Origin of the sequence: Pseudomonas sp. MAG733B (assembly GCF_036884845.1) — a bacterium.
In the GTDB taxonomy this organism is placed as follows: domain Bacteria; phylum Pseudomonadota; class Gammaproteobacteria; order Pseudomonadales; family Pseudomonadaceae; genus Aquipseudomonas.
Window position 1 is genome coordinate 519045 of record NZ_CP145732.1, and the last position, 229309, is coordinate 748353.

Below are 229309 nucleotides of genomic sequence, written 5' to 3' on the forward strand. Positions count from 1 at the left end.
TCGACCTTGCTCAGCAGGTTCGACACACGCTTGTTCACGGCGGCCAGGGCAGCGGCTTCCGGCAACTTGCGGAACGCTTCTACCGCTTGCACGCGCTGGTCGAAGTCCAGGGCTGAACCCGGCTTCAGGGCACGTACCGACAGATAGGTCGCCACATCGACGCCTTCGTCTTCGTAACGGGCACGCAGACGGTCGAAGATGAATTCCAGCACCGAGTCGTTCAGGCCGGCAGCCTTGACCTTGGCACCGAACGCAGCGACGGCGAAAGCCACGGCGTCGTTCAGGTCCAGATCGAGTTGTTTCTCGATCAGGATGCGCAGCACGCCAAGTGCTGCACGGCGCAGGGCGTACGGGTCTTTGCTGCCGGTTGGCAGCATGCCGATGCCGAAGATGCCGACCAGGGTGTCGAGCTTGTCGGCAATGGCCACGGCCGCACCGGTCAGGGTGGACGGCAGTTCAGCGCCGGCACCGCGCGGCATGTACTGCTCGTTCAGCGCCAGTGCGACGTCTTCCGGCTCGCCATCGTTGAGGGCGTAATAGTAACCGGCGACACCTTGCATCTCCGGGAACTCACCGACCATTTCGGTCGCCAGGTCGCACTTGGACAGCAGGCCAGCGCGAGCAGCCCACGAAGCGTTGCCGCCGATGCGCGCGGCGATGTAGGCGGCCAGTTTGGAAACACGTTCGGCCTTGTCGTAGACGCTGCCGAGTTTTTCCTGGAACACCACGTTTTGCAGGCGCAGGTTGAAGTCTTCGAGTTTCTGCTTCTTGTCTTGCTTGAAGAAGAACTCGGCGTCGGTCAGGCGTGGGCGAACCACTTTCTCATTACCGGCGATGATTTGCTGCGGGTCTTTGCTTTCGATGTTGGCCACGGTAATGAAACGTGGCAGCAACTTGCCGTCGGCATCCAGCAGGCAGAAGTACTTCTGGTTGTCCTGCATGGTGGTGATGAGGGCTTCTTGCGGCACGTCGAGGAAGCGTTCCTCGAACGAGCACACCAGCGGCACTGGCCATTCGACCAGCGCAGTCACTTCGTCGAGCAGGGCCGGCGGCACGATCGCGGTGCCTTCCTGGCGGGTCGCCAGTTCTTCGGTGCGCTTGCTGATGATTTCGCGACGCTCGTTGGCATCGGCCAGTACATAAGCGGCACGCAGATCAGACAGGTAGCTCGACGGCGAACCGATGCGCACGTTTTCCGGATGATGGAAGCGGTGACCACGGGAATCGCGACCGGCCTTCTGGGCGAGGATGGTGCAGTCGACGACCTGGTCACCGAGCAGCATGACCAGCCACTGGGTCGGACGCACGAACTCTTCCTTGCGAGCGCCCCAACGCATGCGTTTCGGGATCGGCAGGTCGTTCAGCGAATCTTCGACGATGGTCGGCAGCAGGCTTGCGGTCGGCTTGCCGGCGATGCTTTGGCTGTAGCGCAGTTTCGGGCCGCTCTGATCGATTTCGCTCAGGTCGACGCCGCATTTCTTGGCAAAGCCCAGTGCCGCTTGGGTCGGGTTGCCTTCGGCATCGAATGCCGCCTGACGTGGCGGGCCATCGAGGTTGATGCTGCGATCCGGCTGCTGGGTGGCCAGCGAGGTGATCAGCACGGCCAGACGGCGCGGCGCGGCATACACGGTTTTGGTCTCGTAGTTCAGGCCGGCAGCTTGCAGGCCCTTGTCGATACCGGCGAGGAACGCCTCGGCCAGAGTATTCAGGGCCTTGGGTGGCAGTTCTTCAGTGCCCAGTTCAACCAGAAAATCCAGAGCACTCATTGTGCAGCCTCCAGCTTGGCCAGTACTTCGTCACGCAGGTCCGGGGTCGCCATCGGGAAGCCCAGCTTGGCGCGAGCCAGCAGGTAGGCTTGCGCAACGGAACGCGCGAGGGTGCGCACACGCAGGATGTATTGCTGACGCGCAGTCACGGAAATCGCCCGGCGCGCATCCAGCAGGTTGAAGGTGTGGGAGGCCTTCAACACCATTTCGTAGCTCGGCAACGGCAGCGGCTGGTCGAGTTCGATCAGGCGTTTGGCTTCGCTTTCATAGAAATCGAACAGCTCGAACAGCTTCTCGACGTTGGCGTGTTCGAAGTTGTAAGTGGACTGCTCCACTTCGTTCTGGTGGAACACGTCGCCGTAGGTCACTTTGCCGAACGGACCGTCAGCCCAGACCAGGTCGTAGACCGAGTCCACGCCTTGCAGGTACATGGCCAGACGCTCAAGACCGTAGGTGATCTCGCCGGTCACCGGGTAGCACTCGATGCCGCCCGCTTGCTGGAAGTAGGTGAACTGCGTCACTTCCATGCCGTTGAGCCAGACTTCCCAGCCCAGACCCCAGGCGCCGAGGGTCGGCGATTCCCAGTTGTCTTCGACGAAGCGGATGTCGTGGACCAGCGGGTCCAGGCCGACATGCTTGAGGGAGCCCAGGTACAGTTCCTGGAAGTTGTCCGGGTTTGGCTTGAGCACTACCTGGAATTGGTAGTAATGCTGCAGGCGGTTCGGGTTTTCGCCGTAGCGGCCGTCAGTTGGACGACGGCTTGGTTGCACGTAGGCGGCGTTCCAGGTTTCCGGGCCAATGGCGCGCAGGAATGTAGCAGTGTGGAAAGTGCCGGCGCCTACTTCCATATCGTAGGGCTGAAGTACCACACAACCTTGCTCGGCCCAGTATTGCTGGAGGGCGAGGATCAAGTCTTGGAAGGTACGCACGGCTGGCGTAGGCTGGCTCACGAAATTCACCTGTTTCTTGGGCTGCGATTTAAAGAGCGGGAGTATACCCGATTCATTGCTGCGCACGCCCCCTGGAGCCTTATGCCACGCTGCTTTTGGTGTTCCGAAGATCCGTTGTACATGGCTTATCACGATCAGGAGTGGGGCACGCCGCTACGCGATGCGCAGGGTTTGTTCGAGTTGCTTTTGCTCGAAGGGTTCCAGGCCGGCCTTTCCTGGATCACTGTGCTGCGCAAACGTGAGCATTATCGTCAGGTGATGTTTGGCTTCGACGTGCAGCGCGTGGCGCAGATGAGCGATGCGGAAATCGATGAATTGATGCTCGATCCGGGCATCATCCGCAACCGCCTCAAGCTCAACGCCGCCCGCCGCAACGCCCAGGCCTGGCTGGCGCTGGAGGACCCGGTGGCGTTTCTCTGGTCCTTCGTCGGCGGTACGCCCGTGATAAATCATTTCAAGGATCGCAGCGAAGTCCCGGCCGTCACGCCGACCGCCGTGGAGATGAGCAAAGGTTTGAAAGAGGCCGGCTTCACTTTCGTCGGCCCGACCATTTGCTACGCGCTGATGCAGGCTTCGGGCATGGTCATGGACCACACCCGGGATTGCGACCGCTACGCGCAGCTGGCGAACGGCGGTTAGAATGGCCGGTTCACGCACAGCACAAGATCAGGAGTGACCTGTGGATAAGTTTAAAGGCGCCTTGCTGGTAGGCGCTCTGCGGCTGTTTGCCCTGCTCCCGTGGCGAGCGGTGCAGGCCGTGGGCTCGGCGATTGGCTGGATGATGTGGAAATTCCCCAACCGTTCCCGCGACGTGGTGCGGATCAATCTGTCCAAATGCTTTCCGGACATGGACCCTGCCGAGCGCGAACGTCTGGTAGGCCAGAGTCTGAAGGACATTGGCAAGTCCCTGACCGAAAGCGCCTGCGCCTGGATCTGGCCGGCCCAGCGCTCCATCGATCTGGTGCGCGAAGTCGAAGGCCTCGATGTATTGAAAGACGCCCTCGCCTCCGGCAAAGGCGTGGTCGGCATCACCAGCCACCTGGGCAACTGGGAAGTGCTCAACCACTTCTATTGCAGCCAGTGCAAACCGATCATTTTCTACCGCCCGCCAAAATTGAAGGCGGTGGATGAGTTGCTGCAAAAGCAGCGGGTTCAGCTTGGCAACAAAGTGGCCGCGTCCACCAAGGAAGGCATCCTCAGCGTCATCAAGGAAGTGCGCAAAGGTGGTGCAGTGGGCATTCCCGCTGACCCGGAACCGGCCGAATCCGCCGGGATCTTCGTGCCGTTCTTCGCCACCCAAGCGCTGACCAGCAAGTTCGTGCCGAACATGCTCGCCGGCGGCAAAGCGGTCGGTGTGTTCCTGCATGCGCTGCGCCTGCCGGACGGTTCTGGCTACAAAGTGATCCTGGAAGCTGCACCCGAAGCCATGTACAGCACCGACACCGCCGAATCCTGTGCAGCCATGAGTAAAGTGGTCGAGCGCTATGTGCGGGCTTATCCGAGCCAGTACATGTGGAGCATGAAGCGCTTCAAGAAGCGTCCACCGGGTGAAGAACGCTGGTATTGAGTTGGTTGGCATGATCTGTGGATAACCTTGAATCGAGGTTATCCACAACCGTTCATTCAAGGGCGCAATAGATGTCCGAACATCGAAAATCATTTCGCATCAAGATTACGCATGAAAGCCTTGGCGAATGCCTGGGCCAGACGCGCAATCTTTCGACCACGGGTGTCTACGTCAAGCATCCGGCACTGTCTGCCTTGCCGAGAGGCGCGGTGGTCTACGGCCAGGTTCAAGACTTACCCACAGGCGCGCCGCGAGTGCGTATGGAAGTGGTGCAGGTGGATGCCGAGGGTATCGGTTTGCGTTATATCTGATCAGCGCGATCGAGCTTTTTCAGAAACACCGTCATTTCCTTCTCTGCCTGCTTGTCGCCATGGTTGCGGGCGGCTTCCAGACCTTGCTCCCAGGCCAGGCGCGCGGCTGCATGATCGGCCAGCGACAGATGGGCCTTGCCCAGTAGTTTCCAGGCCGCCGAATACTTCGGATCGATCTCGACGCAGCGCTGGAAATGCTCGGCAGCCTTGGCGTTTTCACCCAGATCCAGATAACCCTTGCCCAGGCCGAAGCGCAGCAATGAGTTATCCACACCCTTGGCGAGCATTTTTTCCAGGGATTCGATCATCAATTTTTCCTTCAAGTGATAGGGCAATCTCGAGATTGCTATCGCGGGCAAGCCTTGCTCCTACAGTTTCGAGTCGTTCGACGCTTGGGTGTACGACCCAGTCCTGTAGGAGCAAGGCTTGCCCGCGATGAGGCCCTTGGATCAGAAGAAGCTCAAGCCCACATGGAACAGCTTCTCTACATCGCGAATATGCTTTTTATCCACAAGGAACAAAATCACATGGTCGCCGGTTTCGATCACGGTGTCGTCGTGGGCGATGATCACTTCTTCGTCGCGAATGATCGCGCCAATGGTGGTGCCCGGCGGCAGGCCGATGTTCTCGATGGCCTTGCCGATGACCTTGCTGGATTTCGAATCGCCATGGGCAATGGCCTCGATGGCCTCTGCCGCGCCCCGGCGCAGTGAGTGCACGCTGACGATATCGCCACGGCGTACGTGGGCCAGCAAGGTGCCGATGGTCGCCAGTTGCGGGCTGATGGCGATGTCGATGTCGCCGCCCTGGATCAGATCGACGTAGGCTGGGTTGTTGATGATGGTCATCACCTTCTTCGCGCCAAGGCGCTTGGCCAGCAGCGACGACATGATGTTGGCTTCGTCATCGTTGGTCAGGGCCAGGAACAGATCGGCGTCGGCAATGTTCTCTTCCAGCAGCAGGTCGCGATCCGAGGCGCTGCCCTGCAACACCACGGTGCTGTCGAGGTGGTCCGAGAGATGGCGGCAACGTGCCGGGTTCATCTCGATGATCTTCACCTGGTAACGGCTTTCGATGGCCTCGGCCAGACGTTCACCGATCTGCCCGCCACCGGCAATGACGATGCGTTTGTAGGTCTCGTCGAGACGACGCATTTCACTCATCACCGCGCGAATGTTCGCTTTGGCGGCGATGAAAAATACTTCGTCGTCGGCCTCGATCACCGTATCGCCTTGCGGCAGGATCGGCCGGTCGCGACGGAAAATCGCAGCCACGCGGGTTTCGACGTTCGGCATGTGCTCGCGTAGCTGCCGCAGCTGCTGGCCCACCAACGGCCCGCCGTAATAAGCCCGCACCGCCACCAGTTGCGCCTTGCCTTCGGCGAAGTCAATCACCTGCAAGGCGCCCGGATGCTGGATCAGGCGCTTGATGTAGTTGGTCACCACTTGTTCCGGGCTGATCAGCACATCCACCGGAATCGCTTCGTTCTGGAACAGTTGCTCTTCGCGGGTCAGGTACGCGGCTTCGCGAACCCGGGCGATTTTGGTCGGGGTGTGGAACAAGGTGTGGGCGACCTGGCAGGCGACCATGTTGGTTTCGTCGCTGTTGGTCACGGCGACCAGCATGTCGGCGTCATCGGCCCCGGCCTGGCGCAGCACGGTCGGAAACGAACCGCGACCTTGTACGGTGCGGATATCCAGCCGATCACCGAGGTCGCGCAGGCGTTCGCCATCGGTGTCGACCACGGTGATGTCGTTTGCCTCGCTTGCCAAGTGTTCCGCCAGCGAACCGCCGACCTGCCCTGCGCCGAGGATGATGATTTTCATCCAGTCACTCCCTTAAACCGGTTAACCGCGCGCGGCGGCAATCTTGATCAGCTTGGCGTAGTAGAACCCGTCATGTCCGCCTTCCTGGGCCAGCAACTGGCGACCATGGGGCTGCTTGATGCCGGCCGCCGTGGCGAGGTCCAGTTCACGGGCGCCCGGCGTGCGGGCGAGGAACGCTTCGATGACTTCGGTGTTCTCGGTCGGCAATGTGGAGCACGTGGCGTAGAGCAGAATGCCGCCCACCTCGAGAGTTATCCACATGGCGTCCAGCAGTTCGCCTTGCAGAACCGCCAGTGCGGCGATGTCGTCGGGTTGGCGGGTCAACTTGATGTCCGGGTGGCGGCGAATCACGCCGGTGGCCGAGCATGGCGCGTCCAGCAGGATGCGCTGGAACGGTTTGCCATCCCACCATGCTTGGGTGTCGCGGCCGTCGGCGGCAATCAGTTCAGCGCTGAGCTTGAGGCGTTCGAGGTTTTCGCGAACCCGCACCAGACGTTTGGCTTCGAGGTCCACCGCCACGACGCCGGCCAGTCCAGGCTCGGCTTCGAGGATATGGCAAGTCTTGCCGCCCGGCGCACAGCAGGCGTCGAGCACCCGTTGGCCCGGTGCCAGATCGAGCAGATCGGCGGCCAGTTGCGCAGCTTCGTCCTGCACGCTGATCCAGCCTTCGGCGAAGCCTGGCAGGCTGCGTACGTCGGCGGCGGCTTCGAGGACGATGCCGTCGCGGCTGTACACGCACGGGGCGGCGGCGATGCCAGCGTCGGTCAGCAAGCCGAGATAAGCATCGCGGGTGTGATGGCGGCGATTGACCCGCAGGATCATCGGCGGGTGCGCATTGTTCGCCGCGCAAATCGCTTCCCACTGTTCAGGCCAGAAAGCTTTAAGGGATTTTTGCAGCCAACGCGGGTGGGCGGTGCGCACCACAGGATCGCGTTCCAGTTCGGCGAAAATCGTTTCGCTTTCGCGCTGAGCGTTACGCAGCACGGCGTTGAGCAGGGCTTTGGCCCAAGGCTTTTTCAGTTTGTCGGCGCAACCGACGGTTTCACCGATGGCGGCATGGGCCGGGACACGGGTGTAGAGCAATTGGTAGAGGCCGACCAGCAGTAGCGCCTCGACATCGGCGTCAGCAGCCTTGAATGGTTTCTGTAGCAGCTTCTCCGCCAGCGCCGACAAACGCGGCTGCCAGCGAGCGGTGCCGAACGCCAGATCCTGGGTGAAACCGCGATCACGGTCCTCGACCTTGTCCAGTTGCGTCGGCAGCGAGCTGTTGAGCGAAGCTTTTCCGCTCAGGACAGCGGCGAGTGCCTTGGCGGCGGCCAGACGCGGGTTCATTGAGCGTCCGCCGCTTGACCGAGCACGGTCCCGGTGGCGAATTTCTCACGACGGCTGTTGAACAGGTCGCTGAAGTTCAGTGCCTTGCCGCCGGGCAATTGCAGGCGAGTCAGGCACAGCGCCTGTTCGCAGCAAGCGACGATCAGGCCGTCCTTGCTGGCGCTGAGGATTTCACCCGGTGCGCCTTTGCCTTCGGCCAGGTTCGCCGCCAGCACTTTCAGGGCTTCGCCGTTCAGCGTGCTGTGGGTGATCGGCCACGGGTTGAAGGCGCGCACCAGACGCTCCAGCTCAACAGCCGGGCGAGTCCAGTCGATGCGCGCTTCTTCCTTGTTCAATTTGTGCGCGTAGGTGGCGAGGCTGTCGTCCTGCACTTCGCCTTCCAGCGTCCCGGCAGCGAGGCCGGCAATCGCCTGAACCACGGCCGGTGGACCCATTTCGGCCAGACGGTCGTGGAGGCTGCCGCCAGTGTCTTCGACGCTGATCGGCGTGGTGACTTTCAGCAGCATCGGCCCGGTGTCGAGGCCGGCTTCCATGCGCATCACGGTCACGCCACTTTCAGCGTCGCCCGCTTCCACGGCACGCTGGATCGGCGCCGCACCGCGCCAGCGCGGCAGCAGCGAAGCATGACTGTTGATGCAACCCAGACGCGGAATATCCAGTACCACTTGCGGCAGGATCAGGCCGTAGGCGACCACCACCATCAAGTCCGGCTTCAGTGCTGCCAGTTCAGCCTGAGCGTCTTCGTTGCGCAGGGTTGGCGGTTGCAGCACCGGGATGTTGTTTTCCAGGGCCAACTGCTTGACCGGGCTCGGCATCAGTTTTTGCCCGCGACCGGCCGGACGATCCGGTTGGGTGTAGACCGCGACGATCTCGTAAGGGCTGCTCAGCAGGGCCTTGAGGTGTTCGGCGGCGAATTCCGGGGTGCCGGCAAAGACAATGCGCAGTGGCTCAGTCATTCATGAAGTCTCTTGAAAAGAAAAAGGCTTGCCGCAGCAAGCCTTTGAAGATGGGCATCAAGCGTTCTGGCGATGAAGCTTTTCCAGTTTCTTCTTGATGCGGTCGCGTTTGAGCGTGGACAGGTAATCGACGAACAATTTGCCATTGAGGTGGTCGCATTCGTGCTGGATGCACACCGCGAGCAAATCTTCGGCGATCAGTTCGTAAGGCTTGCCGTCGCGGTCCAGCGCCTTGACCTTGACCCGTTGCGGGCGATCGACGTTTTCGTAGAAGCCCGGCACGGAAAGGCAGCCTTCCTGATACTGGCCCATGTCGTCGGTCAGCGGTTCGAGCTCGGGGTTGATGAACACTCGCGGCTCGGTGCGGTCTTCGGAAAGGTCCATCACGACGATACGTTTGTGCACGTTGACCTGGGTCGCGGCGAGGCCGATGCCCGGTGCCTCATACATTGTTTCAAACATGTCGTCGACCAACTGACGCACTTCGTCGTCCACTACGGCCACCGGTTTGGCGATAGTGCGCAGGCGCGGGTCAGGGAATTCGAGGATGTTCAAAATGGCCATAAGCTTGATGACTGCACGTGTGAAGTAAGGTCGGGGCGGTGGCCTGGCGGGTCCGAAGATGCAGGCTACCTTTGTAAAACGTAGCTCCCTTCTCTTCATAAGCAAGCCGGGAGCGAGCCACTGACGGCTCTGGCGTTTCACGCGAACGTACATAATAAAGGGATTCACCGCATGAGGAAATCACTACTCGCCTTGCTCCTTCTGGCCTCGGCAGGTTGGGCGCACGGGCAAGTGCCACCCAAGGAACATATTCCGACCATAAAACTGTCGCCACAGGTGCGCACCAGCCCGGTAACCGAGGCCATCCCGAGCATTGCGCTGAAGTCGATCAACAGCTTTCTGCTCAGCAACCGCATCGTCGACAAGGCCGAGGATTTCGACAAGGCGCCCTACATCGTGGCCGGTGATGCCGAACGGGTGCTCAGCGGCACCGGTGATCGCGTCTTCGCCCGCGGTCACTTCGACCCGGCGCAACCGGTGTACGGCATCTTCCGCCAGGGCAAGGTCTACACCGATCCGCAGACCCGGGAGTTTCTGGGGATCAACGCCGATGACATCGGTGGCGGCGAGATCGTTGCCACCGAAGGCGACGTCGCCACATTGAGTTTGCAACGCACAACCCAGGAAGTGCGCCTCGGCGACCGTTTGTTCAGCGGCGAAGAGCGTTCGATCAATTCGACGTTCACGCCCAGCGAACCGCGCAGCGAAATCAATGGCCTGATCATCGATGTACCGCGCGGCGTGACGCAGATCGGAGCCATGGACGTGGTCACGTTGAACAAGGGGCAACGTGATGGCCTCGCCGAAGGCAATATGCTGGTGGTGATGAAGACCGGCGAAACCGTGCGCGACCGGATCACTGGCCAGCCGCTGAAGGTTCCGGATGAACGTGCCGGCCTGCTGATGGTTTTCCGTACCTACGACAAGCTCAGTTACGGACTGGTGCTCAACGCTTCGCGCTCGCTGGCGGTGATGGACAAGGTGCGAAATCCGTAAGCTTGCTTCACAAGTTACCAACAGAGTTATCCACAGCTTATTCCCGCTTGGACGGGTGCTTATAACGATCAAGGACGATCCATGTCACTGCCTACTGTTGCACCGGTTTCCCCTGCGGAACTGGAAGCTCGTTTACGCTTGCACCGTTTGCCGGAACTCGGCCCGGCGCGGTTCAAGAAGTTGCTGGAAGCCTTCGGCTCGGCGTCCAAAGCCATCAGCGCACCAGCCAGTGCCTGGCGTGCCCTGGGTTTGCCGCTGGCATGTTCCGATGCCAGGCGCTGCGCTGAAATTCGCGATGGTGCGAGCCATGCATTGGCCTGGCTAGAGCGTCCGGCCCAGCATTTATTGATGTGGGACCAGCCTGACTACCCGGCGCTGCTCGCAGAAATCAGCGATGCCCCGCCGATGTTATTTGTGGCGGGCGATCCGCGCATCCTGGAAAAACCACAGCTGGCGATGGTCGGCAGTCGCCGCGCTTCAAGGCCGGGCATGGACACCGCCGCTGCTTTTTCCCGCAGTCTGGCCGGTGCCGGTTTTGTCATCACCAGCGGTCTGGCGCTGGGCATCGACGCCGCGGCGCATCAGGCGGCGCTGGACGTTGGCGGGCAAACGATCGGCGTGCTCGGCACGGGGCTGGAAAAGTTTTATCCACAGCGCAATCGACGACTGGCGGACGCCATGATCGCGTCAGGCAGCGCGGTGCTTTCGGAGTTCCCGCTGGACACTGGCCCCAGCGCCAGCAACTTCCCGCGACGCAATCGCATCATCAGTGGTTTGTCCCTGGGCGTGCTGGTGGTCGAGGCCAGTGTCGCCAGCGGTTCGTTGATCACCGCGAGGCTGGCGGCGGAACAGGGGCGCGAGGTGTATGCGATTCCGGGGTCGATCCATCACCCTGGCGCCAAGGGTTGCCACCAGTTGATCCGCGACGGTGCGGTGCTGGTGGAGACTGTCGAGCATATCCTCGAAGCGCTACGTGGCTGGCAACAACTGTCGTTATCCACAGAAACGCCCAACGTGAATACGCGTCATCCTTTGCTGAAGTTGCTCCACGCCGCGCCCCACACCAGCGAAGCCCTGGCCGATGCCAGCGGCTGGACGTTGCCCAAGGTGCTGGTGGCGCTGACCGAACTGGAAATGGACGGCAGCGCCGTGTGTGAAAACGGGCGCTGGTTTGCGCGGGTGAGCTAGGTTTTATAAGGAAGATCGGTAAACTGCGCAGAGCCTTATTCTGGAGAGTTTTTCATGGTCAACAGTTGGCGTGTGCAACAAGCCGCACGAGCCATTCGCGCAGGGGCGGTGCTTGCCTACCCAACCGAAGCCGTCTGGGGTCTGGGTTGCGACCCGTGGGACGAAGAAGCAGTCGAGCGGCTGCTGATGATCAAGGGTCGGTCTGTGGATAAGGGCCTGATCCTGGTCGCGGACAACATTCGCCAGTTCGACTTCCTCTTCGAAGATTTCCCTGAGCTGTGGATGGACCGCATGGCCAGCACCTGGCCGGGGCCGAACACTTGGCTGGTGCCGCATCAGAACCTGTTGCCGCAGTGGATTACCGGCGTGCATGAAACGGTGGCGCTGCGGGTCAGTGATCATCCGCAAGTGCGGGAATTGTGCGCGCTGGTCGGGCCACTGGTGTCGACTTCCGCCAACCCGCAAGGCCGGCCGGCGGCGCGTACGCGGATTCGCGTCGAGCAGTACTTCCGTGGTCAGGTTGATATGGTGCTCGGCGGGATGCTGGGCGGGCGCAAGAATCCGAGTGTGATTCGGGATCTGGCGACCGGCCACGTTGTGCGCCCGGATTAAGACCGAGGCGCGTCCATCGCTAGCAGGCTAGCTCCCACATTGGATCTGTGGCGATCACAAAACCTGTGTGGGAGCTAGCCTGCTAGCGATGGCGTCAGTCAGGGCAACAAAACCACCGAACCAGTCGTACGCCGCGCCGACAACTCGGTCTGTGCCTTCGCCGCATCCGCCAGTGAAAACGTCTGGCTGATATCCACCTTCACCTTGCCGCTGATGATCATCTCGAACAATTCATCAGCCATGCGCTGCAGGTTCTCGGCGTTGTTGGCGTAGGTTCCCAAGGTCGGCCGGGTGACGTACAGCGAGCCCTTCCCCGCCAGAATCCCCAGGTTCACCCCGTCTACCGCACCGGACGCATTGCCGAAACTCACCACCAGTCCACGCGGCGCAGCGCTATCGAGTGACGTCAGCCAGGTGTCCTTGCCGACTCCGTCGTACACCACCGGGACTTTTTTGCCGTCAGTCAGTTCCAGTACGCGTTGTGCGACGTTTTCATGGCTGTAGTCGATGGTCGCCCATGCACCGTTGGCTTTGGCCAGCGCGGCTTTCTCCGCTGAGCTCACTGTGCCGATCAACTTCACGCCCAAGGCCTTGGCCCATTGGCAGGCCAGGGAGCCTACGCCGCCGGCAGCCGCGTGGAACAGAATGGTTTCGCCACCCTTGAGTTCATAAGTCTGACGCAACAGGTACTGCACGGTCAGGCCTTTGAGCATGACGCCGGCAGCCTGTTCGAAACTGATGGCGTCCGGCAGTTTCACCAGATTGGCTTCGGGCAAAACATGAATCTCGCTGTAGGCACCCAGCGGACCGCTGCCATACGCCACGCGATCACCGACCTTGAAGCGGGTGACATCGCTGCCGACCGCTTCGACCACGCCTGCACCTTCCGAACCCACGCCCGATGGCAAGGACGGTGGCGGATAGAGACCGCTGCGGTAGTAGGTGTCGATGAAGTTCAGGCCGATGGCCTTGTTGCTCACGCGGACTTCCTTCGGACCCGGCGCGGCGGGTTGGTAATCCACATACTCAAGCACTTCGGGGCCGCCGTGGGCACGGAACTGGATACGCTTTGCCATCTGCACTCTCCTGAGATCGTTGCTGATTGTGTAAATGCGAAGCGCCCTATCGGACTCCTAAGCTTGATCTTCGTCAACTGCGACGGAACAAGGTGCAGTGTTATCCTACGCAGCAATTTGCTGCCGGCCTTGTATAACGCCGCGTAGCTTCGCCCGATTCAAGGTGATGACATGACGACCCGCACCGAGGCCGTAAAAGCCTACCTGCTCGACCTGCAAGACCGAATCTGTGCCGCGCTGGAAGCCGAAGACGGTGGCACGCGCTTCGTCGAAGACGCCTGGACCCGGCCTGCCGGCGGTGGCGGTCGCACCCGCGTGATCGAAAACGGTACGGTCATCGAAAAGGGCGGCGTCAACTTTTCCCACGTCTTCGGCAGCGGTCTTCCACCGTCCGCCAGTGCCCATCGGCCGGAACTGGCCGGGCGTGGTTTCGAAGCCCTGGGCGTGTCGCTGGTGATCCACCCGCACAACCCGCATGTGCCGACTTCCCACGCCAACGTGCGATTTTTCATCGCTGAAAAAGAAGGCGAAGAGCCGGTCTGGTGGTTCGGCGGCGGCTTCGACCTGACGCCTTATTACGGCAATGAAGAAGATTGCATTCACTGGCACCGCGTCGCCGAGCAGGCGTGCGCGCCGTTCGGCCCGGATGTCTACTCGCGTTACAAAGCCTGGTGCGACAGTTACTTCCACATCAAGCATCGCCACGAGCCACGGGGCATCGGCGGCCTGTTTTTCGATGACCTGAACGAGTGGGACTTCGACACCAGTTTCGCCTTCATGCGCGCCATCGGTGATGCGTACATCGACGCCTACATGCCGATCCTGCAGCGGCGCAAGCACGACGCATTCACCGCGAAGCAGCGGGAATTCCAGGAGTATCGCCGCGGGCGCTACGTCGAATTCAACCTGGTCTATGACCGCGGCACCCTGTTCGGCCTGCAATCGGGCGGGCGTACCGAGTCGATCCTCATGTCCCTGCCGCCGCAAGTACGCTGGGGTTATGACTGGAAAGCCGAACCTGGCAGCGAAGAAGCGCGCCTGACCGAGTATTTCCTGCAAGACCGCGACTGGTTGGCCGAAGCCTGAGAGGAATGTTGATGGACCGTTATGTCGTTTTCGGTAACCCGATTGGCCACAGCAAATCGCCGCTGATTCATCGCCTGTTTGCCGAGCAGACCGCACAGAAACTCGACTACAGCACTTTGCTGGCGCCCCTCGACGATTTTTCCGGCTGTGCCCGGGCATTTTTCCTCGAGGGTCGTGGGGCGAATGTGACGGTGCCGTTCAAGGAAGAGGCCTATCGCCTGGCCAACAACCTGACCGCGCGGGCGCAACGAGCCGGCGCGGTGAACACTCTGAGCAAACTGGACGATGGCACTCTGTTGGGTGACAACACCGACGGCGCCGGACTGGTGCGGGACCTGACGGTCAACGCCGGGTTCAGCCTCAAGGGCAAACGCATCCTGTTGTTGGGCGCCGGTGGCGCGGTGCGCGGTGCACTGGAACCGTTGCTCGCCGAGCAACCGGCGTCGGTGATCATCGCCAACCGTACAGTGGACAAAGCCGAGTTGCTGGCGGAACTGTTCTGTGATCTGGGGCCGGTGTCGGCCAGTGGTTACGACTGGTTGCAGGAGTCGGTGGACCTGATCATCAACGCGACGTCCGCGAGCCTGACGGGCGATGTGCCGCCGATTGCCGCCAGCCTGATCGAACCGGGCAAAACGGTTTGCTACGACATGATGTATGGCAAGGAACCGACCTCGTTCTGCCGCTGGGCCAGCGAGCACGGCGCGGCGGTGTCGATGGATGGGTTGGGGATGCTCGCCGAGCAAGCGGCGGAAGCGTTCTTCCTGTGGCGCGGCGTGCGTCCGGATACAGCGCCGGTGCTGGCTGAACTTCGCCGGCAATTGGCTTTATAGCATTTGTGGCGAGGGAGCTCGCTCCCGCTGGGCTGCGCAGCAGACCTGAATACTTTGCAGGCGCTTCGCACCTGAGCGGGAGCAAGCTCCCTCGCCACAGGGTTCAGTTTTTAATCCAGCAAATTCGTTCAATCCTCAAACCGAATCGGGCATTTCTCTGCCCCTTCAAGCTTCCTCAACTCATCCACCACCTGCGGCCGAGCCTGGCGTAAGGTCAAGCTACGATCCTGGCGCAGCAACCGCCGTGCTTCCTGATGCAGCATCTCCACGCCTGAATAGTCGATGAAGTTGATCTGCTGCGCCTCGATCACCACGCGCGCGCCGTGCATGCGTTGCAGGCGTACTTGCAGGTAATGGCTGGCGCCGAAAAAGATCGAGCCGCCGACTCGCAGGATGTCTTCATCGCCGTCGCGCAGATGTTGTACCCGCGGTTGCGAGGTGCGCTTGAGGTAGAAAAACAGCGATGCCAACACCCCGGCGTAGATCGCCGTTTGCAATTCCAGCAGCAGCGTGGCGACACATGTCAGAGCCATGACCACGAACTCGGCGCGGCTGACCCGCAGTAATGCGCGAATGCCGCGATGATCCACCAGGCCCCAGGCGATCAACAGAATGCTGCCGGCCATCGCCGGAATCGGGATGTGCGCGATCAGGCTGGCGCCGAAAATCGCGAACAGCGCCACCCACAGCGCCGAAAAAATCCCAGCCAGTGGCGAACATGCGCCCGCTTCGTAACTCAGGCCCGAACGCGTGAAGGAGCCTGCCGACAGCGATCCGGAGAAAAACGCACCGACGATATTCGACAGGCCTTGGGCGCGAACTTCCTGGTTCGCGTCGAGTAATTGCTGCGAACGTGCAGAGATCGAGCGGGCAATCGACAGGCTGGTTACCAACCCAAGCATTCCCACCGCCACGGCACTGGGCAGCAGACGCAGGATCAGATCGAGGTCGAGCGGCAGCGGACTGAAGGGTGGCAGTTTTCCGGTAAAAGCACTGACCAGCTGCACATGGCCGAACATCGATGGCCAGAGCCAGACCAGCAATGCGCCCAGCACCAGCGTGATCAGCAGCGTCGGCCAGCGCGGTAGCCACAGTTTGAGGATTATGCCCACCACCACAGTCGCTAGCCCCAGCACCAGCGAGGGTTTGTCCACTTCGCCGAGGTGGCGCAACAGCGTGATGAAACTGTCCAGCGCGGTGGCCTGGCTGGGCAAGTCGAGCCCCAGCAGGTTGGGTAGTTGGCCGATGGCAATCACCACCGCCGCGCCGAGGGTGAAACCGAGCACCACCGAGTGAGAAACGAAATTCACCAGCGCGCCAAAGCGCAGCAATCCCAACAACCACTGGAAAATCCCGGCCAGGAAGGTCAGTAACAGAATCACGGTGACGTAGTCCTGCGTCGCCGGAACGGCCAGAGGACTGACACTGGCATACAGGACAATGGAGATGGCCGCCGTAGGACCGCAGATCAAATGCCACGATGAACCCCAGAGGCACGCGATCAGCACCGGAATGATTGCCGCGTACAGACCGTACTCCGGTGGGAGACCGGCGATCAGTGCGTAGGCAATGGATTGCGGCAACGCGAGAATCGCACCGCTGAGGCCGACGATCAGGTCACGCCCGACGCTGGCGCGGGTTTGCCGGGGCAACCAGGAAAGAAAGGGGAAGAGTGAATGGCGGCTGGGGAAGGCCATGGGTCCTCTCGGTTGGGGGTTTTACGAAAGAGTATCAGGACAAGTTGATCATTGTGGCGAGGGAGCTTGCTCCCGCTGGAGCGCGTAGCGCTCCCAATCCGGTCAACGCGGTTTGTCAGCCTTACCGAGTTTTCCGGGTTTGCGTCTGCTACGCAGCCGAGCGGGAGCAAGCTCCCTCGCCACAAAGGCTCTTAAAGCTTGGCTTTTACAGCCGGCAACGCATCCTTGCCATCCACGGTCTTCACGCCATCCAGCCATTTATCCAGCACCGCCGGGTTGGCTTTGATCCACGCTTTGGCGGCGTCAGCATTGCTGACTTTCTTGTTCACCACCTCGGCCATGATGCTGTTTTCCATCTCCTGGGTGAAGTTCAGGTTGGTCAGCAGCTTGCCAACGTTCGGGCAGGCCTGTGCATAACCTTTGCGAGTCAGGGTGTGAACGCTGCCGGTGTCGCCGAAATATTTCTCGCCGCCCTTCAAATAATGCATTTTCAGCTGCACGTTCATCGGGTGCGGAGTCCAGCCGAGGAAGGTCACGAATTTCTGTTTCTTCACTGCGCGGGACACTTCGGCCAGCATCGCCTGTTCGCTGGACTCGACCAGTTTCCACTGGCCCATATCGAAATCGTTTTTCTTGATGATCTCTTGCAGCGAAATATTCGCCGGCGCACCGGAGCCGATGCCGTAGATCTTGTGATCGAACTTGTCGGCGTATTTGTTCAGGTCGGCAAAGTTATGCACACCCGCGTCCCATACGTAGTCCGGGACAGCGAGGGTGAATTCGGTGCCGTCGAGGTTTTTCGCCAATTGCGTGACATCGCCGGTGGCCACGAACTTATCGTAGAAGCCCTGCTGCGCTGGCATCCAGTTACCCAGGAATACGTCAACCTGGCCGTCCTTGAGCCCGCCAAAGGTGATCGGCACCGCGAGGGTGTCGACCTTGGCCTTGTAGCCCATGCCGTCCAACAGAAACCCGGTGATGGCGTTGGTCGCGGCGATGTCACTCCAGCCCGGATCGGCCATTTTCACCGTCTCGCATTGATCGGCGAAAGCCGATGCACTGCCCAGAGCCAAGAGCCCGACCGTCAGTACTGTGGATAACCTTTGCATGGACTTCCCCTTAACATTATTGGTTTTGGCAGGGTTGTGGATAACGTGCTTTACGCTCCAGATCGTCGAGGTCGATGTGGTTACGCATGTATTGCTGACTGGCGTCCACCAGCGGCTGGTGATCCCAGCTCTTCAGCTTGCCGATGGTCAGGGCATCGGCGACAAAACGTCGGCGCCTCTGACTCGCGAGCACCTGTTGGTGAATCGCCGGAATATTCCATTTAACCCGCGCTTCGGCGAGAAAATCGTCGAAAAGCTGACGATGTTGTGGCGACTGGCTGAGTTCTTCCAGTTCGCGCGGGTCATTGTGTACGTCGAAGAGTAGGCAAGGGTCGTCTTCGCTGTAGATGAATTTGTAGGCGCCTCGGCGAATCATCATCAGCGGGCTGATGGTGCCTTCGGCCATGTACTCGCCAAATACTTCGTCGTGCCCGCCATGCCCTTGAAGATGCGGCACAAGCGATCGACCGTCGAGCGGCAAGCCTGGTTCCAGAGTGCCGCCCGCCAGTTCAACGAAGGTCGGCAGCAGGTCGGCGGTGGACACCGAGGCGCTGACTCGGCCAGCGCCGAACTGCCCTGGTGCACTTATCAACAGGGGCACCCGCGCGGCCATTTCATACCAGTGCATTTTGTACCAGAGGCCACGCTCGCCGAGCATGTCACCGTGGTCGCCGGAGAAGACGATTATGGTGTCGTCGATCAGCCCGGTATCTTCGAGTGTTTGCAGGAGTTTGCCGACGTTGCTGTCGATATAGCTGCAAGCACCGAAATAAGCGCGGCGTGCATCGCGGATCTTATCCACAGGCAGCGGTTTGTCCCACAGATCGTAGACCTTGAGCAAACGCTGGGAATGCGGATCGAGTTCATGTTGATTTGGCGTTGCAGGCAATGGGATATCGGCATCGTCGTACAGATCCCAGAACGCTTTGGGAATCGTGTACGGGTCGTGTGGGTGCGTCATCGAAACGGTCAGGCAGAACGGCTGATCGCCGTCCTCGCGAATGTGATCGAACAGATATTGCTGGGCCTTGAACACCACCTCTTCGTCGAAATCCAGCTGATTGGTGCGCACGCAGGGCCCGGCTTGCAGTACCGACGACATGTTGTGATACCAGGTCGGACGCACATCCGGCTCATCCCAGTTCACCGCCCAACCGTAGTCGGCCGGATAGATATCGCTGGTCAGACGTTCCTCATAGCCATGCAACTGGTCCGGGCCGCAAAAATGCATCTTGCCCGACAGCGCGGTGCGGTAGCCGAGACGCCGCAGGTAGTGTGCATAAGTCGGTACATCGGCGGGGAAATCCGCCGCGTTGTCGTAGGCGCCGATCTTGCTCGGCAGTTGTCCGCTGACCAGGGTAAAACGCGACGGCGCGCACAACGGGCTGTTGCAGTAAGCGGCGTCGAACACTACGCCTTGTGCGGCGAGGCGGCTCAAATTCGGTAGTTTGATGGGCGATGGGCCGTAGATCGGCAACATTGGCGCGGCCATTTGATCGGCCATGATGAAAAGAATGTTCTTGCGCTTCATGTGATCGCGGCATTCCATAGTGGATGTTTATGCGAGAGTGCTGGGATCGAGGATGGAACCCACAACTTTTGCGGTAAAGCCCATGCGCGGCAATGACTAGGATAAGCACAGCTTATGTATGACGCCCTCGGTGACCTGTCTCTGGATTTGCTCCGCGCTTTCGAATCGGCGGCGCGACAACGCAGCTTCACGGCAGCGGCGGTTGAACTGGGTACTACGCAACCGGCCATCAGCCAACAGATCAAACGGTTGGAGGAACAACTCGCCACTCGACTGTTCGACCGAATTTACCGCGGCATCGAGTTGACGGAAGTCGGGATGATCCTTTTCGAGCAGGTTCAACTCGGTTTGCAGCAAATCGACTCAGGATTGAGTGCGATAAGTGCACAGTATCAACACGAAGTGCTGCAAGTGGCGACCGATTTCGCCTTCGCCGCCTATTGGCTGATGCCACGGCTGCACCGCTTCCACGCGGCCAATCCTCAGGTCGACGTCAGCCTCGTTACCAGCGAGCGCAGCCATAACATGCTGCGTACCGATATCGATGTGGCGGTGTTGTTCGGCGATGGGCGCTTCAAACAGGGGGAAAGCCATTGGCTTTTCAGCGAAGAAGTGTTTCCGGTGTGCAGTCCGCAACTGTTGAACGAGCGTGCCCTGCCCTTGCCTGCCCAATCGTTGCTGGAGTTTCCGCTGCTGCACCTGCGCGGGGAAAACAGCAGTAACTGGTTCGACTGGAGCGGCGTGTTTCGCGAGTTGGGCATTACCTCGCCTCCGGCCCCCGGACAATTGCGCTTCGACAATTACACCTTGTTGATTCAAGCCGCAATTGGCGGTCAGGGCGTGGCCATTGGGTGGCGGCACCTTGTGGATAACTTGCTGGCGCAAGGTTTGTTGTGTCGTCCGATCGGCGAAACGGTGATGTCCCGGTTGGGCTATTACGTGGTGTTGCCCCAGCGTAAACGACGTGGGGCGCTGATCCAGCAGTTTGTCGATTGGCTGATGGCCGAGCAGGCCAGCAGTGCCCAATCGCTCAACGGGTTGGCGTTGCCGTCGATTGCGGTTTAGCTGTCTGTCGCGATGAAATTGACGTGCTCGCCGATGTGCAAATTCAGGTGCATTTCATCGGCGATACCCGTAGCGGTGCGGGCCAGTCGTTCGAGCGGTTCGGCCAGTCCCGGTTCCAGATTGCCGGCGACCTGGCTGAAGTGCTCAATGGTCAGACCCGCCACTCCGCGCGGAGCATTCACCAGCGTCCACTGCAAGGCACTGCTTTGCAGCGCTTCGCGGATTTCGTCGGCGGCGTGGCGTTGCAGGCTGTCCTCGGTTTCCGGATCGTCCAGCACGTCGAAATTCCCCACCAGAAACAGTCGGCGGATGTTGGCTGCCTGCATGCCGTCGATCAGCGCATCCACCGCCAGCACCTGTTCGACCGGCCCCGGCACGATGGATCTTTCCACGTATTCGCTGTTGAACGGCAGGCCTGGTGCGTCCAGTAAACAGATGACTGCTGAACTGCCCGCTACGCTTTGCTTCACTCGCTGCGCATCAAACAGATCGCCGGTCTTGGTGCGCAAACCCGGACGCGGCGGGAGTGCCGTCAGGTTATCGAGAATGGCGATCACTTCATGCTGGCGCCGCAGCATTTCAGCCATCAGCGCGCTGCCCAGGCTACTCATGGCACCATAAAGCACCACTTTCACCACCGGGGTTTCGGCGTTTTTCATGGCTGGACTCCGTACTTCACTGCCTATATGGCGTGTGACACATCGCAAACGGTGAGGGTTCGACTCAGGTTCAGAGGGATTTCAATGCAACGGATCAAGGGCTATCACGCCCATGTGTATTTCGACGCCGGCACCATCGATCAGGCGCGAGCCCTGTGCGAGCAAGCGGCGCAATTGTTCCCGCTGAAGATGGGCCGCGTGCATGAGCGCCCGGTCGGCCCGCACCCGGACTGGAGTTGCCAACTGGCGTTCGGGCCGGAGCTGATTGGCGAAGTACTGCCGTGGCTGGCGCTCAACCGCAAGGGTTTGGTGGTGTTCCTGCATCCGGACACGGGCGACGATCTGCTCGACCACACCGAGCATGCGATCTGGATGGGCGCGATTCGCCCGCTGGACCTGTCTATTTTTTGATCAGATGGTTTCTTCCGGCTCGCTGGGCAAATGCTCGTCCAGGCGCAGCCACGGCAAGCGGCTGTCGGTCCAGATGTGCCGCTCGGCCGGCGCCAGCTCGGGATGATCGAGAGTGGCGATGGTTACATCGATGCTTTCCGGGCTCAGGTGAGTGGTCAAGGCCAGTTGCGCCCCACAGTGGCCACAGAAATATCGCGTGCAGGTCGATGAAGAGTCGTACTGCGCCGGTGTTCCGGCCAGCCATTGAAAGGCCGATGCGGGCACGGTGATCCAGGTGGTCACGATGCCGCCGCTGACCCGTCGGCAAATCGAGCAATGACAGTGGGCGATATCGTGCAACGGCCCGCTGAGTTGATAGCGCAGTTGTCCGCAGTGGCAACCGCCTGTATGGATATTGGCCATGCTGGTTCCTCCTGTTGTGAATCGACTGACGCCATCGCTAGCAGGCTAGCTCCCACAATGGATCGGTGTCGTACGCAAAACCAATGTGGGAGTGAGCCTGCTCGCGATGGCCGCAACTCGGTTTCCCTCCCTGCCCCGGTCCGACGACCGGTCGTACTTCCGGTCAACGCTTTCATCGGCGAAAGCTGGCTGAAAGCTTCCCCGATTAGGATCGCCCCCACTACCGGCAACAGACCGGTCGGCCAATGCCAGCGTTTTATCGCTCGCACAGCCCATTTAACAACAACAATGGTGATTCTGATGTCCTCTTCTATCCGCCGCTTCGCTGCAACTCCGCCCGTACGCCTCGTGCTTCCCGTTCTGCGCTGATCGCCGATCCGCTCATTCCCTAGCCGCGCTACGCCTGGAGTATTCCCATGCTGACTTTCCTTGGCTTCGCCATGGTCATCACGTTCATGTTCCTGATCATGACCAAGCGCCTGTCTGCGCTGATCGCCCTGATCCTGATTCCAATCATCTTCGCCCTGTTCGGTGGCTTCGGCCCGAAAATCGGCCCGATGATGCTCGAAGGCATCACCAAACTCGCGCCGACCGGCGTGATGCTGATGTTCGCGATTCTGTACTTCGCCCTGATGATCGACTCCGGCCTGTTCGACCCGGCCGTGCGCAAGATCCTGAAAATGGTCAAGGGCGACCCGTTAAAAGTTTCGGTCGGCACCGCCGTACTGGCGCTCGTCGTTTCCCTCGATGGTGACGGCGCGACCACTTACATGATCTGCGTGGCCGCCATGCTGCCGCTCTACAGCCGCATCGGCATGAGCCCGCGGATCATGGCCGGTCTGATCATCCTCGCCGGTGGCGTGATGAACATGACTCCATGGGGCGGCCCGACCGCCCGTGCCGCCAGTGCGTTGCACGTGGACCCTTCGGCGATCTTCGTACCGATGATTCCAGCGATGGCGGCCGGTGTGGTGGCGATCCTGGCCATCGCTTACTTCTACGGCAAACGTGAACGTGCGCGCCTGGGTGAGCTGCATCTGGTGGGCGATGAGATCGACCACAGCGAAATCAGCGTCTCGCAGTTCCCGGATGCCCGTCGTCCGAAGTTGATCTGGTTCAACGGCGCCCTGACCCTGGGCCTGATGTGCACCCTGATCGCCGGCCTGTTGCCGCTGCCAGTGCTGTTCATGGTGGCGTTCAGTATCGCGATGATCGTCAACTATCCTTGCCTGCAACAGCAAAAGGATCGCGTCGCGGCACACGCCGGTAGCGTGCTGGCAGTGGTCGGGCTGATCTTTGCCGCGGGCATCTTCACCGGTATCCTGTCGGGCACCGGCATGGTCGATGCCATGTCGAAAAGCCTGCTGTCGGTGATTCCGGATTTCCTCGGCCCGTACCTGGCGGTGATCACGGCGCTGGTGAGCATGCCGTTCACGTTCTTCATGTCGAACGATGCATTTTATTACGGCGTGTTACCGGTACTTGCCGAAGCCGCCAGTCACTACGGTATAACCGCGGTGGAAATGGCACGTGCCTCGATCGTCGGTCAGCCCGTCCACCTGTTGAGCCCGCTCGTACCATCGACCTACCTGTTGGTGGCCCTGGCCGGTATCGATTTTGGTGATCACCAGCGCTTCACCCTGAAGTGGGCAGTGCTGGTGTGCATGTGCATACTGGTCGCCGCGTTGCTGATGGGGATTTTTCCGCTGTTCAGCACTCTATAAGCCCAAGACTCACCACATCGGGTCCAGGCTTTGTTGTTTGAAGCCCGGGCCCGTTGTGGTTTAACACTCGCTCAAAGGAATACACATGGAATGGCTGACCAACCCTGAAATCTGGGTTGCCTTCTTCACCCTGACCGCCCTGGAAATCGTCCTGGGCATCGATAACATCATCATGATTTCGATCCTGGTCAGCCGCATGCCCAAGCACATGCAGCAGCGCACCCGGATTTTCGGTCTGGCGCTGGCCATGATCACGCGGATCCTGTTGCTGCTGTCGATCACCTGGGTCATGCGCCTTACCGCCGACCTGTTCGAAGTGTTCGGCCAGGGTATCTCCGGGCGTGACCTGATCCTGTTCTTCGGTGGTCTGTTCCTGCTGTGGAAGAGCTCGCAAGAGATGTACCACGCGCTGGAAGGTGAAGACGAAAGCAACGAAGAACCTTCGGGCAAGGGCGGCAACTTCCTGTACACCATCATCCAGATCGCGATCATCGACATCGTGTTCTCGCTGGACTCGGTCATCACTGCGGTCGGCATGGTGTCCCATGTACCGGTCATGGTGGCGGCGATTGTCGTGGCCGTTCTGGTGATGATGCTGGCTGCGGGCACCATCAGCGCGTTCATCGACAAGCACCCGTCGCTGAAGATGCTGGCGCTGTCGTTCCTGCTGGTGGTCGGTACCGTTCTGATTGCCGAATCCCTGGACGTGCACGTACCGAAAGGCTACGTCTACTTCGCCATGGCGTTCTCGCTGGCGGTGGAAGCGATCAACATCAAGATGCGCACCGCGATCGCGAAAAAGCGCAAGCAGCAGGATCCGGTGAAACTGCGCAAGGACATTCCGGGGCAGTAATCCTTTAAGCGGTATGTACGCAAAACCTGTGGGAGCGGGCTTGCTCGCGAAGTCGGAGTGTCAGTCGACATCATTGTTGGCTGATACACCGCTTTCGCGAGCAAGCCCGCTCCCACATTGGTTTTCGCTGATCCTTTTTCATGACAGTTTTGTTTCAATCACTTCTTTAGCTATGCGATGCTGGCGCCCAGCCCGTTAGCCAACTACAGCTTAAGTACAAAACGTAGAACGTCGCGCGGCACCGTCAACTTGCCCCTTTGGGGCGTTACCACCACAGGGGGCCTGTATGCTCACCCTGCTCAATTTGCTCTCTGCCGTGGCCTTGCTGATCTGGGGCACGCACATCGTCCGAACCGGCATCCTGCGGGTCTACGGTTCCAACTTGCGTCATGTCATTGGCCAGAACATGTCCAAACGCTGGCTGGCGTTCATTTCCGGGATCGTGGTGACCGCCATGGTTCAGAGCAGCAACGCCACCGCCATGCTCGTCACTTCCTTTGTCGGTCAGGGCCTGATGGCGCTGACCCCGGCGCTGGCAACCATGCTCGGCGCCGATGTCGGTACGGCGCTGATGGCGCGGGTGCTGACCTTCGACCTGTCGTGGCTGTCGCCGCTGCTGATCTTCCTCGGGGTGATTTTCTTCCTCTCGCGCAAACAGACGCGACTGGGCCAGATGGGCCGCGTCGCGATTGGCTTGGGCTTGATCATTCTCGCCCTGCAACTGATCGTCGAGGCGGCCACGCCGATCACTCACGCCCAAGGCGTGAAGGTGATTTTCGCCTCGCTGACCGGCGATATCCTGCTCGACGCCCTGGTCGGTGCGCTGTTCGCGATGATTTCCTACTCCAGCCTCGCGGCGGTCCTGCTTACCGCAACCCTGGCCGGCGCCAGCGTGATCAGCTTGCCGGTGGCCATCGGCCTGGTGATCGGCGCCAATATCGGCAGCGGCATTCTGGCGTTCCTCAGCACCAGCATGCAGAACGCCGCCGGACGCCAGGTGGCCTTGGGCAGCCTGCTGTACAAACTGATCGGCCTGGTGCTGATCATTCCGGTACTCGACCCGTTGGTGCACTGGATCGACAGCCTGGATTTCAGCCCCCAGGAAATGGTTATCGGCTTCCACCTGCTCTACAACACCGCGCGCTGCCTGATCCTGCTGCCCAGTGTCGGGCCGATGGCCAGGTTTTGTGCCTGGGTGTTGCCGGAGCGGCCACAGGTCAACGGCACTGCCAAACCCCGGCACCTTGACGCTACGGCGCTCGTTACACCGAGCTTGGCGCTGGCCAACGCGGCTCGGGAAACCCTGCGCATGGGTGACCTGATCGATAACATGCTGGAGGCCATGCTCGATGTGCTGAACGGCAAGCAAACCGCAGTGACACAAGAAGTGCGTCGCCTGGCCGACGATGTGGAATCGCTCTACAGCGCCATCAAGCTGTATCTGGCGCAAATGCCCCGCGAGGACCTCAGTGATCAGGACAGCCGGCGCTGGGCGGAAATCATCGAGCTGGCGATCAACCTCAAACTCGCCAGCGATTTGATCGAACGCATGCTGCGCAAGGTTCAGCAGCAGAAAACCTCGCAGCGTCGCTCGTTTTCCGAAGTGGGCCTGGAGGAACTGGCCGGGCTGCAAACTCAGCTGATCTCCAACTTGCGCCTCGGAATGTCGGTGTTCCTCAGTGCCGACCCCGAAAGCGCCCGGCAATTGGTCCGTGAGAAACGTCGCTTTCGCGCACAGGAACGGCGTTTGGCCCACGCTCATGTCAGCCGTTTGCAGCGTAAGATCGTGCAAAGTATCGAGACCAGTTCGTTGCACCTGGAATTGATTGCCGACATGAAGCGTCTGAATTCACTGTTTTGCAGCAGCGCCTACGTGGTGCTGGAAACCTCCGACACCGGCGCGCTGGTGGTCGACGATTTGACTGACATCACGCATTCTCCCTGAACGTCCGCCGTGGCCCGAAGTCTGTTGAACTCACGCTAGCCGTATGGAAGCTCGTTATGCGTTGTCTGTTGTTCGCCTGTCTGTTGCTCGGCTCATTCCCTTCGTTTGCCCTGGATCGCTTTCAGGTCGAGGGCTACACCCTGCGCAACGGCTTGCAACTGCTGCTCAAACCCGGCACGGAGCGCGGGCATGTGGCGATCCGGCTGGTGGTCGGCGTCGGTATCGATGATTTTAGCTGTGCGGAAAAAGAATTGCCGCACCTGCTCGAACACCTGCTGTTCAGCGGCATCGACGCCAGCGGTGAAGGCGGACTCGAAGAACGCATGCAAGCGCTGGGTGGCGAATGGAACGCCTTCACCAGCAATGCCGACACCACGTTCGTGATCGAAGCACCGGCGAAAAACCAGCGCAAAGTCCTCGATTTGCTCTTGGCATTACTGACCCAAACCCGGTTCGACGACAATGCCATCAACGCCGCCAAGCAAGTGGTCGAGCGTGAAGACGGTGGTCATTACACCCATTTGCAGCGCTGGCTGGATCGTCAGGATCTGGGCCACACCGCCAGCAAGCAACTGGCTGTGGAGCTCGGACTCAAATGCTCCGAGCGTGCCGAAGTCCATCAATTGACCCGCGAGCAACTGGAGAAAGTCCGCCAGGATTGGTACGCGCCCAACAACATGACGCTGATCGTGGTCGGTGACCTTGACCGCTTGCTGCCGGCCTATCTGGAACGGACCTACGGCACGTTGGTCCCGATCGAACCCGGCAGCCACCCGCCGCTGCCGCAAATCGAGGCCAGCGCCGCCCACGAGCGCGTTCTGACGCGGGGGTTCGTTGGTGATGGGGCCAAGCTGCACTGGCTGGTGCCGGAACCGGTGCTGGAAGATCAGCACGACGTTACCTTCGACCTGCTCAAGGACTACCTGGACTGGGCGCTGTATCGCCAGTTGCGGCTGGCGCACAGTTTGTCCTATGGCCCGTGGGCCGAGCGTGAGGTGTTCGGTGGCGTAGGCTTCATGAGCCTCAATGCCGACCTCGAGCGCGATGACGTGGACGAGGCACTGACGGTGCTGGATGACTTGAAGGCTCAATTGCTCAAGGATGGCCTCAACGCCGAAACCTTCAATCGCCTCAAACAGGCCGCCATAGCCCGCCAGTCCTGGGCGGTGCAAGGCAACAGCGCGCTGGCCGATTACTACTGGAGCGCGCTGGGCGACTACGAGGACGGCCGTTTTGCCAACCCCACCAAGGAGCTGCAAGCGGTTTCCCTCGCTGAGGCGAACAAGGCGATGCGCGAACTGCTCCTACAGCCTGGGTATGTGCGGATCGAGAAGCCGTTGCTCAGTGATGATCAGGTGTTGTGGGCGATTGCCGGGGTGTTGGGCTTGCTGGTGTTGAGTCTAGTGGCCTGGCGTTTTCATCGCAGAAAGTAACCATTTCCCACGATGAGGCGGTAACCTGTCAGGGATTTTTCCTACGACTACTGTGAACCGCCCGAATGCCGACCTTGACCCTCTTCGTACAGCGCATCCTCGAACTGATGAAGCGCTACCCCGGGGTCATTGCGCTCGGTGGTTTTGTCTCCGGGGTCGGCAGCTTCATTCTGGTGGATCGTCAGCAGGGACTGGCGAGCTGGATCACCACCATCATGCTGATCAGCTGGATCTGGCTGATGCTGGAAAACAGCCTGACCAAGCTGTTCACCCGGATCTTCAAGCGGGAAATTCCCCAGCCATTGCTGCGTTATGCGACGCAGATGATCCACCAGGAAAGCCTGTTCTTCGTCCTGCCGTTCTTTTTCATCACCACGACGTGGAACAGCGGCCAGTTGTTCTTCACCGGGTTGTTGGGCATCGCGGCGCTGATTTCCATCGTCGACCCGCTCTACTACAAATGGCTGGCGCCTCGGCGCTGGGCGTTCCTGGCGTTGCACACGCTGACCCTGTTCGCCGCCCTGCTCACCGCGCTGCCGGTGATCATGCACCTGACCACTTCGCAAAGTTTCAAATGGGCGCTGGGCATTGCCGTATTGCTGTCGTTCCCGAGCCTGGCGTCGATCTTCCCGATCCGCACGGTGCGCAACGCGCTGGCGATCCTCAGTATCACCATCGGTATCGGCGGCGTCGGTTGGGTGCTGCGTTCGTGGGTGCCGCCGGCGACATTGTGGATGACCGACGTGGCGATCAGCACGCAGATGCAGGACCGTACGCCTGGCAAGAGCCTGGAAGAAGTCAGCGTCGAGCAGATTCGCGGCGGCGGCTTGTACGCGTACACCGCGATCAACGCGCCGCGAGGCCTGGACGAGCGGATTTATCACGTCTGGCAATTCAACGGTAAAGAGGTCGATCGCATCCCTCTCGACATCCATGGCGGGCGCAAGGAAGGCTATCGGGCCTGGACCCACAAACAGAACTTCCCCGGTAACCCGGCGGGCAAATGGCAGGTTCGGGTGCTGACCGAAGACGGCCAGTTGATTGGCGTGTTGCGCTTCACGGTACCTGACAGCACACCGGTCAAAGAAAAGTAAGGCAGTTCGTGCTATTACGTAGGTCAGCGTAAATAGCCGAAAAAGCACGGAGCTTATGACCAGCAATACAGTGGCCGGCAATGCCCAATTGGACACCTCGCACGCCCCCGCTCAGATACGGGTGACGGGGGACTGGACGCTCGCCCATTACGCCGACCTCAAGCTTCTGAGCGAAAAGCTCGAAGGCCAATACGACAACAATACGCGCATCGATCTCAACGGCCTCGGCGCCCTTGATACCGCCGGTGCCTCGCTGTTGGTGGAGCTGCTGGGCTCCGAGCGCCTGGGCCGGTCCGCCGAACATCCCGATTGCACCCTTTCTTCCGCCGACCGCGCGTTGCTGCAAACCGTCTACCAGTCGCTGACCGATTTCTGTGTGCCGATCAAGGAACCGGAAATCAGCGTCGGCATTCAACTGCTGACGCGCATTGGCCGTGCGGTGGACACCGTTTGGCAGGACACCCTGCAACTGCTGGGTTTTGTCGGCCTGATTCTGGAAACCATCGTTCGTGGACTGTTCCGGCCCAGCCGCTGGCGCATCACGCCGATGGTGGCGCACATCGAACAGACTGGCCTCGATGCCGCGCCCATCGTCGCCCTGCTGACCTTTCTGGTGGGCGCCGTGGTGGCGTTTCTCGGGGCGACGGTGCTTTCCACGTTCGGCGCCAGCGTGTTCACGGTGGATCTGGTGGCGTTCGCCTTCCTGCGGGAATTCGGCGTGTTGCTGACGGCGATCCTGATGGCCGGGCGCACGGCCAGTGCGTTCACCGCGCAGATCGGTTCGATGAAGGCCAACGAAGAAATCGACGCCATCCGCACCCTGGGCCTCGATCCGATGGAATTGCTGGTGGTGCCCCGCGTCCTGGCGCTGCTGATCGCGTTGCCGATGCTCACTTTTCTGGCAATGGTTTCGGGAATCGTCGGCGGCGGTGTGGTTTGTGCGATATCGCTGGATATTTCGCCGGCGATGTTCCTCTCGCTGCTGCAATCGGACATCGGCGTTCAGCATTTTCTGGTGGGGATCGTCAAAGCGCCGATCTTCGCCTTCCTGATCGCCGCGATCGGTTGCCTGGAAGGCTTCAAGGTCAGCGGCAGCGCCGAATCCGTGGGTGCGCACACCACGTCGAGCGTGGTGCAGTCGATTTTCGTGGTGATCGTGCTCGACGCCGTGGCCGCGCTGTTTTTCATGGAGATGAGCTGGTGAGCCGTTTACCCCGAGCGCCCGCCGAGGCGGTGATCGAAGTCCGTGGGCTGTGTAATCGCTTCGGCCGTCAGAGCGTGCATGAAAACCTTGATCTGGATTTGTACAAGGGTGAAATCCTCGCCGTGGTCGGCGGCTCCGGCAGCGGCAAATCGGTGCTGCTGCGCAGTATCGTCGGCTTGCGCCAGCCCAGCGAGGGCGTGGTGAGAGTCTTTGGGCAGAACCTGCCGACGTTGCCGGAACACGAGCGTTCGCTGATTGAACGGCGCTTCGGCGTGCTGTTCCAGAAAGGCGCCCTGTTCTCTTCGCTGACCGTGACCGAGAACGTCGCCCTGCCCCTGATCGAACACGCCGGCCTGAGCCGAGAAGATGCTGAGCATCTGGCTGCCGTGAAGCTGGCCCTGGCTGGATTGCCGCTTTCTGCGGCGGATAAATACCCCGCCTCGCTGTCCGGCGGCATGATCAAGCGCGCCGCTCTGGCACGGGCCTTGGCGCTGGACCCGGACATCCTGTTTCTCGACGAGCCCACCGCCGGCCTCGATCCGATCGGCGCCGCTGCGTTCGATCAGTTGATCCTGACCCTGCGCGATGCCTTGGGCTTGAGTGTGTTCCTGGTGACCCACGACCTCGACACGCTCTACACCATCACCGATCGGGTGGCGGTGCTGGCGCAGAAAAAAGTGCTGGTGGCCGACGCCATCGACAAGGTTTCGGAAACCGACGATGCGTGGATTCACGAATACTTCCATGGCCCTCGCGGCCGCGCGGCGCTGACGGCCGCAAAACAGCTCAACGAGGTCTGACATGGAAACCCGAGCCCATCATGTATTGATCGGCCTGTTCACCGTGATTGTGGTGGCGGGCGCCCTGCTCTTTGGTCTGTTTCTGGCCAAGTCCAGCGTCGACCGGGAGTTCAAGGATTACCAGGTCGTCTTCAACGAGGCCGTCAGTGGCCTGTCCAACGGCAGTTCGGTGCAGTACAGCGGGATCAAGGTCGGCGATGTGATCTCGCTACGCCTGGACCCCAAAGACCCGCGCCGGGTATTGGCGCGAATCCGTCTGGGTGGCGACACGCCGGTCAAGGAAGACACCCAGGCCAAGCTGGCGCTGACCGGTGTCACCGGGACGTCGATCATCCAGCTCAGCGGCGGCACGCCACAAAGCCCGACGCTCAAGGGCAAGGATGGCAACCTGCCGACCATCGTCGCGTCGCCCTCGCCTATCGCCCGTTTGCTCAACGACAGCAACGACCTGATGGCCGGCGTGACCACGCTGATGCACAACGCCAACCTGATGTTTTCCACGGAGAACATCGAGCGCATCAGCAAGACCCTTGATCATCTGGAACAAACCACCGGGGTCATTGCCGAGCAGCGCGGCGATATTCGTCAGGCCATGCAGCAACTGGCGTCGGTCGGTAAACAGGCCGGCACCATGATGGAACAGACTTCGGCGCTGATGCGCAACGCCAACGGCTTGCTCAACGATCAGGGCAAGCAGATGTTCGGCAGCGCTGAGCACGCGATGAAGTCGCTGGAACAAAGCAGCGCGACGATCAACAAATTGCTGAGCGCCAATCAGGACTCGATCAACAACGGCATGCAGGGCCTCAACGGCCTGGCCCCGGCGGTGCGCGAGTTGCGTGAAACCCTGACCTCGCTGCGCGCCATCGCTCAACGCCTGGAGGCCAACCCCAGCGGTTACCTGCTGGGCAGTGACAAGCACAAGGAATTCACCCCATGAAGCTGACCCGTATCGCCCTCCTCGCCGGCTTCATGCTGATCAGCGCCTGCTCGATCCTGCCCAAGCCCGAGCCGTTCGATGTCTATCGGTTGCCTTCGACCCAGAGCAATGCGCCGAGCAGTCATGGCGCGGCGCAGAAATGGTCGTTGCGCCTGAACAAACCTTTGGCCAGCGAAGCGTTGAACAGGCCGGACATTGCAGTCATTCCTCAGGGCGACGTGATCAGCAGCTACAAGGGCTCGCGCTGGAGCGATCCGGCGCCGGTGCTGCTGCGCAATCGTCTGCTCGATGGTTTCCAGCGTGATGGTCGAGTGACGTTGCTGAGCACCGATGACAGTCTTTTTCACGCCGACCTGGAGCTGGGTGGCCAGTTGCAGGCGTTCCAGACTGAATACCAGGGAACCAATGCCAGCGTGGTGGTGCGTCTGGATGCGTTGCTGGTGCGCGGCTACGACCAGCGAATCCTCGCCAGCCGCCGCTTCGAAGTGCGCCAGTCGTTGAGCGATGTGAAAGTGCCGTCGGTGGTGGCCGGGTTTGGCCAGGCCAGTAATCAATTGACGGCGCAGGTAGTGAATTGGGCGGTTGAGCAAGGGCAAAAGTTTGCGCCGCCACTGAGACCTTAAATTCCACACAGATCCAATGTGGGAGCGGGCTTGCTCGCGAAAGCGGTGTGTCATTCAACATTAAAGTCGCCTGGCATGCCGCCTTCGCGAGCAAGCCCGCTCCCACAGGGTTTTGTGTTCAGCCGAAGAACCAGTAGCAAACCCCGATCGCGCCGAGCACCCCGGCCAGCTCCGCCAGCAACGCACACCCCACCGCATGCCGCGCCCGCTGGATGCCCACCGCGCCGAAGTACACCGCCAGCACATAGAACGTGGTTTCGGTACTGCCCTGCACCGTCGCCGCCACCAGTGCCGGGAAGCTGTCGACGCCTGAGGTCTTCATGGTTTCAATCAGCATCGCCCGCGCGGCGCTGCCGGAGAACGGCTTGACCATGGCGGTCGGCAACGCATCGACGAATCGCGTATCCCAACCGGCCCACTCCACCAGATGACGGATGCCGTCCAGACCGAAATCCAGCGCGCCGGACGCCCGCAATACACCGACCGCACAGAGCATCGCCACCAGATACGGCAGCAGATTCTTCGCCACATCGAAGCCTTCTTTGGCGCCTTCGACGAACGCCTCGTAGACCTTCACCTTGCGCATCGCGCCGATGATCAGAAACAGCATGATCAAGCCGAATAGCGTCAGGTTGCCGAGGATCGACGACAAACCGGCTAGGGCCGCCGCGGACATCGTCCCCAGCAGCGCCATGAAGCCACCGAGCATGAGTGCGCCGGGAATCAGGTACGCCAGCACCACCGGGTCCCAGACACGCAGGCGTTGCATGAAGGCCACCGACAGGAAGCCGACGATGGTCGAGCAACTGGTGGCCAGCAGGATCGGCAGGAACACCAGCGTCGGGTCGGGCGCGCCTTGCTGGGCGCGATACATGAAGATCGTCACCGGCAGCAGGGTCAGGGAGGATGCGTTGAGCACCAGGAACAGGATCTGCGCGTTACTGGCGATGGTGGCGCTGGGGTTGAGTTCCTGCAGGGCTTTCATGGCCTTCAGGCCGATCGGCGTCGCGGCGTTGTCCAGGCCCAGGCCGTTGGCGGCGAAGTTCAGGGTGATCAGGCCAATGGCGGGGTGGCCGGGCGGGACTTCCGGCATCAAGCGCAGAAACAGCGGGCCGAGGGCCTTGGCCAGCCACTCGACGATTCCGGCTTTCTCGGCGATGCGCAGAAAACCCAGCCAGAGGGTGAGGGTGCCGAACAGCAACACCATCACTTCGACCGACAACTTGGCCATGGCGAAAATGCTTTCCACCATCGCCGCGAAGATCCCGGCGTTGCCGCCGATCAGCCACTGCGTCAGCGCCGATATCGCGGCCACGATGAAGAAGCCAAGCCACAGGCCATTAAGCATCAGTCAAATCCCCCAAAAGATGCGCGAATGATAGCGGGGTGGCCAGAAACGACAAACCCCGGATTTCTCCGGGGTTTGTCTGGACGCGCAACCGCTCCTGTAGGAGCAAGGCTTGCCCGCGATTGGGGCGCCTCGGTGTATCAGTTGCTCCGCGTTATCGTTCATCGCGGGCAAGCCATGCTCCTACAGGGAATTGCGTTAGTTGCTGGAAACTTCACCAACCGGCAGCTTCTCTTTGCTGCGCCAGTGCGGCAGGGAGTTCCAGTAGCGCTGGCCCTTGGCATCGTCGTACATGCCTTCCCAGCGAGAGATAACCAGCACGGCCAAGGCGTTGCCGATCACGTTCAGTGCGGTACGCGCCATGTCCATGATGCGGTCGACACCGGCGATGAACGCCAGGCCTTCCAGCGGAATACCGACGCTGCCCAGGGTGGCCAGCAGTACCACGAAGGACACGCCCGGTACGCCGGCGATGCCTTTGGAGGTGACCATCAGGGTCAGCACCAGCAGCAGTTGCTGGCTGATCGACAGATCGATGCCGTAAAGCTGGGCAATGAAAATTGCCGCGATGCTCTGGTACAGGGTCGAACCGTCGAGGTTGAACGAGTAGCCGGTCGGCACCACGAAGCTGCAAATGGCTTTCGGCGCGCCGTAGGCTTCCATCTTCTCGATCACGCGCGGCAGCACGGTTTCAGAGGAGGCGGTGGAGTAGGCCAGCACCAGCTCATCCTTGAAGATGCGCATCAGCTTGATCACCGAGAAGCCGAACAGTCGAGCGATCAGGCCCAGCACCACGAAGGCGAAGAAGGCGATGGCGACGTAAACCAGGATCACCAGCTTGGCCAGTGGCAGCAGGGAGGCGAAGCCGAAGTTGGCCACGGTGACCGCGATCAGTGCGAAAACGCCGATCGGGGCGTAGTTCATGATCATGTGAGTGACCTTGAACATGCTTTCCGACACGCCCTGGAACATCGTGACCAGCGGATCACGCAGTTCAGGCTTGAGGCTCGACAGACCGAGACCGAACAACACCGAGAAGAAGATGATCGGCAGCATTTCACCGCGAGCCATGGCCGCGAAGATGTTGGACGGGATCAGGTTGAGGATGGTTTCGATGAACGCGTGTTCATGCTGAACCTCGGCCGCCGTTGCCTGGTACTTGGAGATGTCCACAGTACCCAGCGTGCTCATGTCGATGCCGGCACCCGGATGGAACAGGTTGGCCAGCAGCAGGCCGACGACGATGGCGATGGTGGTGACGACTTCAAAGTAAAGGATGGTCTTGAGGCCGATGCTGCCGAGCTTCTTCGCATCACCGACGCCGGCAATACCGACGATCAACGAGGAGATCACGATCGGGATCACAATCATCTTGATCAGACGGATAAAGATATCGCCCGCTGGTTGCAGGACGTTGCTGATCCACCAGGCTTTTTCGGCACTGAAATGGTTGAGCAGCGCACCGATTGCAATCCCCAATACCAGACCGATGAGGATCTGCCAGGCGAGGCTAAGCTTTGCCTTCTTCATATCTTTACCCTTACTTCAGTTTGACTCGGGCAGATGCATGAACCGGATCGCTTGTGGCGAAAAAGTCAGTGCGTCTGCCCCCGTATAAGGAGCCCCGGAGCGCTTGTTAGTGGCTCTCTGGCAGTCGAAAAAAGGCGCAACTATTCCGATGCAAGGAAGCGACGTCTAATGCCGTAAACGCCTACCCTATGCCGAATCGGCATGAGGTTTTTTACCTGTAAGCGACGTCGCAATCAGTTCGAACACGACATTTCGGCAGGCATAAGTGCCGTGTACCGGCCATTGCAGGGCAGATTGAATGTTTTTTGATCAGTCAAACAAAGAAGGATTTTCGGCAAAATCCCACGGCGCGCGCGAACGAACCGCGACAAAAGAAGGGTGATTTTTCTCGATATACGGTCGCTGGCCAAATACCGGGAAAAGTATTTTCCATTGATGGGCGAGGGGATTTGGCAAGAAGCCGAAAAAACAGAAGGAAACGCTCTCGTTCAGAGCCTTGCATGCAAGCTCTTCGCAAGTCCGTCGAGCCATGCTTGACCGGCGAACTTGCGTCGCAGCTTTTCCTGACCCGGCCCTTGCGCAGGCACTCCCTGTACCCGTAGGTCACTCCGCCCCTGCAACAGGCAGAACATCCCGACCCCTTGGTCATGCACCAACCTTCCTCAGGTGGGCGCAGAGGAAAGAAGCACGGCGCTTCTTTCGTATTCTGAAATCAGTACCAGTTCGGGTCCTTCTTGAGCTGCTCCATCAACATTTCCTGCATACCCTGGTCCGGTTTGCCGAGGAAACGGTAGGTGGCATGTCGCGTCGGCGACTTGTCGGCCGGCAGCCCGGAAGGCACTTCGACCAGCATTGCGTAAGCGTCTTTCTTGTCGAAACTGACGGCGACGATCAAGCGTCGGTCAAGGCAAGTCGCCTGCGATTCGCACAGCGGTCCCACCAGATACTTGTCGCCGTCCTCTTCAACGGCATTCATTTGTTCGGCATCGCCGGACAGGTTCATCACCCATTCCGGCAGGCGTTCTTCTTTCTTCACCACGCCTTGCCAGGTTTCACGGTACTGCGGGTCTGCGTTCAAGAGCTCGTTGACCCGTGCCTGGCCGTCATTGGCGGCAATTGCCATGGCACTACCGCCCAGTAGCAGGGCGGCTGCCAGTGTCTTTAACGAAAAACTCATATTCAGCCTCGACCGCGACGGCCAAAGAAGAAGGAAGCAATGAACATCACCAGGAACACGACAAAGAGAATCTTGGCGATACCCGTGGCGGTGCCCGCGATACCACCGAAGCCCAGTACGGCGGCAACAATGGCAATGATCAAGAATGTGATTGCCCAGCTCAACATGGTGATTCTCCTTACGCTTCTATTTAGAGGTATTGCGTTTCCCGGCGCAGCGATCGCGCCAAGTGTTTGAACTTAGAACACCCAGCGTTCCTGACGTGGCGATTCATCCATTGCCTGGTGCTGGTCGACGTCCATCATCCGCATCGCAGTGCTGTCGGCCATACCGCTGGTGGCGGCGCTGAAGTGGGTTTGGGTCGGGTGTTGAAACGACACGCTTGGCCCTTCTTGCTGCTGGCTCTGCTCCCAGCGCAGAAACTGTTGGCCGCCGATCAGCGTGATCGACAGCGCCAGTACTGCAAACAGACCTTGCTGGAGAAGCAGTGGCGAGAGTTGCAATTGGGTGGCACGTTGGCGATTCATCCTGAAGCTCCTCCCACGCGGGGGTAATCGGGTTGAGGGCGTTTTGTTGGTGCCCTGCGTTAATCAGGTTATTGCAGCCCGCATGCCAGTTTTTTTATCTTAGAAAATCGTTATAAATCAAATAGTTAGTTTAGTGAGGAAAAGCCCTTCGTGCGCATCCTGCACGATGCCCCCTGACGCGGTCGTGCGATATGCACGATCGCGTTGGCAGAGATCGCAATCTTTTTGAATGAGAGGAGGGCGCGGCTGTCAGAAATGGACGTGATTCATCGTCTGAAAGGCTGTTACCTATAAAAGGCCTGCAAAATCAGGCGAAAACCGGCGGGCAGGGAGATAACTAACCTGACATGACGGGAATGGATCAGAATGAACCATGCAACTTGCCCGATTTTTCCGGGACTAAACCAACACTATTCATTAAGGAGCGTAGGAAAATGGAATCAGCCACTGAGCATCAAGGCCGTATTCTTCTGGTGGATGATGAGTCCGCCATCCTGCGTACCTTCCGCTATTGCCTCGAAGACGAGGGCTACAGCGTGGCGACGGCCAACAGCGCCGCACAAGCGGACGCGCTGCTGCAACGTCAGGTCTTCGACTTGTGCTTCCTCGATTTGCGCCTGGGTGAAGACAACGGCCTCGACGTTTTGGCCCAGATGCGCATTCAGGCGCCGTGGATGCGCGTGGTGATCGTCACCGCGCACTCTGCCGTGGATACCGCCGTCGATGCCATTCAGGCCGGTGCCGCCGATTACCTGGTCAAACCGTGCAGCCCCGATCAATTACGCCTGGCCACGGCCAAGCAACTGGAAGTGCGGCAATTGTCGGCGCGCCTGGAGGCCCTCGAAGGCGAGGTGCGCAAACCCAAGGATGGCCTGGACTCCCACAGCCCGGCCATGAAAGTGGTCCTCGAAACCGCGCGGCAGGTCGCGACTACCGACGCCAATATCTTGATTCTCGGCGAATCCGGCACCGGTAAAGGCGAGTTGTCCCAGGCGATTCACGGTTGGAGCAAGCGGTCGAAGAAATCCTGCATCACCATCAACTGCCCGTCGCTGACCGCTGAACTCATGGAAAGCGAGCTGTTCGGCCACAGTCGTGGCGCATTCACCGGCGCCAGCGAAAGTACTTTGGGGCGGGTCAATCAAGCCGATGGCGGAACATTGTTTCTCGACGAGATCGGCGATTTTCCGCTGGTTTTACAGCCAAAATTGCTGCGCTTCATTCAAGACAAGGAATACGAGCGTGTAGGCGATCCGGTCACCCGCCGCGCCGATGTGCGTATTCTCGCCGCCACCAACCAGAACCTCGAAGACATGGTCCGCGATGGTCGTTTCCGCGAAGACTTACTCTATCGCCTGAACGTCATCACTTTGCATTTGCCACCGCTCCGTGAGCGCAGGGAGGACATTCTCAACCTTGCCGACCGCTTCCTGGCGCGCTTCGTCAAAGAGTACGCACGTCCGGCCCGAGGCTTCAGCGATGAGGCTCGGGAGGCGCTGCTGGGTTATCGCTGGCCGGGGAACATTCGCGAACTGCGCAATGTGGTGGAGCGGGCGAGCATCATTTGCCCTCAGGAGCGGGTTGAGATCAGCCACTTGGGCATGGCTGAAGCACCGGTCAACAATGCACCACGCATCGGCGCCGCCTTGAGCCTCGATGAGTTGGAAAAGGCTCACATCGGCGCGGTCCTCGCCACCGCCGGCACACTGGATCAAGCCGCCAAGACCCTGGGTATTGACGCGTCGACGCTGTACCGCAAACGCAAACAGTACAACTTGTGAGCCGCCACCGATGAAACTGGCGATGAAGTTGCGGACCCGGCTTTTCCTGAGCATTTCCGCGCTGATCACCGTAGCGCTGTTCGGGTTGCTGCTCGGGTTGGTCAGCGTGATGCAGATGGCCGGGAGCCAGGAAGCGTTGGTGCGCAACAACTTCGTCACCCTTGACCTGGGGCTCAAGCTGCGTCAGACCTTGGGTGATCAGTTGATCATCATGCTCAGCCAGCAGCCGGATTCCCAAGCCTTCGACGCCTCAAAACAGCGTTACTTCGAGTTGCTGGAGGAGGGCATTGCCCAGGAACCTGCAATCGACGGCAGCGAGTACGGGTTCAAAAAAGCCAAGGCGGATTACCTGAGTTTCATTCAGGCCTACGAAGTGTCACCCGATCCGGCCCATGTGCTGAGCGGCAACGACGAACTCACCGAAAAATTCAACGAGCTGCGCAATGGTTTGATCAATGAGCACAAGCGTGCGCTGGATAACATTGGTGCCACCGAGCGCCATGCCCGTGAACGCGCTTTATTGATTGCCGGATTGCTCGGCCTGGTCGGGTTGGCGGTTTTGATCATCGGTTTCGTCACTGCGCATGCCATCGCCCGGCGTTTCGGCGAACCCATCGAGGCCCTGGCGCAGGCGGCGGACAACATTGGCCAAGGCAACTTCGACGTCACCCTGCCGGTTTCCTCGGCAGTGGAACTCAACCAGTTGACCCGGCGTTTCGGGATCATGGCCGAGGCGCTGCGTGAGCATCAGGCTACCAACATCGATGAGCTGCTGGCGGGTCAGCAACGTTTGCAGGCCGTACTCGACAGCATCGACGACGGCTTGCTGATGATCGATCGCCAGGGGCATCTGGAACACCTCAACCCGGTGGCGCAGCGTCAATTGGGCTGGGACGAGGATCGACTCGGTCAAGGGCTGGGCACCGCTCTACAGCGTCCTGAACTCGATGAACAGCTGCAACTGGTGCTGCGCGGCGGTACGCTGGAGCGGGCACCGGAGGACCTGAGCCTCGAGGTCGACGGCGAGACGCGCTTGCTGACCTACAGCCTGACGCCGGTCAGTCACACCCAGGGGCATATTCTCGGCGCGGTGATGGTGCTGCATGACGTTACCGAGCAACGCGCCTTCGAGCGAGTACGCAGCGAATTCGTGCTGCGCGCCTCCCATGAACTGCGCACGCCGGTTACTGGCATGCACATGGCGTTCGGTCTGTTCCGTGAGCGCGCGCATTTTCCCCAGGACTCCCGTGAAGCCGATTTGCTGGATACAGTGAACGAAGAAATGCAGCGGCTGATGCAGTTGATCAACGACCTGCTGAATTTCTCGCGTTACCAGAACGGTTTGCAAAAACTCAGCCTGGCACCTTGTTCCATCGAGGATTTGCTGGAACAGGCTCAGCTGCGCTTTACCAGTGGCGCTGAAGAAAAGGGCATCGAACTGTTGGTGGAAGTACAGGGGCCGTTGCCGCGCTTGCAGGCTGATCAGCCGCAATTGGACCGGGTGCTCGACAACCTGATCGACAACGCCCTGCGCCACACATCCGCGGGCGGTCTCATACGCTTGCAGGCCCGACGCCATGGCGAGCGGGTGATCATCAGTGTCGAAGACAACGGTGAAGGGATTGCCTACGGCCAGCAAGGACGGATCTTCGAGCCCTTTGTGCAGGTCGGGCGCAAAAAAGGCGGGGCCGGGCTCGGGTTGGCGTTGTGCAAGGAAATCGTGCAGTTGCACGGCGGAAGGATGGGCGTCTATTCACGGCCGGGGCAGGGCACGCAGTTCTACATGGCGCTGACGGTGTAACGCCTTACGCTTCGTCATCAAGGCGCCGGTTGGCCAACCGGCGACCACGGGTAATCAGTTCAATGAACTGCACCGCACTCAACGCATGGGCGAACAGCCAGCCCTGGCCAAACTTCACACCTTCACTGCTCAGGAACGCTGCCTGGGCTTCATGCTCGATGCCTTCGGCAATCACTTTCAAGTGCAGCGACTGCGCCATATGGATGATGTGCGGGGCCACGCCGCTGCTGGCCGCGTCATGGCCCAGCGCATCGATGAAGGCCTTGTCGATTTTCAGGCAATCTACGGGCAGGGTTTGCAGGTACGCGAGGCTGCAATAGCCGGTGCCAAAGTCATCGATCAGCACTTGGTGCCCGACATCGCGCAGGGCTTGCAGGTTTTCCCGGGCCACCACCACGTCGATCAGCCCGCGCTCAGTGACCTCAAAGGCAATCTGTTTGGCGGCGACCCGGTGCAAGGTCAGCAGCCGCGCCATGACCTGGCCGATCCGCGGCACCATTACATCGCACGCCGCCAGGTTGACCGAAATGTACAGCTGCGGGTTGGCGCGCAGTAATTGCCCGAGCTGCTCCAGCAAGCGTTGCAGGACGAAATCGGTCATCTGGCGGATCTGCCCGGTGTTCTCTGCCATCGGAATGAACAGGTCGGGACTGGTCAGGGTGCCGTCCGGCCTTCGCCATCGCAGCAAGGCTTCGGCGCCCACGCAGTTGCGGCTGTCGAGGTCGAAAATCGGCTGATACAGCACCTGCAACTCGCCACGGCGTATGGCGCCGGTCAGTTCGGCGTCCAGAGACTGGCGCTGACGCACCAGCAGGAACACCAGAAAACCCACACACATGGCCAGCCCCAGGCACACCGGCAACAACCACCACCACATCAGCGGAATGTGGGTGCCGCCGCGCGGGGTGATCAGCACCAGTTGGTATTCCGGGTTGTCGGTGGGCATGCGGTAAATCAAACGCGTCTGCGTGACTTGCAGCGCATCACGGCTTTTTGGCGGCCAATGTTCGTTCGGTGGCCATGACTGTGACACACCGAGTACCGGAATCGCCCGGGTGCCGTGGTCGAGCACGACTAAAAGGCTGCTTCCCGGTGACAGGTCGACCATATCGGTCAAATGCCCGCGCGACGTCGCAACGCGGAAATTGCCGCGCCCGAGCATCAGCGCGGCGCGATTTTCATCGGGTTCGGTGGTGGTGTTCAGCCAGTAACTGTAGGTCGGGCCCTTGATGTCCGGGGGGCGTATCAACGACAAGCCTTCCTGACGCGGACGATTGGAGCAGATTCGCGAGGCATCCATGTAGGCCGCTTCATAGACGAAACGGTAATTGAAACTGACCGCTTGCAACGTCGCGATCATTTCGTCATCGCACATGCGTAGCGGCTGGGCCTCCAGGTCGTCGAGGCTTTCGCGCAATTGCCCGAAGAGCTGTTCCAGGCGGGCGAGAAAACGTTCGCCCTGGGCGTTCATTTCCTTGCTTTCGTTCTGCTGGACCTGGTGCAGGGCAATGAACAGGCTGCCGGAAAGTAGCAAGGTTGCGCTCAGGACAGCAGCCAGCATCGCCAGAAACCATGGGCGATAGAACCAACTACGGAATGACTCTCGAGCAGCAGGCATTGGGGAAATATCCGAAGAATTACCAATGAGTTATAGCTGTTGATGGAGAAAACGCGCTGACCGTCGGGCGGTCGTCATTATTTTGTCTGATTCAACATCAGCAGCAGTGCCGCCGTTTGAGCATCCGGCGTGCCATCGAAGCGGGACGACCGGAAATGCATCTGGAACGCTGCGATCACGTGGCGCGTGGCGACGTCCAGTTCGCCGGTCTGCGGCGTTTCATAACCGAAGCGGGCAAGCTGTGCCTGGAACCAACTGATGCTCGGCAGTTGTGCATCGAACTGAGCCTGCTGGCGGGCCACAGCCTGCTCGTTCGGCCAGATGCCGATGCCTTCCGCCGCCAGACGTTTCCACGGGAACAGCGGGCCCGGGTCAAGCTTGCGCAGCGGCGCAATATCGCTATGGCCAATGATGCTGCGCGGGTTGATGTTGTAGCGCTTGCTGATGTCCTTGAGCAGGACGATCAGGGACTGCACCTGCGCTTCGCTGTAGGGATACCAGAGCCGGCCGGTCGGGGTGTCCTTGAAGCCAGGATTGACGATTTCGATACCGATGGAACTGGAATTCAGCCAGGTCCGGCCCTGCCATTGGCTTTCTCCGGCGTGCCAGGACCGCAGGTTTTCATCCATCAGTTTGTAGATGGTCGCGTTTTTGTCGTCGCCGACCAGGTAATGGCTGCTGACTTCGCCATGGGTCAGCAGCTGCAACGAACGCTCCAGTGAGGCGGAGGTGTAATGCACCACCACGAACTGGATACGGCTGTCGTGATTGGCGGAAGGGTGACTGGTGTCGTAGCGCGGGCCACTGGCACAACCGGCCAGGAGCATCAACGACACGATGAGAGCAAGAAATTTCATGGCGGGAGCAATACACGCAAGACAGTAATGCAACAGTGTAACGTACTGCCTTGCGTGCGGAGGGTAATCGCGAGGTTTTAAACAAAATGGAACAATTGTCCCTCAGCCCAGTTCGACCCGGTTCCGACCCGCGTTCTTCGCGCGATATAACGCCTGATCGGCTCTTTTCAGCACCAGATCGCTATGTTCGCCGGGTTTGAATACGGTCAGGCCCATGGAAATGGTGATCGTCACCCGCTCACCCTTGAAGTGAAATGGGCAGGCCTCAATCGACGCTCGCAGGTGTTCAAGCAGTTTCATTCCGGCTGCCGGCACCGTGGACGGCAGCAAAAGGACAAACTCTTCGCCGCCAAACCGGGCAATGAAATCCGTCCCGCGCAGGCGCTTGCGCAGCACGCTGGCAATGATTTTCAGCACTTTGTCACCGGCCAGATGACCATAGTTGTCGTTGATGCGCTTGAAGTGATCGAGATCGAGCATGGCCAGCATCAGCGTGTTGCCGTGCTGCTGCCATTGGCTGATTTCATGTTCCAGCCGTTCGCTCCAGGCGGCGCGGTTGGGCAGGCCGGTCAACGGGTCGATCAAGGCTTTCTGCCGTTGCTCTTCAAGGTGCTCGCGAAAACCCAGGGCCTCCTGCTCCATGTGGGCCACCCGTTCGGCCAGGCTTTGCAGGCGGGCCGCCACCTCGTGCTCACGCTCGTCGCGTTGCTTGCGGTGTTGGTCCATGGTGCCGAGCAGGCCTTCGAGGTGGTTTTCCAGGACGTGCTTGAGATCGTCCAGGTCAGCCGCTTCATGCATGCTGGTTTGCAGGCCGTCGACCTGTTCGCGGATCTGCGTGTCCATGGCCTCAGCGGCGGAGCGACTATCGGCATGGCCTGCGCTGGCGGCCTGCAGGTTGCTCTGAAACGATTCGAGACGCTCGTTGAGCTGCTGCAAGTAGGCTTCGAATTCATGCTGGCCGCTGTCGGAGATGGCCAGCATCAAAGTGGCCAGATCGTCGAGGATCGGTAGTAGCTCGTACCAGTTCAAGCCGTTTTTCAAACGGTCGCGCATCGACTCGGCTTGCGGGCGATGACGCTCTGGCAGCGTCAGATCGTCGAGAAGGCCCAGCAACGTGTCTTCGATGTGCTTGGCCACTGAGCTGTAGGACGGCTCGGGGGAGTCCGGCAGCGCATACAGGATGTCGTGCTCGGATTGCTCTGAATCGACAGCGGGCAACTCGGACGGCTGAGGCACGGTTTCTGGAAGCTCAGCCGGCGTCAGCTCGTCGGGATTTATTGCTTGCTCGGATTGGGGCGCAAGTATCTCGACGAGTATTGCCGGTTCGTCAGGTTGATCCGCTTGGGCTTCAGAGTGCGGGGCAGTATCTTGCTGCGGTTCGATTACCGGCGGAACAAACGCCGTTACGGCAGGTGGCTCTGGCGTATCGACAGATGTCTCAATGGCTTGGGGCTCGGCAACCTTGATGATCGCGTCGGGAGCTTTAACGGGCGCCTTTTCGATGGCCGGTTCGGGTTCGGTGATTGCTGGCGATGCAGCGGCAATCGGCGCCGAGGCGGCTTCGGCTGGTGCTGTAAAAGAGGTTTGCTCAACCACGGGGGTTGACGGTGCAACGGCCTCATCGGCCTCACGGTGACCGAACAATCGCTGCAGAAGACCCGGTCGACCGGGCTCTGTCGGCGTCTCCAACTGATTCAAGGCTTTGCCTTGCAAGCCGCTCAGTTCGCTGAGCAGCAACGGAATCTCGCGAGCCTGGCTGACGCGGCTATCCAGTTGTTTGGCGAAGTTCTTCAGGGGGCGGCTGACTTCCCGAGGCAGCGGCAAAGTTTGCAACTGAGTAACCAGTGCGTTCAATGCGGCACTGGTCTGGTTGACCCGGGTTTCCCGACGTTGCTCGGAGTCGAGCACGGCTTTTTCCAGGCGCGGGAGCAGGGCGGCGAGGCCGGCGTCCATGTCGTCGGTACGCACGACCTCACGCATTTCCTTCATGCATTGATCAACGGTGCGATCAGTGCCTTCCGCCGCCAGGGTGCTGCGCACCAGTCCGCGACGCAGCAAGTCGAGGCGTGCGTCCCAACGACGTTCGAGCTTTTCCTGTTGTTCGATGCTTTTGAGGTACTTCTCTTTCCAGCGCTGTGCTTCGTCGCTCATTCAGGGGTTCCGCGAAGGGCAGGACTCAACGCGGGCAATGCATCGGCCGTGAGCGAACCCGGCAGACGAATCTCTACCGCGACCGGCAGGTGATCGGAAATGGGTTGGGCCAGCACCTCGACTTTTTCCAGCGTCAGGGTCGGGCTCAGCAGAATATGGTCCAGGCAGCGCTGCGGGCGCCAGCTGGGGAACGTCGCTTCCAGTTGCGGGGCGAGCAGGCCGAGGTCACGCAATGGAGAGTTTTGCAGCAGGTCGCTGGCGTGGGTGTTCATGTCGCCCATCAGCACCTGGTGTTTGTATCCGCCGATGAGCTCGCGGATGTAAGCCAGTTGCAGACTGCGGGCGCGCGCGCCCAGCGCCAGGTGCATCATGACCACCACCAGCGCTTCCGGACCTTCGCCGAAGCGCACCAGAATTGCCCCGCGACCCTTCGGCCCCGGCAGCGGGTGGTCCTCGATCGCCCACGGGCGCAGGCGGCTGAGCACGCCATTGCTGTGCTGGCCGAGGCGACCGAGATTGCGATTGAGTTGTTGATACCAGTAGGGGAAGGCGCCGAGTTGGGCCAGGTGTTCGACTTGATTGACGTAGCCTGAACGCAGGCTGCCGCCATCAGCTTCCTGCAAGGCGACCAGATCGAAGTCGCCAAGCAGGTTGCCGATCTTTTGCAGATTGTCGGCGCGCCCGGTGTGCGGCAGCAGATGCTGCCAGCCCCGGGTCAGGTAATGCCGATAGCGCTCGGTACTGATGCCGACCTGGATGTTGAAACTGAGCAAGCGCAAACGGCTGTCTGCGGGCAGCCCCGTGGATTCCAGGTGATGCTCGTTGACCCGCGGATCATGCAGGCCAACGATGCGTTCAGTACCCCAGCGGCGCATGGCGGTGGTTGCCCTTAGTTGGCGGCAGCCTTGTTAGCCGCTCGCTCTTTGTCGATCAGTTTGTCGGCCAGTTGCAGGGCTTGTTCGGCACCACCGGCAGAGCCCACATCGAAGCGGTACTTGCCATTCACGATCAGGGTTGGAACACCGGTGATTTCATATTTCTTGGCCAGTTCGGTGGCCTTGTTGATCTGGCCCTTGATGGCGAAAGAGTCAAAAGTAGCCAGGAACTTGTCCTTGTCGACGCCCTGGGTGGCCAGGAAGTCCGCCATGTCATTCTTGTCGGTCAGCTTCTTGTGTTCTTTCTGGATCGCTTCGAACACCGCGGCGTGAACCTTGTGCTCGACACCCATGGCTTCAAGGGTCAGGAACATCTGGCCGTGAGCGTTCCACGGGCCGCCGAACATGGCAGGGATGCGGACGAAGTTCACGTCGGAAGGCAGCTTCTCGACCCAAGGATTGATCACCGGCTCAAATGCATAGCAATGCGGGCAGCCGTACCAGAACAGCTCCACCACTTCGATCTTGCCAGGTACGGCAACCGGAACCGGGTTGCTCAGTTCGACATAAGGGGCAGCTGGGGCTTCGGCGGCCTGGGCAGTCATGCCGAACAGGCTGGCAGCGGCAAAAAAGGCGCTGATGATCAGATTACGCATGCTTCACTCCTGGACAAATTTTATCGCCTCGCGCGACCTGTTTTCAGACAGGTCATGGCGGGCCTGAGTTCTGTAGTGTAACGGCAGCGGCCACAAAAAAGGGCGGCCAAAGCCACCCTTTTTATACTTGCTGCGACGGATTAATCGAGCGTTAACGTTGCAAGAGATGAATGCCTTGCGCAACGCCCGAGTCGCCGGCCTTAGTGCAGGCCTTGAATGTAGCTGGAGACTGCGGCGATGTCTTCGTCGCTCAGCTTCTTGGCAATAGTTTGCATTGGTTTGGTATCGCCGTCGTTGTTGCGTCCGCCTTCTTCCTTGCGGAAATCGGTCAGTTGCTTGGCGACGTATTGAGCGTGTTGTCCACCGAGATGCGGGAAGCCAGCGGCTGCGTTGCCCGCGCCATTCGGCGAATGGCAACCGGTGCAGGATGGCAGACCCTTGGCCAGGTCACCGCCACGGAACAGGGCTTCACCGCGAGCCACGATTTTCGGGTCGGCGGCGCCGACGCTGCCTTTCTGGCTGGCGAAGTAGGCGGCGATGTCCGCCAGATCCTGATCGCTCAGGTTGGTCAGCAGGCCGGTCATTTCCAGAACGGTGCGCTTGCCCGACTTGATGTCGTGCAGTTGCTTGGTCAGGTATCGTTCACCTTGACCCGCCAGTTTTGGAAAGTTTGGCGCCATGCTGTTGCCATCCGGGCCGTGGCAGGCGCCACAGACGGCGGCTTTGGCCTGGCCTGCGGCGGCGTCACCCGGTTTCACTGGCTCACCTGCAGCATGGGCGATGCCGGAGATTCCCACGGTCAACAGCAGACTCACGATCAATTTCTTCATCAGCTAATCCAACTACGGCTAAGGGTTAAAGAGTTATGGACCGGGTTTACTCGCTCATCCACTGGATGATGGCTTGGTAATCCTCGGCACTGCAGTCCATGCACAAACCACGCGGCGGCATCGCCTTGAAACCCTGGGTCACGTGTTGCACCAGCGTCTCCATACCTTTCGCCAACCTCGGCGTCCAAGCTTCCTGATCGCCTCTTTTGGGCGCCATGGGTAGTTGGCCGGAATGACAGGCACCACAAACACGGTTGTACACAGCTTCCGGATCCTGTGTAGCCTGAGCGCTGTAAAGCGGCATCAAGACACCGGCAGCTAGCAGCCATTTCGTCATAAAACGACCTTTTCAGGGTTGAGAGCGTGCTGCGTTCTAATGCGCAATCAAGGTCTGTCGCTCTCGTGAACTTCATCCTACGCTGGGACAAAGCGCACACAAAATCTGCGGCATTATATACTGGCGTCACTGAAACGGAAGCGACACCGCTTGCCGCGCCCATTCCCGGCGCCGCCCACATCGGAAATCCCATGCAACTCAAGAATCCCATCCTCGGTCTGTGCCAACAGTCCACCTTCATGCTCAGCGCCGCCAAAGTCGACCAATGTCCGGACGACGAAGGTTTTGAAGTCGCCTTCGCCGGGCGTTCCAACGCGGGCAAGTCCAGTGCGCTTAACACCCTGACTCACGCCAGCCTGGCGCGCACCTCGAAAACTCCGGGTCGCACACAGCTGTTGAACTTCTTCAAGCTAGACGATGAACGCCGTCTGGTCGACCTGCCGGGTTACGGTTATGCAAAAGTGCCGATCCCGCTCAAGCAACACTGGCAGCGTCACCTGGAAGCGTATCTGGGTGGCCGCGAGAGTTTGAAAGGTCTGATTCTGATGATGGACATCCGTCATCCAATGACCGATTTCGACTTGCTGATGCTCGATTGGGCCGTGGCCGCCGGCATGCCGATGCACATTCTGCTGACCAAAGCAGACAAGCTGACCTACGGCGCGGCGAAGAACACGTTGCTCAAAGTGCAGTCGGAAATCCGTAAGGGCTGGGGCGATCTGGTGACTATCCAGCTGTTCTCGGCGCCAAAGCGCATGGGCCTGGAAGACGCTTACACTGTGTTGGCGGGCTGGATGGAGCTGGCGGACAAGGGTTCCGAGGCAGAGGCTCAGTAAGGATCGAAAACTGCCTGTGGCGCGCTCAGGCAGTTTTCTACAGGCAAAAAAAACCCCGGACTTCTGGGAAGTTCCGGGGTTCAAGTTCTAGACCGCTAGGGCGGGGTCCAGATATCTGCCAACACTTAACACAACATAGGAGCATCGAAGGGCTTCACCAGCCATTCAGTAACTCTGAGTGGTGATTCTCCAGATTAGTTCAGATTTTTTTAAAATGCCTTTGGAATAACCCCAAGCACGATCCGGACTAAGCGCCCTTCGCCCTTCTGCCGCGGCACTATGCCGCAGCAGAAATCGCCTTTTCAGACGGCTCAGTGAGCCTCATCCCAGTTATTTCCTACGCCAACTTCCACCAGCAACGGAACATCCAGCGTCGCCGCGCCGCTCATGTACGCGCGAATTTCGCTGCTGACCTGGTCAACCAAATCTTCACGCACTTCAAGCACCAGTTCATCGTGCACCTGCAGGATGACTTTGGCATCGAGGCCGGACGACGTCAGCCAGTTGTCCACGGCAACCATGGCTTTCTTGATGATGTCGGCCGCGGTGCCTTGCATCGGCGCGTTGATCGCCGTGCGTTCGGCGGCGGCGCGCTCTTGCGGTTTATTCGAGTTGATCTCCGGAAGATACAACCGACGCCCGAAGAACGTCTCGACAAAACCTTGCTCCGCCGCCTGCGCGCGGGTGCGGTCCATGTACTCGCGAACGCCGGGGTAACGGGCGAAATAAGTATCGATGTAAGCCTTCGCTGTCTTGGTATCGACACCGATGTCTTTGCCGAGTTTCTGCGCACCCATGCCGTATATCAGGCCGAAGTTGATCGCCTTGGCGCCGCGTCGCTGGTCGGACGTCACGTCCGCCAGTTCGACCTTGAACACTTCGGCGGCGGTGGCGGTGTGCACGTCCAGATTGTGGCGGAAGGCGTTCATCAACCCTTCATCCTTGGACAGGTGCGCCATGATCCGCAACTCGATCTGCGAATAGTCCGCCGCCAGCAATTTGTAACCGGTCGGGGCGACGAAGGCCTGGCGGATACGACGCCCTTCGGCGGTGCGTACCGGGATGTTCTGCAAGTTCGGATCGCTGGAGGACAAACGCCCGGTGGACGCTACTGCCTGATGATACGAAGTGTGGATCCGGCCGGTGCGAGGGTTGATCTGCTCCGGCAGGCGGTCGGTGTAGGTGCTTTTCAGCTTGCTCATGGAGCGGTATTCCATCAGCACCTTGGGTAACCGATAGTCGTCCTCGGCCAGTTTGGCCAGCACTTCTTCGGCGGTGGACGGCTGGCCCTTGGCGGTTTTCTTGAGCACCGGCAGACCGAGTTTCTCGTAGAGGATCACGCCCAGTTGCTTGGGCGAACCGAGGTTGAACTCTTCACCGGCGATCTCGAAAGCTTCGCGCTCCAGCGCAACCATCTTCTCGCCCAGCTCGATGCTCTGGACGCCCAGCAGCGCGGCGTCGACATATGCACCCTGGCGTTCAATGCGCGCCAGCACTGGCACCAGCGGGATCTCGATGTCGGTCAGCACACTGGCCAGGCTCGGGATCGCCGTGAGTTTTTCGAACAGCGCCTGGTGCAGACGCAACGTGATGTCCGCGTCCTCGGCGGCGTAAGGGCCTGCCTGCTCAAGGGCAATCTGGTCGAAGGTCAGCTGTTTCGCGCCTTTGCCGGCGATGTCCTGGAAACTCACCGTGGTGTGATCCAGATATTTTTGCGCCAGGCTGTCCATGTCGTGGCGAGTCGCCGTGGAATTGAGCACATAGGACTCGAGCATGGTATCGAAGGCAATGCCGCGCACAGTGATGCCGTTCGCTTGGTCACCGCCGATGGCGCAATTGGCCAGGATGTTCATGTCGAACTTGGCGTGCTGGCCGACCTTGAGTTTGTTCGGGTCTTCCAGAATCGGCTTGAGCGCGCGCAATACGGTGTCGCGATCCAGTTGCTCGGGCACACCGATGTAGGAATGGGTCAGCGGGATGTAGGCCGCTTCGTTGGCCTGCACCGCGAACGACAGGCCGACCAGTTGCGCCTGTTGCGCGTCGATGCCGGTGGTTTCGGTGTCGAAGGCAAACAGCTTGGCGTTGTTCAGTTTTTCCAGCCAGACGTCAAATCGTGCCTGATCGAGGATGGTTTCATAAGCGGCCTCAGCGGTGGCGGCCGGTGCTTCGACCTCGGAGGCGCTGAACAGATCGGCGGCCGGTGCGGGCTCGGCGGCAGCGCTCAGCTCAAGGCGTTTTGCGTCGCGATCGAGGTCGTTCAACCAGCTCTTGAATTCCAGCAGGTTGTACAACTCGTAGAGTTTGGCCGGATCTTCCGCGCCCATTTGCAGGTCATCGAGGCCGATGTCCAGCGGCACGTCGACCTTGATCGTTGCCAGCTGATAGGAGAGGAACGCCATTTCCTTGTGCTCTTCGAGCTTGGCCGGCAGGGTCTTGGCGCCGCGAATCGGCAGGGTCGGGACGATGTCGAGCTGCGCGTAGAGCTCGGTCAGGCCACCGTTCACGCCGACCAGCAAGCCGGAAGCAGTCTTCGGTCCGATGCCCGGAACGCCCGGAATGTTGTCGGACGAATCGCCCATGAGCGCCAGATAATCGATGATCTGCTCGGGAGCGACGCCGAATTTCTCCTTCACGCCCTCCACGTCCATGCTGCTACCGGTCATGGTATTGACCAAGGTAATGTGGCCGTCGACCAGTTGCGCCATGTCCTTGTCGCCGGTGGAGATGATCACCGGGCGGTCAGCGGCGGCGCTGCTGCGGGCCAGGGTGCCGATCACGTCATCGGCCTCGACGCCTTCGACGCACAGCAGCGGGAAGCCCAGGGCGATCACGCTTTGGTGCAGCGGCTCGATCTGCACGCGCATGTCGTCGGGCATGCTCGGACGGTTGGCCTTGTATTCGGCGTACATGTCATCGCGAAACGTCCCACCCTTGGCGTCGAACACCACGGCGAACGGACTGTTCGGGTACTGCTTGCGCAGGCTCTTGAGCATGTTCAATACGCCCTTGACCGCACCGGTCGGCAGGCCTTTGGACGTGGTCAGCGGTGGCAGCGCGTGAAAGGCGCGGTACAGGTAAGACGAACCGTCCACCAGGACGAGGGGGGCTTGGCTCATGAGCAGGATCAACCTTTTCGGCGGGTCCGGCGCTAGAATAGCGGGACCGTTGACGACAAAGGGACAAGGTTATCATGCGCACACTAAATCGCCTGTTGCTGGCTGGCTTGTTTGCAATCACTCCATTGGCCGTCATGGCGGCGGACGATGCGCCGACACCGGATCCGGAAGTCACGATCCGCACGGAAGGGGACAAGGTCATTCAGGAATACCGTCAGAACGGTTTCCTGTACGCAATCAAGGTCACGCCGAAGGGCGCACCGCCATATTTTCTGGTGCGCGCAGACGGGACCGATGCAAACTTTATCCGCTCGGATCAGCCCGATATGCTGATTCCGTCGTGGAAGATTTTCGAGTGGAAATAGTTTCTTAATTTCAATTGGCGCTGGCCCAAAAGCGGCGCCCGTACTGGCAGCTTAAACATGTCTGTGTTCACCCCCCTGGCTCGGCCCGAGCTGGAAGCTTTTCTCGCCCCTTATGGCCTCGGCCGCCTGCTTGATTTCCAGGGGATTGCCGCCGGTAGCGAAAACACCAATTTCTTTATCAGCCTGGAGCAGGGCGAATTTGTCCTGACCCTGGTCGAGCGCGGCCCGGTCCAGGAGATGCCGTTTTTTATCGAATTGCTCGACGTGCTGCACGACGCCGATCTGCCGGTGCCTTACGCCATCCGCACCACCGACGGCGTCGCGCTGCGCGAACTGGCCGGCAAGCCTGCGCTGTTGCAACCGCGCCTGTCCGGCAAGCACATCAAGCAGGCCAACGCGCAGCATTGTGCCCAAGTCGGTGAGCTGCTCGGTCATCTGCACCTGGCGACCCAGGCGGAAAACATGATCAAGCGCAAGACTGATCGTGGCCTGGACTGGATGCTGGAAGAGGGCGCGCAGTTTCTGTCGCACCTGAATCCAGAGCAGAAAGATCTGCTGCAAAAGGCACTGGAAGAAATCACCCGGCAGAAAGAGAAAATCCTGGCGCTGCCTCGCGCCAATATCCATGCCGACCTGTTCCGCGACAATGCGATGTTCGAAGGCACGCACCTGACCGGCCTGATCGACTTCTATAACGCCTGTTCCGGACCGATGCTGTACGACGTGGCGATTGCCTTGAACGACTGGTGTTCCGATGAGCAAGGCTTGATCGACGGGCCGCGAGCGCGGGCGTTGTTGGGTGCTTATGCCGCGTTGCGCCCGTTCACCGCCGCCGAAGCCGAGCTGTGGCCGACCCTGTTGCGGGTGGCGTGTGTGCGGTTTTGGTTGTCGCGCTTGATCGCGGCGGAGTCGTTCGCCGGGCAGGACGTGCTGATTCACGATCCGATGGAGTTTCAATTGCGCCTGGCGCAGCGGCAGACGGTCAATACGCCGCTGCCTTTCGCCCTTTAAGGCGACCTGTGGGAGCGAGCTTGCTCGCGATAGCGGCGGGTCAGTCAGCAATGATGTTGAATGTGACGCCGCCATCGCGAGCAAGCTCGCTCCCACAGGAGTCGGTGTCGGCTACAACGACTCCAGGCACCCCGCCAAATCATTCCCCAACTTCTCCAGCACCTGCTCGTACCCCTGAGCAGTCGCCGGCGTGTACCCGCCCAGCGCATCCAGTTCCGCCAGTTTCACCGGCAGGCCCGCTACCAGCGTTTCCGCCAGGCGCGGACGCAACGGCGGTTCGCTGAACACGCAGGTCTTGCCGACTTCCTGCAAGCGCGCGCGCATTGCCGCGACGTGCTGTGCACCGGGTTGCACTTCGGCAGCGACACTGAACACGCCAGCGTGCTTGAGGCCGTAGGCATCTTCGAAGTAATCGAAAGCCTCGTGGAACACGAAGTAAGGTTTGCCTTCAACACCGGCCAGACGTTTTTTCAGCCGCAGGTCGAGGGCGTCGAGACGCTCATCGAAGGCCTTGAGGTTGCTCTGATAGCGTGGAGCGTTGGCAGGATCGGCCGCACTGAGGTCAGCGGCCATTTTCGTGGCGATGACTCGGGCGTTGATCGGCGATAGCCACAAATGGGCGTCCAGACTGCCTGGGCGATGATCGTGATCATGTTCGTCGGCTTCTTCGGCGTGAGAGTGGTTATCTTCGGCGAAGTGACGCAGTTTCAGGCCAGGCAGGTCCTGCACGGCGACGCTTGGCAGCGTACGACCGTTCAGCACCCGCGGCAAGAAACCTTCCATGTCCGGACCGATCCAGTACAGAAGGTCCACCGACTGCACCTTCCGTACGTCGGACGGACGCAAGGCATAGTTATGTGGCGAGGCGCCGGGAGGCAGCAAGACTTCCGGAATTGCCACGCCGTCCTGCACCGCAGCAGCGATCAGCTGTAGTGGCTTGATGCTGGTGAGGACCTTGACTTCGGCTTGCGCCGAACCGATCAGCAGAAAACTTGCGACAAATGCGACAAAGATAGAAAAAAGTCGGGACACGATGACCACTCGAAGAGGCGAGAACGGGTAACATAATAACGTCTCTCACAAAACTCGTCGCCGCTCATGCCTAAAACACCGATTGCCAGCCGTCCCCACGACCACTCTCATTGCGTGCACAGCGCTCTGTCTGAGGCCGATGCCCTGTGCGCACGTCAAGGCCTGCGCCTGACCGCGTTGCGGCGGCGAGTGCTGGAGCTGGTGTGGCAGAGCCACAAACCGTTGGGTGCCTACGACATCCTCGCGGTGCTCAGCGAGCAGGACGGCCGCCGCGCCGCTCCGCCAACCGTGTACCGCGCGCTGGATTTCCTGCTGGAAAACGGCTTGGTGCACCGCATCTCCTCCCTCAACGCCTTCATCGGCTGCAATCATCCGGAGCACGCCCACCAGGGTCAGTTCCTGATCTGCCGTGAATGCCACGCGGCCATTGAGCTCGAACAGAAATCCATCAGCGACGCGATTATCGTCAGCGCGAAGGATGTCGGGTTTGTCGTCGAAGGCCAGACTGTCGAAGTGGTCGGTCTCTGCTCGGGTTGTCAGGGGGCTTGATGAGCAACGCGCTGATCCGCCTCGAGCAGGTTGCCGTCACGTTTGCCGGGCAAACGGTGCTGGATAACATCGAGCTGAGCGTCGAGCCGGGGCAGATCGTCACCCTGATCGGCCCGAATGGCGCCGGCAAGACCACGCTGGTGCGCGCCGTGCTCGGCCTGTTGAAACCGGATAGCGGCAGCGTCTGGCGCAAGCCGAAACTGCGGGTCGGCTACATGCCGCAAAAGCTTCATGTTGATACGACCCTGCCGCTCTCGGTGCTGCGCTTTTTGCGTCTGGTGCCGGGCGTTGACCGTGCAATGGCTTTGTCCGCGCTCAAGGAAGTCGGCGCCGAGCAGGTGATCGACAGCCCGGTGCAAAGTGTCTCCGGCGGTGAAATGCAGCGTGTACTGCTGGCGCGCGCGTTGTTGCGCGAACCGGAATTGCTGGTGCTCGACGAACCGGTACAAGGCGTCGACGTAGCCGGCCAGGCCGAACTCTATAGCCTGATCACCCGCCTGCGTGACCGTCACGGTTGCGGGGTGTTGATGGTCTCCCACGACTTGCATCTGGTGATGAGCACCACCGACCAGGTGGTTTGCCTCAATCGCCACGTCTGCTGTTCCGGCCACCCGGAACAGGTCAGCGGCGATCCGGCCTTCGTCGAACTGTTCGGAAAAAACGCACAGAGCCTGGCGATTTATCACCACCATCACGACCACGCCCACGATTTGCACGGCTCGGTGGTCAAGGCGCCCGCGTCGGGCCATAACCATGTTCACGGAGATAGCTGCAAGCATGGCTGATTTTCTGCTCTACGCCCTGCTTGCAGGTCTGGCTCTGGCAGTCGTTGCTGGGCCGTTGGGCTCTTTCGTGGTCTGGCGGCGCATGGCCTATTTCGGCGACACCCTGTCCCACGCCGCGTTGCTGGGTGTGGCGTTGGGTTTCCTGCTGGATGTCAGCCCGACCGTTGCCGTCACCGTAGGCTGCTTGCTGTTGGCGGTGTTGCTGGTGACCTTGCAACAGCGCCAGCCGCTGGCGTCTGACACGCTTTTGGGAATTCTCGCGCCCAGCACCCTCTCTCTGGGTCTGGTGGTACTAAGCTTCATGCACGAAGTGCGGATTGACCTGATGGCGTATCTGTTCGGCGATCTGCTGGCGATCAGTCCGACCGATCTGGCCTGGATTCTCGGCGGCAGCGCGGCTGTTTTGGCCTTGCTGGTTGCATTGTGGCGGCCTTTGCTGGCGATCACGGTGCATGAAGAGCTGGCCAGGGTCGAAGGTCTGCCCGTGGCAGGATTGCGCATGGCGTTGATGTTGTTGATCGCCGTGGTGATTGCCGTGGCGATGAAAATCGTCGGCGTTTTGCTGATTACTTCGTTGTTGATCATCCCGGCGGCTGCGGCACAACGTCACGCCCGCTCGCCGGAACAGATGGCACTGGGCGCGAGCCTGCTGGGCATACTCGCCGTGTGTGGCGGGCTGGCGCTGTCCTGGTTCAAGGATACTCCGGCCGGACCGTCGATTGTTGTGACGGCTGCTGCACTGTTTTTGCTGAGTTTTGTTCTGCCCCGTCGAGGGGTGTAGACTTGCTCGTTTTTTGCGCAAATAGAGAGTCGCAGGAATGAAGTCGTTCGCCTCCCGTTATCTGCTCCTTGTCGCATTTTCTTTGCTGCTGGGCGCTTGTCAAAGCACGCCACCGGCGGCCACCGAGGCCCCGGATGGTCGGGCCACGGCCATTGCACAGCTTGAGCAAAGCCTGGCCAGCAGCGAACTGGCTACTGCCGAAGGTCAATTGGCCGCATTGCAGGCCGAGTCGCCCAACGATCAATCCCTTGAGCAATACCAACGACAACTGGCCGAAGCCTACTTGTTGCGTAGCCAGATCGTGTTGCAAAAAGGTGATGTGAACGCTGCCGCTACGGCTCTGGCCCGCGCCCGCGCCCTGATGCCGAAGGCACCGGCGCTGACCGGTGGCGTCAACGGTCCAATCGCTGAAGCTCGCAAGGCTGAACTGGAAAAAGCCGAAGCCGCTCTTAGAGCCGCTGAAGCGATGCCAAAAGCCAAAGTCATCGATCCGACGGCTGAAAGCACCACGGTTGCGCTGAATATCAACGATATGGGCAAGTTGCGTCGTCAACTGGATGCCATTGCCACCGATGTGGTGAATTACCAGTGTGATGTGAGTATTCAGGCACCGCGTACAGATGATTATCCGTGGCTGGCTAACTTGCTGACCAAGCGAGTGAAGAAGCTTGATCCGCAGTTTGACTTGAACCTGCAGCGGCAGATTCTGCGCAGCGTACCGGCGCAGATGGTCTTGAGCCCTCGCAAGCCTTAAAAGCATCGCGGGCAAGCCTTGCTCCTACAGGTTCAGTGTCGTTCACAATCTCAACAAACGACACTGCACCAGTAGGAGCAAGGCTTGCCCGCGATGGCGATCTGACTAGCGTTAAAAAATTGTCAGGCCGGAACAGCCTTGGCCTTCGCCTCCCTGTCCCAAACCCGATGCTGCCCGATCGCCGCAAAAAACGCCTTGAACAGCTTGGCATCCGTCCCGACGATCAACCCCGCATCAGCCTCCAGCTTCAACACATCCAGCAACTGCTTCGCCTCGCCATGCAGCGCTATCGCCTTCAAGTGTTTGTAGGCCTCCAGCAAATAATGCAGCGCCACGCCGTCAGTGCTCAGTGCCTTGATTGAGGCCGCGCCACCGGGCACGAACACCGCATCGAATGCCACTGAAGGCAAGCCTTCCATGGACGCATCCACGGGCAACATCTTGCCGTCGGCGGTTTTCACCGGCGCCGAGGTCGGCCCCAGCAGTTTGGCGTGGGCACCTTCGGCTTCCAGCGCTTTCTTCATCGCATCAATCGCTGCGCCATCCACGCCATTGGCTGCCAGGATCGCCACTTTGCGGGTCTTGATATCCGCGGGCAGCAAATTGGCCTGGCTCAAGGCCGGCGAGCGCTCCAGGGAGATTTTCGGCACTTCGACCGTCCCGGCCGTCGGCGCTGGCAACCCGAGGTTTTGCGCCACCCGCTTGGCCAGTTCCAGATCGATATTGGCGAGGATTTCATTGACCTGCCTTGCACGGATGAACTCACGTTCGACCTTGCCCAACTCGAAGCTGTAGGCGGAAATGATGTGTTCCTGCTCGTGCTTGCTCATGCTGTGGAAAAACAGCTGTGCCTGGGAAAAATGGTCGCTGAACGACTCGCTGCGTTGGCGGATCTTGTTGGCGTCGATGCGTTCCGCATAACTCTCGAAGCCGCCATCCTGTGCAGCGGGCGGGGTTTCTTTCGGCCAGCCGCCATCGATCGAATTCGGCTCGTAGGACGCGCGGCCCTTGTCGATGACGGTGCGATGCAACGCATCCCGCTGACCGCTATGGAACGGAGCAATGGGCCGGTTGATCGGGATCTCGTGAAAATTCGGTCCGCCGAGTCGGCTGATTTGCGTGTCGGTGTAGGAAAACAGCCGACCTTGCAGCAACGGGTCGTTAGAGAAATCGATGCCCGGCACCACATGCCCGGGGCAGAACGCGACCTGTTCGGTTTCGGCAAAGAAGTTGTCCGGGTTGCGATTGAGCACCATTTTGCCCAGCGGCGTAATCGGTACGAGTTCCTCAGGAATGAGTTTGGTGGGGTCGAGGATGTCGAAATCGAAAGCGTGTTCGTTTTCCTCCTCGATAACCTGCACGCCCAGTTCCCATTCGGGGTAGTCCCCCATCTCAATGGCTTCCCACAGATCGCGACGGTGGTAGTCGGTATCTTTACCCGCGAGCTTTTGCGCTTCGTCCCACACCAATGAACAAACCCCGGCAGTGGGACGCCAGTGGAATTTCACGAAGCGCGATTTGCCCTCGGCATTGATCATGCGAAAGCTGTGCACGCCGAAGCCTTGCATGCTGCGCAGGCTTTTGGGGATGGCCCGGTCGGACATCGCCCAGATGACCATGTGCGCCGATTCCGGTTGCAGTGAAACAAAGTCCCAAAAGGTGTCGTGGGCTGAACCACCGGTAGGCATCTCGTTGTGCGGCTCGGGTTTGACAGCGTGTACGAAGTCCGGAAACTTGATGGCGTCCTGAATGAAAAACACCGGCATGTTGTTGCCCACCAGGTCGTAGTTGCCTTCTTCGGTGAAGAACTTCACCGCGAAACCTCTGACGTCTCGCACGGTATCGCCTGACCCGCGAGGGCCTTGCACCGTGGAAAAACGTACGAACACCGGTGTCTTCAGGTTTGGGTCTTGGAGGAAACCTGCCTTGGTCAGCACGCTGTGGTTCTCATAGCTCTGGAAGTAACCATGGGCACCAACGCCACGCGCGTGGACGATGCGCTCGGGAATGCGCTCATGGTCAAAGTGCGTGATCTTTTCACGCATGATGAAGTCTTCGAGCAGCGACGGCCCGCGAGCCCCGGCCTTCAAGGTGTTTTGATTGTCGGCCACCTTCACGCCTTGATTGGTGCGCAAGGCCTGGCCGGTGGCGTCGGAGCGGAATTTTTCCAGGCTATCGAGTTTGGCGTTGGTGTTGTTGCGGTCCAGGGTGTCGGTCCCGGCCAGTGCGCTCTTGGTGACGGCAGGCTTCTTGGTGCTCATCAGGCATCTCTCCTCAGGCATTTTTCGGGGTGCCTAATTAGTGACTGGTGGCGTTTTTAGCCGTTCCTTTTATCTGACCTTTGATCGCGTTATTGCCAAATGACTGGTCGAATGCGAAATAAATGCTAAGAACTGCTATACGGACAGGCTAAAATGCGCGCCCGGCTAACCGCTGATCCTTTTCTAACGCGCCCCACAAGGTTCGCTACGTGATCGAGTTTCAAAACGTCCATAAAACCTACCGCGTCGCCGGTAGGGATATCCCCGCCCTGCACCCGACCAATCTTAAGATTGAGAACGGTCAGGTCTTTGGCCTGATCGGCCATTCCGGTGCGGGAAAAAGTACCCTGCTGCGTCTGATCAATCGCCTGGAGAACTCCAGCGGCGGCAAGATCATCGTCGACGGCGAAGAAGTCACCGCGCTCGACGCCAACGGTTTGCGCCGTTTCCGTCAGCAGGTCGGGATGATTTTCCAGCACTTCAACTTGCTGGCGTCCAAAACCGTGGCCGACAACGTCGCCATGCCGCTGACGCTGGCCGGTGAGCTGTCGCGCAGTGAAATCGATCAGCGCGTGGCCGAATTGCTGGCGCGGGTTGGCTTGTCCGATCACGCCAGGAAATACCCGGCGCAATTGTCCGGTGGCCAGAAGCAGCGTGTCGGAATTGCCCGCGCCCTGGCCACCAAGCCAAAAATCCTGCTGTGCGACGAAGCCACTAGCGCACTGGACCCGCAGACCACCGCGTCGGTCCTGCAATTGTTGGCCGAGATCAATCGCGAACTGAAACTGACCATCGTGCTGATCACCCATGAAATGGACGTGATCCGCCGGGTCTGCGATCAAGTCGGCGTGATGGACGCGGGCGTGATCGTCGAGCAAGGTCCGGTAGCAGATGTGTTCCTGCATCCGAAGCACGTAACCACCAAGCGCTTCGTGCAAGAAGACGAGCAGATAGACGAAAGCGAGCAACGCGACGACTTCGCTCACGTGCCGGGTCGCATCGTGCGTTTGACCTTCCAGGGCGAAGCGACCTACGCGCCGCTGCTGGGTACCGTCGCTCGCGAAACGGGTGTGGACTACAGCATCCTCGCCGGTCGTATCGATCGCATCAAAGACATTCCCTACGGGCAACTGACCCTGGCCGTGACCGGTGGTGACATGGAAGCGGCCTTCGCCCGCTTCACCGCAGCCGACGTCCACATGGAGGTGCTGCGTTAATGGAAGCCCTGACAAGTTTTTTCGCCAATATCGACTGGTTCGAAATCTGGCTGGCCACGGGCGACACCCTGCTGATGCTCGGCGGTTCGCTGTTGTTCACCGTATTGCTGGGCCTACCGCTGGGCGTGTTGCTGTTCCTCTGCAGCCCGCGCCAATTGCTGGAAGCCAAAGGCGTCTACGCGATGTTGTCACTGGTGGTGAACATCCTGCGTTCGTTGCCGTTCATTATTCTGTTGATCGTGATGATTCCGTTCACGGTGTTGATCACCGGCACGTCGCTGGGCGTTGCTGGCGCGATCCCGCCGCTGGTGGTGGGTGCCACGCCGTTCTTCGCTCGACTGGTGGAAACCGCCCTGCGTGAAGTCGATCGGGGAATCATCGAAGCGACCCAGGCCATGGGCGCGACCACGCGGCAGATCATCACCAATGCCTTGTTGCCCGAAGCCCGTCCGGGCATCTACGCAGCGATTACGGTGACAGCCATTACGCTGGTGTCCTACACGGCGATGGCCGGTGTGGTCGGCGCGGGTGGCTTGGGTGACCTGGCCATCCGCTTCGGCTACCAACGCTTCCAGACCGACGTGATGGTGGTCACGGTGGTGTTGCTGCTGATACTGGTTCAAATACTGCAAACCGTCGGCGACAAACTGGTCGTCCACTTTTCCCGTAAGTAAGACCTGAGCCGGCCATTCGCTGGCAGGCGCCAAACGGGCGCCGCAAGCGGGTACCCACATGGAGTTAGCTGAATGAAGAAACTACTCGTCGCGTTCGCTGCCGTTGCAGCCTTTTCCGCCCACGCTGCCGACACCCTGACTGTCGCGGCGACCCCGGTTCCGCACGCGGAAATCCTCGAATTCGTTAAGCCGGCGCTGGCCAAAGAAGGCGTCGACCTGAAGGTCAAAGTCTTCACCGACTATATCCAGCCGAACGTGCAAGTCGCGGAAAAACGCCTGGACGCCAACTTCTTCCAGCACCAGCCGTACCTCGATGAGTTCAACAAGGCCAAAGGCACCAACCTGGTTTCCGTGGCTGGCGTGCATCTGGAACCGCTGGGCGCTTACTCCAGCAAATACAAAACCCTGGATGAGCTGCCAAGCACCGCCACCGTGGTTATCCCGAACGACGCCACCAACGGCGGCCGTGCGCTGTTGCTGCTGGCCAAGGCTGGCGTGATCAAGTTGGCGGATGCCAACAACATCCTGTCGACCGTCAAGGACATCACCGAGAACCCGAAAAACCTGAAGTTCCGTGAGCTGGAAGCCGCGACCATCCCGCGCGTGCTGACCCAGGTCGACCTGGCGCTGATCAACACCAACTACGCGCTGGAAGCCAAGCTCGATCCGGCCAAGGATGCTCTGGTCATCGAAGGCAGCGATTCGCCTTACGTGAACATTCTGGTGGCGCGTCCTGATGACAAGGACAGCGAAGCGATGAAGAAACTGGTTGCCGCGCTGCACAGCCTGGAAGTGAAAGCCTTCATTCTCGAGAAGTACAAAGGCGCGGTCGTGCCGGCGTTCTGATTGCGGATGAAACGAAAAAGGGGCGCATTCAATGCGCCCCTTTTTTTGCCCAAAAAAAAGGTTCTTCACGGATTACCGGGAAAGACGCTCTTGATCTTCATGAAAAAGAATTCGCTATCCCGGTAACCGTACGCCATCCGCTTGATGACCTTTATTCGATTGTTTATTCCTTCCAGTTGGCCCGTATGCATCGGCCAGCGAACCCGGCTCACGATGCCCCGCCAGTAAATCTTTAGCCGTTTAGCGAACTGGATCAAAGCAGGTATTTCGCTTTCATGTGCGTGGCGCAGCCATTGTTTCCAGGCTGATCTCCAGTCCCAGGCGGTGCTCGGCGTCCAGAGCGTTTTGAGTTCAGCCTTCATCAAATAGACCGTCATCAGCGATTGGTTGGCCGCCAACAGTTCCTGTAAATGGACCTGTTGCTCCGGCGTTTTCAGGTTCTGCGGATTGCGCAGCAACAGCCATCGCGATTGCTTGATGATCTTGCGAGCCGGCCTGTCATGACGCAGCCGATTGGCTTCATCGACGCGAACCCGATCGATCACTTCTCGGCCATACTTGGCCACGACATGGAAGAGGTCATAGACCACTCGCGCTTTTGGACAGTGCTGGCGAACCTCCAGGTCAAAAGCGGTGTTCATGTCCATCGCGACCGCTTCGATTCGGGCGCAACCCTCGGCCCCCAGCTCTTCGAAGAATGGCCTGACCGCCGCACGGCTGCGGCCTTCACCAATCCACAGCACGCGTCGGGTATCGGCGTCCAGCACCACGCTGGCGTAACGATGTCCTTTGAACAACGCAAACTCATCCATCACCAAACGTCGCGGTTGCGCCTTAGGCAGAGCGTTCAACATCGTTTGCAAGGCTCGACGCTCCAGCAACCTAACAGTGTCCCAATGTAGGCCGAACATCTGAGCCACGTGCAGGGTTGGAAGGCGTTCGCAGGCCTGAATGACCGCCTCGGCCAAGCGGCGCGTCATGCGAGCATAGCGATCCAGCCAACTGACGGCCTCCATGCGTTTGCCACAGTCACGACAGCCAACCCGCCTGAGCAAAACGTTGAGGCGCACGGCCCGGCCAAGGATGGGTAAATCACGAACGACGCGCTCGCAATACTCATGCGTAGTTGAACAGGGTTTTAGGCAGCCGCCGCAGGAAGGGAATCGGGTGGCATGGGGGATCAGATCGATTTGTAGTGCGTCGCCATCAGGCTTGATCGTGACGACAGAAAAGCCCTCCCAAAAAGGAAGGAAAGTATTAATATCGCGCATAAGAACGCCGGTTTGTTAGATGTGTTTGCTCGCACGAACATCATCAACCAAATCGGCGTTCTTGTTTCTGTGTTTCCCGGGATTCCGTGAAGAACCAAAAAAAAGGGCCTGGAGAGTGATCTCCAAGCCCTCAAAAGGTGAGAGGTGTCTAGTCCCTCGACCTGGTGAGCGGTGCTACAAGTGATGCGTCGGTTCAGGCTTTCAGCGGAACCAGACGCGGAGCAATCATGTTTTCCGGGCGCAGGATGTCGGCGAGCATGGCGTCGTCGAGCAAGCCTTCTTCGCGCACCAGTTCCAGCACGCCGCGGCCGCTTTCGAGCGCGATGCGGGCGATGCGGGTGGCGTTTTCGTAGCCGATGTACGGGTTCAGCGCGGTAACCAGGCCGATCGAGTGTTCGACCAGTTCACGGCAACGTTCTTCGTTGGCGGTGATACCGGTGATGCAGTGCTCGCGCAGCATGTCCATGGCGCGTTGCAGCAGACGGATCGAGTCGAAGATCTTGAAAGCGATCAGCGGCTCCATCACGTTCAGTTGCAGTTGGCCGCCTTCGGCCGCGATGGTCAGGGCCAGGTCGTTGCCGATGATCTGGAACGCCACCTGGTTTACGGCTTCCGGGATAACCGGGTTGACCTTGCCAGGCATGATCGAGCTGCCTGGCTGACGTGCCGGCAGATTGATTTCGTTGATGCCGGTGCGTGGGCCGCTGGACAGCAGACGCAGGTCGTTGCAGATCTTCGACAGCTTGACCGCGGTGCGCTTGAGCATGCCGGAGAACAGCACGAAGGCGCCCATGTCGGACGTGGCTTCGATCAAGTCGGCTGCCGGTACCAGCGGGTGACCGCTGATGGTCGCCAGGCGCTGAACGGCCAGGTGCTGGTAACGCGGGTCGGCGTTGATGCCGGTACCGATCGCGGTGCCGCCCAGGTTCACTTCAGTCAGCAGCTCAGGAGCCAGAGTCTTCAGGCGCGCCAGGTCTTCGCCCAGGGTAGTGGCGAAAGCACGGAATTCCTGGCCGAGGGTCATCGGCACGGCGTCTTGCAGTTGGGTACGGCCCATCTTCAGGACGTGGCTGAATTCTTCACCTTTGGCAGCGAACGACTGGATCAGGCTGTCGAGGCTGGCCAGCAGCGCGTCGTGACCCAGCAGCAGACCCAGGCGGATCGCCGTCGGGTAAGCGTCGTTGGTCGACTGCGCCATGTTCACGTCGTTGTTCGGGTGCAGGTACTGGTATTCGCCTTTCTGGTGACCCATCGCTTCAAGAGCAATGTTGGCGATCACTTCGTTGGCGTTCATGTTGGTGGATGTACCAGCGCCACCTTGAATCATGTCCACCACGAACTCTTCGTGGAAGTCGCCGCGGATCAGTCGTGCACAGGCTTCGCTGATGGCAGCGTGCTTGGCTTCGCTCAGGTGACCCAGCTCGCGGTTGGCGTCAGCGGCGGCTTGTTTAACCATCGCCAGGCCGACTACCAGTTTCGGGTAATGCGAAATCGGAACGCCGGAGAGACGGAAGTTGTTCACCGCTCGCAGGGTCTGGATGCCGTAATACGCTTGAGCCGGTACTTCGAGTACGCCAAGCAGGTCTTTTTCTGTGCGGAATGATGCAGCGGAGGACATGATAGAAATCATCTCGATATGGACCCGGTCTGTGCCGGAACACTGCAAATGCTAGGCTCGTGGAGGATTTTGAGCCAATGCTGTTAAACACTGGCCTATGCATATTCGGCATAATGCCCGTGTGACGCCGAGTTGACGGCGAGCGTGTGACCTAAATTGGTGCGTGTCCGGGAGGACGTGATGAATCTGGAAAGCAAATGGCTGGAGGACTTTAGTGCCCTGGCCGCCACCCGCAGCTTCTCCCAGGCAGCGGAAAGACGCTTCGTAACGCAGCCGGCGTTCAGCCGGCGAATCCGCAGCCTCGAAGCGGCGTTGGGACTGACGCTGGTCAATCGCTCGCGCACGCCAGTCGAACTGACGGCGGCGGGGCAATTGTTTCTGGTGACCGCGCGCACCGTGGTCGAACAGCTCGGTGAAGTGCTGCGCCATCTGCATCATCTGGAGGGCGGGCAGGGCGAAGTGATGCAGGTCGCGGCTGCTCACTCGCTGGCGCTGGGTTTTTTCCCACGCTGGATCGCGCAGTTGCGCAACGAAGGCTTGAACATTGCCACGCGGCTGGTGGCGACCAACGTCGGCGACGCGGTGCATGCGCTTCGTGAAGGCGGCTGCGATTTGATGCTCGCGTTCTATGACCCGGATGCGGCGATGCAGATGGACCCGGAAATTTTCCCTTCGCTGCACTTGGGGCACACCGAAATGTTGCCGGTGTGTGCGGCGGACGCCGACGGCAAGCCGTTGTTCGATCTAGAGGGCGAGGCCAGCGTGCCGCTGCTGGCCTACAGCGCCGGCGCGTTTCTCGGGCGCTCGGTGAACGGCTTGCTGCGCCAGCGGGCGTTGCGGTTTACCACGGTGTACGAAACGGCCATGGCCGACAGCCTGAAAAGCATGGCGCTGGAAGGGTTGGGAATTGCCTGGGTGCCTCAGCTGAGCGTTCGTGCCGAACTGGCTCGCGGCGAGTTGGTAGTGTGCGGCGGGCCGCAATGGCATGTGCCGCTGGAGATTCGTTTGTATCGCTGTGCCTTGGTGCGCAAAGCGAATGTGCGCCTGTTGTGGCGCAAGCTCGAAGGCGGCGCCGCCCAGGGCACAACCGGTTCTTGAATTTGCGAAAAACCTGTAGGAGCCGAGCTTGCTCGCGATAGCGGTCGGCCATTCAACATTGATGTCGACTGAATTGACGCCATCGCGAGCAAGCTCGGCTCCTACAGGGGATTTTGTTGTTTCGACCAATCAGGATTGACCTCAAGTCCTGCGGCGTTTTGTGCTGAGCTCAGGCTGACCTTCAGGTCAATAAAACCGGGCCTTTGGCTCATTTGACAGATGGTCGTTTCGGGGGCTGTTTATCTGCTTCATTGAGGTATACTGCGCGGCCTTCGGCCGGTTACGACCGGCCATAATTCGTACAATCAAGCCACGCACTCTGCGTGGCTTGTTGTTTTTTGATGCGCCTGCGGGCGCCCAGAGAGAAGAGGCACGACGATGAGTGCATTGGTTGGCGTGATCATGGGCTCCAAGTCCGATTGGTCCACCCTTAGCCACACCGCCGATATGCTGGAAAAGCTCGGCATCCCTTACGAGGTGAAAGTGGTTTCTGCCCACCGCACCCCGGACCTGCTGTTCCAGTATGCTGAAGAAGCGGAAGCGCGTGGCATCGAGGTGATCATCGCCGGTGCCGGCGGCGCAGCCCACTTGCCCGGCATGTGTGCGGCCAAGACTCACCTGCCGGTGCTGGGCGTGCCGGTGCAATCGGCAATGCTCTCGGGCGTCGATTCGCTGCTCTCCATCGTTCAGATGCCGGCGGGCATCCCGGTTGCCACCCTGGCCATCGGCAAGGCCGGCGCGATCAACGCCGCGCTGCTGTCGGCGAGTATCCTGGGCGCCAAGCACCCACAGTTCCACGAAGTGCTGAAAACCTTCCGTGCTGAGCAGACAGACAGCGTCCTGGAAAATCCAGACCCACGCATCGCCTGAGGTTGTTGACGATGAAGATCGGTGTAATCGGTGGCGGCCAGTTGGGTCGCATGTTGGCGCTGGCGGGCACTCCGCTGGGCATGAACTTCGCTTTCCTCGACCCGGCGCCTGACGCGTGCGCGGCTGCATTGGGCGAACACCTGCGCGCCGATTACGGCGATCAGGACCACTTGCGTCAGTTGGCCGATGAAGTCGATCTGGTGACCTTCGAGTTCGAAAGCGTACCCGCCGAAACCGTGGCGTTCCTGTCGCAATTCGTGCCGGTCTATCCGAGCGCCGAAGCGCTGCGCATCGCCCGCGATCGCTGGTTCGAAAAGAGCATGTTCAAGGACCTGGGGATTCCAACCCCGGCGTTCGCCGATATCCAGTCCCAGGCCGACCTGGACACCGCCGTGGCTTCGATCGGTCTGCCGGCCGTGCTGAAAACCCGTACTTTGGGTTACGACGGCAAGGGTCAGAAAGTCCTGCGTACGCCTGAAGACGTGGTCGGCACGTTCGCCGAACTGGGCAGCGTGGCGTGCCTGCTGGAAGGCTTCGTGCCGTTCACTGGCGAAGTCTCGCTGATCGCCGTGCGCGCTCGCGATGGCGAAACCAAGTTCTACCCGCTGGTACACAACACCCACGACAGCGGCATCCTCAAGCTGTCCGTGGCCAGCACCGATCACCCGTTGCAAGCCTTGGCCGAAGACTATTCCAGCCGCGTGCTCAAGCAGCTGGATTACGTTGGCGTGATGGCGTTCGAGTTCTTTGAAGTCGACGGTGGCCTCAAGGCCAACGAAATCGCCCCGCGTGTGCACAACTCCGGGCACTGGACCACCGAAGGCGCCGAGTGCAGCCAGTTCGAAAACCACCTGCGGGCGGTTGCCGGTCTCCCGCTGGGTTCGACGGCCAAGGTCGGCGAGAGCGCGATGCTCAACTTCATCGGTAAAGTGCCGGACACCGACAGGGTTATTGCGATCGCCGACTGCCACCTGCACCACTACGGCAAGGCGTTCAAGGTCGGCCGCAAGGTCGGTCACGCCAACCTGCGTTGTGCAGATCGCGAAACGCTGGCTGCGCAGATCCTCAAGGTCGAAGCGCTGATCGCCGAGTAAACAGTTTCATGTGGCAGCGGCGGAACCATTGCGGTGCCGCCGTTCTCTCATGGCAGGATGCGAAAGTCTGACTAGGCTTTCGCATAGCCAAATCATTCAGAGGGAAATGCCATGGGAATCATCGGAACCATCTTTATCGGCTTGATCGTCGGCCTGCTCGCACGGTTCCTGAAACCGGGCGATGACAGCATGGGCTGGATCATGACCATCCTGCTCGGTATCGGCGGTTCGCTGGCGGCCACTTACGGCGGCCAGGCCTTGGGCATCTACCAGGCCGGTCAAGGCGCCGGGTTCATCGGTGCTCTGGTTGGTGCCGTGGTGTTGCTGGTGATCTACGGCCTGATCAAAAAGAACTGATTCAAGCGACAAAGTCCTCTCGGCTGCGCAGTCCGGGAGGGCTAGAATGCTCGGCGTTTTCCTTTCCTTGCCGAGCATTTTCATGCGCCGTCTTTTGCTGACTCTTTTATTTCTCGGTTCGGGCCTTGCCCATGCTGGCGAGCTGCCGGAAACCGATTGGCTCGAACTGATGCCCAAGTCCGACCAGAAAGCCCTCGAGGCCATGCCCGAAATCGACCACGACTCCCCCGAAGCCACTGGCACCTTTACCGAAAAGGGTGGCATGAAGCAGAGCAAGGGCTTGCCGGCGGTGATGTATTCGACCAAGACCGTGGCGTCGATGAACGACAAGAACATCCGTATCGGTGGCTATCCGGTGCCGCTGGAGTCCGACGCCAAGGGCAACAGCACGTTGTTTTTCCTCGTGCCATATCCGGGCGCGTGCATCCACGTGCCGCCACCGCCGCCCAATCAACTGGTGCTGGTGCGCTATCCGAAGGGTTTGAAACTCAATGATATCTACACGCCGCTGTGGGTCACCGGCACGTTGAAGGTCGAGAAGGTCAGCAATGATTTGGCGGATGCGGCGTATGCGCTGGATGCGGCGAAAGTCAGAGTGGTGAAAGAGTCGGATCTCTAACAGCCACTCGAAATAACTGTGGGAGCCAGCCTGCTGGCGATAGCGGTGGGTCAGATACTTTCAAGTTGACTGACACGACGCCATCGCCAGCAGGCTGGCTCCCACATTTGGTATTGCCGTATGGCTTAGAGCGGTTTTGCGCCGACGCTCACGCCGAGTGTATGACTGGCACCCGGTGCCAGGCTCACCACATCACCCATCACATTCGCCGTTTCGATGCACAGCATGCGCTGCCAGCCATCGTCGGCCATGTCGCTGAATGCAGCGGCGCGGTCGATCCATGGGTTCCAGATCACCGCCGTGCGCGAACCGGTACTGGTCAGCTCGATGCGCCGTTCCCAGGCCGGATCGACGATGCTCAGCAGTGGCGGGGCATCAAGATAGATGCGGTCGGTTTCGCCGGTAAAGCCCAGATCACCGGATTGTTTCTTGGTTTTCCAGTCTTCCAGCGTCTCGATGTAGCTCAAGCCGTCCACGCCTTCGACATGCACGTTGCGCACGTCGCTGACGGCGAAATAGCTGTGCAGGGCCTGGCTGATGGTCACCGTTTCGGTGCCCACGTTATGGCTGATCAGGCTGATATGCAGTTGCTCATCCAGACGAATGCTCAGCTTCAAGTCCACCTGATGCGGCCAGCCCGGCAGGCCACCTTCGGGGTAGGGCAGGAGGAATTCGACCTTCAGGCTTTCGCCCTCGGCTTCGATGCCGCCCAGTTCCCAGTCCATTGCCCGCACCAGACCGTGGGCAGGTGCGGGCTCGTGGCTGACGCGCATCGCTTTAACGCTCTGCGGGTTGCGCTCGAAGTTGCCGAACCACGGCCAGCACACCGGCACGCCGGCACGAATGCTCTTGCCGGTCTTGAACACCGCCTCATCGTTGAGCCAGATCAGCGGCGGTTGGCCGGCTAATTGATAACTGAGGATGTGCGCGCCTTGCTGGGCCACCAGCAATTCGGCCTGACCGTGGCGGATGCGCCAGCAGTTCAGTTCATCCAGTTTCACGGCTTCAACGTTGGGCGTGTTCATGGGACAGCTCTCGATCAGTAACAGGACTGCAATGGACCGTGAATCGGTCGTCGGGTTTAACGCTTCCCGGTTTTAACGAGCTCTGGGCGGAACCGAGCGGGTGCGGCCGCTGCCATCAATGGCCACGAACACGAATACTGCTTCGGTCACTTTGCGCCATTCGCTGGACAGCGGATCGTCGCTCCAGACTTCAACCATCATCTGGATCGAGCTGCGTCCGATTTCCAGTGCCTGGGTATAGAAGGAGAGCTGAGCGCCCACCGCCACCGGCACCAGGAACGCCATGCGGTCGATCGCAACGGTGGCTACGCGCCCACCGGCAACCTTGCTGGCCATCGCCGTGCCGGCCAAATCCATTTGCGCCACCAGCCAGCCGCCGAAAATATCGCCAAAGCCGTTGGTTTCGCGCGGAAGCGCGGTGATTTGCAGGGCCAGGTCGCCTTGCGGGATCGGATCTTCTTGTTCGAGCTCTATCATGCCGGGGGTGCCTCTGACCCGTGACTCTTCGTTGGTGCTGCTGGTGGTAGCCGTCTTCGGGAAAAACGATTCAGCACCGAACATACTACGTTCGTCACGTTTTCCATAAGGCGCCTAAAGGGAAACTCTGCGAAATCGCCTATGAACCTGACAGGCGTTTTCGCACAGCAACCCTTGCAAGCCGTCGCACAGTTGCGAGTATATCGGTCGGTAGACTCCGAGACGACCGTCCGGTTCTCATTTTGACCGTCAATTACGTGCCTCTATGTGCTTTTTCGAACAATTTGCTATCGTGCCGATCCTGCCCGAGCCCTTGCCTGCGTTGTCGGGGCGGCAGACCTGACTATTAGAGAAGCCTTTGCCATGACCACAGCGCCCTCGAGTATCGCGCAGCCTGCCCAATCCGCACGTCCGCTGACCCGCAACGACTACAAGACGCTATCGCTGTCGGCCCTGGGCGGCGCGCTGGAGTTCTACGACTTCATCATCTTCGTGTTCTTTGCCACGGTGGTGGGCAAGCTGTTCTTCCCGGCGGACATGCCCGAGTGGCTGCGCTTGATGCAGACCTTCGGCATTTTCGCCGCCGGCTACCTGGCACGGCCGCTGGGCGGCATCGTGATGGCGCACTTCGGCGACCTGCTGGGGCGCAAGAAGATGTTCACCCTGAGCATCTTCATGATGGCGGTGCCGACCCTGATCATGGGCCTGCTGCCGACCTACGCGCAGATCGGCATGTGGGCGCCGATCCTGTTGCTGCTGATGCGCGTCATCCAGGGCGCGGCGATTGGCGGTGAAGTGCCGGGGGCGTGGGTCTTCGTTTCCGAACACGTGCCGCAACGCCATATCGGCTACGCCTGCGGCACCCTGACCAGCGGCCTGACGGCGGGCATCCTCCTGGGTTCTCTGGTCGCCACGGCGATCAACAGCATTTATACCCCGGTTGAAGTGGCGGACTACGCGTGGCGGATCCCGTTCCTGCTGGGCGGCGTGTTCGGCCTGTTCTCGGTGTACCTGCGCCGCTGGCTGCACGAAACCCCGGTGTTCGCCGAGCTGCAACAGCGCAAGGCCCTGGCTGAAGAAGTGCCGCTGCGCGCGGTGCTGCGTGATCATCGTGGTGCGATTGCCATTTCGATGCTGCTGACCTGGCTGCTGTCCGCCGCCATCGTGGTGCTTATCCTGATGACCCCGACCGTGTTGCAAACGGTCTATCACTTCTCGGCAACCACGTCGCTGCAAGCGAACAGCGTGGCGATCGTGTTCCTGAGTTTCGGTTGCATCATCGCCGGCGCACTGGCCGATCGTTTCGGTGCGGGACGCGTCTTCGTGGTCGGCTGCACGGCGCTGCTGGCCAGTTCGTGGACCTTCTACCACAGCCTGGCCGATCATCCCGACTGGCTGTTCCCGCTGTACGCCGTGACGGGTTTGCTGGTCGGCACCATCGGCGCGGTGCCGTACGTGATGGTCAAGGCATTCCCGCCAGTGGTGCGCTTCAGCGGTCTGTCGTTCTCCTACAACGTGGCCTACGCGATTTTCGGTGGTTTGACGCCGATGATCGTCAGCCTGCTGCTCAAGGAGAGCCCGATGGGGCCTGCCTATTATGTGGCGGTGCTGTGTGGTGTCGGGATTCTGGTGGGTGCGTATCTCTGGAAGAAGGGTCGCTGAATCAGTCTTTATTTCGACTGCACTGACGCCTTCGCGAGCGAGCCCGCTCCCACAGTCGACCGCATTTCTCCTGAAAGAAAGCGGTCAACTGTGGGAGCGGGCTTGCTCGCGAAGGCAGGCGACGCGAAACATCTTGTAGAACGCGAATACTGGCCTTTCATCCAATTGTCATATTTCAGCCATAGAGTGTTCACACGGCCTGCTGATACTTGGCCCCGACTTAACACACCCTATCTGCTAGGAGTAAGGCATGAAACTGAAGCGTTTGATGGCGGCAATGACTTTTGTCGCTGCTGGCGTTGCGACTGCCAACGCGGTTGCCGCTGTTGACCCTGCTATCCCGAGCTACACCAAGACCACTGGTGTGTCGGGCAACCTGTCCAGCGTTGGTTCCGATACCCTGGCCAACCTCATGACCCTCTGGGCTGAGAACTACAAAAAAGAATACCCGAACGTAAACATCCAGATTCAGGCCGCTGGCTCCGCCACTGCGCCACCTGCGCTGACTGAAGGCACCTCCAACCTGGGCCCGATGAGCCGCAAGATGAAGGACACCGAACTGGCTGCCTTCGAACAGAAGTACGGCTACAAGCCAACCGCTATCCCGGTTGCCGTGGACGCCCTGGCTGTTTTCGTCCACAAGGACAACCCGATCCAGCACCTGACCATGGAACAAGTCGACGCGATCTTCTCGTCCACTCGTCTGTGCGGCGCTAAAACCGACGTGAAAACCTGGGGTGACCTGGGCGTGACCGGCGACCTGGCCAACAAGCCGGTTCAACTGTTCGGTCGTAACTCGGTATCCGGCACCTACGGCTACTTCAAGGAAGAAGCCCTGTGCAAAGGCGACTACAAGCCAAACGTCAACGAACAACCAGGTTCGGCTTCGGTCGTGCAATCGATCAGCTCCTCGCTGAACGGCATCGGTTACTCGGGCATCGGCTACAAAACCGCTAGCGTGAAGACTGTGGCCCTGGCCAAGAAAGGCAGCCAGGACTTCATCGAAGACACCGAAGAAAACGCCCTGAACGGCAAGTACCCGCTGTCGCGTTTCCTCTACGTTTACGTCAACAAAGCCCCGAACAAGCCTCTGGCTCCGCTGGAAGCTGAGTTCGTGAAACTGGTTCTGTCGAAACAGGGCCAGGAAGTTGTAGTGAAAGACGGTTACATCCCACTGCCAGCCAAGGTTGCTGCAAAAGCACTGGCTGACCTGGGTCTGCAAGAAGGCGGCGCTGAAGTCGCAAAAAAGTAAAACCCTGATCCGGGGCTAGCCCCGGATTTGTAGGAGCTGTCGAGTGAAACGAGGCTGCGATCTTTTGATCTGGCTTCGAACGGCAAGATCAAAAGATCGCAGCCTCGGTTCCCTCGACAGCTCCTGCAACCCCCAAATTTTGCGCTCCGCTGCCGGTTCCACCGGGCGGCGGATTTGTTGCGTCACCGCACTGTCATCTTTCTGTCATACAGGATCGCTAGGGTGTGCGAATGAATGATCTGGCCAATTCCAACATGACTACTAATCCCCCCAAGCGAATTGACTTCAATACGCCTGAGTTGCAACGCAAGCGCCGCATCCGCGCGCTCAAGGATCGCTTCACTCGCTGGTACGTCCTCATCGGCGGCCTGGCGGTGCTGGCAGCCATCACACTGATCTTCTTCTTCCTCGCGTATGTCGTTGCGCCCCTGTTCCAGGGTGCCAGCCTGACGGCGAAAGATGCGATCACCCCAGCCTGGATGCAGGACGCCGGCAAGCCACTGATGATCTCGCTCGAAGAGCAGAACCAGGTGGCGATGCGGGTTTCCGACAAGGGCCAGGCATTGTTCTTCGATATCGACAGTGGCGCCGAACTCAAGCGCGTCGATCTGCCTGTTCCGGCCGGCGCTACCGTGACCTCCATCGGGGAAGACCAGCCAGGTCATCCGCTGGTGGCCGTGGGCTTGTCCAACGGTCAGGCACTGGTGTTCCGTCACACCTACAAAGTCAGCTACCCGGACGGCAAGAAAACCATCTCGCCAGCCATCGAATATCCGTATGGCGAAACTCCGATTGCACTGAACGAATCCGGCGGCGCGCTGGAGCACGTCAGTCTCAACGCCACCGATTCGACTCTGATGCTGGTCGGTTCCACCGGTTCGCAACTCAATGTTCTGTCGCTGACCAGCGAAGAAAACATGATGACCGGCGAAATCACCAACGAGCAGAAACGCATCGACCTGCCGCAAATGACCGAGCCGGTGAAGAACATCTTCGTCGATCCGCGTCAGCAGTGGCTGTACGTGATCAACGGTCGTGCCCAGGCCGACGTGTTCAGCTTGCGCGACAAGAGCCTCAACGGTCGCTACAAATTGCTGGAAAACGGCGAAGCTGAAATCACTGCCAGCACCCAACTGGTTGGTGGCATCTCGCTGATCCTTGGCGACTCCAAAGGTGGTTTGGCCCAGTGGTTCATGGCGCGCGACCCGGATGGCGAACAGCGCCTGAAGCAGATCCGTACCTTCCAGATGGGCACCACGCCGATCGTTGAAATCACCGCCGAAGAACGTCGCAAGGGCTTCATTGCACTGGACGCCTCCGGCAAGCTCGGCGTATTCCACAGCACCGCGCACCGCACTTTGCTGGTTGATCCGGTGGTCGAAGGCCAAGGCATTTTCGGTCTGTCGCCACGGGCCAACCGTGTGATCGTGGAAGCCGGCGGCAAGCTGCAACCGTTGCTGCTCGACAACCCGCACCCGGAAGTGTCGTGGAGCGCGTTGTGGAGCAAGGTCTGGTACGAGAACTACGACGAGCCTAAATACGTCTGGCAATCGACCGCCGCCAACACCGATTTCGAACCCAAGCTGAGCCTGTCGCCGCTGACCTTCGGTACCCTGAAAGCCGCGTTCTACGCCATGCTGCTGGCCGCACCTCTGGCCGTTGCTGCTGCGATCTACACCGCGTACTTCATGGCTCCGGGCATGCGCCGCAAGGTCAAGCCAGTGATCGAGCTGATGGAAGCGATGCCGACGGTGATCCTCGGTTTCTTCGCCGGTCTGTTTCTCGCACCGTATGTGGAAGGGCATTTGCCGGGCATCTTCAGCCTGTTGATGTTGCTGCCGATCGGCATTCTGGTGGCGGGTTTCGCCTTCAGTCGCCTGCCTGAATCGATCCGCCTGAGAGTGCCGGATGGTTGGGAAAGTGCGCTGCTGATTCCAGTGATCCTGTTCGTAGGCTGGCTCTCGCTGTACATGAGCCCGTTCATGGAGAACTGGTTCTTCGGCGGAGACATGCGCATGTGGATCTCCCACGACCTGGGCATCACCTACGACCAGCGCAACGCACTGGTGGTCGGTCTGGCCATGGGCTTCGCGGTGATCCCGAACATCTACTCGATCGCCGAAGACGCCGTGTTCAGCGTGCCGCGTGGCCTGACCCTGGGTTCCCTGGCCCTCGGCGCCACGCCGTGGCAGACCATGACTCGCGTGGTGATCCTGACCGCCAGCCCGGGCATCTTCTCGGCGCTGATGATCGGCATGGGCCGTGCGGTCGGTGAAACCATGATCGTGTTGATGGCCACCGGTAACACCCCGGTCATGGAAATGAACCTGTTCGAAGGTCTGCGCACCCTGGCCGCCAACGTCGCGGTGGAAATGCCGGAGTCGGAAGTCGGCGGCAGCCACTACCGCGTGCTGTTCCTCTCGGCGCTGGTGCTGCTGTTGTTCACCTTCGTCATGAACACCCTCGCGGAACTGATTCGTCAGCGTCTGCGCAAGAAATACTCGTCGCTTTAAGAAAGGTAGAAGTCTGTGAAACAGAACTCCCTGAAAGGATGGTTCAAGAGCGGCGCCCCCGGTGTCTGGATCAGCGGTGGCGCGGTGTCCATCGCGGTCATCATGACCATTGGCTTGCTGGCGGTGATTGCCGTGCGTGGCCTGGGTCACTTCTGGCCGGCGGATCTGGTGCACGCCAGCTACGACGTGCCGGGCCAGGCTAATCACCTGGTGGTCGGCGAAATCGTACAGAAGGAAGAAGTGCCGCGTGCGCGTCTGAAGAGCGCCGGCCTGCCGGTGCCTGATGAAGGCCCCGAGTTCATGACCCGCGAGCTGATCAAGGTCGGCAACCGTGACCTGAACGGCAACGACTTCACCTGGATCGTCGGCGAGTGGCTGACCAACCAGAAGACCCCGGTCGAGTTGATGGCGCTGGAACGTCGTGAGTGGGGCAACTTCTACGGTTACCTGGTCAACGTCAAACAGGACGGCAAGGTCATCGCTGAAGGCGAAGCTGCCTGGCCAGAGCTGCAAGCGCGGATCAACCGTGTGAATCAGCTGGCCGCGCAACTCAAGACCCTGGAAAAGGTTGATATCGGTGCGATCAACGCCGGTCTCGAACGTATCCGTCTGCATAGCCGCAAACTGGAACTGGATGGCAAGCTCGACGCCGCTGCGCAAGCGGACATGGAATCCGAGCGCGCCGAACTGAACGCCCGTTATCAGGATATCGAAGCGCGTCTGAGTGACCTGCACGCGCAGTTCAACCGCGATGCGTTGACCGCTCGCGACGCTAACGGCAAAGAGATCGAAATCGGTCTGGGCAAAGTGGTTCACGCCTACCAGCCGAACGCGATGAGCACCTTCACCAAGGTTGGTTTCTACTTCAGCAAGATCTGGGAGTTCCTCTCGGACGACCCGCGTGAAGCGAACACCGAAGGCGGGATTTTCCCGGCGATCTTCGGCACCGTGATGATGACGTTGATCATGGCGATGATCGTGACTCCGTTCGGCGTACTGGCCGCGGTGTACCTGCGTGAGTACGCCAAGCAGAACACCCTGACGCGGATCATCCGTATCGCGGTGAACAACCTCGCTGGCGTTCCGGCGATCGTTTACGGCGTGTTCGGTCTGGGCTTCTTCGTTTACGTACTCGGTGGCTCGGTCGACCGCTTGTTCTTCCCGGAAGCGTTGCCGGCACCGACCTTCGGTACACCAGGTCTGCTCTGGGCATCGCTGACACTGGCGCTGCTGGCGGTGCCGGTGGTGATCGTGGCCACGGAAGAAGGTCTGGCACGTATCCCGCGTACCGTGCGTGAAGGCTCGTTGGCCCTCGGCGCGACCAAGGCTGAAACCTTGTGGAAGATTGTGATCCCGATGGCCAGCCCGGCGATGATGACCGGCATGATCCTCGCGGTGGCCCGTGCCGCCGGTGAAGTGGCGCCGCTGATGCTGGTGGGTGTGGTGAAACTGGCGCCGTCGCTGCCGGTGGACGGCAACTACCCGTACCTGCACCTGGACCAGAAAATCATGCACCTGGGCTTCCACATTTATGACGTCGGCTTCCAGAGCCCGAACGTTGAAGCCGCACGACCGCTGGTGTACGCCACGGCGCTGCTGCTGGTGCTGGTGATCGCGACGTTGAACCTGTCGGCGGTGTACATCCGTAACCACCTGCGCGAGAAGTACAAGGCGCTGGATAGCTGATTTGCAGCACTGATTTCTATGTGGGAGCCAGCCTGCTGGCGATGGCATCTCCGCGGTTTCAGAGTTAGACCGCGTCGCTAGCATCGCCAGCAGGCTGGCTCCCACAAAAACTGAACCGAATTTGTTAGCACAGGGAGCCTCCCATGCAGCACGAAACACATACCCACGGCATCAACATGTCTGCCCTGGGCCGCGACAAACAGAGCCTGAGCCTTGAGCAGGAAACCGTGGCCATTGAAGTGCCCGGCCTGAGCCTGTTCTACGGCGACAAGCAAGCGCTGTACGACGTCAGCATGAACATTCCGAAACAGCGCGTGACCGCCTTCATCGGTCCGTCCGGCTGCGGCAAGTCCACGCTGCTGCGTACGTTCAACCGCATGAACGACCTGGTTGATGGCTGCCGCGTCGAAGGCGAGATCAACCTGTACGGCAACAACATCTACCGCAAGGGCGAAGACGTGGCCGAGCTGCGTCGTCGCGTCGGCATGGTGTTCCAGAAGCCGAACCCGTTCCCGAAAACCATCTACGAGAACGTGGTCTACGGCCTGCGCATCCAGGGCATCAACAAGAAGCGCGTACTCGACGAAGCCGTTGAATGGGCACTGAAAGGCGCGGCACTGTGGGACGAAGTCAAAGACCGTCTGCACGAGTCGGCACTTGGCCTGTCCGGTGGTCAGCAGCAACGTCTGGTGATCGCGCGCACCATCGCCGTGGAGCCGGAAGTGCTGCTGCTCGACGAACCGTGCTCGGCACTCGACCCGATCTCCACGCTGAAAGTCGAAGAGCTGATCTACGAACTGAAATCGAAATTCACCATCGTCATCGTGACCCACAACATGCAACAGGCCGCGCGGGTTTCCGACTACACGGCGTTCATGTACATGGGCAAACTGGTGGAGTTCGGCGACACGGATACCCTGTTCACCAATCCGGCGAAGAAGCAGACCGAAGACTACATCACCGGTCGCTATGGCTAGGAAGCTGTGGTTGTTCACTGAACTGACGCTGCGGCCCACCGCACCTTACCGGACGCTCCAAGGACGCCAACATGATTAGTAAAGAAGGCCTTACCCACCACATTTCCGCGCAGTTCAACGCCGAGCTTGAGGAAGTGCGCAGCCACCTCCTGGCCATGGGCGGACTGGTCGAGAAGCAGGTCAACGACGCGGTGACCGCGCTGATCGAGGCCGACTCCGGCCTGGCCCAGCAGGTGCGCGAGATCGACGACCAGATCAACCAGATGGAACGCAACATCGACGAAGAATGCCTGCGCATTCTGGCCCGTCGTCAGCCGGCAGCGTCCGACTTGCGCCTGATCATCAGCATCTCCAAGTCGGTGATCGACCTGGAGCGCATCGGTGACGAAGCGACCAAGATCGCCCGTCGCGCCATCCAGTTGTGCGAAGAAGGCGAAGCGCCGCGCGGGTACGTCGAGGTTCGTCACATCGGCGATCAGGTGCGCAACATGGTTCGCGATGCGCTGGACGCGTTTGCCCGCTTCGACGCCGACCTGGCGCTGTCGGTGGCGCAGTACGACAAGATCATCGACCGCGAATACAAGACCGCCCTGCGTGAGCTGGCGACCTACATGATGGAAGATCCACGCTCTATCTCGCGGGTCTTGAGCATTATCTGGGTGCTGCGTTCGCTGGAGCGCATCGGCGACCACGCGCGCAATATCTCGGAACTGGTGATTTACCTGGTGCGCGGCACCGACGTACGTCACTTGGGCCTCAAGCGCATGAAAGAAGAAGTTGAAGGAACAAGCGGCGAAACCGCTAATGTTCCGGGCAAAGCTGACGATAAGTAAGATTGCCCAAGTAAAGCGCCCGGCCTTTTGGCCGGGCGTTTTTATTTGCGGTCCACGAATTCGTAAAGCAGCACCCCGCGAACGAAAAGTCCGGCGTGACTGAAGGTTTTTGGCAATGTGCCATCAGCAAAGCGGTATGCTTGCCGGGATTTTTTAAAGGGGTTATGGATGAGTAAGGTCAGTGTTTTGGTCGTGGACGACGCCTCGTTCATTCGTGACCTGGTGAAGAAATGCCTGCGTAACTATTTCCCGGGCATGCGGATCGAAGACGCCGTCAACGGCAAAAAGGCTCAGGCCATGTTGGTCAAGGAAGCGTTCGACCTGGTTCTGTGCGACTGGGAAATGCCGGAAATGTCCGGGCTGGAACTGCTGACCTGGTGCCGCGAGCAAGACAACCTCAAAGGCATGCCGTTCGTGATGGTGACCAGCCGTGGCGACAAAGAGAACGTCGTGCAGGCGATCCAGGCCGGTGTCTCCGGTTACGTCAGCAAGCCGTTCACCAACGAGCAACTGATCACCAAGGTCAAACAAGCGCTGCACAAGGTCGGCAAGCTCGACGCCTTGATCAACGTCGCGGCGACCAAAACCAGCTCGGCATTCGGCAACGATTCCCTGAGCGCTTTGACCGGCGGCAAGCCTGCCGTGGTTGCGGCGGCACCTGCTGCAGCACCGTCCCGCGGACTGCTCAACAGCCCACCGGTCAAGGCACCGGTGGCCGCTGCTGCAGCCGGAGGAGGACGTGGCCAGGGCCAATTGCGCCTGCCGAACGGCATCCAGCAATGCGTGATCAAGGCCCTGAGCCTCAAGGAAGCACTGCTGGTGGTCAAACGCGCGGACACCCTGCCGCAAGTCCTCGACAGTGCGGTGCTCGACCTGGAGCAGGGCGACAACGCCGAAACCGCGCGCCTCAACGGCTACCTGCACGCGATCGTCGCCCACGAACAGAAACCCGACAGCGAATGGCTGCAACTGACCTTCCGCTTCGTCGATCAGGACGCGCAGAAACTCGACTACATCTCCCGCCTGATTGCCCGTGGTACTGCGCAGAAGCACTTTATTCCGGGGGCTTGATTTAGCGTCGTCTGTCAGATTGCCATCGCGGGCAAGCCCGCTCCCACAGGTACAGTGAAAACCTTGTGGGAGCGGGCTTGCCCGCGATGAGGCCGGAACGATCACCGCTCATCCCCGCCCCGTCCATTTTGAAACATCTGTCGACTACGCCGGTCCATTCCGACTGCTAGGCTAAATCCCAGGCCTTACTCGACAGAATACTTCCCCATGTTCGCGCGCCTGCTGTTTTTCTGTGGTCTGTGCATGGCCTGCGCCTCGGCTATGGCCATGACGATCTACAAGTCCACCGATGCCAATGGCGTGGTCTCTTACAGTGACCGCCCCACAAAAGGCGCCAAGGTGTTCGTTTTTCGTGATCGGATGGTCGAAAACCTTGGGCGTCAGGTGTACTACGTGATCATGAAGAAGGACGGCGTCGACAGCGTGTACGTGCGCAACGACCTGTATGCGCCGGTAGAGATCGAATTGAGTTTCGCCGGCGTGAAGAACGTCAACGGCGCACCGGGCCGGCCGATTCGGCGGGTGATACCGCTGCGCACCAGCGTTCGTCTGGCGCAGCTCACGGCGAAACAAGCCTCAAAGCCGCTGGCGTATATCCCCAAGCTCAAATATTCGCTGGGCGACCCCTCAGGCACCGCCGTGGGCTACCGGTATCCGTTGCCCTGGCGTGGCGGCCCATTCCGGATCAGTCAGGGCGCCAATGGTCCTTATAGCCACTTTGGTCCCAAGAGCCGTTACGCCATAGACATTGCCATGCCTGAAGGCACACCGATCATTGCTGCGCGGGGCGGGGTGGTGGTGAAAACCGAAAACAGCCAGGCTGGGCGTGGCACCGATGCATCCGGCAATTTCGTGCGGGTGCTGCACAATGACGGGACGATGGGCGTGTACCTGCACCTGAAGAAAGGCTCGGTCAGGGTTCGAGAGGGGCAAAAGGTGGCGGTGGGCAGCGCCTTGGCGCTGTCGGGCAACACCGGCAACAGCACCGGGCCGCACCTGCATTTCGTGGTGCAGCGCAATACCGGGATGGGGCTGGTGTCGATTCCTTATCGGTTCAATCAACCGGTGGGGGCGTTGCCCAACTTTGCGTTGGGCAAGCAGTGAGCGATTGAACGCCGCAATCCCTGTAGGAGCCGAGCTTGCTCGCGATAGCGATGTGTCAGTTTCCGTGATGTTGGATGTGCCGCCGTCATCGCGAGCAAGCTCAGCTCCTACAGATGGGTGACTTAATCCAGCATCAACACCTTGGCCAGAATGATCTTCGGCCCTTTCATCTTCTTGATGATGATCCGCAGGCCTTCGACTTCCAGCACTTCTTCCTCTTCCGGAACTCGCTTCAGGCTTTCGTAGACCAGCCCGGCAAGGGTTTCGGCTTCGACGTGGTCGAGGTCGATGCCCAGCAGTCGTTCAACCTTGAACAGCGGCGTATCGCCCCGCACCAGCAACTTGCCCGGTTGATACGCGAGGATCCCGCGCTCGGCCTTGCGGTGTTCGTCCTGAATGTCGCCCACCAGCACTTCCAGCACGTCTTCCATGGTCAGGTAGCCGATGATGTTGCCGTCGGCCTCTTCGACCACGGCGAAGTGCGAGCCGCCCTTGCGGAACTGTTCCAGCAATTGCGACAGCGGCATGTGCCGGGAAACGCGCTCCAGCGGACGGGTCAGTTCAGCCAGGTTGAACGACTCGGGAATGTGGTCCAGCGCCGCCAGTTCCAGCAACAGGTCCTTGATGTGCAGCAGGCCGACGAACTCCTGGCGCTCGCTGTCGTACACCGGATAACGGCTGAACTTGTGGCGACGGAACATCGCCAGGATCTGCTTGAGCGGGGCGTTGAATTCCAAAGTCACCAGGTCTTCACGGGAGTTGGCCCAGTCGACCACTTCCAGTTCGCCCATTTCCACCGCCGAGGCCAGCACGCGCATGCCTTGGTCGCTCGGGTCCTGGCCACGGCTGGAGTGCAGGATCAGTTTCAGTTCTTCGCGGCTGTAATGGTGCTCATGGTGCGGGCCCGGTTCACCTTGCCCGGCGATGCGCAAGATGGTGTTGGCGCTGGCGTTGAGCAGGTAAATCGCCGGGTACATGGCCCAGTAGAACAGGTACAGCGGCACGGCGGTCCACAGCGACAGTAGCTCGGGTTTGCGGATTGCCCAGGATTTCGGGGCCAGCTCGCCGACCACGATGTGCAGGTACGAAATGATGAAGAACGCGGTGAAGAACGATACGCCTTTGACCACTTCTGCGGACTGCACGCCGACCGTTTCGAGCAACGGTTCCAGGAGGTGCGCGAACGCCGGCTCGCCGACCCAGCCAAGGCCCAGCGAGGCCAGGGTAATACCCAATTGGCACGCCGACAGGTAGGCATCGAGCTGACTGTGTACGGTGCGCAGGATGTGGCCGCGCCAGCCGTGCTGCTCAGCGATGGCTTCGACGCGGGTCGAGCGCAATTTGACCATGGCAAATTCCGCCGCAACGAAAAAGCCGTTGAGCAAAACCAGGATCAGAGCAAAAAGAATCATGCCGAAGTCGGCGAAAATTGTAGCGAGGGTCAAACCAGGGGAAGGGTCCATGATGGAGTTTTGCGGTTTCCGTGTATTCGAAAGGAAAGAAAAATGTGCGCCTGAAGTGCAGGCACAAGTCAGCCAATGTAGCGGCTGACTTGGCGATTGCCTAGTGGCGTGTGCTGGCCGGTATCAATCGGCGGTACTGATGACCCTGGATTTGCTGACCTGCGCGGGGGCGAAATGGCAGGTGAAGGTGCTGCCGTGGCCCGGCACGCTGCTGATTTCCATCCGCGCGCGGTGGCGCAGCAGCACGTGTTTGACGATCGCCAGGCCCAACCCGGTGCCGCCGGTGTTGGAGTTGCGGCTGGAGTCGACGCGGTAGAAGCGTTCGGTCAGGCGCGGCAGGTGTTTGCTGTCGATGCCGATCCCGGAATCCTGCACGCTCAGGTGCGCGCCCTGTTCATCGCCCCACCAGCGAATGCGGATATTGCCTTCGGCCGGGGTGTACTTCACCGCGTTGAACACCAGATTGGAAAAGGCACTGCGCAATTCCGCTTCGCTGCCCTTGAGCAGAATGGTCGGATCGGCTTCCAGAGTGATGCGCTGGTTTTTCTGGCCGGAGAGTTGCTGCGCATCGCTCTTGATCGATTGCAGCAGACCGTCGATGGCCACGGGCTGGTTGTCCGACGGGTAATCGGTAGCTTCCAGTTTCGCCAGCAGCAATAGGTCGTTGAGCAAGGTCTGCATGCGCCCGCCTTGCTGCTGCATTTGCTGCAGGGCTCGGGTCCAGCGCGGGTTCACTTCCTCGACGTTGTCGAGCAGGGTTTCCAGATAGCCGCAGATCACCGTCAGCGGCGTGCGCAGCTCGTGCGACACGTTGGCGATGAAGTCTTTGCGCATCTGTTCCAGTTGATGGATGCGCGTCACGTCGCGCACCAGCATCAGGTGTTCATTGTTGCCGTAGCGGGTGATGTACAGCTGAATGCGCACGCGGTCGTTGGTTGGCGAAGGGATTTCCAGCGGCTCGGCGTAGCTGTCCTGCTCGAAGTATTCCTTGAAGCGCGGATGGCGCACCAGGTTGGTCACCGGTTGGCCGCTGTCCTGTGGAGTCTTGAGGCCCAGCAGGGTTTCAGCGGCGCGGTTCCACCATTCCAGGTTGCCGTCGCTGTCGAGCATGATCACCGCGTCTTTCAGCGCGGCAGTAGATTCCTGAACCCGGTCGATCACCGCCTGCAAGCGCCCGCGTACCCGTTGGTCACGACGTTGCAGGTGATAGATGCTGTCGAACACCTCGCCCCACAGGCCGTAACCATCGGGCGGTGCTTCATCGGGTTTGTGCAGGCGCAGCCATTCGTGCAGGCGCAGCAGTTGCTTGAGGGTCCAGGCCAGGTAAATACCCAGGCCTGCGGCGAGACTCCAGCCGTAGTAGCTGGTGATCAGGCCGATCACCAGGCAGGCGGTGACCAGCAGCAGCATGTGGCGAATCAGGGTGCCATGCCAGTTTTGGTTCACTTGACGCGCGTCCTTGAATGAAAAGCAGCTTTCAGCTTCAAGCCCCAAGCTTCAAGTTTGAAGCGGCTTGGTTTCAGCTTGCCGCTTGAAGCTTGAAGCTCGTAGCTGCCGTCAAGCTTTGGTAGAAAAGCGGTAACCGGTGCCGCGCACGGTTTGTACCAGGTTTTCGTAGGCATCGCCGAGGGCTTTGCGCAGGCGACGGATGTGCACGTCGACGGTGCGTTCCTCGACATAGACGTTGCCGCCCCAGACCTGATCCAGCAACTGGCCACGGGTGTAGGCGCGTTCCTGGTGGGTCATGAAGAATTGCAGCAGACGGTATTCGGTCGGGCCCATTTCCGCGGGTTTGCCATCGATGGTCACGCGGTGACCGATCGGGTCGAGCAACAGACCGCCGACTTCAATCGGCGCTTCGCCATCGGTAGGGCCGGCGCGGCGCAGCACGGCTTTGAGACGCGCCACCAGCTCACGAGGGGAAAACGGTTTGGTGATGTAATCGTCGGCGCCAACTTCCAGGCCCTGGATCTTGTTGTCCTCTTCGCCCTTGGCGGTAAGCATGATGATCGGGATGTCCCCGGTCAGCTCATCGCGCTTGAGGCGGCGGGCCAGCTCGATGCCGGACGTGCCGGGCAGCATCCAGTCGAGCAGGATCAGGTCCGGCTTGCGGTCGACGATGATGGCATGCGCCTGCTGGGAGTTCTCCGCCTCCAGGCAGTCATAGCCGGCCATTTCCAACGCAACGGCGATCATTTCGCGAATGGGCGCTTCGTCGTCGACGATCAGAATGCTCCTGCCAACCATGCCTTAATCCTCTTGTCATTTAACTGTCTTGCGCGCATTAGATAACGGAATTATTGCAGTCGTGTGACAGTATTTTAGTCGACCTGCGATTGTCACGATCCTGGGCTAAGCTCTAAGTCCGAACCCTGACAACCACAAACGGAAGGTTTCCATGAATCACATTGCTCAATCCTGGAAGGCTTTGCTGGTCACTGCTGCGCTAACGCTGCCGACACTGGCCTTTGCCGCTGAACCGGTGATGATGAAAGACGGCATGATGGTCGACCATAAAGGAATGACCGTGTACACGTTCGACAAGGACTCGGGCGGCAAGTCGATGTGCAATGACGACTGCGCGAAGAACTGGCCACCGATGATGGCTCCGGCGGGCGCCAAGGCCGAAGGCAAATTTACGCCGATCAAGCGCGATGACGGCACAATGCAGTGGGCCTATGACGGCAAGCCGCTGTATACCTTCGTGAAAGACAAAGCGCCTGGAGACATGACAGGCGACAAGATGAAAGACGTCTGGCACGTCGTCCACGAGTCGCAGAAGTAATCTTTACGGCTGTAAGTCTGCCCCGGTTTCCGGGGCAGATTTCGTTTAGCGCAACGCGTAATCCAGCACGATCCCGACGAAAATCGCCAGCCCGGCCCAGTGATTGTGCAAAAACGCCTGGAAGCAGCGCATCCGGTCTTTGCCGCGGGTGTACCAGAATTCCCAGGCAAAGCAGCCTGCCGCCACCGCCAGACCGAGGTGGAACCAGCCGCCGAGCTCGAATTTCGACCCCGCCAGCAGCAGGCAACTCAGGGCCAGGCCTTGCAGGATCAGGATGATCACCCGATCCGCGTCGCCAAACAGGATGGCCGTGGATTTAACGCCGATCTTCAAGTCGTCATCACGGTCGGTCATCGCGTAATACGTGTCGTAACCCACCGTCCACAACAGGTTGGCGATCCAGAGCAGCCACGCCGCCGCCGGCAGTTCCCCGGTCTCGGCGGTGAACGCCATCGGCATGCCCCAGGAAAACGCCGCGCCCAGCACCACTTGCGGGTAATAGGTGTAGCGCTTCATGAACGGATACGTGAAGGCCAGCGCCAACCCTCCGAATGACAACCAGATCGTCGGCGCATTGGTGCACAGCACCAGCAGAAAACTCACGCCCATCAACAGCGCAAAAAACACCAGCGCCTCTTTCGAGCTGATCTTGCCGCTGGCCAACGGACGTTGCGCCGTGCGCTTCACATGGCCGTCGACCTTGCGGTCGGCCCAATCATTGATCACGCAGCCGCCCGCGCGGGTCAGAATCACGCCGAGGACGAAAATCACGACGTTGGCCAGCGACGGCGAGCCTTTGCCGGCAATCCACAGCGCCCACAGCGTCGGCCAGAGCAGCAGGTAAATGCCGATCGGCTTGTCCATGCGCGTCAGCTGAATGAAATCCCAGGCCCGAGGGTTCAAGCGGTTGAGGGACTTGAGCAGGCTCTGGTACATCAGCAGTTCTCCGGATGGGCGCGGGCGGCGCTCCACAGGGTCGGCAGGAAAATCTCGGCCACCAGCACGCTCAGGGTGCCGCGATCGAAGCGCGAGCGACGGCCCCACAACTCAGGCGCCTGTACTTCCGTCGGCAGCCAGTCTTGAGGATAGTGGCAAACCTCGATGGCGCGGCGCTGGAACGCGTGGTCGCAAAACAGCAACTCGCCCAATGAGCGGCTACCCAATTCGTCCATGTGCAAGCCGTCACCCTGCAACGCACTGCGCGATGCGACGCTGCGGGCAAATACCCACGCCTGGCCATGCCCGCGCAGATACACCTCGCGCACCCAGCCTTCGCTGCCCTCGGCCAGGTCCAGCGCGGCGCATTCATCGGCGCGCAAGGTCTGCCAGCCTTCGAACAGCGGCGTGACGCTGAAACCGTCATTCGACAGACGGGTCAGGCGCCGGGTCAGCGATCCTTCGTCGAACAGCCAGTCGAGAGTAGAGGCGTCGGGGAGCGGAGCGAGTTGGCTTCTGGGAACCCAGAACGGGGATTTTGAGTGCGGCACAGTACGTCATTATTGGCAGCAAAGGAGGCGGCGAGCTTAACATGTCAGCTGATAAATTTGAGTGATCCGGCCGCCCGTTGCGTCGAACAGGCTTGCATCTGCGCGGCCCCATCAGTACAAAACGCGCTGAGCCGAACGGCAGCGCTGCAATCATCGATCGTCCGGCCGGCAAAAAGCCTGAACTGAGGAAGTACCTGAATGAAAAAGTGGCAATGTGTGGTCTGCGGCCTGATCTATAACGAAGCCGACGGCTGGCCGGATGACGGCATTGCGCCGGGCACCCTGTGGCAAGACGTGCCGGAAGACTGGCTGTGCCCGGATTGCGGCGTCGGCAAGATGGATTTCGAAATGATCGAAATCAACTGAGACATTTTGAGGAGTAAGGAATGAACGCACCTGTCGTGATCGTCGGCACCGGCCTGGCTGGCTACAACCTGGCCCGGGAGTTTCGCAAACTCGATAGCGAAACCCCGCTGCTGCTGATTACCGCCGATGACGGGCGCTCCTACTCCAAGCCGATGCTCTCCACTGGTTTCGGCAAAAACAAGGACGCCGACGGCCTGAGCATGGCCGAACCCGGCGCCATGGCCGAGCAGTTGAAGGCCGAAGTGCGTACCCACACGCGCATCAGCGGCATCGATCCTGGCCACAAGCGCCTGTGGATCGGTGAGGAAGCGGTGACTTACCGCGACCTGATCCTGGCCTGGGGCGCCGAAACCGTGCGTGTGCCCATCGAAGGCGACGCGGCGGATTGCGTGTTCCCGATCAATGACCTGGAAGACTACGCACGCTTTCGCGCGGAAGCGGCCGGCAAGCGTCGGGTGCTGCTGCTCGGCGCCGGCCTGATCGGCTGCGAGTTCGCCAACGACTTGAGCCTCGGCGGCTATGAGGTGCAACTGGTTGCACCGTGCGAACAGGTCATGCCGACCCTGCTGCACCCGGCGGCTGCCGCGGCGGTCCAGGCCGGGCTGGAAAGCCTTGGTGCGCGCTTCCATCTCGGGCCGGTGCTCACTCGCCTGCAACGCGTCGACGATGGTCTGGAAGCGCATCTGTCCGATGGCCAGGTAATCCCGTGCGACGTGGTGGTCTCGGCCATTGGCTTGCGTCCGCGCATCGACATGGCCGCTGCGGCCGGTTTGCAGGTCAATCGTGGTGTGATGGTCGACCGTCACCTGAAAACGTCTCACGCCAATATCTATGCGCTGGGCGACTGTGCCGAGGTCGATGGGCTGAATCTGTTGTACGTGATGCCCCTCATGAGTTGTGCGAGAGCGCTGGCCCAGACCCTCGCCGGCAATCCGACGGCGGTCAGCTACGGCCCGATGCCCATTACCGTGAAAACCCCGGTGTGCCCGTTGGTGGTGTCCCCGCCGCCACGGGGTTTGGAGGGTGTCTGGACGGTTGAAGGGCAGGGCGCCGACATCAAGGTTTTATGCCGCGATGCCTCAGGCAAACTGCTGGGTTATGCCCTGACAGGCACGGCCGTCATGGAGAAACTGGCCCTGAACAAAGAGCTTCCGGCGCTGCTGGCGTAAATAGCGGTCGTTCTGTCGGAATCACCCCCATTTTGCCCATACATTGGCCGCGTCGACACTGGCGCGGCTGGGCGCTGCGTGCCATCCTCACTCCCGTCTGCCGCAGAGTAGAGCATCTGCGGCGCTTTGGGCGCTGCTCCGCAGAGAGCAGCACGGACATAACAAAAACAAACCGTCAAAGGGGCTTCACTAATATGCGTAAACCAGAACTCGCCGCAGCCATAGCTGAAAAAGCAGACCTCACCAAAGAGCAGGCCAACCGCGTCCTCAACGCCGTTCTCGAAGAGATCACCGGCGCCCTGCACCGCAAAGACAGCGTGACGCTGGTAGGTTTCGGCACCTTCCTGCAACGCCACCGCGGCGCCCGCACCGGCAAAAACCCGCAAACCGGTGAGCCAGTCAAAATCAAGGCCAGCAACACCGTCGCCTTCAAGCCAGGCAAATCGTTGAAAGACAGCGTCAATCCGTAATTGCGGTGATCTCCTTCCCGAATAGGGAGGACCGCAATAAAAAAATGGGCATACCGATTAAATCGGATGCCCATTTTTTATGCCTGAAAAAACTGTGCTCCCACAGGGTTTGGTGGTGCTGTTACTTGCGGTTCAGCATCACCGGCAACTGCGCCACCAGCTTCACATTGTTCAACGGTGCCCGAATAAACCCCCGCTGGGTCCCGTCCGGCCCGATCACTGCGAGGTTGCCGCTGTGGTCGACGGTGTAATTCGGTTTGCTGGTATCCGCCGGGATGAACGGAATGCTCACCGCGTTGGCGACTTTTTGCAGTTCTTCCACCGATTTGGGCGTGAGGCCGATGAACTGCGGATCGAAGTAACCCAGATACTGCTTGAGCTGTTTCGGCGTGTCGCGGTTCGGGTCGACGCTGACCAGCACGATCTGCAATTTATCCACCGCTTCGGGCGGTAGCTCGCTCTTGATCTGACGCAGTTGGGCGAGGGTGGTCGGGCAGATGTCCGGGCAGAAGGTGTAGCCGAAGAACAGCAGCGACCATTTGCCTTTGAGCTCATTAATCGCCACCGGTTTGCCGTCCTGGTCGGTCATCGTCACATCCGGCAGGGTGCGGCTTTGCGGCAGCAGGATGATGCCGGCGTCGATCAATGCCGTCGGGTCGCCCTGGCCTTTGCCGGACAGCACTTTATTGATGGTCAGGCCCAGGACCAGCGCGATCAGGGCGACAAGGATGAAGACGGTTTTCTGGGTTCGAGTCATAGGTTCAACAATAAGTAGTGGTCTACGAGCAGCGCGATAAACAGCAGGAACAGGTAGTAGATAGAGTACTTGAACGTGTTGATCGCCGCGTGCGGCCGAGTGCCACGGTACAGCACCACCGCCCATTGCAGGAACCTCGCGCCCAGGCCGATCGCGCAAATCAGGTAGAGCAGGCCGCTCATGTGAATCACGTAGGGCATCAGGCTGACGGCCAGCAGCGCGCCGGTATAAAGCAGGATGTGCACCTTGGTGTAATGCTCGCCGTGAGTCACCGGTAGCATCGGAATGTCTGCCTTGGCGTATTCCTCTTTGCGGTGGATGGCCAGCGCCCAGAAGTGTGGCGGGGTCCAGGCGAAGATGATCAGCACCAGCAGCAACGGTTCGGCGCTGATGTGGCCGGTGGCGGCGGTCCAGCCGAGCAAGGGCGGAGCGGCACCTGCGAGGCCACCGATGACGATATTCTGTGGCGTCGCGCGTTTGAGAAACCCGGTGTAGACCACGGCATAGCCGAGCAAGGATGCGAGGGTCAGCCACGCCGTCAGCGGATTGGTGAACGCCAGCAACAAGGCCTGACCGAGCACCGCTAACGCCAATGCAAACGTCAGGGCCGCAGCCGGAGACACCCGCCCTTCAGCCAGCGGCCGTTTGTGGGTACGCGCCATGACCGCATCGATCCGCCGGTCCACCACATGGTTGACCGCCGCCGCACCGCCAGCACACAAGGCGATGCCCAGATTGCCGAACACCAGCACGGTCCATGGCACCCCGGCGCGAGTGGCGAGGAACATCCCGACCAGCGAGGTGATGAGCATCAGCACCACCACTTTCGGTTTGGTCAGTTCCAGATAGTCACGCCAGATCGCCTGGCTGTGACGTTCGCCGATCAGAATCGCCATGGCATCTCTCCTTTTATTGTTATGGGCCCGGCTGAATGTTTACGCGGGCTGAAGCGCCAGCGCGAAGGTTGCTTGACCCGAACCAGACTGGTTCGCGCGTGATAATTGACCAGCACCATCGTCAGCAACAGTGCCGCACCGCCGGCGTTGTGCGCGACGGCTACCGGCAGCGGCAGATGAAACAGCACGTTGCTGATGCCCAGGGTAATTTGCGCCGCGAGGGCGAACAACACCAAGCCCGCCAGTCGCGTCATGCCAACCACCTTCAGTTGCCAGGCGAGGCCGAGCAGCACCAGCGTCACCAGCAATGCGCCGATGCGGTGGGTCAGGTGAATAGCCGTGCGCGCATCGCTGTCGAGTTGCCCGCCGAGGTAGTTCGGGCCGATGTGTTGGGTCAGGTGAAAGCCGTTGGCGAAGTCAGCCGGTGGCAACCATTGGCCATGGCAGGTCGGGAAGTCGATGCAGGCCACAGCGGCGTAATTGGAACTGACCCAACCGCCAAGGGCGATTTGCCCGATCACCAGCAGCAGCCCAGCCGTCGCCCAGTGCTGCAAACGCCGCGGCACCGTCAGCGCCGGGAGCACGCCGGACAGGCGCAAGGTCAGCAGAAACAACAGGCTCAACGTGGCAAAGCCGCCAAGTAAATGCCCGGTCACCACTTGCGGCCAGAGCTTGAGTGTCACCGTCCACATGCCGAATGCCGCTTGCGCGAATACCACCGCCAACAGGAACAGCGGCAACTTCACCGGCTGCCCCGGATGCCGGCGATGCGTCCATGCGCGAGCGGCCAGGGCCACAATCAACAGCCCCAGCGTGCCGGCAAAGTAGCGGTGGATCATCTCGTTCCAGCCCTTGTGGGCTTCGACCGGTGTATCCGGGAAATGCAATTCGGCATGGGCCAGTTGGGCTTCGCTTTTCGGCACGCTGATAAAACCGTAGCAGCCGGGCCAGTCCGGGCAGCCGAGGCCGGCGTGGGTCAGGCGGGTATAGGCGCCGAGCAACACCACAATCAGTGCCAGCAAGGTGGCAAACAGCGCGAGGCGAAATCCAGGTTTGGCCATGACGATGCCCTTATCCGATGTTGGACAGTTTCAGCAGGTGACGCAGGTCGTTCAGCAGATCCTTGCCCTTCACCGCAGGGTCGTAACGCAACACCAGATTGCCGTGCGGGTCGATGATCCACAGTTGCGGCGCGGTCTTGTCGCCATTGGCCTTGCTGAAGGTGTTGAGGTCCAGCGGATAGCGTTGCAGCTGCGGATATTCGCGGGTCAGCTTGGCCTCGTAATCGGTTGCCAACGGCTGCGCAACGGCGATGGCGTGGCTGGCACGCCCGGCGTCGCGGCCCAGACCGATCTGAACCTGCCGCGCCAGATACACCAGTTGCTGGCAATCGACGGCGCAGTCCTTGGGCGCGGTCACCAGCAACTGCCAGCGGTCTTCCTGTGCCTGCACGCCAAGGTCCGCGCGGGTCTGGCCATTGCCGATCAGTTCGCCGTGATAGCTGCGGCCTTCCGGCACCCAGAACTGCAATTTGTACATGCCGGTGGCGAGGACCATCGGCCCGATTACCCCGAGCAGAATCAGCAGCAACTGCAAACGTCCTTTGCGTCGGTTCACCGACGGTTTTGCCTCAGACATGCTGGGTGGATTCATGGCCGCTCCCATGGTGTTTCTCCTTTGCGTTGTGCCAGCCGAGGTAGAGATAGAGACCGAACAGAGCGATCGACATGGCGAACCACTGCACGGCATAAGCGATGTGTTTTTCCGGGCCCATGGCAACGACCGGCCAATCGGCCTGGTAAGTCGCCGGCCCGGTTTCTGCGCGTAATTCGTAGGCGAAGCCTTCGCGGCCGAGGGACGTCCAGAGTTTTGCCGGGTCAACCGCCGTGACCAGTTGCGGCCAGGTCGCGCTGTCGGAATCGGCGTGGAGCTGGAAGGTTGCGCCGGGGGAGACGTAAACCCAGGCGTCGAGGCTCAAGGCCTGAGTCGGGGTGGTGAATTGCGGCGGTGTACGCCGGTCCGGCCACGGCAGCCAGCCACGATTGACCAGCAACCAGAGTCCGGTCGCCTGATCCTGGAAAGGTTGCAGCAACTCGACGCCAACCTTGCCGTTACGCTGGCGGTTATCCAGCAACAGACTGTGGGCGCCATCGAACTGACCGTGCAGACGAACCCGGCGGAAGGCTGGATCGGCGCTGTGTTGCAGTTCGGTGCTGGCCATCGGCTCGGCAGCCCGGCGCTCGCTGTAGCTTTGCAGTAGCGCGCTTTTCTCCGCGCCCCGGCTCAATTGCCAGAACCCGAGCGACACCAGCAGCGGCAGCAGCAGGGCGACCACCAGTGTCGGCACGATGCCCGGCCGGAAGCGCTTCATGGCAACGCCAGAAAGTCAGTCGGTGCGATAGCTATACTCAAGTGCATCGCTAGTCCCCCGGAGTCTCACCATGCTCAAAGCAGCCATCGTCCTGATGCTGATTGCCACGGTTGTCAGCCTGTTCAGCGGCCTGTTTTTTCTGGTCAAGGACGACAGCAGCTCGAACCGCCTCGTCATTGCCCTGAGTGTTCGTGTAGCGCTGGCCGCCATTACCGTCGGCTTGATCGCCTGGGGTTTTTTCAGCGGCCAGTTGGTTTCCCACGCCCCTTGGTAGCTGTAGGAGCGTGCTTGCTCGCGAAGGTGTATCAGTCGAAATCAACGTGTCTGACACACCATCGCGAGCAAGCTCGCTCCTACAGCACGTAGACGAAAACGAACAGCCCGATCCACACCACGTCCACGAAGTGCCAGTACCAACTCGCTGCCTCGAAGCCGAACTGATGCTCGTTGTCGAAATGCCCTCGCATGATCCGCATCAGCATCACGAACAGGATGATGGTGCCGATGGTCACGTGCGCGCCGTGGAACCCGGTGAGCATGAAGAACGTGGCGCCATAGATGCCCGAACCCAGGGTCAGGCCCAGTTCGTGGTAGGCGTGCATGTACTCTTCGGCCTGAAAACCGAGGAACGCACAGCCCAGCAACACGGTGATCGCCAGCCAAATCTTGAGCGCGCCGCGATGACCCTTTTTCAAGGCGTGGTGGGCGATGGTCACGGTGACGCTGGAACTGACCAGCAACACGGTGTTGAGCAGCGGCAGGCCCCAAGGGCTGATGACTTCCTTGGGTGGCGGAAAGAGTTTGGAATCCGGGTTGTTCAGCAGCGGCCAGGTGAACTCGAAGTTCGGCCACAGCATGTGGGCGATGCCTTTGGCGCCTTCGCCACCGAGGGCCGGCCCGGAAACATGGCGCACATAAAACAGCGCGCCGAAGAAGGCAATGAAGAACATCACCTCCGAGAAGATGAACCAGCTCATGCCCCAGCGGAATGAACGGTCCATCTGCGCGCTGTACAAGCCGCCGCGACTTTCCTTGATAACCGTGCCGAACCAGCCGAACAGCATGTAGGCCAGCAGCAGGCCACCGACGAAAAAGATCAGCGGGCCGTGAGATTCAGGCCGCGCCGCTTTCAGGTCGTTGAACCAGGTGGCCAGGCCGAACACCGTGACGAACATCCCGACCGTGGCGATGATCGGCCATTTGCTCTGGGCCGGAACGTAATAATGTTCATGAGTTGCCATTTATTGTTCTCCTTATCGGGCACGCTCAACCGCCAGTGTTTACTGCGACCGGTGGATGTCGGGCGGTGATATCGAACAGCGTGTAGGACAGCGTCAGGTGCTTCACATCCTTGGGCATGTCACGGTCAACGATGAAACGTACCGGCATCTCGATCCGTTGACCGGGCTGCAGCACTTGCTGGGTAAAGCAGAAACATTCGGTCTTGTGGAAATACGCCGCCGCCGCGCTGGGCGCGATGCTCGGCACTGCTTGGGCGCTCATCGGCTTATCGGTGGGGTTGTGCGCAATGAAGATCATCTCGTTCACCGCCCCGGGATTGGCCGTCAGCTCATCGTGCTTGGGATAGAAATCCCACGACATGTCAGCGGAATTGGTCGACAGAAACTGCACGCGCACCTGCCGAGACGTATCGACCGTTTGCTCGCCCTCGTACTGCCCGGCGGTCTTGCCGTTGATGCCGAATGCCTTGCACATCACGTCGTAGATCGGCACCAGCGCAAACCCGAACACAAACATCGCCACCACCACCAGCAACAGACGAGTGACCAGCTTCTTCATCGAAATCGAATCAGCCATGACCTATGCCCTCTACCGAGAACCCTGTGGGAGCTGGCTTGCCAGCGATGGCTGCATGCCTGACACACCGCGGTGATCCCATCGCTGGCAAGCCAGCTCCCACAGGAATTTCCACAAGGCAGAAATTGTTCATTTCACTTCCGGCGGCGTTGTAAAGGTGTGATACGGCGCCGGTGACGGAATGCTCCACTCCAGGCCTTCCGCCCCGTCCCACGGTTTGGCCGGTGCAGGCGGGCCGCCGCGAATGGTCTTGATCACGATGAACAGGAAGAACAGCTGCGTGGTGCCGAACATGAACGCGCCGATCGACGACACCATGTTGAAGTCGGCGAATTGCAGGTTGTAGTCCGGAATCCGCCGCGGCATGCCCGCCAGGCCCACGAAGTGCATCGGGAAGAAAGCCATGTTCATGCCGATGAACGACAGCCAGAAATGCAGCTTGCCCAGGGTTTCGTCGTACATGTGCCCGGTCCACTTCGGCATCCAGTAATAGGCCGAGGCGAAGATCCCGAAGATCGCACCCGGCACCAATACATAGTGGAAGTGCGCGACCACGAAGTAGGTGTCCTGGTACTGGAAGTCCGCCGGGGCGATGGCCAGCATCAAACCGGAGAAACCGCCGATGGAGAACAGGATCACGAACGCCACCGCAAATAGCATCGGCGTCTCGAAGGTCAGCGAGCCTTGCCACATGGTGCTGGCCCAGTTGAACACTTTCACCCCGGTCGGCACCGCGATCAGCAACGTGGCGTACATGAAGAACAACTCGCCCACCAGCGGAATGCCGACCACGAACATGTGGTGCGCCCAGACGATGAACGACAGGAACGCAATACTCGCCGTGGCGTAGACCATCGAGGTGTAGCCGAACAGCGGCTTGCGCGAGAAGGTCGGGATGATCGAGCTGACGGCACCGAAGGCCGGCAGGATCATGATGTACACCTCGGGGTGACCGAAGAACCAGAACACGTGCTGGAACAGCACCGGGTCACCACCACCGGCGGCACTGAAGAAACTGGTGCCAAAGTGGATGTCCATCAGCATCATCGTCACGCAACCGGCCAGTACCGGCATCACCGCGATCAGCAGGAACGCGGTGATCAGCCAGGTCCAGACGAACAGCGGCATTTTCATCAGCGTCATGCCGGGGGCGCGCAGGTTGAGGATGGTGGCGATCACGTTGATCGCTCCCATGATCGAACTGATCCCCATCAAGTGGATGGCGAAGATGAAGAACGTCACGCTTTCCGGCGCGTATGTCGTCGATAGCGGTGCGTAGAACGTCCAGCCGAAGTTCGGCCCGCCACCGGGGGTGAACAGGGTCGACACCAGCAGGATGAACGCCGCCGGCAACAGCCAGAAGCTGAAGTTGTTCATCCGTGGCAACGCCATGTCCGGCGCACCGACCATCAGCGGAATCATCCAGTTGGCGAGGCCGACGAAGGCCGGCATCACCGCACCGAAAACCATCACCAGACCGTGCATGGTGGTCATCTGGTTGAAAAATTCCGGCTGGACGATTTGCAGGCCCGGCTGGAACAGCTCGGCGCGAATCACCATCGCGAACGAGCCGCCGAGCAGGAACATGGAAAACGCGAACCACAGGTACAGCGTGCCGATGTCCTTGTGGTTGGTGGTCAACACCCAACGCATCAGGCCTTTGGCAGGGCCGTGGGCGTGGTCGGCATGACCGTGGTCATCGATTACGGCGCTCATGGCCTGTCTCCTGTAACCGGATGGGCTGGGCTGGCCGGGGCATATTGCCCCGACCGGTTCCTGAGGTGAGCAATGGACCGGGTCATTTGCTTTCCGCCTGTTTCAGCTCCAGCACTTCTTTTGGCGTGACCATGTCGCCCTTGTTGTTGCCCCAGGCGTTACGTTCATAGGTCACGACCGCTGCGATATCGACTTCCGACAACTGCTTGCCGAACGCCGCCATGGCGGTGCCGGGCTTGCCATGGAAGACAATGCTCAGGTGCGCGTCTTTTGGTCCGGTGGCGATTTTCGAGCCCTTGAGCGCCGGGAACATCGGCGGCAGACCCTGGCCTTCAGCCTGGTGACAGGCCACGCAAGTGGTGTGATAAACCTTGTCGCCGCGCTCCTTGAGCTCGTCGAGGGTCCATTCCTTGCTGGTCAGCTCTTTGAGTTGTGCGGCTTCAGCCTTGCGCTCGCCCAGCCATTTTTCGTAGTCGGCCTTTTCCTTGACCTCAACCACGATCGGCATGAACCCATGGTCCTTGCCGCACAGCTCGGCGCACTGGCCGCGGTAGATGCCGGGCTTTTCGATGCGGGTCCAGGCTTCGTTGACGAACCCCGGGATCGCATCGCGCTTGACCGCGAAGGCCGGCACCCACCAGGAGTGGATCACGTCAGCGGAGGTCACGAGGAAGCGCACCTTGGCGCCAATCGGCAGCACCAACGGCTTGTCGACTTCGAGCAAGTAGTGCTCGCCCTTGGCTTCCTTGTTGTGGATCTGGTCGGCGGGAGTGGCCAGGTTGCTGAAGAACTCAACGTCCTGGCCCAGGTATTTGTAGTGCCATTTCCATTGATAGCCGGTGACCTGGATATCGATATCCGGCTCACTGGCGTCGTACATCTTGATCAGGGTCGCCGTCGCGGGAACCGCCATGGCCACCAGAATGATGAAGGGCACGATGGTCCAGAGAATTTCGACGGTGGTGCTTTCATGGAATTTGGCGGCCACCTGCCCGGTCGAGCGGCGATGCAGGATCATCGACCAGAACATGGCGCCAAAAACGATGATGCCGATCACTACACAGATCCAGAAAATGGTCATGTGCAGGTCAAAAACAGCGTGACTGATTTCAGTCGCTCCAGGCGCCATATTCACAGTCCAGGCCGCTTGCGCCTGACTGAAAATCGACCACAACAGGAGGCCCATCCAGACATGTGGATGTCGCATCATTGCGGGTTCCCCTTATCGTTCTTGTTATCCCGCCGGCTTTCACCTGCGGCAAGGGAGCGGCTGCATCAGACTACGAACTTGAGCACCGGGCCTTGCTGCATATGCAGTCGGGCGTCATCAGCTAACTCCATTCATGAGCGAGTATAGACAGCGACTCCCACCTCGCAATGTGAAGGCGTAAATCATCTGAAACAGCATTAACTTGCGTTGCAGGGCACGAATGGAGAAGGATGCAGACGAGTGGTGGCAAACCGATATAACGGGGGCGTCTCAAGGATGAAACATTTATGACAAATGCGTCTTAGCATTTATCGTAAGCCAGCTAAGTTATGTCTTCCCTATTTCATTGCCTTTGTTTCCTGGAGTTTTCATGAACACCGCCGCATTGCGCGAGCAGATCCAAAAAGCCCAACAACACGAAGCCGAAACCGGACTGCTGACTCGTCAGCTGGAAAGCAAACTGCCTCATTTACACCCGGCGATCCAATTGCCGGAGAACGACGCCAATGGCGTGCTGACGCGTTTTGTCGCCGCTTATATTGATGAAGTTCCTGATCTGCTGGATGCAGCCAATGAAGTCGCCAGGGAAGCGGGTATCGAGTCACAGATCAAACCGGTGCTGAAAATCGCCGAACAGTACTTCCTCCAGCCGCCCGCCATCATGGCCGGGCACGTCGGGCTCGACAGCCTGCTGGACGAAGCCTATCTGGCGCACCGTTTTGTCGAAGAGGTCAACGACCTGTACATCAAGCATTTCGGCCAGCCACTGATCCCCTTGGACATGACTGTCGCCAACCTGATCGCCCACCAGTTGATCGGTGAGGAATTTGCCAACCAACTCGATGAGGTCGTGCATCACGCCTTCGATGAAATGTTGAGCGAGGAGAGTTTCGCGCTGGAGTCGGTGGAAGCCTACCGCGAGAAACTCAGCAGCCCGGACACCGGCGCCGCGTGGAAACGCTGGCCGTGCATGTCGCGCCGTTTGGGCGTGGGTCTGGAGCTGGAACAGCCGGTGGTGTGACGCCACAACATCTGCTTTCTGTAGGAGCAAGGCTTGCCCGCGATGGCGGTATGTCTTCAACATTATGTCGACTGACACACCGCCATCGCGGGCAAGCCTCGCTCCAACAGGTTAGCCTGCCGCGCCTATACCGATATTAGTCCGCACTCGCCCCTCCAACCTGCGCTTCAACCCCCGCGACTCGATCAACAGCTTCGAGCCTTTGGCCGCATTCGCCCGACCCCATTCCTCCAGCAATTCCAGACACGAATGATCGATGTAGCTCAGGTTATTGAGCGGCACATGCACCGTCGTGCCCGGTGCAATGCTGCCCAGTACTTTGGTCAACGCCGGCACTTTGAGAAACGTCGCCGCACCCACCAGACGCAACTCCATCTCGCCGTCCTGGGGTAGATCGATCAGGCTGATTTTCAACCGTGAAGCCTTCAGCGCCAGTTTCACCAGGGTCAGGCCGAAACCGATCAGTACGCCGGTCAACAAGTCAGTGAAGATGATCGCCAAGGCCGTCGCGGCGTAGGTGAACATCGGCATCCGGCCATAGCGACCCAGACCGCGGAAGGCCTTGAGGTCGACCAGTTTGAAACCCGTATAAACCAGTACACCGGCCAGGCTCGCCACCGGAATGCTTTGCAGCACACTCGACAGCAACAACACGAACGCCAGCAGCCAGAGGCCATGGAAAATCGTCGAGTAGCGGGTGGTGGCACCGGCCTGGACGTTGGCCGAACTGCGCACGATCACCCCGGTCATCGGCAACGCGCCGAGCAAGCCGCAGAGCATGTTGCCCACGCCTTGGGCTGACAGTTCGCGATCAAAGTCAGAACGTTGGCCGCTGTGCATGCGGTCCACGGCCGCGGCGGACAGCAAGGTTTCGGCGCTGGCGATGAACGCCACCGCGAATGCAGCGATCAGCAGGCTCGGGTCGGCGAGGTTGAGCAGGTCCGCCGGGCGCAGCCAGTCAATCGCCTCCGCCAGGTTCGCCGGGACCTCAACACGTTTGACCGGCAATGCCAGCACCAGACTGGCGATTGTCGCCAGACCCACCCCAAGCAACGCTCCGGGGACGAAGCGCAATGAATGCGGGCGGAATTTTTCCCACAGCCACATCACGGCAATGGTCGATAGACCGAGCAAACCGGCCTGCCAACCGAACGATGGCAATGCCTGGGCCACCGCACCGGGAAACGCCGTGAGGTTATCCAGGCCGGACGGTTTCGGCGCTGCGTCGAGCATCACATGCACCTGCGAAAGTACGATCAGCACGCCAATTCCGGCGAGCATGCCGTACACCACCGCTGGCGCCGTGACCCGAAACCAGCAACCGAGCTTCAAGCGCCCGGCCACCAGTTGCAGAAAACCCGCCAGCAACAGGATCGGCCCGAGCATGGCCACGCCGTGCTGGCGCACCAGTTCGAACACCAGAACCGCCAAACCCGCCGCGGGCCCGCTGACTTGCAGCGGAGAACCCGCCAACCAGCCCACGACCAAACCCCCGACGATCCCGGTGATCAGGCCTTTGGCTGGCGGTAGTCCTGAGGCGATGGCAATGCCCATGCACAAGGGCAGGGCGACCAGAAACACCACCACCGAAGCCAACAGCTCCCGTGGCAGAACAGCTTTGAGTTGCGCAGCACGCATGATGATTCTCCCGAAGTTTTCTTCAGGCATGGCAAAGCCGGACTGCCTGTTCGGCAGCCACGGCTTATCCACACAAATGTTTAGGAGGTTTTAGAAGCGCGCTTTGGGCGTCGCCACCGGAATGGGCAGGCTGCCATTGAGTGGCAGGAAACATCCCTGATCGGCGTCGTAGGCTTTGATTTCGCTGGTCTCGATGTCGTAGACCCAGCCATGGATGAACAGATGACCGTTCGCCATGCGCGAGGCTACCGAGGGATGGGTGCGCAAGTGCTGCAATTGAGCGATGACATTCTCCTCAGTGAGGATATGCATGGTCTCGTTTTCATCGGCGCAATTGCAGTTGTCGTGCACCATGGTTTTGGCGACTTCCGCATGCCGTAACCAGGCTTTGACCGTGGGCATTTTTTCCAGGCTGTCGGGGTTGAGCACCGCCCGCATCGCGCCGCAATCGGAATGACCGCAGATGATGATGTGCTGCACACCCAGCGCTAGCACCGCATACTCGATGGCGGTGGAAACGCCACCATTCATCTGCCCGTAAGGCGGTACGACGTTGCCGACATTGCGGGTCACGAACAGGTCGCCAGGCGAGCTGTGGGTGATCAGTTCAGGCACGATGCGCGAATCGGCGCAGGTAATGAACATCGCCCTTGGCTGTTGCGCCGTGGCGAGTTTTTTGAAGAGTTCTTCCTGCTGCGGAAAGATCTCATGATGAAAATGCAAGAAGCCGTCAACGATATGCTTCAACGCTGCATCGGCGGTTTCCGCCTCGGGTTGGGCAGAAGCCGACGCAGCCAACGGCTGTTTATCCTTGTCACTCATGATTCATCCTCTTTGGCGGGCTCAGGGTGTTATCCCATATGTCCGGTGTGAAGCCAGTGGCTGGTTAAAAAACATCCAGGCCGGAAAGCTCGACCCGTCAGTCACTCGATGAACAAGGTAGCGGCCGAATCTTAACTCAAACTGAATAAAACGCTCTAGGACGTGTGTTCCAGGTCACAAAAAACGTGACCGGCCTAATCCTTGAGCGCGTTCTCCAGTACTCAACCATAGGCCAATTGTCCTCAAATCAACGACATTTGGCGACCCGGCGGACAAAAGGCGTCGCAGTCCAGGTTGAAGCCTTCCCGGCGATTGAGCCCCAGCCGCTTGATGGTCTTGGCAAAGCGCTGCGCCAGCAGGTCGGCAAACGGTCCTTCGCCGCGCATCCGTGCGCCAAAGCGACTGTCGTAGAGTTCGCCGCCACGGCTCTGGCGAATCAGGCTCAGGACATGCGCAGCCCGTTGCGGATAGTGGGCGGCCAGCCATTCTTCGAACAGCGGTGCCACTTCCAGTGGCAGGCGCAACATCATGTAGGCAGCGCTTTGCGCCCCGGCCGCCTGGGCTTCGGTCAGCAGGCTTTCGAGTTCGCTGTCGTTGATCATTGGAATCATCGGTGAACACAGCACACCGACCGGAATGCCCGCCTCGCGCATGACCCTGATGGCCCGCAATCGGGCCTTGGGCGCGGCGGCACGAGGTTCGAGGATGCGTTTCAGCTCGTCGTCCAGGGTGGTCAGGCTGATCATCACCGCCACCAGCCTTTGTTCGGCGAGCTCCGCCAATAGGTCGAGATCACGAAGGATCAGCGACCCTTTCGTGACGATGGTCACCGGATGTCTGTAGCGCAACAGCACTTCGAGGGTTTGCCGGGTGATCTTGTATTCACGCTCGATCGGCTGATACGGGTCGGTATTGGAGCCGAGGTTGATCGGCGCACATTGATAGCCGCGTTTGGACAGCTGCTGCTCCAGCACATCCACAGCGTTGGTTTTGGCGATCAGCTTGGTCTCGAAATCCAGCCCCGGCGACATGTCCCAGTAAGCGTGGCTGGGCCGTGCATAGCAATAAATGCAACCGTGCTCGCAACCGCGATAGGGATTGATCGAACGATCGAAGGGCAGGTCCGGTGAGTTGTTTTTGGTGATGATGGTTTTTGCCGTCTCGATGCGCACTTCAGTGCCTTGAGTCACCGGCGCTTCCTGATACCAGCCGTCGTCCTCGGCCACCGAGCGACTCGGAGCAAAGCGGTTGTGCGGATTGGAGGCAGTGCCGCGACCGCGGGGAGGCAGAGGAGTGGCCATCGACGGAGTCCTTAATCTGTATATCCATACAGTAACCGAGGCTCCGCGTGTCGACCAGTACCGTTCAGCCTTTGATTGGCTGGCGGACCCTCCACGCCAAACTTCCATGTTAACTAGTAAATTGACGAAACAAATAGTGCATAGTCGAATTTAAAGTTAACTCGTATATTCGAGCCTCCAGGTAACACCCACTACATTAAAAAATAAAAGGATTTATTTATGTCGTTCTTTAATCAGCGCGGTATCTTTCTTCAACTCATGCTGCCGAGTGCGTCGGAGCCTGATACTGTCGTTTCGCTGCAACTTGCCCAGAAAGTAGAAAGTTGGGATACGGAGAATGAAAAAGTAGTCGAGTCTCTGGTTGATTCGGTTTTTTTTACAGCTACCTCCACAGACCTTGGTAACTCTTTCACTATTCGCACCGTTGGCAAGGATGTAGACGGTGACGGCATCATCGGTGCCGATGACAAATCCAAGTTACAGGCGCTGGCCAAGGCCTACGCCAGTATCGTCAATCCCTGATCCCTGCCTTTCTGATCACTGGAAAGCGCCATTGCTGAATGCATGTGAACTCCCCATGCATTCAACTCAGCCACGAGGATAAAAATGTCCACTCCCATAAAAACTGGTGTTTATCTACGACAAATAGAGACATTCGAAGATGTGCAGGTAGTTGTCAAACTCATAAGGGCAGGTGAGTACCCGGACAAGACAATGGATCAATTCACCGATGTTCTTGCGATTGCCCCCTCCGTGACACTTCATATAGAAGATAATGGCGGGACTTCCAGGCTCGATTTTGACCCATGGTCAGATATTAATGTCACTCCAGACAATAGCATCGACGAAAAGGACGTTGCCGCCCTCACACAACTTGCGCTCGCCTTTTATGACCAACTAGTAATTGCTTCAGACGGAATAGTGTACCTCTATCGTCTTCCCGCTGAACCACCGGAGCTTCGAGTGGCTGTCGAGGAGTTCGACATTGATGAGGATGATCACCAACTGTATAGCCAGCGCGTGTACGAGACCAAAGCTGCGGATGCCGGCTCGCCATTTGAAGTTAGGGGGCGCAACCCTGTAACTGGAAATTTGTTTGACTATGGGACCGCACTGAACGGGTTGCTCCAAGCCTTCATCAAACTGAAATTGTGAACCGGGCCAGGCTTCACGATTCTTTGACAGACAACTCACAGCCCTTTGACCGCTCAAGGGGGATGCTCGCTGGTAACTTCCCGTCCCTTCCTGAACGGTCACCCGAGCATGCCCCTACCGCGTTTTATCCCAGCGATGTGCCTGTCGCTGGTCGCACTGTTCAACTTTACGCCTGCACTGGCTGACGACGGCACTTCGCCGCGCCCGGCAGAGTGGGCTCAATCGGTCGAGGTGCAATACAACCTCTATCAAATGTCCCCGACGCTCTATCGGAGCGCCATGCCGGACCAGGGAGCGGTGCCTTTACTGAAACGACTCAAGGTGGGGACAGTCATCACGTTTCTGCCCGAATCGGATTCGCGCTGGCTGAGTACGCCTGATATCACCCAAGTACAACTGCCCTATCGCACCAACCATGTAGATGACGCAGACATACTCAAGGCCCTGCGCACCATTCAAACCGCCGAAGCCAACGGCCCGGTGCTGATGCACTGCAAGCACGGCTCTGACCGCACCGGCCTGATCGCGGCCATGTACAGGGTGGTGGTGCAAGGTTGGAGCAAGGAGGACGCGCTGAGCGAAATGACTCAGGGTGGCTTTGATGACAGCACCCACTTCAAGGACGGGGTTCGTTACATGATGCAGGCGGATGTCGACAAATTGCGCGAGGCGTTGGCCAACGGCGATTGCAGCACAAGTCCATTTGCAGCGTGTTCAATGAAAAACTGGTTCCAGTCGGCTCATCTTCAGTAGCAACGCCTTCCCCTGCATTGCGCAGAGGAAGGCGTTTTTCTGATCAATGCTGTTCGTCAGTTTTCTTTTTCAGCTTCGGGTTCGGGAAAAACTGCACAGCCTGAACCTTGGTGTCCGGTGCTTTCAGGGCGGACGTGTTGACCCGGGTGCCCAACTCCTTGGGCACCGACAGACCTTGTTCATTCAGCGTATCGGAATAGCCGCAGGCCACACACTCGCGATGTGGCACGCTGTCTTCATTCCACATCATCAACTTGTCCGGCTCACTGCAAGCCGGGCAGACCGCGCCGGCGATAAAGCGTCGTTTGGTAATCACAGGACCCTCACTCATGCTGCCGCGTCCTCACTCAGGCCGCTGTGGCGCAAGAGTGCGTCAATCGATGGCTCACGGCCACGGAAGTCGACGAACAGCACCATCGGCTCCTGGGAACCACCGCGCGCGAGAATCGCTTCCCGGAACGCACGACCGGTGACCGCGTTGAGCACGCCTTCTTCTTCAAACTTCGAGAACGCGTCGGCGGACAGCACTTCAGCCCATTTGTAGCTGTAGTAACCCGCGGCATAACCGCCAGCGAAGATGTGGGCGAAGCTGTTAGGGAAGCGGTTATAGGCCGGCGGACGCATGACCGACACCTCGTCGCGCACGCCTTCGAGCACTTGCAGCACACTGCGGCCGTCGCCATGGGTGGCGTGCAGTTCGAAGTCGAACAGCGAAAACTCCAACTGGCGTACCATCATCAGGCCGGACTGGAAGTTTTTCGCCGCGAGCATCTTCTGCAGCAGGTCCTGCGGCAGTGGCTCACCGCTTTCATAGTGACCGGAAATCAGCGCCAGGCCTTCCGGTTCCCAGCACCAGTTTTCCATGAACTGGCTCGGCAACTCGACCGCATCCCAGGCCACGCCGTTGATACCGGAGACACCGGCATGCTCGACGCGGGTCAGCAAGTGATGCAGGCCGTGACCGAACTCGTGGAACAGGGTGGTCACTTCATCGTGGGTCAGCAGCGCAGGTTTGCCGCTGTCGGCCGGAGTGAAGTTGCACACCAGGTTGGCCACCGGACTTTGCAGCACACCGCCAGCGGTGCGGCGGCGGTCGCGGGCGCCGTCCATCCAGGCACCGCCACGCTTGTTGGCGCGGGCGTAGAGGTCGAAGAAGAAGCGGCCGACGTGCTGGCCGTTTTCCTTGATCTCGAACAGGCGAACATCGGGGTGCCAGGTGTCGAAGCCTTTCTGTTCGGCGATTTCGATGCCGTACAGACGTTGCACGATGGCGAACAGGCCGCCCAGCACTTTATCGATCGGGAAATAGGCGCGCAGGGCTTCCTGGGCAACGCTGTAACGCTGCTCGCGGAGTTTTTCACCGTAGAAACCGCTGTCCCAGCTTTGCAGGTCCGGGCAACCTTGTTCGGCGGCGTAAGCCTTGAGCTGTTGCAGATCCTGCGCGGCGAACGGTTTGCTGCGCTGGGCCAGGTCGCGCAGGAAACTCAGCACCTGATCGCTGGATTCGGCCATTTTGGTGGCCAGGCTCAACTCGGAGAAACTGCCGAAGCCCAAGAGTTTTGCCAGTTCCTGACGCAGGTCGAGGATTTCTTCCATGACCGGGCCGTTATCGTTCTGCCCGGCATTCGGGCCTTGGTCCGACGCGCGGGTGCAGTAGGCGGCGTAGACTTCTTCGCGCAGGGCACGGTCGTGGGCGTAGGTCATCACCGCGTAGTAGCTCGGGAATTCCAGGGTGATCAGCCAGCCATCCAGCTCTTTAGCCTGGGCAGCGGCGGCCATTTGCGCCTTGGCCGAATCGGTCAGCCCGGCGAGAGCCGCTTCATCGGTGATGTGCTTGGTCCAGGCCTGGGTCGCGTCGAGCAATTGGTTGGAGAAACGACTGCCCAGCTCGGACAGTTTGCTCTGCACTTCGGCGTAACGCTTTTGCTCGGCTTCCGGCAGGTCGATACCCGACAGACGGAAGTCACGCAGGGCGTGTTCCAGGATAGTTTTCTGCGCCACGTCGAATCCGGCGGCTTCCGGGCTGTTGGCCAGGGCTTCATAGGCCTGGAACAGTTCACGGTTCTGGCCCATTTCGGTGGAGTAGGCGCTCAAGGCCGGCAGGCACGATTCGTAGGCTTCGCGCAGTTCGGCGCTGTTGCACACGGCATTCAAATGGCTGACCGGGCTCCAGGCGGCGCCCAGGCGATCGTTGAGTTCGTCCATCGCCAGCACCAGGCCGGCCCAGGTCGGTTGTTTGCCCTGGGTCTTGAGGATCTCGATAATGGCGGCGCGGTTGTCAGTCAGGATCTGTTCAATGGCCGGTTGCACATGCTCGGCACGGATCGCGGAGAACGGCGGCAGGTCGTAGGACTGCAAAAGAGGGTTGTTCACGCTCACGGTTGGCACCTTGGCTGGAAGAAACATGCAGCCATCTTAATTACAATCGACGTTCACCGCAGCTATCAGCAACAGAGAGAAACCCTATCGTGAACCTTCGCAAGTATCAGAACCACACGCCGCTGCTGGGCAAAGGCGCTTTTGTCGACCGTTCGGCGGTGGTGATCGGCGACGTCGAGATCGGCGAAGACAGCTCGGTATGGCCATTGACGGTGATCCGCGGCGACATGCACCGCATCCGTATCGGTGCGCGCACCAGCGTGCAGGACGGCTGCGTGCTGCACATTACCCATGCCGGGCCGTTCAATCCTGACGGGTTCCCGTTGCTGATCGGCGATGACGTGACCATAGCCCACAAAGTCATGCTGCATGGCTGCACCGTCGGCAGTCGGGTTTTGATCGGAATGGGCAGCATCGTCATGGACGGCGCAGTGGTCGCCGACGATGTGATCATTGGCGCCGGCAGTCTGGTGCCCCCGGGCAAGCGCCTGGAAAGCGGATTCCTGTATGTCGGTAGCCCGGTGAAACAGATCCGGCCACTGACTGACAAGGAACAAGCCTTTTTCACCTACAGCGCGGCGAACTACGTGAAGCTCAAGGATCTGCATCTGGCCGAAGGCTACGATCAGGTCTGAAACGTCTCGCTATTGCCCAGGATTTTTCATGCATTACCAAACCGTTCTGTTCGACCTCGATGGCACCCTCACCGACCCGCGTGAAGGCATCACCCGTTCGATTCAGTTTGCCTTGAGCAAGCTCGGCATCGATGAGCCCGACCTGACCAAACTCGAACACTTCATCGGCCCGCCGTTGTTGCAGGCGTTCATGCAGTTTTATGACTTCGATGAGCCGAAAGCCTGGGAAGCGGTGAATTTCTATCGCGAGCGTTTCAAGGTCACCGGCCTGTACGAAAACCGCGTGTTCGATGGCGTCACGCCGCTGCTCGAAACCCTTGGCGGACAAGGGCGACAGCTGTACATCGCCACCTCCAAGCCATGGGTTTTCGCCCGGGAAATCGCCCGGCATTTCGACTTCGCCAAACACTTCAAAGTGATCTACGGCAGCGAACTGGACGGCACCCGGACCAACAAGGTCGAATTGATCGCGCACCTGATTGCGGAAGAAGGCCTGGACCCGGCCAATACCCTGATGATCGGCGACCGCAAGCACGACTTGATCGGTGCGCGCAGCAATGGGTTGGATGCGGCGGCGGTGGGGTATGGGTTTGGCAGTCGGGAAGAGCTGAGTGCCGAAGCCCCGGCCTTCCATTTTGAAACGCTGGACGAGATGCATCAGGCGTTTTTGCGGCATTAATTAAATCGCCATCGCGGGCAAGCCTTGCTCCTACGGATTAATGTCGTTCACAACATTGTGGTTCGACCTTACCTCCTGTAGGAGCAAGGCTTGCCCGCGATGACGTCAGCCCAGTCACATCAAACGTCAGAACCTGCCAAAGTCTTCAACGCAGCTTTGCGCTGATCAACCGGCAACGCACCAAGCCTCTCCACTGCTGCATAAAATTTCAGCCAATCTCCGCCCGCTTGTTTGAACAACGCCGCAAACGCCGGCACCCATTGGTCATACAAGCCAAACGGCAGCAACCGGGCATTGTTCATCGGCGCATTGATCCACGCGTCGTAACGTTTGTCCCCAGCCCATTGGCTATCGCGTATCTGTCGGTATTCGCTGCGCAATTGCTCGAACGCTTCAGCTTTGCGTCGACGCATTTGCTCGGGCGGCAGCGGCAGGGTGTACAGTTTTTCAAGGCGGGTGCGGGTGTCCAGCACCAGCTGAATGAATTGATCTCGCTGTTGTGCCTGTGTCCCGCTTTCAGGCAGCAGGCTGCGGTAAGCGCGCCATTGGCGGGTGCCTTCCTGCTCGACGAAGGTGGCGAATGACTCGTTGAACTCCGTGTCGTCCTTCACATAAACGCGCTGGTGCGCGAGTTCGTGAAAGATCAGCGTGGCCAGGCGCTCATCGCCCCAACCCATCATCGAGTTCATGATCGGATCGTTGAACCAGCCCAGGGTCGAATACGCCTCGACACCGCCAATCGACACGTCCATGCCCTGTAGACGTTGCAGCGCTGCCTCACCGCGAGCCGCACTCTGGTTGTAGTACCCGCGATAGGCCACGCAACCGGCAATCGGGAAGCAATGGTTCTGTGGCTTCAGGGAAAATTCCGGCGTGACGAACACGTTCCAGACCACATAGGGCCGGCCGATGTCGGCATACAGGCGATAGCTCTGATTGTCCGGCAGGTGCAGCTGTCGGCTGGCGAAGGTCCGGGCATTTTGTGATTGGGCCAGGTGCGCACGCAGTTTCTCATCGCGCTGTGGGTCGGCAATCACACTGGAAACCGGCTCTCGTGCCCGCAGCAGTTGCAGCTGACCGCTGGCCAATTGGCTGTAGTAGCTGACGCTGGAACAACCGTTGAGCAACAAAAACAACACACCCGGAAACAAAACGCGCAAAACGCGATCAAGTAACCCAGGGCTTGGACGCAGCCTTATCAAAATAAAAAATTCCCGGAGAGTCTGCTCGCAAGACTATCCCGCTTGACTGGAGCTCCGCTATGCGCAAATTGATGCTGACGGGAGGCCTGCTGACGCTGGCCGGTTGTGCTGGATTCGGATTGCCTCACCATGATCCGACGCAAGCATGGATCGATCTGGAGTCGCATCAGGAAGACACGGCCCTGCTGGCGGTGGAGGTGGATAATAAAGCGGCCACCGATAAACGCTATTTTGAGGTGCAGCCCGGCAGCCATGAGCTGACGGTCCGTTATCAATTCCCGGTCCAGCCCACCAACATCGGGCCCGACGCCGAGCCACTCTGGCGTGATTGCCAGATGAATGTGAAATTCAACGACTTCAACGCGGGCGAGCGCTATCAATTGCAAGCGGGGAATATCGGTTTTAGGCCGTGGGCCAAGCTCTACGATCAGCAGCGAAAAGTAATTGGCCAAGGCACACCTGCAGGCTGCCAACGCACCTGATCGGCGCTATTCTGAAGATCCCGACATTGGGACATTCATCATGCGCAGGTTGATGCTGTTACTGGCCGCGAGTGCGATGGCCGGCTGTTCGACTCCGATGCCGGCGGCCAATCCGAACATGGCGTGGGTCGACTTCTCTACGCCGTTTCCCAACGATAAATTGCTGATGGCCGAGCGACTGGACAATCAGCGTTTACGCGAGGGGCGTTTTTTCCAGGTGACTCCCGGTAGCCACGAACTGACTGTGCGCTTCGATTTTGAAGTTCCGGGCGGTGGTTCGGACTTGTTCGGCGGCTCCACAGAGCGGTTGTGCTACATGATCATCAAGTACGATCACTTCGAGGCCGGTCAGCGATATCTGCTGCAAGCCCGCTCCATGGCGTTCACCCCCGAAGCACGGCTGTATAACGCCAAACATGAAATTGTTGCAGAAGAGCGTCAGATCAACTGTGTGCCGTGAGGCCGATCAGCGGTCGTTCTTCTGATAGATGATTTTCTTGGTGCCGTTCTCGCACGAGCCTACGACCATGTTCTGATCGTGTACTTCGTCGTTGCGAACGATCTCCAGGGTGTAGGACGTCACCCCGCGGGCCTGGATCTTGGCTTCGATCTCGGCCTTGAGTTCTTCACAGGGTTTCGGTGCCGCCAAAGTCGAAGTGGCCATTGCGCAACAGATAACCGCCAAGGCAAAACGTTTCATGGTTGAAGCTCCCTTGAGGCAGCGCGCATGGACATGCGTTTTTGCTGCTGTCATTTATTCGACCATAGTTTTGCGACCGTTGTTTTGTTTCAACGCAAAAAGATCGCAGCCTGCGGCCGCTCTTACAGATTCACTCTGCCTTAGTAGGAGCTGCCGAAGGCTGCGATCTTTGAGCTGGTTTAATTCACCAAAGTCGCGTCAAGACTGATCTTGGCATTCAGCACCTTGGAAACCGGGCAACCTTCCTTGGCCTTGTTGCTCAGTTCCTCGAATTGCGCCTGGCTGGCGCCGGGAATTTTCGCCTTGAGGATCAGTTTCACCGCCGTGATCGCAAAACCGCCGTCTACCTGGTCCAGAGTGACTTCGGCATTGGTATCGATGCTTTCAGCCTTGAGTCCTGCGTCACCGAGAATCATGGAGAAGGCCATGGAGAAACAACCCGCATGCGCGGCGCCGATCAGCTCTTCCGGGTTGGTGCCCTTGCCGCCTTCGAAGCGCGCCTTGAAGCCATAAGGCGCTTCCCTGAGTACGCCGGTTTCCGTGGAAATCGAGCCGATGCCGGTTTTCAGATCACCTTCCCAGTGGGCCGATGCTTTCTTGATGATAGCCATGCCTTGTCTCCTCAAGATCCGGCGCGAAGCGTCGCGCCTTCGTGGTTTTGGTCGCTAGGGTTCTGAGGATAGACGGTGACGCAAAGTTCACTTCATCCGATCGGTCCGCTTTTTTGGTAGGAATTTTTCCCGTGCTATTGAAACTCGGGTATATGCCCACATTGCATGAAACACGCTTATAGAATCGGCAGGTTTTCGTTCGCAAGAAAAAACCTGCGCCCTCAATTGGAGAAGCAGGTTCATGAAACGACTGTCCGATATCAAGTTCTCGACTCTCGATCTGGTCCCCGTGCGGGAAAACGGCAGCGCGGCCCAGTCGCTGCGCAACTCGCTGGACCTGGCGCAGCACGTCGAGAAATTCGGCTACCACCGCTTCTGGGTCGCCGAACACCACAACATGGACGGCATCGCCAGTTCCGCGACCTCGGTGCTGCTGGGTTATCTCGCGGGGGGCACGTCGACCATTCGCGTCGGTTCCGGCGGCGTAATGTTGCCTAACCACGCGCCGCTGGTGATTGCCGAACAGTTCGGCACCCTGGAAAGCCTGTATCCGGGCCGCATTGACCTGGGACTCGGTCGTGCTCCTGGTTCCGATCAGATGACCGCCCGTGCGCTGCGCCGCGAGCGTTCCGGCAGCGCCGACGACTTCCCTGAAGATGTTGCTGAACTGGTGCGTTATCTCGGCCCACGCACTCCGGACCAACGCGTTATCGCGATGCCCGGCACCGGAACCAATGTGCCGATCTGGCTGTTGGGTTCCAGCCTGTTCAGCGCACAACTGGCAGGTGAACGCGGTTTGCCCTACGCCTTCGCGTCACATTTCGCACCGCGCTTCATGCACGAAGCCATTCGCGTCTATCGCAATCACTTCAAGCCTTCAGCCGTGCTGGACAAGCCTTACGTGATGCTCGGCGTGCCATTGGTGGCTGCTGATACCGATGAGCAGGCTGACTATTTGGCGACTTCGGTTTTCCAGCGCATTCTCGCGTTGATGCGTGGTCAGAGCCTGGTGCAGCGTCCGCCGGTGCAAACCATGGATGGCCTGTGGCTGCCCCATGAGAAAGCCGCGGTGCAGGATTTCCTGGGGCTGGCCATGATTGGCAGCCCGCAGAAGATCCGGGCGAAGCTGGACGTACTGATCGAGCAGACCCAGCCCGACGAGCTGATTTTTACCTGCGACCTGTACGAACATGCCGATCGTCTGCATTCCTACGAGCTGTTGGCGCAAGTCATGAAGGGCTGACATTTCGTTCAGCGCATAAAAAAGCCGACATTATGCGTCGGCTTTTTCATACACAGCGGTTCACCCTAGCGTTTGTAGACAATTTCCTTCGTACCCTTTTCACAGGTGCCGACGACTTTTCCGTCAGCCGCACTGCCTTTATCGACAATCTCCAGCGAATAATTGGAAACGCCCTTGGCATCAAGCTTTGCGGCGATCTCGGCTTTCAGCTCTTCGCAGGATTTGCCGTCAGCGAAGGCAGTACCCGCCAGGCTCAACAAACCTACCGCCAAAATAAACTTCTTCATCGGTCGCATTCTCTGGTCGGATCAAAAAGGGGCATCCAGGCACTGGCCGGACACGCTCATTCAGCGCTTTGCCATTCCTTGTGGCATTCGGCCAGCGCGCAAGTTCAGAAGACTAGACCAAAGTCAGCTGCTGGCAATCCGGAATCCTACCTTGAGGGTGACCTGGAAGTGCGCTGCCTTGCCATCCTTGATATGCCCACGGGTTTCGATGACTTCAAACCATTCCATGTACTTGAGACTTTTACTGGCCTCGGCCAGTGCGTTGTTGATCGCGTCTTCGATGCTGCTGGTGGACGAGCCAACCAGTTCGACTTTCTTGTAGGTGTGATGGTCAGTCATGGCGTTCTCCTTAGGGTGTGAAATACAGCCTAGCAGTGAATTTCCGTCTTACTTCTGTCGGTTCGTCCGACATGGGAGTTCACATTTACTGCACTTTCTCGAGCCCCTGAAGTCCCAACCAACACACGCCACTCATCAACAATGCAGGAGAGCCACCATGGCCAACAGCTCGTTACGTAAAGCCTCATTGCAAAGCATGGAAGCGGAGATCGAGAGTCTGCTCAAATCCTTGGAAAACCTGAAGGACGACGCCTCGGACGAGTCGCGTAAAACCCTCAAGGTGCTTAAAGGCAACGCCGAGAGCGCGCTGAGACACTCGCGCCATCTGCTCGCCGATGCCTATGAAGAGGTCAAGGTTAAAACCCGGGAAACCGGAATCGCGACCCGGGACTACGCCCAGGAACACCCTTGGACTACAGCCGGTGTTGCCGTTGGTGCGCTGGGCCTGCTGGCGGCTTACCTGTTGTTCAAACGCGGTGACTGATCTGCCTGGCGCAGCTCGTTTTTGAGCCATTGCGCCAGTTGCCGGGCGCGCCCGTCCGCGGCGCGCTTGGGTAACCACAACGCCAGATGCGCCGGGGTTTCGCTGAAACCCCACGGTGCGACCAGGCGACCCGCCTTCAAGTCTTCGGCCACCAGCGGTTCAGGGGCAATCGCCACGCCCAGCCCGGCCACGGCCGCCTCCAGCAAGTAATACAAATGCTCGAAACCTTGTCCGTACTTCAACGCTTTGGCGTCGAGGCCGCTTTGTTGCGCCCAACTGGGCCAGGCTTGCGGACGCGAGGTGGTGTGCAGCACTGATTCGCTCAGCAGCGCTGTGGCGGGCGCCGACTTGAGCCGTTCATACCCGGCAAACCGTGGACTCATCACCGGGCCGATCCGTTCGCTGGCGAGCTCGAATACCTGCATGTCCGCTGGCCAGGGCGGTTCGGCAAACACCAGCAAGGCATCCAGGCCCGGACGGCGGGGGTCGAGATCACCTTCGCCAGCCGACAGGTGCAGACGCAAGTCCGGCAAATCAGCGTTCAGCCGCCCCAGACGCGGAATGAACCATCGGGCCAGCAAGCTTCCCGAACAGCCGAGTACAAAAGGCGCATCGGCGGTGCTCTGGGTGATTTCAGCGCACACGGTACGCAGGCGCTCGAACGCTTCAGCGCTGGCGTCGCGCAAACGCAGGCCGGCATCTGTGAGTTTAAGGCCGCGACCATCCTTGATGAAAAGACTCACACCGAGGTGTTCTTCCAGCACTTTCAGCTGACGACTAACTGCGCCGTGGGTGACGTGCAGCTGCTCGGCGGCCTGACTGACACTGTTCAGGCGGGCCGTTGCTTCGAAGGCGCGCAGGGCGTTCAGCGGTGGGAGGTCGTGGCTCATGGGATCTGTGAGTTTTCCTGACAGGTTGCGGCGATCTTATCGGTTTTCAGTCTGGTACGTCAGGGGTAGAGTGGACCTCATTGTCACTTCACGCATTCAACTGGAGCGCCCCATGACCCAGACTAATCTGCGCAACGGCCCTGACGCCAACGGCCTGTTTGGCGCGTTCGGCGGCCGTTACGTCGCTGAAACCCTGATGCCGTTGATCCTCGATCTGGCCCGCGAATACGAAGCGGCCAAGGAAGATCCTGCATTCAAAGAAGAATTGGCCTACTTCCAGCGCGACTACGTCGGTCGTCCAAGTCCGCTGTATTTCGCCGAACGCCTGACCGAGTTCTGCGGCGGCGCGAAGATTTATCTCAAGCGTGAAGAGCTGAACCACACCGGCGCGCACAAGATCAACAACTGCATCGGCCAGATCCTGCTGGCGCGGCGCATGGGCAAAAAACGCATCATCGCCGAGACCGGCGCCGGCATGCATGGCGTGGCGACCGCTACCGTTGCGGCACGTTTCGGCCTGGACTGCGTGATCTACATGGGCACCACTGACATCGAACGTCAGCAAGCCAACGTTTTCCGCATGAAGTTGCTGGGCGCCGAAGTAATCCCGGTCGTGGCTGGTACCGGCACCTTGAAGGACGCGATGAACGAAGCCCTGCGTGACTGGGTGACCAACGTCGACAGCACTTTCTATCTGATCGGCACCGTGGCCGGTCCGCACCCTTATCCAGCGATGGTTCGCGACTTCCAGGCCGTCATCGGCAAGGAAACCCGCGACCAGTTGCAAGCCCAGGAAGGCCGCCTGCCGGACAGTCTGGTGGCGTGCATCGGCGGTGGTTCCAACGCCATGGGCCTGTTCCACCCGTTCCTCGACGACAAAAGCGTGGACATCATCGGTGTTGAAGCGGCCGGCTATGGCATCGAAACCGGCAAACACGCAGCCAGCCTCAACGGCGGCGTACCGGGTGTTCTGCACGGCAACCGCACTTTCCTGCTGCAGGACGACGATGGCCAGATCATCGACGCCCACTCGATTTCCGCCGGCCTGGACTACCCGGGTATCGGCCCGGAACACGCCTGGTTGCATGACATCGGCCGCGTCCAGTACACCTCGGTGACCGACGATGAAGCCCTCGCCGCGTTCCACCAATGCTGCCGCTTGGAAGGGATCATTCCTGCGCTGGAAAGCGCCCACGCTTTGGCCGAAGTGTTTAAACGCGCACCGAAGCTGCCGAAAGATCACCTGATGGTGGTCAATCTGTCCGGCCGTGGCGACAAAGACATGCAGACCGTGATGCACCACATGGAACACTCTCAACAAGAGCAATCCAAGCAGGAGAAACACTGATGAGCCGCCTGCAAACACGTTTTGCCGAACTCAAGGAACAGAACCGCGCCGCCCTGGTGACCTTCGTCACCGCTGGCGACCCGGATTACGACACGTCCCTGGCGATCCTAAAGGGCTTGCCGGCGGCTGGCGCCGATGTGATCGAGTTGGGCATGCCCTTCACCGATCCAATGGCCGATGGTCCGGCGATCCAGCTCGCCAACATCCGCGCGTTGGCTGCCAAGCAGAACCTGGCGAAAACCCTGCAAATGGTTCACGAGTTCCGCGAAGGCAATGCCGAGACGCCACTGGTACTGATGGGCTACTTCAACCCGATCCACATGTACGGCGTGCCGCGTTTCATTGCCGAAGCCAAAGAGGCCGGTGTTGACGGTCTGATCGTGGTCGACCTGCCACCGGAGCATAACGGTGAGCTGTGCGACCCGGCGCAGGCTGCGGGTCTGGACTTTATCCGCCTGACCACACCGACAACCGATGACGTGCGTTTGCCGACTGTTCTCAACGGCAGCTCCGGTTTTGTGTACTACGTGTCGGTGGCCGGTGTGACTGGTGCTGGCGCAGCGACGCTGGAGCATGTCGAAGAGGCGGTCGCTCGTCTGCGTCGCCATACCGATCTGCCGATCAGCATCGGTTTCGGCATTCGCACACCAGAGCAAGCGGCGAACATCGCGCGTCTGGCCGATGGTGTCGTGGTGGGTTCGGCCTTGATCGATCACATCGCCAATGCGACGACGCCGGAGCAGGCTGTGGATGGCGTACTGAGCCTTTGCTCGGCGTTGTCCGAAGGCGTGCGTAAAGCTCGCGTCAGCTGAAGGTAAAGTTCCTGATACAGAGGAATTAGAGCCTTCCGGCACAGACTAATCAGCAAGACCGAGGGCTTCAGGACTACGTTCTGAAACCCTTTTTGCTGTTTGTGTTGTGAGGAAATACCTGATGAAAATGCCGAAACGTCTGATTGCCAGCCTGGGTGTGCTGATGCTCGGTGCGACTCCGTTGCTGCACGCCAGCGCCGATCAACGCGACGATCATGACCACGGCGGCCCGCAGCAGGGGCATTACGACAACCACGATAACGATCATCGTGGCGGGCAAGAGAACCATCGCGGTGGGCCGCCGCCACGGGACTTTGGTCCGGTGCGCCAGACGATTCACGACCATCATGACTATTTCGTCCGTGGCGCGCCGCCACCTCCAGGCATTCATCTGGAGCGCGGCCGGCCACTGCCTCGCGGGTACTACGGCGAACGCCTGGACAACCGCGCGCTGAGTCGGCTTCCGTACTACCCAGGCTACGAATGGCGCCGGGCGGGTGGAGATGTCGTGCTGATCGCCGTAGGAAGCGGGGTGGTGTATGAAATTCTTGAAGGGGTGCTTTGATTAGCCTCTAGGAAAAAGGGTCTCGCGGCGGCTTGCCACGAGACCCTTTTTTTACGGCAGCTCCAGGCCACCCGCTGCTTTGTGCAGCTTGCGCAGATGTTCGCCGATCTGTTTCACGTTGGCTTCGTTGGCCGCCATCTCGGCTGCACGCTTGGGTTCGAGCAGCGCCCTGACTTCCTTGTCCAGATCCCCGGTCAGTGCCTGAAGCTGTTTCTGGCGCAGGCTGGTTTCCGATTCCAGGCGTTGCCATTCATTCGGCTGCGGCAAGCCATACCCACCGCTGCCCAGTAGCTCCGCTGGACGACTGAGGAAGCCGCTGTTATCGAGAATTTGCCTGAGTGTCGCGTTAGCCTTGTCCATTCCGCCGTTTTTCAGTTCACGGGCGCCCAGATAACGCTGTTTGACTTCGTCCTGAGCCAGCAATAACTGGCGCCTGAAGCTCGCTTGTTCCAGCAGCAGCAGTGCGGCGCTAGTGCGCAAGTCAGCCTGTTCGAACCATTTGCGGCGGTCTTCAGCCTTCAAATCCAGCCAGTCTTCGACGGTTTCCTGTTTGACCGGCAAGTGCTTTTTCAGCACTTCGAACATTGCTTGATAGCGATCGCGGAAGGAGTCGAACCGATAGCCCAGGCGCAGAGCCTCCCGGGGATCGTCCAGCACGCTGGTATCCGCCAGCTCGCGCCCTTTCAGCACTTCAAGCAGGCCGTTAGGCATGATGTTGTCCAGAGCGACCAGTTTTGAATTGTTGGTGCCGCTGCGCAGTAACTTCAGCTCCTCCACCGCGCAGTTGTTGGACAGGAAGAAGTAGTTGCCGTCGTAGCTCCAGTGCATCTCGGCGGCACGCTCCACTACGCCTTCAATCTCGCTGCGCGACAGATTGAGTGGCACCGAAGCGAGGCTGCGCAATTCAGTCTTGGTGTATTCGTCGATCACTTGGGCCAACGGCAACACAAACAGGCGCGACGGGTATTTGCCCACCAATCCATCCCAGCTCGATAGCTGCACATCGCCGACGAAGGCGCGGTAGGACAGCACCAGGTGCTGATCCAGGTCCAAGCGACAGTCCGGACCGCGTGGTCTACCCGGCTTGCAGATCACCAGCCGCAACATGCTATGGCCCCAACGGCTGACCCAGTTCTGGTTGGCCTCGGCCAGCAGGTAATCGACGGCATACACCCGCTCTGGATCGACCTGGCCCAATGGCGTCTTGGCGAAATCGTTGCCGGCATTAAGGAAGGCGAAGGTTTTGCCGCAGGCGTCTTTGGCGGCGGGTGCCCAGCCGAAGTGTTCTTTGTAGTAGCGGTACAGGGCAGGGCGACGGCAGGCGTAACTCGGGTCGAGGAGGAAATACTCCATGTTGACCGCGACAAACTCCTTCGGGCTGCTGGTTTCGTAGATGTCCGGGCTGCGCGCGATCTGACGGTTGTGCTGCTCGCGTTCGCCGCGACGGCCAACGTATTGCTGCCAACCGGCGAGGTCGAGCAGGCGCGGGTCATCGCTGAGGGTGAAGCGGCGACCTGACTGGCCGCGACACTGATCGGGTATGCCAACCAGCCCCGAGCTGCTGTCCTGACGGCTGCAACGCTGGATCAGTGTGCGCTCCGCCTGCGTCCACAGGCGCGAGCGGTCGTAGATGTGGGTCAGTTCGTGCAACACCGTCGCGAGCATTTCCCGGCGCACGGTGCCATGGGGGCGATAGGTTTTCTTGGTTGCGGCGCTACCGTCGGTGAGGCTGGCCAGCAGCTTGCGATTCAAATCGAGCTCGGCCACCAGCGACGCCTGACCGTAGGCGTTAGCGGGCATGTCATCGGTCCAGCCAACGTCAATGCGTCGGTCCAGTTGCTCGATGAAACGCGGTGGCAGCGCCTGCATGGCTTCATCGAGCAAGGCCTGGCTGGCTTGCTGCTGTGCAGGACTCAGACCGTCAGTCTTGAGGCGTAATTCCAGGCCGGCGTTGGCGCTGGTGCCGAACAGCAACAGCGCCCCGGCCAACAGCCAGGCTGTTGGCCGCCTCACAGTGCGAGGATGGCTTCAGCTAGATCCTGGTCACTGGCATCGCGAGCTTCTGGCACTCGGGTGCGCAACAAATCGAACGCGGATTCCAGGTGTGCGCCACGAATATCGCCATTGCTGGCAACGAAACTGGCGGCATCGTCCTGGGCTTCGCGGACGATTTTCGAGTCGCGAATCGATGTCGTGGTATCAGACGTGAAATCGAGTGTGCGCTGGGTCGCGCGGATAAGAATGTTACTGGTGGCAACCAGGGTTTGGGCCTGGGCCACGTCAGCCAACAACAACAGGCCTAGGGTGGCGACAATCAGCGGGTTACGCATGGAACAACTCCGGGGAAACAGGGAATAACTATTGGACGAGAATTGCCTGTGCCAGTTCAAGGTCGCTGACATGAAGTTTTGGCTGGGTCTGGCGCAGGTAACGCAGTGCCGACTCCAGTTGTGCGCCTCTCAGTTTGCCGTCAGTGGCAATGAAGGCCGCGGCATCATCCCGGGCGGCGAGCAGCAGTTTATGGTCGAAGGGCGCAGAGGTCACCATGCTCGTGGCGTAACCGCTGGCCACGGTGCCTTGGGTCGACAGGTTGAAGGCGTCGAAGGCATGCGCCGAACCTGAATAGCTGGCCGCAAGAAAGATTGAAGTGACGAACAGATTTGAAAGAAAACGCATGAGACTCGACAGTTGAAAGTGAGTCCCAAGGCTAGCGTAACGCTCGGTCTAGAGCCAGCGCTGAAACATTGGGACACGCTGGGCGTGTCCCACGTCAGTACGTCGCTTAGATCGTCAGGATCGCTTGAGCCAGTTGTGCATCGGTTGCGTTCAGCTGTGGCGACTGATGACGAATGTGGTCGAGCGCGCTTTCCAGTTTTACGCCACGAATGGCGCCTTCGCTGGCGACGAAACTGGCGGCGTCGTCACGGGCGGCGAGCACGATCTTGTCATCTTTAAACGAAGACGTGACGTCGGAGGTCGCATCGGAGGTGGCTTTGAGTGCACCGACGACGGCATCGGTGGTCACGATGAAGCTGGTGGCGTGGGCATTGGCAGCCACGGCAAGCAGGGCAGCAGCGCTGAGCAGACGAAGACGGGACATGGTGTAACTCCTTTGGGTAAGCCGATTGAAAAGTGGCGCATTGTCTGATGAGTCAGACGTCAGAGGGTATTTGTTCGCCACATTCTGAATTGATAGTAGGCCTCTGGGAGACGCCGCGACAATCTGATCGTGTTGATCTGGGCCAATGTCCAGGTCAGATAAAGTCTATCGATTTAACTGTGCGGGCGTAATTCAATTTTACTGAAACTGTACTGCTTTTGGCTTTTCACTCGATAAAACGACAAAACCCGTCGTGGTTTCCCACGACGGGTTTTGTTTGTTCAATTCGGGTTGCTGGCGGTGGACCCTATAGGTCAGAGCCAGCGACGCTAACTTAGCGCCAGAACGGCTTGCTCAGCTCTTCGTAGCGTTGTGCTTCGCTAATCCCGGCATCAGCCAGCAGACGCGAATCCAGGCGAGCCAGTTGGTGGCGGCTGGAGATGCGGCGCTGCCACAGCATCAGGTTGGCGATAACGCGCAGAGGCATGGAAGCCTGGGTTTTTGCAGCAGTGTCTTGAAAGAACAGATCGGAACTGAGTGTACGTTCCATGGTGGGTCATCCTTCCGCTTGTGGCGGGATTAGGTAGTGGTTTAACTGGTGCCCATGATCCTCTCGTTTGCCTAGTCTCTGTAGATACAGTTCATCTGTATTGTGAGAGCTCAGTTAACTGTTTATAGGCGGTGTACTGGTCGAAATTGAGGCAACTGTACCTGTCTGCTCGCTTATGGTGCGCTTTTAATGATTTGTAGGGTGGGCGTAGGGAAAAGCTGTAGGAAATGACCAGTACAGCAGTACAGTTTTTGGAATGAAATGGCTTGGCAACAGCAAGCTGACGAAAATGTGTTTGCGTCAGCTGCCATCTGTACCAATCACACGGCAAGCATTCGCCCGGTTTCTTCCAGGTTCATGTGCCAACTCAGCGCATCGCGCAGGATGTGGGGCGTGTGTCCGCCGAGTGCGCAAGCGGCAGTCAAGTAGTCGTTGAGGGCTTGGCGGTAATCCGGATGCACACAGTTATCGATGATGACGCGCGCGCGTTCCCGAGGCGCCAGGCCGCGCAAGTCGGCCAGACCGACTTCGGTAACGAGGATGTCGACGTCATGTTCGGTGTGGTCAACATGGCTGACCATCGGTACTACGCTGGAAATCGCGCCGCCCTTGGCGATCGACTTGGTCACGAATACCGCCAGATGTGCGTTGCGCGCGAAGTCACCGGAGCCGCCAATGCCGTTCATCATCCGCGTGCCACACACGTGGGTGGAGTTGACGTTGCCATAAATGTCGAACTCGAGCGCCGTGTTGATGCCGATGATACCGAGGCGACGTACCACTTCAGGGTGGTTGGAAATCTCCTGCGGGCGCAGGACCAGCTTGTCCTTGTAGCGTTCCAGGTTGCCAAACACGTCGGCGTTACGGCGGCTCGACAGTGTGATCGAACTGCCCGAGGCAAAGCTCAATTTACCAGCGTCGATGAGATCGAAGGTCGAGTCCTGAAGCACTTCGGAGTACATGGTCAGGTCTTCGAACGGCGAATCGATGAGACCGCACATCACCGAATTGGCGATCGTACCGATCCCGGCCTGCAGCGGACCGAGCTTATTGGTCATGCGCCCGGCATCCACTTCTTGCTTGAAGAAGCCGATCAGGTGGTCGGCAATGGCCTGGGTATCAACGTCCGGAGGCAGCACGGTGGATGGCGAGTCGGATTGATTGGTGATCACGATTGCGACGATTTTTTCCGGTGGAATCGGGATGGCCGTGCTGCCAATGCGATCGTCGACCTTGACCAGTGGAATCGGCGTGCGGGTCGGGCGATAGGTCGGAATATAGATGTCGTGCAGGCCTTCGAGATTCGGGTTGTGCGCGAGGTTGATCTCAACGATCACCTGTTTGGCAAAAATCGCGAAGCTGGCCGAGTTGCCCACGGAAGTGGTCGGAACGATGTGGCCTTGTTCGGTGATGGCCACCGCTTCGATCACCGCGATGTCCGGCAGCTTCAATTGCTGGTTGCGCAGCTGCTCGACGGTTTCCGAGAGGTGCTGGTCGATGAACATCACTTCACCGGCGTTGATCGCCTTGCGCAAAGTGCTATCCACCTGGAATGGCATGCGTCGTGACAGGACACCCGCTTCGGTGAGCTGCTTGTCGAGGTCGTTGCCCAGGCTGGCGCCGGTCATAAGGCTGATCTTCAGCGGAGTGATCTTTGCTCGTTCGGCCAGTGCGTGGGGTACGGCCTTGGCTTCGCCGGCGCGGGTGAAGCCGCTCATGCCGACGGTCATGCCGTCTTCAATCAGAGCGGCAGCCTCGGCGGCGCTCATCACTTTATCCAACAACGAAGGCAGGCGAATACGGTCACGGTACATGAATTGTTATCTCGGGCAACGGGTAGCAGGATGCGCAGTCTAGTGAATTTCACTGGCCTGTGTCCCGCTACCAAGGTCGCAAACGAGGCGTCTATTCCGCGGCTTTCAAGCAAAACACCGTTACCGGATCGGTAATAAAGGCGCTGATTACCTGACGTTTCGCGCAAACAAAAACGCCCCGACGAGTCGGGGCGTTCCAGTGTTGCGAAGATCTTTACTCGACGGCTTTGACCATGTCTTCGATGACTTTCTTGGCGTCACCGAACACCATCATGGTTTTGTCCAGGTAGAACAGTTCGTTGTCCAGACCGGCATAGCCGCTGGCCATCGATCGCTTGTTGACGATGATGGTCTTGGCCTTGAACGCTTCCAGAATCGGCATGCCGGCAATCGGCGATTTCGGATCGTTCTTGGCCGCCGGGTTGACCACGTCGTTGGCGCCCAACACCAGCACCACGTCGGCCTGGCCGAACTCGGAGTTGATGTCGTCCATCTCGAACACCTGGTCGTAAGGCACTTCGGCCTCGGCCAGCAGTACGTTCATGTGGCCGGGCATCCGACCAGCGACCGGGTGGATCGCGTACTTCACGGTGATGCCGCGATGGGTCAGCTTCTCGGTCAATTCCTTCAACGCGTGCTGTGCCCGTGCAACCGCCAGGCCGTAGCCCGGAACGATGATCACGGAGTCGGCGTTGGTCAGCAGGAAGGTCGCGTCATCAGCCGAACCGGACTTCACCGGACGAGCTTCTTTCGCGCCTGCCGGACCTGCGTCGGCTGTGTTGCCGAAACCGCCGAGCAGAACATTGAAGAAGGAGCGGTTCATCGCCTTGCACATGATGTACGAGAGGATCGCACCGGACGAACCTACCAGCGAACCGGCGATGATCAGCATCGAGTTGTTCAGCGAGAAGCCGATACCCGCCGCCGCCCAGCCGGAATAGCTGTTGAGCATCGACACGACCACTGGCATGTCGGCGCCACCGATCGGGATGATGATCAGCACACCCATCACGAACGCCAGCGCCAGCATCAGCGCAAACGCGGTGAGGTTGCCGGTGAACATGAAGGTCAGGCCGAGTGCCAGTGTCGCCAGGCCCAGTACCGCGTTCAGCTTATGCTGGCCGGTGAACTGTACGGGTGCGCCCTGGAACAGGCGGAACTTGTACTTGCCCGACAGCTTGCCGAACGCGATGACCGAACCGGAGAAGGTGATCGCACCAATGGCCGCGCCGAGGAACAGCTCCAGGCGGTTGCCCGCCGGAATCGAGTCGCCCAGTTGCTTGACGATGCCCAGTGATTGCGGCTCAACGACTGCAGCGATGGCAATGAACACCGCGGCCATACCGATCATGCTGTGCATGAAGGCGACCAGTTCCGGCATCTTGGTCATTTCAACGCGCTTGGCCATGATCGAACCGGCGGTGCCGCCGATCAGCAAGCCAACGATCACGTAACCGATACCGGCGGTGGCAAGTTCGGCGCCCAGCTTATAGATCAGGCCGACCGTGGTGAGGATCGCCAGGCCCATGCCGAGCATGCCGAACAGGTTGCCGCGGCGCGAAGTTGTTGGGTGCGACAGGCCTTTGAGGGCCTGGATGAAGCAGATCGACGCGATCAGGTAGAGCGTCGTGACAAGATTCATGCTCATTACTTCGGCGCCTCTTCTTTTACGGCTTTCGGGGCTTTTTTCTTGAACATCTCAAGCATGCGGCGGGTGACCAGGAAGCCACCGAATACGTTGACCGCCGCCAGTGCCACCGCCAAAGTGCCCATGATTTTGCCCAGTGGCGTAACGGTCAGGGCCGCAGCGAGCATGGCACCGACGATCACGATCGCCGAGATGGCGTTGGTCACCGCCATCAGTGGGGTGTGCAGCGCAGGTGTAACGTTCCAGACCACGTGATAACCGACATAGATCGCCAGCACGAAGATGATCAGGTTGTAGATACCGGGGGAGATAAGCTCTTCCATCGTCTGAATCCCTGCTTAGGCGTTTTTGCGGATGACTTGGCCGTCGCGGCACATCAGGCACGCGGCGACGATATCGTCTTCGAGGTTGATCTCGAACTGGCCTTCCTTGGTGAAGACCAGCTTCAGGAAGTCCAGCAGGTTGCGGGCGTACAGCGCCGAAGCGTCAGCCGCCACCGCGCCGGCCAGGTTGGTCGGGCCGACAATGGTCACGCCATTTTCGACGACCACTTGGTCCGCCACAGTCAGCGGGCAGTTGCCGCCCTGGGCTGCTGCGAGGTCGATGACCACCGAGCCTGGCTTCATCTGCGCCACGGTTTCCGCGCTCAACAGCGTCGGTGCCTTGCGGCCCGGAATCAGCGCGGTGGTGATGACGATGTCGGCCTGTTTGGCGCGTTCGTGTACGGCTGCGGCCTGGCGCTGCATCCAGCTGGCCGGCATCGGCCGCGCGTAACCACCAACACCGACGGCGCATTCACGCTCTTCATCGGTCTCGTACGGCACGTCGACGAACTTGGCGCCGAGGGATTCGATCTGCTCTTTAACCGCAGGACGCACGTCAGACGCTTCGATCACTGCACCCAGGCGTTTCGCCGTGGCAATCGCCTGCAACCCGGCAACACCGGCGCCGAGAATCAGAACGCGCGCCGCTTTCACGGTGCCCGCAGCTGTCATCAGCATCGGCATGAAGCGTGGATAGTAGTGAGCGGCCAGCAACACCGCTTTATAGCCAGCGATGTTGGCTTGCGAGGACAGCACATCCAGGCTCTGGGCGCGGGAGGTACGTGGTGCGGCTTCCAGCGCAAACGCGGTAATGCCGCACTCGGCCAGTTTGGCGATGGTCTCATTGCTGAACGGGTTGAGCATGCCCACCACAACGGTGCCGCTCTTGATCAGAGTCAGCTCGCTGTCGCTGGGAGCGACCACTTTCAGAATCAGCTCGGCACCAAACGCATCGCTGGCGCTGCCAATGCTTGCACCTGCCGCTTCATAAGCACTGTCGACAACACTGGCACTAATGCCTGCGCCGCTTTGAACAGTGACCTTATGACCCTGGCCGATCAGCTTCTTAATGGTTTCCGGGGTTGCAGCAACCCGTGTTTCACCGGTCTGGGTTTCGAGAGGAACACCAATGTGCACGTCAAATCTCCTGCGTGATCTTATTGAGTAAACCCATGCACTACGGATGGTGCGGCTGGGGCGGCCGATCAGCACGATCCCGCTAAATCAGGGCGGGGCGCGGCATTTTGCAGGCGAACTTTGTGCCCTTCAAGGGATTATGATGGGTGACGGAAAATTAACTACAAGTCACCCCGTGACCGAATGTCGCAACCACCCGACTCAATCCCTTGTAGGCCGTGCCGTGCAAGGATTCTGGCCGAAATTCAAGAATTTACACATCGGCCATATGAATGATGCGCCATTGCTCCTAAATGGAGGCTCAAAGCCACGTGTTCAGGCGCTTGTGGGACGTTTGTACGACTTTCAAATACAGTTTGCTGTTTTGCGACAAATACTTATATCTGTAGGGTTTTTATTTTACTGACTACGGGGTCAGCTAACGCCTAAGAGCCTTTATTCTTCTGTGCTGTAGCTGTGTGCCTGGATTACCAACCAATCTCGAAAAGCCCTTAAAGACGCTGATTCGACCTTTCGCTCAGGAATCATCAGGTAATACGCCTTGATGCTGGAGAGCGCCTGAGGGTTGGCAATCACCAAGCGTTTCTCCGCCAGTTCGCGTTGAATCAGAAACGGTGGAATCAAGGCGATCCCCATATCGTGCATGGCTGCCTGGGCCAGCATGGAGAATAGCTCGTAGCGTGGGCCTGTCATGTCGCGAGGCACATTCAGGTGCTGGGAATCGAACCATTGGCGCCAGGCGTAGGGGCGAGTGGTTTGTTGAAGGAGGGGCAGTTCGGCGATTTCACTGGCTGTAAGAAGGGTCTTCTTTCCGAGTAGGTTTGGGCTGCACACAGGCAGAGGATGTTCACCCATCAGACGGTGGGATTCTGTACCCGACCAGTCCGCGTCACCGAAGTAAATCGCGGCGTCAAAGTCGGTATCGGCAAACAGGAACGGACGCGTCCGGTTCGTCAGGTTGACCGTCACTTCCGGATGTTTTTGCTGGAAATCCTTGAGTCGTGGGAGCAGCCATTGGGTGCCGAAAGTCGGAACCACCGCCAGCTCGATCACATTGGTACCTTGCTGGCCCATCACCGACAGGGTGTCACGCTCGACCGCATCAAGTTGTGTGGCGACGCGGCGGCTGTAGGAAAGGCCGGCTTCTGTCAGCTTCACTCCGCGCCGCGAGCGTCGGAACAATTCCACGCTGAGGAACTCCTCAAGACTGGCGATCTGTCGGCAAATTGCTCCTTGGGTCAGCGAAAGCTCCTGCGCTGCCTTGGTAAAACTCTCATGGCGTGCAGCCGCCTCGAAGCTGATCAGGGCGGTTGTGCTGGGTATCTTTCTGCGCATGTACGTCTACCTCACTAATACATCGCATTAAATGCGTTTCGCGACGTTTCGGAGTGAGAAATTAGCACAACAGTATGCGAAATCCTCGTTTGCCGAGATGCCGAACCCGGCCTAGGATCAGTCCACGTTATTTGACCTGTTTCGAGAGGACACACTCATGGCCGGTAAAGCTAGCTTCAACTGGATCGATCCTTTGCTGCTGGATCAACAGCTCACCGAAGAAGAGCGCATGATTCGCGACACCGCTGCGCAGTTCGCTCAGCAAAGTCTGGCGCCGCGTGTGCTCGAAGCGTTCCGTCATGAGAAAACCGATCCGGCGATCTTCCGCGAGATGGGTGAAGTCGGCCTCTTGGGCGCAACCATCCCCGAGCAGTACGGCGGCAGCGGTCTGAACTACGTCAGCTACGGCCTGATTGCGCGTGAAGTCGAGCGTGTCGACTCCGGCTATCGCTCGATGATGAGCGTGCAGTCTTCGCTGGTGATGGTGCCGATCAATGAGTTCGGTACTGAAGCGCAGAAGCAGAAGTACCTGCCGAAACTCGCCTCGGGTGAATGGATCGGTTGCTTCGGTCTGACCGAGCCTAACCACGGTTCCGACCCGGGTGCGATGATTACTCGTGCACGCAAAGTCGAAGGCGGCTACAGCCTCACCGGCAGCAAGATGTGGATCACCAACAGCCCGATCGCCGATGTATTCGTGGTCTGGGGCAAGGACGACGCGGGCGACATCCGTGGTTTCGTTCTCGAGAAGGGCTGGAAAGGCCTGAGCGCTCCGGCGATTCACGGCAAAGTTGGCCTGCGTGCGTCGATCACCGGCGAGATCGTCATGGACAACGTATTCGTGCCGGAAGAGAACATCTTCCCGGATGTCCGTGGCTTGAAAGGTCCTTTCACCTGCCTCAACTCGGCACGTTACGGCATTTCCTGGGGCGCACTGGGTGCTGCCGAATTCTGCTGGCACACCGCTCGCCAATACACTCTGGATCGTCAGCAGTTCGGTCGCCCATTGGCGGCTACTCAGCTGATCCAGAAGAAGCTGGCGGACATGCAGACCGAAATCACCATGGCGCTGCAAGGCTGCCTGCGTCTGGGTCGCATGAAGGACGAAGGGACTGCGGCGGTGGAAATCACTTCGATGATGAAGCGCAACTCCTGCGGCAAATCCCTGGACATCGCTCGCATGGCTCGCGACATGTTAGGCGGCAACGGTATCTCGGATGAGTTCGGTGTTGCGCGTCACCTGGTCAACCTGGAAGTGGTGAATACCTATGAAGGTACGCACGACGTCCACGCGCTGATCCTTGGTCGTGCGCAGACCGGCATCCAGGCGTTCTATTAATAGGAGAACGTCCATGGGCGCGCTTTCGCATCTGCGGGTACTGGATTTATCGCGAGTATTGGCCGGGCCGTGGGCCGGGCAGATTCTTGCGGACCTTGGCGCTGAGGTGATCAAGGTCGAGCGCCCGGGCAATGGTGATGACACGCGCGCCTGGGGGCCGCCCTTCCTTAAAGACGCCTATGGCGAAAACACTAGCGAGGCTGCCTATTACTTGTCGGCCAATCGCAACAAGCAATCGGTCACCATCGACTTCACGCGCCCGGAAGGGCAGAAGCTGGTGCGTGATTTGGCGGCCAAGTCAGACATTCTGATCGAGAACTTCAAGGTCGGTGGTCTGGCGGCGTATGGGCTGGACTACGAAACGCTGAAGGCGATCAACCCGGATCTGATCTATTGCTCGATCACCGGATTTGGCCAGACCGGTCCATATGCCAAGCGTGCCGGTTATGACTTCATGATCCAGGGGCTGGGTGGTCTCATGAGTCTGACGGGGCGACCTGACGGGGAAGAGGGGGCGGGGCCGGTGAAGGTCGGTGTTGCGCTGACCGACATTTTGACCGGGCTCTACTCGACCGTGGCGATCCTTGCCGCGCTTGCGCATCGGGATCATGACGGTGGTGGGCAGCATATCGATATGGCGCTTCTGGATGTGCAGGTGGCCTGCCTGGCTAACCAGGCCATGAACTACCTGACGACGGGCAATGCTCCGAAACGCTTGGGCAATGCTCATCCGAACATCGTGCCTTATCAGGATTTTCCTACGGCGGATGGCGACTTCATCCTTACCGTGGGTAATGATGGGCAATTCCGCAAGTTTGCGGAAGTGGCCGGGCAATCTCAGTGGGCAGATGATCCGCGCTTTGCGACCAACAAGTTGCGGGTGGCCAATCGGGCTGTGCTGATTCCGCTGATCCGTCAGGCGACGGTGTTCAAGACCACGGCTGAATGGGTGGCGCAGTTGGAGCAGGCTGGTGTGCCGTGCGGGCCTATCAATGATCTGGCGCAGATGTTTGCCGATCCGCAGGTCAAGGCGCGCGGGTTGGCGATCGAGTTGCCCCATGCGCTGGCCGGGATGGTGCCTCAGGTGGCGAGCCCTATTCGCTTGTCAGAGACGCCGGTGGAGTATCGTCATGCGCCTCCTTTGTTAGGTGAGCATACGCTGGAGATTTTGCAGCGGGTGTTGGGGTTGGATGCTGGTGCAGTGGCGGCTTTCAAAGAGGCGGGCGTACTCTGAAGGCTTCTTCTATATAGAGGGAGTGGTTTTGCTGTCTGATTTCTTGCCTTCTGTAAGTTATTGATAGAAAACCAAAATCAGTGCTTGACGGCAGATCTCAGGTGTCTATAATTCGCCCCACTTCCGGCGCAGTCGAAACGGAAAACTCCTTGGTAAACAACGAGTTATGCAGGTTTCGGCAGCGGGTTGCTTCAGGTCATCGAAGCCAAAAGGAAGTTGAAAAAGAGGTGTTGACAGCAGCGTGTAACGCTGTAGAATTCGCCTCCCGCTGATGAGAGATCTGAAGCGCAAGTGGTTGAAGTTGTTGAGGAATTCCTCGAAAGCTTCTGAAAATAATCACTTGACAGCAAATGAGGCTGCTGTAGAATGCGCGCCTCGGTTGAGACGAAAGATCTTAGCCAACCGCTCTTTAACAACTGAATCAAGCAATTCGTGTGGGTGCTTGTGGAGTCAGACTGCTAGTCAAAAGATTATCAGCATCACAAGTTACTCCGCGAGAAATCAAAGATGTAACCAACGATTGCTGAGCCAAGTTTAGGGTTTTCTCAAAACCCAAAGATGTTTGAACTGAAGAGTTTGATCATGGCTCAGATTGAACGCTGGCGGCAGGCCTAACACATGCAAGTCGAGCGGATGAAGAGAGCTTGCTCTCTGATTCAGCGGCGGACGGGTGAGTAATGCCTAGGAATCTGCCTGGTAGTGGGGGACAACGTCTCGAAAGGGACGCTAATACCGCATACGTCCTACGGGAGAAAGCAGGGGACCTTCGGGCCTTGCGCTATCAGATGAGCCTAGGTCGGATTAGCTAGTTGGTGAGGTAATGGCTCACCAAGGCGACGATCCGTAACTGGTCTGAGAGGATGATCAGTCACACTGGAACTGAGACACGGTCCAGACTCCTACGGGAGGCAGCAGTGGGGAATATTGGACAATGGGCGAAAGCCTGATCCAGCCATGCCGCGTGTGTGAAGAAGGTCTTCGGATTGTAAAGCACTTTAAGTTGGGAGGAAGGGCATTAACCTAATACGTTAGTGTTTTGACGTTACCGACAGAATAAGCACCGGCTAACTCTGTGCCAGCAGCCGCGGTAATACAGAGGGTGCAAGCGTTAATCGGAATTACTGGGCGTAAAGCGCGCGTAGGTGGTTCGTTAAGTTGGATGTGAAAGCCCCGGGCTCAACCTGGGAACTGCATTCAAAACTGACGAGCTAGAGTATGGTAGAGGGTGGTGGAATTTCCTGTGTAGCGGTGAAATGCGTAGATATAGGAAGGAACACCAGTGGCGAAGGCGACCACCTGGACTGATACTGACACTGAGGTGCGAAAGCGTGGGGAGCAAACAGGATTAGATACCCTGGTAGTCCACGCCGTAAACGATGTCAACTAGCCGTTGGGAGCCTTGAGCTCTTAGTGGCGCAGCTAACGCATTAAGTTGACCGCCTGGGGAGTACGGCCGCAAGGTTAAAACTCAAATGAATTGACGGGGGCCCGCACAAGCGGTGGAGCATGTGGTTTAATTCGAAGCAACGCGAAGAACCTTACCAGGCCTTGACATCCAATGAACTTTCCAGAGATGGATTGGTGCCTTCGGGAACATTGAGACAGGTGCTGCATGGCTGTCGTCAGCTCGTGTCGTGAGATGTTGGGTTAAGTCCCGTAACGAGCGCAACCCTTGTCCTTAGTTACCAGCACGTTATGGTGGGCACTCTAAGGAGACTGCCGGTGACAAACCGGAGGAAGGTGGGGATGACGTCAAGTCATCATGGCCCTTACGGCCTGGGCTACACACGTGCTACAATGGTCGGTACAGAGGGTTGCCAAGCCGCGAGGTGGAGCTAATCCCACAAAACCGATCGTAGTCCGGATCGCAGTCTGCAACTCGACTGCGTGAAGTCGGAATCGCTAGTAATCGCGAATCAGAATGTCGCGGTGAATACGTTCCCGGGCCTTGTACACACCGCCCGTCACACCATGGGAGTGGGTTGCACCAGAAGTAGCTAGTCTAACCTTCGGGAGGACGGTTACCACGGTGTGATTCATGACTGGGGTGAAGTCGTAACAAGGTAGCCGTAGGGGAACCTGCGGCTGGATCACCTCCTTAATCGACGACTCAGCTGCTTCATGAGCTCCCACACGAATTGCTTGATTCATTGAAGAAGACGAAAGAAGCAGCCATTAGGGTTGTAGCTTGGTTGGTTAGAGCGCACCCCATGCTCTGTGGTTAAGAGCAGGGTGAGGTCGGCCTTAGCAGCTCGAAATTGGGTCTGTAGCTCAGTTGGTTAGAGCGCACCCCTGATAAGGGTGAGGTCGGCAGTTCGAATCTGCCCAGACCCACCAATTTTGTGTGGGAAACGCCTGTAGAAATACGGGGCCATAGCTCAGCTGGGAGAGCGCCTGCCTTGCACGCAGGAGGTCAACGGTTCGATCCCGTTTGGCTCCACCACTACTGCTTCTGAAGTAAAGCTTAGAAATGAGCATTCCATCGGTGTCGATGATGAATGTTGATTTCTAGTCTTTGACTAGTTCGTTCTTTAAAAATTTGGGTATGTGATAGAAAGATAGACTGGACGTTACTTTCACCGGTAACGGATCAGGCTAAGGTAAAATTTGTGAGTTCTCTTAGTTGAGAAATTCGAATTTTCGGCGAATGTCGTCTTCACAGTATAACCAGATTGCTTGGGGTTATATGGTCAAGTGAAGAAGCGCATACGGTGGATGCCTTGGCAGTCAGAGGCGATGAAAGACGTGGTAGCCTGCGAAAAGCTTCGGGGAGTCGGCAAACAGACTTTGATCCGGAGATGTCTGAATGGGGGAACCCAGCCATCATAAGATGGTTATCTTGTACTGAATACATAGGTGCAAGAGGCGAACCAGGGGAACTGAAACATCTAAGTACCCTGAGGAAAAGAAATCAACCGAGATTCCCTTAGTAGTGGCGAGCGAACGGGGACTAGCCCTTAAGTGGCTTTGAGATTAGCGGAACGCTCTGGAAAGTGCGGCCATAGTGGGTGATAGCCCTGTACGCGAAAATCTCTTGGTCATGAAATCGAGTAGGACGGAGCACGAGAAACTTTGTCTGAATATGGGGGGACCATCCTCCAAGGCTAAATACTACTGACTGACCGATAGTGAACTAGTACCGTGAGGGAAAGGCGAAAAGAACCCCGGAGAGGGGAGTGAAATAGATCCTGAAACCGTATGCGTACAAGCAGTGGGAGCCTACTTTGTTAGGTGACTGCGTACCTTTTGTATAATGGGTCAGCGACTTATTTTCAGTGGCGAGCTTAACCGAATAGGGGAGGCGTAGCGAAAGCGAGTCTTAATAGGGCGTCTAGTCGCTGGGAATAGACCCGAAACCGGGCGATCTATCCATGGGCAGGTTGAAGGTTGGGTAACACTAACTGGAGGACCGAACCGACTACCGTTGAAAAGTTAGCGGATGACCTGTGGATCGGAGTGAAAGGCTAATCAAGCTCGGAGATAGCTGGTTCTCCTCGAAAGCTATTTAGGTAGCGCCTCATGTATCACTGTAGGGGGTAGAGCACTGTTTCGGCTAGGGGGTCATCCCGACTTACCAAACCGATGCAAACTCCGAATACCTACAAGTGCCGAGCATGGGAGACACACGGCGGGTGCTAACGTCCGTCGTGAAAAGGGAAACAACCCAGACCGTCAGCTAAGGTCCCAAAGTTATGGTTAAGTGGGAAACGATGTGGGAAGGCTTAGACAGCTAGGAGGTTGGCTTAGAAGCAGCCACCCTTTAAAGAAAGCGTAATAGCTCACTAGTCGAGTCGGCCTGCGCGGAAGATGTAACGGGGCTCAAACCATACACCGAAGCTACGGGTATCACTTAGGTGATGCGGTAGAGGAGCGTTCTGTAAGCCTGTGAAGGTGAGTTGAGAAGCTTGCTGGAGGTATCAGAAGTGCGAATGCTGACATGAGTAACGACAATGGGTGTGAAAAACACCCACGCCGAAAGACCAAGGTTTCCTGCGCAACGTTAATCGACGCAGGGTTAGTCGGTCCCTAAGGCGAGGCTGAAAAGCGTAGTCGATGGAAAACAGGTTAATATTCCTGTACTTCTGGTTATTGCGATGGAGGGACGGAGAAGGCTAGGCCAGCTTGGCGTTGGTTGTCCAAGTTTAAGGTGGTAGGCTGGAATCTTAGGTAAATCCGGGATTCTAAGGCCGAGAGCTGATGACGAGTTACCCTTTGGGTGACGAAGTGGTTGATGCCATGCTTCCAAGAAAAGCTTCTAAGCTTCAGGTAACCAGGAACCGTACCCCAAACCGACACAGGTGGTTGGGTAGAGAATACCAAGGCGCTTGAGAGAACTCGGGTGAAGGAACTAGGCAAAATGGCACCGTAACTTCGGGAGAAGGTGCGCCGGTGAGGGTGAAGGACTTGCTCCGTAAGCCCACGCCGGTCGAAGATACCAGGCCGCTGCGACTGTTTATTAAAAACACAGCACTCTGCAAACACGAAAGTGGACGTATAGGGTGTGACGCCTGCCCGGTGCCGGAAGGTTAATTGATGGGGTTAGCTAACGCGAAGCTCTTGATCGAAGCCCCGGTAAACGGCGGCCGTAACTATAACGGTCCTAAGGTAGCGAAATTCCTTGTCGGGTAAGTTCCGACCTGCACGAATGGCGTAACGATGGCGGCGCTGTCTCCACCCGAGACTCAGTGAAATTGAAATCGCTGTGAAGATGCAGTGTATCCGCGGCTAGACGGAAAGACCCCGTGAACCTTTACTATAGCTTTGCACTGGACTTTGAATTTGCTTGTGTAGGATAGGTGGGAGGCTTTGAAGCGTGGACGCCAGTTCGCGTGGAGCCAACCTTGAAATACCACCCTGGCAACTTTGAGGTTCTAACTCAGGTCCGTTATCCGGATCGAGGACAGTGTATGGTGGGTAGTTTGACTGGGGCGGTCTCCTCCTAAAGAGTAACGGAGGAGTACGAAGGTGCGCTCAGACCGGTCGGAAATCGGTCGTAGAGTATAAAGGCAAAAGCGCGCTTGACTGCGAGACAGACACGTCGAGCAGGTACGAAAGTAGGTCTTAGTGATCCGGTGGTTCTGTATGGAAGGGCCATCGCTCAACGGATAAAAGGTACTCCGGGGATAACAGGCTGATACCGCCCAAGAGTTCATATCGACGGCGGTGTTTGGCACCTCGATGTCGGCTCATCACATCCTGGGGCTGAAGCCGGTCCCAAGGGTATGGCTGTTCGCCATTTAAAGTGGTACGCGAGCTGGGTTTAGAACGTCGTGAGACAGTTCGGTCCCTATCTGCCGTGGACGTTTGAGATTTGAGAGGGGCTGCTCCTAGTACGAGAGGACCGGAGTGGACGAACCTCTGGTGTTCCGGTTGTCACGCCAGTGGCATTGCCGGGTAGCTATGTTCGGAATAGATAACCGCTGAAAGCATCTAAGCGGGAAACTAGCCTCAAGATGAGATCTCACTGGGACCTTGAGTCCCCTGAAGGGCCGTCGAAGACTACGACGTTGATAGGTTGGGTGTGTAAGCGCTGTGAGGCGTTGAGCTAACCAATACTAATTGCCCGTGAGGCTTGACCATATAACACCCAAGCAATTTGCGCGTAAAAGCCAGATTGCGGTGTGTGAAGACGAAAGAACCGAAAGTTCGACGCTTACAAAACACCGAAAACTATCGCATACCCAATTTGCTGAAGCGCGGCCGACTGGCCACGATTCGGTACCCGAATTTCTTGACGACCATAGAGCGTTGGAACCACCTGATCCCATCCCGAACTCAGCAGTGAAACGATGCATCGCCGATGGTAGTGTGGGGTTTCCCCATGTGAGAGTAGGTCATCGTCAAGATTAAATTCCGAAACCCCAATTGCGAAAGCAGTTGGGGTTTTGTCTTTATAGTAGAAGCATCAAGATTTCGCAGGCACGTCGTTACAGACGGACCGGCACACCGAATTTCTTGACGACCATAGAGCGTTGGAACCACCTGATCCCATCCCGAACTCAGAAGTGAAACGATGCATCGCCGATGGTAGTGTGGGGTTTCCCCATGTGAGAGTAGGTCATCGTCAAGATTGAATTCCAAAACCCCTGTCTGCTAGCGCAGACAGGGGTTTTGTCATTATGGGGCTGTCAAAAGCCGTAGACGTAAAAAAGCCAGTCCCTGGGTTCAGGGACTGGCTTTTTTATGGGCACGTATTTGCCCGATAGCGGCGAATTCAGGCGTTACGCAAACAACTTGCACACATTGCTCATCGCATCATCGGCAAAACCTTGGACGAAATCCTTGAACCCCGGCAGCGCCTCGGCGCCGCCCTGAGCGGGTTCTGCAATGATGGTCCAGGTCGCCCGCGACTTGTCCGCATCCAGCGCCTCTACCTGCATCGCCGCCCACAAATTCGCTACGCCCAAAGTGTTATAGATCGTGGTCCAGGTCATGCTCAACGCTCGATCGTCGCGGAAGTTGAGTTGCTCGACCACCAGGTTGCCGTCCTTGAAAAACTTCTTGCGCAAGGACGCCACGCCCTCGCCAGTCATTTCGATGTGCGATAGCGCCGGAATGAACCGGTCGAAGCCGGCAAAGTTCCCAACAACGGCCCAGACCTGTGCGGCATTGGCAGGGACTTCCACCGAGGACACGACGTGGCAGCCTTGCGGATTTTTGATCAGGGTATCGGGTTGCAGAGTGTTCATGGTTTTGCTCCGTGCTGGGTTGGGATGAATCAGATGAAATTGATTTCCTTGAGGTAGTCGCAGCCGCGCCGCAGCAATGCCGGGGACTTTTCCGGGTAGCGCGCGCCCATCTGCCACACGCCGGCCTGGGCGTTGTCGTGACCAATCATCGAGATGTCGCCGATGTCTTCCTCGAAGCCGTTGAGATAAAAACCGAGTACGCCGAACAGCGCGTTGTCGCTGTCGACCCGGCCCAGTTGCTGCTGCCAGTCGGCGACGCTGACCAGGGAGAACTCCCGCCCCGTTTCGCGAAAGGACGCCACATAACTGTCCCAACTCAGTGGCTCGGGGTTGTGCAGGTTGAACACCGGTTTTTCCGGCTGATAACGGCTGGCATGGAAGGCGATGAAACGGGCGAGGAAGTCCACCGGCATCAGGTCGAAATTCAGCGCGAACTCCGGCACCTGGCCGAGCTGGATCGAGCCCTTGAGCATCAACATCAAACGGTTCTTGTGCGGCTGGCACACACCCGTGAGGCTGTTGAAACTGATGTTGCCGGGGCGATAGAGATTGACCTGCACACCGCGTTCCCGTGCGCGTTCCAGGATTCGTTCGCCGACCCATTTGGACAGGTTGTAGCCGTTCTTGATGTAGATCGGCGGAGTCAGTGCGGCAGGCAGTTCAAGTACCCGGCCGTCGGCGGAAATCGTGCTGGAAGCCGAGAGCGTCGAGACAAAGTTGAAGATCTTTTTACTGCGCCCTTCGCACAGCCGCAGGCATTCGAAAATCGGCTCGACGTTGTCCCGTGCCAGGGACTCGTAATCGAGGACGTGATTGACGTTGGCGGCGTTGTGCACCAGTGCGCCGAACTCTCGATCCAGTCGCTGGTAAACCTCATCGGCCAACCCCAATTGCGGGCGCGTGATATCCGCTGCGTAGACCCTTACCCGACTCAGGTCCAGATGCTCCAGACGGTTTTCGCGCAACGCCTGAGCAAACCGCTCGACAGCCGATTGCCCATTGCCGTCGCGAACCAGGCAGGCGACTTCACTGGCGCCCCGCGCCAACAACGCTTCGACAATGTGCACACCGACAAAGCTGTTGGCGCCGGTGACGATCACTTTGTGCACATCGCCCATGCGGCTGATGGGCAGCGCCTGCACATCCAGTGCGCGCGAGGCATCGGCCATCGCTTGTTCGCTCAATACTTCCTCGCTGCCGGAGCCGCGCACCAGTGTCGCCAGTTTGGTGATGGTGGGGAGTTCGATGAAGCGGTTAATAGAAATGCTGCGACCGAACGCTTCGCGCAAACGCAGGAGCATGCGCGACAGCAGGATCGAGTGACCGCCCAGATTGAAGAAGCTTTCGTCGGTGGAAATGTCGCTTGCCGGCAACTCCAGCAGCTCGGCCCAGATCTCCAACAGCAGCACTTCATCGGCGCTGGCGGGCAAGCGTCGGGTGGTGTTTTCGCTGACGCTGACCGGCAGCTCCAGCAACGCCTTGCGATCGACCTTGCCATTGCTGGCGTACGGCATGCTAGCCAGTTCCGTCCACGCAACGGGCTGCATGTAGTCCGGCAGAAACTGCATGGTGTGTGCCTTCAGCGCATCACGAGCCGCGCCGGGCCCGTCTTCCTGAGGTTGGGCGAGGAAGGCCAGAATCCGCCGATGGTTGTCGATGACCACCGCCACCTGACGGTACAACTGGCTGTCACGCAGGCAGCGTTCGATCTCTTCCGGCTCGACCCGAAAACCGCGAATCTTCACCTGATTGTCGCGCCTTCCGCACAGCTCGATGCCTTCGCTCGCCCACTTCGCCATATCGCCGGTGCGATAGGCACGCAGGTTCTGCCCATCGGGCAATGTCAGGTCCAGATAGCGTTCGGCGGTCTGCTGCGGGTTGTTCAGATAACCCAGGCACACGCCGGGACCTGCGATGTATAACTCACCGACGGTCTGCTCGGTCACCGGTTGCGAATCCTCATCGAGAATCAGCACCTGACTGTTGGCGATCGGGTCGCCGAGTGTCCGGTTGTTATCGCCGGATTGCAGCCGTCGAGCAGTAATCAGTACCGTGGCTTCGGTCGGACCATAGAGGTTGTAGAGCTTGCCCTGGCGAGTCAGTTGCTGGACGACCCAAGGCTCGCAGACATCGCCGCCGGTCATTACGTGATCGAGATTTTGCAATTGTTCCAGCGGCAGAATGCTCAACAGCGCCGGTGGCAGAAAGGCATGGCTCAGTCGCTGATGACGGATCAGCTCGACCAGTTGCAGCGGGTCGCGACGCTGGTCGTCGCTGGGCACGATCAGCTCGGCTCCCTGCAACAGGGTCGGGAAAATATCGATCAGCGACGAGTCGAAACTCAGCGAAGAAAACTGCAAAACCCGACTCTGATCGGTCAGCAGAACGTAGTCGGCGTACCACGCGCTGAAGTGAGCGAGGTTGGCCTGGCTGAGCAACACGCCTTTGGGATGGCCGGTGGTGCCCGAGGTATAGAGCGCCATGCACGGCGCGGCGATGTCGGGGCGCTGGCGCATCAGCGGTAGAGCCGGATTCATCGCCTTAACGTCGATAGCGGTGATATCGAGGCCCGGCATTTCGGCTGCGAGCGGATGCTGCCCGTCGTGCAGCAGCAACACCGCGCCGGCATTCGACAGGATGTACTGCTGACGTTGCAGCGGATGGCTCGGCTCCAGCGGCAGGTACACCGCGCCGCTGCCCAAGATCGCCAGAATCCCCGCATACAATGCGCTGCATTTTGGCAGGCAGATTCCCACCACCAACGGACCTTCATGCTGATCGAGCAAGGGCTGCAATCGTTGCTGAATTGCACGGCTCAGAGCGTGCAGTTGGCGATAGTCGAGACTGGCGCCGGCAACGTTCAACGCCCGTCGCTCGCCACTCTGAACGAAGCGCTGTTCAAGTCGCTCGATCATCGGTACTTGAGCGAGTTCCAGCAGCCGTGGTTCAGCCGTCGCATTGCGGCGATGAACGAACGCTAGGCATTCGAGAAACAGCAGGTTTTCAACCTTGTCGAAGTGAGCGGGAGCGGTGGGTTCGCAGAGCTGAAAATACTCGGCATCCCGGGAGTAACGGCTGACCAGCAACGCCACGTGATCCACCAGTTCCGCCACAGCTCGCAGACGCAGCGACTGACCGTTGCCCGAAGGTTCATCGGCGATCGGCACATGAGTGAGCAGCGTGGAGCCGACGGTGCAAAGCGCGTCCAGCGAGGGCAATCCAGATGCGCCCGACAGGCTGATGCCCAGTTGCAGTGTCAGGTGCGGCGCATCATTGAAAATCTGCACAGGCAGGCTGGCATCATTGATCACAAGATCCGCATGCTCCGGTGCTCGCTCATCAAGAGTCGTTATCCGCGTCAGTGCATGACCGTGTTGTTCGAGTTCCAGCGCCAGGTCGGTCAGGGCCTGGCTTTGTCCAGCGAGCAGAATGTCGAGACGTCTCATGACGGGTTCCTCGTCAAATCAGGTAGTCGCTCAAGGCGTTTTGCACGCACGGCGAATCGAGCAGCGAACTGCTGCGGAAAAACCGCACGATGTTGGCCACCAGCGGGTGATGCCGGTTGATTGGGAAGGCCAGCCCTGACACCTCGCTCTTGAGGGCTTGGCGTGCGGCGTCGCTGATCTGCAAGGCGTCGATCAGGCGAAAGTCGAAGGACTTCTGGATGTCGTTCGTGAGGTAATGACCGATGAACACCGGCAGGATGTGCGCGATGCATTGGCGGTCGTCGTCGCTCGCGGTGTGCCAGTAGATGCGCACCATCCGCGACCAGAATCCGGAGTGCCGGCCTTCGTCGAGCAAGTGGTCGGCCATCAAGCCCTTGATCGATTGCTTGACCGTATCGTCCTTTGCGAATGCCGCCACGTCGCCGGTCACGGTGTTCTCGGCGATGGCCACGCAGATCAGCTCGACGGCGCTGCGCAGATGCTCCGGCGCCAACGCAATGGCCGCCGGAATCGCCCGGCTCAACTCGATTTCGTCGGGCAACCCGATGGGCGTGATGCCGGTCATGGCGACGGTCTGCTGCATGAAGTCCATCGCCACCAGCGCGTGGTAATCCTCATCCACCACCACGGTCATCGCGTCGTAGCGACAGGCGAACGGGAACGTTACGGCGAAGCGATTCTTGGCGATGCTGCGGGCGGTCTTGTCGACGATCTCGGTCTCGAAAATCACCACGTCGTTGATGAATTTGTAGAGTGTTTGCACCAGAGCGAAGTCGCGCTGCTCCGGGCATTCGCGCAGGAACGTCTCACTGAGCACCAGCGGTTGCCGGCTCAAGGGATAGATCAGTTTGTCGTCGTTCTCCAGCATGCGACGCGGACGGGTGCGGATGGTGGCGCGGCTCTCCCAGGCGTCGGCGAACGACAGATAGTCGGCGGCGTTCATGCGTTCACCTCCGCCAGTGATTCGCTCATGCTCAGGCGCAGGCCGTCCCACAGAGCAATGCGGCTTTCCACGGCTGCGATGGCGCTGGCGTACACGTCTGCCTCGCGCTGCGGATCGCCATCGACCAGGCGGGCGAGGAGTTTTTCCGCGGCGGGGCCGTGGTCCTCAGAATCGACTTCGATGTGCCGTTCGAGGTAGTAGCGAAAGGTCGGAGCCTGTTCGATACCGATCCCCCAGTCGTCGAGAATGCGCTGGAACATCTGCGGGATCACACTTTCGCGACCATGCAGGAACGCCGCCGCAACGCTGTGGCCCGGCGCATGCAACGCGATGTGCAGCGTATGGCGCACGAACCGTGCGGCTGCCGGGTCGACCTCGACACTTTGCAACGCCACGTCGTAGCTCACGCCTTCCTGTTGCAGCGCCACGAAGCGCTCGACGGCGGCGGTATTCGCGCCGACTTCACGCATCGCATCCAGGTACAACTCGAAATGGCTGTAGTGACCTTGGGCCGGACGGTCATCGGATTCTTCACCCAGCACGATTTCATTGATCAACCGTGCCGCCTGCGGGTCTCGCGGTGGCAGCCAGGGCAATTGCGTGCAGGTCAGCTCCTGCTGCAAACGCTTGGTTAGCGACATGAAGTCCCACACCGCAAACACATGACTTTCCATAAAGCGCTGCAACACCGGAAGCGAATGTATTTCGGCGAAAATCGGGTGTGCACTCAGTTCGGCTTTCTTTTGTTCAAGATGCTCTTTAGTTGTTTTCATTGGCGAACCTTTAAGTCGTCTGGTGTGAAGGTGCGATCAATCGATTTGTGTTGTTTCAAGTTTTATGTTGGCGAGCGGGCGCCTCAATCTGATTGATTGTTTTAGTTGTTTGCGTGTCTCTGTTCTGCGGCTTTACAGCCAGCATTCAATGGCGGCGTAGAAAAGTTAGTTCATAAATAAAGTGCTGGGCAAGTTATTTTATTAATATTTTAAAGTTCAACTTTCTCGGGCGTGACAAGTTTCAATAAGACTTTCTGTTCAAGTTTTATTTGGGCGTGGCTGCTCCTTCCGTCTCATATAGGTCAGAATTTAAGATAAAGAGTGAATGCCTCACTCGAAGCAACTTTCTTATTGAACTCGTTGACGTGATCTGAGGGGGTGGAAGTTGGCCGGGGGTGACGCCGATTCTTCCGTTCCCGTGACAAGGCTCCTTCCGTAGGTTCTTGGTGCGGGGACTGCTCCGCGCTGGCAGTGCGTCGCCCGTTCATTGGTGTCGGCACCCCAACAGTGAGCGTAATTCAAGGCAGCCGCTATCACCGAAGCCAAGGGAATCGGGGAAGGCTGTAGAGGAGGGAAATTTGTAAGCGGATCGTGCGGTTTCAGGCGGTCCGGTTGTTGCGCAGCCGAGAGGGAGCAAGCTCCCTCATCACTGATTTACTTCGAGGTTTTTCGGCTCTGGGCTTCAGGGCTGTTGAGGTAACGGGTGATGACCTCGACCCCACGATTGAGGTGAAATACGAGCAACTTCACCGAGCCTTCGACATCCCGCTCTTCAGCGGCGCGCAACATGGCCCGGTGATCTTCCTGGGACAATTTGCCCAGGCCCATGGCCTCCAGGTTGAAGCGCAGGAAGCGCTCTTCCTCGTTCAACCCGTCTTCCACCAGATTCAGCAGACGTTTATTCGGTGCCTTGCAGTAAAGCGACATGTGAAAGAGGCGATTGAGGCGGCCGATTTCGCTGTAATCGTGTTCCGTTTCCAACGCGTCGATGTAGCTGGCAGCCTGTTCCAGATCCGCGATTTCAAGCAACGGGACCGACAGACGCAAGGCTTCGGACTCCAACAGGATGCGCAGGGCGTAGGTTTCCGCCGCATCGCCCTGAACCAGCGGCGCGACCACCGCGCCTTTATGGGCAACCACGTTGAGCAACGCCTGGGCTTCGAGTTGGCGCAAGGCTTCGCGCACCGGCATGCGGCTTACACCAAAAAGATCGGCCAGGTCCTGCTGACGCAGGGCAATACCGCAAGGCAGGCGGCCATCGAGAATGGCCGAGCGCAGGGTTTGTTCGATCACCGAGCGTGCCAGGTGAGCGGGAATCGGCCCGTTAACCTTGATACTGCTGAGGGGGTTGGGCTTTTGTGTCACTACTGCGCACCCTGAATGACTGAGTTATTTTTTTGGATCCAACTGACACTAGTAACACCCTGACACCTTGTCAAACGCGCAACAGAGCGCTTTCCCTTCAGTCTAGCGCGCCGTTGTGATCTCACCGTGCCATTGTTTTTTGCCGGGCTAACCTACACCATCAGCTGACTTCCACCTGCCTACCCTGGATGCCTCGCATTGGCGGTACGTTTCCCCATCTCCCGGATGTTGCGCTGGCTGTGCGGCGCGTTGCTGCTGGCCGCCATGATGCTGGGCAGTGTGCTGGCCGATTGGGATTTTTCCCTGATCAGCCGTCGGGCGCAGGCATTGTACGGACCTTTGGGCGAAGGTCGGCAGCGCATTGATGATTGGCAACACTTGCTGGCGACCCAGAAGCAGGTCAGCGAGCTGGAACAGCTCAACCGGGTCAACCGGTTCTTCAACCAGCGTGTGCGCTACGTCGAAGACATCGACCTGTGGCACCAGACCGATTACTGGGAAACCCCGATCGAAGCCTTGTGGAAAGGCGCCGGTGATTGTGAAGACTACGCTATCGCCAAGTACTTCAGCCTGCGTCACCTGGGCATTGCCAGTGACAAGCTGCGCATTACCTACGTAAAGGCGTTGCGCCTGAACCGCGCGCACATGGTGCTGACCTACTACGCGACGCCGGACGCCATGCCGCTGGTGCTCGACAGCCTGATCGACGATATCCGCCCGGCCAGCCAACGTACGGATCTGCTGCCGGTCTACTCTTTCAATGCAGAGGGGTTGTGGTTGCCGGGTGCCAAGGGCAATCAGAAGGTCGGTGACACCAAGCGCCTGTCCCGTTGGCAGGATGTGCTGAAGAAAATGCAGGCCGAAGGATTCCCGGTCGAGACGACTCACTAGGAGCACGCCCACAGATGTCATTGTTCAAACAGCTGTTGATCGCTATCTGTCTGTTCCTGGTCGTCGCCTTCACCGGCAGCTTCATGGTCAGCCTCGAGAGCTCGCGTACCCAATACGTCAACCAATTGCGCTCCCACGCGCAGGACGCGGCGACGGCGCTGGCGCTGTCCCTGACGCCGAATATCGACGACCCGGCGATGACCGAGTTGCTGGTCAGCTCGATCTTCGACAGCGGTTACTACGCGAGCATCCGCGTGGTCGATCTGTCCAACGACAAGACACTGGTGGAGCGCAGCGGCATCCCGGCCGATACCCGCGTGCCGGACTGGTTCGTCAAACTGATCGGCCTGGAATCCGCTGGCGGCGATGCGATCGTCAGCCGTGGCTGGGAGCAGGCGGCGCGGGTCGAGGTGGTCAGCCATCCGATGTTCGCCCTGGCCAAGCTGTGGCAGAGCGCATTGGGCAGTCTCGTCTGGTTGCTGATATGCGGTGTGGTCAGCGCGATATTGGGCGCGCTGTTGTTGCGTCGGCAATTGAAACCGCTCGATTACATGGTCCAGCAGTCTCACGCCATTGCCCGTCGCGAGTTTCTCAGCCTGCCGCAACTGCCGCGCACGCCGGAATTGCGGCGCGTGGTGCAGGCCATGAATCAGATGGTCGAGAAGCTCAAGGCGCTGTTTCAGGAACAGGCCGAGCGCAGTGAAAAACTGCGGGTTGAGTCCTATCAGGACAACCTGACCGGTTTGGCCAACCGACGTTATTTCGAGATGCAATTGCACGCGCGGGTGAGCAACCCCGAGCAGGCCAGCTCCGGTTATTTGCTGTTGCTGCGGGTGCAGGATCTGGCGGGCCTTAATCAGCGTTTGGGCGGTCAACGTACAGACGAATTTTTGCAGGCAGTCGGCGAGCAGCTGTCTCGAGAGTGCGCTCGGTACCCGGAAACCCTGAACCTGGTCACACGGATTCGAGGTGGCGAATTTGCCGTGCTGGCGCCGGGGTTGATGCGCGAAGAAGCATTGCAACTGGCGCAGCACCTCGACAGCGCCATGGCCAGCCTGCATGCGACCGGCGCGACGGACGTGGCCTCGGTGGCCGCGATCGGGCTGGCGCCGTTCGTGTATGGCGACACCCCGCAAGCCGTGCTCGCGCTGGCGGATCAGGCGCTGGCGCAGGCTGAGGGGCAGACCGATTCGAACTGGGTCTGCCTCGATCACAGCGCCTTGGCCGGTGTCGGCGACGATCACCATGCCTGGCACAACTTGCTGGATCAGGCGCTGAATCAGCGGCGGTTCATCCTGTTTTTCCAACCGGTCGTGGCCAGTCAGGACCCGCAACTGGTGCTGCATTACAAAGTGCTTTCACGGCTGATCGACGACCAGGGCCAAAGCATTCCGGCCGGGCGCTTCCTGCCGTGGCTGGAGCGGTTCGACTGGACGGCGCGGCTGGATCGCCTGATGTTGGAGCTGGTGCTGGAGCAGATGGCCGACCACGAATCGTCCCTGGCGCTGAACCTGTCTTCGGCAACCCTGGAAGACCCGCAGGCGTTGAATACGGTTTTTGAATTGCTGCGCTCGCACTCCAATCTTGGATCGAGGCTGACCCTGGAAATCGGCGAAGAACAACTGCCCGACCAAGCCGTGCTCGAAGACCTGACGCGACGATTGCGTGAGCTCGGGTTCTCCTTGAGCCTGCAACATTTTGGCGGTCGCTTCAGCATGATCGGCAACCTGGCACGGCTCGGGCTGGCGTACCTGAAGATCGATGGCAGCTACATCCGCGCGATCGATCAGGAGAGCGACAAGCGCTTGTTCATCGAAGCGGTTCAGCGTGCGGCCCACAGCATTGATCTGCCGCTGATTGCCGAGCGGGTCGAGACCGAGGGTGAGTTGGCGGTGATTCGCGAGATGGGGGTGTATGGGGTTCAGGGGCGGTTGGTGGGTGAGCCGAAGCCTTGGGGGTAGGGCTTTGGGTTTTTAGTCGTTAGTGAGGCCGTCATCGCTAGCAGGCTAGCTCCCACAGTTGATAGGGGGCGCACACAAATCCCCTGTGGGAGCTAGCCTGCTAGCGATGGCGTCAGTGCAGGCGATGAAGAAAACGCTCAGATCAACCCATCCTCATCATCGCCCACCAAATGACTCAACCCGCCTAACGCCTCCCGCGCCTGGCTTCGGTCCATGAGTTTGGCCTGTGCCGGCGCCGGCAGGTCGGTGACGAGAATCACGCCTTTGCTGATCAGCACCTCGATCAAGTCGTCGAGTACCCGGATCATCTCCAGGTCGCTGTTCTGCAGTTGCTTGAGCTGTTTGATTTGCTTGAGCTGTTTGAGGCTCGTGGCCATGACTTCATTGGCGAACCAGGCCTGGAGGTCAGGGTGGTCGGCCGGCAGCGTTTCCGAGGATTCGGCGTAGGCTTCGGCTTCCACGCGCATCAGTTGTCCTTCTGTATTGCGTTGCACGTAGAACATGGAACATCCCTCTGAGAAGAACCGCGTCATGCTGTCAGCAGCATAGGCGAAATCAGCCATATGGTTATTCGCTAACGGTATTTAAAATAGTCTGCTTATATCTATAAAGTCACTCTCCTGCGTACCTGCCGACCAATCGGCGCGCCGCACGACACGAACCAACACGGGACCTCCGTGAGTTTCTGATCGACGCGCGCGCCCTTGAGCGTGCCGTGCGTGGGAGTGATTTATGTCAGCCGTATCCGCATCGCCAGCCATCGCGCCACAACTCTTTGAAATCCGCCCGTTCAGCGGTGCGGTGGGCGCCGAAATCATCGGCCTCGATTTGTCCCGCCCGATCAATGATCAGGACTTCGCCCGCATTCACCGCGCGCACCTGGATCATCACGTGGTGGTGTTCCGCGACCAGCGCATAACCCCTGAGCAACAGATCGATTTCAGCCGCCGTTTTGGCGTGTTGCAGATCCATGTGCTCAAGCAGTTTTTGCTGGCGAACCACCCGGAAATCCTAATCGTTTCCAACATCGTCGAGAACGGCCAGAACATTGGCCTGGGTGATGCCGGCAAGTTCTGGCACTCCGATCTCTCCTACAAAGAACTGCCGAGCCTGGGCTCGATGCTGCACGCTCAGGAACTGCCGTCCGAGGGCGGCGACACGCTGTTCGCCGACATGCACAAAGCTTGGGACAGCTTGCCCGAGGCATTGCGCAAAGCGGTGGAAGGTCGTTCGGCCGCGCACTCCTACACGGCGCGTTACAGCGAGACCAAATTCGAAGGCAACTGGCGCCCGACCCTGACACCGGAACAGCTCGCCCAAGTCGCCGAGGTGGTGCACCCGGTCGTACGCACCCACCCCGAAAACGGCCGCAAGGCGTTGTTCGTCAGCGAAGGTTTCACCACCCGCATCGTTGGCCTGCCGGAGGACGAGAGCCAGCAACTGCTGTCCGAGCTCTACGCCCACAGCGTGCAGCCGCAAAACATCTACCGCCATCAATGGCAGGCCCACGACCTGGTGTTCTGGGACAACCGTTCGCTGATCCACCTTGCTGCCGGATGCCCCAGCTATCTACGCCGCAAGCTGTATCGCACCACCATCCAGGGCGACGCGCCTTTCTGATTTGCCGGAGATCTGATCATGTCCAAACGTCTTCCATTCGCACCGCTGGCCGCGGCCATCGGCCTGGGTTTCAGCCTGATCGCCGGCAGCCTGGTGGCGCCGACCGTGGCCCACGCCGAAGGTGAAATCCGCATCGCCGAACAGTTCGGCATTGTTTACCTGCTGCTCAACGTGGTGCGCGATCAGAACCTGATCGAGAAGTACGGCAAGCAGGAAGGCATCGACATCAAGGTCGACTGGACCCAGCTCTCGGGCGGCGCGGCGGTCAACGATGCGTTGCTTTCCGGCTCGATCGACATTGCCGGTGCCGGCGTCGGTCCGCTGCTGACCATCTGGGACCGCACCCACGGCAAGCAGAACGTCAAAGCCGTGGCGTCCCTGGGCAACTTTCCGTACTACCTGGTGAGTAATAATCCGACGGTCAAAACCATCGCCGACTTCACCGAAAAGGACCGCATCGCCGTGCCGGCCGTAGGTGTTTCGGTGCAGTCGCGCTTCCTGCAATACGCCGCCGCCAAACAGTGGGGTGACAAGGAATTCAATCGCCTCGACAAGTACACCATCGCCGTTCCACACCCTGATGCGACCGCCGCGCTGGTAGCTGGTGGCACTGAGTTGACCGGGCATTTCTCCAATCCGCCCTTCCAGGATCAAGCGCTGAGCAATCCGAATGTGCACGTGGTGCTCAACACCTATGACCTGCTCGGCCCGAACTCGCCGACCGTGCTGTTCGCCACCGAGAAATTCCGCAACGAAAACCCGAAAACCTACAAAGCTTTCATCGACGCGCTAACCGAAGCGGCCACGTTTGCCCAGAACGATAAAGGCGCGGCAGCCGACACTTACATCCGCGTCACCAAAGCCAAAATCGACCGCGCCGCGCTGCTGAAAATCATTGACAACCCGCAGTTCGAATTCAGCGTCACGCCGAAAAACACTTACCCGCTGGCTGAGTTCCTCTACCGCGTTGGCGCGATCAAAAACAAACCGGATTCGTGGAAGGATTACTTCTTCCAGGACGCCAAACCGCTGCAAGGGAGCTGACCGAAATGAACGCCCCTTTGCAAGGCCACACGGTCAGCAAACCGATCGCGGCAGCCCAGGCGCTGCTGTCGGTCGATAACGTCAGCCTCGAATACCGCACGCCGCAGCGTGTAGTGCGGGCGACCCATCAAGTCAGTTTCGAGATCGATCCGGCGGACCGCTTTGTCCTGCTCGGGCCGTCCGGTTGCGGCAAGTCGACGTTGCTCAAAGCCGCCGCCGGGTTCATCCAGCCAGTGGAAGGCGAGATCCGTCTGCAAGGTCAGCGTGTTGATGCGCCGGGGCCGGACCGGATCGTGGTGTTCCAGGAGTTCGACCAGCTGCCGCCGTGGAAAACCGTCAAACAGAACGTGATGTTTCCGCTGCTGGCCTCGAAAACCCTCAAGCGCAAAGAGGCTGAAGAGCGGGCGCTGCACTATCTGGAAAAGGTCGGTCTGGCGGCGTTTGCCGATGCTTATCCGCACACGTTGTCGGGCGGCATGAAGGCGCGGGTTGCGATTGCGCGGGCGTTGGCGATGCAGCCGAAAATCCTGCTGATGGACGAACCGTTCGCCGCCCTCGATGCGCTGACCCGACGCAAGATGCAGGAAGAGTTGCTGCTGCTGTGGGAGGAAGTGCGTTTCACGCTGTTGTTCGTCACGCACTCCATCGAAGAGGCGCTAGTTGTGGGCAATCGCATCCTGTTGCTGTCGCCGCATCCGGGTCGGGTGCGGGCGGAAGTGCACAGCCATCAATACGATTTGCACAGCCTTGGTGGCGTGGCGTTTCAGGAGTCGGCGAGGCGTATCCATCGGTTGTTGTTCGATGAGGGTCAGTCGCCGGAAACCGAGCGCGAACTGGATTTTGCCGACATCCGCATCGCTTATTGAGCCAGTTGAGAGGAGGGCCCGATGAGCCATTTATCATCCCCGCGTGAAGAGTTCGAAACGGTTTTGCAGCCACTGACCAGCGTGCCGCTGGAGCGTGAATTACCCCTCGGCCAGCGTCTGTGGCAACAGGGCTGGCTGCGCAAAAGCATGATCCTGATTTTGCTCGCCGTACTGTGGGAAGCCGCTTCGCGTTATACGAATAACGACCTGCTGCTGCCGAGTTTCGTGCAAACCGCTCATGCGCTGTACGACGGTCTGCTCAGCGGCGAATTGCTCGGCAAGGTATGGATTTCACTGGTGGTGCTGCTCAAGGGTTACCTGATCGGCATCGTCCTGGCGTTTGCCCTGACGACGCTGGCGGTGTCGACGCAATTCGGTCGCGATCTGCTCAGTACCCTGACCTCGATGTTCAACCCGTTGCCGGCGATTGCGCTGCTGCCGTTGGCGCTTCTGTGGTTCGGGTTGGGGCAGAACAGCCTGATTTTCGTGCTGGTGCATTCGGTGCTCTGGGCGCTGGCGCTGAACACCTACGCCGGGTTCCTCGGCGTTTCGGAAACCCTGCGCATGGCCGGGCGCAACTACGGCCTCAAGGGCATGCGTTTCGTACTGTTCATCCTGATCCCGGCAGCGCTGCCGTCGATCCTCGCCGGGCTGAAAATCGGCTGGGCGTTTGCCTGGCGCACGTTGATTGCCGCTGAGTTGGTGTTTGGTGCAACCAGTGGGAAGGGCGGATTGGGCTGGTACATCTTTCAGAATCGTAATGAGCTGTATACCGACAAGGTTTTTGCCGGGTTGGCGGTGGTGATTTTGATTGGGTTGTTGGTGGAGAATCTGGTGTTTGATTCGTTGGAAAGGGTGACGGTGAGGCGGTGGGGGATGGTGCGGTAGGAGAGGCTCTTTGCGGGTAAGTCTGCATACTCCTGATTAGAGTTCATCCTTTTTACCGGAAGCAAGTCGGTTGTATTAACTAAATCATCTCCAGTTTATGTCCGGGGTTGAAGCACGTGAGCGTGGAGGCGTTGAGTCTCTAGACGTTGGTGGGCTGGGACTTGGGCTTCGTTGAGTGGCCGGTGGATCCCTACGAATTGCAGCTACCGTAGCCGTAGGCCTATTGATCGAGCTATGTGTAGAACTCCCAACTGCGGCAGAAGTTGAGGGGAGTACCGAAGACGAAGCGGTGCTGCCATGCTGTACAGCACCGCTTGGAGACGGGCTTCCTACTCCGACAGGGTAAGCAATCGTAGAGCTTTGAGAGTTAAATGCTGCGGCTTTAGTGTCACTGTTCCAGAGTTGCATAGCCGGTGACGATCCAGACTTGGTCGATCTGCCGGTCAAACTACTCCCCTGGTAACTCACCTGAGATGTATTTGCTCCGCGAGAACTACCGCTCACTATCCAAGGTACTGCCGTATACGAACGATGCTCGGGGTGTGAAGAAAAACTAGAACCGTGAAGTTCACCACCATCGTTTCCCCAATAGATCTTGGGTTTATCCTTGGCGATTTAAGCCGCAGCGCCCGCAAGCGCCGACAAATCATTGTTTGACCCATAATCCCGATTTTTTTGTAAGGCACGCATCGCGTCAGCAGCTACATGAACATCAATTTTTGGAAGTGGACCACTCCTATGGTTGGGGAGTTGAAACTGTCCAGCGATTTTGTTGCCGACAGACTTCCAGAATCCCATATGCCCCGTCGGATCAGATCGATTTACCGGATCCCCCACGCAATACATATATGCATTCAATCCACCCCGCCCAAACGGACTCCAACTGTCCGGACTATGAAAACGCATCAATCGCGGGTTGTAGGCGCGGTAACCGTTGCCAAGCAAATACCAACCAATGCTTGCTTCGCGTAACTGGCCATTGAACCCCAGCCGTGTCTCGACTTTCTGCTGCGCGGATTGCACGCCATACGCTAAGTAACCGATGGTGTTAGTGTGGCCATCGACGATTTCGCCAATGATGGTTTGGCTGCGGTCAGTCGCCAGCAACACTACTCGTGGCCCGCTGCGGTTGATTTGATCATCAGGTTCGGCTTGATTCATACCCTTCTCGGTGGTGGGGATACAGCGCTGAAGAGCGAGGCGTCGTTGACTCGACAAAAACCCTTAACGGTCGAGACTTTCATCGCCGCGAAGTCCATCCAGGTACAACCGCTCCGTCACTCTTACGAACAAGCGCTCCATACTCTTGTAACTGACTGGAACCCAGTGAGGGATCCGATCCGGATAAGGACCAGTCACTTGGATCACCTGATTGCCTGGACCGCCTGCTATAAGACGAGTCAGAGGACGAAGATGAAGACAAAGACGAGAATGAGGACCTTCGCGAAGACGGCTCAGGGAGCGACGACAGGTGCTCTGGTAATGGGTCGAATGGTGGTGGATTTCTATCGCGGGCTTCGCGTTGAAGATGTTCTTTCCCCAGCGGAGAAATATCATATCTTCTACCTATGCCTGTATTGTGGCGATCGGGGGGGCTAGTGCTGAATGATGGCTTTGAGGGTGAGATAGACGGCGGTGTACTGGTTGATGAACTGCCAGCGTGTAAAGCAGTAGAGGAATCATCCGATGATCCGCTCCGATTATTAAGATTGACAGTTCTGTGCTGTGCTCTCGGCTGCGGTTTGGGTGCGGTGAAGTGTGAATTACCGGGAATCAAGTTTTGGATGAGTTTCTTCACTGTCAACCAATCCCAATAATGTCCTGTTGGATCAAATCGATTGATCGGATCCCCCACGCAATACATATACGCATTCAACCCACCTCCACCAAACGGGCTCCAACTGTCCGGGCTATGAAAACGCATCAATCGTGGGTTGTAAGCGCGGTAGCCGTTGCCTAACAAGTACCAACGGATGTTTATTTCACGTAACTGGCCGTTAAACCCCAGTCGTGTTTCGACCTTTTGCTGTGCGGATTGCTCGCCATAAGCTGAGTAACCGATGGTGTTGGTCTGGCCTTTGACGATTTCGCCGATGATGGATTGGCTGCGGTCAACCGCCAGCAGCACTACGCTACGCCCGCTGCGGTTGTCTTGATCAACAGGTTTGGCTTGACTCATACCGGCACCCTCCAGGCAGTGGAGCAGGTCTTGAGTTTTACTCGCTTGAGTCGGGCTTGAGAACTATCAGAACTGATAGTTGCCAAGGTCGCGCATTTGGGTCTGCGCAGATGGATGTGGTGTTAGTTCGGCCGCCATCGCGAGCAGGCTCGCTCCTACATGGGTTCTTTGGCGTTCACAAAATCTGCGACCGGCCCAGATCCCCTGTAGGAGCGAGCCTGCTCGCGATGGGGTCGGTGCTGCTGGCATCTCATTCCGAGAATGTTTGCTAGCATTGCGTCTGAATCAACTCCGATCAGTCACGAGTGCTCGCCATGCAATTGCCAGACATGAACCTGTTGGTCGCCCTCGACGCGTTACTCGACGAGGGCAGTGTGGTGGGCGCGGCGCGGCGGATGAACCTGAGCCCGGCGGCGATGAGCCGGACGTTGACGCGGGTTCGTGAGGCGATTGGTGATCCGATCCTGGTGCGTGCCGGTCGAGGCCTGGTGCCTACGCCCAAAGCGTTGGAGCTGCGTGAGCAGGTGCGCGATGTGGTGGAGCAGGCCGCGCAGTTGTTTCATTCCGCGCGAGTAGTGGATCTGGGCAGTTTGCGTCGGCGTTTCAGCATCCGCGCCAACGATTTCTTCATCGGCATCTACGGCGGCAAGCTGTTCGACACCATGGAGCGTCAGGCCCCGCATTGCGAATTGCGTTTTGCGCCGGAAGGCGATGGCGATGACGAGGCCCTGCGCGAAGGGCGTATCGATATCAGCGTCAGCAACAACCGACCGCTGATGCCGGAAGTGAAGGTGCAGAACCTGTTTTCCACCCAGTTTGTCGGGCTGGTGCGTGAAGATCACCCGCTGCTCGATCAGGAGATCACCGCCGAGCGCTTTGCCGGGTATTCGCACATCAGCATGTCCCGTCGCGGCATTGCTCGGGGGCCAATCGATACGGCACTCAATGCGTTGGGGCTGGAGCGGCGGGTGGCGGTGATCGCGCCGAGTTTCCATGCGGCAATGTTCGCCTTGCCCGATTCCGATCTGATTCTGCCGGTGCCCAGGGAGACGCTGTTGAGCGTGCGGCGACTGGGGCTGAAGCTACGTTCGTTCACCCTGCCGATTCCCTTGCCGACCATCGTCCTCAGCCAGGCCTGGCACCCGCGATTCGACAATGACCCCGCCCACCGCTGGCTGCGTGAAACGCTGAAAGCCTGTTGCGACGAGACCTGGCTCGCCGCTCAACCTTGATGGCCGCAAGGGGCCATTAACACCTATGGATGGTGGTTGAGTTGCCGTGGCGGTGTTAGTTTTTTCCGTCATTTCCTGTGCGAGGCGAGTGTTCGTCCTCGCTTGATTGCCGTCGTTCGAATGCTGCGTCCCACGCACTTATAAAGTGCTGATAAGTCAGTTTTCGTCAGCGATGGGCATTCGTAGACTGCGACCTTCTATTTTCGGAGTTGAGAAACCGATGACCTCCCTGACGGCCTCGGTGCCTTTGGCTGCCCCTATGCCGGCCGCCGCGCCCATGGTGTTTGGTCCGCGGATCATCATCGGCCTGGTGGGCGTGTTGCTGGCGGTGCTGGTTTCGGGCCTGAACGAGGCGGTGACCAAGATTGCCCTGGCTGATATCCGTGGTGCGTTGGGCATCGGCTATGACGAAGGCACCTGGCTGGTCGCCAGTTACGCCGCGACCTCGGTGGCTGCCATGGCGTTTGCCCCGTGGTGCTCGGTGACGTTTTCGTTGCGGCGTTTCACCCTCTGCGCCATCGGTGCCTTCACCCTGCTGGGGGTGTTGTGCCCGTTGGCGCCGAACTACGAAAGTTTGCTGGTGCTGCGCACGCTGCAAGGCCTCGCCGGCGGCGCACTGCCACCGATGCTGATGACCGTCGCCCTGCGTTTTCTGCCGGCCAACGTAAAACTGTACGGCTTGGCCGGTTATACCCTGACGGCCACGTTTGGCCCGGGACTGGGCACACCGCTGGCCGGACTCTGGACCGAGTACGTCGGCTGGCAGTGGACCTTCTGGCAAATCGTCGTGCCGTGCCTGATTGCCATGGTCGCAGTGGGTTACGGCATTCCTCAGGACCCGCTGCGACTGGAGCGTTTCAAACAGTTCAACTGGCGCGGTTTGCTGCTGGGTTTTCCAGCAATTTGCATGCTGGTGATCGGCATTCTGCAGGGCAATCGTCTGGACTGGTTCGAGTCGAGCCTGATCTGCGGATTGCTGGTCGGCGGGGTGCTGTTGCTGGTGCTGTTCCTGATCAACGAGTGGTCGCAGCCGGTCCCGTTTTTCAAGATGCAGATGCTCGGCATCCGCAACCTGTCGTTCGCGTTGATCACCTTGGCCGGAGTGCTGGTGGTGTTGTCGGCGGTGGTGATTATTCCGTCGAGCTATCTGGCGCAGGTCCAGGGTTATCGCCCGGTGCAGACCGCGCCGATCACGCTGCTGGCGGCGCTGCCGCAGTTGATTGCGCTGCCGTTGGTGGCGGCGCTGTGCAACCTGCGCTGGGTCGATTGCCGCTGGGTGTTGGGGATCGGTCTGAGCATGCTGGTGCTGTCCTGCATAGGCGGTTCACTGCTGACATCGGCATGGATTCGCGACGATTTTTATGTGCTGCAACTGCTGCAGATCTTTGGTCAGCCAATGGCGGTGTTGCCGCTGTTGATGCTCTCGACCGGCAGCATCAACCCGATGGACGGACCGTTCGCCTCGTCATGGTTCAACACCGTGAAAGGCCTGGCGGCGGTGATCGCCACGGGCGTGCTGGAAACATTAACCACCCAGCGCCTGCACTTTCACTCGACGATGCTGGTGGATCGTCTCGGCAATTCCCCTCTGGTGGACAGCGACACTCCGGGCCTCGCTCATCGGCTGCATGAACAAGCCGTCGTGTTGGCAGCCTCCGATCTTTACCTGTGCATGGCTGGCGTCGCGGTGGCGCTGATCCTGCTGATTTTCTGGCTGCCGACGCGGATCTATCCGCCACGCGCACCGACCTGAATGCTCCACTGAAACTGAAGGTTTTTATGACGACTCAATCAAAGCAAAAAGTGGCCGTGGGCGCTGCCGTCGTGATCACGCTGGGCGTGCTGTTTTATCTGCTGGCGCCCAATCTGTTTGGCCAGCGCACGCAACAGAGCACCAATGACGCGTACGTCTCTGCGGACTACACCCTGGTAGTGCCGCGGGTTGCCGGGTTCATCAAACAGGTGTTGGTGGAAGACAATCAGCAGGTCAAGGCGGGGCAGTTGCTGGCCTTGATCGATGACCGCGATCTGCGCGCTGCCGCCGAAGCCGCCGCTGCCGAATCGTTGGTTGCGCAGGCACAACTGCAAAACGCTCGGGCCACTCTCGATCGTCAGGCATCGCTGATCGCTCAGGCGCAGGCGAAAGTGGTATCGGCCAAGGCTGAAACGGCTTTCGCCGAACATGAGTTGAACCGCTACAACCACCTCGCCGGCGTCGGTGCGGGCACGGTGCAGAATGCGCAGCAGGCGCGTACGCGCATCGATCAGGCGGACGCTCAATTGACCAATGCAACGGCGGTGCTGGCGGCGGAACGCAAGCAGGTGGATATCCTGACGGCGCAGCGTGACGCGGCGGAAGGCGGCTTGAAACGCGCGCAAGCGAAACTGGAAATTGCCAGCTACGAGTTGTCGTACACGCGTATTGTCGCGCCGCAGGACGGCATGGTCGGCGAGCGTGCCGTGCGGGTCGGCGCCTATGTCACGCCGGGCAGCAAACTGCTCGCCGTGGTGCCGCTGGCGCAGGCCTATGTGGTGGCCAACTTTCAGGAAACCCAATTGACGAATGTGCAGCCGGGGCAAGACGTGCAGGTGCGGGTCGACACCTTTGGTGGCGCGCTGCTGAATGGGCGTGTCGAGAGCATCGCACCGGCCACGGGCGTGACGTTCGCGTCGGTCAAACCGGACAACGCGACCGGTAACTTCACCAAGGTTGTGCAGCGGATTCCGGTGAAGATTGTGCTGGAGCCGGGGCAGCCGTTGGCTGAGCGGTTGCGGGTGGGGATGTCGGTGGAGGCGCGGATTGATACGGCCAGTGTTGGGGCGAATGAGGTTGTTCAGCGATGAAGATTTTCGTTGGTCGTCCCGGCGCCATCGCTAGCAGGCTAGCTCCCACAGGGGACCGCATTTCAATGTGGGAGCGCGCCTGCTCGCGAAGTGGCCGTTTGCCGCAACTCACTTTCTGCGCCGTACTCGTCATGGGCCTTTCAGCCTGCACCGTCGGCCCCGACTTCCAGAAGCCCGAAGCGCAGCAAATCGCCAAGTGGTCGAAACCGTCAAAAGCCGCCGCCAGCCAAGCGATCACCGAGACCATGAACGAGCGCTGGTGGGAAGTATTCAACGACCCGAAGCTCTCCGCTCTGAGCCAGCGCGCACTGACCGACAACCTCGACCTGAAGCTCGCCAGCAGCCGCTTGCAACAGAGCCGCGCCGTACGCCAAGTGGTGACAGCTGACCGCTACCCCACCAGCGCCGCCGGTGGCAGTTACACACGCAAACGCAATAGCGGCGAAGGCCTGATGGACCCGTCAGGGAACAACGGCGACTCCGCGTTCAATCTTTGGGATGCTGGTTTTTCTGCATCCTGGGAGCTGGATTTCTGGGGCCGCGTGCGCCGCGAAACCGAAGTCGCCGACGCCACCCTGGAAGTCGCGGAAAACGACCGTCGCGGCGTACTGTTGTCGGTGCTCGCCGAGACCGCGCAAAACTACATTCAGTTGCGCGGCGTGCAAAACACCCGCGCCGTCACCGAGCAGAATCTCGACGTCGCTCGCCACAGCCTGAAGCTGTCGCAGCTGCGGTTGTCGGATGGCGTTGCGACCGATCTGGATGTCGCCGAAGCCGCCGCACAAGTCGCCGCTATCGAGTCGCGACTGCCGGCGCTGGAGCAGCGTCAGGCACAATTGATCAACGCCCTGAGCCTGTTGATGGGCGAGCCGCCACACGCACTGGCGGCAGAGTTATCCAGCGACGCACCGGTGCCGCAAACGCCGCGTCAGGTCGCCATCGGTCTGCCGTCGCAACTGGCCGAGCGTCGTCCGGACATCCGCGAAGCCGAAGCCCGCCTGCATGCCGCGACCGCGAGCATCGGCGTGGCGAAGGGTGATTTTTATCCGCGCATCACACTCTCGGGCAATGTCGGTTCGCAAGCCATGCAACTGAGCGATTTCGGCTCGTGGGGCTCGCGTGCATTCGGCATCGGCCCGCAATTCAGCTTGCCGTTGTTCGACGGTGGACGATTGCGCGGCGTGCTGAATCTGCGTGAAGCACAACAACAGGAAGCGGCCATCGCGTACCAGCAAACCGTGCTGCGAGCCTGGCATGAAATCGACGATCAATTGAGCGCCTACAACGCCAGTCAACTGCGTCGCGACAGCCTCGCCGAAGCGGTTCGCCAGAACCAGATCGCCTTGCAAACCGCGCAACAGCAATACGTTGAAGGCGTGGTGGATTTCGTCAACGTGCTCACGGTTCAAAGCGCCTTGCTGGCGACTCAAGAACAATGGGTCGAAAGCTCCACCGGCGTTTCGCTGGCAGCCGTCGGCTTGTACAAGGCGCTGGGTGGCGGATGGCAGTCGGTGTATCCGCTGGCGGCGCAACGCTGAGTGTTGTTCAAGGTTTCGACGACAAATCCGCCATGCCCTTGAGCAGTTCGATCGGCAACGGAAAGACGATGGTCGAACTCTTGTCACCGGCAATCGAACTCAGCGTCTGCATGTAACGCAGCTGCATGGCGCCGGGCTGGCGGCCGAGCATTTCGGCTGCCTGCATGAGTTTTTCCGAGGCTTGCAGTTCGCCTTCGGCGTGGATCACTTTGGCCCGCCGCTCCCGTTCCGCCTCGGCCTGTTTGGCGATGGCGCGGATCATCGATTCGTTGAGGTCGACATGCTTGATTTCGACGTTGGCCACTTTGATCCCCCAGGCGTCGGTCTGGGCGTCGAGCACTTGCTGGATGTCGATGTTCAGCCGTTCGCGCTCCGCCAGCAGTTCATCGAGTTCGTGTTTACCGAGCACGGCACGCAAGGTGGTTTGCGCCAATTGGCTGGTGGCCATGAGAAAGTCTTCGACCTGGATGATCGCCTTCTGCGGGTCGAGCACGCGAAAGTACAGCACGGCGTTGACCTTGACCGACACGTTGTCGCGGGTGATCACGTCTTGCGCCGGTACGTCGAGGACCACGGTACGCAGGTCGACGCGAACCATTTGCTGGACCACCGGAATCAACAGGATCAGGCCAGGGCCCTTGACCTGCCAGAAGCGTCCGAGCTGGAACACCACCCCGCGCTCGTATTCGCGCAGGATGCGGAAGGTCGCCCCCGCCAATGCGATCAACAACAGTAGCAGTGCGACAAAACCCAGTTGCAATCCCATGGCTATTCTCCAGCCGCCACCGCGTCAGTCGCGGCCACTTCCAGCAATAATCCCTTGCGCGCCACCACCCGGACCCGTTGCCCGATGTACAACGGCTTGGCGCTCGACACTTGCCAGCGCTCACCCTGCAAATGCACCCAACCGTGGCAGGCATCGCCGGCCTGTAACGACAAAACCGGCGTCACGCTGCCCAGCAGTCCGGCATCGCCGCTGACGTTTTGCCGCGGTCGGGTTTTCAGTGCGCGGATCAGCAGGAAAATCAGCAGCAGTGCGCTGATCAGTCCCAGGCCGATCATCAATGGGATGGGCATTTCGGTGTTGGTCAGGATCACCGCGCCGATCACGAACATCACAATCCCGCCCAGGCCGATCACGCCGTAATTGGGCAAGGCTGCCTCGGCGATCAGAAACGCAATGCCGAAGGTGATCAGCCAGATTCCGGCCGGGTTGGCAGCCAGTAATCCAGTGTCGGCGGCGAAGGTTTGGCTGCTCAACGCCAACAGAAATGCAATGGCACAACAACGTGTGTTCACGTGACCCTCCGCGAGAGTCGCTGGTGGTTCTGTATACAGTTTAGTTGACTGATTGGTTGTATGAATTTTGCTCAAATGTCGACCTGTCCGATAGGCGGATTTCCCGCCGGATTGCAGCGGCGGGCCTAGACTTTCAGTACGTGGAAAAGTGTTAACCATCGTCCGCCAGGCGTTAATGCGGACACCGAGGTGCATCATGCGTATGGCAAGAACCGTGCTGAGAAGCCTGGAAAAGGCTCAATGCGACTACGACATCGTCACCCACCCACACTCGGCCAGCAGCCTCGAAACGGCGCGGGTCGCGGGCATTCCTGCCGAACGGGTGGCCAAATCGGTGATCCTGGATGATCACCATGGGCATTACCTGATGGCCGTACTGCCCGCCAGCCGTCATCTGGACCTGAGCAAAGTCCGCAGCAGCGGCGAATGGCAGGTGTCCCGGGAAAGCAATCTGCCGCATCTGTTCGATGACTGCGAACGTGGCGCCATACCTGCCCTGGGCGAGGCTTATGGGCTGGACGTGGTCATCGATCCCCTGCTGACCCGGCAGAAAGACATCTATCTGGAGGCTGGCAACCACACCAATCTGCTGCACATGAACATGCCGGACTTCCTGAAAATGGTGCCGCATGCGGAGGTGCGGGAGTTGAGTTATTAGTTTTGCGGTGTATTTACTGCCGTCATCGCGAGCAGGCTTTTCACAATCCCTGTGGGAGCGAGCTTGCTCGCGATTGACTGCGAAGCAGTCACTTCATCGATTTACAGGAACCCAAACATGGAAAATCCAACTCACACTCTCCCATCCCTGTTCAAGCAACTCGGCCTGGCCGATGACGCCGAAAGCATCGACAAATTCATCGCCACCCATTCACCGCTCAAACCCGAACTGCATCTGGCGGATGCGTTTTTCTGGAGCTCGAGCCAGGCGTATTTGTTGCGCAGCGAAATTCTGGATGACGCCGATTGGGCGGAGGTGGTGGATCAGTTGGATGTGATGTTGAGGAAGGGGCGGGGAGTATGACAATCGGATGAAACGCAGCTTTCTGGATTGCTGACATAGGAGAAATAGACCAGAATTACGACCTTATTTGAGGTCTTAATTATGCAAAGTGTCCTGGCCGATATGGCTGTCAGTGTGTCTGAGTTAAAGAAAAATCCTTCTGCGGTCCTGAATGGCGCCCATGGAGGGCCTGTCGCGGTTCTCAATCACAATCGAGTGATGGGGTACATGGTTCCGGCGGATGTTTTCGAGGCCATGGTCGAGCGTCTTGATGACCTCGCGTTGGCGGATATCGTTCGAGCTCGGCGTAATGAAACTCCGATCCCGGTAACGCTGGATGACCTATAAGCTCGAATTCCTGCCATCCGCACTCAAGGAGTGGGAAAAACTGGGGCATACATTGCGTGAGCAATTCAAAAAGAAACTGGCCGAACGACTCGAGCTACCTCGAATTCCTTCCGACGCCCTGCATGGCATGCCTGACTGTTACAAAATCAAGCTCAAGTCATCGGGATACCGACTGGTCTACGAAGTAATTGAAGAGCGCGTCGTCGTTTCTGTAGTTGCGGTTGGAAAGCGCGAGCGCAGCCAAGTCTACGAGCGAGCCAAGAAGCGCCAGTAGTCACCAATTTGTTTCAAAACTTGACGAAAAATCCCTGCCAATGCCATATTGATAGTTAGCAAACTAACAGTGTGTGTTTTCCCTCGTGCCGAATAATCTCGACGCTCTCCAGATGAACATCAGCAGCTCCATGGTGGTGGCCGCCCGGCATTGGCGCAAGATCTGCCAGACCACGCTGGTCAACTATGGAATCTCCGAAGCCTGTGCCGTCCCGTTATTGATGATCGGACGTTTGGGTGAGGGCGTGCGGCAGGTGACGGTCGCGCAGGCGGCTGGGATGGAGAGTCCGTCTCTGGTGCGTTTGCTGGATCAGTTGTGCCACTCCGGCTACGTCTGCCGCACCGCCGATGCCCAGGACCGCCGCGCCAAATGCCTGAGCCTGACCGATACTGGTCGTACCCTGGTGCAAGCGGTCGAGGTTGAACTGGTGCGATTGCGTAATGAGGTACTTGAAGGCATCGATCAGCGGGATCTGGAAGCCGCACTGCGCGTCTTGAAGGCCTTTGAATCGGCCGGACAACCCTCGGACGACCACCCTTGAGCGGCTTCTTTTCAGGGATGCCACCGGCGCGGGACTGGTTCTACGGCGTGCGCACCTTCGCGGCTTCGATGATCGCGCTGTACATCGCCATGCTCATGCAAATGCCGCGTCCGTATTGGGCGATGGCCACCGTGTACATCGTCTCCAATCCATTTCTCGGCCCGACCACTTCCAAGGCGTTGTACCGCGCAGTGGGCACTTTTCTCGGCGCCGCCGCGGCGGTGTTTTTCGTGCCGATGTTTGTCCAGAGCCCTTACATGCTGGTGGTGGTGATTGCGCTGTGGACGGGGACGCTGTTGTTCCTGTCACTGCACCTGCGCACCGCCAACAACTACGCCTTGATGCTCGCCGGTTACACCTTGCCGCTGATCGCCCTGCCGGTGGTGGATAACCCGTTGGCGGTGTGGGATGTGGCTGAGGCGCGCACCGAAGAAATCTTCCTCGGCATCGCTGTCGCGGCAGTGGTCGGTGCGATGTTCTGGCCGCGACGGCTGGCGCCGGTGTTCAACGACTCGGTGAGCAAATGGTTCGCCGACGCTTCGACCTACAGCCAGCGCTTCCTCAGCCGCGACGTGCAGCCGGAGGAAGTCAGTGCATTGCGTTCATCGCTGGTGGCGACCTTCAACACCCTTGAATTGATGATCGGCCAGTTGCCCCACGAAGGCGCGCGGCGGCAAACCGTAAGCAACACCAAAGAACTGCGCGGGCGGATGATCCACTTGCTGACGGTGGTGGATGACCTCGATGACGCGCTCTATGCCCTGGAGCGACGTACGCCGGAGCTTGTGGACAAGATCGCGCCGCTGCTCAGCGCAACCACTGAATGGCTTGCGCACAAGGACGCCGACATCAATCGCTGGCAGGCATTGAAAGACCAGCTCGAAGCCGTGCAACCCACGGCCCAGGCGCTGGATGATCGCAAGCAACTGCTGTTCTCCAACGCGGTGTATCGCCTCGGCGAAATGATCGACTTGTGGCAAGACTGCCGTAGCCTGCAACGCGCCATCCAGTGTGAAAGCCAGGACAGCTGGCGCGCGGTCTATCGGCACTGGCGTCTGGGGCGGCTGACACCGTTTCTCGATCGCGGCCTGATGCTCTATTCCGCCGCGTCCACTGTCATGGCGATCATTGTTGCCTCGGTGTTGTGGATTCTGCTGGGCTGGACCGACGGCGGTGCCGCAGTGATTCTGGCCGCTGTGGCGTGCAGTTTCTTCGCCTCGATGGACGACCCGGCGCCGCAGATTTACCGGTTCTTTTTCTGGACGGCGATGTCGGTGCTGTTCGCCAGCCTTTACCTGTTTCTGGTGCTGCCCAACCTGCATGATTTTCCGATGCTGGTGCTGGCGTTTTCCGTGCCCTTCATCATCGTCGGCACGCTGACGGTCAAACCGCAGTTTTATCTGGGCATGCTGCTGACCCTGGTCAACACCTCTTCTTTCATCAGCATTCAAGGCGCCTACGACGCGGACTTCCTCAGTTTTGTGAACTCCAACCTGGCCGGTCCGGTCGGCTTGCTGTTTGCCTTCGTCTGGACCCTGATCGCCCGGCCATTCGGTTCCGAGCTGGCGGCCAAGCGCCTGACCCGTTTTGCCTGGCGCGATATCGTCAGCCTCACCGAGCCGGCCACCTTGGCCGATCACCGGCACTTGGGCGTACAGATACTGGATCGCCTGATGCAGCATTTGCCGCGTCTGGCCATGACCGGCCAGGACACCGGCATCGCTCTGCGCGAGGTCCGCGTGGCGTTGAATCTGCTGGATCTGCTCGCCTATACGCCACGGGTTCACGGCGCGCCTCAGGCGTTGTTGCATCAGGTAGTGGCCGAGGTCGGCGAGTATTTCAAGGCCTGCCTCAAGGCCGGTGAACGCTTGCCGGCACCGAGTCCATTGCTGATGACACTCGACCGTACCCGCCGCGCCCTGGCTGGCGCGGGTGACGATGAAACCCGTCGGCACCTGCTGCACGCCTTGAGCGGCTTGCGCCTGGCGTTGCTGCCCGGCGTCGAGTTTGTCGGTACTGCCGACGCTGAAGAACCGCTTCCCCATGGCATCGATGGAGCGCCTTTATGATCGGTGATCTGGATATCAGCGGGGTTTTCCTGCCTACGCTGCTGGTGCTGATGGGCATTACGTATGTGTTGTACCTGTTGGTGCACGGGGTGCTGATGCGCCTGCACTTTTACCGTCTGGTCTGGCACCGGGCATTGTTCAACGTGGCCCTCTACGCCTTGCTGCTTGGCGCCGTGGATTCACTCAGTCGATACCTGATGACATGAAAAAACCGTTTCTAACCCTCGGTCGCGTGGTGCTGACCCTGTTGATCGTGACCTTCGCCGTCGTCGTGGTCTGGCGCATGGTGATGTATTACATGTTCGCGCCCTGGACCCGCGACGGGCACATCCGTGCCGACATCGTGCAGATCGCTCCGGACGTCTCCGGGCTGATCCAGCAGGTGGACGTGCGCGACAACCAACTCGTCAAGCGTGGCCAGGTGCTGTTCACCATCGATCAGGACCGTTTCAAACTGGCCTTGCGTCAGGCGAAAGCGGCGGTCGCCGACCGTGAAGAAACCCTGGCCCAGGCCCAGCGCGAAGCCAAGCGCAACAAGGGTCTCGGCAATCTGGTGCCCGGCGAGCAACTTGAAGAGAGCCAGTCCAGGGTGGCCCGTGCCCAAGTCGCATTGATGGAAGCTCAAGTGGCGGTGGACAGCGCACAACTGAACCTCGACCGCTCGGTAATCCGCAGCCCGGTGGACGGCTACGTCAACGACCGCGCACCACGCACGCAGGAATTCGTCAGCGCCGGGCGGCCGGTGTTGTCGGTGGTCGACAGCAATTCGTTCCACATCGACGGCTACTTCGAAGAAACCAAACTCGACGGCATCCATGTCGGCCAGAGCGTTGATATCCGGGTAGTCGGCGACCGCGCACGGTTGCGTGGGCACGTGCAAAGCATCGTCGCCGGTATCGAAGACCGCGACCGCACCAGCGGCAACAACCTGCTGCCCAACGTCAACCCTGCGTTCAGCTGGGTGCGGCTGGCCCAGCGGATTCCGGTGCGAATCGCCTTCGATGATGTGCCGGCGGATTTCCGCATGATTGCCGGGCGCACCGCGACGGTATCGATAATTGACGACAAGAACCGGGAGCCCGCGCAATGAGCAAGGCCTCGGGTTTGGCGATCGCCGGATTAGGCTTGCTGTTGTCGGCGTGTCAGATGGTCGGGCCGGATTATCATTTGCCGGACGAGGCCGCGATCCAGCGTGACGACTTGCAGGGCGAATTGGCCGTGAACGGCAAGCCGGTGGTTTCGGCGCCGGTGCCGGACGATTGGTGGCGCCTGTATCAGGACCCGCGACTCGACCAATTGGTCCAGCAAGCCTTGGCCTCCAACACCGATTTGCGCGTGGCAGCGGCGAGCCTGCAGCGGGCCCGCGCTCAGGTCGACGAGGCCAAAGCGGCGGGCGGCTGGAGCGGCGGCGTGAAGATGGGCGCCCAGCGCTTGCAGGAGTCCGGCGAAGCCTTCCTGTTGCCGGAAAAAGTGCCGGTGGCCAACATTGGCGACATCGGCATCAGCGCGTCGTACCAGTTCGATTTGTTCGGCACCTTGCAGCGCGGCATCGAAGCGGCCAAGGCCAATGCCGATGCGACCCAGGCTGCTGCCGATACTGCGCGCATCACCTTGGTCGCCGATGTGGTGCGGGCCTACACCCAAGTGTGCGCGGCCAACGAAGAGCGGGAAATTGCCCAGCACTCGCTCGACCTGCAGTCGCAAAGCACCACGCTGATCCAGCGCTTGCGCGACGCCGGGCGTGGCGACGAAACCCAGGTCACCCGTTCGCAAACCCAATACAAATCCCTGCGCGCCGACATGCCGCGTTATGAGGCGGCGCGTCAGGCCGGTTTGTACCGCTTGTCGATGTTGCTGGCCAAACCGCTCGATCAGTTGCCCGCAGGCACCGCCACCTGTGATGAGCTGCCGAAAATCGCGCAACTGGTGCCAGTGGGTGACGGCGCATCGTTGCTCAAGCGTCGTCCCGATGTGCGGCAGGCCGAGCGTCGACTGGCGGCCGCGGCCGCCGGTATCGGTGTCGCCACGGGTGAGCTGTACCCCAACATCAGCATCGGCGCGACGGTTGGCACCGTTGGTATCCTGGACAATCTCGGCGAGCCATCCACCAACCGCTGGGGCTTCGGTCCGTCGTTGACCTGGACCGTGCCGACCAACGGCGCCCGCGCCCGAATCCGTGAAGCCGAAGCGGTGGCCCAGGCGACGCTGGCGCACTTTGATGGTGTGGTGCTCAACGCCATTCGTGAAACCCAGACCGGCCTCGCCCAATACAGCGCGTTGCTGCAACGTCGCGAAGCCCTGGCGGACGCCGAGCAGTCGGCGAAATTGGCCGCTGATCAGACTCACCGCTTCTTCCAGGCCGGCCGCGCGTCGTTTCTGGCGGACTTGCAGGCGACCCGCACTTACATCGACGTCACGGCGCAACTGGCTGCCGCCAACACCCAGGTTGCCGCGAGCCAGATTGATTTGTTCCTCGCCTTGGGCGGCGGTTGGGAAAGCGGACGAACGCAAGCGTCGAACTCCGGCAAACCCTGAGGCCGTTGCTATGCTTTGAAGTGTTGGGAGGGCGCCCCGTGCAAAGCGCCCTTTCTTCGCACAAGGCTCGCGCAGGTCAGGGGGAAACCAATAATGAAAAACCCTTATGCTCTCGGCTTCTGGTGCGCCATCGTGGCGCTGGTGCTGCTCACGGGCACCTATTTCTACGGCATCATGCTGGCTCACCAGATCGACAAGGCGATGGCGTTCCTCGACAGCGCGGCCGCGCTGATTGCCGTGATGTCGATTGCGGTGGTGGCATGGGCATCGGTCCAGAACCAGCGGATCAAAAAAAGACAACTCGAACAAGGCAAGACGTTGGTGCTGATCTGGGACACCAAGGTCGCGCTGCGCCGGGTCGAAACGGTGTTCGATCGCTATTTCTGGGGCAGCTACTGGCAACCGGGGCGCACGTTCCAGGAAGTCATGGGCGAATTGACCGGCACGCCGCTGGAAAAAAGCCTCGAAACCCTGAAGAAGCAATGCCTGGAGCTGGACAAACAAGTGGCCGACGATGGCCGGCACTGGCTCAACAACGCCCGGGAACTGGCCGACGTCGCGACAGCCATGGCCCGCGAGCGTTATCAACTGGACTTCTGCGACCCCCGAGGGGAAGTGACGGGCGGGGCGGTGATCAATCGGGATTTTGAAGTGCTCGTGTACACCTGGACCGCGCGGTTGAAAACCTTTGATCATCAGCTGGATGAGATCGAGGTTCATTATTCCTGATTGCTAAAAGATCGCAGCCTTCGGCAGCTCCTACAGGCTGTGCATATACCTGAAGGAGCTGCCGAAGGCTGCGATCTTTTGTATCCGACACAACTTCACAGACACTCTTTAACCTTTAATCATTGGGCCACCCCGCGCGCCTGATGCTAATCTGCAACCCACTTCAAGCGCAGTCGTGACCGCAACCCGTCTGGGTTCAGGGAAGACGACCACACCTTCAACAACGGACATTGAACGGGTCATACATGAATAAATCAGCAGGCGTGCTTCTGGGAATTGTGGTCGCCATCGGGGCCATCAGCGTCGGCGGTGCCTGGTACACCGGCACCAAAATCGAAAGCGTATTGAACACTTCCCTTGCCGACGCCAACCAGCAATTGCAGGCTGCGCTGGTCGGGCACAAAGGCACGGCCACGCTGGAGCTGGTCTCGCTGGAACGTCACGTATTCAGCAGCACCGCGCACTATCGCCTCAAGGGCGAAGGTGAAATGTTCGGCGAGGCGTCGGTCGAGTTGCTGTTCGTCGACCACCTGGAACACGGTCCGCTGCCGTTCTCGCGCCTGCTGTCGCTGAAGTGGTTGCCGGTCATGGCCACCAGTCATTACGAACTGGAAAAGACTCCGCTCACCGAGAAATGGTTCGCCGCCACCAAGGGCGCTTCGCCGCTTACCGGCGTGGTCAATATCGGCTACGACAACTCCACTAACGGCACGCTTGAGTTGCTGCCACTGGAAACGGCCCTGGACGACAAGTCCAGCCTGAAATTTTCCGGTCTGAAGCTCGACGTTGCGGCCAGTGCCCAGGCGCAGAAGGTCAAAGCCGATGGCTACATGGACAGCCTGAAGCTGACCACCGTTTCGGAAGATCAGGCACCGGTGCAGGTCGAGTTGAGTGGCCTGACCCTGGCCAGCAACCTGACCAAAAGCACCTACGGTTACTACACCGGTGACAACACCGTTGAGTTGAGCAACAGCAAAACCACATTCGGCCCGAAACAGTCGGTGCTGGGCTTCAAGAACTTCGAAATGAAGAACCAGACCGCGGAGTCGGGCACCAGCGCTTCCGGGCGTGCCGATTACAAAGTCGGTGAAGTGTCCCTGAACGGCAAGGCCGTTGGTTCTGCGCAGATGGCCCTGAGCCTGAAGAATCTCGACATCCCCGCCACGATGGCATTGATGCAGATTTACCAGACCAAGCTGCAACCGTACGAGCAGGCCGCCGCCGAGGCTGCGGAGGCTGGTTTGCCAACACCGGAACTGAACCTGACCGAAGCCGAAGAGGCACAGCTCAAAACCAATCTGGAGAAGTTGCTCGCTGCCGGCCCGCAGGTGGCGCTGGAGAACCTGTCGTTCAATACCACCAATGGCGAAAGCCGCGCCAACCTGGTACTTGACCTGACCAAGCCGCAAACGATCGACCTGCCGGCCGACCAATTGGCCAGACAGCTGGTCGCATTGCTGGACTTCAATCTGCAAGTGTCCAAGCCGATGATCGTCGACGTGCTCACCGTGCAATCGCAAATCGACGGCCAGACCGACGCCAAACTCATCGCTGATCAGGCCACCGCCACCGCCGACATGTTCAGCAGCATGGCCGTTGGTAGCCAGTTGGCAAAACTGGACGGCAACAACATCGTGACCAAACTGCATTACGCCAACAATCAGGTGGACTTCAACGGCCAGAAAATGACCGTCGAAGAGTTTGCCGGTTTCCTGATGAGCAAATTCGGCGGCGCTGGCGAAGTCCAGTAATACCGAGGCGTAAGCCAGCAACGCCCGACTTCTGCGCAATGCGGATGCCGGGCGTTTTGCTGTCTGGCTTCAATCGCGAATCATCCGCCACGCCTCATCCACTGGCAGCGGCTGTTTCATCCGCTCGGCGAGCATCGCCATGGTCCGCTCTTCTTCGCACGCTACGACGGCGGTTACCACGCCGTTTTTGCCGAACAGCCCGATGAAGGGGGGCTTGAACGGATCACCCTTGAACTCGACTTCATCCCAGGCTTCGGCGTGGCCCAGGTAGTCGTAATTCTTGCCGAAGTGCCAGGTCCAGAAGTACGGTACGTCGAGGTAGTGTTCATCGCCACCCAGCATGTTCGCGGCCGCAATACGCGCCTGTTGCTGGGCCAGGCGCCAGTGTTCGATGCGCCGGGGCTGGCCGTTGAGCGGGAAGGTGGCGATGTCGCCGGCGGCCCAGAGTCCATCGGTCACACGCATACCGCCATCGACGCGCAGCGAATGATCTTTTTCCTGCGGCAGATCAGCGAACGGCGCGGTTGCCGGGGTGACGCCGATCCCCACCAGCACCAGATCCGCCGATAATCGCTGACCGTTATCCAACAGCACCGCTTCGACCTTGTTCGTTCCTTCAATCTGTGTGGCTTCGCCATCGGTGCGCAACACCACGCCATTCGCTTCATGCAGGGCAAGAATTGCTTTGCCGATGGTTTCGCCGAATTGTTTGGCGAACGGCACTGGCTGACGGGCCAGAACCGTGACGTCAAGGCCGTACTGGCGCAGGGATGAAGCAGACTCCATGGCGATGAAGCTGTCGCCGATGATCACTGCGCGCTGACCGGGCTTGGCGCTGTCGAGAATCTGCTGCGCGTGAGCCCTTGAGCGCAAGACGAACACTTGCGGCAGGTTTGCGCCGGGCAGTTCCAATGGTTTTGGCGTACCACCAGTCGCCAACAGAGCCGCATCATATTGGAGCGATTGGCCGTCAGTCAGTCGCAGTGTGCGGTTGATGGCGTCGAGGCTCATCACTTCGGCATTGATACGCTCGATGCGTTGCTCGCGGTAAAAGTCGTCATCACGCAGCGACGGGACTTCTTCCGTTGGCATCTCGCCGGCAATCACGAATTTGCTCAGCACCGTACGGTCGTAACCGGCCCCGGCTTCGCGATCGATCAACAGCACCCGGCCGCCGAAGCCTTTTTCGCGCAGCGCCGAGGCCGCCGCCGTGCCTGCGGCACCGGCACCGACAATCACAAAGGTGCGCTCGTCATCGGCGGGTGGGGTATGGGCATCCTGCAACGGTTGATCGCCAGCCCAGACCTCGCCGTCGCGCACTTCGAGGGGGTAACGCTTGAGGCTGTCCAGAGCGGGTGGCTCACATAATCCGCCATCCTCGATGCGAAACTGGGCCTTGTGCCACGGGCAAGTCAGGCGCCCATTGCAGAGTGCGCCCTCGGCCAGCGGGGCACCGGCGTGAGGGCATTCGCCTTGATAGGCACGCAATTGGTCGCCGACTTTCAGCAGCAGGATTTTACTGTCGTCGATGCGGACTTCCAGGCCACGGTTTTCGGAGACGTCGGTAAAACGGGCGACGCGATGCAAGGTCATGATCGCTCTCCAGACAGGCGTTTCTCTAGAGAGTCTGGCGCGTAACGCGAGGTTCATCCAAATGCCACTGCCAACGCGCGAACGGTCCGGCTATAGTTTGCACGCCGACGACGGCCCAACACGCACAAGGTGCTCCGGAATGACCCGATTGACCTCACTGAAACCTTGGCTCGCGGCCGTAGCCGTCGCCTTTTGCGTGCAACTTCCGGCACACGCCGCCCAGGAGCGTTTCACCCTGAACATCCCGGGTGTTTCAGATGACCGCTTGTTCACTTCGGCTGCGGCCAGTGATGCGCCGGGCTGCGGCGGGCACAACGTTTCACCGGCATTGGCCTGGAACGCCGGCCCCGCAGGCACCCTCAGCTACGCCATCGTCATGCACGACCCGGATGGACAGAAAGGCCAGGGCGTCGATCACTGGGTGCATTACGGCATCAAGGCCGGCACCCACCAGATTGCTTCCGGTGTCGGCGCCAAATCCGCGCTTGAAGGCGTGGGCGGCACCAACAGCAAAGGCACCACCGGTTACGTCGGCCCATGCCCGCCCGTTGGCGACAGCGCGCACCATTACATCATCCAGATCTACGCCCTGGATCTGGCGCCCGACGCTTTGCCGGCCGGCCTGACACGTGCGCAATTTCTGGAAAAAATCAAAGGCCATGTGCTGAAAAACAGCAGCGTGGTGCGGCGTTATCACCGCTGAAAAATATTCAGCGCGACTTAACCCGAATCGAAAGGGCTGCCCGTCTCAGAGGATGAATGGATCAATTTCCTCCTGAGGTCAGCCCACATGTCCCTCCCTCTGCATTTCCTCCGTCCGGCCGCCCAGGGTTTCGCCGCCGGGTTGCTGCTGGCCATTGCCGGTTGCGGAGTTTCGTCGAAACCCGAGTCTGCAGCGGTGCCGCCACCGGCCCAGCCTGAGTTGAAAACCGAAGCGTTGGTGCAGCACGAGATGGTCGCGGCCGATGCAACGATGGCCAAGCGCAGCGTGCGTGCGGCGCCCGTCGCCAGTTCGGCGCCGATGCCTGCCGGTGAGTTTTATCCACAGGGCTATCGCGATGAACAGCGAGAGCAGTATCAGACGCTGGCAGATAACCCGATCCACAGCGTTGCCGAAACGCCGGTCTCGACCTTCAGCGCTGACGTCGACACTGGCGCTTACGCGAACGTCCGCCGCTTGCTCAATCAGGGGCGTTTGCCACCGGAAGGCGCGGTGCGGCTGGAGGAAATGGTCAATTACTTCCCTTATGACTACGCCTTGCCGACTGATGGCTCGCCCTTCGGCGTGACCACCGAATTGGCAGCGTCGCCGTGGAATCCGCATACCCGCTTGCTGCGCATCGGTATCAAAGCGTCGGACCGTGCAGTCGCGGAACTGGCCCCGGCGAACCTGGTGTTCCTGGTAGACGTGTCCGGTTCGATGGATCGCCGCGAAGGTCTGCCGCTGGTGAAAAGCACGCTGAAATTACTGGTCGATCAATTGCGTGAGCAGGACCGGGTGTCGCTGGTGGTCTACGCCGGCGAGTCGCGCGTGGTGTTGGAGCCGACTTCCGGACGGGAAAAGGCGAAGATTCGTACAGCCATCGACCAATTGACCGCAGGCGGCTCCACCGCCGGGGCATCGGGTATCGAACTGGCTTATCAACAGGCGCAACAGGCGTTTATCCCCAACGGCATCAACCGTGTCCTGCTCGCCACGGACGGAGACTTCAACGTCGGCATCAGCGACTTCGACAGCCTCAAGCAAATGGCTGTGGATAAACGCAAGACCGGCGTTTCCCTGACCACCCTGGGTTTTGGTGTGGATAACTACAATGAACACTTGATGGAACAACTGGCCGATGCCGGCGATGGCAACTACGCCTATATCGACAACCTGCGCGAGGCGCGCAAGGTGCTGGTGGATCAGCTCGGCTCGACCCTCGCCGTGGTAGCGAAAAATGTGAAGCTGCAAGTGGAGTTCAACCCGGCGCAGGTCAGTGAGTACCGCTTGCTCGGCTACGAAAACCGCGCGTTGAAGCGTGAGGATTTCAGCAACGACAAAGTCGATGCCGGCGAAATCGGTGCGGGACACACGGTGACGGCGCTGTACGAAATTGTCCCAGCGGGAGAGAAGGGTTGGTTGGAGCCGCTGCGCTACGGTAAATCGGGCGTCGCTGTGGCTGATAAAAACGGCGAGTTGGCGATGCTGCGTGTGCGTTATCAGTTACCGGAAGGTGGGAATAGTCGCTTGATCGAACGCCGGATCGTCAACACTCCGATTGGCAAACCCAGCGACGATCTGCGCTTTGCGGCGGCGGTGGCGGCGTTCTCCCAGCAGCTCAAGGACGGGCGCTACACCGGCGAATTCAGCCTCAAAGACACCGAAGCGCTGGCCCGTGACGCACGGGGCGAAGATCGATTCGGTTTGCGCAGCGAGTTCGTGCAATTGGTGGAGCTGGCGCAAAGTCTGCGCACCACCACGGCATCCAATAGTCAGCCGCTCAAGGGAGGCTACAACTGATATGTCAGCCGCTGAAGCGAGCGATGAATCACTACTGGCGCGCTATCGCTCGGGGGACGGGCCGGCGTTCGAGATTTTATACGCCCGTCACCGCCAGGGGCTCTATCGCTTCCTGCTCGGCCTCAGTGGCAAGGCCGAGCTGGCGGAAGAGGTTTATCAGGACACCTGGCTGAGCTTGATCCGCAGCACCAGTCAGCCACAGGGCCGGGCGAATTTTCGTACGTGGCTGTACCAGATTGCCCGCAACCGCCTGATCGATCATTGGCGCAAACACGGAATCCACAATCCCTTGCACGACAGCTATGACGAACAGGCCCACGCAGTGATCGACAATGCTGCTGATCCCGAGCAATTGCTGAGTCTGAGTCGCGACAGCCAACGCCTCGAAACCGCCCTGCAAAACCTGCCCGCCGACCAGCGTGAAGTGTTTCTATTACGGGCCCACGGCGAACTCGACCTGCCACAAATCGCCACCCTCACCGAAACCCCGCTGGAAACCGTCAAGAGCCGCTTGCGTTACGCCCAGCAAAAACTGCGTCGGCTGCTGGCCGAGGAGGTACTGACATGACTGACGCTCGTCCTACGCCCGAAGACGAAATGGTGAAGCATTTTCGTGAACATGCGGCAGGTGAGCCGCCAGCCCATCTGGACTCATTCATCCTGGGCGCCGCACATCGTGAAGTTCCGGTGCGCCAACCGAGCCTGTGGCAACGCTGGGTGCAAGCTTGCCAGAAACCCCGTTGGCAAGTGGCGTTCGCCAGCCTGGTCGGCGTGGCCCTGATGTTGGCGCTGGTGCAGCGTTCGCCGGAACAAACGCCGACTTACGACTTCGCCCCTAAAGCCTCCGCGCCACAGGCCAAAAAGGAGTTCACAGAAGCTCCTGCGGCGGCTGCTCGTTCCTTGGCAGCCCCGGCACCTGTAGCGCCGATGGCCGACGTTGCTGCGCCCGCACAAAGCGAAGCCTTCAACTCGGAGTTGGCTGAAGAAGCCAAAATCAGCAAGCGCGCCGCTGCGCCGGTGAAGTCTCTGGATGATCAGCTACGCGAAGTGCTCCGCCTGCAAAAAACCGGGCACAAGCAAGCGGCCGATAAACTATTAGCCGACCTGCACAAACGCTTTCCCGACGAAAACCTCGCCGCTCGGCTCAAGGATTTGCGGAAAAACTGATCGGCACAACGCTCGACGATTTGGCATCAAGGCCCGAAAGCGCGCACTATCGGGCCATAGTCGATGCGTTGGAGGATGCCGTGACAAAAAAAATCGACCGCATCGCCCAAATGCTCAACTGCCCGCAAAAGGGCGAGGAACTGCGGCGAGCGGTTACCGAGAGTCGTAAGGATTTTCTGCTGAATCAGCCGGAAGAAACCGTGGGTGAAGACGACGACCTTGAAGAGGAATTCTTTGAGGACGACGAGGACGATGAATACGACGAGTTTGATTGGACGACAGAGTGAGAAAAAAAACCGCCTTTGGCGGTTTTTTTGTTTAGTGCGTGACGGGTGCGTAGGATCGGATGACTGATTTTTACAGAGTTTTGGTAGTCCATTTCCGAGATTGTTCGGAACCACTGCTCAAGCGGTGGTTTGGTTAAAGTTTGTAGTTACCATGGGGCATCGCTTCCTGGGAGCCACCAATGAAAGCCGAGAAAACCATTGCCACCTATCGTCGTTTGAGGACCTTGCCTCTATGGCGGCTTCTAGCATCGGACCACGGTCCTCTGGTTTTGGGGTTGCTTCAGACTCTTCTCTATGAGAACGACCGTAGTCTGCCGGCCTCTATCTTTCACGAGCGTATTGAACGAGAGCTCGAAGAGCTACGGGCGCGAGGTGAAAAGCTCGCGACGGCACAGATCTATGTTGCGGGATGGTTGGCGGACGGGTATCTCGAGAGACGCTTTCCTCCGGGTGCTTCAGAGGAAGAGTACGAGCTGACTACGGCTGCTGTAGAGGCGGTTCGTTTTGTTTCAAACATGGAGCAGCCTTACTCGGCGGCAACTGAGAGCCGTTTGACGTTGGTTATTCAGGCGCTCGTTCATTTGGCCGAGGATACCGATCAGGATAAACACCGCCGTATCGATCGCTTATTAACTGAGCAGGCTCGTATCAGCAAAGAAATAGAAGCCATTCAGGATGGGACGATCCGAGTGCTTGCCGATGCATCAGCGGTGGAGCGAGCACGCGAAATTATCTCATTAGCTGATGGCCTGACAGGAGACTTTCGCCGCGTCCGCGACCAGTTCGACCAGCTCAATCGAGGGTTGAGGGAGCGGATCATGGACAACGATGGAAATCGGGGGGACACACTTGGCGCTCTTTTCGCCGGGATAGACCTGATCGGTGAAAGTGAGGCGGGTAGAACATTTTCTGCGTTTTGGCGATTACTCACAGATCCTGAACAGGCGGCCACTCTAGACCAAGCGCTGGATAGCGTGATGTCGAGGGAGTTTGTATCTCTTCTAGACGGTAAAGACCGGCGTTTTTTGCTTCGTATGACGCGTAATCTGCTGGAACAGGGAGGAACGGTCCACGAGGTCCTGCAAACCTTTGCTCGTAGCCTTCGGCACTTCGTACAAAGTCGTGAGTACCTTGAGCAGCGACGCCTGAACCAACTGCTCAAAGAGGCTCAACGTGCAGCTTTGGCATTGAAGGATGAGATCAAGGCCACAGAAGCATTGAACTACAGCCTGGATTTGACCAGTGCCAAAATCTGGTCTTACTCCCAATGGGGACTCTACGACCCCTCTCTACAGGCTTTACCGGATCAAATGCATGAAGGCGATGCCGCGCCCATCGATTTAGAGTCTGTGGGAAATCTGGTGGCCCAATCGGAGATCGATTTCCGCACCTTAAAAGCTAATGTTCGTGAGGTACTAACCCTCAGAGCTCAGGCAACCATTGCAGAGGTCCTTGAGCTGTTTCCTGCTGAGCAGGGGTTAGGAAGCGTAATCGGGCTGCTGGCACTCGGCAGCCGTCACGGTTTCAGGGGCCAAAGCCACGAAATGGTGAAATGGCTGGGGGGGGACAATCGGGCACGTGGTGCGCGCATACCCACTCTGATATTCACAAGGGAGCGAATTGATGAACTGGTCTGAACACTTCCCTCCAGGCTTGCCGGATTCTGAACCGGAAAGCGCGCGCCCCAACCCAGTTGAACACGAACAAGTAAATGCAAATGCATTGTTCGTTAACGACAGTGGTGAATTACCGCTTGATACTCGTCGTGCCTTAGTGCAACTGCTTGCGGGGCCTTCTTTGGATGGAAGACGGCACTCAAAGCTATGGCCGGTGCTGATTCGTGATGAGGCGGTGATTCGCCGTCGCCTCGCAGATTTGTTTCTGGAATTGGTCATTGATGTTGATCTGGAGGTGGCCTTTACCCGTCAGGCAGACACCGGAGACCTGGAGGTTCCCAGACTTCTTCGCCGTGCCCATTTGACCTTCATTGACTCCATTCTGTTGTTACATCTACGGCACTTGCTGACTCAGGCTGAAGCTCACGGGGAGCGGGCTGTTGTCTCGGTTGAAGAAATCGTCGAGTTTCTTCATTTGTATGAGCGAGCTGGCAGTACTGATCGTGCAGGCTTTACCAAGCGGATACACGCGTCTATTGAGAAAATCAAAAAACACAGCATTCTGCAGAAAATCCGCCATGGCGCGGACCGATTCGAAATTTCTCCTACCCTGAAGCTGCTTTTTTCAGCAGAGGAAATACAGCTTCTTACAAGCCTGTACCAGCGAATGGCTGCGGGCGAGATGTCCATGGATCAGGACAACTTTACTCAAGATCAAGGAGCAGACGAATGATTCCAGTTCCTCAAACCGGCCTATTGTTTGAACGAGAGCAGTTTCGTATGTCGCGGTTGCAGGTGTTCAACTGGGGCACATTTTCCGGCATCCATGACGTTCCTATCGCGGATCGTGGTTTTCTCTTTGTTGGTCGTTCCGGTGCAGGAAAATCGACATTGCTAGATGCGTTTTCAGCTTTGCTGGTTCCGCCTCAGTGGGTGGATTTCAATGCGGCCGCGCGCGAAGCGGAGAAGACCGGTCGGGACCGTAATCTGGTCAGCTACGTGCGGGGCGCCTGGGCGGAGCAGAAAGATGGCGAGTCCGGTGAAATCGCTACTCGCTATCTGCGCACGGGAACAACCTGGTCGGCTTTGGCGCTCACTTACCGCAACGAACTGGGCCAGAGAGTCGTGCTCGTTCGAATTTTCTGGATACGTGGCAATGCCAACGGTTTGACTGACGTCAGCCTTCAGTACCTGATTTTCGAGAGAGATTTCGATCTGCGTGAACTGGATGCGTTCGCACAATGGAATTTTGATGTACGCAAGCTGAATCAAGCATTCCCTGAGGCCTTCAGCCAAAACAAATTTCGGGCTTACTGCGAACGGTTTTGCCGGATTCTTGGGATAGAGAGCGAAATGGCGCTTCGCTTGCTCCATAAGACGCAATCGGCCAAAAATCTGGGAGATCTCAATACCTTCCTCCGTGATTTCATGCTCGATAAACCCCCAACCTTTGAGGTAGCCGACCGGTTGGTGAGTGAATTCGCAGAGCTTAACGGTGCGCATCAGGCGGTGGTCACTGCTCGTGAGCAGGTCCAGACCCTTGTTCCGGCGCGCGACATGCATGAGGGGATGCAAGCACTGCTGCTTGACCATAGTGGTCTTCAAGAGTTGCAGGCAGGAATCGACAGCTATCGAGAGACGCTGCGGTTTGACTTGTTAGAGAAACATATCGCGGAACTGCTCATTCAATCCGAAGGACAGCAAGGAGAGCGGGACCGTCGTAGAGCAATTCTCGGTAACCATACGACCGGGTTACATGATCTGGAGCGTCAGCACCGAGAAATGGGTGGGGACCAGATCGAGCAATGGAAGGCCGAAATTGCAGCGCTTGCAGACCAGCGAGCCGAACGATTACGTAAGCGTGATCAGGCTAACGAGGCTTGCAAAAAGCTTGGCTGGAGCTTGCGGGAGACGCCTCAGGGATTTGCCGAGCAGGTAGGTGAAGCGCGGGAAGAAATTGAGCAATGGGAAAGTGGAAGCAATGATTGCCTGGAGCAGCAGGTTCGGCTTACCAGCGAAAAACAGCAGGCAGAAACCGCATTCACGTCCACCGTGAAAGAGGTTGAGGCGCTTAGGCGTCAACCGTCCAACATCCCGGCGGAAATGTTGGAGCTGCGCAATGAGATTGCCTCAGCTATTGGCCTGGCTGAAAACGCACTGCCTTTCGTCGGGGAGTTAATTGAAGTCAAAGCTGACGCTGGATCCTGGCAGGGCGCTATTGAACGGGTTTTGCGCGGTTTCGCACTGTCACTGCTAGTGGACGAACGACACTATGCTGCATTGTCGACGCACCTGAACAACACGCAGCTTGGGAAACGCCTGGTTTATTACCGCACAGGGCGGGTGGAGTCGTTTCAATCCAAGCCCATCAGCAATGACTCGCTTGTCCTCAAGCTGAACGTCAAGGACGGGACGCAGGCGAACTGGCTGAAAAACGAATTGCAGCAACGATTCAACTACAGCTGTGTTGATTCCGTGCAGATGTTTCGAAACGCGGAGCGAGCCCTCACGAAGGAAGGGCAAATCAAGCATAGTAAAACCCGACACGAAAAGGATGATCGCCGTAAAGTCGATGACCGTCGCAATTGGGTATTGGGCTTCAATAATCGCGACAAACTGGAGCTATTCGAACAACAGGCACGGCAGTTAGCCGACCACGCTGCCGAGCTCAGCCGTAAACTCAAAGTGCTTGTGGATCACGATAAGGCGCAGCGAGCTCGCGCCATGCATTGGCAGACGCTGGTGAACTTACGTTGGCAGGAGATTGATGCCGCTGCGATTCTTGACCGAATCTCGACGTTGGAACGACAAATCAGGGATGTTCAGTCTGGGAATACTGCTCTGCAACAAATCGGTGAGCAGATTGAATCGCTGAGAAAGCAAATTGAAAAGGCCAGCGAGTCGTTACGTGAAATCGAGGTGGCTGAGGCAGCAACCAGCTTGCTGATTGCCACTCAGCAGAAAAAACTTCAGGACCTTCAAGTCGATGATTCTTTAATTGCACTGACGCCTGATCAACAGCGAGGTCTTGCAGAGCGTTACTCCAATCTGCCAGACACTGTCCGGCTTGAAAATCTCGATCGCCTGACCACTCTTCTTGAAAGAAGAATGCGCGATGAGATCGGGGACTTCAGATTAAAAATTGATCAGCTCGCCAACGGTGTTGAGCAACATTTTGCCGAGTTCAAGCGCAGATGGCCTCTCGATGCAGGGGATCTGGACACTAGCTTGCTAAGTGCAGCAGATTTTTTCGCAAAACTGATTCGATTAGAAACCGATGGCCTGCCCGGCTATGAGCAGCATTTCTTCGACCTCCTGCGTAATCAAAGCCATCAGAATCTTGCAGCACTCTCTACCTATCTGAATGACGCCAGAAAGGCGATTCTGGAACGAATGGAGTTGGTGAATGAAAGTCTCAATCAAGTGCCATTCAACGAGAGCGCCAGCCAGAAAACGTATCTTCACATCGACGCCAATGATCGCCAGCTGCCTGCTGTCAGGGAGTTCAAGCAAGACATCCTGGAAGCCATGCGTCACGCATGGTCGGATGATCGTGAATTTGCCGAATCGCGATTCATGACGTTACGTCGACTCGTAGACAAACTTTCCAGCCAGGAGCCTGACCAGAAACGATGGCGTGACGCGGTGCTGGATGTACGTCAACACGTTGAATTCATTGGCCGTGAAATGGATGAAGAGGGCACCGAGGTCGAAATCTATCGAAGTGGTGCAGGTAAATCGGGCGGGCAACGGCAGAAGCTCGCCACGACTTGTCTGGCCGCCGCTCTCAGATACCAATTGGGTGGTAACGAACACGGTGTTCCCATGTATGCGCCGGTTGTCCTCGACGAAGCATTCGATAAGGCGGACAACGAGTTCACAACGCTGGCGATGAACATATTTACCAATTTCGGTTTTCAAATGATTGTGGCGACCCCCCTAAAGTCCGTGATGACGTTGGAGCCCTTTATCGGCGGCGCTTGTTTTGTGGATATCAGCGACCGCCGAACCTCTGGTGTTTTGTTGATCGAATACGACGATGATCGTCGCAGGCTCAAGTTGCCGGAGCATGCCAGGTATGAGGAAAACGTTGAAGACTCCTAAGGAAGTGCACACGCAGCTGACGAGAAAATTTCAGAACATGCATCGCGAATGGCTACAGGTGCATGTTGCGCAAGAACTTCACCCCTCCTTTGGGCCCTTGGAGATCAATCTGGGTGTCCCGACGGAGCAGGAAGCCTTGCGCCAACCTGATGGCGTTCTCAGCTGGGTGCATGCCTGGCAAAGTTGGCAGGGTGCAGGCGTTTTAGTTTGGGGCGAGCGCCGCTGGCGATCCTTGGGAACCCAGCGCGTTCCGGAAAGGCTGCTATTAGAGGGGCCTGCAGACGTCGCTGTTTGGGTCGGTGAAAGCGCACGATGGGCAAGAGCCCTGGACCGTTATGCGGCATTTGTCGAACGATGGCCCGTATTGGACGGGGTGGTTGCTCGGTATTTCAATGTGCTGGCTGACTACAGTGATGTGGATTTCACCCGCCTCATCGAGATGTTGACCTGGATTAGCGAACATCCCGACTCAAACCTCTTCCCCCGACAATTGCCCATCGCTGGTGTCGACAGCAAATGGTTGGAGGGTCGTAAACCCTTGGTGGCCGAACTTCTGGCTCACTTACAAAGTGATCCACTGGGCAGTCGTGATTTTTTTCAGCGGTGTGGGCTCAGGCCATTGCCCCAACTAATGCGCCTGAGGATCCTGGATCCTCTGCTCCGGCGTCAGTTAGGTGGACTAGGCGACATTAGTGCGCCTTTGGAACAGATATCGGCCTTGAATTTGTCCGTGACCCGAGTGTTCATCGTCGAGAACCTCCAGACGGGATTGGCCTTCGATGAACTCCCCGGGACAGTCGTTATCATGAGGTTAGGCTACGCCGTCGACGTTCTTGGCCAGCTTCCCTGGCTTGCCAACAAAAAGTGTTTCTACTGGGGTGATTTGGACACACATGGCTTCGCTATTTTGAGTCGAGCGCGAAGCTACCTACCAGAGGTGCAAACCCTAATGATGGATGAGCACACATTGTTTTCCCATCAGTCCCTTTGGGGAGAAGAAAAGGATCCTCACTCCGCGATGAGATTGCCCAACCTCTCGGCTTCGGAGCAGCTTCTTTACGAGAGCCTCAAGCAAAACAGGATTGGGCAGAATGTGCGACTGGAGCAGGAGCGAATAAGTTGGGATTTTGCCTGGAGCGCGATACTAAATATTTCGATCGCTGGTTGAAGATGTTTTCAGTCTTGATGAGATGAGCGTGTAGCCGCTTAAAATTCATCTTTAACGCGTTGTAACTCAGGCGTGGGAGCCATCAGGTTGGTTTTATGTGGCTACTCAGGCGCTTCTCCAGGTGTTCCAGCTCTGCAAGTTCTTTAACGTCTATCTCTCGCGCTTCTGTGCTTCTGCGCTTTTGATCGAATGCTTCATAACGTTCATGGGCAACATTCTTCATTTGCTCGTGGCTAACGCTGCCTGCGGTGCGCAGCATTGGTTGTTCGTTGAAGGCCATGAAGCTGTCGATATACCTGCACCAATCATCTAGTTTTATGTGCTCGCGTTGTTTGGCTCTTAGTTCGGCGAAGTCCAGGAACATGCTGACCAAGCGATTGAGCTGATCCAGCTCTTCGCCATTCAGGTAGTTTTTTGCGATCACTACATCCGCTTTGCGTACCCGTTCGCCTTTGAAACTGAGCAGGTTCATGTTTGGCGAGCTGGCATCGGCGCGGTGCACGATCAGTTCGGCGGCGGTGTAGCCGGACACAGCAAAAAACAGCTTGTTCTGTACTTCGGCGAACAACCGTGCGGTGTCCTGTTCATTTGCTCGATAGTCCTCTGCCAGGGAAAACAGATCCCGGACCTTCTGATAAAAGCGCTTCTCCGACGAGCGTATATCGCGGATGCGTTCGAGCAGTTCATCGAAGTAATCCCAGCGAGGCTCCTTGAGACGGGTGTCGTCCATTGCGAAGCCTTTGGTCATGTACTCGCTTAGGGTGCGGGTTGCCCACTGGCGGAACTGGGTGCCGCGAGTTGAACGTACGCGGTAGCCTACCGCGATGATCATAGGCAACGAGTAATGTGCGAGCTTACGGCTGACCTGACGTGAGCCTTCAGTTTGAACTGTCAAGTTTTCCTTGACGGTTGCCCCTTCCGAAAGCTCACCCTCGGACAGAATGTTCTGCACGTGCAGGCTGATGTTCTGTTTGGTGGTTTGATACAGATCAGCCAGTTGCAGTTGAGTTAACCAGGCTTGGTCACCCATTTCATGGAGAACAAAATGAGCTTGACCGTCTTCTGTGCTGTAGAGGATCACGTCAGTGTTTTTCATTACGAAGCTTCTACCTTGACTCGGCGAATCCGGGTCAACAATTGCTGCATTAGCGCTTGTTTCAGAAAAAACAGCCTTTGTTTCGGATAGGCAATTCTTTCAGATTCTGTGCGCAATACGTTGTCTGGCATTGGTCGCCATATTGAACGCATGGAGGAAAATGCAGAATAAGGTAGGTGTTTCAGGGGGTGACAGCAATTGCCAAATCCTGAATGCAAAAAAGCCCCAGACCTTTAAGGCCTGAGGCTTTCTCGTTTCTACGTATGGTGCACCAGGCGGGATTCGAACCCACGACCCCTGCCTTCGGAGGGCAGTACTCTATCCAGCTGAGCTACTGGTGCAATGCGGGCGCCATGATACTCATATGCATTGCGGGCGTCCATGCTGCTGAATCGCCTGCGTTTTTCCAAAGCGTAACCTGCGTTTGCTACGTTGATCAGAAAAATGCAGCAAAAAAGAGGTTTTCGTTCTTTTTTTCGAACGCCCTATTGTCCTTTACCCCCTTTGATCCTAGGATTCGTTTGAGATTTCAAACGCTCTTGTCTGGGTGCTGAACCGCACGAGTTCAATCAGTGCGCTATTTATGTGCTTCAGCCCGGTGAATGATTTCCCTGACGGCAGCCTACTGAGGCGCCTTTCTACAATCATAATTTGCTCCGCGCGTGCGCGGTGCTGTTAAGGAAAGCCGACATGCAGCTTAAAGACACCCAGTTGTTCCGCCAGCAAGCCTTCATCAATGGCGCTTGGGTAGATGCGGACAATGGTCAGACGATCAAGGTCAACAACCCGGCAACGGGCGAAATTCTGGGCAGCGTGCCGAAAATGGGCGCTGCCGAAACCCGCCGTGCAATCGAAGCCGCTGACAAAGCGCTGCCGGCCTGGCGTGCACTGACCGCCAAGGAACGTGCGAACAAACTGCGTCGCTGGTTCGAGCTGATCATCGAGAACCAGGACGACCTGGCTCGCCTGATGACTCTGGAACAAGGCAAGCCATTGGCCGAAGCCAAGGGTGAAATCGTTTACGCCGCTTCTTTCATCGAGTGGTTCGCCGAAGAAGCCAAGCGCATCTACGGTGACGTGATTCCGGGCCACCAGCCAGACAAGCGCCTGATCGTGATCAAGCAGCCGATCGGCGTGACCGCTGCAATCACCCCGTGGAACTTCCCGGCCGCGATGATCACCCGTAAAGCCGGCCCGGCCCTGGCCGCCGGTTGCACCATGGTCCTCAAGCCTGCTTCGCAAACTCCGTTTTCCGCCTTCGCCCTGGCCGAATTGGCCCAGCGTGCCGGCATCCCTGCTGGCGTGTTCAGCGTGGTTTCCGGCAGCGCCGGCGACATCGGCAGCGAGCTGACCAGCAACCCGATCGTACGCAAACTGTCCTTCACCGGTTCGACCGAGATCGGTCGTCAACTGATGTCGGAATGCGCCAAGGACATCAAGAAAGTGTCCCTGGAGCTGGGCGGCAACGCGCCGTTCATCGTGTTCGACGACGCGGACCTGGATAAGGCCGTCGAAGGCGCGATCATTTCCAAATACCGCAACAACGGCCAGACCTGCGTCTGCGCCAACCGTCTGTACATTCAGGATTCGGTCTACGACGCGTTCGCCGAAAAACTGAAAGTGGCTGTGGCCAAGCTCAAGATCGGCAACGGTCTGGAAGACGGCACCACCACTGGCCCGCTGATCGACGAAAAAGCCGTGGCCAAGGTGCAAGAACACATCGCTGACGCCGTTGCCAAAGGCGCTACCGTACTGGCTGGTGGTAAATCGATGGAAGGCAACTTCTTCGAACCGACCATCCTGACCAACGTGCCGAAGAACGCTGCCGTGGCCAAGGAAGAAACCTTCGGTCCATTGGCGCCGCTGTTCCGCTTCAAAGACGAAGCCGAAGTCATCGCGATGTCCAACGACACCGAGTTCGGTCTGGCCTCGTACTTCTACGCTCGCGACCTGGGCCGTGTGTTCCGTGTGGCTGAAGCCCTGGAATACGGCATGGTCGGCGTCAACACCGGGCTGATCTCCAACGAAGTCGCGCCATTCGGCGGCATCAAGGCCTCGGGCCTGGGCCGTGAAGGCTCCAAGTACGGCATCGAAGATTACCTGGAAATCAAATACCTCTGCCTGGGCATCTAAGCCCGGCGAGGCATTGCTTCAAGCGCAAAGGGCACGAGAGCGCTGTCCCTTTGCGTTGTTTCAAACCGGAATTTTCTCTGTGGCCGGGAACGCCGTGGCAGTCGATCATCGCATGCTGCCACCGTTGACTCCCCGCTGCATTTTCCTTGAACCACGCCGCCCGATGAGCGGCGAATGAGGACTTTATGAGCAAGACTAACGCTTCTTTGATGGCCCGCCGTACCAATGCAGTTCCACGTGGTGTTGGCCAGATTCACCCGATCTTCGCCGAGTCCGCGAAGAACGCGACCGTGACCGACGTTGAAGGTCGCGAGTTCATCGACTTCGCCGGCGGCATCGCCGTACTGAACACCGGCCACGTGCACCCGAAAATCATCGCTGCCGTGACCGAACAGCTGAACAAGCTGACCCACACTTGCTTCCAGGTTCTGGCCTACGAGCCGTACGTAGAAGTGTGCGAAAAAATCAACGCCAAGGTGCCAGGTGATTTCGCCAAGAAAACCCTGCTGGTCACCACCGGTTCCGAAGCTGTAGAAAACGCCGTGAAAATCGCCCGTGCCGCTACTGGCCGTGCCGGCGTGATCGCCTTCACCGGCGCTTACCACGGTCGCACCATGATGAGCCTGGGCCTGACCGGTAAAGTCGTGCCTTACTCGGCCGGCATGGGCCTGATGCCAGGCGGCGTGTTCCGCGCTCTGTACCCGAACGAACTGCACGGTGTGAGCATCGACGATTCGATCGCGAGCATCGAGCGCGTCTTCAAGAACGACGCTGAGCCACGTGACATCGCAGCGATCATCATCGAGCCGGTTCAGGGCGAAGGTGGTTTCTATGTTGCGCCTAAAGAATTCATGAAGCGTCTGCGTGCCTTGTGCGACCAGCACGGCATCCTGCTGATCGCTGACGAAGTACAGACTGGCGCTGGCCGTACCGGTACTTTCTTCGCCATGGAACAGATGGGCGTTGCTGCCGACCTGACCACCTTCGCCAAATCCATCGCTGGCGGCTTCCCGCTGGCCGGTGTGTGCGGCAAGGCCGAATACATGGACGCCATCGCTCCAGGCGGCCTGGGCGGCACTTACGCCGGTAGCCCGATCGCTTGCGCCGCGGCCCTGGCCGTGATGGAAGTGTTCGAAGAAGAGCACCTGCTGGACCGCTGCAAGGCTGTCGGCGAGCGTCTGGTCACTGGCCTGAAGGCTATCCAGGCCAAGTACCCGGTGATCGGCGAAGTCCGTGCCCTGGGCGCGATGATCGCTGTCGAGCTGTTCGAAAACGGCGACAGCCACAAGCCGAGCGCTGCCGCTGTGGCATCGGTTGTGGCCAAGGCTCGCGACAAGGGTCTGATCCTGCTGTCCTGCGGCACCTACGGCAACGTTCTGCGCGTCCTGGTACCGCTGACCTCGCCGGACGAGCAACTGGATAAAGGTCTGGCGATCATCGAAGAGTGCTTCTCCGAGCTGTGATCGCTTAGTGTGACCTGATCGACAAAAAACCCGCTTCGGCGGGTTTTTTTATGCCAACCGAAATATAACCCGCGTATTAGCGCTGTATCGCAAGGCCAGCATTCGCTAAGGTTCAGGCATTGCCAGGGAGAGCCGTATGACAGTCGTCAATTTACCCGCCGTTCCACGAGTGTTGATCGCCGAGGCCGACCCGTGGTCACGGGACCTGCTCAAGGAAGTCTTGTTGAATGTACGTTGCGACGCGCGGCTGGATCTGTGCGCCGACGGCCAACAAGCGCTGGAGCTGCTGGCAGCCAACCCTTATGACTTGGTGATCGTCGACTGGGAGCTGCCCGGTGTCGATGGCTTGAATGTGTTGCGCAGCGTCCGTCAGCGCAAACGCAATCCACCGTTGCCCTTCATTCTGATGAGCAGCCGCAACGACAGCGCCAGTGTGCGCGAAGCCCTGCCGCTGGCGCCCGCCGCGTATCTGACCAAACCGCTGAACATGGAAAGCCTGACCCATCGCTTGCAGGATTTGCTGCTCAACGCTGGTGAGGAAGTCTCGTGTGAGGTGCCGTCGCTGGCGCCGGGCATGACCTTGTCGGTGTATCTGGAGCGCCGTCGTGAACTGGCGGAGGGTGCGCCGCTGATGACGGACGTGCAGTTGGCGGTCAAGCGCAGCCTCAATCCCAACGGCCTCGATCTGACAAAACTGGAGGACGAGATCCGCACAGATCCGCAAATCACCGCTGTGCTGATCGCCGCTGCCAACAGCGCAGCCCAGCATCATGGCGCCGCAGTGCAAACCCTGGCTCAGGCGCTGCAGCGTTTGGGCACCGGGCAAAGCATGAACCTGATTCTGGGCCTGGCCCTCAAGCGCAGCGCCAAACTCAGTGATCCATATTTAGCGGACTACGCCGAGCGTTATTGGGACCTGTCGCTGCACACGGCCGAATACGCCCGGACGCTGGCGCGCCTGCTGGATCTGGATCAGGCGCGCTGCTATTGCGCTGGCATGTTGCATCGCTTGGGTGATCTGGCGTTGCTGCGTTGCTTGCAGGAATGGAAGCAGGCCGGTGGCGAGCTGGACGAGCAGGAGGAGGTGGGCGAAGCGCTTGCCGAATTTGGCGCGGCGTACGGTTCGGCCCTACGTACGCGCTGGCGCCTGCCGCTGGAGCTGCGACAGCTGATTGCGGCGGCCTACCAGCTCGGTGGCGGGGTTTACTCCCGCGAAGCCTTGGTGATGAACATGGCGGCGCAATTGGCGCGCCTGACTGAGCATGAAGGCATCGAAGAGCTGGCCAAGAGTCGGACGGCGCGACTGCTCAAGATCGGGTTGCCGGAGTTGATGCGGATGCGCAAGAAGTAAGGAGTACGGGAATTCCTGTGGGAGGCTCCCACAGGAGATACGTGTCGGGCCTGTCAGCCCACGACAATCCGGTTTTTGCCGTCGCGCTTGGCCTGATACATCGCCGCATCCGCGCGGGCAAACAGGCTTTCCACGTTTTCATCCTCGGCAGTGAGGCTGGTCAGGCCCTGGCTGACGGTGATGCCGAAAGTCTGGCCATCGTGGTCGAAACTCAAGCGCTGGATCTCCCGTTGCAGGCGTTCGGCCACTTGCAGGGCCATCTCCGGCGTGCAGCCGGGAAACACCGCAGCGAACTCCTCGCCGCCAATGCGCCCGAACAGATCGCCACGGCGCAGCGCCGCGCGGCCGCTGTCGGCGATGTGTTGCAGCACGTTGTCGCCTTCCTGGTGGCCGTAGGTGTCGTTGATCACTTTGAAGTCATCGATGTCCAGCATCAGGAACGACAGCGGTGTGCCTTGTTGCCGTGCCAGTTCGAACTCCTGATGCGCGCCATCGAAGAAGTGGTGGCGGTTGCTGCTCTGGGTCAGGGCATCGGTGGTGGCCAAGCGTTGCAGCTCGGTTTCCATGTGCTTTTTGTCGGTGATGTCTTCGGCGAGGCCGACGATGATCACCGGTTGGCCCGGCTCTGCCTGGCGGTTGATGAAGCATTTGTCGCTGAGCCAGCGCACTTGGCCCTCGGCGTCGATGATGCGGTATTCGCGGTCTTCGACGGCGCCTTTGTCCAGCACCTCCGCCAGGCTGCGCTCGGCGTGTTCCAGATCGTCGGGGTAAATGCTGTCGCGCCACTGGTTGTAGTCGGACAGCAGCAGGTCGGCGGATCGGCCGAAAATCCGTTCATAGGCGGGGCTGACGTACAGCACCTGGCGGGTTTCCCAATTGAAGGCCCAAAGCACCGCGTTGACGCTCACCAGCAGGGTGCTGAACAGTTGCTCGCGTTCGCTCAGGCGCGCCACTTCACCTTGGGCACGCATCAGCGCCATCAGGGTTTGCGCGGCCTCGGGCCACTGCGTTGGAGTACGGTCTTTCAGGTTTTCATTGACCATCGGTACAAATCTCAAAGGGCATGCACCGCCTTAAGTTCGAAGCGGCCACAACGAAGCACGCCTGGATGGCGAAGTGTCTTTGAGAGGGGGGATTTGAAGCGAAGTTCCCGCATTTTGTGGCGAGGGAGCTTGCTCCCGCCGGGCGGTATTGGCGACGCGTTTTATCCGTTTAAAACGCGTCGCCGGTTTTGCGTCTGCTGTGCAGCCGAGCGGGAGCGAGCTCCCTCGCCACAGTCAGGCAGCGGTAGGGCGCAGGGAGTAGGTTTTCAGCTGATCGGCGAAGTCACGCAGGGATTGAATCCCGCTGGCTTCGGCTTCATGCACCCAGTCCTTGATGGCGGCGAGCATGTCGTGACCATTTGAACTGGTCTTGACCCAGATCTGCTGCAATGCGAGGCGTTTTTCGTAAATTACCTTCAGCGCCTGGCTGTGCTCGAGCATGTTCTGGATGCGTACGTGATGCTTTTCGTCCAGCAGGCTGGTTTCCCGGGACAGTAGGCGCTTGGCGCGGTGGAACTGGTGGCGGACCGAGTGATCGACCTTCGCCAGCTCTTGCTTGACCAGCGGGCCAATTACCAATTTGCGGTATTGGGCCATGATCTGGAAGCGGTTGTTGAGGATCGCCATGGCGGTGTCCATGTCCAGGCTGCCCTTGCCTTCGACGCGGTGGGCGATCGGCGCGACGCGCTGGACCTTGGCCAGACGCAGGAAGCTGAAGACTTTGATCCAGGCCCAGCCCATGTCGAATTCCCACTTCTTCACCGACAGTTTTGCCGAATTAGGGTAAGTGTGATGGTTGTTATGCAGTTCTTCGCCACCGATCAGGATGCCCCATGGCACCAGATTGGTCGCCGCATCGCGGCATTCGAAGTTGCGGTAGCCGACAGCATGCCCCAAGCCATTGACCACGCCGGCGGCCCACACCGGAATCCACATCATCTGGATGGCCCAGATGGTGATGCCGATGGTGCCGAACAGCAGCAGGTCGATGACGCCCATGATCGCCACGCCCAGCAGCGGAAAGCGGGTGTATAGATTGCGTTCGATCCAGTCTTCGGGACAGTTCTTGCCGTAGATGCGCAGGGTCTCGGGGTTTTCCGCTTCGGCGCGGTACAGCTCGGCACCTTTGCGCAGCACCGTGGACAAGCCCTTGACGACCGGGCTGTGCGGGTCATCTTCGGTTTCGCACTTGGCGTGGTGCTTGCGGTGGATGGCGGTCCACTCGCGGGTGTTCTGCGCCGTAGTAAGCCACAGCCAGAAGCGAAAGAAATGTTTCAGGCCAGCATTCAGCTCAAGCGAGCGATGGGCTGAGTAACGGTGCAGATAGACCGTGACGCCGACGATCGTCACGTGGGTCATCAGCAGGGTGACTGCCACCAGTGACCAGGGCGACAAGCCGAGAAAACCTTCGTACCACATAGGCTATAGGGCCCTCGATAAAGAAAAAAACAGCCGTTGCATTATCACCAAGCCCACAGAGAAAACCAGTCGCCCTTTCAGATAAGAGTGGCTGGATGTGTCATTCACCTATAATCCCGGCAATTTTGTAGGGACATGGACAGCCTTATGTCTGCCAGCTATCGCGATGCCGTGCGCACAGCGCTGCTTTACCTGTTGCTTTCTGTGGTCTGGCTGCAGGGCAGTGACTATTTATTGAACAGTTTCTTCGATAGCTCAGTCGAGCTATCACAGTGGCAACTGATCAACGGTTATGCCTGGGTGATATTCAGCGCGGGGTTGATCTTCATTGCCCGGACGCGCTTGCTGCGTTGTCTGGGAATCGGCGCCAGGTTGCGCGAACGCAGCGAAGATCGTGAGCGCTTGCGACAGGCGGCTGCGGTGTTCGATTGCACCCGTGAAGGTGTGCTGGTCACTGATCGCGAAGGCTTGATCGTTCACGTCAATCCGGCCTTCATGCAGATCACCGGTTATCAGCGCGAGGAGGTGCTAGGGCAGCGCCCCAGCCTGTTCAAGTCCGGCCGTCATTCGGCGGATTTCTATCAGGCGATGTTCTCGACCCTCGACAGCGTGGGCGAATGGAGCGGGGAAATCTGGAACCGGCGCAAAAGCGGTGAAATCTACCCGCAATGGCAGACCATCCGCATCATTCGCGACGATTTGGGGCAGCTCAGCCATTACGTCGCGGTGTTTTCCGACATCAGCGCGATCAAGAACTCCGAACAAGAACTGATGCACCTGGCGCACCACGATCCGCTGACGGACTTGCCCAATCGCCTGCTGTTCACTGATCGCACCGAACAGGCGCTGGCTTCGGCGCAGATCCACAAGCGCGGTTGCGCGTTGCTGATGATCGACCTGGATCATTTCAAGATGATCAATGACAGCCTCGGACACACCATCGGCGACCAGTTGCTCAAAGCGGTAGCGGAGCGCTTGAAGGCGATGTTCGGGCCAGGCATCACCCTGGCGCGACTGGGCGGCGATGAGTTCGCGGTGCTGGCCGAGAGCTGTCCGCAGCTGGGTCAGGCCGCAGCGCTGGCCCAGCGCATCATCGAGGGTCTGAAGGAGCCGTTCCAAATCGACGGGCATCAGCTGTTCATCAACACCAGCATCGGCATCAGCCTGTTCCCAGGCGATGCCCTGAGCGCTGAACAGTTGTTGCGCAATGCTGATTCCGCGCTGTTCAAGGCCAAGAGTGCCGGCCGCAATGGTTACGCGCTCTACACTGAGGAGTTGACCGCCCACGCCCAGCAGCGGGTCGAGATTGCCTTCGAGTTACGCCGCGCCCTGGATCAACAAGAGTTGAGGGTCTATTACCAGCCGGTTCACGACCTTCAGACCCGCCGGTTGATCGGCGTCGAGGCTCTGGTGCGTTGGGAGCATCCGCTACGAGGCCTGGTGTCGCCGGCCGAATTCATCCCGGTGGCTGAGCGAACAGGACTCATCGCCGAAATCGACGCCTGGGTGATGCAGCAGGCGTGCCGGCAAATGTGCCATTGGCAGGAGACCGGCGTGGTGTTGTCGTTTGTCGCGGTGAACGTTTCCTCGCGGCTGTTTGCTCGCCGTGAGTTGTACCAGCAAGTGGCGCAGGTGCTGTGTGAGACCGGACTGGATCCGGCCTGTCTGGAGCTGGAGGTCACCGAGAGCGCGGTGATGGAAGACCCGGAAGTCGCGCTGGAGCAGATGCATCGCCTGCGCGAGTTGGGTGTGCGGCTGGCCATCGACGATTTCGGCACGGGTTATTCGTCACTGCTGCGGCTCAAGCGCTTGCCAGTGCAGAAGTTGAAGATCGATCAAGGGTTTGTCGCCGGGTTGCCTTGGGACGAGGATGACGCCGCTATTGCGCGGGTGATCATCGCCTTGGCGCAGAGCATGGGCATGCAGGTGCATGCGGAAGGGATCGAGCAGATTGAACAAGCGGCATTCCTGCTCGAACACGGCTGCCATCTGGGTCAGGGTTATTGGTTTGGGCGGCCGGTGCCGGCTGGGCAATTGGATTGGGCTCATGCTCCAGTCATTCGTTAATCGCTAAAAGATCACGGCCTTCGGCAGCGCCTACAGGGGAATGTGTACCTCTGTAGGCGCTGCCGAAGGCTGCGATCTTTTGATCTTGGGGCCAATAGCGCTGCGCAAACCCTTGTCCCGCCAAATAATGTCTTCTGGTTATATAAACATTCTTAAATAGTCTTTTTAAGAATATCCGCGCCTCTCTACTATTGGTTCCACGCCGCAAGCAGTGCCGCCACTGCCAGGCAACCACACAGTCGAAGGAGCAGCACCATGAGCGCATCTCTACGTAGCGTTGACGGCCAGGACGAAGCAACCATCTTGCGTGAAATCCAGAGCGCCTTGCGCGATCTGCGGTTCGGCGCGGTGGAAATCACCGTGCACAACGCTCAGGTGGTGCAGATCGAGCGCAAGGAAAAATTCCGCTTGCAGCAGCCGGGTAATAAACCGAGCTGACGCAATCTTTGAACCGGCACCGCGATTCCAGAAATCCATAAGAACTAGCCAACACAATTAGAATTCCAGGAGCTTTCACCATGTCGTCGATTCGTCACTTCGCTTTGGCCGCCTTGGCCAGTGCCCTTTTTGCTGGTTCCGCGGTTGCCAAGGATTACGAGCTGCTCAACGTCTCGTACGACCCGACTCGTGAGCTGTACCAGGATTACAACGCCGAGTTCGTCAAGTTCTGGCAGAAAGACCACGCCGGCGACACCGTGAAAATCCAGCAGTCCCACGGTGGTTCGGGCAAGCAGGGCCGAGCGGTGATCGACGGTCTGCGTGCTGACGTGGTGACCCTGGCCCTGGCGGGTGACATCGACGAAATCGCCAAGCTCGGCAAGACCCTGCCGGCGGACTGGCAGAAGCGTCTGCCGGAAGCGAGCACGCCTTACACCTCGACCATCGTGTTCCTGGTGCGCAAGGGCAACCCGAAAGGCATCAAGGACTGGGGCGATCTGGTCAAGAATGACGTATCGGTGATCACGCCGAACCCGAAAACCTCCGGCGGTGCGCGCTGGAACTTCCTCGCGGCGTGGGCCTATGGCCTGAAAGCCAACGGTGGTGACGAAGCCAAGGCCAAGGAATACGTGCAAACCCTGTTCAAGCACGTGCCTGTGCTGGACACCGGTGCTCGCGGTTCGACCATCACCTTCGTCAACAACGGTCAGGGTGACGTGTTGCTGGCCTGGGAAAACGAAGCCTTCCTGGCTTTGAAAGAAGACGGTGGTGCCGACAAGTTCGAGATCGTCGTGCCTTCGCTGTCGATCCTTGCCGAGCCTCCGGTAGCTGTAGTCGACAAAAACGCCGAGAAAAAAGGTAACGAGCAGATCGCCGAAGCGTACCTCAAGCACCTGTACAGCCCGGCCGGCCAGGAAATTGCGGCGAAAAACTTCTATCGTCCACGGGATAAGGACGTGGCTTCCAAGTACGCCCAGCAGTTCCCGAAACTGGAGCTGGTGACCATCGACAAGGACTTCGGCGGCTGGAAAACCGCACAACCGAAGTTCTTCAATGACGGCGGTGTATTCGACCAGATCTACCAGGCACAGTAATCTTAAATAGCCATCAACGAGCCCCGGATTTACTTTCGGGGCTTTGTGCGTTCTCAACCAAGGACTTTTATGTCGCGTCGTATCTCCCCCGTCATACCCGGCTTCGGGCTGACGCTGGGCTACACCTTGGTGTACCTCAGCCTGATTGTGCTCATACCACTGGCGGCGATGTTCGTGCATGCCGCTCAACTCACCTGGGATCAGTTCTGGGCAATCATCTCGGCACCACGAGTGCTGGCGGCGTTAAAACTGAGCTTCGGCACCGCGCTTTATGCCGCGATCATCAACGGCATCATCGGCACGCTGCTGGCCTGGGTGCTGGTGCGCTATACCTTCCCTGGGCGCAAAATCATCGACGCCATGATCGACCTGCCGTTCGCATTGCCCACGGCGGTGGCCGGTATTGCGCTGACTGCTTTGTATACCCCTACCGGTCTGGTGGGTCAGTTTGCAGCGGATCTGGGTTTCAAGATCGCCTATACCCCTCTGGGCATCACCCTTGCCCTGACTTTTGTGACACTTCCATTCGTAGTACGTACCGTACAGCCGGTATTGGCCGATATTCCTCGTGAAGTGGAGGAAGCGGCGGCGTGCCTCGGTGCGAAACCATTGCAGGTTTTCCGCCATATCCTGGTGCCGGCGCTGCTGCCTGCCTGGTTGACCGGTTTTGCCCTGGCCTTTGCCCGCGGGGTCGGCGAGTACGGTTCGGTAATTTTCATCGCCGGCAACATGCCGATGAAAACCGAGATCCTGCCGTTGCTGATCATGGTCAAACTTGATCAGTACGATTACACCGGCGCTACCTCCATTGGTGTACTGATGCTGGTGGTTTCTTTCATTTTGCTGCTGCTGATCAACTTGCTGCAGCGCCGCATTGAAACCCCATAAGGAGGCGCACCCATGTCCCAATCGTCAATTGCTGCCGCCTCTTCGGCCAACGCTGCCCGCCGTGGCAGTGCGACTTCGCGGCGAATCCTGATCGGCCTTGGCTGGCTGATTTTTGCGCTGTTCCTGTTGTTGCCGCTGTTCATTGTGGTGTCCCAGGGCTTGAAGCTCGGCCTCGGTGCGTTCTTCACCGCGATCTTCGAGCCCGACGCATTGTCGGCGCTGAAACTCACGGTCATCGCCGTGCTGATTTCGGTGCCGTTGAACCTGGTGTTCGGCGTCAGCGCTGCGTGGTGCGTGAGCAAGTACTCGTTTCGCGGCAAGAGCATGCTGGTGACGCTCATCGACCTGCCGTTCTCGGTATCACCGGTGATCGCCGGTCTGGTCTACGTGCTGATGTTCGGCGCCCAAGGCCTGTTCGGGCCGTGGTTGCAGGATCACGACATCCAGATCGTCTTCGCGCTACCGGGCATCGTGCTGGCGACGATTTTCGTCACCGTGCCGTTCGTGGCCCGTGAGCTGATCCCGCTGATGCAGGAACAAGGCACACAGGAAGAAGAGGCCGCGCGCCTGCTGGGTGCCAACGGCTGGCAGATGTTCTGGCACGTCACCGTACCCAACATCAAATGGGGCCTGATCTACGGCGTGGTGCTGTGTACCGCGCGGGCCATGGGTGAGTTCGGTGCGGTATCGGTGGTTTCCGGGCACATTCGCGGGGTGACCAACACTCTGCCGCTGCACGTCGAGATCCTCTACAACGAATACAACCACGTGGCCGCGTTCGCGGTAGCGAGCCTGTTGCTGATCATGGCGCTCTTCATCCTGCTGCTTAAGCAGTGGAGCGAAAACCGTATTAACCGCCTGCGCGCCAGCGCCGCGGAGGAATAATTCATGTCGATCGAAGTGCGTAACGTCAGCAAGAATTTCAATGCGTTCAAGGCGCTGGACAACATCAGCCTGGACATCCAGAGCGGTGAACTCGTCGCGCTGCTCGGTCCGTCGGGTTGCGGCAAGACCACCCTCCTGCGGATCATCGCCGGTCTGGAAACCCCGGATCAGGGCAACATCGTGTTCCACGGTGAAGACGTTTCCGGCCACGACGTGCGTGATCGCAACGTCGGTTTCGTGTTCCAGCACTACGCCTTGTTCCGCCACATGACGGTGTTCGACAACGTCGCGTTCGGCCTGCGCATGAAGCCGAAAAACCAGCGCCCGAACGAAAGCCGGATCGCGGAGAAAGTCCACGAATTGCTGAACATGGTGCAGCTGGATTGGCTTTCGGATCGTTACCCGGAACAACTCTCCGGTGGTCAGCGTCAGCGTATCGCATTGGCCCGCGCCTTGGCGGTTGAGCCGAAAGTGCTGCTGCTCGACGAACCCTTCGGCGCCCTCGACGCCAAGGTCCGTAAAGAATTGCGCCGCTGGTTGGCGCGCCTGCACGAAGACATCAACCTGACTTCGGTGTTCGTGACCCACGACCAGGAAGAAGCGATGGAAGTCGCCGACCGTATCGTGGTGATGAACAAGGGTGTGATCGAGCAGATCGGTTCACCGGGTGACGTCTACGAAAACCCGGCCAGCGATTTCGTTTATCACTTCCTCGGTGACTCGAACCGTCTGCATCTGGGCGAGGACAACCACGTGCTGTTCCGTCCGCACGAAGTATCGTTGTCGCGCCATGAACTGGACGATCACCATGCGGCGGAAGTACGCGATATTCGTCCGCTTGGCGCGACGACGCGGGTGACGCTGAAGGTTGAAGGCCAGACTGATTTGATCGAGGCCGAAGTGGTGAAGGATCACGACAGCCTGATTGGTTTGGCCAAGGGCGAGACCCTGTTCTTCAAGCCGAAGGTCTGGCAGAAACTCGCCAACATCTAAAAGCATCGCGAGCAAGCTCGCTCCCACAGTGGATTTGTGAACGACACAGAACCCTGTGGGAGCGAGCTTGCTCGCGATTGCGATCTAAACAGCCGCACGCTTCGGATTGACTCGAACACCCCCCGCCCGCGCCTCGATCTGCTCTTTCAACTCCCGCCGCATCCCCAGCAAGAACGCCAGCTCAGCCACCACAAACAACGGCCCGACAATCAGCCCAGTCACATCATCGACAAACGCCGGTTTACGTCCCTCGTAGTGATGCCCGACAAACTGGATCGCCCAACCGATCACGAACAACGCCACACCGCTGCTCAACCAGACCAGCGTGCTTTGCTGCGCCAGCACCTGACCCGCCCAGACACACAGCCCCAGCAACACCGTCATCAACACCCCGAGGCGCAGTTCCAGACGCAGGTAAAACCATGCGCTGGCCAAAGACACCAGCACCGCCGGTGAAAGCCAGCCCCCGGCCCACTGCGGACGAGACAACAGCACGGCGACGGCAACCACGATCAGCGGAATGCCGATGAAGTGGGTGGCGATGTTGCGCGGGTCACGGTGGTACGCGGCGTATTGACTGAGATGGTCAACGAGGCTTTTTTTCATTGTTATTCCTCCTGTAGGGTGACGGATCATGCCTCGGGGCCGTTTCACGCTCTGTCAGCCAGGCGACAATCTCTAGGAGTTTTCATGGATATGCAGGTCTGGCGCCCACGCCTGATGCGTGGTCAGTGGTTCAGCCATTTGCCTGTTTCCCTACAGGATAGTCTGCTGTCCGCCGCCAGGGTGCGGCGCTTGTCGCCGGGGCAGCGCCTGTTCAAGCGTGGTGATCCGCCGTGTGGCCTGTACGCGGTGCTCGAAGGCTCAGTGCGCATCGGCGCCGTCAGCGAGCAGGGCAAAGAGGCATTGCTGAGCCTGGTGGAGGCACCGCACTGGTTCGGTGAAATCGGTTTGTTCGATGGTCTGCCGCGTACCCACGATGCGTTCGCCGTGAGCAATTGCACGCTGTTGCACATTGCGCAGAACCCTTTGCTGGCGGTCCTCGACGGACAACCGGTGCACTGGCGGCAACTGGCATTGTTGATGAGCCAGAAGCTACGCATGACCTTCATCAATCTGGAGCAACTGAGCCTGTTGCCTGCACCGGCAAGGCTCGCGCATCGGTTGCTGATGATCGCCGAAGGCTACGGCGAACTCGACGAACCCCGCCGCGTCCTGCAACTGCCGCAGGAACAACTGGCCTCAATGCTGTCGCTGTCGCGCCAGACCACCAACCAGATCCTCAAGGATTTGCAGGGGCAGGGGATTATCGGTCTGAGTTACGGGGAAATCGAGATCCTGGATGCAGAGCGGTTGCGGGCGCTGGCTACGGTTTGATGGCCTGATCTAGGCCTCGATAAATGTGGCTGGACTTCAATGTGAATCTGCACTAAATACAATGCATAGATAGAAAAATCTCAATATATGCACTGTATATGATGCAGGTCGATTGAATGGAAAACCTTGGCAAACTGATCCGAACCTTGCGCAAGGAGAGAAAACTCTCCCAGCAGGCACTGGCGCAGCAGTATGGAATGAGCCGTGCGACGATCTCCGGAATCGAAAACAATACCCTCTCCGAAATCGGTCTGCGCAAGGTCGAGGCGATCCTCAACGGTTTCGGTTATGAGCTTACGGCTGTGCCGCGACAATCGAAGCGTCCGACGCTGGACACCCTGAAAAAGGTGAATTTCCATGGATGAGCCGCAGGAAAAGGATCGGTTGGCGATCAGTGTTTCCAACAGTGCCGTCGGAATTCTTGGTCGTGGTCAGTCCCCCATCGCTACCGTGTTTGCGTACGCCGAAAACGCGTCAGAGCAAAACGCCGTCTCTTTGACCATGCCGGTGCGCCTGGAGAGTTATGCCTGGGAACCGGGCGTTCCACCGGTTTTTGAAATGAACCTGCCGGAGGGCGCTCTGCGTGATGAGTTGACTCGCCGTTTCAGCAAAGCTGTCCGGGGTTTTGATGAATTCTCGATGCTTGCCATCGTCGGCCCGCACCAGCTCGGAAGAGTGGGCATTTCAACGGCACAGGATCCAAACGACCGACCACCTGAAACCAGCCTGACGGACCTGCTTGTACATGATGGTGCGCAAGGTTTGTTCGAAGACCTCTTGCAGACCTATGGCCAGTATTCGGGCGTTTCCGGTGTGCAGCCGAAAGTTCTGATTCGTGACAGCGCGTCAACCATCGATCGGCTGTCCCATCGCGGGGCAACGCATCTGGTCAAAACCTTTCACCCGGAGCAATACCCTGAGCTCGCCGCCAACGAATACTTCTGCATGCGGGCTGCGCTCCATTCGGGTCTAGAGGTGCCAAAATTTGAGCTCAGTGAACACGGTAAATTCTTGATCGTTGAACGCTTTGATCTGAATGAAAAAGGTTATCTGGGTTTTGAGGATTTCTGCGTGCTCAATGCCTGGCCATCCAAAGCCAAATACGATGGCTCATACGAAGGCGCGGCCAAGCAGATCAAGGCGTTTGTTTCTCCTCCAATGCTCAATCAGTCCCTTGAGTCGTTTTTCAAAATCGTCGCACTTTCATCGGGTTTGAAGAATGGCGACGCGCACCTGAAAAACTTCGGTGTCCTCTACGAGGACTGTGGAGCCGATTCGCAAATCAGCCTGGCACCCGCATACGACATCATCACCACGTCGGTCTACATCAAGGCCGATAGCATGGCATTGCTATTGGGCGGATCGAAGGCGTGGCCCAAGTACAAAGTGCTGATGCGATTTGGGCGGTCCGCGTGCAATTTGACTGAGGGCCGCTGCAACGAATTGCTGCAACAAGTCATCCATGGGATGGAAATGGCGATGGATGAGATGGGCCAATACATGAAGGCACACAATCTCTTTGCCGAAATTGGAGAGCAAATGCTCGAGCGGTGGAAAGCGGGCATGGCACGCAGCCTGGCTAAAGGCTGATCACCGCAACCCATCCCGAAACTGCCCGGGCGTCATCCCGGTCCAGCGCTTGAACGCGCGGCTGAAACTGCTGGTATCGGCGAACCCCAGCAGATAACTGATCTCGCTCAACGAGCATTGCGGATCACGCAGGTACAATAGCGCCAGGTTCTCGCGGCTTTCGTTGAGCAGCGTATCGAACCGGCAGCCTTCGTCCGCCAGGTGCCGTTGCAGGCTGCGCAGGCTCAGGTGCAGGGCTTTGGCGATGTGTTCGGCGCTGGGTTCGCCTTCCGGCAATTGTTCTTCGATGGCATCACGAACCTTGCGCTCCCAGGTCAGCGGCTTGAGCTGTGCCAGGGTGCGCTTGAGCACGGTTTCGTTGTGTTCGGCCAGTTCCGGGTTGGCGTCGTCCAGGTGGCTGTCGAAATCAGCCAGGGCGAACTCGATCCGGTCCTCGTCGTTGGCGAAGTACACCGGTGCGCGAAACACCTTGTGCCACTGATGCGGATCGGCCGGTTCCGGTCGACGCAGGTACACCGCCAGCGGGGCGTAGTCGCGGCCCAGGCGATTGCGACAGGTGCGCACGTAAATCGCGGTGAAGGCATCGATGGCTTCGTAAGCGGGAGCGGGATTGCCCGGCGGGATTCTCAAGTGGAAACGGTAGCGGTCTTCCGCGCGCGTCAGTTCCAGTTCCAGGGCGTCACTGACCACTTGGTGATAGCGCACGATGCGTTCAAACACTTCGCGCAGACTGCCGCTGGCAACCAGCGCATACCCGAGTGCATGAAACGTCGTGGGGCTGACGAAGCGCGAAACCCGCAGGCCAAGCGCCGGATCACCGCTGACCTGCACCGCGAGTTCCCACAGGCGCGTAGTACCGGACAATGGATAGCGCGCGTTCGGGTCTTCCATCAATTGCGGATCGAGTCCCGCTTGCCGGCACAGCGCGATGCTGTCGAAGCCCAGGGCATCGAGTTGCTTGCGCAAAGCGCGGGTCCAGCTGGCGAGCGAGGTCGGTTCAGTCATGTTGATTGGCGCTTCCGGTCAACAGGTTGGCGTTCACGGCTACCGCTGCGCACGGGCACAGCAGGCAGGATGCGAACATCAATAACCAGAGGATGGAAGCATGGACCGTACTTCTGCAAGTCCCCAGCGACTGAATGCAGCTCAGCGATCAGCACATATTCGCGAAGCGGTGCTGGCCAGAGGCGTCGAGTTGCGCGAGCGTTACCCGATTCTCAAGCATCAGGACGCCATGGGCGCGGGCATCCTGGCCTTCGCGTTGGCCGGCATGATCGGTGCGGCGGCGCTCTACATGACCGGGCATATGGCGTGGTGGGTGTGTCTTTTGCTCAATGCGTTTTTCGCCTCGCTGACCCACGAGCTGGAGCACGACCTGATTCACAGCATGTACTTTCGCAAACAGCGGGTGCCGCACAACCTGATGATGGGCCTGGTGTGGCTGGCGCGGCCAAGTACGATCAACCCTTGGATTCGTCGTCACCTGCATCTCAATCACCACAAGGTTTCCGGCACGGAAACCGACATGGAAGAACGCGCGATCACCAATGGCGAGCCTTGGGGTTTTGCACGGTTTCTGATGATTGGCGACAACATCATGTCGGCGTTCATCCGCATGCTTCGGGCGAAAACCTGGGCGCACAAATTCAGCATCATCAAACGCACTTTGAAGGTGTACGCACCCTTGGCGTTGGTGCATTGGGGCGCGTGGTACGTGTTTCTCGGCTTCCATGCGGCAAATGGCGTCGCCTATTTGCTGGGCGCGCCAATCGAGTGGTCGGCGACCACCCTGTCGGTGATGCAGGTGATCGATATCGCTGCAGTGGTGATCATCGGCCCGAACGTGTTGCGCACTTTTTGCCTGCACTTCATCAGCTCGAACATGCACTACTACGGTGACGTCGAACTGGGCAACGTGATGCAGCAAACCCAAGTGCTGAACGCCTGGTGGCTGTGGCCGTTACAAGCATTCTGCTTCAACTTCGGCAGTACCCACGGCATCCATCATTTTGTGGTGAAGGAACCGTTTTACATTCGCCAGTTGACCGCGCCGGTGGCGCACAAGGTGATGCGCGAGATGGGCGTGCGTTTCAACGATATCGGCACGTTCGGCCGGGCCAACCGGTTTGAACGCAAGGACGCGGTCGAACCGCAGCAGGTACGTGCCGCACAGGTCTAAGCCATGCATCCGGAAACTCAAGCTCAGTCGATCGTCATCAATTTGACCCGAAGAGACGTTAGGTTGTGACGCAAGCAGGGATTAAGACGGGCAATCGGTATATGCGATTAGGGTCTAATAAAGTAATTAAATATTCCTTTATTGGATAACCGATTTAGCTAATTATCGGCTCCCAGGGTTGTTGATCAGCGCTGACAGATTTTGAGTTTCCGGGGCCGTCTCCTTGGCAGGGTGCGGTCCCTTTTTTATTCTCCGGAAAAACCATATATTCGATATGGATCTTAATAAATAGCTTCTTATTCCTTAACGAATATAACTCTCCTCCCTATACTCGACCAGGAACAGACACGCAGCAGGAGAGCTCCCCCATGCGCAACGAATCAATTCGCTACCTGATTGTGCCGGGCTGGCAAGGATCGCCAGAAGATCATTGGCAAAGCCACTGGCAGAACAGCCTGCCGAACAGCGCACGGGTGGAGCAGGCCGACTGGCTGACGCCGCGTCGTGAAGACTGGGTCGCGGCGCTGGCCGAGGCGATTGCCGCCGACAGCACGCCGGTGATCCTGATTGCCCACAGCCTCGGTTGCATCACCGTCGCCCATTGGGCGGCGACCGCGCCGGTGCAGTTTTTGCGTCAGGTGCGCGGCGCCTTGCTGGTTGCCCCGGCGGACGTCGAGCGCCCGGCCTGCGCGCCGGCTCTGCGCAACTTCGCGCCGATTCCGACGGGTCTGCTGCCGTTTCCGAGTCAGGTAGTCAGCTCCGACAACGACAGTGCGGTCAGTGCGCCGCGAGCTCTGGAACTGGCGCGTCAGTGGGGCGCGGAAGCGGGGATCCTGGCAGGTGCGGGGCACATCAATGTGAAGTCCGGCCACCAGCGTTGGGAGCAGGGATTCGCCTATCTCTATCGCCTGCAAAACCGCATGGAACATAACGCCCTGCGCCGCGCTTGAACCTTTTGTTTTTTTAGAATCGCCCCCGTCTCCCGGCGGTTTTGGGCGGGAGTCTGCCATGAGTTTTGAAACCTTCGGTCAGCCATTGCTGACCTTTCCCGACGCCGAAAAAAGTCCCCTGAGCATCCGCGCCAAGGCGCTGGTGTTCGTCGATCAGCGCTCGCGGCAATTGCGCCAGGAGCTGGAGCAACTGGCAACCCGTGAGGTTTCGGTGCTGATCCGTGGTGAAACCGGCACCGGCAAGGAATTGCTGGCGCGGCACATCCATCGTGCCAGCGATCGCGGCGGGCTGTTTGTCTCGGTCAATTGCGGAGCCATCAGCCCGACTTACGCCGATGCCGAATTGTTCGGCTACGCGGCAGGCAGTTACAGCGGCTCGGCCAGCAGTCGTGCCGGGTGGTTCGGTTCGGCCAACGGCGGCACGTTGTACCTGGATGAGATCGGCGACTTGCCGTTACCGATCCAGATCAAGCTGCTCGCCGCCCTGGAAAACCACGAAGTCACCCGTGTCGGCGCCCATCAGCCAAGTCCGGTGGATGTGCGTCTGGTCGCTGCCACCAGCATCGACCTGGCCCAGGCCGTCGCCGCTGGCAAATTCCATGAGCGGCTCTATCACTACCTCAGCGAAGGTCAGCTTGAATTGCCGGCGCTGCGCGAGCGGGTGGGCGATATCCTGTCGCTCGCCGAATATTTTCTCGGTATCTACAGCCAGCGTCTGGATCTGCCGGTGCCGTTGATCAGCGAAGCCGCACAACAAGTGCTGGAGCGACACACTTGGCCGGGCAACACCCGTGAGCTGGAAAACGTCATTCACTTTGCGCTGTTGGTGAGCACTGGCGAGGAGATTTTACCCGAGCATTTGAACCTGTCAGAGCCACCGATTTCGCTGGAGAAAATCGAGCAAGACATTGTTTATACGAGCAAAAATGGCACAGACGATGAGCGTTCGGCACTCAAACGTTTGCTGGAAAGCCTGACGCAGACGCTCTAGTGCGCTGTATGAACAAAATGGAATATGAAACTGAATAAACGTTATTGTCCGGGAATAAAAAATCCCGGTATTGTCCGCTTCACGCCAGCGATAGCACTTCACTGGCACTCGTACTAATAGCCGTCGCCACAAGCGACTGTGATTTTCGATAAGGACACTGCATGAAAAAGGTTCTGTTGTTCACCGCTCTGGCGGCTGCCCTGACCACGGGCCTGGCCCAGGCTGGCGAGAAACTGGTGGTTGCCGCGACCCCGGTTCCGCACGCTGAAATCCTTGAGCTGATCAAGCCAACCCTCGCCAAAGAAGGCGTGGACCTGGAAATCAAGGTTTTCACCGACTACGTACAGCCAAACGTACAGGTTGGCGAAAAGCGCCTGGATGCCAACTACTTCCAGACCAAGCCATACCTGGACAGCTTCAACGCTGGCAAATACAAGGATGACAAAGCCAAGTACCTGGTCACCGTGCAAGGCGTGCACGTTGAACCGTTCGGTGGCTACTCCAGCAAATACAAAACCCTGGCCGAGCTGCCTGACGGCGCGACCATCGCTATCCCGAACGAAGGCAGCAACAGCGGCCGTGCGTTGATCCTGCTGCAGAAGGCTGGCCTGATTGAACTGAAAGACCCGAATAACGCTCTGGCGACCCCGAAAGACATCGCCAAGAACCCGCACAACTTCAAGTTCAAGGAACTCGAATCGGCCCTGTTGCCGCGCGTTCTGAAGGAAGTTGATCTGGACATGATCAACACCAACTACGCGCTGGAAGCCAAGTTGAACCCGACCAAGGACGCCCTGGTGATCGAAGGTGCCGATTCGCCTTACGTGAACTTCCTGGTGGCCCGTGAGGACAACAAGAACAGCGATGCCATCCAGAAACTGGCCAAAGCCCTGACCAGCCCGGAAGTCAAAGCGTTCATCGAGAAGAAGTACAGCGGCGCGGTACTGCCAGCGTTCTGATTCGCGAGGTAAACCCCTTCAAGGTTTCAAACGTCGACGGCTAATAGAGCGTCGGCGTTTTTTATTGGGTGTTTGTTGTCACTGTGGCGAGGGAGCTTGCTCCCGCTGGGTTGCGATGCGACCCCCAAAACCTGCGTATGCAGTCGGTCAGGGTACGCCACGTTAGCTTTGCGTGAGACTGCCTCGCAGTCGAACGGGAGCAAGCTCCCTCGCCACAAAAATCAAAAACTCTCACGCCACCCTGGCCTTCAACGCCCTGCGCAACGCTACCAGCAACTTGACGATGTCCTGCGGATTCATCGGCGGGGGCACTTTCACGTCTGCCATTTTTCTCTTCCTTGTGAGTGGTCGGCCGGGAGTCTGGCCACAAGCGGTCCGTCCTTGGAGGGGTAATTCGAAAAAAAGATCCTTCCTACGGCGCAAAGGAAAATAGTCGTCTTCCGCATCCTCGGCAAACGGGTGACACAGGTTTTCGCTCGGTACTAGCAGTTCTGCTAGGTGTTTTAGCGTACTTGCGGGTGCAAGCTGAACGTATGAATACGAGGTTGGCCTGATGAGTTCGAAAAAAACAGCGCTGTGCCGCTATCGCTATGACGCCCTGGACCAACTTGTCGGGCGTGAGCCTGCCGGCCAGGAAAAAACGCAGCGTTTTTACTGCCGCGAGCATCTGGCGACCCAGCTGGATGGTCAGGCCAGCCAGAGCGTGTTCCAGATTGGTAAACAATTGCTGGCGGAGCAAAGACGCGAAGGCGATGACCTCGAGAGTCGCTTGCTGGCGACCGATCTGCAACGTTCGGTCTTGCAGCTCACTCATCAAGGCCGACCTGTTTGGCAAGCCTTTACGCCTTACGGCCATCGCCGGGTCGAAAGCGGTCGGAGCAGCCTTCCGGCTTTTAACGGCGAAGTGATGGATTCCGTCACCGGACACTATTTGCTGGGCAATGGACACCGGGCGTTCAACCCGGTGCTGATGCGTTTCAACAGCCCGGACAGGTTGAGCCCGTTTGGTCGGGGCGGGCTGAATCCGTATGCGTATTGCCTGGGTGATCCGGTGAATTTCAGTGATCCGACGGGAAGGTGGGCCGCTGCCGCTATTGCCCGAATCCTCACCAGTGTCGGTGCTCTTTTCAATTCGGCTATCACGTTGAGGCCCGGTATACCTTTTCAGGTAGGACTGGATGCGCTTGAGAATGGAGCCGCATTCAGATTGCCCATGAGGCATACAGTGGGAGCCGCGTCCGCTGTTTTGGCGGGGGTGACGGGTGTTGCGGGAGCCGTAGTCGGTGTGGGCAGCACAATTATTACTGCGATCAATCCCACCTCAACCTTGCTCGCACCAATGGCAAATACTGCTCTGGGATTAATGAGCGGATCAGTGGCTAGCAGACTCGGATCCTGGTGGGCGGCGCGCAATCCTGAGGTAATTCCAGCGTTGAAAAATCTGGTGGGTGGATCGTCTTCTCCAGCACGTCCGTCGGCATGGCCGAATGCGCGGGGAAGGTTTGAGACCGCCATTGATGTGGGGTCCTATTCTCCTACTGCGCCTCTGCCTTCACCCGTCCCACCTCAGCCTTCCGCTCCACTCCAGACCCCGGTAGGCATTGGCTTTGAAGCTTTCAGCTATGAGGTGCGCGATCCGATTCCCCGTCGCAACAGTCGATAACGCGAAGTTTGGCGGGTGCTGGGCCAATCCATCCACTGCGACCGTCACGAAGCCATGATCTTTTGATCTGAAGCAGTTCTTTTTCAAGGAAATTTCAATCGACCTGGCGAAGGCCAAACCCTGTTCTAAGCTCAGAGTCGTGTTGTCTCTGAAACACCAGAAAAGGCCAAGGAGTTTGCATGGCGGTTCCCGGATTGAAAGTGGTAATGGCCTTGAGCGTCATTACGTTGCTGACCGCGTGCGAAGAGAAAAAACCAATTCCCGAATACCTGCCGCGGGTATTCGTACAAGTCGTCAAACCAGCGGATTACGCGGCTACGGTCACGCTCACCGGGGATATCCAGGCGCGAGTACAGACCGAGTTGTCTTTCCGCGTCGGCGGCAAGATCATCCAGCGTTCGGTCGACGTCGGTGACCGGGTGACGGCCAAGCAGGTATTGGCCCGTCTCGATCCCAAGGATTTGCAGACCAACGTCGATTCGGCCCAGGCGCAAGTGGTCGCCCAGCAGGCACTGGTCAAACAGAACGCCGCGGCATTCGTGCGCCAGGAAAAACTCTTGCCCAAGGGCTATACCAGCCAGAGCGAGTACGACTCGGCCCAGGCTGCCTTGCGCAGCAGTCAGAGCGCGTTGAACGCTGCCCAGGCGCAGTTGGCCAACGCCAAGGATCAGTTGAGCTATACCGCGCTGATCGCCGATGCGCCGGGCATCATTACCGACCGCCAGGCGGAAGTCGGCCAAGTGGTGCAGGCGACGATGCCGATCTTCGGCCTGGCCCGCGACGGCGACCGGGATGCGGTGTTCAACGTCTATGAATCACTGTTGGCCGAGAAGCCGAAGGATCAAACCATTGTCCTCAGCCTGCTCGACAACCCGGCGATCAAAACCACCGGCACCGTGCGTGAAGTCACCCCGTCAGTGTCGGCGGAGTCAGGCACCGTACAGGTGAAGGTCGGCCTGAACAGCCTGCCTGATGGCATGCAACTGGGCTCGGTGGTGAGCGCCACGGCAAAGGGATCGGGCAAGTCGGTCATCGAGTTGCCGTGGTCGGCGCTGACCAAAAATATCAGTGAACCCGCCGTCTGGATTGTCGACGACAAAGGGCAGGCTCAGTTGCATTCGGTCACGGTCGGCCGCTATCTGACGGGCAAGGTCATCATCAAAGACGGATTGAAGGGCGGCGAAAAAGTCATCGTCGCCGGTGGGCAATTGCTGCACCCGGGCATGGAAGTCGAGATTGCCGAAAACACTTACAAGGATCTGAGTTGGGGAGCCAAGCCATGAAGCCTTTATGGGCGTTGTCCATTGGGCTGGTGCTGAGCGCCTGTTCCAAAAGCGAGCCACCGCCGGAGCCGGTACGGCCGGTGCTGTCGATCAAGATTCAGGCCTTGAACGAAGAGGATCTGGGGCGTTTCGCCGGCAGTATCCAGGCGCGCTACGAGAGCAATACCGGGTTCCGTGTGGGCGGACGAATCGCCAGTCGTAACGTCAACGTCGGGACCGAGGTCGAGAAGGGCACGCTGCTCGCCACGCTCGATCCCTCCGACCAGCAGAACCAACTGCGTTCGGCCGAGGGCGACCTGGCAAAAATCTATGCACAACTCATCAATGCGCAGGCCACCGCCCGCCGGCAGCAAGCTTTGTTCGATCGCGGGGTAGGCTCGCAGGCTCAGCTCGATTCGGCCAACACTGACCTTAAAACCACCCAGGCTTCCCTCGATCAGGCCCGCGCCGCGGTCGATCAAAGCAAGGACCAACTGGCCTACACCGAACTGCGTGCCGACCACAAAGCGGTGGTCACCGCGTGGAGCGCCGAGGCCGGGCAAGTGGTGACGGCCGGGCAGCAAGTGGTGACCCTGGCACAACCGGACATCAAGGAAGCAGTGATCGACCTGCCCGATACCCTGGTCGACCAGCTGCCCAGTGACACCGTGTTCCTGGTCGCCGGGCAACTGGACCCGAGCACAAACACCACAGCGATCATCCGCGAAATAGAACCCCAGGCACAAAGCGCCACTCGCACTCGTCGCGCCCGCCTGACCCTGGCCGAAACACCGGAAGGTTTTCGTCTGGGCACGGCCATCAGCGTCACCCTGAGTTCGGCGGTCAAACCGCGGATCGAATTACCCGTCACCGCGTTGCAGGAGGTCGATGGCAAGCCACGCATCTGGGTCATTGACGCACAGAAAAAAACCGTCTCCCCGCGGAACGTCACCGTGATAAGCCGCACCAACGACATCGTAGTGCTAGACGACGGCGTGAGAAACGGTGAGCGGGTAGTCACTGCCGGTGTAAACAGTCTCAAACCAGGACAACCAGTGAAATTCGACGAGGACAGTCAATGAAAGGGCCTTTCAACCTCTCGGAATGGGCCCTCAAGCATCAGTCGTTCATCTGGTATCTGATGTTCGTCGCGTTGCTGATGGGTGTGTTCTCGTACATCAACCTGGGGCGCGAAGAAGACCCTTCGTTCACCATCAAGACCATGGTGATCCAGAGCAAATGGCCGGGTGCGACGCAGGAGGAGACCCTCAAGCAGATCACCGACCGCATCGAGAAAAAACTCGAAGAGCTCGATTCTCTCGATTACGTGAAAAGCTACACGCGGCCCGGCGAATCGACGGTGTACGTGTACTTGCGCGATACCACCAAGGCCGGGGATATCCCGGAAATCTGGTATCAGGTGCGCAAGAAGATCAACGATATCCGTGGCCAGTTCCCCCAGGGCATGCAGGGGCCGGGGTTCAACGACGAGTTCGGTGACGTCTTCGGTTCGATCTATGCGTTCACCGCCGATGGCCTGACGATGCGTCAATTGCGCGACTACGTGGAACAGGCCCGCATGGAAATTCGCGGCGTGCCGGGGTTGGGCAAGATCGAGATGGTCGGCCAGCAGGACGAAGTGCTGTACCTGAACATCTCCACACGCAAGCTCGCAGCGCTGGGCATCGATCAGCTCCAGGTGGTGCAGAGCCTGCAAACCCAGAACGCCGTGACCCCTGCGGGGGTCATCGAGGCCGGACCGGAGCGGATTTCGGTGCGCACCTCGGGGCAGTTCACGTCCGAGAAAGACCTGGCCGAGGTCAACCTCAAGCTCAACGACCGTTTCTATCGTCTGGCCGACATCGCCGAAATCAGTCGCGGCTACGTCGATCCGGCATCGCCGGAATTCCGCTTCAACGGCCAACCGGCCATCGGCCTGGCGATCGCCATGCAGAAGGGCGGCAACGTCCAGGCGTTCGGCAAGGCACTGCATGAACGCATCAACCAGCTGACCGCGGATTTGCCGGTGGGTGTCGGCGTGCACAACGTCTCCGACCAGGCCGTTGTGGTGGAAGAAGCCGTCGGCGGTTTTACCAGTGCGTTGTTCGAAGCGGTGGTGATCGTGCTGTTGGTCAGCTTCGTCAGCCTTGGCGTTCGCGCCGGACTGGTGGTGGCGTGCTCGATTCCGCTGGTGCTGGCGATGGTGTTTGTGTTCATGGAATACAGCGGCATTACCATGCAGCGGATCTCCCTCGGCGCGCTGATCATTGCCCTCGGCCTGCTGGTGGACGATGCGATGATCACCGTGGAAATGATGGTCACGCGCCTGGAAATGGGCGAGACCAAGGAACAGGCCGCGACCTTTGCCTACACATCCACAGCGTTCCCGATGCTCACCGGTACGCTGGTGACGGTGGCCGGGTTCGTGCCGATCGGTCTGAACGCGAGCTCGGCGGGTGAGTACACCTACACACTGTTTGCGGTGATTGCCTGTGCGATGCTGGTGTCGTGGGTGGTGGCGGTACTGTTTGCGCCGGTGATTGGTGTGCACATTCTCAGCACCAACGTGAAACCCCATGAGGGCGAGCCCGGACGCGTCGGCAAGGCCTTCAACGGCGGGTTGCTGTGGTGCATGCGAAATCGCTGGTGGGCCATCGGCATCACCGTGCTGTTGTTCGTGTTGTCGGTGGTCGGCATGCGCTTCGTGCAGAACCAGTTCTTCCCGTCCTCGGACCGGCCGGAAATCCTGGTGGACCTGAACCTGCCGCAGAACGCCTCGATCGCTGAAACGCGGCGGGCGGTCGATCTGCTCGAAGCCTCACTCAAGGGCGATCCGGACATCGTGCGCTGGAGTACCTACATCGGCCAGGGTGCGATCCGTTTCTACCTGCCGCTGGACCAACAACTGCAAAACCCGTTCTACGCGCAGTTGGTGATCGTCAGCAAAGGCAAGACCCGTGAAGCCATGATGCAGAAGATTCGTGAGCGCTTGCGCAACGAGTTCGTCGGCATTGGCGGCTATGTCCAGGCCCTGGAAATGGGGCCGCCGGTTGGGCGTCCGATTCAGTACCGCGTCAGCGGCAAAGACATCGATCAGGTGCGCCGGCATGCCATCGAACTGGCCACCGAACTGGACAAGAACCAGCACATCGGCGAGATCATCTACGACTGGAACGAGCCGGGCAAAGTGCTGCGCATCGACATTGCCCAGGACAAGGCGCGGCAGTTGGGACTGTCCTCCGAGGACGTGGCCAACCTGATGAACGGCATCGTCAGCGGCACGGCGGTGACTCAGGTGGACGACGACATTTACCTGATCAACGTAGTCGGTCGTGCGGTGGACTCCGAACGTGGTACGCCAGAGACCCTGCAGAACCTGCAGATCGTCACGCCAAGCGGCACGTCTATTCCACTGCTGGCGTTCGCCACGGTGCGCTACGAACTGGAGCAGCCGCTGGTGTGGCGTCGCGATCGCCAACCGACCATCACCATCAAGGCGGCGATACGCGACGACATTCAGCCGACCGACCTGGTGAAAATCCTCAAGCCATCCATTGATGCCTTTGCCGCCAAATTGCCGGTGGGTTACAAGGTCGCCACCGGAGGTACGGTGGAGGAGAGCGGCAAGGCCCAGGGGCCGATTGCCAAGGTTGTGCCGTTGATGCTGTTCTTGATGGCGACCTTCCTGATGATCCAGTTGCACAGCGTGCAGAAGCTGTTCCTGGTGGCCAGCGTTGCGCCGTTGGGCTTGATTGGCGTGGTGATTGCGCTGGTGCCGACCGGCACGCCGATGGGCTTTGTGGCGATCCTCGGGATTCTGGCGTTGATCGGCATCATCATCCGCAACTCGGTGATCCTGGTGACCCAGATCGAGGAGTACGAGCACAAGGGCTATGCGCCTTGGGATGCGGTGGTGCAAGCCACCGAACACCGACGCCGGCCGATCCTGCTGACCGCCGCGGCGGCGAGCCTGGGGATGATCCCGATTGCCCGGGAAGTGTTCTGGGGGCCGATGGCCTACGCGATGATTGGCGGGATCATTGTCGCCACGCTGCTGACGCTGCTGTTTTTGCCGGCGCTGTATGTGGCCTGGTACAAGATTCACGAGCCGAAGAAAGAGGTGCAGTAAGGCGAGCGCTGCGCGCTCATCGCCAGCAGGCTGGCTCCCACAGGTAAATGCGATCAACTGTGGGAGCCAGCCTGCTGGCGATGGCGTCCGCGATGGCTACGCCGGCTTACGCCAGACACTCGCCAACCAAGGCTGCTGCTCCCGCGGCAGCCCCGCCGGCCGGTAGTAATGCTCCAGCTCCACAAACCCCGCTTCAGTCAGCAACTGCTGCCACGCCTGAAGGTCGTGATACGCCCCATACCGCGGCCCGTTCCAGCCTTCCTGGTTCTCGCCACGGGGATTGGAACTGAACAGCACGCCACCCGGTTTCAGTGCCTCGCGCAATTGCGTCAACACCCGAGGTAACTCCTGGCGCGGGATGTGGAACAACACCGCGTTGGCAAAGATCCCGTCGAATCGCTCGGCCGGCAGATCGAGCTTCAGGAAGTCCTGCTGCCAGACCTCGCAACCACTGTCCTCTCGGGCCATTTGCGCAAATTTTTCCGAACCGTCCAGGCCGACTGCCTTGTGGCCCATGCGCGTGAAGGTCTGTAAATCGCGACCAGGGCCGCAGCCGAAATCGAGAATGTCGAACGGCGCCTCGCCCTGAATATGCCGCAGCAGCGCATCGATGTTCTGACTGACATCGTGATCGCGGGTGCCTTCGCGAAAACCTTCGGCCACTGAGTTGTAATGACCCAGGGTGGTGGCGGTGATCTGCTGGAGGTCGTCGGGGGTTTGTTTCATGGTTGGCTGCGCAGGCAATTGGGATTTGCCGAATATACGCCATCGGGTTTGGAGCTGCTGTGCAGCCCATCGCGAGCAGGCTCACTCCTACAGGGTTTGCGTTGGCCACAGATTTTGTGTTCAACGCCGATCCACTGTAGGAGTGAGCCTGCTCGCGATGGCGATTTCACTGGCTCAGGTTTTTTTCATCCCCAAGCACTCGATGGAGTGATCCACCATCGCCTTGGCAATCTCCAGCAAATGCCAGATCGAATACACCATCGCCCGGTCGGCACCCTTGAGATGGTCGCCACACTGATACGCCGAGACTGAGGCGCAGCGCAGCAGATCGGCGACATAGAGCTGGGTGTCTTCGAAACTCACGTCCTTGCTGACGTTGTAAAAGCGCAGTTCATCGGGCGGCGCGGGTTGGTCGCCAGTGAGGTAGAAATCGATGGCACGGTACAGCGCTGATCGATCCCTGAGCGGGTCTTCACTGGCGGTTTCGTTAGTAGAAGATTCGGAAGGTGGATCGGGAACGGATTTTTCCATGAGTGTTGCTCCTATTGCTGCAAGGGAGCCATCACTTATCGCCTACTAAACGATTGGGTGGTGGCTGTGCGCAGGTTAGTAGGCCGGTCAATAGGAAAACCGGTGCACCCGAAGGTGCCCCACGCACAGCTACCATATTCTGCATGCGGCAAGAGTCGCCGGACATGAGCATGAAGTCGCTATGCGCCTATTGTTCCGGGCTACTAAACCCGATCACTGATGAGCAGTGACGGACCGAGACTAGCCACGGGATTCGGCAGGCGCAAGCGAGCGAAATGATCTAGGAAATGTCCTGCAAAGGAAAGGGAACGGACCTTCGGAACAGCTGATTTTCCTGTACGAAAACTTCCCTCTGGAAGCATGCGACGACCTGTGGCGAGGGAGCTTGCTCCCGCTCGATTGCGCAGCAATCGTAAAGTCTGACCCCCGAATTTCACTGATACACCGAACTGAATGGTTTGGGGCTGCTTCGCAGCCCAGCGGGAGCAAGCTCCCTCGCCACGAAAGCAGGGTGATCTTCAGCTCTTCACCGCTTGTTCAAACCACGAGCCAGTCTGTCCCCACCCAACTGAATCACCGCCACCAACGCCACCAGCAACACAATCACCGTCAACATGATCTGGCTGTCAAAGCGCTGATACCCATACCGGTAAGCAATGTCCCCCAAGCCGCCGGCACCAATCGCCCCGGCCATGGCCGAGGAGTTGATCATGGTCACCAGCGTAATGGTGAACCCGCCAACAATCCCCGGCAGCGCTTCCGGCAACAACACATGCCAGACGATGTGCTGGCGTCGGCAACCCATGGCTTGCGCCGCTTCGATCAAGCCGTGATCGACTTCGCGCAAACTGACTTCGGCGATGCGCGCAAAGAACGGCGTAGCCGCGATGGTCAGCGGCACCACGGCCGCCCATACGCCGTACGTGGTGCCAACGATCAACCGGGTGAACGGAATCAGCGCCACCATCAGAATCAGGAACGGGATAGAGCGAAACAGGTTCACGAACGCGCCCAGTGCGCGGTTCAGCGCCGGAGCTTCGTAGATGCCGCCCTTTGAGCTGGTGACCAGGATCACCGCCATCGGAATGCCCGCCAACAGTGCGATCAGCGACGACACGCCGACCATCAGAAACGTGTCGATAAAACCCTGTAGCAAGCGATCAAACCACATAGCCCAACACCTCCACCTGTTGTGCCCACTGGCTGGCGCGCTGACGCAACTCCTCGGCGTCGAAGGCCGAACCGGTCACCGCCAGCAGCAGTTGCCCCAGAGCGTGGCCCTGAATGCGCTCCACGCCACCTTGCAGCAAGCGCACGCGGCCACCGAGGGCACTGAACAGCGCGGCGACGTCGGGTTCGTCATGGGCCCCACCAGTAAATTGCAGGCGCAATACCAGCGCGTCGTCCGAGGACTGCGGTTGAGGTTGCAAGCGGCTTTGCAGCTCTGGCGGCAAGGCATGTTGCAACGGTGCGAGCAGGGTCTTGCTGACCTCATGCTGTGGGTTGCCGAACACTTCCCACACCGGGCCTTGCTCAACGATGCGCCCATGTTCGAGCACCACGACGCGATCGCAGATTTCGCGGATCACCGCCATTTCGTGGGTGATCAAAATGATGGTCAAACCCAGGCGCTGATTGATCTCGCGCAGCAGGCCGAGGATCGATTGCGTGGTCTCCGGGTCCAGCGCCGAAGTGGCTTCGTCACAGAGCAGGATCGCCGGGTCGTGCACCAGCGCACGGGCAATGCCGACACGCTGTTTCTGGCCGCCGGACAACTGCGCCGGATAGGCCTTGTGCTTGGCTTGCAGGCCCACCAGTTCCAACAGCTCGCGGACTTTCTGCTCGCGTTGTTCCTTGGGCACACCGGCGACTTTCAGCGGCAGTTCGACGTTCTGCCAAACAGTCTTGGCCGACATCAGGTTGAAGTGCTGGAAGATCATGCCGATGCGTCGACGCAGCGCGACCAAGCGGTCCTCGTCGAACTCGCCAATGTCCACCTGATCGATCAGCACCCGACCCGAGGTCGGTTGTTCGAGGCGGTTGATGGTGCGGATCAGCGAGGATTTACCGGCGCCGCTGCGGCCGATGATGCCGAACACTTCACCGCGCTGGATCGCCAGGTCAATGCCGTGCAGGGCGGCCACCGGCCCTTGTTTACCGTCGTAGGTTTTGCCCAGGCCGACGAAGCGGACGTGGGCACGATTGAGCTCCGGATGCAGCTCGGTTTGTTCTGCGTTTTGAGGCTCTGGAATCTCCAGTCGCCGTTGAATCGCGGCGGTCATGCTCAGCTCTCCCAACCGGCTTGATAGAGCATGCCATGAGCTTTATCCAGTGCGGCGCGAACGGCGGGCGAGTGTTGGTAGATGTCGACGAATTTGATCAGGCGCGGGTCGGTTTTGCTCTTTGGCTGGATCACGAACTGGATCACGTATTCCTTGTGATCGAGGCCGTCGAACAGCAGCGCGGAACCGGCATCGAAAGTCTTCGCCAGGCGAATGTAGGCCGGGTAGCCCTGGACCAGATCGGCGTCATCGTAGGCGCGCACCAGTTGCACCGCTTCAACCTGGAGGATCTTGATTTTCTTCGGGTTGGCGATGATGTCTTCTTCGGTGGCCTTGTAGCCGACACCCGGTTTGAGCGTGATCAAACCGGCCTTGGCCAGCAACTGCAAGCCGCGTCCGCTGTTGATTGGATCGTTGGCGATGGCCACGCTGGCGCCTTGTGGCAGCTCATCGAAGCTTTTGTATTTTTTCGAGTAGAGGCCGACGTTGTTGATGATCCCTGGCGCGAACGGCACCAGGTCAAAACCGGAGGCAGCCTTGGCGTTTTCCAGGAACGGGATGTGCTGGAAGTAGTTCACGTCGATGTCACCGGCGGCGAGGCTGACGTTCGGCGCGATCCAGTCGGTGAACTCCACCAGCTCGACTTTCAGGCCTTGTTTGCCGGCTTCTTCGACGGCCGCTTCCAGCGGAATGGCGAAGGCGGCGGTGGTGCCGATTTTCAGTGGCGCGTCGGCGGCGAAGGAGACCGAGCTGAAGAGGCCGAGGGCCAAGGCCAGTGCTTTGACTGGGTGAGAGAGGTAGTTCTTTTTCATGATGGTTTTTCCAGTCAGTGCATAAATTAAGGTGTTTGTGCGGGCCTCTTCGCGAGCAAGCCCGCTCCCACAGGGAAATGCGTTCCAAATGTGGGAGCGGGCTTGCTCGCGAAGCTTTTAGCGGCGGTAAGCCGAGCCTGTGTGTTGCTCGGGCAAATGCGCCCCTTCGCGAAACAGCTTTTCCCGCAAGCTGCCGTCGTCATAAGCAGTCTTGTACGAGCCGCGCCGTTGCAGCTCTGGAATCACCAGATCGATGAAATCCACATAGCTTTCCGGCGTGACGATTCGCGTCAGGTTGAAGCCGTCGAGACCGGTTTCGGCGGTCCACGATTCCAGCTCATCGACCACTTGCCCGGGCGAGCCGACCACCGTGATGTAGCGTCCGCCGAGGGCGTGTTGATCCAGCAATTTGCGCCGAGTCCAGTCGTTGTTTTGCAGGTTTTTTGTGGCGGACTGGATCGCGTTGCTCTTCACGTACTGGATCGGTTCGTCGATGGCGTATTCGGAAAAATCGATCCCGGTGGACGCGGAGAAATGCGCCACGCCGGCTTCGGCGCTGGCGTAGCTCAGGTACTCGGCGTGCTTGGCCCACGCCAGTTCTTCGGTTTCGCCGACGATCACGTTCAGGCCCATGAACACTTTGATGTCCTCGGGGTTGCGGCCAGCTTCAACGGCGCTGGCGCGGACCTTGTCCACCTGCACTTTGGTCGACGCCTTGGTCTGGCCGCTGATAAACACGCACTCGGCATGCCGCCCGGCGAACAGCAAGCCGCGATCCGAACTGCCCGCCTGGAACAGCACCGGCGTACGTTGTGGCGACGGCTCACAGAGGTGATAACCCTCGACCTGATAGAACTCGCCCTTGTGCTCGACCTTGTGCACTTTCTCCGGCTGCGCGTAGATCCGCTGTTTCGGATCGTTCAGTACCGCGCCGTTTTCCCAGCTGCCTTCCCAGAGTTTGTAGAGCACTTGCAGGTACTCGTCGGCCTGGTCGTAACGGCGGTCATGCTCGACTTGTTCGCTCAGGCCCATGGCTTTGGCGGCGCTGTCGAGGTATCCGGTGACGATGTTCCAGCCCACTCGGCCACGGCTCAGATGATCCAGTGTCGACATGCGCCGGGCGAACAGGTACGGCGGTTCGTAGGTGAGGTTGGCGGTGAGGCCGAAGCCGAGGTTTTTGGTCACCGCGGCCATGGCCGAAACCAGCAGCAATGGATCGTTGACCGGCAGTTGGATCGACTCTTTGAGCGGTACGTCCACCGAGTTTTGGTAAACGTCGTAAACGCCGACGATGTCGGCGATGAACAAACCGTCGAACAGGCCGCGTTCGAGTAACTGCGCCAGTTCGGTCCAGTACTCGATGGTTTTGTACTGGGTCGACGTGTCGCGCGGATGCGTCCACAGGCCGTGGTTGATGTGCCCGATGCAGTTCATGTTGAACGCGTTGAGCAGGATTTTCTTTTTCGCAGCGGTCATCAAATAGTCCCCCGCAGCGGAGGATTTTCATCGTTGAGGTAGTAATTGCCGACCGCGTGATACTTCCAGCGTACCGGGTCGTGCAGGGTATGCACCCGGGCGTTGCGCCAGTGGCGATCGAGGCCATGTTCGATAAGGGTTGCCTGGCTGCCGGCCAGTTCAAACAGGGTACTGCCGGCCGCGAGGGAGATTTCGGTGCTGATTGCGCGGGCTTCGGCGACGGCAATCGAGGCGGCGGCGACGGTCTCGGCTTGGGTGTCGGCCTGGGCCTTGTCGAGGAATTCACCGGCGCGTTCCAGCAGCGCTTCGGCGGCGTGCAGACGAATGCTCAAGTGGCCGAAGCTCTTGAGGGTCAACGGATCTTCAATGGCTTTCTCATGGGTCGCGTCGATCCACGGCCGGGTCTTGGTGCGCACGAAGTGCAGCGCGTCTTCATAGGCCGCGCGGGCGATGCCGGTGTCGATGGCGGCGTGGAGAATCTGCGCCAGCGGACCGACCGGGGTCGGGCGCTCGAACGCAGTCTGGAACGGGATCACGTCTTCGACGGCGACATACACATCTTCGAACACCACCGAACCGCTACCGGTGGTGCGCTGGCCGAAGCCGCTCCAGTCGTCGATAACGGTCAGGCCTTTGCTGGTGCGCGGTACGAATGCCAATTGCTGCACGCCGTTTTCATCGATCACCGAGGTCGGGATGCGCTGAGCGTAAATCGCACCCGTGGCGTAGAACTTGCGACCGTTGATGCGATAGCCACTGCCGTCGCGGGTCAGGCGCGTGACGCGGTCGTGGGCGGTTTTGGTGCCGAGTTCGGCGAGTGCATTACCGAAACGCTGACCGGCCAACACTTCGGCATACAGGCGTTTCTTCTGCTCGGCGCTGCCGTTCACGCGTAGCACTTCCAGGGCATAAAAATGGTTCTGCGGGATCTGTCCGAGCGAGCCGTCAGCCTGACTGATCAGCGCGATGACCTTGGCCAGCGTGACGTTGGAAACGCCCGCGCCACCGTACTCTTTCGGCACGCTGATGCCCCACAGGCCCGAGCGGGAAAACACTTCCAGCTCCGGGTGTGGCAGTCGACGTTCACGGTCGCGCAGGGCGCTGTCGCGTTTGAAATCTTCGGCCAGATCGCTGGCGACAATCAGGGCTTGCTCATCGCTGGTTAAGACCGCGACGTGGTGAGAACTTGTCATGTGTTTCTCCAGATGTCTGGTCGTCAGATCCAGGAATGGCGAGCCGGTAAGGTGCCGTTCAAGTGGTAGGCGCCCACGGCGTGATACTTCCAGCGCACCGGGTCGTGCAGGGTGTGCACGCGGGCGTTGCGCCAGTGGCGGTCGAGGTTGAATTCGGTGAGGGTGGCGCGGCTGCCGGCCAGTTCGAAGAGTTTTTCGCTGGCCAGCAGCGAGATCTCGGTGGTCAGCACTTTGGCTTCGGCCACGGCGATCGACGCGCGGGCAGCGGACTCGGCGGTGAGCGGCGCGGCGCTGACCTGATCGAGCACTTGCCCGGCCTTGCGCAGCAGGGCTTCGGCGGCGTGCAGCTCAATCTTCAGCTTGCCGATGTCGGCAATCACGTACAGGTCGTCACTGGCTCGTTCGACATTGGCGTCGATCCATGGTCGCGCACGGGTTTTCACGAATTCGATGGCATCGTCGATGGCGCCCCGGGCGATCCCGGCGTCGATGGCGGCTTGAATCAGTTGCGAGACGGCGCCCTGGGTATTGGGCTTGTCGTTGATCTTCCAGTTGTCTACCACCAGTTCGGCGTCGACCCGCACGTTGTTCAGCAAAATCGTGCCGCTGGCGGTGGTACGCTGACCGAAGCCGGACCAGTCATCGACGATCCGCAACCCCGGCGTGCCGCGACGCACGAAGGCCAGCACTTGCTTGTCGTCGTCATTGAGCGCCTTGACCGCGACCCAGTGCGCGAACAGCGCGCCGGTGGAATAGAACTTCTGGCCGCTGAGGACAAAGCCATCGCCGTCGGCGGTGATGCGCGCCTTGAGTTCCAGAGTGTTTTTGGTGCCGCGTTCCGGCCCGGCATTGCCGATGCGCCAGCCATCGAGCACGCTTTTGAACAGCTGTTTTTTCTGCGCTTCAGTGGCGCTGCCCAGCACCAGATTGAGGATGCCGAACTGGTTCTGCGGGATCTGCCCAAGGGCCGGGTCTGCCGCGGAAATGATCGCGAACACCTCGGCCAGGGTGACGAACGAAACCTGTGGACCACCGTACTCGCGCGGGATGCCAATGCTGCCCAGGCCGCTGCGGGTGAACTGTTCGATTTCCGACCACGGCAGCTTGCGCTGCTGGTCGCGTTTGGCCGCTTGCAGGCGGGCGGTTTGCGCCAGCTCATGGGCGGCCTTGATCGCTTGAGCATCGTTGCGCAGCACTTGTGCGGGCAACAACAATGGGGCGATGTCCAGATCACTCTGGACGATTGCATCTGCCAGACTGGACATCAGTGCCGCTCCTTGGCTGCACGCAATGCCCTGGCGATCTGCACTGGGGTGATTGTGTTCCGGACCATACCTACCTCACATCTCATGGAAACGTCGCTGTGTGCGACGAACGAAAACAAGAATGTCCGGTGGTCCGGTGCATATACCCTAAGCGTTTATAAATAAGTTATGAACTAACTTTTAGGAATATATATAGAAGGGCTGCTGTCCGCTGGGCAACACTTGCACGCGTAGCAACAGCGGGACTCCGCGGCCTTGAGTTGTTCCTTCTTCGGGACGTTCAGATAGGGGTTGGCACAGCCAATCTTCAGCGTACGCGCGGGTGCCCACCGCGAGTTGTTGCCCACGCGATCGAGGATGCAGTAAGTCACCTCCAGCCGCAGGTCTTCGCCGGCCTCGACGATGATCGCCGGTGGCACCCAGACCTGAATTGGCTGGCCCACATCACCCGCCTTGAGCCGTGGCAGGTCCATTCGCACATCACCACAGCGCAGGGTGATTTCGTCGTCGGCCGCCATATTCAAATACGGCTCGATGGTCAGCGGCACGCCCCGTTTGATCTGGTTCTGATTCAGGCCCTGGCGACGAATCGTTTCGGGGATACCCACCGGCGCCAGGCTTTGGTTTTCATCGCCGTACAAGGCGGACGGCTGACCTCCGGGGCAATCGAGTTTGATCTGCACGCGCCTGGCAGCCGATACCGCCGCGCCCTGACCAATCTGCATGATCCGATAGTGAATGCGCGAAGAGCCATTGGTGATGAAGCTTTCCGGCACGCGCAACTGAACGGATCGGCCAACCTCATCGCGGGTCAGCACCCGGGAAGCAACGTAGCAGTTGTCCCAGAACAGTTCGATCAGATCGCCTTCGTCCATCGCCGGATAGGGCGGCACGTCGATCAGCAGGTGTGCGGCCGAGGTGATGTTGATACCGGTCTTGTGGGATTGCGCCACGGTCGGGGCCGCGAGTTCGCATTGGTTCGAAGTGCTTTTCATGGAATCTCCTTGAAGTTTTGCAGCGAAGTCCGTTTCTGAAAATAAAAATGTGAAATGCGAGTGGAAAACAGTTAGTTACTTTGGAAGTTGATATTGAATGCGTCGATTGGAGACTAGATAAGAGTTCGACTGAGTCAGTGTCAATGGCGTTTATTAGTTGGCTGATAAATATGGTGTTATTCAGAAAGTTCCTACGCGTAGAGGTTAATAAACGCTATCGCTGCGTGGAAATTGCCCATAAATACTGGGTCGGCCTAGGCATAAAGGCGGAGAAGGAGAGAAGAGCCTGTGGCGGGGCTAGTGAGGCGTCATAGCGTAAGTCTGTTGCGGAATATAAATATGTACCGCACGCACCGATAAATAACGATTTATGTTTTTGGAGGTTTGTTGTGTGTGGGAGGTGGGTGTGGCGGCATGTAACTTCCTTCCGTGGAAGTTAACAAGTTTGCGAAGGGTGATTTAATTGTGGGCGTTGTTCAGGAACTTGCTGAGGAACTGTTTCGTGCGTTCTTCTTTCGGGTTGGCAAACAGCGCCTTGGATTCGCCTTGTTCGACGATCACACCCTTGTCGAAAAACACCACACGATTGGCCACGTCACGAGCGAAAGCCATTTCGTGGGTCACGATGACCATGGTGCGATTCTCCTCGGCCAGGCCGCGGATCGTCGCCAGCACTTCACCCACCAGCTCCGGGTCAAGCGCCGAAGTCGGTTCGTCGAACAGGATCACTTCCGGTTCCATCGCCAGCGCGCGGGCAATCGCCACGCGTTGTTGCTGGCCGCCCGAGAGGCGGCGCGGGTAAGCGTCTTCCTTGCCCGCCAGGCCCACCTTGGCCAACAGCTTTTTACCCAGGGCGACGGCATCGGCATGCGGGATCTTCTTGACGATGATCGGGCCTTCGATGACGTTTTCCAGAGCGGTACGATGGGGAAACAGGTTGAAGTTCTGGAACACGAAACCCACGTGCTGGCGCAAGTTGCGCACCAGACTTTGCTGCTGGTTCAACGGACGGCTGGTATCGATCTCGATATCGCCGACCTTGATCCGGCCGCTGGTGGGTTCTTCCAGGAAATTCAGGCAACGCAGGAACGTGGTCTTGCCCGAGCCGCTAGGCCCGATGATCGCCACGACCTCGCCTTCCTTCACTTGCAGATCGATGCCGTTGAGCACGACTTGACCCTTGAACTGCTTTGTCAGTTTTTCCACGACAATCATGGGGTCAGGACTCCTGGTCGTGCCGATTGACCCGCTCTTCCAGCTTGTTCTGCAGGTGCGAAAGCACCGTGGCCAGAACCCAGTAGATCAGCGCGGCGGCAAGATACATGGTGAAAATTTCGAAGGTACGGGCGGTGATCAGCTGCGCCTGACGGAACAGCTCCGGCACCTGGATGGTGGCTGCCAGCGCAGTGTCCTTGACCAGCGAGATGAAGCTGTTGCCCAGCGGCGGCAATGCCGTGCGCATCGCTTGCGGAATGATGGCCCGGCGCAGCGTCTGCGCGCGGGTCATGCCGATACTGGCAGCGGCTTCCCACTGACCGCGTTCGATCGAGCTGATCGCGGCGCGCAGGATTTCACAGGCATAGGCAGCCATGTTCAGCGAGAAGCCGATCAGGGCCGCCGGCAGCGGATCGAGTTCGACACCCAATTGCGGCAAGCCGTAATAGATCACGAACAGTTGCACCAGCAACGGCGTGCCGCGAAAGAACGACACGTAGATGCGGGCGATCCAGCTCACCAGCTTGAAGCGCGACAGGCGCATCAGTGCCAGGCCGAAGCCCAGCAAGAGCCCGAAGAACATCCCGCCGAGGCTCAAGATCACCGTGTAGTACGCGCCCTTCAGCAGAAAGGGCGCGGAATCCAGTGCGAGTTGAAAAGCTTCTTCCATTATTGAGTGACGTCAGCGTTGAAGTATTTTTCCGAGAGCTTTTTCAGGGTGCCGTCGGCGCGCAGTTTGTCGATCGCCTTGTTCACCGCAGCCAACAGTTCAGGCTCGCCTTTGCGCAGGGCAATACCGGCTTCCTGACGGGAGAACGCTTCACCGGCAGCAGTGGTGTCTTTGGCTTTCTTGGCATATTCCAGCGCGGCCAGACGGTCGATCAGGATGGCGTCGATACGGCCGACACGCAGGTCCTGGAACTTGGTCGGATCATCTTCGTAGGTGCGCACGTCAGCGGTTGGCACGTTGGCTTTGACCCACTGTTCGTAGTTGGTGCCCAGGCCCACGCCGACTTTCTTGCCACCCAGGTCGGCAGCGGACTTGATGTTCAGCTCGGCGGCCTTCTTGGTCAGCACCAGCGCCTGAATCCCGGAAACGGTGTACGGCTCGGAGAAGTCATACTTCTTCTTGCGCTCTTCGGAGATGGTCACCTGGTTGATCACCGCGTCCAGACGCTTGGATTCCAGCGCCGCGAGGATGCCGTCCCATTTGGTCGGTTGCAGTTTGACCTTCACGCCCAGCTCTTTGGCCAGCGCTTCGGAGAACTCGACTTCGAAGCCGGTCAGTTTGCCGTCGGCGTCGACGAAGCTGAACGGTGGGTAAGTGCCTTCCAGGCCGACGTTGATCACGCCTTTGTCCTTGATTTGTTGCAGCTGCTCACCGGCAACGGCGTTGCCGATCAGGCCGGCGCTCAGTGCCAGGCCCAGCGATCCCACCAGCAGATTACGACGTAGTGCGGAAAAATTCATGACAAGCCCCTGTGTTTTCTTATGGAAGACGCTTAAGGAAAGTTGGCAAATTCGGGAATTGGACGACTGCGATATCCTGCCCTAAAGCAGCGTATGCGTCTCGCTGCAAATTCGCCCGCGGCGTGACTATATGATGGCGTTATTAGATTAGAAAATAATAAATTCTGTTTTTGATATGCAATTAACGAATAAGCGATGGGTCTTGAAAAGATCGCAGCCTGCGGCAGCTCCTACAAGGATCGGCGAACTTCTGTAGGAGCTGCCGCAGGCTGCGATCTTTTGATCTTTATAGAAAGTCTTTGTAGGCAAACAACGCCGGTGCCCCACCGGTGTGCAGGAAGATGATCGGGCCGTCATCGAAACGCTGGCGACCAATACCGTCCAGCAATCCTGCCATGGCCTTGCCGGTGTAGACCGGATCAAGCAGCAGGCCTTCCTGACTCGCCAGCAGCTTCACCGCCGCCAGCGTCCCGGCATTCGGCTCGCCGTAACGCGGCGCGAAATACTCGTCCCACAACTCGACTTTGAAGCTGTCCGGCAGGTTCACACCCAACAACTCGGCAGTGCGCTCGGCCAGGCCCTGTACCTTCGGCCGCTGATCTTCATCGCTGCGCGAAACCGTCACGCCTATCACCGGCAATTCCGGCAACGCTTCGCTCAACGCCAATGCCAGACCGCTGTGAGTCCCGGCGCTGCCCGAGGCCAGGACCACTGCGGCGAAATTCAGGCCGGTATCCTTGATCTGTTCAGCCAGTTCCAGACCGGCCCGTACGTAACCCAAAGCGCCCAATGCGTTCGAACCGCCAATCGGCACCAGATACGGTTTTTTACCGTTATTGCGCAGGCGAGCGGCCAATGCCTGCAATTGTTCGTCGGCGTTGTCGAGGTTTTCCACCAGTTCGACCTTGGCATCGAACAGGTCCAGCAACAGCCGGTTGCCGTTGCCGACGTAATTGACGTCATCGGTGCCCAGCGGGTTTTCCAGCAATGCAACGCAACCGAGCCCAAGCTTGGCGGCGATGGCGGCAGTCTGGCGTACATGGTTGGATTGCAGCGCGCCAGCGGTGATCAAAGTATCAGCGCCCTCGGCCAGGGCATCGGCAGCGAGGTATTCGAGTTTGCGCAGCTTGTTGCCGCCCATGGCCAGTGGCGTCAGGTCATCGCGTTTGACGTACACATCGCGGCCCAGCCAGGTCGACAGGCGTTCGAGTTTTTCCAGGGCGGTGGGCTGACCGAGCAGGTCGAGGCGGTTAAAGCGGGCAAGCTGTTGTTTGATCATGAGTCCGTACTGGCGGTGAATGATGTCAGGACTATAGGCACGCCTATTTGTCGGGGCAACCGTCAATCGCTTATAGCTGATGGTGCTTAACACAGCACAATTGGTTCTTAATTTGCGCCGCGACCGTTGCCGTAAAGTAATCGCCGTTGACGCGGCCAGACCTTCCGGCCGCCCGTGAGGAGTTTTTACCGTGAGTGAGCGTTCCAGCCATTGGCAATTGCAGACCATCGTCAGTCAGCTGCGCACGGCACGTGACCAGTGGCGTGCACAAAACGGCCGCGCCAGCACCGAGCAGGGTGGTCGCGAGTTGCCGTCCCGGGCGGCCATGGCGGACATTCTCGAAGCCCTTTGCGGTGCGCTGTTCCCGATGCGTCTGGGGCCGGTGGACCTGCGCGAGGAAAGTGAAGACTTCTACGTCGGTCACACCCTTGATGTCGCGCTGAATGCGTTGCTGGCGCAAGCACGACTCGAATTGCGTTATGCCGCTCGCCACGGAGCCGAGGCCGAGACCGAAGTTGAAGCCAAGACCATCCAGATCATTCAGGATTTTGCCCTTGCCTTGCCGGGTCTGCGCAGCCTGTTGGATACGGATGTGTTGGCGGCCTATCACGGTGACCCGGCGGCGCGCAGCGTCGATGAAGTGCTGCTGTGCTATCCCGGCATTCTGGCGGTGATTCACCATCGTCTGGCCCACCATTTGTATCGCGCCGGGCTGCCGTTGTTGGCGCGGATCAGTGCGGAAATCGCTCACTCGGCCACCGGTATCGACATCCATCCTGGCGCGCAGATCGGCCGCAGTTTCTTCATCGATCACGGGACCGGCGTGGTCATCGGCGAGACCGCGATCATCGGCGAGCGCGTGCGGATTTATCAGGCCGTGACCTTGGGCGCCAAGCGTTTCCCGGCGGACGAAGACGGCCAGTTGCAGAAGGGCCAGCCGCGCCATCCGATTGTCGAGGATGATGTGGTGATTTATGCCGGCGCGACGATTCTGGGGCGGATCACCATCGGCAAGGGCTCGACCATCGGCGGTAATGTCTGGCTGACCCGTAGCGTGCCGGCGGGTAGTAACCTGACTCAGGCGAATTTGCAGCTGGATGATGGGGCGCAGAAGTAAGGCCAGATCAACCGTTGCGCCAACTGTAGGAGCTGTAGGAGCTGTAGGAGCTGTCGAGTGAAACGAGGCTGCGATCTTTTCAAAGGCACTGCAAAAACCAAAGTCAAAAGATCGCAGCCTGCGGCAGCTCCTACAGAATTCCTCACCTCCCGCCGCGTCATGCCCGTCCTTGAGCTAGCGTAAGAAAGCGACCGCCCAGCCCTGCGATTAGTCCTTAGCACCCTATCCATGTTTAACTTGAACGTTCATTCAAGTTAAACCGGTGGTTCGCTGCCCGCTCACAACAGGAGGCTTGCCTTTGCTGAGTCCGATTTCTACAGCCACGTTTTACCTCTTCGAGGTGCACCGTTCATGAGTGCATCGTCCCTTCCTCCCAGCGGCCTGGTCCGCATGAATCCGCCGGTGTTTTACTTTGCGGCGAGCTTCATTTTGTTGTTCGGCGTCGTGGTCATTGTCATGCCCGAGCAGGCCGGTGCCTGGTTGCTGGCCGCACAAAACTGGGCGGCCAACACGGTCGGCTGGTACTACATGTTGGCGATGACCCTGTATCTGGTCTTCGTGGTGGTCACCGCGTTATCGGGCTACGGCAAGATCAAACTCGGTGCCGACCACGACGAGCCCGAATTCAGTTACCTGTCCTGGGCCGGCATGCTGTTCGCCGCCGGGATCAGCATCACGTTGTTCTTCTTCTGCGTGTCCGAACCGCTGACCCACATGCTCCAGCCGCCGCAAGGCGAGGCGGGCACTGCGGATGCAGCGCGGCAGGCGATGCAGATTCTGTTTCTGCACTGGGGACTTCACGGCTGGGGCGTGTTCGCCTTCGTCGGCATGGCGCTGGCCTACTTCGCCTACCGACACAACCTGCCGCTGGCCCTGCGCTCGGCGCTGTATCCGTTGATCGGCAAACGCATCAACGGCCCTATCGGTTACGCGGTGGATGGCTTCGGCATCATCGCCACGGTGTTCGGCCTGGGCGCCGACATGGGCTTCGGCGTGCTGCACCTCAACTCGGGCCTGGATTATCTGTTCGGCATCGCTCACACCCAGTGGATTCAGGTCGGCCTGATCACGCTGATGATGGGCGCGGCGATCATCGTCGCGGTGTCCGGTGTCGACAAAGGCGTGCGAGTGATGTCCGACATCAACATGCTGCTGGCCTGCGCGCTGCTGCTGTTCGTGTTGTTCGCCGGGCCCACGCAGCATTTGCTCAACACGCTGATCCAGAACGTGGGTGATTATCTCGGCGCCTTGCCGATGAAGAGTTTCGACCTCTACGCCTACGACAAACCGAGCGACTGGCTGGGCGGCTGGACGGTGTTCTATTGGGCCTGGTGGATTGCGTGGTCGCCGTTCGTGGGCCTGTTCATCGCGCGAATTTCCCGTGGCCGGACCATTCGCGAATTCGTCTTCGGCGTGCTCTTGATTCCGCTAGGTTTCACCCTCGCGTGGATGTCGATCTTCGGCAACAGCGCCATCGACCAGGTGCTCAATCACGGCATGAGCGCGCTGGGCATGTCGGCCATCGACAACCCGTCGATGACCCTGTACCTGTTGCTGGAAACTTACCCGTGGAGCAAAACCGTCATCGCGGTCACGGTGTTCATCAGCTTCGTGTTCTTCGTCACCTCCGCCGACTCGGGCACCGTGGTGCTCTCGACACTGTCCGCGAAGGGCGGCAATCCTGATGAAGACGGGCCGAAATGGCTGCGGGTGTTCTGGGGTGCGATGACCGCGCTGGTGACCAGTGCGTTGCTGTTCTCCGGCAGCATCGATGCGTTGAAGTCAGCGGTGGTCCTGACTTCGCTGCCGTTCTCGCTGATTTTGCTGTTGATGATGTGGGGCCTGCACAAGGCGTTTTATCTGGAGTCGCAAAAGCAGATCGCGCAGCTGCATTCCCTGGCGCCGGTGTCCGGCTCACGGCGCGGCGGCTGGCGTCAGCGCTTGAGTCAGGCGGTGCATTTTCCGTCGCGGGACGAGGTGTATCGCTTCCTCGATACGACGGTGCGACCGGCGATCGAAGAGGTCTCGGCGGTGTTCATCGAGAAGGGGCTGAGCGTCATCACGCATCCGGAACCGGTCAACGACAGCGTGAGCCTGGAAATCGGTCATGGCGATGAACACCCGTTTATCTACCAGGTGCAAATGCGTGGCTACTTTACGCCGTCGTTTGCCCGGGGCGGCATGGGCTCCAAGGAACTCAACAACCGTCGTTACTACCGCGCCGAAGTGCATTTGAGCGAGGGCAGCCAAACTACGATCTGGTGGGCTACACCAAGGAACAGATCATCAACGACATCCTCGATCAGTACGAACGGCACATGCAGTTCTTGCATCTGGTGCGTTGATCGGGGTCTTCACGCTTCGGTGGTCATCACCATGAACAACACCAGCGCCGCCACCGGGATACCGAACACGGCGCTGCCGACCACCAGTTCGGTGCCCAAAGGCTGGCCGGCATGCACAATGCCAACCGCGCCATTGATCAGCGTCAGCGCCAGCCACAGCACGATAAAGCTGTAGGCCAGGATCTGGCGGCTGAAGCCGATTTTCTCGCCGATGTAGAGCATCAGGGCGAGGAGGATCAGGCCGAAGGTGATGATGATCGTCGTGTGCATGGTGGGTTTCGCCATTCAGATGTGTGGTGCCGTTCAGGCCGTCATCGCGGGCAAGCCTTGCTCCTACAGATGTTACGTCGTTCGAGGAATCAGGGCACGACTCTAAACCTGTAGGAGCAAGGCTTGCCCGCGATGGCGGCCCTACTGATTCAACTCCATACAGCGAGCATAGTTAAACCAACCCGCCATTCACCCGCAAAACCTGCCCATTGACCCAACCCGAATCCGGTCCCGCCAGAAACGACACCACACGAACAATGTCTTCCGGCTGACCCAGGCGTTCCAGCGGCGCCATCTTCGCGAAATTCTGAATCTGCTCCTCACTCTTGCCGTGCAAAAACAGCTCGGTCGCCACTGGCCCGGGCGCTACCGCATTGACGGTGATATTGCGCCCGCGCATCTCCTTGGCAAACACCTGCGTCAGCGATTCCACCGCGGCTTTGCTGGCAATGTACACCGCATAACCCGGCAGGTTCAGGCCGACGGTGCTGCTGGAGAAATTGATGATCCGCCCACCGTCGTTCAGGCGTGTGGCGGCTTCGCGCAGGGTGTTGAAGGTGCCACGGGCGTGGATGTTGAAAGTCTGCTCGAACAACTCGTCGCTGTGTTGTGCCAGTGGCAGCACCTTGAGAATCCCGGCGTTGTTCACCAGCACATCGACCTTGCCGAGCTGGGTCTCAGCCTCGTCGAACATCCGCCGTACATCTTCGGCATTGGCTACATCAGCCTTGATCGCTATGGCTTGATGGCCGGCCTGACGCAGTTCCACCACCAGTTTCGAAGCTTCGCTGGCGCTGCTGGTGTAGTTGATGGCGACGGCGAAACCTTCGCTGGCCAACTGTCTGGCGATGACCGCGCCAATGCCGCGCGAGGCGCCGGTGACGAGGGCAACTTTCGAAGTCTGGTGAGTCATGGTGGTCTTCCTGTGATGGGGTGTGAAGCCAATTTCACATGTTTACTCGGGTCGATAA

At 59.1% G+C, this 229309-nt stretch carries 213 protein-coding genes, 3 tRNA genes, 4 rRNA genes and 2 pseudogenes (1 of these 222 running past the window's edge); 122 read left to right on the forward strand and 100 right to left on the reverse strand.

Features of this window, described 5'->3' with window-relative positions:
- Both glyS and glyQ read right to left on the reverse strand, forming a co-directional pair.
- A protein-coding gene (gene glyS, locus V6Z53_RS02345) for a glycine--tRNA ligase subunit beta (RefSeq protein ID WP_338583969.1) crosses the window boundary here: on the reverse strand, positions 1-1766 show its 5' portion. 289 nt of this gene lie to the left of the window's left edge; the window shows 1766 of its 2055 coding nt (coding positions 1-1766); it begins with the start codon at positions 1764-1766; its stop codon lies off the left edge, out of view.
- Complete coding sequence (gene glyQ / locus V6Z53_RS02350) at positions 1763-2716, reverse strand: glycine--tRNA ligase subunit alpha (RefSeq protein WP_003213601.1); 954 nt, start codon at positions 2714-2716, stop codon at positions 1763-1765. Before glyQ ends, glyS begins: the two co-directional genes overlap by 4 nt.
- Positions 2717-2797: 81 nt before the next feature.
- Here glyQ and tag point away from each other — a divergent pair, with 81 nt between their 5' ends.
- The 3 genes from tag to V6Z53_RS02365 all read left to right on the forward strand — a co-directional run bounded on the left by tag (position 2798) and on the right by V6Z53_RS02365 (position 4594).
- Complete coding sequence (tag, locus tag V6Z53_RS02355; RefSeq protein ID WP_338583970.1) at positions 2798-3355, forward strand: DNA-3-methyladenine glycosylase I; 558 nt, start codon at positions 2798-2800, stop codon at positions 3353-3355.
- Positions 3356-3395: 40 nt separating this feature from the next.
- Positions 3396-4283, forward strand: a complete 888-nt coding sequence (locus V6Z53_RS02360) for a lysophospholipid acyltransferase (protein ID WP_338583971.1) — start codon at positions 3396-3398, stop codon at positions 4281-4283.
- 71 nt (positions 4284-4354) lie between these two features.
- Entirely contained in the window at positions 4355-4594 is a 240-nt protein-coding gene (locus V6Z53_RS02365; RefSeq protein ID WP_338583972.1) for a PilZ domain-containing protein, read from the forward strand.
- Here the strand turns inward: V6Z53_RS02365 and V6Z53_RS02370 are convergent.
- The 5 genes from V6Z53_RS02370 to def all read right to left on the reverse strand — a co-directional run bounded on the left by V6Z53_RS02370 (position 4585) and on the right by def (position 9272).
- The gene (locus V6Z53_RS02370) at positions 4585-4905 is read right to left on the reverse strand and encodes a tetratricopeptide repeat protein (protein WP_338586438.1); all 321 of its coding nucleotides are present in this window, start codon (positions 4903-4905) and stop codon (positions 4585-4587) included. The two genes, V6Z53_RS02365 and V6Z53_RS02370, sit on opposite strands and share 10 nt — an antisense overlap.
- 138 nt (positions 4906-5043) lie before the next feature.
- Complete coding sequence (gene trkA / locus V6Z53_RS02375; RefSeq protein ID WP_338583973.1) at positions 5044-6420, reverse strand: Trk system potassium transporter TrkA; 1377 nt, start codon at positions 6418-6420, stop codon at positions 5044-5046.
- Between the two features lie 21 nt (positions 6421-6441).
- Entirely contained in the window at positions 6442-7752 is a 1311-nt protein-coding gene (gene rsmB, locus V6Z53_RS02380; protein ID WP_338583974.1) for a 16S rRNA (cytosine(967)-C(5))-methyltransferase RsmB, read from the reverse strand.
- On the reverse strand, positions 7749-8708 hold the full coding sequence (gene fmt, locus V6Z53_RS02385) for a methionyl-tRNA formyltransferase (RefSeq protein ID WP_338583975.1): 960 nt from the start codon (positions 8706-8708) through the stop codon (positions 7749-7751). Before fmt ends, rsmB begins: the two co-directional genes overlap by 4 nt.
- A 57-nt stretch (positions 8709-8765) precedes the next feature.
- The gene (gene def / locus V6Z53_RS02390; RefSeq protein ID WP_007969867.1) at positions 8766-9272 is read right to left on the reverse strand and encodes a peptide deformylase; all 507 of its coding nucleotides are present in this window, start codon (positions 9270-9272) and stop codon (positions 8766-8768) included.
- A gap of 171 nt (positions 9273-9443) precedes the next feature.
- Here def and V6Z53_RS02395 point away from each other — a divergent pair, with 171 nt between their 5' ends.
- The 3 genes from V6Z53_RS02395 to V6Z53_RS02405 all read left to right on the forward strand — a co-directional run bounded on the left by V6Z53_RS02395 (position 9444) and on the right by V6Z53_RS02405 (position 12068).
- A complete protein-coding gene (locus V6Z53_RS02395; RefSeq protein ID WP_338583976.1) occupies positions 9444-10268 on the forward strand; it encodes a peptidoglycan-binding protein in 825 nt (274 codons plus the stop codon).
- Between the two features lie 81 nt (positions 10269-10349).
- Positions 10350-11456 carry a DNA-processing protein DprA gene (gene dprA / locus V6Z53_RS02400; protein WP_338583977.1) on the forward strand — a complete coding sequence of 369 codons (1107 nt, stop codon included), beginning with the start codon at positions 10350-10352 and terminating at the stop codon, positions 11454-11456.
- A 54-nt stretch (positions 11457-11510) separates the two neighbouring features.
- Entirely contained in the window at positions 11511-12068 is a 558-nt protein-coding gene (locus V6Z53_RS02405) for an L-threonylcarbamoyladenylate synthase (protein ID WP_338583978.1), read from the forward strand.
- A 98-nt stretch (positions 12069-12166) separates the two neighbouring features.
- Here the strand turns inward: V6Z53_RS02405 and V6Z53_RS02410 are convergent, their stop codons facing one another.
- On the reverse strand, positions 12167-13144 hold the full coding sequence (locus V6Z53_RS02410) for an NADPH:quinone reductase (RefSeq protein ID WP_338583979.1): 978 nt from the start codon (positions 13142-13144) through the stop codon (positions 12167-12169).
- A gap of 171 nt (positions 13145-13315) precedes the next feature.
- Here V6Z53_RS02410 and hemF point away from each other — a divergent pair, with 171 nt between their 5' ends.
- Both hemF and aroE read left to right on the forward strand, forming a co-directional pair.
- Positions 13316-14230 carry an oxygen-dependent coproporphyrinogen oxidase gene (hemF, locus tag V6Z53_RS02415; RefSeq protein ID WP_338583980.1) on the forward strand — a complete coding sequence of 305 codons (915 nt, stop codon included), beginning with the start codon at positions 13316-13318 and terminating at the stop codon, positions 14228-14230.
- A gap of 11 nt (positions 14231-14241) precedes the next feature.
- Positions 14242-15063: a shikimate dehydrogenase gene (aroE, locus tag V6Z53_RS02420; protein ID WP_338583981.1), complete on the forward strand. Its 822-nt coding sequence runs from the start codon at positions 14242-14244 to the stop codon at positions 15061-15063.
- Between the two features lie 128 nt (positions 15064-15191).
- On the opposite strand, the gene V6Z53_RS02425 is transcribed toward aroE, so the two are convergent.
- The 3 genes from V6Z53_RS02425 to betC form a co-directional block, all read right to left on the reverse strand.
- Positions 15192-16760, reverse strand: coding sequence for a SulP family inorganic anion transporter (locus tag V6Z53_RS02425; RefSeq protein WP_338583982.1), 1569 nt, complete (start codon positions 16758-16760; stop codon positions 15192-15194).
- A gap of 191 nt (positions 16761-16951) precedes the next feature.
- The gene (gene choX / locus V6Z53_RS02430) at positions 16952-17869 is read right to left on the reverse strand and encodes a choline ABC transporter substrate-binding protein (protein WP_338583983.1); all 918 of its coding nucleotides are present in this window, start codon (positions 17867-17869) and stop codon (positions 16952-16954) included.
- 16 nt (positions 17870-17885) lie between these two features.
- Complete coding sequence (gene betC / locus V6Z53_RS02435; protein ID WP_338583984.1) at positions 17886-19400, reverse strand: choline-sulfatase; 1515 nt, start codon at positions 19398-19400, stop codon at positions 17886-17888.
- A 114-nt stretch (positions 19401-19514) separates the two neighbouring features.
- Here betC and V6Z53_RS02440 point away from each other — a divergent pair, with 114 nt between their 5' ends.
- Positions 19515-20465 carry a LysR family transcriptional regulator gene (locus tag V6Z53_RS02440; RefSeq protein WP_338583985.1) on the forward strand — a complete coding sequence of 317 codons (951 nt, stop codon included), beginning with the start codon at positions 19515-19517 and terminating at the stop codon, positions 20463-20465.
- Here V6Z53_RS02440 and V6Z53_RS02445 read toward each other — a convergent pair.
- On the reverse strand, positions 20462-21124 hold the full coding sequence (locus V6Z53_RS02445) for an NAD(P)H-binding protein (RefSeq protein ID WP_338583986.1): 663 nt from the start codon (positions 21122-21124) through the stop codon (positions 20462-20464). The genes V6Z53_RS02440 and V6Z53_RS02445 overlap by 4 nt on opposite strands.
- A gap of 84 nt (positions 21125-21208) precedes the next feature.
- Here V6Z53_RS02445 and V6Z53_RS02450 point away from each other — a divergent pair, with 84 nt between their 5' ends.
- Positions 21209-21535, forward strand: coding sequence for a DOPA 4,5-dioxygenase family protein (locus V6Z53_RS02450; protein ID WP_338583987.1), 327 nt, complete (start codon positions 21209-21211; stop codon positions 21533-21535).
- Here V6Z53_RS02450 and V6Z53_RS02455 read toward each other — a convergent pair whose 3' ends face one another.
- Positions 21536-21937, reverse strand: coding sequence for a GFA family protein (locus tag V6Z53_RS02455; protein ID WP_338583988.1), 402 nt, complete (start codon positions 21935-21937; stop codon positions 21536-21538).
- Between the two features lie 416 nt (positions 21938-22353).
- Here V6Z53_RS02455 and V6Z53_RS02460 point away from each other — a divergent pair, with 416 nt between their 5' ends.
- From V6Z53_RS02460 to V6Z53_RS02500, 9 genes are all read left to right on the forward strand, one after another.
- Positions 22354-23661: a CitMHS family transporter gene (locus V6Z53_RS02460; RefSeq protein WP_338583989.1), complete on the forward strand. Its 1308-nt coding sequence runs from the start codon at positions 22354-22356 to the stop codon at positions 23659-23661.
- An 85-nt stretch (positions 23662-23746) separates the two neighbouring features.
- Positions 23747-24514 (forward strand): TerC family protein, encoded by a 768-nt coding sequence (locus tag V6Z53_RS02465; protein WP_338583990.1) that lies wholly within the window; start codon positions 23747-23749, stop codon positions 24512-24514.
- Between the two features lie 286 nt (positions 24515-24800).
- On the forward strand, positions 24801-26459 hold the full coding sequence (locus tag V6Z53_RS02470) for a Na/Pi cotransporter family protein (RefSeq protein ID WP_338583991.1): 1659 nt from the start codon (positions 24801-24803) through the stop codon (positions 26457-26459).
- A gap of 56 nt (positions 26460-26515) precedes the next feature.
- Entirely contained in the window at positions 26516-27892 is a 1377-nt protein-coding gene (locus V6Z53_RS02475; RefSeq protein ID WP_338583992.1) for an insulinase family protein, read from the forward strand.
- A gap of 65 nt (positions 27893-27957) precedes the next feature.
- A complete protein-coding gene (locus V6Z53_RS02480; RefSeq protein ID WP_338583993.1) occupies positions 27958-28986 on the forward strand; it encodes a DUF5924 family protein in 1029 nt (342 codons plus the stop codon).
- A gap of 55 nt (positions 28987-29041) precedes the next feature.
- A complete protein-coding gene (locus tag V6Z53_RS02485) occupies positions 29042-30190 on the forward strand; it encodes an ABC transporter permease (protein WP_338583994.1) in 1149 nt (382 codons plus the stop codon).
- A complete protein-coding gene (locus tag V6Z53_RS02490) occupies positions 30187-30990 on the forward strand; it encodes an ATP-binding cassette domain-containing protein (RefSeq protein ID WP_338583995.1) in 804 nt (267 codons plus the stop codon). Before V6Z53_RS02485 ends, V6Z53_RS02490 begins: the two co-directional genes overlap by 4 nt.
- A gap of 1 nt (position 30991) precedes the next feature.
- Complete coding sequence (locus V6Z53_RS02495; RefSeq protein WP_338583996.1) at positions 30992-31930, forward strand: MlaD family protein; 939 nt, start codon at positions 30992-30994, stop codon at positions 31928-31930.
- Entirely contained in the window at positions 31927-32553 is a 627-nt protein-coding gene (locus V6Z53_RS02500) for an ABC-type transport auxiliary lipoprotein family protein (RefSeq protein ID WP_338583997.1), read from the forward strand. The genes V6Z53_RS02495 and V6Z53_RS02500 overlap by 4 nt, the downstream gene beginning before the upstream one ends.
- Positions 32554-32572: 19 nt before the next feature.
- Here the strand turns inward: V6Z53_RS02500 and V6Z53_RS02505 are convergent.
- The 6 genes and pseudogenes from V6Z53_RS02505 to V6Z53_RS02530 all read right to left on the reverse strand — a co-directional run.
- Positions 32573-32659, reverse strand: a pseudogene (locus V6Z53_RS02505) (metal ABC transporter ATP-binding protein); the annotation flags it as partial.
- A 12-nt stretch (positions 32660-32671) separates the two neighbouring features.
- Entirely contained in the window at positions 32672-33901 is a 1230-nt protein-coding gene (locus V6Z53_RS02510) for a nucleoside recognition domain-containing protein (protein WP_338583998.1), read from the reverse strand.
- Positions 33902-34099: 198 nt separating this feature from the next.
- Complete coding sequence (gltP, locus tag V6Z53_RS02515) at positions 34100-35431, reverse strand: glutamate/aspartate:proton symporter GltP (protein ID WP_150702318.1); 1332 nt, start codon at positions 35429-35431, stop codon at positions 34100-34102.
- A 712-nt stretch (positions 35432-36143) separates the two neighbouring features.
- Complete coding sequence (locus V6Z53_RS02520) at positions 36144-36608, reverse strand: inhibitor of vertebrate lysozyme family protein (RefSeq protein WP_338583999.1); 465 nt, start codon at positions 36606-36608, stop codon at positions 36144-36146.
- Between the two features lie 2 nt (positions 36609-36610).
- Positions 36611-36775 carry a DUF1328 domain-containing protein gene (locus V6Z53_RS02525; protein WP_003170804.1) on the reverse strand — a complete coding sequence of 55 codons (165 nt, stop codon included), beginning with the start codon at positions 36773-36775 and terminating at the stop codon, positions 36611-36613.
- A gap of 72 nt (positions 36776-36847) precedes the next feature.
- The gene (locus V6Z53_RS02530; RefSeq protein ID WP_338584000.1) at positions 36848-37135 is read right to left on the reverse strand and encodes a hypothetical protein; all 288 of its coding nucleotides are present in this window, start codon (positions 37133-37135) and stop codon (positions 36848-36850) included.
- A 434-nt stretch (positions 37136-37569) separates the two neighbouring features.
- Here V6Z53_RS02530 and algB point away from each other — a divergent pair, with 434 nt between their 5' ends.
- Positions 37570-38916, forward strand: a complete 1347-nt coding sequence (gene algB, locus V6Z53_RS02535) for a sigma-54-dependent response regulator transcription factor AlgB (protein WP_338584001.1) — start codon at positions 37570-37572, stop codon at positions 38914-38916.
- Between the two features lie 10 nt (positions 38917-38926).
- Positions 38927-40717, forward strand: a complete 1791-nt coding sequence (locus tag V6Z53_RS02540) for a KinB sensor domain-containing domain (protein ID WP_338584002.1) — start codon at positions 38927-38929, stop codon at positions 40715-40717.
- Between the two features lie 4 nt (positions 40718-40721).
- On the opposite strand, the gene V6Z53_RS02545 is transcribed toward V6Z53_RS02540, so the two are convergent.
- The 7 genes from V6Z53_RS02545 to V6Z53_RS02575 form a co-directional block, all read right to left on the reverse strand.
- On the reverse strand, positions 40722-42335 hold the full coding sequence (locus V6Z53_RS02545) for an EAL domain-containing protein (RefSeq protein WP_338584003.1): 1614 nt from the start codon (positions 42333-42335) through the stop codon (positions 40722-40724).
- A 77-nt stretch (positions 42336-42412) separates the two neighbouring features.
- Entirely contained in the window at positions 42413-43192 is a 780-nt protein-coding gene (locus V6Z53_RS02550) for an N-acetylmuramoyl-L-alanine amidase (protein ID WP_338584004.1), read from the reverse strand.
- A gap of 102 nt (positions 43193-43294) precedes the next feature.
- A complete protein-coding gene (locus V6Z53_RS02555; protein ID WP_338584005.1) occupies positions 43295-45343 on the reverse strand; it encodes a diguanylate cyclase in 2049 nt (682 codons plus the stop codon).
- Positions 45340-46218 (reverse strand): endonuclease/exonuclease/phosphatase family protein, encoded by an 879-nt coding sequence (locus V6Z53_RS02560; protein ID WP_338584006.1) that lies wholly within the window; start codon positions 46216-46218, stop codon positions 45340-45342. Before V6Z53_RS02560 ends, V6Z53_RS02555 begins: the two co-directional genes overlap by 4 nt.
- 14 nt (positions 46219-46232) lie before the next feature.
- A complete protein-coding gene (locus V6Z53_RS02565; RefSeq protein WP_338584007.1) occupies positions 46233-46874 on the reverse strand; it encodes a thiol:disulfide interchange protein DsbA/DsbL in 642 nt (213 codons plus the stop codon).
- A 200-nt stretch (positions 46875-47074) separates the two neighbouring features.
- Positions 47075-47704: a c-type cytochrome gene (locus V6Z53_RS02570; RefSeq protein WP_338584008.1), complete on the reverse strand. Its 630-nt coding sequence runs from the start codon at positions 47702-47704 to the stop codon at positions 47075-47077.
- 46 nt (positions 47705-47750) lie between these two features.
- Positions 47751-48041 (reverse strand): c-type cytochrome, encoded by a 291-nt coding sequence (locus tag V6Z53_RS02575; RefSeq protein ID WP_338584009.1) that lies wholly within the window; start codon positions 48039-48041, stop codon positions 47751-47753.
- A 191-nt stretch (positions 48042-48232) separates the two neighbouring features.
- On the opposite strand from V6Z53_RS02575, the gene yihA reads away from it, so the two are divergent.
- Positions 48233-48877 (forward strand): ribosome biogenesis GTP-binding protein YihA/YsxC, encoded by a 645-nt coding sequence (gene yihA / locus V6Z53_RS02580; RefSeq protein ID WP_150733984.1) that lies wholly within the window; start codon positions 48233-48235, stop codon positions 48875-48877.
- A 311-nt stretch (positions 48878-49188) separates the two neighbouring features.
- On the opposite strand, the gene polA is transcribed toward yihA, so the two are convergent.
- Positions 49189-51993, reverse strand: coding sequence for a DNA polymerase I (gene polA / locus V6Z53_RS02585; protein WP_338584011.1), 2805 nt, complete (start codon positions 51991-51993; stop codon positions 49189-49191).
- 74 nt (positions 51994-52067) lie between these two features.
- Between polA and V6Z53_RS02590 the strand changes: the two genes are divergently transcribed.
- Positions 52068-52358: a DUF2782 domain-containing protein gene (locus V6Z53_RS02590; RefSeq protein ID WP_110658219.1), complete on the forward strand. Its 291-nt coding sequence runs from the start codon at positions 52068-52070 to the stop codon at positions 52356-52358.
- A 57-nt stretch (positions 52359-52415) separates the two neighbouring features.
- The gene (locus V6Z53_RS02595) at positions 52416-53369 is read left to right on the forward strand and encodes a homoserine kinase (protein WP_338584012.1); all 954 of its coding nucleotides are present in this window, start codon (positions 52416-52418) and stop codon (positions 53367-53369) included.
- A 111-nt stretch (positions 53370-53480) separates the two neighbouring features.
- Here V6Z53_RS02595 and V6Z53_RS02600 read toward each other — a convergent pair whose 3' ends face one another.
- Positions 53481-54401, reverse strand: coding sequence for a zinc ABC transporter substrate-binding protein (locus V6Z53_RS02600; RefSeq protein WP_338584013.1), 921 nt, complete (start codon positions 54399-54401; stop codon positions 53481-53483).
- A gap of 66 nt (positions 54402-54467) precedes the next feature.
- Between V6Z53_RS02600 and zur the strand changes: the two genes are divergently transcribed.
- The 4 genes from zur to V6Z53_RS02620 are packed head-to-tail and all read left to right on the forward strand — an operon-like array spanning position 54468 to position 57270.
- The gene (gene zur / locus V6Z53_RS02605; RefSeq protein WP_338584014.1) at positions 54468-54950 is read left to right on the forward strand and encodes a zinc uptake transcriptional repressor Zur; all 483 of its coding nucleotides are present in this window, start codon (positions 54468-54470) and stop codon (positions 54948-54950) included.
- Entirely contained in the window at positions 54950-55735 is a 786-nt protein-coding gene (gene znuC, locus V6Z53_RS02610; protein WP_338584015.1) for a zinc ABC transporter ATP-binding protein ZnuC, read from the forward strand. The genes zur and znuC overlap by 1 nt, the downstream gene beginning before the upstream one ends.
- Complete coding sequence (gene znuB, locus V6Z53_RS02615) at positions 55728-56516, forward strand: zinc ABC transporter permease subunit ZnuB (RefSeq protein ID WP_047535815.1); 789 nt, start codon at positions 55728-55730, stop codon at positions 56514-56516. Before znuC ends, znuB begins: the two co-directional genes overlap by 8 nt.
- A 37-nt stretch (positions 56517-56553) precedes the next feature.
- Complete coding sequence (locus V6Z53_RS02620; protein WP_338584016.1) at positions 56554-57270, forward strand: PA5502 family lipoprotein; 717 nt, start codon at positions 56554-56556, stop codon at positions 57268-57270.
- A 122-nt stretch (positions 57271-57392) separates the two neighbouring features.
- Here V6Z53_RS02620 and katE read toward each other — a convergent pair whose 3' ends face one another.
- Positions 57393-59531 (reverse strand): catalase HPII, encoded by a 2139-nt coding sequence (katE, locus tag V6Z53_RS02625; RefSeq protein WP_338584017.1) that lies wholly within the window; start codon positions 59529-59531, stop codon positions 57393-57395.
- Positions 59532-59740: 209 nt separating this feature from the next.
- Here katE and V6Z53_RS02630 point away from each other — a divergent pair, with 209 nt between their 5' ends.
- The 3 genes from V6Z53_RS02630 to V6Z53_RS02640 all read left to right on the forward strand — a co-directional run bounded on the left by V6Z53_RS02630 (position 59741) and on the right by V6Z53_RS02640 (position 62268).
- The gene (locus tag V6Z53_RS02630; RefSeq protein ID WP_338584018.1) at positions 59741-60748 is read left to right on the forward strand and encodes a methionine ABC transporter ATP-binding protein; all 1008 of its coding nucleotides are present in this window, start codon (positions 59741-59743) and stop codon (positions 60746-60748) included.
- A complete protein-coding gene (locus tag V6Z53_RS02635) occupies positions 60748-61422 on the forward strand; it encodes a methionine ABC transporter permease (RefSeq protein WP_338584019.1) in 675 nt (224 codons plus the stop codon). The genes V6Z53_RS02630 and V6Z53_RS02635 overlap by 1 nt, the downstream gene beginning before the upstream one ends.
- Before the next feature lie 72 nt (positions 61423-61494).
- Positions 61495-62268, forward strand: a complete 774-nt coding sequence (locus V6Z53_RS02640) for a MetQ/NlpA family ABC transporter substrate-binding protein (RefSeq protein ID WP_338584020.1) — start codon at positions 61495-61497, stop codon at positions 62266-62268.
- 65 nt (positions 62269-62333) lie between these two features.
- Here V6Z53_RS02640 and V6Z53_RS02645 read toward each other — a convergent pair whose 3' ends face one another.
- On the reverse strand, positions 62334-63539 hold the full coding sequence (locus V6Z53_RS02645) for an ISL3 family transposase (RefSeq protein ID WP_338583964.1): 1206 nt from the start codon (positions 63537-63539) through the stop codon (positions 62334-62336).
- 193 nt (positions 63540-63732) lie between these two features.
- Entirely contained in the window at positions 63733-65157 is a 1425-nt protein-coding gene (aspA, locus tag V6Z53_RS02650; protein WP_020797941.1) for an aspartate ammonia-lyase, read from the reverse strand.
- A gap of 180 nt (positions 65158-65337) precedes the next feature.
- Between aspA and V6Z53_RS02655 the strand changes: the two genes are divergently transcribed.
- The 5 genes from V6Z53_RS02655 (at position 65338) to V6Z53_RS02675 (ending at position 69195) form a co-directional block, all read left to right on the forward strand.
- Positions 65338-66255: a LysR substrate-binding domain-containing protein gene (locus V6Z53_RS02655; RefSeq protein ID WP_338584021.1), complete on the forward strand. Its 918-nt coding sequence runs from the start codon at positions 65338-65340 to the stop codon at positions 66253-66255.
- A gap of 378 nt (positions 66256-66633) precedes the next feature.
- Positions 66634-67125: a 5-(carboxyamino)imidazole ribonucleotide mutase gene (purE, locus tag V6Z53_RS02660; protein WP_034149342.1), complete on the forward strand. Its 492-nt coding sequence runs from the start codon at positions 66634-66636 to the stop codon at positions 67123-67125.
- A gap of 11 nt (positions 67126-67136) precedes the next feature.
- Positions 67137-68219, forward strand: a complete 1083-nt coding sequence (locus V6Z53_RS02665) for a 5-(carboxyamino)imidazole ribonucleotide synthase (protein ID WP_338584022.1) — start codon at positions 67137-67139, stop codon at positions 68217-68219.
- Positions 68220-68330: 111 nt separating this feature from the next.
- Positions 68331-68576 (forward strand): GlsB/YeaQ/YmgE family stress response membrane protein, encoded by a 246-nt coding sequence (locus V6Z53_RS02670; RefSeq protein WP_008030708.1) that lies wholly within the window; start codon positions 68331-68333, stop codon positions 68574-68576.
- Positions 68577-68658: 82 nt separating this feature from the next.
- Complete coding sequence (locus V6Z53_RS02675) at positions 68659-69195, forward strand: DUF3299 domain-containing protein (protein WP_338584023.1); 537 nt, start codon at positions 68659-68661, stop codon at positions 69193-69195.
- Positions 69196-69320: 125 nt separating this feature from the next.
- Here the strand turns inward: V6Z53_RS02675 and V6Z53_RS02680 are convergent, their stop codons facing one another.
- Both V6Z53_RS02680 and V6Z53_RS02685 read right to left on the reverse strand, forming a co-directional pair.
- Entirely contained in the window at positions 69321-70220 is a 900-nt protein-coding gene (locus V6Z53_RS02680; RefSeq protein ID WP_338584024.1) for a D-hexose-6-phosphate mutarotase, read from the reverse strand.
- 72 nt (positions 70221-70292) lie between these two features.
- Positions 70293-70697: an acyl-CoA thioesterase gene (locus tag V6Z53_RS02685; RefSeq protein WP_007896491.1), complete on the reverse strand. Its 405-nt coding sequence runs from the start codon at positions 70695-70697 to the stop codon at positions 70293-70295.
- A 363-nt stretch (positions 70698-71060) separates the two neighbouring features.
- On the opposite strand from V6Z53_RS02685, the gene V6Z53_RS02690 reads away from it, so the two are divergent.
- From V6Z53_RS02690 to V6Z53_RS02725, 8 genes are all read left to right on the forward strand, one after another.
- Positions 71061-72359 carry an MFS transporter gene (locus tag V6Z53_RS02690; RefSeq protein WP_338584025.1) on the forward strand — a complete coding sequence of 433 codons (1299 nt, stop codon included), beginning with the start codon at positions 71061-71063 and terminating at the stop codon, positions 72357-72359.
- 250 nt (positions 72360-72609) lie between these two features.
- Positions 72610-73611, forward strand: coding sequence for a phosphate ABC transporter substrate-binding protein PstS (locus V6Z53_RS02695; protein ID WP_007971739.1), 1002 nt, complete (start codon positions 72610-72612; stop codon positions 73609-73611).
- 479 nt (positions 73612-74090) lie between these two features.
- Positions 74091-76124, forward strand: a complete 2034-nt coding sequence (locus V6Z53_RS02700) for an ABC transporter permease subunit (protein WP_338586439.1) — start codon at positions 74091-74093, stop codon at positions 76122-76124.
- A 15-nt stretch (positions 76125-76139) separates the two neighbouring features.
- The gene (gene pstA / locus V6Z53_RS02705; protein WP_338584027.1) at positions 76140-77810 is read left to right on the forward strand and encodes a phosphate ABC transporter permease PstA; all 1671 of its coding nucleotides are present in this window, start codon (positions 76140-76142) and stop codon (positions 77808-77810) included.
- A 143-nt stretch (positions 77811-77953) separates the two neighbouring features.
- Entirely contained in the window at positions 77954-78787 is an 834-nt protein-coding gene (gene pstB / locus V6Z53_RS02710; protein ID WP_338584028.1) for a phosphate ABC transporter ATP-binding protein PstB, read from the forward strand.
- Between the two features lie 71 nt (positions 78788-78858).
- Complete coding sequence (gene phoU, locus V6Z53_RS02715) at positions 78859-79620, forward strand: phosphate signaling complex protein PhoU (RefSeq protein ID WP_008150055.1); 762 nt, start codon at positions 78859-78861, stop codon at positions 79618-79620.
- A gap of 168 nt (positions 79621-79788) precedes the next feature.
- On the forward strand, positions 79789-80691 hold the full coding sequence (locus V6Z53_RS02720) for a response regulator (protein ID WP_338584030.1): 903 nt from the start codon (positions 79789-79791) through the stop codon (positions 80689-80691).
- Between the two features lie 207 nt (positions 80692-80898).
- Complete coding sequence (locus V6Z53_RS02725) at positions 80899-81795, forward strand: peptidoglycan DD-metalloendopeptidase family protein (protein WP_338584031.1); 897 nt, start codon at positions 80899-80901, stop codon at positions 81793-81795.
- Positions 81796-81917: 122 nt separating this feature from the next.
- On the opposite strand, the gene V6Z53_RS02730 is transcribed toward V6Z53_RS02725, so the two are convergent.
- The 3 genes from V6Z53_RS02730 to phoB all read right to left on the reverse strand — a co-directional run bounded on the left by V6Z53_RS02730 (position 81918) and on the right by phoB (position 85505).
- A complete protein-coding gene (locus tag V6Z53_RS02730) occupies positions 81918-83258 on the reverse strand; it encodes a hemolysin family protein (RefSeq protein ID WP_338584032.1) in 1341 nt (446 codons plus the stop codon).
- Between the two features lie 123 nt (positions 83259-83381).
- A complete protein-coding gene (gene phoR, locus V6Z53_RS02735) occupies positions 83382-84668 on the reverse strand; it encodes a phosphate regulon sensor histidine kinase PhoR (protein WP_338586440.1) in 1287 nt (428 codons plus the stop codon).
- 147 nt (positions 84669-84815) lie between these two features.
- Positions 84816-85505 (reverse strand): phosphate regulon transcriptional regulator PhoB, encoded by a 690-nt coding sequence (gene phoB / locus V6Z53_RS02740; protein ID WP_034149326.1) that lies wholly within the window; start codon positions 85503-85505, stop codon positions 84816-84818.
- A 151-nt stretch (positions 85506-85656) separates the two neighbouring features.
- Between phoB and V6Z53_RS02745 the strand changes: the two genes are divergently transcribed.
- Positions 85657-86043, forward strand: coding sequence for a hypothetical protein (locus V6Z53_RS02745; RefSeq protein ID WP_338584033.1), 387 nt, complete (start codon positions 85657-85659; stop codon positions 86041-86043).
- A 45-nt stretch (positions 86044-86088) separates the two neighbouring features.
- Here V6Z53_RS02745 and ubiA read toward each other — a convergent pair whose 3' ends face one another.
- Both ubiA and V6Z53_RS02755 read right to left on the reverse strand, forming a co-directional pair.
- Complete coding sequence (gene ubiA, locus V6Z53_RS02750) at positions 86089-86979, reverse strand: 4-hydroxybenzoate octaprenyltransferase (protein WP_338584034.1); 891 nt, start codon at positions 86977-86979, stop codon at positions 86089-86091.
- On the reverse strand, positions 86979-87530 hold the full coding sequence (locus tag V6Z53_RS02755; RefSeq protein WP_338584035.1) for a chorismate lyase: 552 nt from the start codon (positions 87528-87530) through the stop codon (positions 86979-86981). The genes ubiA and V6Z53_RS02755 overlap by 1 nt, the downstream gene beginning before the upstream one ends.
- Before the next feature lie 198 nt (positions 87531-87728).
- Here V6Z53_RS02755 and V6Z53_RS02760 point away from each other — a divergent pair, with 198 nt between their 5' ends.
- The 3 genes from V6Z53_RS02760 (at position 87729) to V6Z53_RS02770 (ending at position 89535) form a co-directional block, all read left to right on the forward strand.
- Positions 87729-87896, forward strand: coding sequence for a rubredoxin (locus V6Z53_RS02760; protein WP_007954349.1), 168 nt, complete (start codon positions 87729-87731; stop codon positions 87894-87896).
- Between the two features lie 20 nt (positions 87897-87916).
- A complete protein-coding gene (locus tag V6Z53_RS02765; protein ID WP_338584036.1) occupies positions 87917-89065 on the forward strand; it encodes an FAD-dependent oxidoreductase in 1149 nt (382 codons plus the stop codon).
- 194 nt (positions 89066-89259) lie between these two features.
- Positions 89260-89535, forward strand: coding sequence for an HU family DNA-binding protein (locus V6Z53_RS02770; protein ID WP_003213368.1), 276 nt, complete (start codon positions 89260-89262; stop codon positions 89533-89535).
- Positions 89536-89656: 121 nt separating this feature from the next.
- On the opposite strand, the gene V6Z53_RS02775 is transcribed toward V6Z53_RS02770, so the two are convergent.
- The 5 genes from V6Z53_RS02775 to V6Z53_RS02795 are packed head-to-tail and all read right to left on the reverse strand — an operon-like array spanning position 89657 to position 93559.
- The gene (locus V6Z53_RS02775; RefSeq protein ID WP_338584037.1) at positions 89657-90292 is read right to left on the reverse strand and encodes an SCO family protein; all 636 of its coding nucleotides are present in this window, start codon (positions 90290-90292) and stop codon (positions 89657-89659) included.
- Complete coding sequence (gene cyoE / locus V6Z53_RS02780) at positions 90289-91188, reverse strand: heme o synthase (protein WP_338584038.1); 900 nt, start codon at positions 91186-91188, stop codon at positions 90289-90291. Before cyoE ends, V6Z53_RS02775 begins: the two co-directional genes overlap by 4 nt.
- A complete protein-coding gene (locus V6Z53_RS02785; RefSeq protein WP_338584039.1) occupies positions 91176-92249 on the reverse strand; it encodes a COX15/CtaA family protein in 1074 nt (357 codons plus the stop codon). The genes cyoE and V6Z53_RS02785 overlap by 13 nt, the downstream gene beginning before the upstream one ends.
- Positions 92250-92259: 10 nt before the next feature.
- On the reverse strand, positions 92260-92853 hold the full coding sequence (locus V6Z53_RS02790; protein WP_338584040.1) for a hypothetical protein: 594 nt from the start codon (positions 92851-92853) through the stop codon (positions 92260-92262).
- Positions 92819-93559, reverse strand: coding sequence for an SURF1 family protein (locus V6Z53_RS02795; RefSeq protein WP_338584041.1), 741 nt, complete (start codon positions 93557-93559; stop codon positions 92819-92821). Before V6Z53_RS02795 ends, V6Z53_RS02790 begins: the two co-directional genes overlap by 35 nt.
- Positions 93560-93629: 70 nt before the next feature.
- Here V6Z53_RS02795 and V6Z53_RS02800 point away from each other — a divergent pair, with 70 nt between their 5' ends.
- Complete coding sequence (locus V6Z53_RS02800; RefSeq protein ID WP_008064738.1) at positions 93630-93833, forward strand: twin transmembrane helix small protein; 204 nt, start codon at positions 93630-93632, stop codon at positions 93831-93833.
- A gap of 79 nt (positions 93834-93912) precedes the next feature.
- On the opposite strand, the gene V6Z53_RS02805 is transcribed toward V6Z53_RS02800, so the two are convergent.
- From V6Z53_RS02805 to coxB, 4 genes are all read right to left on the reverse strand, one after another.
- Positions 93913-94800, reverse strand: coding sequence for a cytochrome c oxidase subunit 3 (locus V6Z53_RS02805; protein WP_338584042.1), 888 nt, complete (start codon positions 94798-94800; stop codon positions 93913-93915).
- Positions 94801-94825: 25 nt separating this feature from the next.
- Positions 94826-95377 (reverse strand): cytochrome c oxidase assembly protein, encoded by a 552-nt coding sequence (locus tag V6Z53_RS02810; RefSeq protein ID WP_034149469.1) that lies wholly within the window; start codon positions 95375-95377, stop codon positions 94826-94828.
- A 129-nt stretch (positions 95378-95506) separates the two neighbouring features.
- Positions 95507-97093 carry a cytochrome c oxidase subunit I gene (gene ctaD, locus V6Z53_RS02815; RefSeq protein ID WP_338584043.1) on the reverse strand — a complete coding sequence of 529 codons (1587 nt, stop codon included), beginning with the start codon at positions 97091-97093 and terminating at the stop codon, positions 95507-95509.
- A gap of 82 nt (positions 97094-97175) precedes the next feature.
- Positions 97176-98303 carry a cytochrome c oxidase subunit II gene (gene coxB / locus V6Z53_RS02820; protein WP_338584044.1) on the reverse strand — a complete coding sequence of 376 codons (1128 nt, stop codon included), beginning with the start codon at positions 98301-98303 and terminating at the stop codon, positions 97176-97178.
- Positions 98304-98673: 370 nt separating this feature from the next.
- On the opposite strand from coxB, the gene V6Z53_RS02825 reads away from it, so the two are divergent.
- Positions 98674-99324, forward strand: coding sequence for a hypothetical protein (locus tag V6Z53_RS02825; RefSeq protein ID WP_338584045.1), 651 nt, complete (start codon positions 98674-98676; stop codon positions 99322-99324).
- 111 nt (positions 99325-99435) lie between these two features.
- Here V6Z53_RS02825 and V6Z53_RS02830 read toward each other — a convergent pair whose 3' ends face one another.
- The 3 genes from V6Z53_RS02830 to V6Z53_RS02840 form a co-directional block, all read right to left on the reverse strand.
- On the reverse strand, positions 99436-100962 hold the full coding sequence (locus V6Z53_RS02830; RefSeq protein WP_338584046.1) for a SulP family inorganic anion transporter: 1527 nt from the start codon (positions 100960-100962) through the stop codon (positions 99436-99438).
- A 90-nt stretch (positions 100963-101052) separates the two neighbouring features.
- Complete coding sequence (locus V6Z53_RS02835; protein WP_338584047.1) at positions 101053-101784, reverse strand: carbonic anhydrase; 732 nt, start codon at positions 101782-101784, stop codon at positions 101053-101055.
- 242 nt (positions 101785-102026) lie between these two features.
- A complete protein-coding gene (locus tag V6Z53_RS02840; RefSeq protein WP_338584048.1) occupies positions 102027-103085 on the reverse strand; it encodes a PA0069 family radical SAM protein in 1059 nt (352 codons plus the stop codon).
- Positions 103086-103304: 219 nt separating this feature from the next.
- On the opposite strand from V6Z53_RS02840, the gene V6Z53_RS02845 reads away from it, so the two are divergent.
- The 3 genes from V6Z53_RS02845 (at position 103305) to V6Z53_RS02855 (ending at position 104993) form a co-directional block, all read left to right on the forward strand.
- Positions 103305-103607, forward strand: a complete 303-nt coding sequence (locus V6Z53_RS02845) for a hypothetical protein (RefSeq protein ID WP_338584049.1) — start codon at positions 103305-103307, stop codon at positions 103605-103607.
- A gap of 84 nt (positions 103608-103691) precedes the next feature.
- A complete protein-coding gene (locus tag V6Z53_RS02850; RefSeq protein WP_338584050.1) occupies positions 103692-104240 on the forward strand; it encodes a hypothetical protein in 549 nt (182 codons plus the stop codon).
- Between the two features lie 108 nt (positions 104241-104348).
- The gene (locus tag V6Z53_RS02855; protein WP_338584051.1) at positions 104349-104993 is read left to right on the forward strand and encodes a tyrosine-protein phosphatase; all 645 of its coding nucleotides are present in this window, start codon (positions 104349-104351) and stop codon (positions 104991-104993) included.
- A 43-nt stretch (positions 104994-105036) separates the two neighbouring features.
- Here V6Z53_RS02855 and V6Z53_RS02860 read toward each other — a convergent pair whose 3' ends face one another.
- Positions 105037-105324 carry a YheV family putative zinc ribbon protein gene (locus V6Z53_RS02860; RefSeq protein ID WP_338584052.1) on the reverse strand — a complete coding sequence of 96 codons (288 nt, stop codon included), beginning with the start codon at positions 105322-105324 and terminating at the stop codon, positions 105037-105039.
- Complete coding sequence (gene prlC / locus V6Z53_RS02865) at positions 105321-107372, reverse strand: oligopeptidase A (protein WP_338584053.1); 2052 nt, start codon at positions 107370-107372, stop codon at positions 105321-105323. The genes V6Z53_RS02860 and prlC overlap by 4 nt, the downstream gene beginning before the upstream one ends.
- 89 nt (positions 107373-107461) lie before the next feature.
- Here prlC and V6Z53_RS02870 point away from each other — a divergent pair, with 89 nt between their 5' ends.
- Together V6Z53_RS02870 and V6Z53_RS02875 are read left to right on the forward strand one after the other, a co-directional pair.
- Positions 107462-108007, forward strand: coding sequence for a gamma carbonic anhydrase family protein (locus V6Z53_RS02870; protein ID WP_338584054.1), 546 nt, complete (start codon positions 107462-107464; stop codon positions 108005-108007).
- Between the two features lie 28 nt (positions 108008-108035).
- The gene (locus V6Z53_RS02875; protein ID WP_338584055.1) at positions 108036-108686 is read left to right on the forward strand and encodes an HAD family hydrolase; all 651 of its coding nucleotides are present in this window, start codon (positions 108036-108038) and stop codon (positions 108684-108686) included.
- A 119-nt stretch (positions 108687-108805) separates the two neighbouring features.
- Here the strand turns inward: V6Z53_RS02875 and V6Z53_RS02880 are convergent, their stop codons facing one another.
- Positions 108806-109888, reverse strand: coding sequence for an aminopeptidase (locus tag V6Z53_RS02880; RefSeq protein ID WP_338584056.1), 1083 nt, complete (start codon positions 109886-109888; stop codon positions 108806-108808).
- A 59-nt stretch (positions 109889-109947) separates the two neighbouring features.
- Between V6Z53_RS02880 and V6Z53_RS02885 the strand changes: the two genes are divergently transcribed.
- On the forward strand, positions 109948-110370 hold the full coding sequence (locus V6Z53_RS02885) for a hypothetical protein (protein WP_338584057.1): 423 nt from the start codon (positions 109948-109950) through the stop codon (positions 110368-110370).
- A 40-nt stretch (positions 110371-110410) separates the two neighbouring features.
- Positions 110411-110830, forward strand: a complete 420-nt coding sequence (locus V6Z53_RS02890) for a hypothetical protein (RefSeq protein WP_338584058.1) — start codon at positions 110411-110413, stop codon at positions 110828-110830.
- Between the two features lie 6 nt (positions 110831-110836).
- Here V6Z53_RS02890 and V6Z53_RS02895 read toward each other — a convergent pair whose 3' ends face one another.
- Both V6Z53_RS02895 and V6Z53_RS02900 read right to left on the reverse strand, forming a co-directional pair.
- Positions 110837-111070: a DUF1161 domain-containing protein gene (locus V6Z53_RS02895; protein WP_338584059.1), complete on the reverse strand. Its 234-nt coding sequence runs from the start codon at positions 111068-111070 to the stop codon at positions 110837-110839.
- Positions 111071-111249: 179 nt separating this feature from the next.
- Positions 111250-111681, reverse strand: a complete 432-nt coding sequence (locus tag V6Z53_RS02900) for an OsmC family protein (protein ID WP_338584060.1) — start codon at positions 111679-111681, stop codon at positions 111250-111252.
- Between the two features lie 241 nt (positions 111682-111922).
- Here V6Z53_RS02900 and V6Z53_RS02905 point away from each other — a divergent pair, with 241 nt between their 5' ends.
- Positions 111923-112924 (forward strand): LLM class flavin-dependent oxidoreductase, encoded by a 1002-nt coding sequence (locus V6Z53_RS02905; protein ID WP_338584062.1) that lies wholly within the window; start codon positions 111923-111925, stop codon positions 112922-112924.
- Positions 112925-112989: 65 nt separating this feature from the next.
- On the opposite strand, the gene V6Z53_RS02910 is transcribed toward V6Z53_RS02905, so the two are convergent.
- On the reverse strand, positions 112990-113211 hold the full coding sequence (locus V6Z53_RS02910; protein ID WP_338584063.1) for a DUF1161 domain-containing protein: 222 nt from the start codon (positions 113209-113211) through the stop codon (positions 112990-112992).
- Positions 113212-113334: 123 nt separating this feature from the next.
- On the reverse strand, positions 113335-113550 hold the full coding sequence (locus V6Z53_RS02915) for a dodecin (protein ID WP_338584064.1): 216 nt from the start codon (positions 113548-113550) through the stop codon (positions 113335-113337).
- A gap of 157 nt (positions 113551-113707) precedes the next feature.
- Here V6Z53_RS02915 and V6Z53_RS02920 point away from each other — a divergent pair, with 157 nt between their 5' ends.
- Positions 113708-114034, forward strand: coding sequence for a DUF883 family protein (locus V6Z53_RS02920; protein ID WP_338584066.1), 327 nt, complete (start codon positions 113708-113710; stop codon positions 114032-114034).
- On the opposite strand, the gene V6Z53_RS02925 is transcribed toward V6Z53_RS02920, so the two are convergent.
- On the reverse strand, positions 114007-114924 hold the full coding sequence (locus V6Z53_RS02925; protein WP_338584067.1) for a LysR family transcriptional regulator: 918 nt from the start codon (positions 114922-114924) through the stop codon (positions 114007-114009). The genes V6Z53_RS02920 and V6Z53_RS02925 overlap by 28 nt on opposite strands.
- Before the next feature lie 112 nt (positions 114925-115036).
- Between V6Z53_RS02925 and trpB the strand changes: the two genes are divergently transcribed.
- The 3 genes from trpB to V6Z53_RS02940 all read left to right on the forward strand — a co-directional run bounded on the left by trpB (position 115037) and on the right by V6Z53_RS02940 (position 117649).
- Positions 115037-116272 (forward strand): tryptophan synthase subunit beta, encoded by a 1236-nt coding sequence (gene trpB / locus V6Z53_RS02930; RefSeq protein ID WP_338584068.1) that lies wholly within the window; start codon positions 115037-115039, stop codon positions 116270-116272.
- A complete protein-coding gene (gene trpA / locus V6Z53_RS02935; RefSeq protein ID WP_338584069.1) occupies positions 116272-117084 on the forward strand; it encodes a tryptophan synthase subunit alpha in 813 nt (270 codons plus the stop codon). Before trpB ends, trpA begins: the two co-directional genes overlap by 1 nt.
- Positions 117085-117205: 121 nt before the next feature.
- Entirely contained in the window at positions 117206-117649 is a 444-nt protein-coding gene (locus V6Z53_RS02940) for an anti-virulence regulator CigR family protein (protein ID WP_338584070.1), read from the forward strand.
- Between the two features lie 51 nt (positions 117650-117700).
- On the opposite strand, the gene V6Z53_RS02945 is transcribed toward V6Z53_RS02940, so the two are convergent.
- The 10 genes from V6Z53_RS02945 to V6Z53_RS02990 all read right to left on the reverse strand — a co-directional run bounded on the left by V6Z53_RS02945 (position 117701) and on the right by V6Z53_RS02990 (position 127556).
- Positions 117701-119662, reverse strand: a complete 1962-nt coding sequence (locus V6Z53_RS02945; protein ID WP_338584071.1) for a DUF4105 domain-containing protein — start codon at positions 119660-119662, stop codon at positions 117701-117703.
- Positions 119659-119979 carry a DUF2388 domain-containing protein gene (locus tag V6Z53_RS02950; RefSeq protein WP_338584072.1) on the reverse strand — a complete coding sequence of 107 codons (321 nt, stop codon included), beginning with the start codon at positions 119977-119979 and terminating at the stop codon, positions 119659-119661. The genes V6Z53_RS02945 and V6Z53_RS02950 overlap by 4 nt, the downstream gene beginning before the upstream one ends.
- Positions 119980-120007: 28 nt before the next feature.
- Positions 120008-120325, reverse strand: coding sequence for a DUF2388 domain-containing protein (locus V6Z53_RS02955; RefSeq protein WP_338584073.1), 318 nt, complete (start codon positions 120323-120325; stop codon positions 120008-120010).
- A 106-nt stretch (positions 120326-120431) separates the two neighbouring features.
- The gene (locus V6Z53_RS02960; protein ID WP_338584074.1) at positions 120432-120749 is read right to left on the reverse strand and encodes a DUF2388 domain-containing protein; all 318 of its coding nucleotides are present in this window, start codon (positions 120747-120749) and stop codon (positions 120432-120434) included.
- Positions 120750-121083: 334 nt separating this feature from the next.
- Positions 121084-121299, reverse strand: a complete 216-nt coding sequence (locus V6Z53_RS02965; protein WP_077047090.1) for a DUF1127 domain-containing protein — start codon at positions 121297-121299, stop codon at positions 121084-121086.
- Positions 121300-121619: 320 nt separating this feature from the next.
- Positions 121620-123113 carry an acetyl-CoA hydrolase/transferase family protein gene (locus tag V6Z53_RS02970; RefSeq protein WP_338584075.1) on the reverse strand — a complete coding sequence of 498 codons (1494 nt, stop codon included), beginning with the start codon at positions 123111-123113 and terminating at the stop codon, positions 121620-121622.
- Positions 123114-123327: 214 nt separating this feature from the next.
- The gene (locus V6Z53_RS02975) at positions 123328-124761 is read right to left on the reverse strand and encodes an NAD(P)(+) transhydrogenase (Re/Si-specific) subunit beta (RefSeq protein ID WP_338584076.1); all 1434 of its coding nucleotides are present in this window, start codon (positions 124759-124761) and stop codon (positions 123328-123330) included.
- Entirely contained in the window at positions 124761-125084 is a 324-nt protein-coding gene (locus tag V6Z53_RS02980; protein ID WP_338584077.1) for an NAD(P) transhydrogenase subunit alpha, read from the reverse strand. Before V6Z53_RS02980 ends, V6Z53_RS02975 begins: the two co-directional genes overlap by 1 nt.
- Before the next feature lie 15 nt (positions 125085-125099).
- Complete coding sequence (locus V6Z53_RS02985) at positions 125100-126221, reverse strand: Re/Si-specific NAD(P)(+) transhydrogenase subunit alpha (protein ID WP_338584078.1); 1122 nt, start codon at positions 126219-126221, stop codon at positions 125100-125102.
- A gap of 435 nt (positions 126222-126656) precedes the next feature.
- Positions 126657-127556: a LysR family transcriptional regulator gene (locus V6Z53_RS02990; protein WP_338584079.1), complete on the reverse strand. Its 900-nt coding sequence runs from the start codon at positions 127554-127556 to the stop codon at positions 126657-126659.
- A 157-nt stretch (positions 127557-127713) separates the two neighbouring features.
- On the opposite strand from V6Z53_RS02990, the gene V6Z53_RS02995 reads away from it, so the two are divergent.
- From V6Z53_RS02995 to rrf (V6Z53_RS03030), 8 genes are all read left to right on the forward strand, one after another.
- Positions 127714-128895, forward strand: a complete 1182-nt coding sequence (locus V6Z53_RS02995; RefSeq protein ID WP_338584080.1) for an acyl-CoA dehydrogenase — start codon at positions 127714-127716, stop codon at positions 128893-128895.
- A 13-nt stretch (positions 128896-128908) separates the two neighbouring features.
- Entirely contained in the window at positions 128909-130129 is a 1221-nt protein-coding gene (locus tag V6Z53_RS03000) for a CaiB/BaiF CoA-transferase family protein (protein ID WP_338584081.1), read from the forward strand.
- 564 nt (positions 130130-130693) lie between these two features.
- Positions 130694-132230, forward strand: a 16S ribosomal RNA gene (locus V6Z53_RS03005).
- A gap of 159 nt (positions 132231-132389) precedes the next feature.
- A tRNA-Ile gene (locus tag V6Z53_RS03010) sits at positions 132390-132466 on the forward strand.
- Between the two features lie 30 nt (positions 132467-132496).
- A tRNA-Ala gene (locus V6Z53_RS03015) sits at positions 132497-132572 on the forward strand.
- A 245-nt stretch (positions 132573-132817) separates the two neighbouring features.
- Positions 132818-135709: ribosomal RNA gene (locus V6Z53_RS03020) — 23S ribosomal RNA — on the forward strand.
- Between the two features lie 150 nt (positions 135710-135859).
- Positions 135860-135975: ribosomal RNA gene (gene rrf, locus V6Z53_RS03025) — 5S ribosomal RNA — on the forward strand.
- Between the two features lie 108 nt (positions 135976-136083).
- Positions 136084-136199: ribosomal RNA gene (gene rrf / locus V6Z53_RS03030) — 5S ribosomal RNA — on the forward strand.
- The 16S, 23S and 5S rRNA genes sit together here with 2 tRNA genes alongside, the layout of an rRNA operon.
- 151 nt (positions 136200-136350) lie before the next feature.
- On the opposite strand, the gene V6Z53_RS03035 is transcribed toward rrf (V6Z53_RS03030), so the two are convergent.
- The 5 genes from V6Z53_RS03035 to V6Z53_RS03055 all read right to left on the reverse strand — a co-directional run bounded on the left by V6Z53_RS03035 (position 136351) and on the right by V6Z53_RS03055 (position 143345).
- Positions 136351-136818 (reverse strand): SRPBCC family protein, encoded by a 468-nt coding sequence (locus V6Z53_RS03035; RefSeq protein ID WP_338584082.1) that lies wholly within the window; start codon positions 136816-136818, stop codon positions 136351-136353.
- Positions 136819-136847: 29 nt separating this feature from the next.
- Positions 136848-140264, reverse strand: coding sequence for a non-ribosomal peptide synthetase (locus V6Z53_RS03040; protein ID WP_338584083.1), 3417 nt, complete (start codon positions 140262-140264; stop codon positions 136848-136850).
- 13 nt (positions 140265-140277) lie between these two features.
- Complete coding sequence (locus V6Z53_RS03045; protein WP_338584084.1) at positions 140278-141207, reverse strand: diiron oxygenase; 930 nt, start codon at positions 141205-141207, stop codon at positions 140278-140280.
- Positions 141204-141980, reverse strand: a complete 777-nt coding sequence (locus tag V6Z53_RS03050; protein ID WP_338584085.1) for a DUF3050 domain-containing protein — start codon at positions 141978-141980, stop codon at positions 141204-141206. Before V6Z53_RS03050 ends, V6Z53_RS03045 begins: the two co-directional genes overlap by 4 nt.
- Before the next feature lie 654 nt (positions 141981-142634).
- Positions 142635-143345, reverse strand: coding sequence for a GntR family transcriptional regulator (locus V6Z53_RS03055; RefSeq protein ID WP_338584086.1), 711 nt, complete (start codon positions 143343-143345; stop codon positions 142635-142637).
- 198 nt (positions 143346-143543) lie between these two features.
- Between V6Z53_RS03055 and lapG the strand changes: the two genes are divergently transcribed.
- Positions 143544-144236, forward strand: a complete 693-nt coding sequence (lapG, locus tag V6Z53_RS03060) for a cysteine protease LapG (RefSeq protein WP_338584087.1) — start codon at positions 143544-143546, stop codon at positions 144234-144236.
- Between the two features lie 14 nt (positions 144237-144250).
- Positions 144251-146197: a cyclic di-GMP receptor LapD gene (gene lapD / locus V6Z53_RS03065; protein WP_338584088.1), complete on the forward strand. Its 1947-nt coding sequence runs from the start codon at positions 144251-144253 to the stop codon at positions 146195-146197.
- 137 nt (positions 146198-146334) lie between these two features.
- On the opposite strand, the gene V6Z53_RS03070 is transcribed toward lapD, so the two are convergent.
- Positions 146335-146700 carry a tryptophan synthase subunit beta gene (locus V6Z53_RS03070; protein ID WP_338584089.1) on the reverse strand — a complete coding sequence of 122 codons (366 nt, stop codon included), beginning with the start codon at positions 146698-146700 and terminating at the stop codon, positions 146335-146337.
- A gap of 229 nt (positions 146701-146929) precedes the next feature.
- On the opposite strand from V6Z53_RS03070, the gene V6Z53_RS03075 reads away from it, so the two are divergent.
- From V6Z53_RS03075 to V6Z53_RS03090, 4 genes are read left to right on the forward strand one after another with little or no spacing between them, the layout of a single operon-like run.
- Positions 146930-147817 carry a TauD/TfdA family dioxygenase gene (locus V6Z53_RS03075; protein WP_338584090.1) on the forward strand — a complete coding sequence of 296 codons (888 nt, stop codon included), beginning with the start codon at positions 146930-146932 and terminating at the stop codon, positions 147815-147817.
- 18 nt (positions 147818-147835) lie between these two features.
- Positions 147836-148861 (forward strand): ABC transporter substrate-binding protein, encoded by a 1026-nt coding sequence (locus V6Z53_RS03080; protein ID WP_338584092.1) that lies wholly within the window; start codon positions 147836-147838, stop codon positions 148859-148861.
- A gap of 5 nt (positions 148862-148866) precedes the next feature.
- Complete coding sequence (locus V6Z53_RS03085) at positions 148867-149727, forward strand: ABC transporter ATP-binding protein (protein ID WP_338584093.1); 861 nt, start codon at positions 148867-148869, stop codon at positions 149725-149727.
- 21 nt (positions 149728-149748) lie between these two features.
- Positions 149749-150615: an ABC transporter permease gene (locus V6Z53_RS03090; protein ID WP_338584094.1), complete on the forward strand. Its 867-nt coding sequence runs from the start codon at positions 149749-149751 to the stop codon at positions 150613-150615.
- A 615-nt stretch (positions 150616-151230) separates the two neighbouring features.
- On the opposite strand, the gene V6Z53_RS03095 is transcribed toward V6Z53_RS03090, so the two are convergent.
- Positions 151231-151776, reverse strand: a complete 546-nt coding sequence (locus V6Z53_RS03095; RefSeq protein WP_338584096.1) for an RHS repeat-associated core domain-containing protein — start codon at positions 151774-151776, stop codon at positions 151231-151233.
- A 79-nt stretch (positions 151777-151855) separates the two neighbouring features.
- Entirely contained in the window at positions 151856-152794 is a 939-nt protein-coding gene (locus tag V6Z53_RS03100) for an RHS repeat-associated core domain-containing protein (RefSeq protein ID WP_338584097.1), read from the reverse strand.
- 314 nt (positions 152795-153108) lie between these two features.
- Between V6Z53_RS03100 and V6Z53_RS03105 the strand changes: the two genes are divergently transcribed.
- From V6Z53_RS03105 to V6Z53_RS03120, 4 genes are all read left to right on the forward strand, one after another.
- A complete protein-coding gene (locus tag V6Z53_RS03105; RefSeq protein ID WP_338584098.1) occupies positions 153109-154026 on the forward strand; it encodes a LysR family transcriptional regulator in 918 nt (305 codons plus the stop codon).
- A gap of 220 nt (positions 154027-154246) precedes the next feature.
- Positions 154247-155779 carry an MFS transporter gene (locus V6Z53_RS03110; RefSeq protein WP_338584099.1) on the forward strand — a complete coding sequence of 511 codons (1533 nt, stop codon included), beginning with the start codon at positions 154247-154249 and terminating at the stop codon, positions 155777-155779.
- A gap of 26 nt (positions 155780-155805) precedes the next feature.
- Complete coding sequence (locus tag V6Z53_RS03115) at positions 155806-156870, forward strand: HlyD family secretion protein (protein ID WP_338584100.1); 1065 nt, start codon at positions 155806-155808, stop codon at positions 156868-156870.
- A complete protein-coding gene (locus tag V6Z53_RS03120) occupies positions 156867-158408 on the forward strand; it encodes an efflux transporter outer membrane subunit (protein WP_338584101.1) in 1542 nt (513 codons plus the stop codon). The genes V6Z53_RS03115 and V6Z53_RS03120 overlap by 4 nt, the downstream gene beginning before the upstream one ends.
- Before the next feature lie 7 nt (positions 158409-158415).
- Here V6Z53_RS03120 and V6Z53_RS03125 read toward each other — a convergent pair whose 3' ends face one another.
- The gene (locus tag V6Z53_RS03125) at positions 158416-159174 is read right to left on the reverse strand and encodes a slipin family protein (protein ID WP_218440998.1); all 759 of its coding nucleotides are present in this window, start codon (positions 159172-159174) and stop codon (positions 158416-158418) included.
- Positions 159175-159176: 2 nt separating this feature from the next.
- Positions 159177-159707 carry an NfeD family protein gene (locus V6Z53_RS03130; protein WP_338584102.1) on the reverse strand — a complete coding sequence of 177 codons (531 nt, stop codon included), beginning with the start codon at positions 159705-159707 and terminating at the stop codon, positions 159177-159179.
- A gap of 196 nt (positions 159708-159903) precedes the next feature.
- Here V6Z53_RS03130 and V6Z53_RS03135 point away from each other — a divergent pair, with 196 nt between their 5' ends.
- The 11 genes from V6Z53_RS03135 (at position 159904) to V6Z53_RS03185 (ending at position 168954) form a co-directional block, all read left to right on the forward strand.
- Positions 159904-160365: a YbaK/EbsC family protein gene (locus V6Z53_RS03135; RefSeq protein WP_338584103.1), complete on the forward strand. Its 462-nt coding sequence runs from the start codon at positions 159904-159906 to the stop codon at positions 160363-160365.
- Between the two features lie 117 nt (positions 160366-160482).
- Positions 160483-160728 (forward strand): DUF2789 domain-containing protein, encoded by a 246-nt coding sequence (locus tag V6Z53_RS03140; protein WP_338584104.1) that lies wholly within the window; start codon positions 160483-160485, stop codon positions 160726-160728.
- Positions 160729-160809: 81 nt separating this feature from the next.
- On the forward strand, positions 160810-161055 hold the full coding sequence (locus V6Z53_RS03145; protein ID WP_338584105.1) for a type II toxin-antitoxin system Phd/YefM family antitoxin: 246 nt from the start codon (positions 160810-160812) through the stop codon (positions 161053-161055).
- On the forward strand, positions 161045-161329 hold the full coding sequence (locus V6Z53_RS03150; protein ID WP_338584106.1) for a type II toxin-antitoxin system RelE/ParE family toxin: 285 nt from the start codon (positions 161045-161047) through the stop codon (positions 161327-161329). Before V6Z53_RS03145 ends, V6Z53_RS03150 begins: the two co-directional genes overlap by 11 nt.
- Before the next feature lie 112 nt (positions 161330-161441).
- Positions 161442-161870, forward strand: a complete 429-nt coding sequence (locus V6Z53_RS03155; RefSeq protein WP_338584107.1) for a MarR family transcriptional regulator — start codon at positions 161442-161444, stop codon at positions 161868-161870.
- Positions 161867-163939 carry an FUSC family protein gene (locus V6Z53_RS03160; RefSeq protein WP_338584108.1) on the forward strand — a complete coding sequence of 691 codons (2073 nt, stop codon included), beginning with the start codon at positions 161867-161869 and terminating at the stop codon, positions 163937-163939. The genes V6Z53_RS03155 and V6Z53_RS03160 overlap by 4 nt, the downstream gene beginning before the upstream one ends.
- Entirely contained in the window at positions 163936-164145 is a 210-nt protein-coding gene (locus tag V6Z53_RS03165) for a DUF1656 domain-containing protein (RefSeq protein WP_338584109.1), read from the forward strand. Before V6Z53_RS03160 ends, V6Z53_RS03165 begins: the two co-directional genes overlap by 4 nt.
- Positions 164142-165029, forward strand: coding sequence for an HlyD family secretion protein (locus V6Z53_RS03170; protein WP_338584110.1), 888 nt, complete (start codon positions 164142-164144; stop codon positions 165027-165029). Before V6Z53_RS03165 ends, V6Z53_RS03170 begins: the two co-directional genes overlap by 4 nt.
- Positions 165026-166474, forward strand: a complete 1449-nt coding sequence (locus tag V6Z53_RS03175) for a TolC family protein (protein WP_338584111.1) — start codon at positions 165026-165028, stop codon at positions 166472-166474. Before V6Z53_RS03170 ends, V6Z53_RS03175 begins: the two co-directional genes overlap by 4 nt.
- 93 nt (positions 166475-166567) lie before the next feature.
- Entirely contained in the window at positions 166568-167203 is a 636-nt protein-coding gene (locus V6Z53_RS03180; RefSeq protein WP_338584112.1) for an NADH:ubiquinone oxidoreductase subunit N, read from the forward strand.
- A 245-nt stretch (positions 167204-167448) separates the two neighbouring features.
- Positions 167449-168954: a YdgA family protein gene (locus V6Z53_RS03185; RefSeq protein WP_338584113.1), complete on the forward strand. Its 1506-nt coding sequence runs from the start codon at positions 167449-167451 to the stop codon at positions 168952-168954.
- Between the two features lie 69 nt (positions 168955-169023).
- Here V6Z53_RS03185 and V6Z53_RS03190 read toward each other — a convergent pair whose 3' ends face one another.
- Positions 169024-170547 carry an FAD-dependent oxidoreductase gene (locus tag V6Z53_RS03190; RefSeq protein WP_338584114.1) on the reverse strand — a complete coding sequence of 508 codons (1524 nt, stop codon included), beginning with the start codon at positions 170545-170547 and terminating at the stop codon, positions 169024-169026.
- 139 nt (positions 170548-170686) lie between these two features.
- Here V6Z53_RS03190 and V6Z53_RS03195 point away from each other — a divergent pair, with 139 nt between their 5' ends.
- The 9 genes from V6Z53_RS03195 to V6Z53_RS03235 all read left to right on the forward strand — a co-directional run bounded on the left by V6Z53_RS03195 (position 170687) and on the right by V6Z53_RS03235 (position 181392).
- Positions 170687-171250, forward strand: a complete 564-nt coding sequence (locus V6Z53_RS03195; protein WP_338584115.1) for a YbhB/YbcL family Raf kinase inhibitor-like protein — start codon at positions 170687-170689, stop codon at positions 171248-171250.
- An 87-nt stretch (positions 171251-171337) separates the two neighbouring features.
- Complete coding sequence (locus tag V6Z53_RS03200; RefSeq protein WP_338584116.1) at positions 171338-173050, forward strand: VWA domain-containing protein; 1713 nt, start codon at positions 171338-171340, stop codon at positions 173048-173050.
- A 1-nt stretch (position 173051) separates the two neighbouring features.
- Positions 173052-173618: an RNA polymerase sigma factor gene (locus tag V6Z53_RS03205; RefSeq protein ID WP_338584117.1), complete on the forward strand. Its 567-nt coding sequence runs from the start codon at positions 173052-173054 to the stop codon at positions 173616-173618.
- On the forward strand, positions 173615-174217 hold the full coding sequence (locus V6Z53_RS03210) for a hypothetical protein (RefSeq protein ID WP_338584118.1): 603 nt from the start codon (positions 173615-173617) through the stop codon (positions 174215-174217). The genes V6Z53_RS03205 and V6Z53_RS03210 overlap by 4 nt, the downstream gene beginning before the upstream one ends.
- A 20-nt stretch (positions 174218-174237) precedes the next feature.
- The gene (locus V6Z53_RS03215; RefSeq protein WP_338584119.1) at positions 174238-174504 is read left to right on the forward strand and encodes a hypothetical protein; all 267 of its coding nucleotides are present in this window, start codon (positions 174238-174240) and stop codon (positions 174502-174504) included.
- 179 nt (positions 174505-174683) lie between these two features.
- A complete protein-coding gene (locus tag V6Z53_RS03220; protein ID WP_338584120.1) occupies positions 174684-176141 on the forward strand; it encodes a DUF3375 domain-containing protein in 1458 nt (485 codons plus the stop codon).
- Positions 176128-176853, forward strand: a complete 726-nt coding sequence (locus V6Z53_RS03225) for a DUF4194 domain-containing protein (RefSeq protein WP_338584121.1) — start codon at positions 176128-176130, stop codon at positions 176851-176853. Before V6Z53_RS03220 ends, V6Z53_RS03225 begins: the two co-directional genes overlap by 14 nt.
- Positions 176850-180224 (forward strand): SbcC/MukB-like Walker B domain-containing protein, encoded by a 3375-nt coding sequence (locus V6Z53_RS03230; protein WP_338584122.1) that lies wholly within the window; start codon positions 176850-176852, stop codon positions 180222-180224. The genes V6Z53_RS03225 and V6Z53_RS03230 overlap by 4 nt, the downstream gene beginning before the upstream one ends.
- Positions 180211-181392, forward strand: coding sequence for a Wadjet anti-phage system protein JetD domain-containing protein (locus V6Z53_RS03235; RefSeq protein WP_338584123.1), 1182 nt, complete (start codon positions 180211-180213; stop codon positions 181390-181392). The genes V6Z53_RS03230 and V6Z53_RS03235 overlap by 14 nt, the downstream gene beginning before the upstream one ends.
- Positions 181393-181474: 82 nt before the next feature.
- Here the strand turns inward: V6Z53_RS03235 and V6Z53_RS03240 are convergent, their stop codons facing one another.
- Together V6Z53_RS03240 and V6Z53_RS03245 are read right to left on the reverse strand one after the other, a co-directional pair.
- Positions 181475-182488, reverse strand: coding sequence for a virulence RhuM family protein (locus V6Z53_RS03240; protein WP_338584124.1), 1014 nt, complete (start codon positions 182486-182488; stop codon positions 181475-181477).
- Positions 182489-182752: 264 nt separating this feature from the next.
- Positions 182753-182829 (reverse strand) — tRNA-Arg (locus V6Z53_RS03245).
- Between the two features lie 349 nt (positions 182830-183178).
- Here V6Z53_RS03245 and gabD point away from each other — a divergent pair.
- From gabD to V6Z53_RS03260, 3 genes are all read left to right on the forward strand, one after another.
- Positions 183179-184621: an NADP-dependent succinate-semialdehyde dehydrogenase gene (gene gabD / locus V6Z53_RS03250; RefSeq protein WP_338584125.1), complete on the forward strand. Its 1443-nt coding sequence runs from the start codon at positions 183179-183181 to the stop codon at positions 184619-184621.
- Between the two features lie 185 nt (positions 184622-184806).
- Positions 184807-186084: a 4-aminobutyrate--2-oxoglutarate transaminase gene (gene gabT / locus V6Z53_RS03255; RefSeq protein WP_338584126.1), complete on the forward strand. Its 1278-nt coding sequence runs from the start codon at positions 184807-184809 to the stop codon at positions 186082-186084.
- Positions 186085-186220: 136 nt separating this feature from the next.
- Entirely contained in the window at positions 186221-187435 is a 1215-nt protein-coding gene (locus tag V6Z53_RS03260) for a response regulator (protein ID WP_338584127.1), read from the forward strand.
- A 53-nt stretch (positions 187436-187488) separates the two neighbouring features.
- Here V6Z53_RS03260 and V6Z53_RS03265 read toward each other — a convergent pair whose 3' ends face one another.
- Together V6Z53_RS03265 and desA are read right to left on the reverse strand one after the other, a co-directional pair.
- A complete protein-coding gene (locus V6Z53_RS03265) occupies positions 187489-188478 on the reverse strand; it encodes a sensor domain-containing diguanylate cyclase (protein ID WP_338586441.1) in 990 nt (329 codons plus the stop codon).
- A gap of 234 nt (positions 188479-188712) precedes the next feature.
- Complete coding sequence (gene desA / locus V6Z53_RS03270) at positions 188713-189897, reverse strand: delta-9 fatty acid desaturase DesA (protein ID WP_338584128.1); 1185 nt, start codon at positions 189895-189897, stop codon at positions 188713-188715.
- Positions 189898-190044: 147 nt separating this feature from the next.
- On the opposite strand from desA, the gene dibA reads away from it, so the two are divergent.
- The 6 genes from dibA to V6Z53_RS03300 all read left to right on the forward strand — a co-directional run bounded on the left by dibA (position 190045) and on the right by V6Z53_RS03300 (position 196262).
- Positions 190045-191964 (forward strand): phosphodiesterase DibA, encoded by a 1920-nt coding sequence (dibA, locus tag V6Z53_RS03275; protein ID WP_338584129.1) that lies wholly within the window; start codon positions 190045-190047, stop codon positions 191962-191964.
- Between the two features lie 255 nt (positions 191965-192219).
- Positions 192220-192402, forward strand: a complete 183-nt coding sequence (oscA, locus tag V6Z53_RS03280; protein WP_022643503.1) for a sulfur starvation response protein OscA — start codon at positions 192220-192222, stop codon at positions 192400-192402.
- An 80-nt stretch (positions 192403-192482) separates the two neighbouring features.
- Positions 192483-193496, forward strand: coding sequence for a sulfate ABC transporter substrate-binding protein (locus V6Z53_RS03285; protein ID WP_338584130.1), 1014 nt, complete (start codon positions 192483-192485; stop codon positions 193494-193496).
- A gap of 69 nt (positions 193497-193565) precedes the next feature.
- The gene (cysT, locus tag V6Z53_RS03290; protein WP_034148416.1) at positions 193566-194384 is read left to right on the forward strand and encodes a sulfate ABC transporter permease subunit CysT; all 819 of its coding nucleotides are present in this window, start codon (positions 193566-193568) and stop codon (positions 194382-194384) included.
- 12 nt (positions 194385-194396) lie between these two features.
- A complete protein-coding gene (cysW, locus tag V6Z53_RS03295) occupies positions 194397-195269 on the forward strand; it encodes a sulfate ABC transporter permease subunit CysW (protein ID WP_027922271.1) in 873 nt (290 codons plus the stop codon).
- 3 nt (positions 195270-195272) lie between these two features.
- Positions 195273-196262 carry a sulfate ABC transporter ATP-binding protein gene (locus V6Z53_RS03300; protein WP_338584131.1) on the forward strand — a complete coding sequence of 330 codons (990 nt, stop codon included), beginning with the start codon at positions 195273-195275 and terminating at the stop codon, positions 196260-196262.
- An 84-nt stretch (positions 196263-196346) separates the two neighbouring features.
- Here the strand turns inward: V6Z53_RS03300 and V6Z53_RS03305 are convergent, their stop codons facing one another.
- Positions 196347-196868 (reverse strand): Mpo1-like protein, encoded by a 522-nt coding sequence (locus V6Z53_RS03305; protein WP_338584132.1) that lies wholly within the window; start codon positions 196866-196868, stop codon positions 196347-196349.
- Between the two features lie 84 nt (positions 196869-196952).
- Here V6Z53_RS03305 and V6Z53_RS03310 point away from each other — a divergent pair, with 84 nt between their 5' ends.
- The 3 genes from V6Z53_RS03310 to V6Z53_RS03320 all read left to right on the forward strand — a co-directional run bounded on the left by V6Z53_RS03310 (position 196953) and on the right by V6Z53_RS03320 (position 199229).
- Complete coding sequence (locus V6Z53_RS03310) at positions 196953-197639, forward strand: Crp/Fnr family transcriptional regulator (protein WP_338584133.1); 687 nt, start codon at positions 196953-196955, stop codon at positions 197637-197639.
- 116 nt (positions 197640-197755) lie between these two features.
- A complete protein-coding gene (locus V6Z53_RS03315; protein WP_338584134.1) occupies positions 197756-198004 on the forward strand; it encodes a helix-turn-helix transcriptional regulator in 249 nt (82 codons plus the stop codon).
- A complete protein-coding gene (locus V6Z53_RS03320) occupies positions 197997-199229 on the forward strand; it encodes a type II toxin-antitoxin system HipA family toxin (RefSeq protein WP_338584135.1) in 1233 nt (410 codons plus the stop codon). The genes V6Z53_RS03315 and V6Z53_RS03320 overlap by 8 nt, the downstream gene beginning before the upstream one ends.
- On the opposite strand, the gene V6Z53_RS03325 is transcribed toward V6Z53_RS03320, so the two are convergent.
- Positions 199230-200234 (reverse strand): AraC family transcriptional regulator, encoded by a 1005-nt coding sequence (locus tag V6Z53_RS03325; protein ID WP_338584136.1) that lies wholly within the window; start codon positions 200232-200234, stop codon positions 199230-199232. It lies immediately after the preceding gene.
- A 100-nt stretch (positions 200235-200334) separates the two neighbouring features.
- On the opposite strand from V6Z53_RS03325, the gene V6Z53_RS03330 reads away from it, so the two are divergent.
- The 8 genes from V6Z53_RS03330 to V6Z53_RS03365 all read left to right on the forward strand — a co-directional run bounded on the left by V6Z53_RS03330 (position 200335) and on the right by V6Z53_RS03365 (position 211362).
- Complete coding sequence (locus V6Z53_RS03330; RefSeq protein ID WP_338584137.1) at positions 200335-201408, forward strand: fatty acid desaturase; 1074 nt, start codon at positions 200335-200337, stop codon at positions 201406-201408.
- A gap of 368 nt (positions 201409-201776) precedes the next feature.
- Positions 201777-202358 carry an alpha/beta hydrolase gene (locus V6Z53_RS03335; protein ID WP_338584138.1) on the forward strand — a complete coding sequence of 194 codons (582 nt, stop codon included), beginning with the start codon at positions 201777-201779 and terminating at the stop codon, positions 202356-202358.
- 58 nt (positions 202359-202416) lie between these two features.
- Positions 202417-203349 carry a sigma 54-interacting transcriptional regulator gene (locus V6Z53_RS03340; protein WP_338584139.1) on the forward strand — a complete coding sequence of 311 codons (933 nt, stop codon included), beginning with the start codon at positions 202417-202419 and terminating at the stop codon, positions 203347-203349.
- 161 nt (positions 203350-203510) lie between these two features.
- On the forward strand, positions 203511-204308 hold the full coding sequence (locus V6Z53_RS03345) for a MetQ/NlpA family ABC transporter substrate-binding protein (RefSeq protein ID WP_338584140.1): 798 nt from the start codon (positions 203511-203513) through the stop codon (positions 204306-204308).
- Between the two features lie 553 nt (positions 204309-204861).
- The gene (locus V6Z53_RS03350; RefSeq protein ID WP_338584141.1) at positions 204862-205971 is read left to right on the forward strand and encodes an RHS repeat-associated core domain-containing protein; all 1110 of its coding nucleotides are present in this window, start codon (positions 204862-204864) and stop codon (positions 205969-205971) included.
- Positions 205972-206150: 179 nt separating this feature from the next.
- A complete protein-coding gene (locus tag V6Z53_RS03355; RefSeq protein ID WP_338584142.1) occupies positions 206151-207254 on the forward strand; it encodes an efflux RND transporter periplasmic adaptor subunit in 1104 nt (367 codons plus the stop codon).
- Positions 207251-208315 carry an efflux RND transporter periplasmic adaptor subunit gene (locus V6Z53_RS03360; RefSeq protein WP_338584143.1) on the forward strand — a complete coding sequence of 355 codons (1065 nt, stop codon included), beginning with the start codon at positions 207251-207253 and terminating at the stop codon, positions 208313-208315. Before V6Z53_RS03355 ends, V6Z53_RS03360 begins: the two co-directional genes overlap by 4 nt.
- Positions 208312-211362, forward strand: coding sequence for an efflux RND transporter permease subunit (locus V6Z53_RS03365; RefSeq protein WP_338584144.1), 3051 nt, complete (start codon positions 208312-208314; stop codon positions 211360-211362). Before V6Z53_RS03360 ends, V6Z53_RS03365 begins: the two co-directional genes overlap by 4 nt.
- A gap of 96 nt (positions 211363-211458) precedes the next feature.
- On the opposite strand, the gene V6Z53_RS03370 is transcribed toward V6Z53_RS03365, so the two are convergent.
- From V6Z53_RS03370 to V6Z53_RS03430, 13 genes are all read right to left on the reverse strand, one after another.
- The gene (locus V6Z53_RS03370; protein ID WP_338584145.1) at positions 211459-212088 is read right to left on the reverse strand and encodes a class I SAM-dependent methyltransferase; all 630 of its coding nucleotides are present in this window, start codon (positions 212086-212088) and stop codon (positions 211459-211461) included.
- A gap of 174 nt (positions 212089-212262) precedes the next feature.
- Positions 212263-212619, reverse strand: coding sequence for a hypothetical protein (locus tag V6Z53_RS03375; RefSeq protein ID WP_338584146.1), 357 nt, complete (start codon positions 212617-212619; stop codon positions 212263-212265).
- Positions 212620-213145: 526 nt separating this feature from the next.
- Positions 213146-213790: a methionine ABC transporter permease gene (locus tag V6Z53_RS03380; protein ID WP_338584147.1), complete on the reverse strand. Its 645-nt coding sequence runs from the start codon at positions 213788-213790 to the stop codon at positions 213146-213148.
- Positions 213780-214901: an ATP-binding cassette domain-containing protein gene (locus tag V6Z53_RS03385; protein WP_338584148.1), complete on the reverse strand. Its 1122-nt coding sequence runs from the start codon at positions 214899-214901 to the stop codon at positions 213780-213782. The genes V6Z53_RS03380 and V6Z53_RS03385 overlap by 11 nt, the downstream gene beginning before the upstream one ends.
- Before the next feature lie 2 nt (positions 214902-214903).
- Entirely contained in the window at positions 214904-215713 is an 810-nt protein-coding gene (locus V6Z53_RS03390) for a MetQ/NlpA family ABC transporter substrate-binding protein (RefSeq protein WP_338584149.1), read from the reverse strand.
- Positions 215714-215830: 117 nt separating this feature from the next.
- On the reverse strand, positions 215831-217189 hold the full coding sequence (locus V6Z53_RS03395; RefSeq protein ID WP_338584150.1) for an LLM class flavin-dependent oxidoreductase: 1359 nt from the start codon (positions 217187-217189) through the stop codon (positions 215831-215833).
- The gene (locus tag V6Z53_RS03400) at positions 217189-218382 is read right to left on the reverse strand and encodes an SfnB family sulfur acquisition oxidoreductase (RefSeq protein ID WP_338584151.1); all 1194 of its coding nucleotides are present in this window, start codon (positions 218380-218382) and stop codon (positions 217189-217191) included. Before V6Z53_RS03400 ends, V6Z53_RS03395 begins: the two co-directional genes overlap by 1 nt.
- Positions 218383-218405: 23 nt before the next feature.
- Positions 218406-219647, reverse strand: a complete 1242-nt coding sequence (locus V6Z53_RS03405) for an SfnB family sulfur acquisition oxidoreductase (protein WP_338584152.1) — start codon at positions 219645-219647, stop codon at positions 218406-218408.
- 173 nt (positions 219648-219820) lie between these two features.
- Positions 219821-220642 (reverse strand): hypothetical protein, encoded by an 822-nt coding sequence (locus tag V6Z53_RS03410; RefSeq protein ID WP_338584153.1) that lies wholly within the window; start codon positions 220640-220642, stop codon positions 219821-219823.
- Positions 220643-221101: 459 nt separating this feature from the next.
- Complete coding sequence (gene tcyN, locus V6Z53_RS03415) at positions 221102-221857, reverse strand: L-cystine ABC transporter ATP-binding protein TcyN (protein ID WP_338584154.1); 756 nt, start codon at positions 221855-221857, stop codon at positions 221102-221104.
- 4 nt (positions 221858-221861) lie between these two features.
- Positions 221862-222527, reverse strand: a complete 666-nt coding sequence (tcyL, locus tag V6Z53_RS03420) for a cystine ABC transporter permease (protein WP_338584155.1) — start codon at positions 222525-222527, stop codon at positions 221862-221864.
- Positions 222527-223327, reverse strand: coding sequence for a cystine ABC transporter substrate-binding protein (tcyJ, locus tag V6Z53_RS03425; protein WP_338584156.1), 801 nt, complete (start codon positions 223325-223327; stop codon positions 222527-222529). Before tcyJ ends, tcyL begins: the two co-directional genes overlap by 1 nt.
- Positions 223328-223613: 286 nt before the next feature.
- Positions 223614-224606 (reverse strand): D-cysteine desulfhydrase, encoded by a 993-nt coding sequence (locus V6Z53_RS03430; protein WP_338584157.1) that lies wholly within the window; start codon positions 224604-224606, stop codon positions 223614-223616.
- Between the two features lie 190 nt (positions 224607-224796).
- Between V6Z53_RS03430 and epsC the strand changes: the two genes are divergently transcribed.
- Together epsC and betT are read left to right on the forward strand one after the other, a co-directional pair.
- Positions 224797-225723 (forward strand): serine O-acetyltransferase EpsC, encoded by a 927-nt coding sequence (gene epsC, locus V6Z53_RS03435; RefSeq protein WP_338584158.1) that lies wholly within the window; start codon positions 224797-224799, stop codon positions 225721-225723.
- Between the two features lie 390 nt (positions 225724-226113).
- Positions 226114-228068, forward strand: a pseudogene (gene betT / locus V6Z53_RS03440) (choline transporter BetT).
- 9 nt (positions 228069-228077) lie between these two features.
- Here betT and V6Z53_RS03445 read toward each other — a convergent pair.
- Both V6Z53_RS03445 and V6Z53_RS03450 read right to left on the reverse strand, forming a co-directional pair.
- Positions 228078-228338, reverse strand: a complete 261-nt coding sequence (locus V6Z53_RS03445) for a hypothetical protein (RefSeq protein ID WP_338584159.1) — start codon at positions 228336-228338, stop codon at positions 228078-228080.
- Between the two features lie 172 nt (positions 228339-228510).
- A complete protein-coding gene (locus tag V6Z53_RS03450; RefSeq protein ID WP_338584160.1) occupies positions 228511-229251 on the reverse strand; it encodes an SDR family oxidoreductase in 741 nt (246 codons plus the stop codon).
- Positions 229252-229309 lie beyond the last annotated feature (58 nt).

Bases quoted from the DNA above. Each gene is read 5' to 3' on its own strand.
- tag (WP_338583970.1), top strand. From the start codon at position 2,798: ATGCCACGCTGCTTTTGGTGTTCCGAAGATCCGTTGTACATGGCTTAT.
- V6Z53_RS02365 (WP_338583972.1), top strand. From the start codon at position 4,355: ATGTCCGAACATCGAAAATCATTTCGCATCAAGATTACGCATGAAAGC.
- trkA (WP_338583973.1), bottom strand. From the start codon at position 6,420: ATGAAAATCATCATCCTCGGCGCAGGGCAGGTCGGCGGTTCGCTGGCG.
- rsmB (WP_338583974.1), bottom strand. From the start codon at position 7,752: ATGAACCCGCGTCTGGCCGCCGCCAAGGCACTCGCCGCTGTCCTGAGC.
- fmt (WP_338583975.1), bottom strand. From the start codon at position 8,708: ATGACTGAGCCACTGCGCATTGTCTTTGCCGGCACCCCGGAATTCGCC.
- def (WP_007969867.1), bottom strand. From the start codon at position 9,272: ATGGCCATTTTGAACATCCTCGAATTCCCTGACCCGCGCCTGCGCACT.
- V6Z53_RS02395 (WP_338583976.1), top strand. From the start codon at position 9,444: ATGAGGAAATCACTACTCGCCTTGCTCCTTCTGGCCTCGGCAGGTTGG.
- dprA (WP_338583977.1), top strand. From the start codon at position 10,350: ATGTCACTGCCTACTGTTGCACCGGTTTCCCCTGCGGAACTGGAAGCT.
- V6Z53_RS02405 (WP_338583978.1), top strand. From the start codon at position 11,511: ATGGTCAACAGTTGGCGTGTGCAACAAGCCGCACGAGCCATTCGCGCA.
- V6Z53_RS02410 (WP_338583979.1), bottom strand. From the start codon at position 13,144: ATGGCAAAGCGTATCCAGTTCCGTGCCCACGGCGGCCCCGAAGTGCTT.
- hemF (WP_338583980.1), top strand. From the start codon at position 13,316: ATGACGACCCGCACCGAGGCCGTAAAAGCCTACCTGCTCGACCTGCAA.
- aroE (WP_338583981.1), top strand. From the start codon at position 14,242: ATGGACCGTTATGTCGTTTTCGGTAACCCGATTGGCCACAGCAAATCG.
- V6Z53_RS02425 (WP_338583982.1), bottom strand. From the start codon at position 16,760: ATGGCCTTCCCCAGCCGCCATTCACTCTTCCCCTTTCTTTCCTGGTTG.
- choX (WP_338583983.1), bottom strand. From the start codon at position 17,869: ATGCAAAGGTTATCCACAGTACTGACGGTCGGGCTCTTGGCTCTGGGC.
- betC (WP_338583984.1), bottom strand. From the start codon at position 19,400: ATGAAGCGCAAGAACATTCTTTTCATCATGGCCGATCAAATGGCCGCG.
- V6Z53_RS02440 (WP_338583985.1), top strand. From the start codon at position 19,515: ATGTATGACGCCCTCGGTGACCTGTCTCTGGATTTGCTCCGCGCTTTC.
- V6Z53_RS02445 (WP_338583986.1), bottom strand. From the start codon at position 21,124: ATGAAAAACGCCGAAACCCCGGTGGTGAAAGTGGTGCTTTATGGTGCC.
- V6Z53_RS02450 (WP_338583987.1), top strand. From the start codon at position 21,209: ATGCAACGGATCAAGGGCTATCACGCCCATGTGTATTTCGACGCCGGC.
- V6Z53_RS02455 (WP_338583988.1), bottom strand. From the start codon at position 21,937: ATGGCCAATATCCATACAGGCGGTTGCCACTGCGGACAACTGCGCTAT.
- V6Z53_RS02460 (WP_338583989.1), top strand. From the start codon at position 22,354: ATGCTGACTTTCCTTGGCTTCGCCATGGTCATCACGTTCATGTTCCTG.
- V6Z53_RS02465 (WP_338583990.1), top strand. From the start codon at position 23,747: ATGGAATGGCTGACCAACCCTGAAATCTGGGTTGCCTTCTTCACCCTG.
- V6Z53_RS02470 (WP_338583991.1), top strand. From the start codon at position 24,801: ATGCTCACCCTGCTCAATTTGCTCTCTGCCGTGGCCTTGCTGATCTGG.
- V6Z53_RS02475 (WP_338583992.1), top strand. From the start codon at position 26,516: ATGCGTTGTCTGTTGTTCGCCTGTCTGTTGCTCGGCTCATTCCCTTCG.
- V6Z53_RS02480 (WP_338583993.1), top strand. From the start codon at position 27,958: ATGCCGACCTTGACCCTCTTCGTACAGCGCATCCTCGAACTGATGAAG.
- V6Z53_RS02485 (WP_338583994.1), top strand. From the start codon at position 29,042: ATGACCAGCAATACAGTGGCCGGCAATGCCCAATTGGACACCTCGCAC.
- V6Z53_RS02495 (WP_338583996.1), top strand. From the start codon at position 30,992: ATGGAAACCCGAGCCCATCATGTATTGATCGGCCTGTTCACCGTGATT.
- V6Z53_RS02500 (WP_338583997.1), top strand. From the start codon at position 31,927: ATGAAGCTGACCCGTATCGCCCTCCTCGCCGGCTTCATGCTGATCAGC.
- V6Z53_RS02510 (WP_338583998.1), bottom strand. From the start codon at position 33,901: ATGCTTAATGGCCTGTGGCTTGGCTTCTTCATCGTGGCCGCGATATCG.
- gltP (WP_150702318.1), bottom strand. From the start codon at position 35,431: ATGAAGAAGGCAAAGCTTAGCCTCGCCTGGCAGATCCTCATCGGTCTG.
- V6Z53_RS02520 (WP_338583999.1), bottom strand. From the start codon at position 36,608: ATGAGTTTTTCGTTAAAGACACTGGCAGCCGCCCTGCTACTGGGCGGT.
- V6Z53_RS02525 (WP_003170804.1), bottom strand. From the start codon at position 36,775: ATGTTGAGCTGGGCAATCACATTCTTGATCATTGCCATTGTTGCCGCC.
- V6Z53_RS02530 (WP_338584000.1), bottom strand. From the start codon at position 37,135: ATGAATCGCCAACGTGCCACCCAATTGCAACTCTCGCCACTGCTTCTC.
- algB (WP_338584001.1), top strand. From the start codon at position 37,570: ATGGAATCAGCCACTGAGCATCAAGGCCGTATTCTTCTGGTGGATGAT.
- V6Z53_RS02540 (WP_338584002.1), top strand. From the start codon at position 38,927: ATGAAACTGGCGATGAAGTTGCGGACCCGGCTTTTCCTGAGCATTTCC.
- V6Z53_RS02545 (WP_338584003.1), bottom strand. From the start codon at position 42,335: ATGCCTGCTGCTCGAGAGTCATTCCGTAGTTGGTTCTATCGCCCATGG.
- V6Z53_RS02550 (WP_338584004.1), bottom strand. From the start codon at position 43,192: ATGAAATTTCTTGCTCTCATCGTGTCGTTGATGCTCCTGGCCGGTTGT.
- V6Z53_RS02555 (WP_338584005.1), bottom strand. From the start codon at position 45,343: ATGAGCGACGAAGCACAGCGCTGGAAAGAGAAGTACCTCAAAAGCATC.
- V6Z53_RS02560 (WP_338584006.1), bottom strand. From the start codon at position 46,218: ATGCGCCGCTGGGGTACTGAACGCATCGTTGGCCTGCATGATCCGCGG.
- V6Z53_RS02565 (WP_338584007.1), bottom strand. From the start codon at position 46,874: ATGCGTAATCTGATCATCAGCGCCTTTTTTGCCGCTGCCAGCCTGTTC.
- V6Z53_RS02570 (WP_338584008.1), bottom strand. From the start codon at position 47,704: ATGAAGAAATTGATCGTGAGTCTGCTGTTGACCGTGGGAATCTCCGGC.
- V6Z53_RS02575 (WP_338584009.1), bottom strand. From the start codon at position 48,041: ATGACGAAATGGCTGCTAGCTGCCGGTGTCTTGATGCCGCTTTACAGC.
- yihA (WP_150733984.1), top strand. From the start codon at position 48,233: ATGCAACTCAAGAATCCCATCCTCGGTCTGTGCCAACAGTCCACCTTC.
- polA (WP_338584011.1), bottom strand. From the start codon at position 51,993: ATGAGCCAAGCCCCCCTCGTCCTGGTGGACGGTTCGTCTTACCTGTAC.
- V6Z53_RS02590 (WP_110658219.1), top strand. From the start codon at position 52,068: ATGCGCACACTAAATCGCCTGTTGCTGGCTGGCTTGTTTGCAATCACT.
- V6Z53_RS02595 (WP_338584012.1), top strand. From the start codon at position 52,416: ATGTCTGTGTTCACCCCCCTGGCTCGGCCCGAGCTGGAAGCTTTTCTC.
- zur (WP_338584014.1), top strand. From the start codon at position 54,468: ATGCCTAAAACACCGATTGCCAGCCGTCCCCACGACCACTCTCATTGC.
- znuC (WP_338584015.1), top strand. From the start codon at position 54,950: ATGAGCAACGCGCTGATCCGCCTCGAGCAGGTTGCCGTCACGTTTGCC.
- znuB (WP_047535815.1), top strand. From the start codon at position 55,728: ATGGCTGATTTTCTGCTCTACGCCCTGCTTGCAGGTCTGGCTCTGGCA.
- V6Z53_RS02620 (WP_338584016.1), top strand. From the start codon at position 56,554: ATGAAGTCGTTCGCCTCCCGTTATCTGCTCCTTGTCGCATTTTCTTTG.
- katE (WP_338584017.1), bottom strand. From the start codon at position 59,531: ATGAGCACCAAGAAGCCTGCCGTCACCAAGAGCGCACTGGCCGGGACC.
- V6Z53_RS02635 (WP_338584019.1), top strand. From the start codon at position 60,748: ATGGAAGCCCTGACAAGTTTTTTCGCCAATATCGACTGGTTCGAAATC.
- V6Z53_RS02640 (WP_338584020.1), top strand. From the start codon at position 61,495: ATGAAGAAACTACTCGTCGCGTTCGCTGCCGTTGCAGCCTTTTCCGCC.
- V6Z53_RS02645 (WP_338583964.1), bottom strand. From the start codon at position 63,539: ATGCGCGATATTAATACTTTCCTTCCTTTTTGGGAGGGCTTTTCTGTC.
- aspA (WP_020797941.1), bottom strand. From the start codon at position 65,157: ATGTCCTCCGCTGCATCATTCCGCACAGAAAAAGACCTGCTTGGCGTA.
- V6Z53_RS02655 (WP_338584021.1), top strand. From the start codon at position 65,338: ATGAATCTGGAAAGCAAATGGCTGGAGGACTTTAGTGCCCTGGCCGCC.
- purE (WP_034149342.1), top strand. From the start codon at position 66,634: ATGAGTGCATTGGTTGGCGTGATCATGGGCTCCAAGTCCGATTGGTCC.
- V6Z53_RS02665 (WP_338584022.1), top strand. From the start codon at position 67,137: ATGAAGATCGGTGTAATCGGTGGCGGCCAGTTGGGTCGCATGTTGGCG.
- V6Z53_RS02670 (WP_008030708.1), top strand. From the start codon at position 68,331: ATGGGAATCATCGGAACCATCTTTATCGGCTTGATCGTCGGCCTGCTC.
- V6Z53_RS02675 (WP_338584023.1), top strand. From the start codon at position 68,659: ATGCGCCGTCTTTTGCTGACTCTTTTATTTCTCGGTTCGGGCCTTGCC.
- V6Z53_RS02680 (WP_338584024.1), bottom strand. From the start codon at position 70,220: ATGAACACGCCCAACGTTGAAGCCGTGAAACTGGATGAACTGAACTGC.
- V6Z53_RS02685 (WP_007896491.1), bottom strand. From the start codon at position 70,697: ATGATAGAGCTCGAACAAGAAGATCCGATCCCGCAAGGCGACCTGGCC.
- V6Z53_RS02690 (WP_338584025.1), top strand. From the start codon at position 71,061: ATGACCACAGCGCCCTCGAGTATCGCGCAGCCTGCCCAATCCGCACGT.
- V6Z53_RS02695 (WP_007971739.1), top strand. From the start codon at position 72,610: ATGAAACTGAAGCGTTTGATGGCGGCAATGACTTTTGTCGCTGCTGGC.
- V6Z53_RS02700 (WP_338586439.1), top strand. From the start codon at position 74,091: ATGCAGGACGCCGGCAAGCCACTGATGATCTCGCTCGAAGAGCAGAAC.
- pstB (WP_338584028.1), top strand. From the start codon at position 77,954: ATGCAGCACGAAACACATACCCACGGCATCAACATGTCTGCCCTGGGC.
- phoU (WP_008150055.1), top strand. From the start codon at position 78,859: ATGATTAGTAAAGAAGGCCTTACCCACCACATTTCCGCGCAGTTCAAC.
- V6Z53_RS02720 (WP_338584030.1), top strand. From the start codon at position 79,789: ATGAGTAAGGTCAGTGTTTTGGTCGTGGACGACGCCTCGTTCATTCGT.
- V6Z53_RS02725 (WP_338584031.1), top strand. From the start codon at position 80,899: ATGTTCGCGCGCCTGCTGTTTTTCTGTGGTCTGTGCATGGCCTGCGCC.
- V6Z53_RS02730 (WP_338584032.1), bottom strand. From the start codon at position 83,258: ATGGACCCTTCCCCTGGTTTGACCCTCGCTACAATTTTCGCCGACTTC.
- phoR (WP_338586440.1), bottom strand. From the start codon at position 84,668: ATGCTGCTGCTGGTCACCGCCTGCCTGGTGATCGGCCTGATCACCAGC.
- phoB (WP_034149326.1), bottom strand. From the start codon at position 85,505: ATGGTTGGCAGGAGCATTCTGATCGTCGACGACGAAGCGCCCATTCGC.
- V6Z53_RS02745 (WP_338584033.1), top strand. From the start codon at position 85,657: ATGAATCACATTGCTCAATCCTGGAAGGCTTTGCTGGTCACTGCTGCG.
- ubiA (WP_338584034.1), bottom strand. From the start codon at position 86,979: ATGTACCAGAGCCTGCTCAAGTCCCTCAACCGCTTGAACCCTCGGGCC.
- V6Z53_RS02760 (WP_007954349.1), top strand. From the start codon at position 87,729: ATGAAAAAGTGGCAATGTGTGGTCTGCGGCCTGATCTATAACGAAGCC.
- V6Z53_RS02765 (WP_338584036.1), top strand. From the start codon at position 87,917: ATGAACGCACCTGTCGTGATCGTCGGCACCGGCCTGGCTGGCTACAAC.
- V6Z53_RS02770 (WP_003213368.1), top strand. From the start codon at position 89,260: ATGCGTAAACCAGAACTCGCCGCAGCCATAGCTGAAAAAGCAGACCTC.
- V6Z53_RS02775 (WP_338584037.1), bottom strand. From the start codon at position 90,292: ATGACTCGAACCCAGAAAACCGTCTTCATCCTTGTCGCCCTGATCGCG.
- cyoE (WP_338584038.1), bottom strand. From the start codon at position 91,188: ATGGCGATTCTGATCGGCGAACGTCACAGCCAGGCGATCTGGCGTGAC.
- V6Z53_RS02785 (WP_338584039.1), bottom strand. From the start codon at position 92,249: ATGGCCAAACCTGGATTTCGCCTCGCGCTGTTTGCCACCTTGCTGGCA.
- V6Z53_RS02790 (WP_338584040.1), bottom strand. From the start codon at position 92,853: ATGGGAGCGGCCATGAATCCACCCAGCATGTCTGAGGCAAAACCGTCG.
- V6Z53_RS02795 (WP_338584041.1), bottom strand. From the start codon at position 93,559: ATGAAGCGCTTCCGGCCGGGCATCGTGCCGACACTGGTGGTCGCCCTG.
- V6Z53_RS02800 (WP_008064738.1), top strand. From the start codon at position 93,630: ATGCTCAAAGCAGCCATCGTCCTGATGCTGATTGCCACGGTTGTCAGC.
- V6Z53_RS02805 (WP_338584042.1), bottom strand. From the start codon at position 94,800: ATGGCAACTCATGAACATTATTACGTTCCGGCCCAGAGCAAATGGCCG.
- V6Z53_RS02810 (WP_034149469.1), bottom strand. From the start codon at position 95,377: ATGGCTGATTCGATTTCGATGAAGAAGCTGGTCACTCGTCTGTTGCTG.
- ctaD (WP_338584043.1), bottom strand. From the start codon at position 97,093: ATGAGCGCCGTAATCGATGACCACGGTCATGCCGACCACGCCCACGGC.
- coxB (WP_338584044.1), bottom strand. From the start codon at position 98,303: ATGATGCGACATCCACATGTCTGGATGGGCCTCCTGTTGTGGTCGATT.
- V6Z53_RS02825 (WP_338584045.1), top strand. From the start codon at position 98,674: ATGAACACCGCCGCATTGCGCGAGCAGATCCAAAAAGCCCAACAACAC.
- V6Z53_RS02830 (WP_338584046.1), bottom strand. From the start codon at position 100,962: ATGCGTGCTGCGCAACTCAAAGCTGTTCTGCCACGGGAGCTGTTGGCT.
- V6Z53_RS02835 (WP_338584047.1), bottom strand. From the start codon at position 101,784: ATGAGTGACAAGGATAAACAGCCGTTGGCTGCGTCGGCTTCTGCCCAA.
- V6Z53_RS02840 (WP_338584048.1), bottom strand. From the start codon at position 103,085: ATGGCCACTCCTCTGCCTCCCCGCGGTCGCGGCACTGCCTCCAATCCG.
- V6Z53_RS02845 (WP_338584049.1), top strand. From the start codon at position 103,305: ATGTCGTTCTTTAATCAGCGCGGTATCTTTCTTCAACTCATGCTGCCG.
- V6Z53_RS02850 (WP_338584050.1), top strand. From the start codon at position 103,692: ATGTCCACTCCCATAAAAACTGGTGTTTATCTACGACAAATAGAGACA.
- V6Z53_RS02855 (WP_338584051.1), top strand. From the start codon at position 104,349: ATGCCCCTACCGCGTTTTATCCCAGCGATGTGCCTGTCGCTGGTCGCA.
- V6Z53_RS02860 (WP_338584052.1), bottom strand. From the start codon at position 105,324: ATGAGTGAGGGTCCTGTGATTACCAAACGACGCTTTATCGCCGGCGCG.
- V6Z53_RS02875 (WP_338584055.1), top strand. From the start codon at position 108,036: ATGCATTACCAAACCGTTCTGTTCGACCTCGATGGCACCCTCACCGAC.
- V6Z53_RS02885 (WP_338584057.1), top strand. From the start codon at position 109,948: ATGCGCAAATTGATGCTGACGGGAGGCCTGCTGACGCTGGCCGGTTGT.
- V6Z53_RS02890 (WP_338584058.1), top strand. From the start codon at position 110,411: ATGCGCAGGTTGATGCTGTTACTGGCCGCGAGTGCGATGGCCGGCTGT.
- V6Z53_RS02895 (WP_338584059.1), bottom strand. From the start codon at position 111,070: ATGAAACGTTTTGCCTTGGCGGTTATCTGTTGCGCAATGGCCACTTCG.
- V6Z53_RS02900 (WP_338584060.1), bottom strand. From the start codon at position 111,681: ATGGCTATCATCAAGAAAGCATCGGCCCACTGGGAAGGTGATCTGAAA.
- V6Z53_RS02905 (WP_338584062.1), top strand. From the start codon at position 111,923: ATGAAACGACTGTCCGATATCAAGTTCTCGACTCTCGATCTGGTCCCC.
- V6Z53_RS02910 (WP_338584063.1), bottom strand. From the start codon at position 113,211: ATGAAGAAGTTTATTTTGGCGGTAGGTTTGTTGAGCCTGGCGGGTACT.
- V6Z53_RS02915 (WP_338584064.1), bottom strand. From the start codon at position 113,550: ATGACTGACCATCACACCTACAAGAAAGTCGAACTGGTTGGCTCGTCC.
- V6Z53_RS02920 (WP_338584066.1), top strand. From the start codon at position 113,708: ATGGCCAACAGCTCGTTACGTAAAGCCTCATTGCAAAGCATGGAAGCG.
- V6Z53_RS02925 (WP_338584067.1), bottom strand. From the start codon at position 114,924: ATGAGCCACGACCTCCCACCGCTGAACGCCCTGCGCGCCTTCGAAGCA.
- trpB (WP_338584068.1), top strand. From the start codon at position 115,037: ATGACCCAGACTAATCTGCGCAACGGCCCTGACGCCAACGGCCTGTTT.
- trpA (WP_338584069.1), top strand. From the start codon at position 116,272: ATGAGCCGCCTGCAAACACGTTTTGCCGAACTCAAGGAACAGAACCGC.
- V6Z53_RS02940 (WP_338584070.1), top strand. From the start codon at position 117,206: ATGAAAATGCCGAAACGTCTGATTGCCAGCCTGGGTGTGCTGATGCTC.
- V6Z53_RS02950 (WP_338584072.1), bottom strand. From the start codon at position 119,979: ATGCGTAACCCGCTGATTGTCGCCACCCTAGGCCTGTTGTTGTTGGCT.
- V6Z53_RS02955 (WP_338584073.1), bottom strand. From the start codon at position 120,325: ATGCGTTTTCTTTCAAATCTGTTCGTCACTTCAATCTTTCTTGCGGCC.
- V6Z53_RS02960 (WP_338584074.1), bottom strand. From the start codon at position 120,749: ATGTCCCGTCTTCGTCTGCTCAGCGCTGCTGCCCTGCTTGCCGTGGCT.
- V6Z53_RS02965 (WP_077047090.1), bottom strand. From the start codon at position 121,299: ATGGAACGTACACTCAGTTCCGATCTGTTCTTTCAAGACACTGCTGCA.
- V6Z53_RS02970 (WP_338584075.1), bottom strand. From the start codon at position 123,113: ATGTACCGTGACCGTATTCGCCTGCCTTCGTTGTTGGATAAAGTGATG.
- V6Z53_RS02975 (WP_338584076.1), bottom strand. From the start codon at position 124,761: ATGAGCATGAATCTTGTCACGACGCTCTACCTGATCGCGTCGATCTGC.
- V6Z53_RS02980 (WP_338584077.1), bottom strand. From the start codon at position 125,084: ATGGAAGAGCTTATCTCCCCCGGTATCTACAACCTGATCATCTTCGTG.
- V6Z53_RS02990 (WP_338584079.1), bottom strand. From the start codon at position 127,556: ATGCGCAGAAAGATACCCAGCACAACCGCCCTGATCAGCTTCGAGGCG.
- V6Z53_RS02995 (WP_338584080.1), top strand. From the start codon at position 127,714: ATGGCCGGTAAAGCTAGCTTCAACTGGATCGATCCTTTGCTGCTGGAT.
- V6Z53_RS03000 (WP_338584081.1), top strand. From the start codon at position 128,909: ATGGGCGCGCTTTCGCATCTGCGGGTACTGGATTTATCGCGAGTATTG.
- V6Z53_RS03035 (WP_338584082.1), bottom strand. From the start codon at position 136,818: ATGAACACTCTGCAACCCGATACCCTGATCAAAAATCCGCAAGGCTGC.
- V6Z53_RS03040 (WP_338584083.1), bottom strand. From the start codon at position 140,264: ATGAGACGTCTCGACATTCTGCTCGCTGGACAAAGCCAGGCCCTGACC.
- V6Z53_RS03045 (WP_338584084.1), bottom strand. From the start codon at position 141,207: ATGAACGCCGCCGACTATCTGTCGTTCGCCGACGCCTGGGAGAGCCGC.
- V6Z53_RS03050 (WP_338584085.1), bottom strand. From the start codon at position 141,980: ATGAAAACAACTAAAGAGCATCTTGAACAAAAGAAAGCCGAACTGAGT.
- lapD (WP_338584088.1), top strand. From the start codon at position 144,251: ATGTCATTGTTCAAACAGCTGTTGATCGCTATCTGTCTGTTCCTGGTC.
- V6Z53_RS03070 (WP_338584089.1), bottom strand. From the start codon at position 146,700: ATGTTCTACGTGCAACGCAATACAGAAGGACAACTGATGCGCGTGGAA.
- V6Z53_RS03075 (WP_338584090.1), top strand. From the start codon at position 146,930: ATGTCAGCCGTATCCGCATCGCCAGCCATCGCGCCACAACTCTTTGAA.
- V6Z53_RS03080 (WP_338584092.1), top strand. From the start codon at position 147,836: ATGTCCAAACGTCTTCCATTCGCACCGCTGGCCGCGGCCATCGGCCTG.
- V6Z53_RS03085 (WP_338584093.1), top strand. From the start codon at position 148,867: ATGAACGCCCCTTTGCAAGGCCACACGGTCAGCAAACCGATCGCGGCA.
- V6Z53_RS03090 (WP_338584094.1), top strand. From the start codon at position 149,749: ATGAGCCATTTATCATCCCCGCGTGAAGAGTTCGAAACGGTTTTGCAG.
- V6Z53_RS03095 (WP_338584096.1), bottom strand. From the start codon at position 151,776: ATGAATCAAGCCGAACCTGATGATCAAATCAACCGCAGCGGGCCACGA.
- V6Z53_RS03100 (WP_338584097.1), bottom strand. From the start codon at position 152,794: ATGAGTCAAGCCAAACCTGTTGATCAAGACAACCGCAGCGGGCGTAGC.
- V6Z53_RS03105 (WP_338584098.1), top strand. From the start codon at position 153,109: ATGCAATTGCCAGACATGAACCTGTTGGTCGCCCTCGACGCGTTACTC.
- V6Z53_RS03110 (WP_338584099.1), top strand. From the start codon at position 154,247: ATGACCTCCCTGACGGCCTCGGTGCCTTTGGCTGCCCCTATGCCGGCC.
- V6Z53_RS03115 (WP_338584100.1), top strand. From the start codon at position 155,806: ATGACGACTCAATCAAAGCAAAAAGTGGCCGTGGGCGCTGCCGTCGTG.
- V6Z53_RS03120 (WP_338584101.1), top strand. From the start codon at position 156,867: ATGAAGATTTTCGTTGGTCGTCCCGGCGCCATCGCTAGCAGGCTAGCT.
- V6Z53_RS03125 (WP_218440998.1), bottom strand. From the start codon at position 159,174: ATGGGATTGCAACTGGGTTTTGTCGCACTGCTACTGTTGTTGATCGCA.
- V6Z53_RS03135 (WP_338584103.1), top strand. From the start codon at position 159,904: ATGCGTATGGCAAGAACCGTGCTGAGAAGCCTGGAAAAGGCTCAATGC.
- V6Z53_RS03140 (WP_338584104.1), top strand. From the start codon at position 160,483: ATGGAAAATCCAACTCACACTCTCCCATCCCTGTTCAAGCAACTCGGC.
- V6Z53_RS03145 (WP_338584105.1), top strand. From the start codon at position 160,810: ATGCAAAGTGTCCTGGCCGATATGGCTGTCAGTGTGTCTGAGTTAAAG.
- V6Z53_RS03150 (WP_338584106.1), top strand. From the start codon at position 161,045: ATGACCTATAAGCTCGAATTCCTGCCATCCGCACTCAAGGAGTGGGAA.
- V6Z53_RS03155 (WP_338584107.1), top strand. From the start codon at position 161,442: ATGAACATCAGCAGCTCCATGGTGGTGGCCGCCCGGCATTGGCGCAAG.
- V6Z53_RS03165 (WP_338584109.1), top strand. From the start codon at position 163,936: ATGATCGGTGATCTGGATATCAGCGGGGTTTTCCTGCCTACGCTGCTG.
- V6Z53_RS03170 (WP_338584110.1), top strand. From the start codon at position 164,142: ATGAAAAAACCGTTTCTAACCCTCGGTCGCGTGGTGCTGACCCTGTTG.
- V6Z53_RS03175 (WP_338584111.1), top strand. From the start codon at position 165,026: ATGAGCAAGGCCTCGGGTTTGGCGATCGCCGGATTAGGCTTGCTGTTG.
- V6Z53_RS03180 (WP_338584112.1), top strand. From the start codon at position 166,568: ATGAAAAACCCTTATGCTCTCGGCTTCTGGTGCGCCATCGTGGCGCTG.
- V6Z53_RS03185 (WP_338584113.1), top strand. From the start codon at position 167,449: ATGAATAAATCAGCAGGCGTGCTTCTGGGAATTGTGGTCGCCATCGGG.
- V6Z53_RS03190 (WP_338584114.1), bottom strand. From the start codon at position 170,547: ATGACCTTGCATCGCGTCGCCCGTTTTACCGACGTCTCCGAAAACCGT.
- V6Z53_RS03195 (WP_338584115.1), top strand. From the start codon at position 170,687: ATGACCCGATTGACCTCACTGAAACCTTGGCTCGCGGCCGTAGCCGTC.
- V6Z53_RS03200 (WP_338584116.1), top strand. From the start codon at position 171,338: ATGTCCCTCCCTCTGCATTTCCTCCGTCCGGCCGCCCAGGGTTTCGCC.
- V6Z53_RS03205 (WP_338584117.1), top strand. From the start codon at position 173,052: ATGTCAGCCGCTGAAGCGAGCGATGAATCACTACTGGCGCGCTATCGC.
- V6Z53_RS03210 (WP_338584118.1), top strand. From the start codon at position 173,615: ATGACTGACGCTCGTCCTACGCCCGAAGACGAAATGGTGAAGCATTTT.
- V6Z53_RS03220 (WP_338584120.1), top strand. From the start codon at position 174,684: ATGAAAGCCGAGAAAACCATTGCCACCTATCGTCGTTTGAGGACCTTG.
- V6Z53_RS03225 (WP_338584121.1), top strand. From the start codon at position 176,128: ATGAACTGGTCTGAACACTTCCCTCCAGGCTTGCCGGATTCTGAACCG.
- V6Z53_RS03230 (WP_338584122.1), top strand. From the start codon at position 176,850: ATGATTCCAGTTCCTCAAACCGGCCTATTGTTTGAACGAGAGCAGTTT.
- V6Z53_RS03240 (WP_338584124.1), bottom strand. From the start codon at position 182,488: ATGAAAAACACTGACGTGATCCTCTACAGCACAGAAGACGGTCAAGCT.
- gabD (WP_338584125.1), top strand. From the start codon at position 183,179: ATGCAGCTTAAAGACACCCAGTTGTTCCGCCAGCAAGCCTTCATCAAT.
- gabT (WP_338584126.1), top strand. From the start codon at position 184,807: ATGAGCAAGACTAACGCTTCTTTGATGGCCCGCCGTACCAATGCAGTT.
- V6Z53_RS03260 (WP_338584127.1), top strand. From the start codon at position 186,221: ATGACAGTCGTCAATTTACCCGCCGTTCCACGAGTGTTGATCGCCGAG.
- V6Z53_RS03265 (WP_338586441.1), bottom strand. From the start codon at position 188,478: ATGGTCAATGAAAACCTGAAAGACCGTACTCCAACGCAGTGGCCCGAG.
- desA (WP_338584128.1), bottom strand. From the start codon at position 189,897: ATGTGGTACGAAGGTTTTCTCGGCTTGTCGCCCTGGTCACTGGTGGCA.
- dibA (WP_338584129.1), top strand. From the start codon at position 190,045: ATGTCTGCCAGCTATCGCGATGCCGTGCGCACAGCGCTGCTTTACCTG.
- oscA (WP_022643503.1), top strand. From the start codon at position 192,220: ATGAGCGCATCTCTACGTAGCGTTGACGGCCAGGACGAAGCAACCATC.
- V6Z53_RS03285 (WP_338584130.1), top strand. From the start codon at position 192,483: ATGTCGTCGATTCGTCACTTCGCTTTGGCCGCCTTGGCCAGTGCCCTT.
- cysT (WP_034148416.1), top strand. From the start codon at position 193,566: ATGTCGCGTCGTATCTCCCCCGTCATACCCGGCTTCGGGCTGACGCTG.
- cysW (WP_027922271.1), top strand. From the start codon at position 194,397: ATGTCCCAATCGTCAATTGCTGCCGCCTCTTCGGCCAACGCTGCCCGC.
- V6Z53_RS03300 (WP_338584131.1), top strand. From the start codon at position 195,273: ATGTCGATCGAAGTGCGTAACGTCAGCAAGAATTTCAATGCGTTCAAG.
- V6Z53_RS03305 (WP_338584132.1), bottom strand. From the start codon at position 196,868: ATGAAAAAAAGCCTCGTTGACCATCTCAGTCAATACGCCGCGTACCAC.
- V6Z53_RS03310 (WP_338584133.1), top strand. From the start codon at position 196,953: ATGGATATGCAGGTCTGGCGCCCACGCCTGATGCGTGGTCAGTGGTTC.
- V6Z53_RS03315 (WP_338584134.1), top strand. From the start codon at position 197,756: ATGGAAAACCTTGGCAAACTGATCCGAACCTTGCGCAAGGAGAGAAAA.
- V6Z53_RS03320 (WP_338584135.1), top strand. From the start codon at position 197,997: ATGGATGAGCCGCAGGAAAAGGATCGGTTGGCGATCAGTGTTTCCAAC.
- V6Z53_RS03325 (WP_338584136.1), bottom strand. From the start codon at position 200,234: ATGACTGAACCGACCTCGCTCGCCAGCTGGACCCGCGCTTTGCGCAAG.
- V6Z53_RS03330 (WP_338584137.1), top strand. From the start codon at position 200,335: ATGGACCGTACTTCTGCAAGTCCCCAGCGACTGAATGCAGCTCAGCGA.
- V6Z53_RS03335 (WP_338584138.1), top strand. From the start codon at position 201,777: ATGCGCAACGAATCAATTCGCTACCTGATTGTGCCGGGCTGGCAAGGA.
- V6Z53_RS03340 (WP_338584139.1), top strand. From the start codon at position 202,417: ATGAGTTTTGAAACCTTCGGTCAGCCATTGCTGACCTTTCCCGACGCC.
- V6Z53_RS03345 (WP_338584140.1), top strand. From the start codon at position 203,511: ATGAAAAAGGTTCTGTTGTTCACCGCTCTGGCGGCTGCCCTGACCACG.
- V6Z53_RS03350 (WP_338584141.1), top strand. From the start codon at position 204,862: ATGAGTTCGAAAAAAACAGCGCTGTGCCGCTATCGCTATGACGCCCTG.
- V6Z53_RS03355 (WP_338584142.1), top strand. From the start codon at position 206,151: ATGGCGGTTCCCGGATTGAAAGTGGTAATGGCCTTGAGCGTCATTACG.
- V6Z53_RS03360 (WP_338584143.1), top strand. From the start codon at position 207,251: ATGAAGCCTTTATGGGCGTTGTCCATTGGGCTGGTGCTGAGCGCCTGT.
- V6Z53_RS03365 (WP_338584144.1), top strand. From the start codon at position 208,312: ATGAAAGGGCCTTTCAACCTCTCGGAATGGGCCCTCAAGCATCAGTCG.
- V6Z53_RS03370 (WP_338584145.1), bottom strand. From the start codon at position 212,088: ATGAAACAAACCCCCGACGACCTCCAGCAGATCACCGCCACCACCCTG.
- V6Z53_RS03375 (WP_338584146.1), bottom strand. From the start codon at position 212,619: ATGGAAAAATCCGTTCCCGATCCACCTTCCGAATCTTCTACTAACGAA.
- V6Z53_RS03380 (WP_338584147.1), bottom strand. From the start codon at position 213,790: ATGTGGTTTGATCGCTTGCTACAGGGTTTTATCGACACGTTTCTGATG.
- V6Z53_RS03385 (WP_338584148.1), bottom strand. From the start codon at position 214,901: ATGACCGCCGCGATTCAACGGCGACTGGAGATTCCAGAGCCTCAAAAC.
- V6Z53_RS03390 (WP_338584149.1), bottom strand. From the start codon at position 215,713: ATGAAAAAGAACTACCTCTCTCACCCAGTCAAAGCACTGGCCTTGGCC.
- V6Z53_RS03395 (WP_338584150.1), bottom strand. From the start codon at position 217,189: ATGACCGCTGCGAAAAAGAAAATCCTGCTCAACGCGTTCAACATGAAC.
- V6Z53_RS03400 (WP_338584151.1), bottom strand. From the start codon at position 218,382: ATGACAAGTTCTCACCACGTCGCGGTCTTAACCAGCGATGAGCAAGCC.
- V6Z53_RS03405 (WP_338584152.1), bottom strand. From the start codon at position 219,647: ATGTCCAGTCTGGCAGATGCAATCGTCCAGAGTGATCTGGACATCGCC.
- V6Z53_RS03410 (WP_338584153.1), bottom strand. From the start codon at position 220,642: ATGAAAAGCACTTCGAACCAATGCGAACTCGCGGCCCCGACCGTGGCG.
- tcyN (WP_338584154.1), bottom strand. From the start codon at position 221,857: ATGATTGTCGTGGAAAAACTGACAAAGCAGTTCAAGGGTCAAGTCGTG.
- tcyL (WP_338584155.1), bottom strand. From the start codon at position 222,527: ATGGAAGAAGCTTTTCAACTCGCACTGGATTCCGCGCCCTTTCTGCTG.
- tcyJ (WP_338584156.1), bottom strand. From the start codon at position 223,327: ATGAATTTTTCCGCACTACGTCGTAATCTGCTGGTGGGATCGCTGGGC.
- V6Z53_RS03430 (WP_338584157.1), bottom strand. From the start codon at position 224,606: ATGATCAAACAACAGCTTGCCCGCTTTAACCGCCTCGACCTGCTCGGT.
- V6Z53_RS03445 (WP_338584159.1), bottom strand. From the start codon at position 228,338: ATGCACACGACGATCATCATCACCTTCGGCCTGATCCTCCTCGCCCTG.
- V6Z53_RS03450 (WP_338584160.1), bottom strand. From the start codon at position 229,251: ATGACTCACCAGACTTCGAAAGTTGCCCTCGTCACCGGCGCCTCGCGC.